Origin of the sequence: Aureimonas ureilytica DSM 18598 = NBRC 106430 (assembly GCF_000382705.1) — a bacterium.
Lineage (GTDB): Bacteria > Pseudomonadota > Alphaproteobacteria > Rhizobiales > Rhizobiaceae > Aureimonas > Aureimonas ureilytica.
In genome coordinates this window covers 1-223,502 of record NZ_ARQE01000007.1, presented here as the reverse complement: position 1 = coordinate 223,502, position 223,502 = coordinate 1, and the positions used below count along the sequence as shown (strand labels likewise).

Annotated in this window: 206 protein-coding genes, 7 pseudogenes and 3 riboswitches (1 of these 216 running past the window's edge); of the genes and pseudogenes, 87 read left to right on the top strand and 126 right to left on the bottom strand. The window is 67.4% G+C overall.

Features of this window, described 5'->3' with window-relative positions; all coding sequences use genetic code 11:
• The 10 genes from B146_RS0116210 to B146_RS0116165 form a co-directional block, all read right to left on the bottom strand.
• Positions 1-716: the 5' portion of an NAD(P)-dependent oxidoreductase gene (locus B146_RS0116210; RefSeq protein WP_019997518.1), read on the bottom strand. The gene continues 169 nt to the left of window position 1, outside the view; only the first 716 of its 885 coding nucleotides appear in the window; the start codon lies at positions 714-716; its stop codon lies beyond the left edge, outside the window.
• Positions 717-743: 27 nt separating this feature from the next.
• Positions 744-1,763 (bottom strand): LacI family DNA-binding transcriptional regulator, encoded by a 1,020-nt coding sequence (locus B146_RS0116205; protein WP_026358662.1) that lies wholly within the window; start codon positions 1,761-1,763, stop codon positions 744-746.
• 87 nt (positions 1,764-1,850) lie between these two features.
• Positions 1,851-2,177: a hypothetical protein gene (locus B146_RS0116200; protein WP_019997516.1), complete on the bottom strand. Its 327-nt coding sequence runs from the start codon at positions 2,175-2,177 to the stop codon at positions 1,851-1,853.
• Position 2,178: 1 nt separating this feature from the next.
• A complete protein-coding gene (locus B146_RS0116195) occupies positions 2,179-3,216 on the bottom strand; it encodes an L-idonate 5-dehydrogenase (RefSeq protein WP_019997515.1) in 1,038 nt (345 codons plus the stop codon).
• A 102-nt stretch (positions 3,217-3,318) separates the two neighbouring features.
• Positions 3,319-4,233: an SMP-30/gluconolactonase/LRE family protein gene (locus tag B146_RS0116190; protein ID WP_019997514.1), complete on the bottom strand. Its 915-nt coding sequence runs from the start codon at positions 4,231-4,233 to the stop codon at positions 3,319-3,321.
• A gap of 6 nt (positions 4,234-4,239) precedes the next feature.
• Complete coding sequence (locus B146_RS0116185) at positions 4,240-4,578, bottom strand: hypothetical protein (protein WP_019997513.1); 339 nt, start codon at positions 4,576-4,578, stop codon at positions 4,240-4,242.
• Positions 4,579-4,647: 69 nt separating this feature from the next.
• Positions 4,648-5,748 (bottom strand): ABC transporter substrate-binding protein, encoded by a 1,101-nt coding sequence (locus B146_RS0116180; protein WP_019997512.1) that lies wholly within the window; start codon positions 5,746-5,748, stop codon positions 4,648-4,650.
• A gap of 61 nt (positions 5,749-5,809) precedes the next feature.
• A complete protein-coding gene (locus B146_RS0116175; protein WP_019997511.1) occupies positions 5,810-6,826 on the bottom strand; it encodes an ABC transporter permease in 1,017 nt (338 codons plus the stop codon).
• Positions 6,827-6,872: 46 nt separating this feature from the next.
• Positions 6,873-8,378, bottom strand: a complete 1,506-nt coding sequence (locus B146_RS0116170; protein WP_019997510.1) for a sugar ABC transporter ATP-binding protein — start codon at positions 8,376-8,378, stop codon at positions 6,873-6,875.
• A gap of 315 nt (positions 8,379-8,693) precedes the next feature.
• On the bottom strand, positions 8,694-9,125 hold the full coding sequence (locus tag B146_RS0116165; RefSeq protein ID WP_019997509.1) for an Lrp/AsnC family transcriptional regulator: 432 nt from the start codon (positions 9,123-9,125) through the stop codon (positions 8,694-8,696).
• 129 nt (positions 9,126-9,254) lie between these two features.
• Here B146_RS0116165 and B146_RS0116160 point away from each other — a divergent pair, with 129 nt between their 5' ends.
• The 3 genes from B146_RS0116160 (at position 9,255) to B146_RS0116150 (ending at position 11,999) form a co-directional block, all read left to right on the top strand.
• On the top strand, positions 9,255-10,358 hold the full coding sequence (locus tag B146_RS0116160; RefSeq protein WP_019997508.1) for a saccharopine dehydrogenase family protein: 1,104 nt from the start codon (positions 9,255-9,257) through the stop codon (positions 10,356-10,358).
• A 254-nt stretch (positions 10,359-10,612) separates the two neighbouring features.
• Positions 10,613-11,287, top strand: a complete 675-nt coding sequence (locus B146_RS0116155; RefSeq protein ID WP_019997507.1) for a hypothetical protein — start codon at positions 10,613-10,615, stop codon at positions 11,285-11,287.
• A gap of 244 nt (positions 11,288-11,531) precedes the next feature.
• Entirely contained in the window at positions 11,532-11,999 is a 468-nt protein-coding gene (locus B146_RS0116150) for a GNAT family N-acetyltransferase (RefSeq protein ID WP_019997506.1), read from the top strand.
• 15 nt (positions 12,000-12,014) lie between these two features.
• Here B146_RS0116150 and B146_RS0116145 read toward each other — a convergent pair whose 3' ends face one another.
• From B146_RS0116145 to B146_RS0116135, 3 genes are all read right to left on the bottom strand, one after another.
• The gene (locus B146_RS0116145) at positions 12,015-12,437 is read right to left on the bottom strand and encodes a type II toxin-antitoxin system VapC family toxin (protein ID WP_019997505.1); all 423 of its coding nucleotides are present in this window, start codon (positions 12,435-12,437) and stop codon (positions 12,015-12,017) included.
• 9 nt (positions 12,438-12,446) lie between these two features.
• Positions 12,447-12,701 carry a FitA-like ribbon-helix-helix domain-containing protein gene (locus B146_RS0116140; protein ID WP_019997504.1) on the bottom strand — a complete coding sequence of 85 codons (255 nt, stop codon included), beginning with the start codon at positions 12,699-12,701 and terminating at the stop codon, positions 12,447-12,449.
• A gap of 103 nt (positions 12,702-12,804) precedes the next feature.
• The gene (locus tag B146_RS0116135; RefSeq protein WP_019997503.1) at positions 12,805-13,719 is read right to left on the bottom strand and encodes a LysR family transcriptional regulator; all 915 of its coding nucleotides are present in this window, start codon (positions 13,717-13,719) and stop codon (positions 12,805-12,807) included.
• 298 nt (positions 13,720-14,017) lie between these two features.
• Between B146_RS0116135 and B146_RS0116130 the strand changes: the two genes are divergently transcribed.
• The 7 genes from B146_RS0116130 (at position 14,018) to mmsB (ending at position 21,431) form a co-directional block, all read left to right on the top strand.
• Complete coding sequence (locus B146_RS0116130; RefSeq protein ID WP_019997502.1) at positions 14,018-15,253, top strand: ABC transporter substrate-binding protein; 1,236 nt, start codon at positions 14,018-14,020, stop codon at positions 15,251-15,253.
• A gap of 17 nt (positions 15,254-15,270) precedes the next feature.
• Entirely contained in the window at positions 15,271-16,110 is an 840-nt protein-coding gene (locus B146_RS0116125; RefSeq protein WP_019997501.1) for an ABC transporter ATP-binding protein, read from the top strand.
• Positions 16,103-16,852 (top strand): ABC transporter ATP-binding protein, encoded by a 750-nt coding sequence (locus B146_RS0116120; RefSeq protein WP_019997500.1) that lies wholly within the window; start codon positions 16,103-16,105, stop codon positions 16,850-16,852. The genes B146_RS0116125 and B146_RS0116120 overlap by 8 nt, the downstream gene beginning before the upstream one ends.
• A 5-nt stretch (positions 16,853-16,857) precedes the next feature.
• Entirely contained in the window at positions 16,858-17,745 is an 888-nt protein-coding gene (locus B146_RS0116115; protein ID WP_019997499.1) for a branched-chain amino acid ABC transporter permease, read from the top strand.
• Positions 17,746-17,756: 11 nt separating this feature from the next.
• Positions 17,757-18,728, top strand: a complete 972-nt coding sequence (locus B146_RS0116110; protein WP_407638559.1) for a branched-chain amino acid ABC transporter permease — start codon at positions 17,757-17,759, stop codon at positions 18,726-18,728.
• A 4-nt stretch (positions 18,729-18,732) separates the two neighbouring features.
• Positions 18,733-20,331 carry a GMC family oxidoreductase gene (locus B146_RS0116105; RefSeq protein ID WP_026358658.1) on the top strand — a complete coding sequence of 533 codons (1,599 nt, stop codon included), beginning with the start codon at positions 18,733-18,735 and terminating at the stop codon, positions 20,329-20,331.
• Positions 20,332-20,531: 200 nt separating this feature from the next.
• Positions 20,532-21,431: a 3-hydroxyisobutyrate dehydrogenase gene (gene mmsB / locus B146_RS0116100; RefSeq protein ID WP_019997496.1), complete on the top strand. Its 900-nt coding sequence runs from the start codon at positions 20,532-20,534 to the stop codon at positions 21,429-21,431.
• 493 nt (positions 21,432-21,924) lie between these two features.
• On the opposite strand, the gene B146_RS0116095 is transcribed toward mmsB, so the two are convergent.
• The 5 genes from B146_RS0116095 to repA form a co-directional block, all read right to left on the bottom strand.
• Positions 21,925-22,779 carry a hypothetical protein gene (locus B146_RS0116095; RefSeq protein WP_019997495.1) on the bottom strand — a complete coding sequence of 285 codons (855 nt, stop codon included), beginning with the start codon at positions 22,777-22,779 and terminating at the stop codon, positions 21,925-21,927.
• A 55-nt stretch (positions 22,780-22,834) separates the two neighbouring features.
• Entirely contained in the window at positions 22,835-23,536 is a 702-nt protein-coding gene (locus tag B146_RS0116090; RefSeq protein WP_019997494.1) for an SDR family oxidoreductase, read from the bottom strand.
• 158 nt (positions 23,537-23,694) lie between these two features.
• A complete protein-coding gene (locus B146_RS0116085; RefSeq protein WP_019997493.1) occupies positions 23,695-24,537 on the bottom strand; it encodes a helix-turn-helix domain-containing protein in 843 nt (280 codons plus the stop codon).
• Between the two features lie 306 nt (positions 24,538-24,843).
• Entirely contained in the window at positions 24,844-25,866 is a 1,023-nt protein-coding gene (gene repB / locus B146_RS0116080) for a plasmid partitioning protein RepB (RefSeq protein ID WP_019997492.1), read from the bottom strand.
• Positions 25,863-27,071: a plasmid partitioning protein RepA gene (gene repA / locus B146_RS0116075; protein ID WP_026358657.1), complete on the bottom strand. Its 1,209-nt coding sequence runs from the start codon at positions 27,069-27,071 to the stop codon at positions 25,863-25,865. The genes repB and repA overlap by 4 nt, the downstream gene beginning before the upstream one ends.
• Before the next feature lie 64 nt (positions 27,072-27,135).
• Here repA and B146_RS29380 point away from each other — a divergent pair, with 64 nt between their 5' ends.
• Together B146_RS29380 and B146_RS0116070 are read left to right on the top strand one after the other, a co-directional pair.
• Entirely contained in the window at positions 27,136-27,360 is a 225-nt protein-coding gene (locus tag B146_RS29380) for a hypothetical protein (protein WP_162141948.1), read from the top strand.
• A gap of 213 nt (positions 27,361-27,573) precedes the next feature.
• Positions 27,574-28,590, top strand: a complete 1,017-nt coding sequence (locus B146_RS0116070; RefSeq protein ID WP_019997490.1) for an SDR family oxidoreductase — start codon at positions 27,574-27,576, stop codon at positions 28,588-28,590.
• Between the two features lie 268 nt (positions 28,591-28,858).
• On the opposite strand, the gene B146_RS0116065 is transcribed toward B146_RS0116070, so the two are convergent.
• Positions 28,859-29,734 carry a LysR substrate-binding domain-containing protein gene (locus B146_RS0116065; RefSeq protein WP_026358656.1) on the bottom strand — a complete coding sequence of 292 codons (876 nt, stop codon included), beginning with the start codon at positions 29,732-29,734 and terminating at the stop codon, positions 28,859-28,861.
• Between the two features lie 96 nt (positions 29,735-29,830).
• On the opposite strand from B146_RS0116065, the gene B146_RS0116060 reads away from it, so the two are divergent.
• Complete coding sequence (locus B146_RS0116060) at positions 29,831-30,217, top strand: tautomerase family protein (protein ID WP_026358655.1); 387 nt, start codon at positions 29,831-29,833, stop codon at positions 30,215-30,217.
• A 118-nt stretch (positions 30,218-30,335) separates the two neighbouring features.
• Here B146_RS0116060 and efeO (B146_RS0116055) read toward each other — a convergent pair whose 3' ends face one another.
• From efeO (B146_RS0116055) to B146_RS0116025, 7 genes are all read right to left on the bottom strand, one after another.
• Positions 30,336-31,157: an iron uptake system protein EfeO gene (gene efeO / locus B146_RS0116055; RefSeq protein ID WP_019997487.1), complete on the bottom strand. Its 822-nt coding sequence runs from the start codon at positions 31,155-31,157 to the stop codon at positions 30,336-30,338.
• 12 nt (positions 31,158-31,169) lie between these two features.
• Positions 31,170-32,477: an iron uptake transporter deferrochelatase/peroxidase subunit gene (gene efeB, locus B146_RS0116050; RefSeq protein WP_019997486.1), complete on the bottom strand. Its 1,308-nt coding sequence runs from the start codon at positions 32,475-32,477 to the stop codon at positions 31,170-31,172.
• On the bottom strand, positions 32,474-33,682 hold the full coding sequence (efeO, locus tag B146_RS0116045) for an iron uptake system protein EfeO (protein ID WP_019997485.1): 1,209 nt from the start codon (positions 33,680-33,682) through the stop codon (positions 32,474-32,476). Before efeO (B146_RS0116045) ends, efeB begins: the two co-directional genes overlap by 4 nt.
• 9 nt (positions 33,683-33,691) lie before the next feature.
• Positions 33,692-34,534, bottom strand: coding sequence for an iron uptake transporter permease EfeU (gene efeU / locus B146_RS0116040; protein WP_019997484.1), 843 nt, complete (start codon positions 34,532-34,534; stop codon positions 33,692-33,694).
• Between the two features lie 683 nt (positions 34,535-35,217).
• Positions 35,218-35,631 (bottom strand): Ros/MucR family transcriptional regulator, encoded by a 414-nt coding sequence (locus B146_RS0116035; RefSeq protein WP_019997483.1) that lies wholly within the window; start codon positions 35,629-35,631, stop codon positions 35,218-35,220.
• 320 nt (positions 35,632-35,951) lie between these two features.
• Positions 35,952-37,403 (bottom strand): NCS1 family nucleobase:cation symporter-1, encoded by a 1,452-nt coding sequence (locus tag B146_RS0116030; RefSeq protein WP_026358654.1) that lies wholly within the window; start codon positions 37,401-37,403, stop codon positions 35,952-35,954.
• 141 nt (positions 37,404-37,544) lie between these two features.
• Entirely contained in the window at positions 37,545-38,447 is a 903-nt protein-coding gene (locus B146_RS0116025) for a sugar phosphate isomerase/epimerase family protein (protein WP_019997481.1), read from the bottom strand.
• 228 nt (positions 38,448-38,675) lie between these two features.
• Here B146_RS0116025 and B146_RS0116020 point away from each other — a divergent pair, with 228 nt between their 5' ends.
• Positions 38,676-39,686: a LacI family DNA-binding transcriptional regulator gene (locus B146_RS0116020; protein ID WP_026358653.1), complete on the top strand. Its 1,011-nt coding sequence runs from the start codon at positions 38,676-38,678 to the stop codon at positions 39,684-39,686.
• Positions 39,683-40,372, top strand: a complete 690-nt coding sequence (locus tag B146_RS0116015; protein WP_019997479.1) for a class II aldolase/adducin family protein — start codon at positions 39,683-39,685, stop codon at positions 40,370-40,372. Before B146_RS0116020 ends, B146_RS0116015 begins: the two co-directional genes overlap by 4 nt.
• Positions 40,373-40,418: 46 nt before the next feature.
• Here the strand turns inward: B146_RS0116015 and purU are convergent, their stop codons facing one another.
• The 4 genes from purU to B146_RS0115995 all read right to left on the bottom strand — a co-directional run bounded on the left by purU (position 40,419) and on the right by B146_RS0115995 (position 45,354).
• Positions 40,419-41,303 (bottom strand): formyltetrahydrofolate deformylase, encoded by an 885-nt coding sequence (gene purU / locus B146_RS0116010; RefSeq protein WP_019997478.1) that lies wholly within the window; start codon positions 41,301-41,303, stop codon positions 40,419-40,421.
• A 37-nt stretch (positions 41,304-41,340) separates the two neighbouring features.
• Positions 41,341-42,741, bottom strand: coding sequence for an L-serine ammonia-lyase (locus B146_RS0116005; protein ID WP_019997477.1), 1,401 nt, complete (start codon positions 42,739-42,741; stop codon positions 41,341-41,343).
• Between the two features lie 205 nt (positions 42,742-42,946).
• Entirely contained in the window at positions 42,947-43,891 is a 945-nt protein-coding gene (locus tag B146_RS0116000; protein WP_019997476.1) for an asparaginase domain-containing protein, read from the bottom strand.
• Positions 43,892-43,902: 11 nt separating this feature from the next.
• Entirely contained in the window at positions 43,903-45,354 is a 1,452-nt protein-coding gene (locus tag B146_RS0115995) for an amino acid permease (protein WP_019997475.1), read from the bottom strand.
• 240 nt (positions 45,355-45,594) lie between these two features.
• Here B146_RS0115995 and B146_RS0115990 point away from each other — a divergent pair, with 240 nt between their 5' ends.
• Positions 45,595-47,061 (top strand): aspartate ammonia-lyase, encoded by a 1,467-nt coding sequence (locus B146_RS0115990; protein ID WP_019997474.1) that lies wholly within the window; start codon positions 45,595-45,597, stop codon positions 47,059-47,061.
• Here B146_RS0115990 and B146_RS0115985 read toward each other — a convergent pair.
• A complete protein-coding gene (locus B146_RS0115985) occupies positions 47,001-47,711 on the bottom strand; it encodes a FadR/GntR family transcriptional regulator (RefSeq protein ID WP_026358651.1) in 711 nt (236 codons plus the stop codon). The genes B146_RS0115990 and B146_RS0115985 overlap by 61 nt on opposite strands.
• A gap of 273 nt (positions 47,712-47,984) precedes the next feature.
• Here B146_RS0115985 and B146_RS0115980 point away from each other — a divergent pair, with 273 nt between their 5' ends.
• On the top strand, positions 47,985-49,553 hold the full coding sequence (locus B146_RS0115980) for a Re/Si-specific NAD(P)(+) transhydrogenase subunit alpha (RefSeq protein WP_019997472.1): 1,569 nt from the start codon (positions 47,985-47,987) through the stop codon (positions 49,551-49,553).
• Positions 49,554-49,566: 13 nt separating this feature from the next.
• Positions 49,567-51,000, top strand: coding sequence for an NAD(P)(+) transhydrogenase (Re/Si-specific) subunit beta (locus tag B146_RS0115975; protein ID WP_019997471.1), 1,434 nt, complete (start codon positions 49,567-49,569; stop codon positions 50,998-51,000).
• 52 nt (positions 51,001-51,052) lie between these two features.
• On the opposite strand, the gene B146_RS0115970 is transcribed toward B146_RS0115975, so the two are convergent.
• A complete protein-coding gene (locus B146_RS0115970; protein ID WP_019997470.1) occupies positions 51,053-51,601 on the bottom strand; it encodes a PAS domain-containing protein in 549 nt (182 codons plus the stop codon).
• Positions 51,602-51,774: 173 nt separating this feature from the next.
• Here B146_RS0115970 and B146_RS0115965 point away from each other — a divergent pair, with 173 nt between their 5' ends.
• Positions 51,775-52,077 carry a hypothetical protein gene (locus tag B146_RS0115965; protein ID WP_026358650.1) on the top strand — a complete coding sequence of 101 codons (303 nt, stop codon included), beginning with the start codon at positions 51,775-51,777 and terminating at the stop codon, positions 52,075-52,077.
• A 50-nt stretch (positions 52,078-52,127) separates the two neighbouring features.
• On the opposite strand, the gene B146_RS26375 is transcribed toward B146_RS0115965, so the two are convergent.
• Together B146_RS26375 and B146_RS26370 are read right to left on the bottom strand one after the other, a co-directional pair.
• A complete protein-coding gene (locus tag B146_RS26375; RefSeq protein WP_155897538.1) occupies positions 52,128-53,324 on the bottom strand; it encodes a GGDEF domain-containing protein in 1,197 nt (398 codons plus the stop codon).
• A 396-nt stretch (positions 53,325-53,720) separates the two neighbouring features.
• A complete protein-coding gene (locus tag B146_RS26370; RefSeq protein ID WP_019997467.1) occupies positions 53,721-54,650 on the bottom strand; it encodes a DMT family transporter in 930 nt (309 codons plus the stop codon).
• Positions 54,651-54,770: 120 nt separating this feature from the next.
• On the opposite strand from B146_RS26370, the gene B146_RS0115950 reads away from it, so the two are divergent.
• Positions 54,771-55,226, top strand: coding sequence for an Lrp/AsnC family transcriptional regulator (locus tag B146_RS0115950; protein WP_019997466.1), 456 nt, complete (start codon positions 54,771-54,773; stop codon positions 55,224-55,226).
• 165 nt (positions 55,227-55,391) lie between these two features.
• On the opposite strand, the gene B146_RS26365 is transcribed toward B146_RS0115950, so the two are convergent.
• The 11 genes from B146_RS26365 to B146_RS0115895 all read right to left on the bottom strand — a co-directional run bounded on the left by B146_RS26365 (position 55,392) and on the right by B146_RS0115895 (position 68,992).
• Complete coding sequence (locus tag B146_RS26365; protein ID WP_155897537.1) at positions 55,392-57,566, bottom strand: putative bifunctional diguanylate cyclase/phosphodiesterase; 2,175 nt, start codon at positions 57,564-57,566, stop codon at positions 55,392-55,394.
• A 261-nt stretch (positions 57,567-57,827) separates the two neighbouring features.
• Entirely contained in the window at positions 57,828-59,231 is a 1,404-nt protein-coding gene (locus B146_RS0115940) for an amidase (protein WP_019997464.1), read from the bottom strand.
• Between the two features lie 19 nt (positions 59,232-59,250).
• Positions 59,251-60,270: an oligopeptide/dipeptide ABC transporter ATP-binding protein gene (locus tag B146_RS0115935; protein WP_019997463.1), complete on the bottom strand. Its 1,020-nt coding sequence runs from the start codon at positions 60,268-60,270 to the stop codon at positions 59,251-59,253.
• Positions 60,267-61,250, bottom strand: coding sequence for an ABC transporter ATP-binding protein (locus B146_RS0115930; protein ID WP_019997462.1), 984 nt, complete (start codon positions 61,248-61,250; stop codon positions 60,267-60,269). The genes B146_RS0115935 and B146_RS0115930 overlap by 4 nt, the downstream gene beginning before the upstream one ends.
• Positions 61,247-62,101, bottom strand: coding sequence for an ABC transporter permease (locus B146_RS0115925; protein ID WP_019997461.1), 855 nt, complete (start codon positions 62,099-62,101; stop codon positions 61,247-61,249). Before B146_RS0115925 ends, B146_RS0115930 begins: the two co-directional genes overlap by 4 nt.
• Positions 62,098-63,051: an ABC transporter permease gene (locus B146_RS0115920; RefSeq protein ID WP_019997460.1), complete on the bottom strand. Its 954-nt coding sequence runs from the start codon at positions 63,049-63,051 to the stop codon at positions 62,098-62,100. The genes B146_RS0115925 and B146_RS0115920 overlap by 4 nt, the downstream gene beginning before the upstream one ends.
• A 214-nt stretch (positions 63,052-63,265) precedes the next feature.
• A complete protein-coding gene (locus tag B146_RS0115915; RefSeq protein ID WP_019997459.1) occupies positions 63,266-64,768 on the bottom strand; it encodes an ABC transporter substrate-binding protein in 1,503 nt (500 codons plus the stop codon).
• A gap of 354 nt (positions 64,769-65,122) precedes the next feature.
• Entirely contained in the window at positions 65,123-66,031 is a 909-nt protein-coding gene (locus B146_RS0115910; protein WP_019997458.1) for a LysR family transcriptional regulator, read from the bottom strand.
• Between the two features lie 93 nt (positions 66,032-66,124).
• On the bottom strand, positions 66,125-67,213 hold the full coding sequence (locus B146_RS0115905) for an isocitrate/isopropylmalate dehydrogenase family protein (protein ID WP_019997457.1): 1,089 nt from the start codon (positions 67,211-67,213) through the stop codon (positions 66,125-66,127).
• 10 nt (positions 67,214-67,223) lie between these two features.
• Positions 67,224-67,970 carry a glucose 1-dehydrogenase gene (locus tag B146_RS0115900; protein ID WP_019997456.1) on the bottom strand — a complete coding sequence of 249 codons (747 nt, stop codon included), beginning with the start codon at positions 67,968-67,970 and terminating at the stop codon, positions 67,224-67,226.
• A 128-nt stretch (positions 67,971-68,098) separates the two neighbouring features.
• A complete protein-coding gene (locus tag B146_RS0115895) occupies positions 68,099-68,992 on the bottom strand; it encodes a LysR family transcriptional regulator (RefSeq protein ID WP_019997455.1) in 894 nt (297 codons plus the stop codon).
• Positions 68,993-69,217: 225 nt separating this feature from the next.
• Between B146_RS0115895 and B146_RS0115890 the strand changes: the two genes are divergently transcribed.
• Positions 69,218-70,717, top strand: coding sequence for an aldehyde dehydrogenase family protein (locus B146_RS0115890; RefSeq protein WP_019997454.1), 1,500 nt, complete (start codon positions 69,218-69,220; stop codon positions 70,715-70,717).
• Positions 70,718-70,774: 57 nt separating this feature from the next.
• Here B146_RS0115890 and B146_RS0115885 read toward each other — a convergent pair whose 3' ends face one another.
• On the bottom strand, positions 70,775-71,302 hold the full coding sequence (locus B146_RS0115885; protein WP_019997453.1) for a PAS domain-containing protein: 528 nt from the start codon (positions 71,300-71,302) through the stop codon (positions 70,775-70,777).
• 210 nt (positions 71,303-71,512) lie between these two features.
• Positions 71,513-72,247 carry a Crp/Fnr family transcriptional regulator gene (locus B146_RS0115880; protein ID WP_019997452.1) on the bottom strand — a complete coding sequence of 245 codons (735 nt, stop codon included), beginning with the start codon at positions 72,245-72,247 and terminating at the stop codon, positions 71,513-71,515.
• Positions 72,248-72,554: 307 nt separating this feature from the next.
• On the opposite strand from B146_RS0115880, the gene B146_RS0115875 reads away from it, so the two are divergent.
• Together B146_RS0115875 and B146_RS26360 are read left to right on the top strand one after the other, a co-directional pair.
• Complete coding sequence (locus B146_RS0115875; protein WP_019997451.1) at positions 72,555-72,809, top strand: DUF6894 family protein; 255 nt, start codon at positions 72,555-72,557, stop codon at positions 72,807-72,809.
• A 244-nt stretch (positions 72,810-73,053) separates the two neighbouring features.
• Positions 73,054-73,557 carry a MarR family winged helix-turn-helix transcriptional regulator gene (locus B146_RS26360; RefSeq protein WP_162141951.1) on the top strand — a complete coding sequence of 168 codons (504 nt, stop codon included), beginning with the start codon at positions 73,054-73,056 and terminating at the stop codon, positions 73,555-73,557.
• A gap of 64 nt (positions 73,558-73,621) precedes the next feature.
• On the opposite strand, the gene B146_RS26355 is transcribed toward B146_RS26360, so the two are convergent.
• Positions 73,622-73,855 (bottom strand): DUF6894 family protein, encoded by a 234-nt coding sequence (locus tag B146_RS26355; RefSeq protein ID WP_019997449.1) that lies wholly within the window; start codon positions 73,853-73,855, stop codon positions 73,622-73,624.
• Positions 73,856-74,073: 218 nt separating this feature from the next.
• Here B146_RS26355 and B146_RS0115860 point away from each other — a divergent pair, with 218 nt between their 5' ends.
• The gene (locus tag B146_RS0115860) at positions 74,074-74,949 is read left to right on the top strand and encodes an SDR family oxidoreductase (protein ID WP_026358648.1); all 876 of its coding nucleotides are present in this window, start codon (positions 74,074-74,076) and stop codon (positions 74,947-74,949) included.
• Between the two features lie 189 nt (positions 74,950-75,138).
• Here the strand turns inward: B146_RS0115860 and B146_RS0115855 are convergent, their stop codons facing one another.
• Entirely contained in the window at positions 75,139-75,489 is a 351-nt protein-coding gene (locus B146_RS0115855) for a hypothetical protein (protein WP_019997447.1), read from the bottom strand.
• A gap of 134 nt (positions 75,490-75,623) precedes the next feature.
• The gene (locus tag B146_RS0115850) at positions 75,624-76,055 is read right to left on the bottom strand and encodes a DUF930 domain-containing protein (protein WP_019997446.1); all 432 of its coding nucleotides are present in this window, start codon (positions 76,053-76,055) and stop codon (positions 75,624-75,626) included.
• Positions 76,056-76,183: 128 nt separating this feature from the next.
• Positions 76,184-76,403: riboswitch (cobalamin riboswitch) on the top strand.
• A 303-nt stretch (positions 76,404-76,706) separates the two neighbouring features.
• Here B146_RS0115850 and B146_RS0115845 point away from each other — a divergent pair.
• Genes B146_RS0115845 through B146_RS0115835 form a run of 3 tightly spaced genes read left to right on the top strand, consistent with a single transcriptional unit; the run spans position 76,707 to position 79,489 of the window.
• Positions 76,707-77,498: an ABC transporter ATP-binding protein gene (locus B146_RS0115845; protein WP_019997445.1), complete on the top strand. Its 792-nt coding sequence runs from the start codon at positions 76,707-76,709 to the stop codon at positions 77,496-77,498.
• An 18-nt stretch (positions 77,499-77,516) separates the two neighbouring features.
• Positions 77,517-78,479, top strand: a complete 963-nt coding sequence (locus B146_RS0115840) for an ABC transporter substrate-binding protein (RefSeq protein ID WP_026358646.1) — start codon at positions 77,517-77,519, stop codon at positions 78,477-78,479.
• An 8-nt stretch (positions 78,480-78,487) separates the two neighbouring features.
• Positions 78,488-79,489 carry a FecCD family ABC transporter permease gene (locus B146_RS0115835; protein WP_155897536.1) on the top strand — a complete coding sequence of 334 codons (1,002 nt, stop codon included), beginning with the start codon at positions 78,488-78,490 and terminating at the stop codon, positions 79,487-79,489.
• A gap of 166 nt (positions 79,490-79,655) precedes the next feature.
• Here B146_RS0115835 and B146_RS0115830 read toward each other — a convergent pair whose 3' ends face one another.
• From B146_RS0115830 to B146_RS0115815, 4 genes are all read right to left on the bottom strand, one after another.
• Positions 79,656-80,978 carry an MFS transporter gene (locus B146_RS0115830; RefSeq protein WP_019997442.1) on the bottom strand — a complete coding sequence of 441 codons (1,323 nt, stop codon included), beginning with the start codon at positions 80,976-80,978 and terminating at the stop codon, positions 79,656-79,658.
• A 187-nt stretch (positions 80,979-81,165) separates the two neighbouring features.
• Entirely contained in the window at positions 81,166-81,945 is a 780-nt protein-coding gene (locus B146_RS0115825) for an SDR family NAD(P)-dependent oxidoreductase (RefSeq protein WP_019997441.1), read from the bottom strand.
• Positions 81,942-82,802, bottom strand: coding sequence for a fumarylacetoacetate hydrolase family protein (locus B146_RS0115820; RefSeq protein WP_019997440.1), 861 nt, complete (start codon positions 82,800-82,802; stop codon positions 81,942-81,944). The genes B146_RS0115825 and B146_RS0115820 overlap by 4 nt, the downstream gene beginning before the upstream one ends.
• A 10-nt stretch (positions 82,803-82,812) precedes the next feature.
• Complete coding sequence (locus B146_RS0115815; protein WP_019997439.1) at positions 82,813-83,244, bottom strand: cupin domain-containing protein; 432 nt, start codon at positions 83,242-83,244, stop codon at positions 82,813-82,815.
• Positions 83,245-83,396: 152 nt separating this feature from the next.
• On the opposite strand from B146_RS0115815, the gene B146_RS0115810 reads away from it, so the two are divergent.
• Positions 83,397-83,924 (top strand): MarR family winged helix-turn-helix transcriptional regulator, encoded by a 528-nt coding sequence (locus tag B146_RS0115810; protein WP_019997438.1) that lies wholly within the window; start codon positions 83,397-83,399, stop codon positions 83,922-83,924.
• On the opposite strand, the gene B146_RS0115805 is transcribed toward B146_RS0115810, so the two are convergent.
• From B146_RS0115805 to B146_RS0115790, 4 genes are read right to left on the bottom strand one after another with little or no spacing between them, the layout of a single operon-like run.
• Complete coding sequence (locus B146_RS0115805) at positions 83,905-84,309, bottom strand: RidA family protein (protein ID WP_019997437.1); 405 nt, start codon at positions 84,307-84,309, stop codon at positions 83,905-83,907. The two genes, B146_RS0115810 and B146_RS0115805, sit on opposite strands and share 20 nt — an antisense overlap.
• Positions 84,306-84,719: an acyl-CoA thioesterase gene (locus B146_RS0115800; protein WP_019997436.1), complete on the bottom strand. Its 414-nt coding sequence runs from the start codon at positions 84,717-84,719 to the stop codon at positions 84,306-84,308. The genes B146_RS0115805 and B146_RS0115800 overlap by 4 nt, the downstream gene beginning before the upstream one ends.
• Before the next feature lie 16 nt (positions 84,720-84,735).
• Entirely contained in the window at positions 84,736-85,524 is a 789-nt protein-coding gene (locus B146_RS0115795) for an SDR family NAD(P)-dependent oxidoreductase (RefSeq protein ID WP_019997435.1), read from the bottom strand.
• A complete protein-coding gene (locus B146_RS0115790; RefSeq protein WP_019997434.1) occupies positions 85,521-87,830 on the bottom strand; it encodes a bifunctional salicylyl-CoA 5-hydroxylase/oxidoreductase in 2,310 nt (769 codons plus the stop codon). The genes B146_RS0115795 and B146_RS0115790 overlap by 4 nt, the downstream gene beginning before the upstream one ends.
• Before the next feature lie 311 nt (positions 87,831-88,141).
• On the opposite strand from B146_RS0115790, the gene B146_RS0115785 reads away from it, so the two are divergent.
• From B146_RS0115785 to B146_RS0115730, 12 genes are all read left to right on the top strand, one after another.
• Entirely contained in the window at positions 88,142-88,921 is a 780-nt protein-coding gene (locus B146_RS0115785; protein WP_019997433.1) for a cyclase family protein, read from the top strand.
• 16 nt (positions 88,922-88,937) lie between these two features.
• Positions 88,938-90,521 carry a phytoene desaturase family protein gene (locus tag B146_RS0115780; RefSeq protein WP_019997432.1) on the top strand — a complete coding sequence of 528 codons (1,584 nt, stop codon included), beginning with the start codon at positions 88,938-88,940 and terminating at the stop codon, positions 90,519-90,521.
• Between the two features lie 3 nt (positions 90,522-90,524).
• Positions 90,525-91,031, top strand: coding sequence for a MarR family winged helix-turn-helix transcriptional regulator (locus tag B146_RS0115775; RefSeq protein WP_019997431.1), 507 nt, complete (start codon positions 90,525-90,527; stop codon positions 91,029-91,031).
• 315 nt (positions 91,032-91,346) lie between these two features.
• A complete protein-coding gene (locus tag B146_RS0115770; RefSeq protein ID WP_019997430.1) occupies positions 91,347-93,497 on the top strand; it encodes an indolepyruvate ferredoxin oxidoreductase subunit alpha in 2,151 nt (716 codons plus the stop codon).
• A gap of 13 nt (positions 93,498-93,510) precedes the next feature.
• Complete coding sequence (locus B146_RS0115765) at positions 93,511-95,082, top strand: indolepyruvate oxidoreductase subunit beta family protein (RefSeq protein WP_019997429.1); 1,572 nt, start codon at positions 93,511-93,513, stop codon at positions 95,080-95,082.
• A 105-nt stretch (positions 95,083-95,187) separates the two neighbouring features.
• Positions 95,188-96,723, top strand: coding sequence for an ABC transporter substrate-binding protein (locus B146_RS0115760; RefSeq protein WP_019997428.1), 1,536 nt, complete (start codon positions 95,188-95,190; stop codon positions 96,721-96,723).
• 17 nt (positions 96,724-96,740) lie between these two features.
• Positions 96,741-97,748, top strand: coding sequence for an ABC transporter permease (locus B146_RS0115755; RefSeq protein ID WP_019997427.1), 1,008 nt, complete (start codon positions 96,741-96,743; stop codon positions 97,746-97,748).
• Positions 97,741-98,634 carry an ABC transporter permease gene (locus B146_RS0115750; RefSeq protein ID WP_019997426.1) on the top strand — a complete coding sequence of 298 codons (894 nt, stop codon included), beginning with the start codon at positions 97,741-97,743 and terminating at the stop codon, positions 98,632-98,634. Before B146_RS0115755 ends, B146_RS0115750 begins: the two co-directional genes overlap by 8 nt.
• The gene (locus tag B146_RS0115745) at positions 98,631-99,509 is read left to right on the top strand and encodes an ABC transporter ATP-binding protein (protein ID WP_019997425.1); all 879 of its coding nucleotides are present in this window, start codon (positions 98,631-98,633) and stop codon (positions 99,507-99,509) included. The genes B146_RS0115750 and B146_RS0115745 overlap by 4 nt, the downstream gene beginning before the upstream one ends.
• Positions 99,502-100,317: an ATP-binding cassette domain-containing protein gene (locus B146_RS0115740; RefSeq protein WP_019997424.1), complete on the top strand. Its 816-nt coding sequence runs from the start codon at positions 99,502-99,504 to the stop codon at positions 100,315-100,317. The genes B146_RS0115745 and B146_RS0115740 overlap by 8 nt, the downstream gene beginning before the upstream one ends.
• An 80-nt stretch (positions 100,318-100,397) precedes the next feature.
• Positions 100,398-100,946 carry a VOC family protein gene (locus tag B146_RS0115735; RefSeq protein WP_019997423.1) on the top strand — a complete coding sequence of 183 codons (549 nt, stop codon included), beginning with the start codon at positions 100,398-100,400 and terminating at the stop codon, positions 100,944-100,946.
• 40 nt (positions 100,947-100,986) lie between these two features.
• On the top strand, positions 100,987-102,117 hold the full coding sequence (locus B146_RS0115730) for an LLM class flavin-dependent oxidoreductase (RefSeq protein ID WP_019997422.1): 1,131 nt from the start codon (positions 100,987-100,989) through the stop codon (positions 102,115-102,117).
• 13 nt (positions 102,118-102,130) lie between these two features.
• Here the strand turns inward: B146_RS0115730 and B146_RS0115725 are convergent, their stop codons facing one another.
• Positions 102,131-103,729 carry a phytoene desaturase family protein gene (locus B146_RS0115725; RefSeq protein WP_019997421.1) on the bottom strand — a complete coding sequence of 533 codons (1,599 nt, stop codon included), beginning with the start codon at positions 103,727-103,729 and terminating at the stop codon, positions 102,131-102,133.
• 175 nt (positions 103,730-103,904) lie between these two features.
• On the opposite strand from B146_RS0115725, the gene B146_RS0115720 reads away from it, so the two are divergent.
• Genes B146_RS0115720 through B146_RS0115710 form a run of 3 tightly spaced genes read left to right on the top strand, consistent with a single transcriptional unit; the run spans position 103,905 to position 106,431 of the window.
• Entirely contained in the window at positions 103,905-105,131 is a 1,227-nt protein-coding gene (locus tag B146_RS0115720; RefSeq protein ID WP_019997420.1) for a styrene monooxygenase/indole monooxygenase family protein, read from the top strand.
• Positions 105,128-105,634, top strand: a complete 507-nt coding sequence (locus tag B146_RS0115715) for a flavin reductase family protein (protein ID WP_019997419.1) — start codon at positions 105,128-105,130, stop codon at positions 105,632-105,634. The genes B146_RS0115720 and B146_RS0115715 overlap by 4 nt, the downstream gene beginning before the upstream one ends.
• Positions 105,631-106,431, top strand: coding sequence for an SDR family oxidoreductase (locus tag B146_RS0115710; protein ID WP_019997418.1), 801 nt, complete (start codon positions 105,631-105,633; stop codon positions 106,429-106,431). The genes B146_RS0115715 and B146_RS0115710 overlap by 4 nt, the downstream gene beginning before the upstream one ends.
• A gap of 60 nt (positions 106,432-106,491) precedes the next feature.
• On the opposite strand, the gene B146_RS0115705 is transcribed toward B146_RS0115710, so the two are convergent.
• Positions 106,492-107,466 (bottom strand): AraC family transcriptional regulator, encoded by a 975-nt coding sequence (locus B146_RS0115705; RefSeq protein ID WP_019997417.1) that lies wholly within the window; start codon positions 107,464-107,466, stop codon positions 106,492-106,494.
• 261 nt (positions 107,467-107,727) lie between these two features.
• On the opposite strand from B146_RS0115705, the gene B146_RS0115700 reads away from it, so the two are divergent.
• Positions 107,728-108,615, top strand: a complete 888-nt coding sequence (locus tag B146_RS0115700) for an NAD-dependent epimerase/dehydratase family protein (RefSeq protein WP_019997416.1) — start codon at positions 107,728-107,730, stop codon at positions 108,613-108,615.
• A gap of 93 nt (positions 108,616-108,708) precedes the next feature.
• Here the strand turns inward: B146_RS0115700 and B146_RS0115695 are convergent, their stop codons facing one another.
• From B146_RS0115695 to B146_RS0115635, 13 genes are all read right to left on the bottom strand, one after another.
• Positions 108,709-109,293: an HD domain-containing protein gene (locus B146_RS0115695; RefSeq protein ID WP_019997415.1), complete on the bottom strand. Its 585-nt coding sequence runs from the start codon at positions 109,291-109,293 to the stop codon at positions 108,709-108,711.
• A gap of 77 nt (positions 109,294-109,370) precedes the next feature.
• Positions 109,371-110,663 (bottom strand): Zn-dependent hydrolase, encoded by a 1,293-nt coding sequence (locus B146_RS26350; protein ID WP_019997414.1) that lies wholly within the window; start codon positions 110,661-110,663, stop codon positions 109,371-109,373.
• Positions 110,660-111,502: a BtpA/SgcQ family protein gene (locus B146_RS0115685; RefSeq protein WP_019997413.1), complete on the bottom strand. Its 843-nt coding sequence runs from the start codon at positions 111,500-111,502 to the stop codon at positions 110,660-110,662. Before B146_RS0115685 ends, B146_RS26350 begins: the two co-directional genes overlap by 4 nt.
• On the bottom strand, positions 111,499-112,404 hold the full coding sequence (locus tag B146_RS0115680) for a PfkB family carbohydrate kinase (protein WP_019997412.1): 906 nt from the start codon (positions 112,402-112,404) through the stop codon (positions 111,499-111,501). The genes B146_RS0115685 and B146_RS0115680 overlap by 4 nt, the downstream gene beginning before the upstream one ends.
• A gap of 12 nt (positions 112,405-112,416) precedes the next feature.
• The gene (locus tag B146_RS0115675; protein WP_019997411.1) at positions 112,417-113,184 is read right to left on the bottom strand and encodes a glutamine amidotransferase; all 768 of its coding nucleotides are present in this window, start codon (positions 113,182-113,184) and stop codon (positions 112,417-112,419) included.
• A 28-nt stretch (positions 113,185-113,212) separates the two neighbouring features.
• A complete protein-coding gene (locus B146_RS0115670; protein ID WP_019997410.1) occupies positions 113,213-114,307 on the bottom strand; it encodes a phosphotriesterase family protein in 1,095 nt (364 codons plus the stop codon).
• 4 nt (positions 114,308-114,311) lie between these two features.
• Complete coding sequence (locus B146_RS0115665; RefSeq protein WP_019997409.1) at positions 114,312-115,337, bottom strand: ABC transporter permease; 1,026 nt, start codon at positions 115,335-115,337, stop codon at positions 114,312-114,314.
• Positions 115,334-116,128 (bottom strand): ATP-binding cassette domain-containing protein, encoded by a 795-nt coding sequence (locus B146_RS0115660; RefSeq protein ID WP_040408653.1) that lies wholly within the window; start codon positions 116,126-116,128, stop codon positions 115,334-115,336. The genes B146_RS0115665 and B146_RS0115660 overlap by 4 nt, the downstream gene beginning before the upstream one ends.
• Positions 116,129-116,190: 62 nt before the next feature.
• The gene (locus B146_RS0115655; protein WP_019997407.1) at positions 116,191-117,129 is read right to left on the bottom strand and encodes an ABC transporter substrate-binding protein; all 939 of its coding nucleotides are present in this window, start codon (positions 117,127-117,129) and stop codon (positions 116,191-116,193) included.
• 228 nt (positions 117,130-117,357) lie between these two features.
• The gene (locus B146_RS0115650; RefSeq protein WP_026358642.1) at positions 117,358-117,978 is read right to left on the bottom strand and encodes a cupin domain-containing protein; all 621 of its coding nucleotides are present in this window, start codon (positions 117,976-117,978) and stop codon (positions 117,358-117,360) included.
• Between the two features lie 406 nt (positions 117,979-118,384).
• Positions 118,385-119,440 (bottom strand): 3'-5' exonuclease, encoded by a 1,056-nt coding sequence (locus B146_RS0115645; RefSeq protein ID WP_407638560.1) that lies wholly within the window; start codon positions 119,438-119,440, stop codon positions 118,385-118,387.
• Positions 119,441-119,465: 25 nt separating this feature from the next.
• Entirely contained in the window at positions 119,466-119,852 is a 387-nt protein-coding gene (locus tag B146_RS0115640; protein ID WP_019997404.1) for a type II toxin-antitoxin system VapC family toxin, read from the bottom strand.
• A 3-nt stretch (positions 119,853-119,855) separates the two neighbouring features.
• The gene (locus B146_RS0115635; RefSeq protein WP_019997403.1) at positions 119,856-120,104 is read right to left on the bottom strand and encodes an AbrB/MazE/SpoVT family DNA-binding domain-containing protein; all 249 of its coding nucleotides are present in this window, start codon (positions 120,102-120,104) and stop codon (positions 119,856-119,858) included.
• A 265-nt stretch (positions 120,105-120,369) separates the two neighbouring features.
• On the opposite strand from B146_RS0115635, the gene B146_RS0115630 reads away from it, so the two are divergent.
• The gene (locus B146_RS0115630; protein ID WP_019997402.1) at positions 120,370-120,969 is read left to right on the top strand and encodes a recombinase family protein; all 600 of its coding nucleotides are present in this window, start codon (positions 120,370-120,372) and stop codon (positions 120,967-120,969) included.
• A gap of 105 nt (positions 120,970-121,074) precedes the next feature.
• Here B146_RS0115630 and B146_RS0115625 read toward each other — a convergent pair whose 3' ends face one another.
• Positions 121,075-121,506 carry a bleomycin resistance protein gene (locus tag B146_RS0115625; RefSeq protein WP_019997401.1) on the bottom strand — a complete coding sequence of 144 codons (432 nt, stop codon included), beginning with the start codon at positions 121,504-121,506 and terminating at the stop codon, positions 121,075-121,077.
• 434 nt (positions 121,507-121,940) lie between these two features.
• Here B146_RS0115625 and B146_RS0115620 point away from each other — a divergent pair, with 434 nt between their 5' ends.
• The 6 genes from B146_RS0115620 to B146_RS0115595 all read left to right on the top strand — a co-directional run bounded on the left by B146_RS0115620 (position 121,941) and on the right by B146_RS0115595 (position 130,754).
• A complete protein-coding gene (locus B146_RS0115620; RefSeq protein ID WP_155897546.1) occupies positions 121,941-122,936 on the top strand; it encodes an agmatine deiminase family protein in 996 nt (331 codons plus the stop codon).
• 6 nt (positions 122,937-122,942) lie between these two features.
• Complete coding sequence (locus tag B146_RS0115615) at positions 122,943-123,551, top strand: DUF1989 domain-containing protein (RefSeq protein WP_081631009.1); 609 nt, start codon at positions 122,943-122,945, stop codon at positions 123,549-123,551.
• 256 nt (positions 123,552-123,807) lie between these two features.
• Positions 123,808-124,018: riboswitch (cobalamin riboswitch) on the top strand.
• Between the two features lie 123 nt (positions 124,019-124,141).
• On the top strand, positions 124,142-127,042 hold the full coding sequence (locus B146_RS0115610) for a ribonucleoside-diphosphate reductase subunit alpha (RefSeq protein WP_019997398.1): 2,901 nt from the start codon (positions 124,142-124,144) through the stop codon (positions 127,040-127,042).
• A gap of 77 nt (positions 127,043-127,119) precedes the next feature.
• Positions 127,120-128,244: a ribonucleotide-diphosphate reductase subunit beta gene (locus tag B146_RS26345; protein WP_019997397.1), complete on the top strand. Its 1,125-nt coding sequence runs from the start codon at positions 127,120-127,122 to the stop codon at positions 128,242-128,244.
• A gap of 124 nt (positions 128,245-128,368) precedes the next feature.
• Positions 128,369-128,591: riboswitch (cobalamin riboswitch) on the top strand.
• Positions 128,592-128,710: 119 nt separating this feature from the next.
• Complete coding sequence (locus tag B146_RS0115600; RefSeq protein ID WP_019997396.1) at positions 128,711-129,697, top strand: putative oxygenase MesX; 987 nt, start codon at positions 128,711-128,713, stop codon at positions 129,695-129,697.
• 28 nt (positions 129,698-129,725) lie between these two features.
• Positions 129,726-130,754 carry a methionine synthase gene (locus B146_RS0115595; RefSeq protein WP_019997395.1) on the top strand — a complete coding sequence of 343 codons (1,029 nt, stop codon included), beginning with the start codon at positions 129,726-129,728 and terminating at the stop codon, positions 130,752-130,754.
• Positions 130,755-130,951: 197 nt separating this feature from the next.
• Here B146_RS0115595 and B146_RS27895 read toward each other — a convergent pair whose 3' ends face one another.
• From B146_RS27895 to B146_RS28420, 9 genes and pseudogenes are all read right to left on the bottom strand, one after another.
• On the bottom strand, positions 130,952-131,551 hold the full coding sequence (locus tag B146_RS27895) for a PhzF family phenazine biosynthesis protein (protein ID WP_274532747.1): 600 nt from the start codon (positions 131,549-131,551) through the stop codon (positions 130,952-130,954).
• A 63-nt stretch (positions 131,552-131,614) separates the two neighbouring features.
• Positions 131,615-132,192: pseudogene (locus tag B146_RS30195) on the bottom strand (IS6 family transposase).
• Positions 132,193-132,459: 267 nt separating this feature from the next.
• On the bottom strand, positions 132,460-133,968 hold the full coding sequence (locus B146_RS0115580) for a tripartite tricarboxylate transporter permease (RefSeq protein ID WP_019997391.1): 1,509 nt from the start codon (positions 133,966-133,968) through the stop codon (positions 132,460-132,462).
• Positions 133,968-134,426 carry a tripartite tricarboxylate transporter TctB family protein gene (locus B146_RS0115575; RefSeq protein WP_155897534.1) on the bottom strand — a complete coding sequence of 153 codons (459 nt, stop codon included), beginning with the start codon at positions 134,424-134,426 and terminating at the stop codon, positions 133,968-133,970. The genes B146_RS0115580 and B146_RS0115575 overlap by 1 nt, the downstream gene beginning before the upstream one ends.
• A gap of 37 nt (positions 134,427-134,463) precedes the next feature.
• A complete protein-coding gene (locus B146_RS0115570) occupies positions 134,464-135,453 on the bottom strand; it encodes a Bug family tripartite tricarboxylate transporter substrate binding protein (protein ID WP_026358639.1) in 990 nt (329 codons plus the stop codon).
• Between the two features lie 56 nt (positions 135,454-135,509).
• On the bottom strand, positions 135,510-137,273 hold the full coding sequence (gene dld, locus B146_RS0115565) for a D-lactate dehydrogenase (protein WP_019997388.1): 1,764 nt from the start codon (positions 137,271-137,273) through the stop codon (positions 135,510-135,512).
• A gap of 253 nt (positions 137,274-137,526) precedes the next feature.
• Entirely contained in the window at positions 137,527-138,909 is a 1,383-nt protein-coding gene (hglS, locus tag B146_RS0115560; RefSeq protein ID WP_026358638.1) for a 2-oxoadipate dioxygenase/decarboxylase HglS, read from the bottom strand.
• A 779-nt stretch (positions 138,910-139,688) separates the two neighbouring features.
• Positions 139,689-140,669, bottom strand: a complete 981-nt coding sequence (locus B146_RS0115555) for a LacI family DNA-binding transcriptional regulator (RefSeq protein WP_019997386.1) — start codon at positions 140,667-140,669, stop codon at positions 139,689-139,691.
• A 183-nt stretch (positions 140,670-140,852) separates the two neighbouring features.
• A pseudogene (locus tag B146_RS28420) lies at positions 140,853-141,094 on the bottom strand (transposase); the annotation flags it as partial.
• Positions 141,095-141,180: 86 nt separating this feature from the next.
• Here B146_RS28420 and B146_RS30190 point away from each other — a divergent pair.
• Together B146_RS30190 and B146_RS29095 are read left to right on the top strand one after the other, a co-directional pair.
• Positions 141,181-141,891, top strand: a pseudogene (locus tag B146_RS30190) (IS6 family transposase).
• A gap of 58 nt (positions 141,892-141,949) precedes the next feature.
• Positions 141,950-142,231, top strand: a pseudogene (locus tag B146_RS29095) (recombinase family protein); the annotation flags it as partial.
• Between the two features lie 41 nt (positions 142,232-142,272).
• Here the strand turns inward: B146_RS29095 and B146_RS0115535 are convergent.
• Positions 142,273-143,501, bottom strand: a protein-coding gene (locus B146_RS0115535; protein ID WP_155897533.1) for an IS3 family transposase whose coding sequence is annotated in 2 segments (ribosomal slippage) — positions 142,273-143,153 and positions 143,153-143,501 — 1,230 coding nt in all. Because the reading frame shifts where the segments join, the coding sequence is not laid out codon by codon here.
• Here B146_RS0115535 and B146_RS28400 point away from each other — a divergent pair.
• On the top strand, positions 143,458-143,733 hold the full coding sequence (locus B146_RS28400) for an AraC family ligand binding domain-containing protein (protein ID WP_202814998.1): 276 nt from the start codon (positions 143,458-143,460) through the stop codon (positions 143,731-143,733). The genes B146_RS0115535 and B146_RS28400 overlap by 44 nt on opposite strands.
• 221 nt (positions 143,734-143,954) lie before the next feature.
• A complete protein-coding gene (locus B146_RS30290; protein ID WP_407638562.1) occupies positions 143,955-144,464 on the top strand; it encodes an SMP-30/gluconolactonase/LRE family protein in 510 nt (169 codons plus the stop codon).
• Here the strand turns inward: B146_RS30290 and B146_RS0115525 are convergent.
• From B146_RS0115525 to B146_RS27875, 7 genes and pseudogenes are all read right to left on the bottom strand, one after another.
• On the bottom strand, positions 144,388-145,296 hold the full coding sequence (locus B146_RS0115525; protein WP_019997377.1) for a ferric iron reductase: 909 nt from the start codon (positions 145,294-145,296) through the stop codon (positions 144,388-144,390). The two genes, B146_RS30290 and B146_RS0115525, sit on opposite strands and share 77 nt — an antisense overlap.
• The gene (locus B146_RS0115520; RefSeq protein ID WP_019997376.1) at positions 145,284-146,564 is read right to left on the bottom strand and encodes an MFS transporter; all 1,281 of its coding nucleotides are present in this window, start codon (positions 146,562-146,564) and stop codon (positions 145,284-145,286) included. The genes B146_RS0115525 and B146_RS0115520 overlap by 13 nt, the downstream gene beginning before the upstream one ends.
• A gap of 97 nt (positions 146,565-146,661) precedes the next feature.
• Positions 146,662-147,972, bottom strand: a complete 1,311-nt coding sequence (locus B146_RS27880; RefSeq protein WP_019997375.1) for a SidA/IucD/PvdA family monooxygenase — start codon at positions 147,970-147,972, stop codon at positions 146,662-146,664.
• A 337-nt stretch (positions 147,973-148,309) separates the two neighbouring features.
• Positions 148,310-150,442 (bottom strand): TonB-dependent siderophore receptor, encoded by a 2,133-nt coding sequence (locus B146_RS0115510; RefSeq protein ID WP_040408670.1) that lies wholly within the window; start codon positions 150,440-150,442, stop codon positions 148,310-148,312.
• A 472-nt stretch (positions 150,443-150,914) separates the two neighbouring features.
• Positions 150,915-151,626 (bottom strand): annotated as a pseudogene (locus B146_RS30285) (IS6 family transposase).
• Between the two features lie 473 nt (positions 151,627-152,099).
• A complete protein-coding gene (locus B146_RS0115495; protein WP_019997370.1) occupies positions 152,100-152,489 on the bottom strand; it encodes a nuclear transport factor 2 family protein in 390 nt (129 codons plus the stop codon).
• A 136-nt stretch (positions 152,490-152,625) separates the two neighbouring features.
• The gene (locus B146_RS27875; protein WP_019997369.1) at positions 152,626-155,106 is read right to left on the bottom strand and encodes an ATP-binding protein; all 2,481 of its coding nucleotides are present in this window, start codon (positions 155,104-155,106) and stop codon (positions 152,626-152,628) included.
• A 404-nt stretch (positions 155,107-155,510) separates the two neighbouring features.
• Here B146_RS27875 and B146_RS0115485 point away from each other — a divergent pair, with 404 nt between their 5' ends.
• From B146_RS0115485 to prpB, 6 genes are all read left to right on the top strand, one after another.
• Entirely contained in the window at positions 155,511-156,191 is a 681-nt protein-coding gene (locus tag B146_RS0115485) for a response regulator (RefSeq protein WP_019997368.1), read from the top strand.
• Position 156,192: 1 nt separating this feature from the next.
• The gene (locus tag B146_RS0115480; protein ID WP_051091580.1) at positions 156,193-157,650 is read left to right on the top strand and encodes a sensor histidine kinase; all 1,458 of its coding nucleotides are present in this window, start codon (positions 156,193-156,195) and stop codon (positions 157,648-157,650) included.
• Between the two features lie 64 nt (positions 157,651-157,714).
• Positions 157,715-158,704, top strand: a complete 990-nt coding sequence (locus tag B146_RS0115475; RefSeq protein ID WP_019997366.1) for a Bug family tripartite tricarboxylate transporter substrate binding protein — start codon at positions 157,715-157,717, stop codon at positions 158,702-158,704.
• A gap of 10 nt (positions 158,705-158,714) precedes the next feature.
• Positions 158,715-159,155 (top strand): tripartite tricarboxylate transporter TctB family protein, encoded by a 441-nt coding sequence (locus B146_RS0115470; RefSeq protein WP_019997365.1) that lies wholly within the window; start codon positions 158,715-158,717, stop codon positions 159,153-159,155.
• Positions 159,155-160,696 (top strand): tripartite tricarboxylate transporter permease, encoded by a 1,542-nt coding sequence (locus tag B146_RS0115465; protein ID WP_019997364.1) that lies wholly within the window; start codon positions 159,155-159,157, stop codon positions 160,694-160,696. The genes B146_RS0115470 and B146_RS0115465 overlap by 1 nt, the downstream gene beginning before the upstream one ends.
• 13 nt (positions 160,697-160,709) lie before the next feature.
• On the top strand, positions 160,710-161,621 hold the full coding sequence (prpB, locus tag B146_RS0115460; RefSeq protein ID WP_026358634.1) for a methylisocitrate lyase: 912 nt from the start codon (positions 160,710-160,712) through the stop codon (positions 161,619-161,621).
• A 468-nt stretch (positions 161,622-162,089) separates the two neighbouring features.
• Here prpB and B146_RS0115450 read toward each other — a convergent pair whose 3' ends face one another.
• The 8 genes from B146_RS0115450 to B146_RS29835 all read right to left on the bottom strand — a co-directional run bounded on the left by B146_RS0115450 (position 162,090) and on the right by B146_RS29835 (position 169,995).
• Entirely contained in the window at positions 162,090-162,875 is a 786-nt protein-coding gene (locus tag B146_RS0115450) for an HpcH/HpaI aldolase family protein (protein WP_019997361.1), read from the bottom strand.
• On the bottom strand, positions 162,872-164,281 hold the full coding sequence (locus B146_RS0115445; RefSeq protein ID WP_019997360.1) for an FAD-binding oxidoreductase: 1,410 nt from the start codon (positions 164,279-164,281) through the stop codon (positions 162,872-162,874). Before B146_RS0115445 ends, B146_RS0115450 begins: the two co-directional genes overlap by 4 nt.
• A gap of 67 nt (positions 164,282-164,348) precedes the next feature.
• Entirely contained in the window at positions 164,349-165,359 is a 1,011-nt protein-coding gene (dctP, locus tag B146_RS0115440) for a TRAP transporter substrate-binding protein DctP (protein WP_019997359.1), read from the bottom strand.
• 47 nt (positions 165,360-165,406) lie between these two features.
• Complete coding sequence (locus B146_RS0115435) at positions 165,407-166,684, bottom strand: TRAP transporter large permease (protein WP_019997358.1); 1,278 nt, start codon at positions 166,682-166,684, stop codon at positions 165,407-165,409.
• On the bottom strand, positions 166,681-167,184 hold the full coding sequence (locus tag B146_RS0115430; protein WP_019997357.1) for a TRAP transporter small permease: 504 nt from the start codon (positions 167,182-167,184) through the stop codon (positions 166,681-166,683). Before B146_RS0115430 ends, B146_RS0115435 begins: the two co-directional genes overlap by 4 nt.
• Positions 167,181-167,903, bottom strand: a complete 723-nt coding sequence (locus B146_RS0115425; RefSeq protein WP_026358633.1) for an SDR family NAD(P)-dependent oxidoreductase — start codon at positions 167,901-167,903, stop codon at positions 167,181-167,183. Before B146_RS0115425 ends, B146_RS0115430 begins: the two co-directional genes overlap by 4 nt.
• Entirely contained in the window at positions 167,900-168,769 is an 870-nt protein-coding gene (locus B146_RS0115420; protein ID WP_019997355.1) for an isocitrate lyase/PEP mutase family protein, read from the bottom strand. Before B146_RS0115420 ends, B146_RS0115425 begins: the two co-directional genes overlap by 4 nt.
• Positions 168,766-169,995, bottom strand: coding sequence for a GntR family transcriptional regulator (locus tag B146_RS29835; RefSeq protein ID WP_244498230.1), 1,230 nt, complete (start codon positions 169,993-169,995; stop codon positions 168,766-168,768). Before B146_RS29835 ends, B146_RS0115420 begins: the two co-directional genes overlap by 4 nt.
• Between B146_RS29835 and B146_RS0115410 the strand changes: the two genes are divergently transcribed.
• Positions 169,994-170,521: an SMI1/KNR4 family protein gene (locus B146_RS0115410; RefSeq protein ID WP_019997353.1), complete on the top strand. Its 528-nt coding sequence runs from the start codon at positions 169,994-169,996 to the stop codon at positions 170,519-170,521. The two genes, B146_RS29835 and B146_RS0115410, sit on opposite strands and share 2 nt — an antisense overlap.
• Before the next feature lie 301 nt (positions 170,522-170,822).
• On the opposite strand, the gene B146_RS0115405 is transcribed toward B146_RS0115410, so the two are convergent.
• Positions 170,823-171,632, bottom strand: coding sequence for an FCD domain-containing protein (locus tag B146_RS0115405; RefSeq protein WP_019997352.1), 810 nt, complete (start codon positions 171,630-171,632; stop codon positions 170,823-170,825).
• A 329-nt stretch (positions 171,633-171,961) separates the two neighbouring features.
• On the opposite strand from B146_RS0115405, the gene B146_RS26290 reads away from it, so the two are divergent.
• The 4 genes from B146_RS26290 (at position 171,962) to B146_RS29575 (ending at position 175,757) form a co-directional block, all read left to right on the top strand.
• Positions 171,962-173,227: an L-lactate permease gene (locus B146_RS26290; RefSeq protein WP_244498231.1), complete on the top strand. Its 1,266-nt coding sequence runs from the start codon at positions 171,962-171,964 to the stop codon at positions 173,225-173,227.
• Positions 173,224-173,574 (top strand): L-lactate permease, encoded by a 351-nt coding sequence (locus B146_RS29830; protein ID WP_244498232.1) that lies wholly within the window; start codon positions 173,224-173,226, stop codon positions 173,572-173,574. Before B146_RS26290 ends, B146_RS29830 begins: the two co-directional genes overlap by 4 nt.
• A 239-nt stretch (positions 173,575-173,813) precedes the next feature.
• On the top strand, positions 173,814-174,959 hold the full coding sequence (locus B146_RS0115395) for an alpha-hydroxy acid oxidase (protein WP_019997351.1): 1,146 nt from the start codon (positions 173,814-173,816) through the stop codon (positions 174,957-174,959).
• Positions 174,960-175,262: 303 nt separating this feature from the next.
• The gene (locus tag B146_RS29575; RefSeq protein ID WP_192843343.1) at positions 175,263-175,757 is read left to right on the top strand and encodes a hypothetical protein; all 495 of its coding nucleotides are present in this window, start codon (positions 175,263-175,265) and stop codon (positions 175,755-175,757) included.
• On the opposite strand, the gene B146_RS0115390 is transcribed toward B146_RS29575, so the two are convergent.
• On the bottom strand, positions 175,735-176,481 hold the full coding sequence (locus B146_RS0115390) for a PspA/IM30 family protein (protein ID WP_019997350.1): 747 nt from the start codon (positions 176,479-176,481) through the stop codon (positions 175,735-175,737). The two genes, B146_RS29575 and B146_RS0115390, sit on opposite strands and share 23 nt — an antisense overlap.
• Positions 176,478-176,903, bottom strand: coding sequence for a DUF2170 family protein (locus B146_RS0115385; protein WP_019997349.1), 426 nt, complete (start codon positions 176,901-176,903; stop codon positions 176,478-176,480). The genes B146_RS0115390 and B146_RS0115385 overlap by 4 nt, the downstream gene beginning before the upstream one ends.
• 105 nt (positions 176,904-177,008) lie before the next feature.
• On the opposite strand from B146_RS0115385, the gene B146_RS0115380 reads away from it, so the two are divergent.
• From B146_RS0115380 to B146_RS0115340, 9 genes are all read left to right on the top strand, one after another.
• Positions 177,009-177,662, top strand: coding sequence for a DUF2491 family protein (locus B146_RS0115380; protein ID WP_026358631.1), 654 nt, complete (start codon positions 177,009-177,011; stop codon positions 177,660-177,662).
• A 41-nt stretch (positions 177,663-177,703) separates the two neighbouring features.
• Complete coding sequence (locus tag B146_RS0115375) at positions 177,704-178,105, top strand: DUF350 domain-containing protein (RefSeq protein ID WP_019997347.1); 402 nt, start codon at positions 177,704-177,706, stop codon at positions 178,103-178,105.
• A gap of 13 nt (positions 178,106-178,118) precedes the next feature.
• Positions 178,119-178,697, top strand: a complete 579-nt coding sequence (locus B146_RS0115370) for a DUF1190 domain-containing protein (RefSeq protein ID WP_019997346.1) — start codon at positions 178,119-178,121, stop codon at positions 178,695-178,697.
• A gap of 2 nt (positions 178,698-178,699) precedes the next feature.
• Positions 178,700-179,863: a glutathionylspermidine synthase family protein gene (locus B146_RS0115365; protein ID WP_019997345.1), complete on the top strand. Its 1,164-nt coding sequence runs from the start codon at positions 178,700-178,702 to the stop codon at positions 179,861-179,863.
• Between the two features lie 494 nt (positions 179,864-180,357).
• A complete protein-coding gene (locus B146_RS26285) occupies positions 180,358-181,170 on the top strand; it encodes an IclR family transcriptional regulator (protein ID WP_081631005.1) in 813 nt (270 codons plus the stop codon).
• Positions 181,167-181,910 carry an ABC transporter substrate-binding protein gene (locus tag B146_RS0115355; RefSeq protein ID WP_019997343.1) on the top strand — a complete coding sequence of 248 codons (744 nt, stop codon included), beginning with the start codon at positions 181,167-181,169 and terminating at the stop codon, positions 181,908-181,910. The genes B146_RS26285 and B146_RS0115355 overlap by 4 nt, the downstream gene beginning before the upstream one ends.
• Positions 181,911-181,937: 27 nt before the next feature.
• Positions 181,938-182,591, top strand: coding sequence for an amino acid ABC transporter permease (locus tag B146_RS0115350; RefSeq protein WP_019997342.1), 654 nt, complete (start codon positions 181,938-181,940; stop codon positions 182,589-182,591).
• Positions 182,588-183,316: an amino acid ABC transporter ATP-binding protein gene (locus B146_RS0115345; RefSeq protein ID WP_019997341.1), complete on the top strand. Its 729-nt coding sequence runs from the start codon at positions 182,588-182,590 to the stop codon at positions 183,314-183,316. The genes B146_RS0115350 and B146_RS0115345 overlap by 4 nt, the downstream gene beginning before the upstream one ends.
• Before the next feature lie 11 nt (positions 183,317-183,327).
• Positions 183,328-184,611 (top strand): NAD(P)/FAD-dependent oxidoreductase, encoded by a 1,284-nt coding sequence (locus B146_RS0115340; RefSeq protein WP_019997340.1) that lies wholly within the window; start codon positions 183,328-183,330, stop codon positions 184,609-184,611.
• Positions 184,612-184,794: 183 nt separating this feature from the next.
• On the opposite strand, the pseudogene B146_RS30280 reads toward B146_RS0115340, so the two are convergent.
• The 3 genes and pseudogenes from B146_RS30280 to B146_RS0115330 form a co-directional block, all read right to left on the bottom strand.
• Positions 184,795-185,010 (bottom strand): annotated as a pseudogene (locus B146_RS30280) (DDE-type integrase/transposase/recombinase); the annotation flags it as partial.
• A gap of 44 nt (positions 185,011-185,054) precedes the next feature.
• Positions 185,055-185,609 (bottom strand): sugar O-acetyltransferase, encoded by a 555-nt coding sequence (locus tag B146_RS0115335; RefSeq protein ID WP_019997339.1) that lies wholly within the window; start codon positions 185,607-185,609, stop codon positions 185,055-185,057.
• Between the two features lie 133 nt (positions 185,610-185,742).
• Complete coding sequence (locus B146_RS0115330) at positions 185,743-186,633, bottom strand: alpha/beta hydrolase (RefSeq protein ID WP_019997338.1); 891 nt, start codon at positions 186,631-186,633, stop codon at positions 185,743-185,745.
• Positions 186,634-186,793: 160 nt separating this feature from the next.
• Between B146_RS0115330 and B146_RS0115325 the strand changes: the two genes are divergently transcribed.
• Positions 186,794-188,938 (top strand): TonB-dependent siderophore receptor, encoded by a 2,145-nt coding sequence (locus B146_RS0115325; RefSeq protein ID WP_019997337.1) that lies wholly within the window; start codon positions 186,794-186,796, stop codon positions 188,936-188,938.
• A gap of 291 nt (positions 188,939-189,229) precedes the next feature.
• Here B146_RS0115325 and B146_RS0115320 read toward each other — a convergent pair whose 3' ends face one another.
• From B146_RS0115320 to B146_RS0115300, 5 genes are read right to left on the bottom strand one after another with little or no spacing between them, the layout of a single operon-like run.
• Complete coding sequence (locus tag B146_RS0115320; RefSeq protein WP_019997336.1) at positions 189,230-190,153, bottom strand: isoaspartyl peptidase/L-asparaginase family protein; 924 nt, start codon at positions 190,151-190,153, stop codon at positions 189,230-189,232.
• A 23-nt stretch (positions 190,154-190,176) separates the two neighbouring features.
• Positions 190,177-190,926, bottom strand: a complete 750-nt coding sequence (locus tag B146_RS0115315) for an SDR family NAD(P)-dependent oxidoreductase (protein WP_019997335.1) — start codon at positions 190,924-190,926, stop codon at positions 190,177-190,179.
• Positions 190,917-191,945 (bottom strand): ketopantoate reductase family protein, encoded by a 1,029-nt coding sequence (locus tag B146_RS0115310; RefSeq protein ID WP_019997334.1) that lies wholly within the window; start codon positions 191,943-191,945, stop codon positions 190,917-190,919. Before B146_RS0115310 ends, B146_RS0115315 begins: the two co-directional genes overlap by 10 nt.
• Positions 191,942-192,643, bottom strand: a complete 702-nt coding sequence (locus tag B146_RS0115305) for a creatininase family protein (protein ID WP_019997333.1) — start codon at positions 192,641-192,643, stop codon at positions 191,942-191,944. The genes B146_RS0115310 and B146_RS0115305 overlap by 4 nt, the downstream gene beginning before the upstream one ends.
• Positions 192,591-193,640 carry a GntR family transcriptional regulator gene (locus B146_RS0115300; RefSeq protein ID WP_019997332.1) on the bottom strand — a complete coding sequence of 350 codons (1,050 nt, stop codon included), beginning with the start codon at positions 193,638-193,640 and terminating at the stop codon, positions 192,591-192,593. Before B146_RS0115300 ends, B146_RS0115305 begins: the two co-directional genes overlap by 53 nt.
• 159 nt (positions 193,641-193,799) lie before the next feature.
• On the opposite strand from B146_RS0115300, the gene B146_RS0115295 reads away from it, so the two are divergent.
• From B146_RS0115295 to B146_RS0115270, 6 genes are all read left to right on the top strand, one after another.
• Positions 193,800-195,371: an ABC transporter substrate-binding protein gene (locus B146_RS0115295; RefSeq protein WP_019997331.1), complete on the top strand. Its 1,572-nt coding sequence runs from the start codon at positions 193,800-193,802 to the stop codon at positions 195,369-195,371.
• Between the two features lie 67 nt (positions 195,372-195,438).
• A complete protein-coding gene (locus tag B146_RS0115290; protein ID WP_019997330.1) occupies positions 195,439-196,419 on the top strand; it encodes an ABC transporter permease in 981 nt (326 codons plus the stop codon).
• Positions 196,416-197,324 carry an ABC transporter permease gene (locus B146_RS0115285; RefSeq protein WP_019997329.1) on the top strand — a complete coding sequence of 303 codons (909 nt, stop codon included), beginning with the start codon at positions 196,416-196,418 and terminating at the stop codon, positions 197,322-197,324. Before B146_RS0115290 ends, B146_RS0115285 begins: the two co-directional genes overlap by 4 nt.
• Positions 197,321-198,307 carry an ABC transporter ATP-binding protein gene (locus B146_RS0115280; protein WP_019997328.1) on the top strand — a complete coding sequence of 329 codons (987 nt, stop codon included), beginning with the start codon at positions 197,321-197,323 and terminating at the stop codon, positions 198,305-198,307. Before B146_RS0115285 ends, B146_RS0115280 begins: the two co-directional genes overlap by 4 nt.
• The gene (locus B146_RS0115275; RefSeq protein ID WP_019997327.1) at positions 198,304-199,320 is read left to right on the top strand and encodes an ABC transporter ATP-binding protein; all 1,017 of its coding nucleotides are present in this window, start codon (positions 198,304-198,306) and stop codon (positions 199,318-199,320) included. The genes B146_RS0115280 and B146_RS0115275 overlap by 4 nt, the downstream gene beginning before the upstream one ends.
• Positions 199,317-200,837, top strand: coding sequence for a carboxypeptidase M32 (locus B146_RS0115270; RefSeq protein ID WP_019997326.1), 1,521 nt, complete (start codon positions 199,317-199,319; stop codon positions 200,835-200,837). The genes B146_RS0115275 and B146_RS0115270 overlap by 4 nt, the downstream gene beginning before the upstream one ends.
• Positions 200,838-201,107: 270 nt before the next feature.
• Here the strand turns inward: B146_RS0115270 and B146_RS0115265 are convergent, their stop codons facing one another.
• The 9 genes from B146_RS0115265 to B146_RS0115220 form a co-directional block, all read right to left on the bottom strand.
• Positions 201,108-202,118, bottom strand: a complete 1,011-nt coding sequence (locus B146_RS0115265; RefSeq protein WP_019997325.1) for an LLM class flavin-dependent oxidoreductase — start codon at positions 202,116-202,118, stop codon at positions 201,108-201,110.
• A gap of 17 nt (positions 202,119-202,135) precedes the next feature.
• Positions 202,136-202,765, bottom strand: a complete 630-nt coding sequence (locus tag B146_RS0115260; RefSeq protein WP_019997324.1) for a GNAT family N-acetyltransferase — start codon at positions 202,763-202,765, stop codon at positions 202,136-202,138.
• A gap of 10 nt (positions 202,766-202,775) precedes the next feature.
• Positions 202,776-203,762 carry an MsnO8 family LLM class oxidoreductase gene (locus B146_RS0115255; RefSeq protein WP_019997323.1) on the bottom strand — a complete coding sequence of 329 codons (987 nt, stop codon included), beginning with the start codon at positions 203,760-203,762 and terminating at the stop codon, positions 202,776-202,778.
• Positions 203,763-203,842: 80 nt separating this feature from the next.
• Positions 203,843-204,778: an ABC transporter substrate-binding protein gene (locus tag B146_RS0115250; protein WP_019997322.1), complete on the bottom strand. Its 936-nt coding sequence runs from the start codon at positions 204,776-204,778 to the stop codon at positions 203,843-203,845.
• A gap of 71 nt (positions 204,779-204,849) precedes the next feature.
• Complete coding sequence (locus B146_RS0115245) at positions 204,850-205,779, bottom strand: ABC transporter substrate-binding protein (RefSeq protein WP_019997321.1); 930 nt, start codon at positions 205,777-205,779, stop codon at positions 204,850-204,852.
• A gap of 95 nt (positions 205,780-205,874) precedes the next feature.
• On the bottom strand, positions 205,875-207,635 hold the full coding sequence (locus B146_RS30100) for an amino acid ABC transporter permease/ATP-binding protein (RefSeq protein ID WP_019997320.1): 1,761 nt from the start codon (positions 207,633-207,635) through the stop codon (positions 205,875-205,877).
• Positions 207,632-208,186 carry a GNAT family N-acetyltransferase gene (locus B146_RS0115230; RefSeq protein ID WP_019997319.1) on the bottom strand — a complete coding sequence of 185 codons (555 nt, stop codon included), beginning with the start codon at positions 208,184-208,186 and terminating at the stop codon, positions 207,632-207,634. Before B146_RS0115230 ends, B146_RS30100 begins: the two co-directional genes overlap by 4 nt.
• On the bottom strand, positions 208,179-209,378 hold the full coding sequence (locus tag B146_RS0115225) for a M20 aminoacylase family protein (RefSeq protein ID WP_019997318.1): 1,200 nt from the start codon (positions 209,376-209,378) through the stop codon (positions 208,179-208,181). Before B146_RS0115225 ends, B146_RS0115230 begins: the two co-directional genes overlap by 8 nt.
• Positions 209,375-210,718 (bottom strand): LLM class flavin-dependent oxidoreductase, encoded by a 1,344-nt coding sequence (locus tag B146_RS0115220; protein ID WP_019997317.1) that lies wholly within the window; start codon positions 210,716-210,718, stop codon positions 209,375-209,377. Before B146_RS0115220 ends, B146_RS0115225 begins: the two co-directional genes overlap by 4 nt.
• Before the next feature lie 260 nt (positions 210,719-210,978).
• Between B146_RS0115220 and B146_RS26275 the strand changes: the two are divergent.
• Positions 210,979-211,494: pseudogene (locus B146_RS26275) on the top strand (methionine synthase); the annotation flags it as partial.
• A 348-nt stretch (positions 211,495-211,842) separates the two neighbouring features.
• Here the strand turns inward: B146_RS26275 and B146_RS27870 are convergent.
• From B146_RS27870 to B146_RS26260, 4 genes are all read right to left on the bottom strand, one after another.
• On the bottom strand, positions 211,843-212,973 hold the full coding sequence (locus B146_RS27870; RefSeq protein ID WP_019997315.1) for an endonuclease/exonuclease/phosphatase family protein: 1,131 nt from the start codon (positions 212,971-212,973) through the stop codon (positions 211,843-211,845).
• 172 nt (positions 212,974-213,145) lie between these two features.
• A complete protein-coding gene (locus B146_RS0115200) occupies positions 213,146-213,631 on the bottom strand; it encodes a PRC-barrel domain-containing protein (RefSeq protein ID WP_019997313.1) in 486 nt (161 codons plus the stop codon).
• Positions 213,632-213,941: 310 nt separating this feature from the next.
• The gene (locus B146_RS29570; protein ID WP_192843344.1) at positions 213,942-214,253 is read right to left on the bottom strand and encodes a nuclear transport factor 2 family protein; all 312 of its coding nucleotides are present in this window, start codon (positions 214,251-214,253) and stop codon (positions 213,942-213,944) included.
• Between the two features lie 321 nt (positions 214,254-214,574).
• Entirely contained in the window at positions 214,575-215,585 is a 1,011-nt protein-coding gene (locus B146_RS26260) for a MurR/RpiR family transcriptional regulator (protein WP_244498233.1), read from the bottom strand.
• A 100-nt stretch (positions 215,586-215,685) separates the two neighbouring features.
• On the opposite strand from B146_RS26260, the gene B146_RS0115180 reads away from it, so the two are divergent.
• From B146_RS0115180 to B146_RS0115170, 3 genes are read left to right on the top strand one after another with little or no spacing between them, the layout of a single operon-like run.
• Positions 215,686-217,104: an MFS transporter gene (locus B146_RS0115180; protein WP_019997309.1), complete on the top strand. Its 1,419-nt coding sequence runs from the start codon at positions 215,686-215,688 to the stop codon at positions 217,102-217,104.
• Positions 217,105-217,164: 60 nt separating this feature from the next.
• Complete coding sequence (locus tag B146_RS0115175) at positions 217,165-217,641, top strand: GAF domain-containing protein (protein ID WP_019997308.1); 477 nt, start codon at positions 217,165-217,167, stop codon at positions 217,639-217,641.
• Positions 217,642-217,676: 35 nt separating this feature from the next.
• The gene (locus tag B146_RS0115170) at positions 217,677-218,918 is read left to right on the top strand and encodes a metal-dependent hydrolase family protein (RefSeq protein ID WP_019997307.1); all 1,242 of its coding nucleotides are present in this window, start codon (positions 217,677-217,679) and stop codon (positions 218,916-218,918) included.
• A 408-nt stretch (positions 218,919-219,326) separates the two neighbouring features.
• On the opposite strand, the gene B146_RS30185 is transcribed toward B146_RS0115170, so the two are convergent.
• The 3 genes from B146_RS30185 to B146_RS0115155 form a co-directional block, all read right to left on the bottom strand.
• Positions 219,327-220,001 (bottom strand): ZinT family metal-binding protein, encoded by a 675-nt coding sequence (locus B146_RS30185; RefSeq protein WP_407638563.1) that lies wholly within the window; start codon positions 219,999-220,001, stop codon positions 219,327-219,329.
• A gap of 1,192 nt (positions 220,002-221,193) precedes the next feature.
• Entirely contained in the window at positions 221,194-222,165 is a 972-nt protein-coding gene (gene aztC / locus B146_RS0115160; protein ID WP_019997305.1) for a zinc ABC transporter substrate-binding protein AztC, read from the bottom strand.
• Positions 222,166-222,506: 341 nt separating this feature from the next.
• Entirely contained in the window at positions 222,507-223,160 is a 654-nt protein-coding gene (locus B146_RS0115155) for a LysE family translocator (RefSeq protein WP_051091579.1), read from the bottom strand.
• 72 nt (positions 223,161-223,232) lie between these two features.
• Here B146_RS0115155 and B146_RS26255 point away from each other — a divergent pair.
• On the top strand, positions 223,233-223,502 hold a 270-nt coding region (locus B146_RS26255), incomplete at its 3' end, for a helix-turn-helix domain-containing protein (protein WP_040408651.1).

Below are 223,502 nucleotides of genomic sequence, written 5' to 3'. Positions count from 1 at the left end.
TTGTCGATCCGCCCGGTCGGTGTCAGGTCGAAACGGGCCATCTTGCCCATGAATTCCTGCAGGATGCGGCTGTCGGCGCGCCCGCCGGCCAGCGCCGCGGGGATGCGCTCGGCATCGACGCCGGCATCGAGCGCGAGGCGCGTGGCTTCGGCCACGGCCATGAAATTGCAGGCGCAGAGCACCTGATTGATGAGCTTCGTCGTCTGCCCCGCGCCTGATGGCCCCATATGGGTCATGTTGGCCGCGACCGCCGAGAGGACGCCCTTCGCGCGCTCGACTTCCCCTTCCTCGCCGCCCATCATCAGGGTCAGCCGGCCTTGCGTTGCCGCCGGCGCGCCGCCGGACAGCGGCGCGTCCACCCAGCCCATGCCCGTCTCGGCGCGCAGGCGCGCCGCCATCTCGGCGGTGGCCTTCGGGTCGGTCGAGGACATGTCGATCAGAAGAAGGTCCGGCCGCACATGGGCGGCCAGCCCGTCCTCGCCGAACACCACGGCCTCGACGATCTCGGCCGTGTTGAGGCTGAGGATGACGACGTCGCTCGAAGCCACGAGGTCTCCCATGCCGGCCGCGACACCCGCGCCCCTGGCCGCCAGCGGCGCGGTCTTCTCGGGGTCGCGATCCCGGAGCGTGACCCTGTGCCCCGTCTCCAGGAAGCGGCCCGCGATGGCGCTCCCCATGACGCCCACTCCGACGACGCCGATGCGCGTTTGGCTCATGATGGTCTCTCTCGAAAACTGTGGAGTTCAGGGGGCGTGGCGACGCGGCGCGGCGGTGGTGCCGCGCGGCACGACCTCGATGCCGAGATCGATCGAGGGTGGGAGGTCCGCACCCCGGCCGTCGAAGAGCTCGCGCAGGAGTTCGCCCGCCTTGGTGCCGATGCCCTTGGCATCGACGCGGATGGTGGAGATCGCCGGCTCGCATTCACGGCCGAGCTCGAAATCGCCGAAGCCCATGAGGCTGAGGCGGCCGGGCACGTCGATCCCCTGCCTTCGGCACTCCATCAGCGCGCCGAAGGCCGAACCGTCCGACACGGCGAAGACGCCCTCGACATCCGGCCTTTCGGCGAGAAGCAGCTTCATCGCCGCCGCGCCGTGGGCGTAGGAGACGGGCGCCGCGCCGTGGCGCAGGATGACGCCGGTCTCGACGCCCTCCTCCTTGAGGACGGCGGCAAAGCCCTGCAGGCGCGCCTCGCCGCGCGCGTCGCGCACGTCCCCTTCCGCCTCCGAGCCGATGGCGGCGATGCGCCGGAGCCCCAACGAGAGGAGATGGCGCGCGGCGGCGCGGCCCGCCTCGAAATTGGAGAAGCCGACGGCGCGGTCGAGCGGGGCCGAGGGCGCGTCCCAGATTTCGATGACCGGGATGCCGGCATTCATCAGCATCCGCCGCGTCGAGGCGGTGTGCAGCGTGCCGGCGACGACGATGCCCTGCGGACGGCGCGCCAGAAGCGAGCGCACCAGCCGCTCCTCCTCGCCCGCCTGATAAAGCGTGTAGCCGATGAGGAGCTGGTAGCTCGCCCCCAAGGCTTCCGCGAGACCCTGCGCGGTGTCGGCGAAGTTGGAATTGGTCAGCGTCGGCAGGATCAGCCCGACGAAGTTGGTGCGGCGCGAGGAGAGCGAGCCGGCGACGAGATCCGGGACATAGCCGAGCTGGTCCACCGCCCGCATGACGCGCTCGCGCGTCTCGGGCGCGACGATCGAGGGGTCGGCCAGCACCCGGCTCACCGTCATGGTGGAGACGCCGGCAAGCTTCGAGACGTCCCGCATCGTGGGCTTGGTCGGGGCCTCGGCAGGCAGGCCGGCCTTCTTCTGTCGGGCCATCGTCGTTCTCTTTCAAGGATCGGCCGGGCCGCCTCAGGCGAGGCGGCGGTAGACGATATGGCGGAGCGTTCCGTCGAAGAGCGTCATGAGCTTTTCCATGACCGGCGCCCCGCGCGCCCGCACCGGCGAGACCTCGGCTTCCGCCACGGCCTCGGCCGAGGGATAGTCGATCTCCTGCACCAGAACGAGCGCGGGCGCCCCGTCCTCGCGCCGCTCGGTGCGCAATACGCGCACGGCGAGCGCCCCCGGCATCGCCTGCCAGACCGGCATCAGCTCGGCCATGACGAGGCCGTAGAAGGCCTCCTCGCAGCCGGGGCGGATCGTGCCCTCGAAGAGGGCGCTGCGCGTGTGGATGGTCATGTCAAAAATGCAGATGCACCTTGATGGCGCGTTTGCGGTCGGCCGCCATCTCGAAGGCGGGGCCGAGCTCGCTCATCGGCATCTCGGCGGACATGACCGGCTTCACGTCGATCCGGTCGTTCGCCAGCCAGTCGACGGCGGTGTGGAACTCCTCGCAGAAGCGGAAGGCGCCGACGAGGTCGATCTCCTGCGCCATCAGGACGTTGACGAGAACACCGACCTCGCCCGGCGGCATCATGCCGAGCTGCACGATGCGCCCGCCCGGACGGATCGCGCGCACCAGGGAGGCGAGCGCGGGCGGCGCGCCCGTCGCCTCGAAGCCGACGTCGAAGGAGCCCTTGTTGGCCTCGAACGCGACGAGCCGCTCCGGGGCGGTCGCGACGTTGATCGTCTCGTCCGCACCCGCTCGGGCCGCCAGCGCCAGCGGCTCGTCCACGAGGTCGGTGACCGCCACGAAGCTCGCGCCGGCATGGCGCACGGCGAGCGTCAGGAGCATGCCGATCGGCCCCGCGCCGGTGATGAGAACGCGCTTGCCCAAGAGATCGCCCGCGCGGGTGAGGCCGTGGATCGCGACCGAGAGCGGTTCGGCGAGCGCGGCCTTGGCGAGCGGCATGTCGGGCGGCACCGGCACCGCCTGGTCGGCGCGGCAGGTGAAGCGCTCGGCAAAGCCGCCCTGCACATGCGGAAACATCGCCGCCGAGCCGAAGAAGCGCATGTTGCGGCAGAGATTGGAGCGCCCGGCGCGGCAGTAGTCGCAATGGAGGCAGGGTCGGCTCGGGTTGATCGCGACGCGCTGGCCGATCGCGAGGCCCGAGACCCCCTCGCCCAGCGCCTCAATCTCGCCCGCCACCTCGTGGCCGAGCACGAGGGGTTCGCGCAACGCGAAGTCGCCGACGCGCCCCTTGCCCCAGTAGGACAGGTCCGAGCCGCAGATGCCGCCCGCCCCGAAGCGCACGAGAACGTCGCCGGGCCCAAGCGTCGGCTCGGGGCGCTCGTCGAGGCGCAGGTCCTTGGCGGCATGGATCACGGCGGCGCGCATGGGTTCGGTCTCCTTGGTGCGACTCTCCCGGGCCGCGTCGTCACTGTTATCGGTAACAAATGTGAGTGGATTTGGAAAGGGCTTGTTTGCTTCGCCGGCGGCTCAATCCCGCCAGCCGTCCCCATGCGCGTTGACATAGATCGCGTAGAGCGAGGTCTGCGCGGTGATGTAGAGGCGGTTCTTCTTCGCGCCGCCGAAGCAGAGATTGGAGACCATCTCCTCCACCGGGATCGAGCCGATATGTGTGCCATCCGGTGCATAGACGCAGACCGCGTCGGCGTTGGAGGCCCAGATATTGCCCGCCGTGTCGCAGCGGAACCCGTCGAAGAAGCCGCTCGGCGAGCGCGCGAAGAGACGCCCCTCCCCCAGCGTCCGCCCGTCCCGAACCGGATAGGCCCGGATCGCCGGCTCGCAGGCCGGATCGTGCGTGCGGCCCGTCTCGGAGACATAGAGGATCGTCTCGTCCGGCGAGAAGCAGAGCCCGTTGGGCTTCAGCATGTCGGTGACGACGGCCGTCGCCTCGCCCGTTTCGGGGTCGAGCCGGTAGACGTTGGAGGCGCCGATCTCGGACGGGGCGCGATGGCCCTCGTAATGGCTGTCGATGCCGTAGGTCGGGTCGGAGAACCAGACCGTGCCGTCGCGCTTCACCACGACGTCGTTCGGCGAATTGAGGCGCTTGGTTCCTACATGCGAGACGAGGCTGCGCCAGACGCCGTCATGACCCAGCCGCGAGACGCGCCGCCCGCCATGCTCGCAGGCGACGACGCGGCCTGCCAAGTCCAGCGTATGGCCGTTTTGATAGCCGCAGGGGCTCTCGAAGACCGAGACCGAGCCGTCGCACTCGTCGAAGCGCATCACCCGGTCGTTCGGAATGTCCGACCAGAGGACGGATTTGGCTGATGGCACATGCACCGGCCCTTCCACCCAGCGCCCGCCGGTCCACAACCTCTCCAGCCTGGCATGGCCGATGAAGAGGGCGCGGAAGCGGTCGTCGTGGACGATGTAGGTCTCGCTCATCGGCGTTCAGTCCGTCGGCAGGGCGTAATCGTCGGCGCGGAAGACGGTGTGGAAGATGTCGCCCTCGTAGAGCTCCAGCAGGCCCTTCGTCACCTCGCGGGATTCATAGCGCACGTCGGAGGCGAGCGCCGTCTCGATCGCCTCGCGCGAGGGATAGCGGACCTGCAGCACCATCTCGAAATGCGGGTCCGAAACATCGGCCTCCTCCTGGCGCAGGACCCGCACTTCCTCGATGCCGGGAAAGCGCGTCCAGAGCGGCACGAGCTTTTCGCGGACGTAAGCGGTGAATTCGGCCTCGCGGCCGGGCTTGGCGCGGCCGCGAAAGAAGGCGCAGCGGATGAACATGAGAGCATTCCGATCGGTTGGGTCGAGGAGAAGCCCGGCGCGAGCGTGCGCGCCGGGCGGGTGGCCGTGTTACTTCACGCCCCAGATGGTCTTGTAGGCGTCGCGATAGCCGTTCTCGGGGTCGAAGGCGTTGGTCGGTCCGCCGTCGAACTCGATGTTCGCCTTGGTGACGATGTGGAGCGGCGAGACGTAGCCGGACCATTTTTCGCCCGCGAAGGCGCGGTTCAACTCGTCCACCAGCTGCCAGCCCTGGAGCTTCAAGGGCTCGGCGACTGTGACGGCCTGGAACTGGCCGGAGCGAATGCGCTGGTAGGCCGATTCCGAGCCGTCGCCCGCCGCGACGTTCACCGGCTTGCCGTCGCCCGCGATGCCGGCGGCCGCCAGCGAGGGGCCCATGAAGTCGAAATAGAGATCGTTGATCGCGAGCGAGTGCGTCCAAGCCTCGCCATGGCGCTGGAGGAGCGAGGTGGTGAGCTGCGGCATGCGCGTCGAGGTCTCGGCGATGGGCGTGTCGACATATTCCACAACCGTGCCGCCGAGCTTTTCGATCTCCGCCTTCATCGCGTCGGCCTTGGCGATGGCGACCGCGTAGGTCGAGTCGGTGAAGATCACGACGCCCGGCTTGCCCTTCGCATCGACATAGGCCCAGTCGGCGGCGGCCTTGGCGACCTGCATCGGGTCGGTCGTCACATTGGCGAAGACGCCGGCCGAGGCGACGGGGCCGACCTCGGGCGCCGTGTGCCAGGCGACGATCGGAATCTTGGCGTTCTTCGCCTGCTCGAGGCCCGCCTGCTGCTCCACCGCGTCGAAGCCGGCGACGACGATCCCGTCGGGGTTGAGGGCGATGCCCTGGCCGACGGCCGCCGTGCGGCCCGAGATCGAGCCCGCGCCGTCGATCGTGCGGACCGTCCAGCCGGCGGCCTTGGCCGCTTCCTCGATGCCCGAGACGACGCCGAGAATGCCGCCGTTCTTCATGTCGCCGGCCAGAACCACGATCGTCTTGTCGGCCGCGATCTTCGGGCCTGATGTCGGCCCGTCCCAGGTCGTGACGCGCGAGGCGTATTTGTCCACGGTCGCCTGGGCGTCCGCCATCGCGTCGGCCCGGGCGCCGGGCGCGGCGGCGACGAGAAGGGCGCCGCCGAGCAGCAAGGCGGAGAGAAGCGTCTTCATGTGGGGTTCCTCCCTTGGGGTGATGGCGGCCCGCCCGTTTCCTCCCGGCGGGCGAATGGCGTCATTTCGCGCCGCGCCGGCGCTGGGCGTAGGCGGCGATGCCGATGGCGACGAGGAGCGTCATGCCGTTGAAGAGGGGCTCGACATAGAAGGAGCCGCCGAACTGCTGGATGCCGGAAATGCCGACCGCCAGAACGATCACGCCGACCACCGTGCCCCAGACATTGACGCGGCCGGGCTTGATCGTGGTCGAGCCGAGAAAGGCGCCGACCAGCGCCGGCAGGAGATATTCGAGGCCGACGCTCGCCTGCCCGATGCGCAGCTTGGAGGCGAGGAGCACGCCGGTCAGCGCCGTGAGGAAGCCGGAGGCGACGAAAGTCGCCATGGTGAAGCGGCGCACCGGGATGCCGTTGAGGGCGGCGGCCTTGGGGTTGGCGCCGATGGCGTAGAGATAGCGGCCGACGGGCGTGTATTCGAGGACGAGCCAGAGGAAGACGGCGAGGCCCAGCACATAGAAGCCGCCGATGGGCAGGCCGAAGACCATCGTCCCGTTCAGCGCGAGGAAGCCCTCCGGCAAGGGCGCCACGACCTGCCGCCCGCCGGTGTACCAGAGCGCCAGCGCATAGAGCACGGTGCCCATGCCGAGCGTCGCGATGAAACTGTCGATCTGCGCGACCTCGACGAGGAGGCCGTTGAGGAGGCCGACCAGGGCTCCCAGCGCCAGCACGATCAGCACCGCGACGACCCAAGGAATGCCGAAGGCCGTCTGCAGCGAGATCGCCAGGATATGCCAGAGCACGATGCCGTAGCCGACGGTCAGGTCGATCTTGCCGGCCGTCATCGGGATCATGGCGGCGAGCGCCAGAAGCGCGATGATCGACTTGTCCGAGACGATCGAGCGCAGGTTGAGAAGCGTCGGGAAGGTGCGCGGCAGGAGGATCGCAAAGAGCAGGATCAGCGCCAGCGTCAGGATCGGCAGGCCGTAGACCGGCAGGAGGCGCAGGGCGCCCTGCGAGCGCGACAGGCCGCGCATCTCCGCGCGCGTCGGCTCCAGCGCATTGGACTTGATGGAGTTCATGGGGACGGTCTCCCGAGCGCGCCGAAAAGGCGGGGCGGTGAAGGGGTCAGGCGGCTTCGGAGGCGCTGGCGGCGGCGATCACGCGCTCGGTCGTCACCGCGTCGCCGGAGAGTTCCGCGATGATCGTGCCGCGGTTGAAGACGAGGGCGCGGTGGCAGAGCGTCGCCACTTCCTCGAAGTCGGTGGAGACGACGAGGACGGCGAGGCCGGCCGCGACGGCGGCTTCCACGAGGCGATAGATCTCGGCCTTGGCGCCGACATCGACGCCCGCCGTCGGGTCCTCGAGGATCAGGAGCCGGCGGCCGGTCTCCAGCCAGCGGCCGACGATGACCTTCTGCTGGTTGCCGCCCGACAGGCCCTCGATGGCAAGGTCCGGGTCGTTGGGGCGAAGGCCGATGCGGCGTCCGAGCTCGCGCGCTTCCTCTCGCTCGCGCCCCGGCGAGCGGACGGACAGGAGCCTGCGGCCGAAGGCGCCGGGATTGAGGAAGGCGTTCTCGCGCACCGAAAGCGCGGCGGCGACCGACTCCTCCGCCCGGTCGCGCGCGACGAGGCCGATGCCGCTCCGGAGCGCCGCGCGCATGGAGGAAAGGTCCGGCGCCGCGCCGTCGATCGTGACCGCGCCGCCATGCGCCTGCGCCCCGAAGAGCGCGCGGCCGACCGCCTCCTGACCCGCGCCGCGCAAGCCGACGAGGCCGAGGATCTCGCCCTCGCGGATGTCGAAACCGACCGGCCCGGCCCCGGCCGTCGTCAGGCCGCGCACCGTGACGCGGGCCTTGGCGTTTTCGGGCGCCGGCCGCTTCTCGTAGAGCTTCAGCGAGCCGGTACCGACGATCTGGGCGATGAGGTCTTTGGACGTGAGGTCGGCGATCCGCCCCTCCCCCGCCAGCGCGCCGTCGCGCAGGACCACGGCCCGGTCGGCGACGCGGAAGATCTCGTCCAGCCGGTGCGAGACGTAGATGACGCCGACGCCCCCGGCCGCGAGCCGGCGCACCGCCTGCATCAGCTTCTCCACCTCGTCGGCGGGAAGGCTCGCCGTCGGCTCATCGAGAACCAGGAATGCGCAATCGGTGGCGAGCGCGCGTGCGATCGCTACCAGAGACTTTTCCGTGCGTGACAGGGAGGCGACGCGCGTGTCGGGGTCGAAGTCGCAGCCGAGCCGCGCCAGCGCCTCCACGGCCTGCCCCCGCACGCGCTCCCAGTCCACGAGCCCGCGCTTTCCCCCGCCGCGCCGGGGATAGCCGTTGGCGAGGGCGACGTTCTCGGCGATCGTCATCCATTCGATGAGGCCGAGATCCTGATGGACGAAGGCGACCGCGCGCCTGGCGCCCGCGGTGCCCCGGGCCTCGTGGCTGTAGGGCGTGCCGTCGATGGCGATCCGCCCGGCATCCGCCTTGTGGATGCCCCCGAGGATCTTGATGACGGTGGACTTGCCCGCCCCGTTCTCGCCGAGCAGCGCCACGACCTCGCCCGAGCGCACGGAAAAGCTGACGCCCTTCAATGCCTGCGTGCCGCCGAACCGCTTGGCGACGTCCTCAAATCGAAGCTCGCTCACGACAACCTCCCAATCATCGAGTGCGGCTGATGTTATCGATAACTCAATAGGTGTCAATCGAGTTTTGGGGTATTTTCACGCGGCCCTGGGAACCGACTGCGATCGGGGTGTTACCGCCCGTCATGCGGCTCGGGCGGGCGAGGTGGCGCAGGCGTGCGTCCGCGCCATGGGCATGGCCCGAAGCGAGAACCCGTCCTCGTCCGGCCTGTCGGCGCTGGCCCCTCCCCGACCGTGCGGGTCGAAGCGAACATGCCGGCTTCACCGCGACGGCAGCCCGATCCGCACGACGGGCCCTGGCGTCACGTCTGGCTTGGCTCAGCGGCTGAAGCGCGTCGACAGGATGATCGAGGACTGGGTGCGCTCGACGCCCTCGATCGCGCCGATCTCGTCGAGAAGCCGGTCGAGTTCGCCGATCGAGGGCGCGGCGATCAGGGCGATCAGGTCGAAGGCGCCGCTCACCGAATGCAGCGCCGTGACCGCCTGGACGCGGCCGATCGAGGCGGTGACGGCAGCCAGCGATTTTGGCGCGATGGTGATGAGGATATGGGCGCGCACGAGGCTGGATTCGTAAGCGTCCGACAGGCGCACGCCATAGCCCGCGATGATGCCGCTCCGCTCCAGCCGCTCCAGCCGCGCCTGCGCCGTGGTGCGCGACAGGGACAGGCGGCGAGCGAGGGTCGCGACGGGCATGCGCGCGTCTTCGGCCAGAAGCGCCAGCAGCGCGCGATCCTTCTCGGTGAGGTCCATTCCGGGCGATCCGTCCAATCCATTCGTCGTATTGTCTAATCACGCCGTACGATCCGCGCAAATCCCCGCTTCCATCCGGCAAGCCCCGCCTTATCCTCGCCTCATGCAAGCGAGCGCGGAGAGACGAGCATGAAGGACGTCGTGATCATCGGGGCCGGCAAGATCGGCGGAGCCATCGCCCTCCTGCTGGCCGACAGCGGCAGCTACCGCGTGACGGTGGCCGACCGCCGCGCCGAGCAACTGGCGGAGCTCGCGCCCCATCCCTCCGTCTCGGCGCTGCTGCTCGACATTGCCGACGAGGCGGCCCTGCAAGCGGCGCTCGAGGGGCGCTTCGCCGTTCTCTCGGCCGCGCCCTTCCACGGGACGGGGCGGATCGCGAAGGCCGCGCGGGCGGCGGGCGTCCATTATCTCGACCTCACCGAGGATGTCGCCACGACGCGGCAGGTCGAGGCGCTGGCGGAAGGCGCCGACACCGCCTTCATTCCGCAATGCGGCCTCGCGCCGGGCTTCATCTCGATCGTCGCCCACGATCTCACCGAGCGCTTCGACACGTTCGACAGCGTGCGCATGCGCGTCGGCGCGCTGCCGCAATATCCGTCCAACGCCTTGAACTACAATCTGACCTGGAGCACGGACGGGCTCATCAACGAATATATCGAGCCCTGCGAGGCGGTGGTGGAAGGCCGGCTCGTGTCGGTGCCGGCCCTCGAGGAGCGCGAGGAATTCTCGCTCGACGGCGTCGCCTACGAGGCCTTCAACACGTCGGGCGGCCTCGGCACGCTCGCCCGCACGCTGGAAGGCCGGGTGCGGACGCTGAACTACCGGACGATCCGCTATCCCGGCCATCAGGCCATCGTGAAGGCGCTTCTCAACGATCTCGACCTGCGCAACCGGCGCGACGTGTTGAAGGACCTTCTGGAACACGCCCTGCCGGCGACGATGCAGGACGTCGTGGTGATCTTCGTCACGGTCTGCGGCTGGCGCGAGGGGCGCTATCTGCAGGAAACCCATGCGAGCAAGGTCTATGCCGGAATCGTGGCGGGCCGGCGCATGAGCGCCATCCAGATCACCACGGCAGCGGGCATCGCGACCGTGCTCGACCTCCTGGCGGAGGGGCGCATCCGCACGAGCGGCTTTGTGCGCCAGGAGGAGATCGCCCTTGCCGAATTCCTCGCCAACCGCTTCGGCCGGGTCTACGACGCGGACGCCGATAGGCTGCGCCGGGCGAGTTGAGCCGTTCGAAGGAGCCAGGCCAGCAAGGCTCTGCCGGCGACGCCTTCGCCGCGACGGCGGGCGGGGCGGCGACCCCGGTCCATTCGGCAACGAAACATCCCAAACATGCGACGTTCCGTTTCGTTCGTCCGATTCTTTTTGAACTCCGATCGGCGGTGACTTAGGCCTTTCCATAAAGTCTGCCGAATTGTCTCGACAGTTCTTACTTCATCGTCGTCGGCAGATGACGCGCGGAACGAACAGGATGACCTGCCATGGGCCTCAACAAGATTCTGGTCCCCGTCTACGACAAGACGACGCCCAACAAGGAGATGCTTGGGCAGGCTTCGCAGACCATCCTCCCCGCTGGATTGCCGGATTACAAGTACGAAGACCGCAAAGCTGGAGACATCTTCTTTCATTACAAAGAAAACGTGATGATCGGCCATGTGAACATGGTGGCATCGAACGTCTACTGCAAACTGGACGCCGTACTCGACAAGAAGGGGGGCGCGGGCGGCGGCATTCGGTATATCGATATGATCATGGACGATAACACCAGTATCGTCTTCAGGTTTCACGACCCCGACGTGGCATTGAGCGCCGCGAAATTGGCAGAAAGCTGGAGCCTCTACAGCAAGGTCGGCTATTCGAGCTTTGGTGCTGGCGGCATCACGAAAAGAGGCCTCGGTCTTCTGTTCGGGCCTTGCAATTTCGGCAAGGGCGCTCAGGGCCGGTTGTTGAAGTATCGAAGCCGGCCCGACCTCGCTCCCAGCAACGTGACGTGCCCGGAAATGTGTCTCCTCGCATATCAACTGAACTTGCTGGAGAGCAGCGCCGACTTCCCGAAGCTCGACGCAAAGTTCGCTTCACCTCCTACGCTTTTCAAATATTTCGTTCAAAACCCGCAATACTGGAAGCCCGTTGGTATCCGCCGCAATGGGGACTAACGCGAGGCTCCCTGACGGATCGTGACCTCGTTCGCACGGCGGGGACATGCGCTTCCGACGCCTCGTGGCGAGCGCCGCATCGACAAAGCCAGGCCCTCGTCACGCTCGAATGAGCACTGACCGGCATAGGGCGATTTCGCCGGGTGTTTCGAACCGAACGACCTATGACACCCGGGCGGACCGGGTCGGCCCCCTGGCTGCGCCTCCGGTTGCCGGCAAGTGCGCGGCATGGCATGTCCGGCCGATGTCCTCGCCCTTCTCCGCCCCCATCCTCGCGCGCGCCTATGCGCTCGCCGATCGGGACGCCTGTCTCGCGCTGTTCGACGGCAATGTGCCGCGCTTCTTCGCGCCCGGCGAGCGCGGCGACTTCGAGCGGTTTCTCGGCGGCACCGCGCTCGTCTCGCCCTATCGGGTGCTCCTGCGCGACAATCGCATCGTCGCCTGCGGCGGTTTCCTGATCGAGACCGGCGAGGAAGCGCATCTGTGCTGGGGCATGGTGGATCGCGCTCTACAGGGCCAAGGCCTCGGCGCCAGACTGACCGAGGCGCGGCTCGCGGCGGCCCGCGCGACGCCGGGGCTTCGTCGCGTCCGGCTCGACACGAGCCAGCACACGCAGGGCTTCTACGCGCGGTTCGGATTTCAGGTGGTGAGCGTCACGCCGGACGGATACGGGCCGGGGCTCGAGCGCTGGGACATGGTTCTGGAGCTTTGAGCGCCGGGTCCGCCGTCAGCCGTGATAAGCCCAGGGGTCGATCACGGTGAGCCCTGCCGCCTCGAAGGCGCTGCGGTCGCGTGTCGCGACGGCGAAGCCGGCGGCGGCGGCGATCGCCGCGATATAGCCGTCCGGCGTTGGAAAGCCCCGGCCTGCCCGGCGCGCCGCCATGGCGAGGTCGCCATGGCGGCGCGCGGCGGCCGCGTCGAAGGCGAGCGTGCGCCCTTCGAACAGGGCGAGAAGCCCCTCCACCGCCTGGCCGAGCCCGTCCCGCCGCCGCCCGGCGGGGAGCGCGGCGACGCCGAAGCGAAGATCGGCCACCGTCACGCTGGACAGAAAGAGGGTCTCGGCCGCCTGCGCGTCGAGCCAGGCGAGAAGGGCTCGGTCCGGCTCGGGCTTCATCGCCTCGCTGACGACATTCGTGTCGAGAAGGATCATGCGGGAGTGTCAACCGAAGGAATGCGGCTCGGCGGGCGCGCGCGCTCGCGCTTCTTCAAGCGCCTCGAAATCGGCATTGGAAAGCCCGGCGCGGCGGCCGAGATCGGAGAGGAGCGTGCCGAGGCGCGGGCGCTCGGGCGGCCGCACGGCGCGCTCCAGAATGTCGCGCATCTCGGCCTCGGCGCTGCGCCCGTGCCGGGCCGCCCGCACCTTCAGCGCGCGATGGGTTTCCTGGGACAGGTTGCGGATGGTGACGGCGGGCATGATGGCGGCTCGGACACTCGGATGGCGATGCCATCAAGCTAAGGCGAATGCTATCACATCGCAAGACGCGCGGCGGTCTCGCGGCCGAGCCGCCGTGCGCCCTTCAGCCCCGTCCGAGCAGCGGCTCGCCTCGAAACATCGGCCCGAAACTCTCGGCCTCGCGGCGGATGAAATCGGCCAGGAGCCGGAGGCGCGGGGCGGGCGCGAGGTCTTCGTGGATGCTCATCCAGTAGGTACGCTCCAGATGCGCGGCCTCGGGGAAGAGCGGCACGAGATCGGCATGGCGCGAGGCGAGGAAGAAGGGGAGGATGCCGACGCCGAAGCCCGCCAGAACCGCGCCGAGCTGCGCCTGGATGCTGGAGCTCTGGTAGCCCGCCCGCATCCCCGGCAGGATTTCCGGGAGATAGTCGAGGCCGGGCGTGAAGATCATGTCCTCGACATAGCCGACCAGCGGATGGGCGGCGATGTCGGCGCGCGAGCGGATCGGCCCGTGCCGGGCGAGATAGTCGCGCGAAGCGTAGAGAAACAGGCGATAGGTCGCGACCGGCTCGCTGCGATAGGGGCCGGCGCTTGGTGCGCTCAGCGTCACCGACAGGTCCGCCTCGCGCCGCGACAGGGAAACGATCTGCTGGATCGTCACGAATTCCACGAGAAGGCCGGGATGGGCGCGCGCGAAACCCGGCAGGCGCTCGGCCAGGAAGAAATTCCCGAAGCCCTCCGGCGTCGACAGGCGCGCCACGCCCCGCGCCCATTCGGCCGGATCGGGCAGCGCCTCGCCGAAGCGCTCCACCTCGCCTTCCATGCGCTCGGCATGCGACACGAGCCGCTCGCCCAGCACCGTCAGCGTGTAGCCGCGCGGCGAGCGCTCGAAGAGGCGCATGGAGAGCGACTGTTCAAGGCGGTCGATGCGGCGCGACACGGTGACGTGATTGCTGCGCAGCCGGCGGGCGGCGGCGGACAATTGGCCGGTGCGCGCGACCGCCAGGAAATAGCGCAGATCGTCCCAGTCGAACCGCATGGCTGACAGTTCCTCCCTTTGCATTTTCGTACAATGGCTGCACGAAAATGACCATTCTTGAGCAGGAAATCTGGTGTTAGCCTTCCCCCATTCCCGCCGCCGCCTGGGAGGGTGAGGAGCGGGACGGCCTTTGACGCGCGCGGCAAGACGGGCGCAAGGGCGGGGAGGACGATCCGGGCCGGAGGGCGAAAGCCGCCATCGCCCCCGCGCGCCGCGCGGGCGGGCTGCCCCGTCGCGCCGGTGCTTCTTCCCCTTTTCGAGACCATGCGATCGGGCGATCCGACGAAAGGGAGGGACGATGACGGTTTCCGGCAAGTTCAAGACGAGCGTTCTGGCGGGCTCCTGCGCCGCGCTTCTGGCGGCGGCGAGCGCCCTGCCCGCGCGGGCGCAGGAGGTCTCCGACGACATCGTCAAGATCGGCATTCTGAACGACCAGTCGGGCGTCTATGCCGATTTCGGCGGGCGCTGGAGCTTCGAGGCCGCCAAGATGGCCGTCGAGGATTTCGGCGGCACGGTGCTCGGCAAGAAGATCGAGGTCATCACCGCCGACCATCAGAACAAGCCCGACATCGCCTCCAACATCGCGCGCCAATGGTACGACACCGAAAAGGTGGACGCGATCATGGAGCTGACCACCTCCTCCGTCGCGCTGGCCGTGCAGGGCCTGTCCAAGGAGAAGAAGAAGATCGACATCGTCACCGGCGCGGCGACCTCCGATCTCACCGGCAAGGCCTGCAGCCCCTACGGCTTCCACTGGGCCTATGACACGCACGCGCTCGCGGTCGGCACCGGCGGCGCGCTGGTGAAACAGGGCGGCGACTCGTGGTTCTTCCTCACCGCCGACTACGCCTTCGGCTATTCGCTGGAGGAGCAGACCTCGAATTTCGTGAAGGCCAGCGGCGGCAAGGTGCTCGGCTCGGTGCGCCATCCCCTGTCCAACACCGACTATTCCTCCTTCCTCCTCCAGGCGCAGTCCTCCGGCGCCAAGGTGATCGGCCTCGCCAATGCCGGCCTCGACACGGCGAACGCGGTGAAGCAGGCGGCCGAGTTCGGCATCGTGGCCGGCGGCCAGCGCCTCGCCGCGCTTCTCTTCACGCTGGCCGAGGTCCACGGGCTCGGGCTGGAAGCGGCGCAGGGCCTGACGCTGACGGAAGGCTTCTACTGGGACCGCGACGACGAATCGCGCGCCTTCTCCCAGAAGTTCTTCGAGCGCACGCAGCGCATGCCCAACATGATCCAGGCCGGCACCTATTCGGCCGTGCTCCAGTATCTGAAGGCCGTGGACAAGGCCAAGACCGACGCGACCGAGCCCGTTTCGGCGGCGCTGCACGAGATGCCCGTGGATGACGTGTTCGGCCGGGGCGGCAAGGTCGCCGCCAACGGGCGCATGATCTACGACATGTATCTTCTGGAGGTGAAGAAGCCTTCCGAGAGCACCAAGCCCTGGGACTATTTCAAGGTTCTGGCGACCGTGCCGGGCGACACGGCCTATATGGACCCGGCCAAGAGCAACTGCCCGCTGGTCAAGCCTTGAGCGCCGGGTCGCCCGCGATGAGCGCCGCTGAGCCAAGACAGGCCGCGCCCCGCCCGCTGACCGCGGGCGGCCCCCTCTCCTCCAGCCCTGCCGGGTCGCCCGCGAAAGGCGACACGGTTCTCGCCTGCCGGGGCCTGCGGCGCGATTTCGGCGGTTTCACCGCCGTGCGCGACGTCGATCTCGACATCGCCCATGCCGAGGTCCACGCGCTGATCGGGCCGAACGGCGCCGGCAAGACCACGGTCTTCAACCTTCTCACCAAGTTCCTGCAGCCGACCTCCGGGCAGATCACGCTGCTCGGCGAGGACATCACCCGCACGCCGCCCGCGAAAGTGGCGCGGCTCGGGCTCGTGCGCTCCTTCCAGATCTCGGCGACCTTTCCCCATCTCACGGTTCTGGAAAACGTGCGTGTCGCCCTGCAGCGGCAGAATGGCCTCGCCGTCCAGTTCTGGCGCTCGCTGGACAGTCTGAAACGGCTCGACGGGCGCGCCATGGAGCTGATCGAGGCGGTGGGCCTTGCCGAGGCGCGCGACCGCCCGGCCGCCAGCCTTTCCTACGGGCGCAAGCGCGTGCTGGAGATCGCGACCACGCTGGCGCTGGAGCCCAAGGTCCTGCTTCTCGACGAGCCCATGGCCGGGATGGGGCACGAGGATGTCGAGGTGATCGCCGCGATCATCCGCGACGTCGCCCGTCGGCACGCGGTTCTGATGGTGGAGCACAATCTGAAGGTCGTGGCCGATCTCTGCGACCGCGTCACCGTGCTCCAGCGCGGCGAGATCCTGGCGGCGGGCGACTATCGCACCGTGTCCTCGGACGAGCGGGTGCGCACGGCCTATATGGGGACCGACCATGCTTGAGCGCCCGGACATGTCCACGCGGCCCTTGAAGGCGCCCGGCGTGGAGCCGCTTCTGACGCTGCGCGGCCTGAAGGGCTGGTATGGCGAAAGCCAGGCGCTGCACGGCGTCGATCTCGACATCTTCCCCGGCGAGACCGTCACGCTGCTCGGGCGCAACGGCGTCGGCAAGACCACGACGCTGCGCGCCATCATGGGCCTTCTGCCCAAGCGCGAGGGCACGCTGCGCTTTGCCGGCCGCGATCTCCTCGCCGTGCCGCTGCATCGCGTCGCGGGCCTCGGCATCGGCTTCGTGCCGGAAGAGCGCGGCATCTTCGCGACACTGTCCGTCGAGGAGAACCTTCTCCTGCCGCCCATCGTGGCGCCGGGCGGCATGAGCGTCGAGGAAATCTACACGCTGTTTCCCAATCTCAAGGAGCGGCGGCAGAGCGGCGGCACGCGCCTGTCGGGCGGCGAGCAGCAGATGCTCGCCATCGCTCGCATCCTGCGCTCGGGCGTCAAGCTCCTCCTCCTCGACGAGCCGACCGAGGGGCTCGCGCCCGTCATCGTCCAGCGCATCGGCGAAATCCTCCAGATGCTGAAGGCGCGTGGCATGACCGTGCTCCTCGTGGAGCAGAATTTCCGCTTCGCGGCCAAGGTCGCCGACCGCTTCTACCTGATGGATCACGGGCGGGTGCTCGACGGGTTCCCGGTCGAGGAACTGCCGCGCCGCATGGCGCAGATGACCGAAACGCTGGGGGTCTGACGGCCATGACGATGATTTTCGGCGTTCCCATCCAGGCCTTTCTCGGCCAGCTTCTGGTGGGGCTCATCAACGGCTCCTTCTACGCCATGCTGAGCCTCGGGCTGGCCGTGATCTTCGGCCTCCTGCGCATCATCAACTTCGCCCATGGCGCGCAATACATGCTCGGCGCGTTCGTCGGCTATCTGCTGCTGGCCAAGGCCGGCATCGGCTTCTGGCCGGCGCTGATCCTCGCGCCGCTCGCGGTCGGTCTGGTGGGCATCGTGGTGGAGCGCGTCGCCTTGCGCCGGCTCTACGATCTCGACCCGCTCTACGGCCTTCTCTTCACCTTCGGCCTCGCGCTCGTGATCGAGGGCCTGTTCCGCTACCAGTACGGCGCCTCGGGCCAGCCCTACGCCCCGCCCGCGCAGCTCGCCGGCGGCACCAATCTCGGCTTCATGTTCCTGCCGAACTATCGCGGCTTCATCGTCGTCGCCTCGCTTCTCGTCTGCCTGTCGACCTGGGCCTTGATCGAGCGCACGCGGCTCGGCGCCTATCTTCGAGCCGCCACCGAAAACCCGCAGCTCGTGCGCGCCTTCGGCATCAACGTGCCGCTGCTCCTGATGCTGACCTACGGGTTCGGCGCGGCGCTGGCGGGCCTGGCCGGCATTCTGGCGGCGCCGATCTATCAGGTGAGCCCGCTCATGGGCAGCAACATCATCATCGTCGTCTTCGCCGTGGTGGTGATCGGGGGCATGGGCTCGATCGGCGGGGCGATCGCCACCGGCTATCTCCTCGGCCTCTGCGAGGGTCTCACCAAGGTCTTCTACCCGGAAGCCTCCAGCATCGTCGTCTTCGTCATCATGGCCGTGGTTCTTCTGATCCGCCCGGCCGGACTGTTCGGGAGGGTCGCATGACGAGCCTGTCCATGACCTCCGAAACGCAGGCGCGCTCCGGCGCCGGTGCGCTGCGCCTCGCGCTGATCGTCCTCGGCGTCGCGCTTCTCGCCGCCGCGCCCTTCTTCTTCTACCCGATCTTCCTGATGAAGATCCTGTGCTTCGCCCTGTTCGCCGCCGCCTTCAACCTGCTTCTCGGCTATACGGGCCTTCTGTCCTTCGGCCATGCCGCCTTTTTCGGCGGCGCGGCCTATGTGACCGCCTACAGCGTCAAGGAATGGGGCCTCTCGCCCGAACTCGGCGTCCTTCTCGGCGCGCTGGCGGCGGCGGGGCTCGGCCTTGCCATCGGGGCGCTGGCGATCCGCCGGCAGGGCATCTACTTCGCCATGATCACGCTGGCGCTGTCGCAGATGGTGTTCTTCTTCTGCCTCCAGGCCCCGTTCACCGGTGGCGAGGACGGCTTGCAGGGCGTGCCGCGCGGCTATCTCTTCGGGATCATTGATCTCTCGCAGCCGCTGGCGATGTATTTCTTCGTGCTCGGCACCTTCCTCCTGGCGCTCTTCGCCATCCACCGCATCGTTCATTCGCCCTTCGGCACGATCCTGCGCTCGATCCGCGAGAACGAGCAACGCGCCATCTCGCTCGGCTATTCGGTCGGGGCCTACAAGCTCTCGGCCTTCGTCATGTCGGCGGCGCTGGCGGGCGTCGCGGGCGGGCTGAAGGCCATCGTCTTCCAGTTCGCGACGCTGACCGACGTCACCTGGCAGATGTCCGGCGAGGTCATCCTGATGACGCTGCTGGGCGGCATCGGCACCATGCTCGGCCCCGTGGTCGGCGCCGGCCTCGTGGTCGCGATCCAGAACAGTCTGGCGACCTCGGCCTTTCCGGTGACGGTCATCACCGGCGTCATCTTCATGGTCTGCGTTCTCCTGTTCCGGCGCGGCCTTGTCGGCGAGCTTCTGGCCTCGCGTCTCGGGCGGCGGCTCGGCGCGGGCGGCGCGTGATCCGATGGAACGCGACTTCGACTATATCGTCGTCGGCGGCGGCACGGCGGGCTGCGCCCTCGCCAACCGCCTCTCGGCCGACCCTTCCGCCAGCGTCCTCCTTCTCGAAGCCGGCGGGCGGGACAATTACGCTTGGGTCCACATTCCCGTCGGCTATCTCTTCTGCATCGGCAATCCGCGCACCGACTGGTGCTTCCAGACCGAGGCCGAGCCGGGCCTGAACGGACGGAGTCTGGCCTATCCGCGCGGCAAGGTGCTCGGCGGCTGCTCCTCGATCAACGGCATGATCTACATGCGCGGACAGGCGCGCGACTACGATCTGTGGCGGCAGATGGGCTGCACCGGCTGGGGCTGGGACGACGTTCTGCCGCTCTTCAAGCGCTCGGAAGACTATTTCGCCGGGGCCGACGAGATGCACGGCGTCGGCGGCGAATGGCGGGTGGAGCCGGCGCGCCTCCATTGGGATATTCTCGACGCCTTCCGCACCGCCGCCGAACAGGCCGGCATTCCGCGCACCGAGGATTTCAACCGGGGCGACAACGAGGGCTCCTCCTATTTCAAGGTGAACCAGCGGCGCGGCGTGCGCTGGAACGCGGTGAAGGCGTTTCTGCGCCCGGCCCGGCATCGCGCCAATCTCACGATCGTCACCGGCGCGCATGTCCGCCGCCTCCTGATCACCGAGGGCGAAGTGCGGGGCGTCTGTTTCGAAGCGGGGGGCGAGACGCTGGACGTCGCCTGTCGGCGCGAAGTCGTGCTCGCCGCGGGCGCGGTCGGCTCGCCGCATCTCCTCGAACTCTCCGGCGTCGGGCGGGGCGAAATCCTGGCGGAGGCCGGCGTGCCCGTGGTGCTGGAGCGGCGCGAGGTCGGCGAGAACCTGCAGGACCATCTGCAACTGCGCTGCGCCTATAAGGTCAGCGGCATCCGCACCCTCAACGAGCGGGCAAGCTCGCTGGTCGGCAAGGCCTCGATCGCGCTCGAATATGCGCTGAAGCGTTCCGGGCCGATGTCCATGGCGCCGAGCCAGCTCGGCGTCTTCACGCGCTCCGACCCGTCCTTCGAGACGGCCAATCTGCAATATCACGTCCAGCCGCTGAGCCTCGAGCGCTTCGGCGAGGGGGTGCATCCCTTCCCCGCCTTCACCGCCAGCGTCTGCAACCTGCGGCCCGAAAGCCGGGGCAGCGTGCATCTGCGCGGGAAGGAACCGGGCGGCCCCCCGGCGATCCGGCCGAACTATCTCTCGACCGAGACCGACCGGCGCGTCGCCGCCGACGCGATCCGCCTGACGCGCCGCATCGTCGCGCAGCCCGCGCTCGCCCCCTATCGCCCGGAAGAGTTCAAGCCGGGGCCGGGCTTCGAGGACGAGGCCGCGCTGGTCGAGGCCGCCGGCGCCATCGGCACCACGATCTTCCACCCCGCCGGCACCTGCCGCATGGGCGCGGACGAGGGCTCCGTGGTCGATCCCGAACTCCGGGTGCGCGGCGTGAAGCGCCTTCGCGTCGCCGACGCCTCGATCATGCCCGCCATCGTTTCCGGCAACACCAATTCGCCGACGCTGATGATCGCGGAAAAAGCCGCCGAGATGATCCGCGCCGCCTGGCGCTGACGGGGCCTCTGGAGCCTTTCCAGCGAAGGCCGAGCCGGCTTTCGCACTTGGACAATGCGAGAAACAAGGAGCTGGAGCCTGCCCGGCGAACCTCTGTTCGATGATCAGGCTCGGCGCGGGCAAAAGCCCCCTCCCCTTTCCGACGCCGCTCGAGAAAAGCGGCCCAACCCATTGATATCGTTCAGCCCGAAGGAGTTCCCATGAGCCCTCACCGCGTCGCCTTCATCGGCCTTGGTCACATGGGCCGCCCCATGGCGCGCAATCTCCACGCCGCCGGCCATCCCGTCACCGCGTTCGACCTGTCGGACGCGGCGCGCGCGGAAGCGCAATCCGACGGGCTCGCGGTCGCCGGCTCGCTGGAGGACGCGCTGCGGGACGCCGAGGTGATGCTGACCATGCTGCCCGCCGGCAAGCATGTTCTCTCGGTCTGGCGGGAGGCGCTGCCGCAACTCAAGCCCGGCACGCTCCTGATCGACTGCTCCACGATCGACACGGTGAGCGCCAGTGCGGCGCACGATCTCGCGCGGGACGCGGGCTTCGCTTCGCTCGACGCGCCCGTCTCGGGCGGCACCAAAGGGGCGGATGCCGGGACGCTCACCTTCATGGCGGGCGGCGAGCCGGAGGCCTTCGCCCGCGCCCGGCCGCTTCTCGAGGCGATGGGGGCGCGCATCGTCCATTGCGGGGCGGCGGGCGCGGGTCAGGCCGCCAAGATCTGCAACAACATGATCCTCGGCGTTTCGATGATCGCGGTGGCGGAGGCCTTCGTTCTCGCCGAACGGCTCGGCCTGTCGGCCCAGGCGCTGTTCGACGTCGCCTCGACCTCGTCCGGCCAATGCTGGTCGCTGACGAGCTATTGCCCGGTTCCCGGCCCCGTCCCCGCCTCGCCCGCCAACAACGACTACCGCCCGGGCTTTGCGGCAAGCCTCATGCTGAAGGACCTCGGCCTCGCCCGCGACGCCGCCCAGGCGAGCGGCGCCACGACCCCGCTCGGCCAGCACGCCCATGCGATCTACGAGGCTTTCGTGGACGCGGGCGGCGGCGAGGCGGATTTCTCGGCGATCATCCGGCGGTTGCGCGAGGGCGGGACGGCGGTGGGTTGAGAGCGGTCGGCCGAGTCGTGTTGGGCGTCGTTGGCTGAGGCGACGGGGTGGTGAGCCGGTGGACGCGTGGATTGCGGGCGTCGGCTTCCTCCCCGGCTTCGCCTTCTACAGCGTCAGCGAGCGGCGCGGCGTGTCCGACCATCTGCCCCGGAGCCAGCGGCCAGGGCGCAGCGCCGCTCTTCGTCCTGGGGCTCGGTTCGACAACACCCTCGCTCTGCGCCCTGCCGACAGTCACAGTCCGAACCGCGTCCCTTGAACCGGCGGCGTCGATGGATCGGGTCTCGCCGCTGCGGGTGAGCCATGCCCGCCCCGAAGACTGTCGCGAATGTCCGGCCTCGGTTCCGATCATCGCCCACGCTCGGTGTTTCGCGCCAAGGAGCAGGACGCAGGACCATCCCTTCCGCCCGGCAGCGACATCGGACTCCCCGAAACCAGGAAAAGCAGACTTGGCCCCAGCGTCTCGGCCCGTCCGAAGACCGCCCCCGCCGCCGCGTCACGGCGCCTTCGCCCGCGCCTCCTCGATCAAGATGCGCATGAAGCGCGCCGCGTCCTCGTCGCTCCGCGTCCGATAGCTCGCGAGCAGCGCCTCGCGTTTGGCGCGGGCCACGTCGCTCGCATAGAAGGCCGCGAGCGTCGCGACATCGGCTTCCGGCAGCCGCGACAGGAGGGAGCGGATCGCCTGGCGGCTCGTCTCGCGCATGAGCTCCCGTCGCAGCGGCGGCGCGCCCTCATAGCCTTCCAGCGTGCGGCTGCGCTGGAGAAGGTCCGCAATGCCCGCCTCGATCTCCTGCTCGCTCATGGCGCGCAACTGCGTGTCGCTGCCGGCGAGAAGCGGCTCGTAGATCCATTTGACGCGCAGGCCCGTCACGGCCAATTCGCCCGCGAGGTCCGGCCGCGCCATGGCCTCGCTCACCGCGTCGATGCGAGCACGATCGGGCCGCGCCTCGTAGCGCGCCTCTGCGGCGGCGGCATCGGCGACCCGTTCGGCGGGGTCGCGCGCGGCATCCTGCGCTTCCAGCGCCCGCATTCGCCCGGTGATCTCGGCGATGTCCCCGGGCACCTCGCCCGGCCACGACGCGAGAGCCGCGCGAAACGCCGCCATCGCGCGCTCCGGCGAGAACACCTCGTCCGCCAAAGCCTGCCCGCGCGTGCGCAGGGCGTCTCCCTCCGGCGTGTCCTCCACCTCCAGGACCGGCCATCGCATGGAGGCGAAACCCGACATCTCCCGATAGGCGCGCTCCGCGCCTTCCAGCTGGAGATAGCGCTCGTCCCCGGCGGGATCGGCCAACGCCTTCGACATCGGCAGGAGACCGCTCAGAGCGACGGCGATCAGAAGGGCGAAGGCCACCCTTGCGCGTCGCGCTCGGGGTTTCGTCTCGGCAAGTGTGCCTGCGCGCATCCGCTCAGACCGACCGCATCAGGCCGCCATCGACGCGGATGTTCTGGCCGGTGATGTAGCCCGCGCCGTCCGAGGCGAGGAAGCTGATCGTCGCGGCGACTTCCTCCGCCCGGCCATAGCGGCCCATGGGCACGCCCTGCCGACGCTCCTCGGTCGCGGGCAGACTGTCGATCCAGCCGGGCAGGACATTGTTCATGCGAATGCCCTCGGCGGCGTGAGCGTCGGCGAAAAGTTTCGTGTAGGCGGCAAGCCCCGCGCGGAACACGGCCGAGGTCGGAAACTGCGCGCTCGGCTCGAAGGCCCAGGCGGTCGAGACATTGACGATCGCGCCGCTCTGCTGCGCCCGCATGATCGGCGCGACGAGCCGGGTCGGGCGCACGACGTTCAGGAGATAGACATCGAGCCCCTTGTGCCAGTCCTCGTCCGTGATCTCGGTGATCGGCGCGCGCGGCCCGTGTCCGGCGCTGTTGACGAGAACATCCACCCGGCCCCAGCGCTCCATCACCCCGTCCACGAGGCGCTGGAGATCGTCCACCGACTGGTTCGAGCCGGTGACGCCGAAGCCCCCGAGTTCCTCCGCCAGCGCTTCGCCCTTGCCCGAGGACGAGAGGATCGCGATCTTGTAGCCGTCCTCGGCCAGACGCCGCGCCGCCGCCGCGCCCATGCCGCTGCCCCCGGCCGTGACGATCGCTGTCTTCTCGCTCATGCCCTGTCTCCCGTCTCGACGTATTGGATCTCGTCAGTCAGCATAGGCCCAGCGATCGAAGCTTGGCACCCTGTTTCGACAGGGCGTGACTCCGCGCTCTCTCCGGAGAAAGAGGACGCCTGCTCGGCTTTGCAGCGCCCGACAGGGACGCGGGGAGTTCAGAGAACCGGCACGGCGCTTGCCCTTCCTTCCCTCCAGAGCTTCTTGAGCCCCTTGAACGCGTCGATCACCGGATGATCGCAGCTCTTCAAGGAAAGATTCATTGGAACTTGGTTTCTGGGTGTCGCCGATGTCACCCCAGCTCTAGCGGGATCGAACAGCCCCGCGAAGCGACGCGCGCCCGCCTCCGGCACCTCCGCCAGCCAGCGGCCGAGCTGACGCATGTCCTCGTAGAAGGGCGTGACGAGATCGGTGAGCGTGACGGTGAGGCCGAGATGCAGCCCCCGCCCGTTCACGCGGATGCGCAGCTCGATATAGCCGAAGCGCACGAGGTCGGCGAGATAGCGACGGATGGTGCGGGGCGAGCGCGCCATGATGTTGGCGGCCGTGCCCTTGGTGATCGTGGTCTGGCGGCCCTTGCCGCAGCGCGCGCGAAGAACCTGCAGGAAGGCCTTGGCATTGGGCGTCAGTCGATCGTCGCGCGCGGCTGTCGTCGCCATGGACTGCGCGTATTGGCGGCTCTCCTGCGGCGCGGGGCGCTTGTGGCGGGCAAGCGCGCGCGGGCGCGGCGCTTTCGGCAGAGCGGGCGCCTGGGGGCGCGAGGAGGCTTGGCGGGCCACCGGCTCCGCGCCGATCAGGCTGGAGCGACGCCGCGCCTCGGCAAGCGAGATCAAGCCGGCGCGATGCTCGCGCCAGATCGCCGCACGCGCCAGGAAGTCCGGGTGCGGCGCCTCGACGAGCGCAGCCTCCAGGCCATAGGCTCTCGCTCCGTCACTCCCGCCATCAGGCGCGAGGATCGGTCCGCGCACGCTCCAGGGCGTGCGGGAATGTTCTTCCGTCATGGCGTCTCCCTTGCGCGAGGCAAAGCGAGGCCGTGGCGGGAAGCCGCGATGTCACTTGACGATGGGGTCTGGGAGAGCTAAACCTGCAAACAGCGACGAATACAGATGAAGGCTCCGGCGGCTCCCGCTTCGGGGCCTTTTTCTTTGCCTATGGCGTCTCCTCGTTGATGATCGGCTGCGGCCGGGCGCGAGACGCGCAACCGGCCGAATGAGACAGCGCGCGGAACACCGCGCGCGACAAGGGGCGCCGACCGCGAGCGGTCCGGTCGCCGCGCGGGCGCCCTCCCCGCTTGGTCAGCGCCGCGCTCATGACGAACCGCCCCGCGAGGGGTCGGAGCCCCGTTCGCGCTCATAGGCGTCGAAGAGATCGGGCAGGCGCTCGGCCAGGAAATCGGCAAAGCCGGTGCCGGCCTCGCGATCGATCACCAGCCTGGCATCCCGCTCGCTGCGCGTCAGCGTCGCCACCCGCCGACCGGACCGGGCGAGGATCGGCCGCTCCGCCGGGGCGGGGGGCGCAGCTGTCGGCGCGCGCTTGGCTGCGGCGAGAACCGCCGTGAAGCGCTCGTCGGAGGTGAGACCGGTGGGCGCGGTATGACAATGCGCCTCGACCCGCTCCAAGGCCCCCTCGCCTTTCAGCGCTTCCACCAGCGCCTGCCAGCGCGTGCGCCCCACCTTCGGCGCGCGGCCGATATGCCGTGCGAGCGCATCCGGCACGGCGCGCGCCGTCGCGATCAGCTTGGAGACCTCGGCCTTGTCGACATTCAGCGCCCGGCCGATCACCTGCCGGTTCTGCCCGGCATCCTCCAGCCGCGCGGCGAAGACGGCACGCTCGATGAAGGTCAGGTCCTGGCGCGCCGAGTTCTCGATGCCCTGCGCCAGCGCCAGCGCCTCGTCGTCCATTTCTCTGACGACGGCGCGCACGGGGCGACCGAGCGCCCGCGCCGCGCGCAGGCGGCGATGGCCGAAGGCGGTCTGGAACCGCGCGGGGTCTTGCGGATGGGTGCGCAGGAGAACCGGCACTTCCTGCCCGTTCTCCGCGATCGAGGCCACCAGCGCGTCGAAGGACGTCGGATCGTCCTCGTCATTGAAGCGGTCCGCATAGGGCGAGGGATCGACCAGGAACGGATCGACCTCGACGATGCGCGCGCCCTCCGACAGGCTCTGGCGCAGCGTCTCGTTCTCGCGCTCGATCTGGCTGAAGCTCTCCTTCATGGAGCGCACCGAGCCGGACGAAACGCGAGGCGGCCGAGCGGCGTTGTCAGATGACAACTCTTCCGCTTCCGGCCGCGTGGCGAAGATCGAGGCGATCGATTTGGAGCGCTTGTTCATCGTCCCCAGGCCCCCTGCACCAAGGATTCCACTTCCGCGTTGACGGCATTGACGCTTTCCAGCGCGCGGTCATAGGCGGCCCGGCCCACCGCGCCGCGATCGAGCTCGTAGAGCGACTGCTTGGTGAGCCCGGCATTGGCGATGGCGGTCGACTTCCAGGCTGTCGCAGCCAGCACGTCCTCGCGGAACAGGCCGCGCAGAAGCGCGACGATCTGCGCTTCCGGCACGTCGTTCGGATCATGGCGCGTCACGACATAGCGCACGAAATCGAGATCGAGCTTGCCGCCGGCATCCTCCACGACGCTCATGAGATCGGCCGTCATCAGCAGAAACTGGCTCATCGAGGCGACGTCCACCATCTGCGGATGGATGGTGACGAGAAGCGCCGTCGCGGCGTTCAACGCGCCGACCGTCAGGAAGCCGAGCTGCGGCGGGCAGTCGATGACGACGATATCGTAATCGGCCTCGACCTCCGCGATGACGCCCGAGACGCGACGGAAGAAGATGTCCCGCCCCCGGTCGCCGCGCATCATGGCGCGCGGCGTCTCGTGCTCGAACTCCATCAGCTCGAGATTGCCGGGCACGAGGTGGATGCCCTCGAAATAGGTCGGGCGGATCACCTCGCGCAAAGGTCGGCGCTCGTCGTCATAGCGGATCGCGCCATAAAGCGTTTCGTTCGCGCCGATGTCGAATTCAGGCTGGTAACCGAACATGGCCGAAAGCGACGCCTGCGGGTCGAGATCGATGGCGAGCACGCGATAGCCCTGCAGCGCCAGATATTGCGCCAGATAGAGCGAGGTCGTGGTCTTGGCCGAGCCGCCCTTGAAATTGGCGACGGCCAGGACCTGCAGCTTTTCGCCCGCGCGCCGGCGGGGGACGAAGGCCAGGGCCTCCTTGGGTCGATGTTGGGAAAGGAAGGTGCGCAGCTCGTTCATCTGACCGAGTGTATAGGAGCGCCGACCCCCCGAGGATAAAGTGGGGACAGGTCCTAACCCATCGAGGGACAGTTGACGCAGGTAACCGTCTGAAACACCTACGATCCGCGCGACTTCACCGGAGGAAAAACTCCGCAAACTCTTCTGCGCTGTCGGCGGAAACATCGCGTCGCGCATGGAGCGAAGCTGCGCCGAAAGCAGCTCGGCATGCTGTGTGATTCGCTGCGTCGCATTGGTCGGCGGCGCAGGCTGGGGCCGGGCGGCTTTCATGTGTCTCTCTAACCTCAGACGGACTAATGGCGTCAGACGGATAAATTCCGTCTGGCATTTGCTCATGATTCCGTCCGAGTCGCAAGCACCCCTTGACAAGTCCACGAAAGCTTCGGCAGTCGCGTGGTTCGAAGCGCAAATCAGCGCGTTCGAAAGGCTGCCGAACCCCCTGCCCTCCCGTGAAATCAAGGACTTGGCAGAATGGAGACTGGCCCGCCCCCTCGCGCCGCGCGAGAGCGAACCAATCCATGCGCTGCGGGAAAACGCGGCGTCGCTCGTGCCGCGCTGACGCCCCGGTGAGTCGCAAGACGACTCGCGCCCACGGGCGGGTTTCTCAAATCTTAATAGCTTCCGCGCCGAGTCGCCACCTGCAGCCTTGTGTGCGACCCGTCTCACCTCCCTTCTCCCGTCTTTGCTCGTTGTCATCTGACAACTCGTCGCGTTCCGACCCGGCAACCCGATCACCCCTCGCGCATTTCCGAAGGCCAGAAGGAGAATGCGGATGATGAAGACAGTCGTCATGACGGGTGCCAGCGCCGGGATCGGGCTCGCCATTGCCGAGCGCTTCGCGCGGGCGCGATGGCAGGTCGCTATTCTCGCGCGCGGCGAGGCGCGGCTGCAGGAGGCGGCACGGCAACTCGAAGCCTATGGCGTTCCGGTTCTCGCCATCCCCTGCGACGTCGCCGACGCCAAAGCCGTCGACGCGGCGGCCGATCGCGTTCAGGCCGAGTTCGGCGGGATCGACGCCTGGGTCAACAATGCCATGTCCACCGTGGTCGCCCCGGCGCACGAGATCACGGCGCAGGAATATCAGCGCGTGACGGCGACCACCTATTTCTCGCAAATCTACGGGACGCTCGCGGCGCTGCGCGTGATGAAGGCGCAGGAGCGCCGGCGCGGTCGCGGGGCGATCATCCAGATATCATCCGGCCTCGCCTTCCGCGCGGCGCCGCTTCAGGCCGCCTATTGCGGGGCCAAGGCGGCGGTCGGCGGCTTCACGGATTCGCTGCGCGCCGAACTCATCGCCGAAGGCTCGCCCATCCGCCTGAGCGTCGTCTATCTGCCGGGCGTCAACACGCCCCAGCCGACCTGGGCGCGCAATCGCACGGGCCATGCGCAGGTCATTCCCGATCCGCTCTTCGATCCGCGCCTCTGCGCCGAGGCCGCCTTCTCGGCCGTCGGCAGCGGCGAGCGCGAAATCTGGGTCGGGCGCTCCACCCTGATGATGGCGCTGGCGCAGGCCATCGCGCCGGGCTTTGCCGATCGGAAGGCGGCGGGCATGAAGGATGCGCAGCAGGGCGCGCCCATGCCGCCGCGCGAGGGCAATCTCGATACGCCCGCGCCAGGCTCGGCGCGCATCGACGGGCCGAGCCGCGACCGCGTCATTCCCACACGCCATGAATTCGTGACGCGCTCGCAGGTCGATCTCCTGAAAGCCGGCGCGCTGGCCGGGCTGCTCTTGGCGGGCGCGGTCGCGCGCGGCGCGATGAAACGGATCGGGCGACACGACCGGATGTGAGAGGCAGGGGGCGGGGGCTTCGAACGAGGCCTCCAGCGTCGAGGCGGGGCGGGCGGTGTCGCCCGCTTTGGGTTCGAGAGCCAAAGACGGGTCTCCGGGCGAAGGATGCTCGGGCGATGTTCGTTCCGCTCACTGGAAGCGAAACGCGGTCGGTGTCGGCGGCACGGTTGGGATTTCGCGATGGTCCTCGCAGTAGGGCAAGCCGCGCGGTTCGCCCGGAGATGCCGGAAAACCTGATCCTCCGACGCCGCGGGTTCCCTCTTTCCGTCTAGGAGACTTTCCGGGCCGCCGCGACGAGGAGATCGCAGAAGCCCGACACCGCGTCGCTCGATGAGCTCAAAGGGCGATGCAAGGCGAGATCGAGCGTGCCGGGCGGCGGCAGGCCGTGGTCCTCGGGCGCCAGCGCGCGCAAGGGGGCGGGCAGGGCGTCGCTGGTGCGCAGGGTGACGCCGAGCCCGGCGCGCACGGCGGCCCAGACGCCAGCGAGACTCGTGGTGGCAAAGCTCGCCCGCCAGGCGATGCCCGCCCGGTCCAGCGCCGCGATGGCGGCGGCGCGAAAGGCGCAGGGCGTGTCCAGGAGCACGAGCGGCAGCGGCGCGTCCGGATCGCGGCGGAACTGGTCGTTGCCGATCCAGAGGAGATTGCGCTGCCCGACGATCTCGCTCTCCACTCGGCCAAGCCGCCCCCAGGTCAGCGCGAGGTCGAGATCGCCGACCGCCACCGCGTCGGCCATGGCCGCGCCGCGATCGGCCCGCGCCTCGATGCGAACGCGCGGATGGGCGCGCTCGAAACCGGCGAGGAGGTCGGGCAGCCAGGTTTCGGCAAAATCCTGGGGCACGCCGACGCGCACCCAGCCCTCGAAGCGGGTGAGGGCGCCGAGCGCCAGGCACGCCTCGTCGTTGAGAACGAGAATGCGGCGCGCATAGGAAGCGAGGCGCTCGCCCGCTTCCGTCAGCACCAGTCCGCGCCCCTGCTTGCGCAGAAGCGGCTGGCCGATCTGATCCTCCAGCTTGCGCAGTTGCAGGCTGACCGCCGAAGGCGAGCGGCCGAGCTGTTCGGCCGCGCGCGCGAAATTCCCGAGATCGAGCCCGGCCACGAAGGTGCGCAGCACGTCCATATCGAGGTTTCGCTTGGGCGCAACCATGCAGGATTCCACAATCCTCGCTTTGGAAAGACGCGATTTTCTTCAGCGAGCATGACGGTCCATGCTCGCCGGGTCAACCTGGAGGAGAAAAACCCGATGCCTTTCGTCCACATTCGCCTTGCCGACGCGCCGCGCTCGATCGAACAGACGCGGCAAATGCAGGCCGAGGTCACGGCGCTCATGGCCACCTGCCTCGGCAAACGCGCCGGTCTGACGGCGGTGCTGATCGAAGGCGCGCCCGAAGGCGCCTGGAGCGTCGGCGGCGCGCCGGTCGATCCGGCGGCGCATCTGGAAGCGACGATCACGGCGGGCACGAACAGCGTCGAGGAAAAGGCGCGCTTCGTGGAACAGGCCCACGCACTGCTTGCCACAGGCGCGGCGGGGGAGTTGCCGCTCGCCACCTATGTGGTCGTCCGCGAGGTCGAAGCAGAGAGCTGGGGCTATGGCGGGCGGACGCAGGCCGCCCGCCGCGCGGGGGCGTGACGGGCGAGGGCAAAATCGGCGCAGCGCTCGCCGCGCGCTGCAAGCGAGACACCGGCGGGGCAGGGGAGGGACGTCGCCCGCCCCTTCCCCCAAGCGTCTTCGCCTTGCGCGCTCCCGGTCAGTTCAGCCCGAGCTTGCCGCGCAGGGTGGAGAGGTCTTCGGCCAGCGTGTTGACATTGGCGGCGAGAATCTTGCGATCGCCGTCCGTCAGCTTCTCGTAATTCTCGTAACCCTCGCCCTTGCGATACTTGGCGAGCGTCGTGTCCACCGTCGCGAAGCTCTTGTCGACCTTGGCGACGAAACCGGCGTCGTCCTTCTCGATCAGCGGGCGCACGAGATCGAAGATCGTCTTGGAGCCGTCGAAATTGGCCTTGAAGTCCCAGAGGTCGGTGCCGCTGTAGCGATCCTCCTCGCCGGAAATCTTGGTCGCGGCGACCTCTTCCATCAGGACGGCCGCGCCGCCCACCACCTTCTCGGGCGGCAGGGCGAGGTCGGCGATGCGCTTTTCGAGATCGGTCACGTCGGCCATCAGCTTGTCGGCGATGGGCGCGAGGCCTTCCGTCGAGTTCTTGGCAAAGAGCCCGTATTCGAGCCGGTGGAAGCCGGTGAAGCCCGGGTCTTCCTCGCGCTTCTCGTGGTCGTCGGCGCGCGAGTCGATCGAGGCGTCGAGATCGGAGAAGAGCTCGGCGATCGGCTCCACGGCCTCGTAGCTCATGCGCGTCGGCGCAAACAGCGATTTGGCCTTCTCGACATCGCCGGCCTTAATGGCGTCGGTGAAGGCCTTCGTGTCCTTCGTCAGCGTCTCCAGCTTCTCCGAGACATAGATCTTGTACTCGGCGACCGGCTGCACGAGGTCGAGGGGCGAGACCTTGGCGAGCGCCAGCGAGGGAGCGGCGAGAAGCGCTGCGAACGCCGCGCCGGCGAGAAGGGTCTTCGTCATGAGATGTCTCCGTCAGGCTTTGAGATCGGCCGCCGCGCGCAGGAGCGAGCCGCCGAGAAAATCGGCCTCGTCGCGAACGCCCGGCAGGGTGAAGAAATAGCCGCCGCCGACCGGCTTGATGTATTCCTCCAGCGGCTCGCCATCGAGGCGGCGCTGGACGGCGATGAAGCCGGCGTCGAGATCGGCCTGATAGCTGATGAAGAGGAGGCCCTGGTCGAGCTGGCCGTTGCGCGTCACGCCGTTGGAATAGTTGAAGGGCCGGCGCAGGATGCGGTTCTTCTGCGTGTCCGGGCGGCGCGGATTGGCGAGGCGGATATGGGCGGTGAGCGGCGTGACGGCGCCCGCCGGATCGGCGGCGTAGTCCGGCAGGTCGGCTTCGGTGCGCCCGCCGCCGAGCGGCGCGCCGCTCGCCTTGCGCCGTCCGAAGATCGCCTCCTGCTCGCCGAGCGGCGTGCGGTCCCAGCGCTCCACGAAATTGCGGATGAGGCGCACCGCCTGATAGGAGCCGGCCTTGGCCCAGTCCGGCTCCTCATGGGCGGCGTTCACCCAGACGAGTTCGTCCATGAGACCCGCATCCTGCGAATTCGGATTGGCCGAACCGTCGCGGAAGCCGAGGAAATTGCGCGCGCTCTCATGCGTGCCGTCCGGGCTCGGCGAGGTGATCGGCACCGTGCCTTCCTGCTTCCAGCGCACGAGGAGGAGATCGGGCAGCGCCTTGATGACGTCGCGCAGCGCGTGGATCGTGGCGTCCGGCGTGTTGGCGCAGATCTGGATCGTGAGATCGCCGTGGCAGAGGTCCGGGTCGAGCGCGTCGTTGCGAAAGGCGATCATGCGCTGGAGATGCCGGGGCTTCAGATCCGTGAGCCAGGGCCGGTTGGCAAAGAAGCTCTCGCCGAGCGACAGGGTCATGGTGAGATTGTCGGGCGCGACCACGGGGCCGAGAATGCCGGAATCGGCGGGCGGCAATTTGGGGTCGAGCTCCGGCACCGGCCCGCCCGCCATGAGAAAGCGGAACCGCTCGGTCAGCGTGCGGAACAGACGCTCGACCTCGTCCGGATTGTCGGCCAGCGTGTCGAAGGCGACCACCATGCCGGCGGCCGGGCGCGGGGTGACGATGCCGCTTTGATGCAGCCCGTGAAAGGGCTGGCTGTCGCGCGCGGCAAGGCTCTGCGGCGCGTCGGCTACCTGCGCTTCCGGGCGCTGTTCCGCCGAGGCGGGGCGCAGGCCGGTCGCGGCGGCGGCCGCCGCCGCGCCGCCCGCAAGGCCGGCCAGAAGCTGGCGCCGGTTGGTGAAGAAACCCTTCGACTTGCTGTCGGTCATGCGTTGTCTCCAGCCGTTCCAAGGGCCGTGTTCAATTGGTCGAAACTCTCGGCCAGCGCGCGGGCGTCGCTCGCCAGCGCCTCGCGCTGCGCAGCGCCCAGCGTGTCGAAGGCGGGAAAGCCGCTCGGTCCTTCCAGCGCCGCGAGTCTGGCTCGGAGCGCGGACAGGCGCGCGTCGACACTCGCGAAGGGTTGCGGCGCGGCCTCCTCGGCGACGGGCTTCAGGAGCGTCGCGATCTTCGCGGCGCCGGCCAGAACCGCTTCGAAATCGGCGAGGTCGGTGCGGGCGTAAAGCTCCGTGCCGCCACCCGCCGTCGTGTCGGCGAGCGCGCGGAGACTGCGCGCGGCGCCATTGGCGAGATCGTCCGGCGCGAGCTTCACCGTGCGCAGCCGCGCGCGAAGCGTTTCGGCATCGGCTTCGAACTTCTGCGCCACGGGGGCGAGCCCGTCGAGGCTGGAGCGGGCAAAGAGCCCGTATTCGATCCGGTGGAAGCCGGTGAAGGCGGGATCGGCCTCGCGCTTTTCGAGATAGGTCGCGAGCGGGTCGATCGTGTTGGCGAGATCGGCCATGCGACCCGCGACGGGAGCGAGGTGCAGATAGGGGGCGCGGGCCTCGCCATAGAGCGCCTTGGCCTTGGCGAGGTCGCCCGCGCGGATGGCCTCACCGAGCGCCTCGGCCTTGCGCGTGAAGTCGCGCGCTTCGAGCGCGAGATAGACCTGATATTCGGCGAGCGGGCCGACAAAGGCGAGAAGGGCCGGGCGCTCGGGCGCGGCATTGTCGGAGGCGGGCGTCACCACGAGCTGGCCGCGCGGATTGGACAGGAGGCCGCAGGTGATCGCGTAGGTGCCGGGCTTGAGGCGCGTCGTCAGCGTCTGCGACAGGCCAGGCGCGATGTTCTCGCGCTCTTCCACCACCATCACGCCGTCGAGGATTTCCCATTCCACCGCGCGGTCGGTCTGGTTGACGATGCGAAAGCTCGTCGCGCCGGCGGGAACGCGGATCTCGTTCGGCTGGCACACCTTGTCGGCGAGCGTCACGGTGACGATGTCCGCGCCGGCCGAGCGCCCGGCGGCGACCTGCGAGGCATAGGCGAAGGCGCCAAGGCCCGCGAGCATCAGGAGCCCCGAGCCCGCCGCGCCCCACCAGAGGACGCGGTTGGAGCCGGCGGGCGGCGAAGGCGGCGGGGAGGGGTGCTGGTCGGTCATCGGGGGCTCTCAGCGCAGCGCGGCGGCCGGGCGCGCGCCGGCGGAACGGGGCGCGGCGGGACGCAGGAAGAGGGTGAGCGCGACGGCGAGATAGAGGACATAGGCCAGAAGTTCGCCGACCCGGGGGCTCGCCATGTAGCCGAAAAGGCCGGCGAGCACGCTGCCGACGAGACCGTCCTCGGGCAGGATCGGGGAGAGATCGAAAGCGACGCCCTGCATCGCGTTCCAGACGCCGGCCTCGTGCAGATGGCGCAGCGCGCCGGCCAGAAGCCCCGCCGCGACGAAGAGGATGAAGACGCCGGTCCAGCGGAAGAAGCGCGCAAGGTCGAGCCGCACGCCGCCGCGATAGATGCCGTAGCCGAGCAGCGCCGAGACGAGAAGGCCGAGAAGCGCGCCGAGCGGCCCGGCCGCGCCGGGGCTCTGCTGGAAGATCGCCAGAAGAAAGAACACCGATTCCAGACCCTCGCGCGCCACGGCGAAGAAGACGAGACCGACGAGCGCCAAGCCCCGGGCGCTGGAGCCGGTCAGCGCGGCATCCACCGAGGTCTGCAACTCGGCCTTCAGCGAGCGGGCGGCCTTGCGCATCCAGAGCACCATGGAGGTGAGAATCGCGACCGCCACGAAGCCGACCCCGGCCTCGAACAGTTCCTGCGTGCGCTGGGGAAACTCGGCGCTGGCCAATTGCAGGCCGGCCCCGACGAAAAGCGCGAGGGCGGCGGCCAGGAAAATGCCGATCCACACGGCGGGCATCCAGGCGGCGCGCCCGCTGCGCGTCAGATAGCCGGCTACGATCCCGACGATCAAGGCAGCTTCCAGCCCCTCGCGGAGCATGATGAGAAACGGGACGAGCATGGTCGGTCCCCCGATGGAGTGCGACGGAACGGGCGGCGGCCCGTGTCGCCCTCTTAATCCTTCACGAATTTGTCAGCAAATATTTTGTTCTGGAACCGTTCCAAACTTGCAACAGCCGAGCGGGCCTGCCGAGGCAAGGCGGGAGTGAGTTGAGCGCGTGCCGGGGCGTGTTCGCGCGGCGCGCGGCGAGCGGCGGCGGGCGCGGCGGATGGTGTGGAAAAAAGCGAAGAGGGGAGGGGAGGGCGCAAGGCGGGACGAGCCGGCGCGTTTCATGCGACCGCTACTGGGGCGAAACCGACTTGCGCTTTTCCGAGACTGCGGCCTTGGCCAATGTCCGCTCAACCCGAGGCTGCGCCCGTCCCGCAGACACTATCGGGCGCTTCAAGCAACGAGAGGCGAGGGGCTCTTTGCATCTGCGCCGCGTCGAAGGCCATCCATGCCAGCGGCCGGGCAAGGGGCAGGGGCAGGGGCAGGGATGAAGCCGAGCGCACAGGGCCCGTCGGACGATTCCGATCGTGCCTTTGAACGGCCTCCCAGCGTCAAACACTTCCGCCACAACCGAGCGGGTCGAGCGCTACGCTTCGGCGTTTGCCGCAGACGCGCCCGATCCCGTCGCAGGGCAGGCGCGGCAAGGCGACCGCCGTCACCGGCCTCCGATCATCCCCGGCGACCTTGCGCCCGGGTCAGTCGATGCCCTTGCGGCCGAGGCCGATGCTCTTGGCGAGCTCCGAGCGCTTGGCGGCGTAGTTGGCGGCGACCATCGGATAGTCGCTCGGCAGGCCCCACTTGGCGCGGTATTCCTCCGGCGTCAGCCCGTATTTGGTGTAGAGATGGCGCTTCAGCGACTTGAAGCTCTTGCCGTCTTCCAGGCAGATGATGTGGTCGGGCGTGATGGACTTCTTGATGGGCACGGCGGGCACGAGCGGCTGCGCGGGCGCCGCTTCCTCCACCTTCGCCGCGCCGACGCCTTTCAGAGCGGCGAACACGTCGCCGATCAACCGCACCAGATCCTCACGCGGAACATGGCTGTTGCTGACATAGGCGGAAACGATCTCCACGGTCTGCTCGAGCGCCTCGGCGTGACTGGTTTCTGACATCTGTAGTTCCTCGAAGAATCGAGACGGCGTGGTAGTCGCTTCGAGGCGTTTAAGCAAGGTTCAAGTCGGCTTAAGTGTTCGCGAGCATAGGTCGCCGCGCGCGAATGTCGAGCCGGCGCGCGGGCCTTGCAACATCGGGCGGAGTCCATGCCTCCGGCCCGGCGAACCTTATGGGTGAGAAAGGCTGGCAAGGCTGGATTCTTCGAGCCGGTCGATCCGGCCGATCCAGCACGGGGAAACATCGGGGAACCGGCGCAACCGGGGCAGGATGAAAAAAGGGCGGCGCTTCCACGCCGCCCTTTCCGGCAGACCCCCATGCGTCAGGCCGGAACGGCCGCGCTCTTCTGCGAAGCGCGCAGGGCGTAGTAGATCGTGCCGGCGATGGCGACGCCGAAGAACCAGCCATAGACGCCCCACCAGGAGGGCATGAGCGAGGTCAGGCCCGGCAGGATCGAGGAAAACACGATGCCGATCCCGGCCGCGACGAGCGCGTTGGTGTGCCAGCCATTGCCGAAGCGGAACTCGCCGTGTTCGCGATACAGGGCCGCGACATCCACCCGGCCCCTGCGGATCAGGTAATAGTCCACCATCATCACGCCGAAGATCGGGCCCATCGTGTTGCCGATCATGTTGACGAAATGCGCCGCGCCGCCTTCCCAGGGCGCGAAGGGATAGAGCACGAGCGCGATCAGCGCCGCGATGTAGCCGCCCTTCTTGAAGTCGATATGCCGGGGAAAGACATTGGCGAAGTCGAAGGCGGGCGAGACGAAATTCGCGACGACATTGATGCCGAGCGTCGCCACCGCGAAGGTGATGGCGGCCAGCAGCGCCAGAACCCAGCTGTCGAACTTGGCCGAGATCTGGTCGGGATGCAGCAGCACCTCGCCATAGACGTTGAAGGCGGCGATCGTGGTGACGCCGGCCACCAGCGAGAACAGGATGAGATTGACCGGCAGGCCCCAGAGATTGCCGACCGTCAGGGAGCGCTCGCTCGGGCAGTAGCGCGAGAAGTCGCAGAAGTTCAGATAGAGCGCCGAGAAATAGGTGACCCAGATCGCCGCGACGGCGGCCAGCGCCGCCGGCGAGCCGGGAAGGCCGGGCACGCCCGCATCCTTGGTCTTCTCCAGAAGCACATCCATCGGGATCGTGTGGTGGAACGAGAAGCCGCCCGACTTCACCACGAGATAGACGGCGAGAAGCAGCATCATGACCCAGACCGCCGGGCCGGCCCAGTCCTGGAACCGGCGCACCGTTTCCATGCCGTTCTGGATGATGAGGAGCTGCAGGCCCCAGATCACGACATAGGAGATGACCTCCAGCGTCGAATGGCCGAGCATGTGGCTCGACTGGTGGAACTGGAGAAGCGCGTCGTTGCGGATCAGGAGCGCCACGATGGCGCCGGACGCGGCCGCCGTCTGCGCGCCGTACCAGAAGCAGGCGACGATGGCGCGCACGATGGCCGGGAAGTTCGCGCCCCAGATGCCGAAGGAGGCGCGGGCGAGAACCGGGAAGGGAACGCCGGTGCGCACGCCGGCCAGACCCACCATGTGCATGAGCGCGAAGATGATGAGCGATCCGACGCCGATCGCCACGAGGAAATTGGCGAAGCTGCCGCAGAACAGGAACAGGCTGGCGGCGAGATAATAGCCCCAGAGGCTGTGAACGTCCGACGTCCAGACGTTGAAGATCGAGAACGCACCCCAGTTGCGCTCGCGCGCCGGCGCGAGATCCTCGTTGCACAGGTTCGGCGACGCATCGGTCAGTTGTGTCATCAGGCCCTCCTCGAACGCGCCGGAACGAATTCCGGCCCGATCGCGGATGCTGACGCGCCGGGTGACCAAAGGCAATGGTCACGCCGACGTTATTTCAAGACCCCCGACCTATCACTTGTGGGTGAGCACCAAGGGCTGCGCTCAGCCGAGCGGCAGGCGGCTGCGCTCGCGTGCCTGACGCTCGGCTTCCCGGGCGGCCTTGAGCTGGGCCTTGGTGTAGATCAGCGCATGGGCGGCGAGGTCGTGGCTGTCCTCCCACAGGTTGCGCCAGATGCCGAGAATGCCTTCCAGCGGCTGGCCGACGACGCGCGAGGAAAAGCTCTCGAAGGTGATCGGCCCCTCGTAGCGGGCGCGCACCAGCGCGCGGAACACGGCGGTCTGGTCGATCGAGCCCGAGCCGAGATAGCCGCGATGCGAGTCGCCCGTGTGGAAATAGCCGATGTCGGGGCCGGTCTCGACGATCGCCGAGGCGATGTCGGATTCCTCGATATTCATGTGGTAGACGTCGAGATGCACCTTGACGTTGGGCTCGCCGACGAGCCGCACCATCTCGACGCCCTGCGCGGCGGTGTTGCAGATATTGGTCTCGTAGCGGTTCACCACTTCCAGCGCGAGCGTGATGCCGCTTCGCGCCGCGATCCGCGCCACTTCGGCCAGCGTTTCGGCCGATTGGCGGATGCCCTCGGCGCTCGGCGGCCGGTCGTATTTGCCGAAGCCCGAATAAAGGATGCCGCCGATCGTGGTGCCGCCGCAGTCGCGGCACACGGCGACCGCGTCCTCCAGCTTCCGCTGGCCGCGCCGTCGCTTCTCCGGGTCCCCGGAGGAGATGTCGCAGTCGAAGCCGAGGCCGAGCGAGAAATTGATGCCGATCCCCGCCTGTTCGAGCTGCCGGCTGGTGAAGACGGGATCGATCAGGCTCGGATCGAGCGCCGGCGCCTCGATGAAGTCGAAGCCGATCTCGGCGGTCTTGCCGATGGCGCGCGCGCATTCCGCCTCGCTCCAGCCCGCTTCCCAGACCAGCGCGTGGACACCCAGCTTGTTCATGCGTTTCCTCCCTCGATCGGCCTGTCCGGCCGGGTTGCGCGTCCCCGAGCGGCGCGTCGGCGCATCGCTCGAGAAGCCGGCGCCCTCCCGCGCCGCCTTGCCCGCCCATGATTGACACCTCGCAAGCCCCTGTCTAGCCTCTCGTGAAACGTTTCATCGAAAGCGCGGCGGATCGTCTCCCTGATGCCTTTCGAGGAGGCCTCCGGGCGACGTATGGGGGAGCTTTCGATGCCGCGAGGGAGCGTGCCGTCGATCCGCATGGTGGCCGCGCGCGCCGGCGTGTCGATCGCCACCGTGTCGAATGTCGTGAACGGCAAGGCGAGCGTCGCCGTGGACGTCGCCGAGCGGGTGCGCGCGGCGATCCGCGAGCTCGGCTATGTCCGCGACGTCAACGCCGCGCGGCTGCGCGCCAAGAAGGCGACGCTCGCCGCCGTGGTGGTTCCCGATCTCGCCAATCCGATGTTCGCCGCCTTCGTCTCGGTTCTCGAACACGAGGCGCGGGGCGACGGGTTCGACCTCGCCGTCCTGTCCTCGCGCAACGATCCGGCCGAGGAGGCGCACCGGCTGGCGAGCCTGCGCGCCTGGCGCCCGGCCGGGCTGATCGTCATTCCCTGCGACGGCGCGCTGGTCGGGCGCCTGCCGGCCGATCACGCCCTGCCGACCGTGGTGGCCGACCGGCTGCCGGACGAGGGGCGCTTCGATCTCGTGGCCGTCGACAACGGCCCGGTCTGCGCCGCCATGGCGGGGCATCTGCGGGAGGCGGGCGCGCGCTCCTGTCTCGTGATCGGCAGCAGCCTTCGCATCGCCAATATCGCCGAGCGCTGGGACGGGTTCCAGGGCGCCGCCGGGCCGCTCACGGCCGAGATGCTGGAGGTCGGCTTCGACGCGGACAGCGTCACCCGCCGGCTCCGGCCGCGCCTGTCCGAACGCCGCCCCGACGCGCTCTTCGCGCTCGATCATCCGTCCTCGCTCGCGAGTTTCCAGCTGATCGGCGCGATGGGGCTCGCGATCCCCCGCGACATCGCCTTCGCCTCGTTCGACGAGATGGACTGGATGCGCCTCGTCACGCCGCCGCTCACCGCCGTGCTTCAGCCGGTGGAGGCGATGGCGAAAGCCGCCTGGGCGCGGCTGCGCGCCCGGCTCGACGGCGACGAGAGCCCAACCGGCGCCATCCGCCTTCCCTGCACCCTGACCCCGCGCGCCTCGACGCGCATCCCTTCTGGAGCGATCCCCCGATGAGTGCCACCGACGACGCCGCCCTTCGCGAGGAGATGGTCGCCACCTGCCGCCGCATGAATGCGAGCGGCATCAACCAGGGCACGGCGGGCAACCTGTCGGTGCGCAACGCCGGGGGCTTTCTGGTCACGCCGACCTCCTTGCCCTACGAGCGGATGCAGCCGAGCGATCTCGTGCAGATGCGCTTCGACGGCACGTTCGAGGGCGCGCGCCGGCCCTCCTCGGAATGGCGCTTCCACCGCGACATTCTCGCCGCGCGGCCCGAGATCGACTGCGTCCTGCATTGCCATTCGGTCTATGCGACGACGCTCGCGGTCCACCACGTCACCATTCCGAGCTTTCACTACATGGTCGCGGTGGCCGGCGGCACGACGATCCGCTGCTCGCGCTACGAGACGTTCGGCACGCAGGCTCTTTCGGATGCCGCGATCGAGGCGCTGGAGGGCCGGCTCGCCTGCCTTCTCGGCCAGCACGGGCAGATCGCCCTCGGCCGCACGCAGGAGGCGGCGCTGGCGCTGGCGATCGAGGTCGAAACCCTCGCGCGGCTCTATGTCCAGGCGCGGGTGCTCGGCGAGCCGACGGTCCTGCCCGACGAGGAAATGGAGCGCGTCCTCCAGCAGATGCGCAACATGAGCTACGGGCACGCGCCGGACCTCGCCGACGTGTCGGACACGCCGCAGGCGCGCTGACGCAGCGCCCCTCGGCGGGCGGACGGGCCGCCCGTGCCGTCGCGCCTCAGCCCATGCGCTCGGAGGCGTGTTCGCCGGGCGAGGCCGGGAAGACCACGGTGCGGTCGCCATTCGGGAAGACGCGGTGATGGATATGGGCGTGGATGGCGCGGGCGAGAACCTGCGCCTCGATGTCCCGGCCGATCGTCACATAGTCGGAGGCCGACTGGGCGTGCGTGACGCGCGCGACGTCCTGCTCGATGATCGGCCCCTCGTCGAGATCGGCGGTGACGTAATGCGCCGTCGCGCCGATCAGCTTCACGCCGCGCTCAAAGGCCTGCTTGTAGGGGTTCGCGCCCTTGAAGCTCGGCAGGAACGAGTGGTGGATGTTGATGATGCGGCCCGACATGTCCCGGCACATCGCGTCGGACAGGACCTGCATGTAGCGCGCGAGCACGATCAGCTCGGTGCCGGCGTCCTGCGCGATCGCGAGGATGCGGGCTTCCGCCTCCGCCTTGTTGGCCTTGGTGACGGGCACGTGGTGGAAGGGAATGTCGTGGTTCACCACGAGCTTCTGATAGTCGAGATGGTTGGAGACGACGCCGACGATGTCGATCGGCAGCGCCCCGATGCGCCAGCGATAGAGGATGTCGTTGAGGCAATGGCCGAAGCGCGACACCATGAGGAGCACCTTCATGCGCCGCGACGTGTCGTGGAAGCTGTAGCGCATGGAAAAGCGCTCGGCGAGTTCGGCAAAGCCGGCCTCGATGGCGGCGAGATCCGGCGTCTCCTCGGCGTCGAAGCCGACGCGCATGAAGAAGCGATCCGCGTCCCGATCCACGAACTGCGCCGAATCCAGGATGTTGCAGCCGCGCGCGGCGAGATGGCTCGACACCGCCGCCACGATGCCGCGCGTCGAGGCGCAGGAGGCGGTGAGGATATATTGGCTCATCTGAAGACCTCGGGGAGCGGGCGGGGGAGGGGCGGCGTCAGCACTCGGGCAGGTTCACGGCAAGGCCGCCGAGGCTGGTTTCCTTGTAGCGATGGTCCATGTCGCGCCCGGTCTGGCGCATGGTCTCGATACAGGCGTCGAGCGGCACGAAATGCAGGCCCTCGCCCTTCATGGCGAGCGAGGCGGCGGTGACGGCCTTCACCGCGCCGAAGGCGTTGCGCTCGATACAGGGCACCTGAACGAGGCCGCGCACGGGATCGCAGGTCATGCCCAGGTGATGCTCCAGCGCGATTTCGGCGGCGTTCTCGACCTGAAGCGGCGTCGCGCCCATCAACGCGGCGAGGCCCGCCGCCGCCATGGCCGAGGCCGAGCCGACCTCGCCCTGGCAGCCGACCTCGGCGCCCGAGATCGAGGCGTTGCGCTTGATGATGCCGCCGATCGCCGCCGAGGTGAGAAGAAAGGCGCGCAGCTCCCGCGCGCCGGCCTCGGGGTGGAAATGCCTGACATATTGCATCACGGCGGGCACGACGCCCGCCGCGCCGTTGGTTGGGGCCGTGACGACCCGCCCGCCGCAGGCATTCTCCTCGTTGACCGCCATGGCGTAGACCGACAGCCAGTCGTTCGCCAGAAGCGGCTGGAAGACGTTGCGCCTGGCGTCCTCCTGCAGGCGGTCGTGGATCGCCTTGGCGCGGCGGCGGATCTTGAGGCCGCCCGGCATGATCCCGTCCTCGCGAAGCCCGCGCCGCACGCAATCGGCCATGGTCTCGGCGATGGCGTCGAGCCGCGCGTCAAGCTCGCGCTCGGACAGGACGGTCAGCTCGTTGGCGCGCTGCATCTCGGCGATCGAGAGCTTCGAGCGCTCGGCCATGGCGAGCATCTCGGCGGCCGACTGGAAGGGGAAGGGGACTTTGGGCGCGTCGCTCGGTGGCGCCGGGTCGTCCTTTCGCTGCAGCTCGTCCTCGTCCACGACGAAGCCGCCGCCGATGGAGTAATAGACGCGGCGCAGCAGCATCAGCCCGTTGCGGTCGAGCGCCTCGAAGGCCATGCCGTTGGCGTGGCCGGGCAGGGCGCGCTCGCGGTCGAACACGAGATCGCGGGCGAAATCGAAGAGGTAGGCGGGATGGCCCTCGGGTCGCACCCGGCCCTCGGCCTTCACCGAGGCGACGACCTCCTCCACCCGGTCCGGGTCGATCGTCGCGGGCTCGAAGCCGGCAAGGCCGAGCACCACGGCGCGGTCGGTCGCGTGGCCGACGCCGGTGAAGGCGAGCGAGCCATGCAGGAAGACGCGCAGCCGCGCCACGCTCGCGCCTTGCGGCCGGGGCCAGTGCCCCTCGCTGACCTCGCGCAGGAAGCGCGCGGCCGCCGTCATCGGCCCCATCGTGTGGGAGCTCGAAGGGCCGATGCCGATCTTGTAGAGGTCGAGAGTGCTGAGAAACATGATTGCCGAAGTCTCCGCTGGCTGGCTGCACTCAAGCGTTCGGGGCCGGGGCCATCGCCCCTCCGCCCGTCTCGCGCTGGCGCACCCGCCATCCGTCGCGCCAGCCTAGAGACCGCCGGGTCCGGGAAACAGGAGATTCACGCCATGTTCGGCGCAGGATCGCGCCATCGCCCTCGAGGCGAAGCGATGGCGGGTTGTTGGCGCGTCAAGCGCTGGTGCGCGCGGCGAAGGCGGCGCGCAGGGCGTCGCGGGGCGTGCCGGCGGCCAGATGCGCCAGAAGCAGGATGCGCGCCTGACCCGGCCGCAGCTCGGCCGAATGGATAGCCCCCGCGCCGGCGAGATCGTGCCCGCCGCCGCCCCCGCCATAGGAGGCGACGAGGCGCCCTTCCGGCACGCGGCTCGACACGACGACCGGAACGCCCCGCGCATGGGCGCGGCCGACCGCCTCCACCACGGCCTGCGTCGCATTGCCCGAGCCGAGCGCGGCGAGAACGATGCCGTCGGCGCCCGCCGCAAGGCTCGCCTCCACCAGCGCGCCGTCGCAGCCCGGATGAATGGACACGATATCGACGCGCAAGGCGCCGATATCGCCGGGCAGCGGCGCCTCGCGCGGATTGTCCTGCGGCAGCGACTGGCGGAAGGCGTCCGGCGCATCCGCCGAGCGCTTGTAGAGGCTCCAGGCCGGCAGGACGCGCCCGCCGAAGGCGAGGAGAACGCCGCGCCCGGCCCCGCCGCCGTCCAGGCCGCCCGCGAGCCGCAGCGCGGCGGCGAGATTGCCCGGACCATCGGCCTCTGGATGGTCGGCGGTGAACTGCGCGCCGGTGAAGACGACGGGGCGCGCGGGCTGATTCTGGAGCTGCACCAGAAGCGCGGTTTCCTCCATCGCGTCCGTGCCGTGGAGCACGACCACGCCGGCAAGGTCCGGGTCGGCCAGAAGCGCGCCGACCTCGGTGCTGACGGCCTGCATGTCGGCCGCCGTCAGGCTGGAGGAGTCCTTGGCCATCAGATCGACCGGCTCGATCGCGAGCCCGATGTCGCCGAGCGCGTCCAGAAGGCTGTCGCCGCCGAGCGACGGGCGGCTCGCGCCGTCCGCCTCCCGCCGGCTGGCGATGGTGCCGCCCGTGGCGACGAGCGCCACGCGGGGCTTCATGATGCTTCCCGTCACAGGATGGGCCGGTCGGTGCCCGCCGACCCTTGCGCGGCGGCGATGGCGGAGATGCGCTCGCGCGCCAGGAACCAGCCGATCACCAGCGTCGGCACGATCACGATGAGCGAGGCCACCGTCCAGCTGCCGATCGGATAGTCGAAGGCCATGAGGACGATGATGCCGAACAGGAAGGCAAGCGTCAGGAGACCGGTATAGGGCGCGCCGAACATGCGGAACTCCGGCCTCTTCATCTCGCCCCGGCGGGCCTTCTGCCAGAGCTTCAGCTGGCACAGGATGATGACCGCCCAGGCGCTGACGATGCCAAGCGCCGCGAGGTTCAGCGCGATCTCGAAGGCCATGGAGGGCAGGACGGCGTTGAGCCCGACGCCGAGCGCTGTGACGGCGGCGGTGACGGCGATGCCGCCATAGGGCACGCCGGCCTTGTTCATTTTCGCCAGCGCCGCCGGGGCCGAGCCCGACAGGGCCATGGAATGGAGAATGCGGCCCGTCGAATAGAGACCGGCATTCAGCGAGGAGAGAACGGCGGTCAGAACCACGAGATTCATCACGACATCCGCGCCCTCGACGCCGATCGAGCCGAAGAAGGTGACGAAGGGGCTCTCGCCCGACTTGTAGGCGCTGTAGGGCAGGAGCAGCGACAGGAGCACGACCGAGCCGACATAGAAGACGAGAAGGCGCACGACCACGGTGCGGATCGCCGCCGGCATGATCTTGCGCGGGTCTTCGGTCTCGCCGGCCGTGGTGCCGATCAGCTCGATCGAGGCATAGGCGAAGACGACGCCCTGGATGATGACGAAGGCCGGCAGGATGCCGTTCGGGAAGAAGCCGCCATTGTCGGTGATCAGGCTGAAGCCGACGACATGGCCCTCCACCGGCGTGCCGAAGGCGACGAAATAGACGCCGACCACGAGGAAGGTGACGAGCGCCAGGACCTTGATCAGGCTGAACCAGAATTCCAGCTCGCCGAAGACCTTCACCGAGAGAAGGTTCATCGCCAGAACCAGAACCAGCGCCACCAGCGCGAAGACCCATTGGTCGATGCCGACAAGGATGGGCAGGTACTGCTTGAAGAAGTTCATGTAGAGCGCGACGGCGGTGACGTCGGCGACCGCCGTCATGGCCCAGTTCAGCCAGTACATCCAGCCGACCGCGAAGGCCATCTTCTCGCCGTAGAACTCGCGGGCATAGGACACGAAGGAGCCCGAGGTCGGGCGATGCATGATGAGCTCGCCGAGCGCGCGCAGCACCAGGAAGGCGAAGAAGCCGCACAGCGCATAGACGAAGATCAGCGCCGGGCCGGCGGTGGCGAGGCGGCCGCCCGCGCCGAGAAACAGGCCGGTTCCGATCGCCCCGCCGATGGCGATCATCTGGATCTGCCGGGGCTTCAGGACCTTCTGGTAGCCCTGGTTCTCGGCAACCTCCAGGGAATGCTCGGCCTTGGCCATGATGGGTGCGCTCAACGCTGTCTCCTCCCGCAAAGCTCGCGGCAGGGGGTCGGCCCTGCATCCGCGATCGGCCCCGCCCGTCCCGGCGGGTGCCCATTTGTCAAGCTGTCATACAGATTGCCGGCGTTCTAAAGCCCGATCTGCCGTTTCGTCAAGCGGCTGGAAATCCGTTTGACGAGGATGATCGACGAGCCTAGCCTGAAAATCTGTCTTACAGCTTGACAGATATTGGAGGAAAACATGGCGATGCGCAAGGAAGTCGATCTCTTGGGTGTGAAGGAGATCCCGGACGGCAGCTATTGGGGCGTGCACACGGCACGGGCGGTGGAGAACTTTCCGATCACCGGCATCCCGATCGGCCGCTATACCCATCTCGTGCGGGGCTTGGCCTTCGTGAAGGAGGCGGCGGCGCTCGCCAACGCCGAACTCGGCCAGCTCGACGAGGCGAGGCGGGATGCCATCGTCGCGGCCTGCCGCGAGATCCGCGCCGGCGCCTTGCATGACCAGTTCGTGGTGGACGTGATCCAGGGCGGTGCGGGCACCTCCACCAACATGAACGCCAACGAGGTGATCGCCAACCGGGCGCTGGAAATCCTCGGCCATGCCAAGGGCGACTATGCGCGCCTTCACCCGAACGACCACGTCAATCTCAGCCAGTCCACCAACGACGCTTATCCGACCGCCATCAATGTCGGGCTGATCGAGGCGATCGACGGGCTCGCCGCAGCGCTCGACCATCTGGAACAGGCCTTCGCGCGCAAGGCGGCGGAGTTCGAGACGATCCTGAAGGTCGGCCGCACCCAGTTGCAGGATGCCGTGCCGATGACGCTCGGCCAGGAATTCCGCGTCTTCGCGGTGATGCTCGGCGAGGACCGGCTGCGTCTTCTGGAATCGGCCAAGCTCCTGCACGAGATCAATCTCGGCGCGACCGCCATCGGCACCGGGCTGAACGCGCCCGCCGGCTATGCCGCGCTCGCCTGCCGCTATCTGGCCGAGCTGACCGGCCGCCCGCTGGAGACCGCCGCCGATCTCATCGAGGCGACGCAGGACCCCGGCGCCTTCGTGCATCTGTCCGGCGTCCTGAAGCGCATCGCGGTGAAGCTGTCCAAGACCTGCAACGACCTGCGGCTTCTCTCGTCCGGTCCGAAGGCGGGCTTCAACGAGATCAACCTGCCGCCGATGCAGGCGGGGTCGAGCATCATGCCCGGCAAGGTCAATCCGGTGATCCCGGAAGTCGTGAACCAGGTCGCCTTCACCGTGATCGGCAACGACATCGCCATCACCATGGCGGCGGAAGCCGGCCAGCTTCAGCTGAACGCCTTCGAGCCGGTGATCATCAGGGGGCTCAGCGACAGCATCGCGCATCTCTCGGCCGCCGCGCGGGTTCTGGCCGATCGCTGCGTCGACGGCATCACCGCCAATCGCGAGGTCATGGCCGAGCGGCTGGCCCATTCGCTCTGCCTGGCCGCCGCGCTGAACCCCTTGATCGGCTATTATCAGGCGAGCGAGATCGCCCGCGACGCGCTCGCGACCGGGCGCACCATCGCCGAGGTCGTCCTGGAGCGCGGGCTCCTGACCGAAGCCGAACTCGCGGCGGCGCTTCAGCCCGAACGGCTCGTGAATCTTCCCGGGTCCGTCCTCGCGCCTCAGGCGCTCGAGGCGGGGCCGATCATGTCGGTGACGACCTCTTCCACCGCGCCGAGGTGACGCGCCATGGCGCGCGAGGCCTCGGCCCGCGCGCCGTCCCGCACCGCGACGGCGATGTCGCGGTGCTCGCGGTTGGAGGCGAGGCGCCGGCTCGCCATCATGTTGACGAGGCCCGACTGCTGCATCAGCGCGTCGCGCACCTCGGCGACGATCTTGGCGAAGACGGCGTTGCCGGAGGCCTCCGCCAAGGCCATGTGGAAATCGGAATCGAGCCGCACCCAGCGATGCGGGTCCTCCTCGCGGTCCATCGCCTCGCAGAGAGCGATCAGCGCCTCTGCCTCGCTCTCGCTGCGCCGCACCGCCGCCCAGCCGGCGGCGGGGACCTCGATGAGCGGCCGCGCTTCCATCAGATCGCGCGCCGAATAGCCGCTATAGCTGAGATCGGAAGAGGGCGCGGGCGTCACCACGAAGGTGCCGCTGCCGGTGCGGGTCTGCGTCAGTCCGAGCGTCTGGAGCGAGCGCAGCGCCTCGCGGATCACCGGGCGGCTGACCCCGTAGGTCGCGGCGAGGCGCGTTTCGGCCGGCAGCCGCGTGCCCACCGCGATGCGCCCGCCCGTGATGGCCGAACGCAGATCGTCGAACACCGCCTCGGCCGAATTCTTGCGCTGGATGGGGCTTGTTTCCGAAAACCAATCGGGCGTTGCGCTCATGGCCGCAAATTCCGTGATGGGGGATGCCTTGTCAACCGGACGCGCCTTGGTCCGGCGGTCCGCCCGCGCGCGATAAGCGCTCCCTTGCGAAATGGCCGCTTGATTGCCGGCCAAGAACTGTCACTTTCGCCCGCGCGCTTTTGCGCGCGACTCACGAAGACGGGGGATTCGGCGGAGAGGCGCCGGGGCCGGAAGCTCGGGGCGACAGGAGGTCGCCTCGCCGGCTCATCGTCCGATCGGCTTGGCCGGTCGGCTGGGAGGAATGGAAGCTTGATGAAGTTCGCAGTGCCAAGGGAGATCAAGCCGGGCGAGCGGCGCGTCGCGCTGACGCCCGACAGCGTCACGCGGCTGAAAGCGCTCGGCTACGAGTGCCTCGTGGAAACCGGCGCGGGCGACGCCGCGCGCTTTTCCGACGCGGCCTATGAGGCGGCGGGCGCCCGCGTCCTGCCCAATGCCGCCGCGCTCTATGCCGAGGCCGATATCGTCGCCAAGGTGCGCGCGCCCGAGCCCGAGGAAGTGGAGCTGACGCGCGAGGGGCAGATTCTCGTCTCCTTCCTCTACCCCGCACAGAACCCCGAGCTTCTGGAAACCTTGCGCGCGCGCGGCGTCACCGCGCTCGCCATGGACATGGTGCCCCGCATCAGCCGCGCCCAGAAGATGGACGCCCTGTCCTCCATGGCCAATATCGCGGGCTATCGCGCCGTGATCGAGGCCGGCAACCGCTTCGGCCGCTTCTTCACCGGACAGATCACGGCGGCGGGCAAGGTGCCCCCGGCCAAGGTCCTGGTGATCGGCGCGGGCGTCGCGGGTCTGGCCGCGATCGGCGCGGCGCAGTCGCTCGGCGCCGAAGTGCGCGCCTTCGACGTGCGCCCCGAGGTCGCCGAGCAGATCCAGTCCATGGGCGCGAGCTTCCTGTTCCTCGACTTCGCGGAGAGCGCCGACGGCGCGGCGACGGGCGGCTATGCGGCCCCGTCCTCGCCTGAGTTCCGCGCCAAGCAGCTCGAGCTCTTCCGTGCCCAGGCGCCCGAGGTGGACATCGTCATCACGACGGCGCTGATTCCGGGCCGCGACGCGCCCAAGCTTTGGCTCGCCGACATGGTCGCGCTGATGAAGCCGGGCTCGGTCGTGGTCGATCTCGCCGCCGAGCGCGGAGGCAATTGCGACCTCACCGTGCCCGACGAGGTCATCGAGACCGAGAACGGCGTCACCGTCGTCGGCTTCACCGATTATCCGAGCCGCATGGCGACACAGGCCTCCAGCCTCTACGCCACCAATATCCGCCACATGATGGACGACCTGACGCCGAAGAAGGACGGCGTGCCCGTCGTCAACATGGAGGACGACGTCATTCGCGGCGCGACCGTGACCCACGAGGGCGCGATCACCTATCCGCCGCCGCCGCCCAAGATCCAGGCCATCGCCAGGCAGCCCGCCAAGAAGGCGGCCGAGGAAAGCCATGAGGCCAAGGCCGCGCGCGAAGCGGCCGCCGCCAGGAAGAGCGGCCAGCGCCAGATCATGCTGCTCGCCGCCGGCGCGGTGCTCCTGATGCTCATCGGGCTCACGGCCCCGCCGAGCTTCCTGCAGCATTTCGTGGTCTTCGCCCTGTCCTGCTTCGTCGGCTACCACGTCATCTGGAATGTCAGCCACGCGCTGCACACGCCCTTGATGGCCGTCACCAACGCGGTGTCCTCGATCATCATCATCGGCGCGCTGCTGCAGGTCGGGACGTCCGGCTGGCTCGTGTCGGTTCTCGCCGGCCTCGCCATCCTCATGGCCTCGGTCAATATTTTCGGCGGGTTCATGGTGACGCGCCGGATGCTCAAGATGTTCCAGAAGAGCTGAGGAAGGTCGTTCCATGAGCCAAGGTCTCGTCGGCGCGTCCTATATCGTCGCCTCCATTCTCTTCATCCTGTCGCTCGGCGGCCTGTCCAACCAGGAAAGCGCCAAGCGCGCCGTCTGGTACGGCATCGTGGGCATGGCGCTCGCCATCTTCGCCACGATCACCGGGCCGGCGCTCCACGCGCTCTGGCTGGTCGTGCCGCTCATCGTCATCGGCGGTCTCGCCGGCGGCTGGCTGGCGGGCCGCGTGCAGATGACGCAGATGCCCGAACTCGTCGCCGCGCTCCACTCGTTCGTCGGCCTCGCCGCCGTGTTCATCGGCTTCAACGCCGATCTCGAAGCCGCCCATGTCGCCCACGCCGTCCATACCGGCACGGCCGATCTCCTGACGGGCTTCGCCGCGACGCTCGCCACCAAGACGCCGGTGGAACTCGCCATCATGCGGGTCGAGGTGTTTCTCGGCGTCTTCATCGGCGCCGTCACCTTCACCGGCTCGGTGGTCGCCTATGGCAAGCTTTCGGGGCGCATCAACTCCAAGGCGCTGGTTCTGCCCAACCGCCACGCGATCAACCTCGCGGGCGTCGCGGTCGCGCTGCTTCTCGGCCTTCTCTACTTCAACGGAGCGGGGATCTGGACGCTGATCCTCGTCGCGATCCTCGCCGGCGCGCTCGGCTGGCATCTCATCATGGCGATCGGCGGGGCGGACATGCCCGTCGTCGTCTCCATGCTGAACAGCTATTCGGGCTGGGCGGCCGCCGCCATCGGCTTCACGCTCGGAAACGATCTCCTGATCGTCACCGGCGCTCTCGTCGGCTCGTCCGGCGCCATCCTCTCCTACATCATGTGCCGCGCGATGAACCGGAACTTCGTCTCCGTCATTCTCGGCGGCTGGGGCGGCGCGAGCGGCCCGGCGCAGGAGATCACGGGCGAGCAGGTGGCGATCTCGGTCGACGGCGTCGCGCAGGCGCTGGACGAGGCGGACTCCATCGTCATCGTGCCGGGCTACGGCATGGCCGTGGCGCAGGCGCAGGGCTCGATCTCGGAGCTGACGCGCCGGCTGCGCGCCAAGGGCAAGACGGTCCGCTTCGCCATCCACCCGGTCGCCGGCCGCCTGCCGGGGCACATGAACGTGCTTCTGGCCGAGGCCAAGGTTCCCTACGACATCGTTCTGGAAATGGACGAGATCAACGAGGACCTGCCCCAAACCGACGTCGCGATCGTGGTCGGCTCCAACGACATCGTGAATCCGGCCGCCGAGGAGGACCCCAATTCTCCGATCGCCGGCATGCCGGTGATCGAGGTCTGGAAGGCGCGGCGCGTCATCGTGTCGAAGCGCGGCCAGGGCACCGGCTATTCCGGCATCGAGAATCCGCTCTTCTACAAGGAGAACACGCGGATGCTCTATGGCGACGCGAAAAGCTCGATCGACGAGCTTCTGAAGCAGGTCTGAGGGATCGATCCCTCGCGCGCTTGGGGTTCGCCCCGGCGCGCGAGGGGCCGCTTCATTCGGTCTCGGATCGCTTCAGGCGCTCGGCGATCGCGTGCGCGGCTTCCAGGAGCGTCGCCTCGATCAGGCGGCGCAGCATCTCGTGACCCAGGGCCCCGGCGAGATCGCGCGCCTGGATCAGGTGATCCACCAGTTCGCCTTCCTGCGCCTCGGCCGATCGCGGCGGAGCGGGGAGGGAGGGCTCGTCGATCTGCGTCAGGTAGCCGGAAATATGCGTGAGCCGGCCCTGCGCGTCGCGAAAGCAGCGGCCGGTGGAGCGCACCCAGCGGACCCCGTGCAGCTTGCTGAGGATGCGATATTCCGCGCCGAACGTGTTCCGCCCGTCCATCGCCGTCCGCGTGCTCACCATGAGATTGGCCCGGTCGTCCGGGTGGATCGCGGCGATGAAGCGCTCGGGCAGGATGCCGTGCAGGCCCTGTTCGGGCGGCACGTCGATATGCTCGCAGACGCGGTCGCAGGCAATCACCAGATTGTTGCCGATATGCCAGGTCCAGATTCCGATGAGGCCTTGGGCCGCTTCGCCATCCAGAATCCTCATGTTCATGATCGGCTCCTGGTGAACGCGTGAAATCTCCGGTTACCTCCATAGTCACGATCGGGTCTTTTCGGAGGTGCGACAAAATGTCAATATCGCGATGACGCTCGGCAAGGCGGAGTGTCTTTCGTGTCGCGGCACCCGGTGGTAAGCCGCGCCGGTCCGATGTCTGGAGGTGATCCGTGGTTGTGAATCTGCCCGATCCTCGCACCCGAAACGGCGGGCCGGACGCCCCAGCCGGCGCGGCCTTCCCCGCGGACGACGCGGCGCGCGACGTCCGCCGCAGCGCCGACCTCGCGCTCCTGTCGCGTCTCGCGCTCGCTCTTCGACTGCCGCTCGCACGCTTCGAGGAGGCGGCCGAGGGCGCGGCCCGTGTCGGCCAGCCGCGCGGCGCTCTCGATCCCGCCGCGCAGGCCGCGCTGTCGCGCGTCCCCGATCCCCAAGCCCGCGATCTCCTGCGCCGCCGCCTGTCCGAACTGCCCTGACGGGCGGTCTGTGGGCGCGACTTCCCCGGTTCGAGGCGAACGGCGGTCGGCTAGGCGCTCTTGCGCGTCGGCATGGCGAGCGGCGAGGCGAGGGCGCGATGATAGCGGTTCTTGCCAGACCGCTTGGCCTCGTAGAGCGCGCCATCGGCCTTGGCCAGAAGCGTCGCGGCCTCGCGCCCCGAGGCCACCGTCGCCCCGCCGATGCTGACGCCGACCGCCACGGGCCTCGTGGCGCCGATCTCGACCGGACGCGACAGGGCGGCGATGATCCTCGCGGCGATCGCTTCGGTCGTCCGGCTGTCGGTGTCCTTGAGGACGCAGACGAACTCGTCGCCGCCGACGCGGAAGATTTCGTCGTCCTTGCGCACGGCGTGTCGCAGCCGCTCGGCGACCACCTTCAGAAGGAAATCCCCGGCGGCGTGACCATGCGCGTCGTTGACGGCCTTGAACCCGTCGAGATCGAGGCAGAGCGCCGTCAGGCTGGCGGGATCGTTTGTCGTCTCGCTCTCGAACTCGCCCGCCAGCGACCGGTCCAGAGCCTTCCGGTTCGCAAGGCCCGTCAGCGGGTCGGAATGGGCGATGTCGATCAAGGCCCGTTCGGCATCGTATTTGCGAACGAGAAGCCTGTTGTTCTGCATCACGACGGCACACAGACCGAACAGAAGGGCCACCGCGAAACCCGCGATCGACAGCATCGAGGCCTCGGGCCGGCTGGTGATGGCCAGCACGAAGGGCAGTTCGCACAGCACCATGCACAGGATCCCGTATCGGGGCGTGGCGGCGTTCCGGTTCGCGATGAGACTGACCGTTCCCGCGACGTTCAGCGTCGCCAACATCATCAAGGGCGTGAGGCCGCTTGCGATCATGAGGGCGGCCCCGATCCCGAAGACCGTGACCCAGACGAGACCGCCAAGCATGACGACGGCATGTTCGAGTTCCAGCTCGCTCGCGGGCACCCGTCCCGAATTGATGCGGCCGATCCCCCGCAGGCGAACCGTCGTCGCGGCCAGGTCGATGAGCGCCCAAGCCAACGGCCAGAGCTGCCCCGTCAAAGCGTTCGTCAGGCTCGCAGCGAAGAGCGTCATGAGACAGCCCATCACCAGGGTGGCCGACTGAAGCGTCGTCGTCGCCAGCATCCAGACGCGCATGTCCGGGGTGGCGGACCGGGCGGTGGAGGTCAGAAACGTGTAGGCGGCAACCAAGCCTCCGCGAATCGAAGTGCGATACGCGCCTGTGATCGTGCTCAAGTCCTGTGCCTTCTGGTCTCTGACGTCGGGGCGCGAGCCTTCGAATGGCACTATGATCCAGCGCTCTTAAATAAAGTGTGTCGGCATGCCCTTGGGGCAGGTTCGCGCGCCGATTGCTTTTCCGTTCCGGCCTGTGCGACCATCGGCTGTGTCATGCGGCCGAGGGGGTGGCGAGGGGCTTTCTCGTGTCAGGCTCGGCTCGGGCGCTCGCCGCCGCACGGGCGCGCACCGTCCGCGACACTCATTCGCCGATGAACCTGTTCGTCCCTCTGCCCGATGCGGATCGTGGACGCCCCTGTTCGGCGGGTCCGCTGATCGGTCCGCGGCAGGAAAGTGCGTCGGCTCGTGATGGGGGTTCGCGCTGTATGCGTCACCGGCGATCCCACCGTCCGCGCCTTAACGCGCTGCCGGGGCAAAACCCGCCCCTGTCGCACGGCGCCCGTTGGCGAGGGTGACGCCGAGCGCGACCGCCACCACGCCGACGAGCGTCAGCGGGGTCGGCTGTTCGCCGAGGAGGGGAATCGCCGCGCCGGTCACGAGCACCGGCGCCAAGGCGCCCATCGTGGCGCAGCGGAGCGCACCGAGATGGCGCACGGCGACCGCGTAGACCAGCGTCGAGACGAGGCCGGTGCCGATCCCCTGCACGGCCGAGAAGACAAGGAGCTGATGCGGATCGACCGATCCGAGATGCGTCTCGAACACGCCGACCGCTTTCAGGAGCGCGATCGCGATGGCGGACGGATAGGTCACGAGCATGAGGCAGGTCATCGGCGTGACCCCGGCCAGCCGCATTCCCAGCGTATAGCTGCCCCAGAGAAGGCTGGCGCCGAGAAGCAGTGCCGCGCCGGCGAGGACGCGCGCGTCAAGGCCGCCGAGGCCGGCGACGAGCAGCGCGATGCCGAGGACGATCACGGCGAGACCGGGGACGCTCGCGCCCCGCTGCCCCAGGAAGAGGCGGCCGAGGATCGCGACGGCAAGGGGCGCCGTTCCGGCGACGAGCGCGCTGACATGCGCGGCCGAGGTGAAGTGGCTCCCGGCCGCGACGAGCGCGAAGAAGGGCAGGCCCGCGCCGAACGCGATCATCAGCGCCGGTCCGATCCGCACCGCCTTCAACCTGCGCAGGCGCGAGGGGAGGAGCGGCAGGAGGATCAGCGCCGGCACCGCGAAGCGCAGGAGGGCGACGTCGCTCGGGCTCAGCGCCGACGCGCCGATGCCCCGCATCGACAGGCTGAAGCCGGACCAGGTCACGAGCGCCGCGCCCATTGCCGCCCAACCGACGAGCGCGTTCGACAGGGGCGGCGCGACGGCGGTCGTGGCAAATGACATCGGACGGTCCTCGATGGGGAGAGGTCCGCAAAATACCAAGAAAGCCGCGCCATATCCTGCCTATTTCGGCTAGGATCGGCGTCGATCGTGGCAGATTCTGCCACAAACCGAGAGGGCTTCATGGACGAGAAGGACCGGCAGATCATCGCCGAGCTGCAGGCGAACGCCCGGCTGACCAATAGCGAGCTGGCCGAGCGCGTGAACCTGTCGCCTTCGCCCTGCCTGCGCCGCGTGCGTCTTCTGGAGGAGGCGGGGATCCTGAAGGGCTACACGGCGATCGTGGACGCCGAGGCCTGCGGCTATCCCGTGACCGCCTTCGTTCGCATCCGCCTTCAGCCGCACAACAAGGAAACCGTGCAGGCCTTCGAGGCGGCGATCGCGAAGATCGACGTCGTGATGGACAGCTACGTGATGGCCGGAAACGCCGACTACATGCTGCGGGTCGTGGTGAAGAGCCTCAAGCACTACGAGGCCTTCGTCCGCTCGGATCTGCATTCCGTCCCCGGCGTCGCCTCGATCGACACGAGCTTCACCTATGGCCACGTGAAGCACTCGCTGGCGCTTCCGGTGGATTGACGGGCGCATGGGGGGCGCCCGCCGGCGTCGGGAGGCGGTGCGAGGGCTTCACTCGCGCGGCCCCGCCCGCACCTTGGGGGCCCCGCACCCTGGAACCCCCGCACCCTGGAACCCAGGCCGTGGCGCGAGGGCGCCGCGCGCTTCGCGAGGTCGCTTGGACGGTCTTCAGGCCACTGCGATCGCGGGACGGCGATCCATGACCTTTTCCCGGTGAACGGCGTCGCGTCCCACGATCCAATCCTTGATCGCGGCCGCTTCCATCGGACGGCCGGTCAGCCAGCCCTGCGACTGCGTCCAGCCGTTGAGGCACAGCCAGTCGAACTGCTCCTGCGTCTCGACTCCCTCGGCGGTGGTGGTCATCGACAGGGCGCGTCCCATCTCGCCCGCCGCCCGGATGATCGCCTCGGTCTGGGGCGAAGCGCCGATATCGCCCACGAAGCAACGGTCGAGCTTCAGCTTGTCGAACGGGAAGTGACGCAGATAGGAGAGCGAGGAATAGCCCGTGCCGAAATCGTCGAGGGCGATGCGAACGCCGATCTTGCGCAGGGCGTGCAGCATCGCGAGGTTGCGCTCGCTGTCATTCAGCAGCACCGACTCGGTGATCTCCAGTTCCAGGCGTGAAGGATCGATCCCCGCATAGGACAGCGCGTATTGCACGCGCTCGGGCAGGGTTTCGTCTCTGATCTGGACGGGCGAGAGATTGACGGCGATGGTGCAGTCGCTCGGCCAGGACGCGGCCTGAATGCAGGCCTGCCGCAGCACCCAGTCGCCGATCTCGACGATGAGGCCCGTGTCCTCCGCCAGCGGAATGAACTCGGCCGGGGAAATCTCGCCCTTCGAGGGATGGCGCCAGCGCAGAAGCGCCTCGGCGCCCGCGATGCGCCCGGAGGAGATGTCGAGAAGCGGCTGGTAAACGAGGCGCAATTCGCCCAGCACCAACGCCACCTCCAGATCGACCTTCATCGTCTGGCGGGCGTGCAGGCGATCGGCCATGCCGCCGTCGAAGGCGCTGATCGCACCCCGTCCGCCTTCCTTGGCGCGGTAAAGGGCGATATCGGCGGCCTTCAGGAGGTCGTTGGCCGACTCGTGCGTCGGGCAGGACAGGGCCGTTCCGATGCTGGCGGCCAGCTTGATCGCGATGCCGTCGATGAAGAAACAGTCGGTGAAACCGGCCATGAGACGTTCGGCGAGAGCCTCCACGCTGCTCTCGTCCGCATCGAGACGGTGGATCACCGCGAACTCGTCGCCGCCGAGCCGCGCGAAAACGTCCCCTTCGCCGAGCTCGCCCTTCAGACGACCCGCCACGGCGCGCAGCAATTCGTCGCCGACCGCATGGCCGAGCGTGTCGTTGACCTCCTTGAAGAGATCGAGGTCGAGCATGAGAAGGCCGGTGCTGCGCTCGGTGCGCTGCAGGAAGGCCTCTTCCAGCTCCTTGTTGAGCACCGTCCGGTTGGCGAGCCCGGTCAAGGCGTCCTGATGCGCCAGACGCGCGATATCGTCCTGCGCGCGCTTGGTGTCGGTGACGTCGCGAAAGAAGACGGCCAGACCGTCGAGCATCGGGCAGGCGTTGATGTCGAGCCAGATGTCGCCTCGCGCGACATAGGCCTCGAAGCGAACCGGCCGTCCGGTGGCCAGGGCCTGGTGGTAGTTCGTTTCCAGTTTGGTGCCGCGATCCTCGGGGAAGAGGTCCCAGAGAACATCACCGAGCTTGCCGTTCCGCTCCTGGCGGACGAAATCCGCCCACCGCGTGTTCATGAAGGTGACGCGCCAGTCCCGATCGACCACGAAGACGTAATCCGTCGTGCTTTCCAGGACGTTGCGGATCATCGCCTCGCTGGCCTTCAGCGCGTCCTCGGCGACCTTCCAGTCGTGCGTGTCCTCGATCGTGCCGTACCAGCATAGGACCGAGCCGTCGGCCGAAAGGCGCGGCGCGGCCCGGATGTGGAACCAGCGCAGCTCGCCGTTGGAAAGCCTCAGGCGATAGTCGGCCTCCAAGCGCTCCCCGGTCGCAAGCGCGTGCCGCCAGATGGCGAAGGCCTGTTCCCGGTCCTCGGGATACATGGCGGCGCCCCAGCCCGTGCCGACGCTCTCTTCCAGGCTCATGCCCGTCAGCGTCGTCCAGAGCGGCGAGAAGTCCAGGGCCTCGCCGGTCGGTGAAGCGATCCAGGTGATCTGGTTGCTCAGCTCGTTGGCGTAGCGATAGCGGATTTCGCTTTCGCGCAGGCGCGCTTCCAGGTCCGCGTTGGCGCGCTCGAGCGTCGCGACCCGTTCCATCGCGGCCGCAAGATCGAGAGGGCGTGGGCTGGGTCTCAAAGTGACCAGGCTATCCTGCTCAGGCATGTCGAGCACCGGCCTTCCCTGTGTTACTCACCCAATCATTGCTAGCTAAGGATAGGCAGCACGAGCTGAAGATAAGGTTACGGGCCGGCGAGACGGCCGCGCGCCTTGTTGAAGTAGAAACCCTATAAATGGCTGAAGCCTAAGGTTGTATTCGTCCTGCGCGGGACGAGCGGGCCCCCATCCGGCCCGGTCCCTCCAGCGCTGGTCGCCGGCGCGAAAACGCTGTCCGCCCGGAGCCCGCGCGCGTCCCGGCGGCCTGCCTCAGGCTGCGGCCATCGCGGGCGCGGGCCAGGGCCGCATCGCGCCGCGCCGGGTTTCCACGAAGCGCGACATCCGCAGAACCGCCAGATCGGCAAAGCGGGGGCCGACGATCTGGAGCCCGATCGGCATGCCGTTCGCCGCGAAGCCGCAATTGACCGAGGCCGCCGGCTGCTCCGACATGTTCCAGGGAACGGTGAAGGCGATGTGCTCGAAGGGGCGCTGCGGGTCGTTGGTGGGCGAGGCCCATTCGGCTGGATAGGAGACGATCGGATTGGTCGGCGACAGGACGATGTCGACGCCCTGGAACAGGGTCACGCAGGCCTTGCGCATCGCCATGGTCTGGTCGAACCCCCGGATGGCCTCGACGCCGCTGACATCCGCGCCCGCCTTCGCCCAGTCGAGAATATAGGGCAGGATCAGCGCGCGCCGGGATTCCTCCAGCGCCAGCATCTGGCCCCAGAAGCGCGCCCGCCAGAAGGCGTCGAGCCCGTCCAGCATCGCGCGGGTGAGGACCGGCTTCACGTCCACGACCTCGGCGCCCGCCGCCTCGAACCAGCGCGCGGCCTGCCGCACGGCCGCCTCGACTTCCGGCTCCACGGCAAGGCCGCAGCCGGCGTCCATCATGAGGCCGACGCGCAGGCCCCGGACGTCGGCGCCCTCGATATCGGTCCAGTCGATCGCCTCGGGCGGCAGGCTGGTCGCGTCGCGCCAGTCGGGGCGGGACATCGAGGCCATCATCAGCGCGGCGTCCTCCACGGTCCGGGTCATCGGCCCGATGCAGCGCCCGACATAGAAGGGGTCGACGGGAACGCGCCCGTGGCTCGGCTTCAGGCCGAAGGTCCCGGTCCAGCCCGCCGGCAGACGGATGGAGCCGCCGATATCGGTGCCGACATGGAACGGGCCGTAGCTCGCCGCCGCCGCCGCCGACGCGCCGGAACTCGACCCGCCCGGATTGAGCGCGAGGTTCCACGGGTTGCGCGACAGTTTGTGGAAGGAGGACAGGCCGGAGGACAACATGCCGTAGTCCGGGCAGGTCGTCTTGGCGAAGAGGATCGCGCCGTCCTCGCGCAGGCGCGCCGCCGCCGGCGCGTCCACCTCGGCGGGCTGCATCACGGTCGCCGCCGTGCCGAGCGGCACGCCGAGGCCGCGCGTCGCGATGAGTTCCTTGACCGACACGGGCACGCCGTCGAGCGCGCCCACCGGCGCCCCGCGCGCCCAGCGCTCGGTCGAGGCGCGCGCCTCGCGCCTCGCGTCTTCCGGGTCGTAGGCCCAGAGCGCCGCGACATCGGGCTCGAAGGCCGCGATGCGCGTTTCCACCGCCTCCCAATATTCGGAGGGCGACAGCGATCGGTCGCGGAACCGGCGCAGGAGTACGCTCGCGGTCAGGTCGAGAAGGGAGGTCATGCGGATGGGCTCTTTTCGTTCAGAATCGGGGAACCGCGTCGGTTTGCGCCAAGGCCGTCCGTACGCCGTCCCGCCCATGGTGGCAGGCGACGACCCAGTCCGGCTCGCTGGGGGCGGACACCGGGGCCGAGACGGGGGCCTCGCGCCGGCAGATTTCCGTCGCAGCGACGCATCGCGGGCGGAAGGCGCAGCCGTTCCAGTCGGCGGCGTCCTCGGGGAAGGGCGGAACGGCCCCGGCGGCTTGTGGGGCCGAGGCCTCGCGGCCGGGCTCGGCGGCCAGAAGCAGGCGCGTATAGGGATGGCGCGGCGCGTCGAAGACGGCGCGGGTCGCGCCGCTTTCCACGATCCGCCCGCGATACATGACGGCGACCCGGTCGCAGATCGCGTCCACCACCGAGAGGTTGTGGGTGATGAAGAGGAAGGCGACGCCGGTGCGCTCGCGCAGGTCGAGAATGAGGTTCAGGACCTGCGCCTGAACCGAGAGGTCGAGCGCCGACACCGCCTCGTCGGCGATCACGAGATCGGGCCGTGTGACGAGCGCGCGCGCGATCGCGACGCGCTGGCGCTGGCCGCCGGAAAATTCGTGCGGGAAGCGCTTCGCGTCGGCCGCCTTCAGCCCGACCGCCTCCAGCATTTCGGCCACGCGCCGTTCGGTCTCGGCCTTGGACAAGCGGGGCGCGAGGACGCCGAGCGGCTCGGCCACCGACCAGCCGATCCGCCGGCGCGGATCGAGCGAGCCGTAGGGGTCCTGAAACACCATCTGGAACCGGTCGCGCCGGCGCAGCAGCGCGCGCTTGTCCATGGTGAAGAGGTCTTCGCCGTCGAGGAGGACCTGACCCTCTGTCGGCCGGTCGAGCGCGGCGACGACGCGGGCGAGCGTCGATTTTCCGCAGCCGCTTTCGCCGACGATGCCGACGATCTCGCCCTTTTCCACCTGCAGGGACACGCCGTCGACGGCGCGCAGCGGCGTGCCGCGCCCGGCAAGGCCCGAGCCATAGTCGCGAACGAGGCCGCGAAGGGACAGAAGCGGCGCGCTCATCGCAGGACACCTCCGGATTCGGCTCGAATGCAGCGCACGCCATGCCGCTCGCTCAGCCGGCGCCAGGCCGGCTCGCCCGCCTCGCAAGCCTCGATGCGCGCCTCGCAGCGCGGCGCGAAGCGGCAGCCGGGCGGCAGGGCGGTGAGCGGCGGCACGCCGCCCGGAATGGTGAAAAGCCGCTCGCCGGGGGGCAGGCGCCGCGGCATGGCCTTCAGAAGGCCCGCCGTATAGGGATTGGCCGGGCGCTGGAGCAGCTCGACCGTCCGACCTTCCTCCAGCCGCGCCCCCGCATAGAGCACCAGCATCCGCTCGGTCGCGCGGGCGATGACGCCGAGATCGTGGCTGACGAGGATCAGGCCCATGCCGGTCTCGCGCACGAGCTCGGCGACGATGTCGAGAATCTCGGCCTGCACGGTGACGTCGAGCGCGGTGGTCGGCTCGTCGGCAAGGAGAATGTCGGGCTCCAGCGCGAGCGCGATGGCGATGCCGATGCGCTGGCGCTGGCCGCCGGACATTTCGTGCGGATAGGCGTCGATGCGCCGGCGCGCGTCGGGAATGCGCACGCGCTCCAGAAGCTCCAGCACGCGCGGCCGGGCGGCGGAGCGCGACAGGCCCTTGGCACGCACCAGACCTTCGGCGATCTGGTCGCCCACTCGCATTCCCGGATTGAGCGCCGTCATCGGCTCCTGAAAGATCATGCCGATGCGCTGGCCGCGAACCCGGCAGAGCGCCCGGTCGCCCTGCCCGAGAAGCTCCTGTCCGTCCAGGCGGACGGAGCCGGTGGTGACGGCGGACCTTGGCAGAAGGCCGATCAGCGCCAGCGAGAGCATCGACTTGCCGGAGCCCGATTCGCCGACGATCCCGAGCGTCTGGCCGCGCTCCAGCTCGAAGGACACGTCGTCGACGATGCGCAGCGGGGTCTTGCCCGGGCGGGCGATGTCGATGGCGAGATGATCGACGCGAAGGAGAGGGGCGGTCATCGGCCGAGGGTCCGTCGAGGGTCGAGAAGGTCCCGCAAACCATCGCCCAGAAGATTGAGGCCGAGGACGGCGAGGGCGATCGTGGTGCCTGGCACGATGGCGAGCCAGGGGGCGGCGGCCATCTGCACCTGCGCGTCGGCGAGCATCCGCCCCCAGCTCGGCGTCGGCGGCGGGGCGCCGAGGCCGAGAAAGGACAGGCCGGCTTCGGTGAGGATGGCAAGGCCGAGCTGGATCGTCACCTGCACGATGATCTGGCTGGCGATGTTGGGCAGGACATGGGCGAAGGTGATGGCGACCGAGCCTTTGCCCGCCCCGCGCGCGGCGAGAATATAGTCCCTCGACCAGATCTGCAGGGCGGTGGAGCGGGTGACGCGCGCGAAGACCGGCACCATGAAGACCGCGATGGCGGCGATCGCCGTCAGCCGCCCCGGCCCGAGCAGCGCGCCGAGCATCATGGCCGAGACGATGGGCGGGAAGGCGAAGATGACGTCGCAGGCGCGCATCACGAGTTCCTCGACCCGCCCGCGACAGGCCGCCGCGAGAACGCCGAGAAGCGTGCCGCCGATCGCGCCGAGCGCGACGGCGAGCGCGGCGACGCTCAGCGAGTTCTGCGCGCCGACCATCAGGATCGAGAGAACGTCGCGGCCGAACTGGTCGGTGCCGAGAAGGCCGACCTCCAGCGGGGCTTTCAGCTTCTGGGCGATCGCCATGCGCGTCGGCGAGGCGGGCGTCCAGACGAGCGAGACGAGCGCCAGCGCCACCAGAAGACCGACGATCGCGCTGCCCGCGACAAGACGGGGCGACAGCCGCGAGACGAAGCGCCGGGGCGCGGGCTGGGCGATCGCGCTCATTGCGCGGCTCCCGAGCGCAGGCGCGGATCGAGCGCGAGATAGGCCATGTCCACGAGGAAGTTCACGACGATCACGAGGCCGGCGAGAAACAGGACGACGCTCTGCATCACGATGAGGTCGCGCTGCGAGAAGGCCTGATAGGCGAGGCGCCCGAGGCCCGGCAGGCCGAAGACGTTTTCCACCAGCACCGAGCCGGCGACGAGATAGGTGAACTGGAGGCCGAGCATGGTGACGACGGGCAAGAGCGCGTTCGGCACGACATGACGCCAGAGCGCCCGGCGCCGGTCCAGCCCTTTGGCTCGCGCGGTGCGCACGAAATCCTCGTTCAGGATGTCGAGAACCGCCGTTCGGGTGACGCGGGTGAGGATGCCGGCCTGCGGCAGGGCGAGCGCGATGGCGGGAAGGAGGAGGGCAGCGAGCGCCGGGCCGAGGCCCGCCTGCCAGCCGGGAAAGCCGCCCGCCGGCATCCAGCCGAGGCTGACCGAGAAGACGAGGATCAGGAGAAGGCCGATCCAGAAATTGGGCAGCGCGACGCTGCCTTGCGTGAAGACCGTGACCAGTCCGTCGCGCCAGCGCCCCTGGTTGGCGGCGGCGGTGACGCCGAGCGGGATGGAAACGAGGATCGCGATGAGCGTGGAAAGGGCGGCCAGCGGCAGGGTCACGAGCAGCCGCTCGCCGACGAGACCCGCGACCGGCACGCCATAGGTGTAGGAAATGCCGAAATCGCCCGTCAGCGCCCCGCCGATCCAGCGGCCGAAGCGCACCAGCATCGGCGCGTCTAGCCCCATCTGGGTGCGCAGCGCCGCGAGCGTGTCAGGCTGCGCCGAGGTCCCGAGCATGACCGCCGCCGGATCGCCCGGCAGCACGTTCATGGCGAGGAAGATCAGGAACGAGACGACGAGAAGCGTCGAGACGAGGCCGAAGGCCCGTCTTGCCAGGAGACCGAGCATGGAATGCCTGCCGGAGCGGGAGATGCGGGAAAGCGGGAGGGCGCGGCGGCGTTGAAAGCGCCTGACGAAACCTTGCGGGGTCGATCCGACGGTCTCCTTTCCTCGCCGCTGTGTCGCCGGTGCTCGCCCATGCGCTGCATGGTCCGTGCCCGGCTTCTCGCGGCAACGAAAAGATCCTCGCCGGCTTCCCGCCCGGAGGCTTCGTCAGCCACTCTTACTGCGTCCACCGCACTTCCGTCAGATCGTTGGACGGGATCGGCTCGTTGGTCCAGAAACCCTGGAGATTGGCGTTCCAGACGGCGAGCTTGGGCAGCACGAAGAGGTACAGCGCCGGCACGTCCTTGGCGAGGATCGACTGGACCTCGCCATAGGATTTCAGCCGGTCCTCTTCGCTGGTGGCCTGCTCGGCCTGCGAGATCGCGGCGTCCACGGCGGGGTTGGTGTAGCCGAAATAATAGTTCGGCCGCGAATAGATCGCGACGTCCATCGGCTCGGCATGGGCGACGATCGTCATGTCGAAATTCTTGCCCGAGAAGACGTCGGCCACCCAGCGCGCCGGGAACTCGGTCGGCTCGATCGTCATGTTGACGCCGACTTCCGCGAACATGGCCTGCATGATCTCGGCCGAGCGCGTGGCATACGGCATCTGCGGGGCCTTGATGGTGAAGGCCAGCGTGCCGTCATAGCCGGCCTCGGCGAGCAGCGCCTTCGCCTTTTCCGGGTCGTAGGGGTAGACCGAGGTGAGGTCCTGGTAGCCGGGGTCGTTCGGCGTGTAATGGCTGCCGATGGCGGTGCCGAAGCCCGAATAGGCGCCCTCGATCAGGACGTTGCGGTCGATCGCCATCATCAGGGCCTGACGCACGCGCGGATCGGAGAAGGGCTTCTTCGCGCCGTTCAGCCCGGCCACGACCTTCATCTCGGTCTTGCCGACTTCGGTCGTGAAGCGCTTGTCGCTCTGGAGCGTGGTGAACAGCTCGGGCGCGGCAAAGAGGGGGAAGGCGTCGACATCGCCCGACTGCACGGCCGCGAGCTGCGCCTGCGGATCGCCGATGAAGCGGAAGGTCACCTGATCGAGCGCGGCGGCGCCCGCCTTGTCCCAATAGTCGGCGTTCTTCTTCAGAACCACCCGGTCGCCCTTGGCCCAGCTTTCGAAGCGGAAGGGGCCGGTGCCGATCGGCGTCGTCTTGATCGTGTCGGCAGCCTTGGGCGGCACCATGACGGCCGCCGGCCAGCCGAGCCAGTAGAGAAGATTGCTGGCGGGGCGCTTCAGGCGGAGCGTGAGCGTGCCGGCATCGGGCGCATCCACGCTATCGATCACCGCGAAGAAGGGCTTCTGCGGGTTCACCGAGGCCTCGCCGCGCGCCCGGTCCAGCGTGAACTTGGCGGCCGCGCTGTCGAAGGCCTCGCCATCGTGGAAGCTGACGCCAGAACGCAGCTTGAACGTATAGGTCAGGCCATCGGGCGAGACGGTCCAGCTTTCGGCGAGCTGCGGCTGCACCTTGCCGTCGCGGTCGATGCGAACGAGACCCTCATAGACGTTCTGCCAGGTGACCTGGCCGATCGTGACGGGCGCGGCGACGGTCGGGTCGAGGCCGGCGGGCTCGGTGGTCATGCCCAGAACGAGATCGGTGCGCGGCGCGGCCTGCGCGGGGAGGACCGCTGTCAGAAGCATCGCACCGCCCAGAAGCTTTGCGAGATGACGCCTGGAAATGCGCATGACCTGATCCTCCAAGATCGTTCGGGCTGTGGGCCGCGTGACAGCCTGTCGCGAGTGAACAATGTCGCGACTGTTTCGGCTATGCCTATTTCTGGCCTGGGGTGTAGCGGAAAGCGAGACACGATCAAGCGACGGCGCGCGAAGGCGCGGTCCCGCCGAAAGCCGCGCGGGCGCGATCGCGCTCTCGTCCGGCCCGATGTCGAGCCGGCGCGAGCGCGGTACGGGGGCCTTGCGCGGCGAACCAAACCCCAGACGTGCGACGGGTTGATGACGGAGAAACTTCGGGCTGCGCGTGTTCGCCGGCGGCGGTGCCGCGCCGGTGCGGGCATCCGTTCGTTCGCTGAGGCGGGCGGCTCAGGCGTCCTTGCCGAGCAGCGCGTGGAGATGCTGCTCCAGATGGCTGAGGAGCTTGGCTGCGGCAAAGGGGAGGGCGCGGTCGCGCGTCACCGACAGGGCGAGGCGCGTGCGGATCTGCCAGCCGCCCCGGATGGGGATGGCGCAAAGCTCGCCGAGCGCCATTTCGCGGGCGACGGCGAGCGCCGGGAGAATCAGCGCGGCCGAACCCCGGCGGCCGAGTTCCTTCTGGATCTCGATCGAATTGGTGACGAAGAGGCGGTTGAGATCGACCCCGGCCTGCGCCGCGCCCTGTTCGAGCGCCTGGCGCGCGCCGAAGCTCTCGTCGGGAATGGCGAGCGGAAATTCGGCGATCTCGGCGAGCGTGACATGCGGAAGCTTGGCGAGGGGATGGCTGGGGGCGACGATCACCATGTTCTCGACCGCGCCGCCGAGGCGCTCCACCACGTCGGAATGGGCCGGCGTGAACATGGTGAGCGCGAGGTCGGCTTCCGCCCGCGCGAGCTTGTCGATCGCGTCGCTCGCGCTCAGGGTCCGGATGTCGAAGGAGACCTGCGGATAAAGCGCGCTGAAGGAGGCGACGGCCGGGGTCAGGATGCTCGTGGTCAGCGCCCCGTTGGTGACGATCTTCACCTCGCCCCGGCGCAGGCCCTTGAGGTCGTCGATGAAGACCGAGACCTGATCGAGATCGCGAAGGGTGCGCGACAGGCGCTCGGCCAGAAGCTCGCCCGCCGCCGTCAGGCGGATGCCGCGCGGATCGCGGTCCACCAGCGGCGTTCCGAAATGGTGCTCGAGATTGGCGACCTGCCGGCTGATCGCGGTCGGCGCGACGTTGAGGCGCTGGGCCGCCTGCCGCATCGATTTGGAGCGGACGAGTTCGTAGAAATAGATCAGCGACCGGATCTGCATGAGCTTCTTTCCAGCGCCCCGGGCGAGCGCGCGACGAGGATCGGCCGATGCGCGGGGCGGACAGGCGAATGCCGCCCGCCCCCCGCGTCACGATCAAGCTGCGACGGCCTCGCACAGCGCGGCCGTGATCGTCTCCGTGCTCGACGCGCCGCCGATATCGGCGCTGAGGAGCCCGCGTCCGATCGAGGTTTCGACGGCGGCCCGGATGCGCCGCGCGGCCTCGTTCAGCCTCGCATCATCATGGCCATGGCCGAGCCAGTCGAGCATGGAGGCCGCCGAGAGAACCGTGCCGTAGGGGTTGGCGATGCCCTTGCCGGCGATGTCGGGCGCCGAGCCGTGCGCGGCCTGGAAGAAGCCGTTGCTGAGCCCGACTTCCGCCGAAGGGGCCATGCCCATGCCCCCGACCGTGGCGGCCGCGAGATCGGACAGGATGTCGCCGAACATGTTTTCCGTCACGATGACATTGTAGTGGCTGGGCTTCATGACGAGATGCATCGCCATCGCGTCGATCAGCGCGTGTTCCGTCTCGATGTCGGGATAGTCCTTGGCGACGCGATCGAAGATCGAGCGGAAGAAGGCGTAGCTTCGCAGCACATTGGCCTTGTCGCAGCAGGTCACGCGGCGCACGCCGTCGCGCGGCGCGCCATCGGACTGGCGCGCGAGCTCGAAGGCCTTGCGCACGATGCGCTCGACGCCGTGCCGCGTCTGCACGAGCGGATCGATCGCGACCTCGCCCCGGAGCAGGGCGCCGCCGCCGCGCGCGGCGTAGAGGCCCTCGCTGTTCTCGCGCAGGATCACATAGTCGATGTCGCCGGGCTTCACGTCCCGGAGCGGGCTGCGCACGCCCTCATACAGGCGGATCGGGCGGATATTGGCGAAAAGGTCGAGATCGAAGCGAAGCCGCAGCGTGAAGTCGAGGCCGGCTTCCGTCCCGTCGGGATGCACGACGCCCGGAAGACCGCCGGCCCCGTGCAGGATGGCGTCGGCCTGACGGCATCCCTCGAAGCTCGCCTCCGGGAAGCTCTCGCCAGTGCGAAGGAACAGCTCCGCGCCGGCCTCGTATTCGCGGAAGGCGAGGGGGGATGCGGCACCCAGCGCCGCCTCCACGACCCGAACGGCGGCGCGGCAGACTTCAGGGCCGATCCCGTCCCCATGGACGACGGCGATGGTGTAGCGCTTCATCGGACTCTCCTCAGATGCACTTGCCGCCATCGACCAGAAGGTCGACGCCGGTGATCATGCTGGCTTCGTCCGAGCAGAGGAACGCGGCGGCGTTGCCCATGTCGGCGGGCGTCGAAAGGCGGCCGAGCGGGATCGTCGCGACGATGCGCGCGCGGATCTCGTCGGTGTCGCCGCCGATGAAGGTCGAGAGAAGCGGCGTGTCGCCGGCCACGGGGTTGATGGCGTTGACGCGGATGCCGAAGGGCGCGAGTTCCACCGCCATGCCGCGCGTCGCCGCGATCGCCCAGCCCTTGGAGGCGTTGTACCAGGTGAGGTTCGGCCGGGGCGAGATGCCGCCCGTGGAGGCGACGTTCAGGATGTTGCCGCGCCCGTTCGCCTTGAAATGGGGCACGAGCGCCCGCGCGCCGTTGAAGATCGAGCGCATGTTGACGGCGGCCAGGCGGTCGAACAGCTCTTCGCTGACGTCTTCCAGCGGCGTCGGCGACTGCCCGACCCCGGCATTGTTCACGAGAATATCGACCGCGCCGAAGCGCGACTGGCCGAGTTCGAGCGCGGCTTCGAAGCTCTCCAGCCGCGAGACGTCGCCCTCGATGGCGGCGACCGCCTCGCCGAACTCCTCCGCCACGCGGCGGGCGGCGGCGATGTCGCGATCCATCAGGACGACCTTGGCGCCCTCGGCCACGAACTTGCGAACGATGCCCTCGCCGAAGCCCGAGCCGCCGCCGGTGACGATAGCGGTCTTTCCAGAAAGTCTCATGGGTGCGTCCTCCTGCCCCGTCCTATCGCCCATCGTCGCGCGCGCGGGCAGTCAGATAAACTGAACAGCCGTCGCCTTTTTTCGTCCTGACACCGACGGGGCGCAGGCGTAGAGCCGGGAAAGCGTGGCTAGTCGGACGCGGTGAGGGCGTCCCGGAAAATGTCCTTCAAGCGCTCGCAATAGCTGTGCGGGACGTTGCCGGGGGCGGTGAGGAGGCCGATCCAGCGATGGGCTTGCGAGGAAGCGATCGGAACGACGCGAATGGGCGGCGCGGCGTCCACGATGGCGATGCGGGGAAGGACGCAGATGCCAAGACCCGCCTTCGCCAGCGAAAGCGCGGTCGCACTGCCCACCACCTCGTATTGCGGGGCGAGGCGCGTTCCCTCCGAAAGCGCCAGACGCTCCAGCAGCGCCCGCGCGGCGGTGGTGCGGTTGAGAAGGATCAGGGGATGATCGGCGAGTTCGGCGACGCGGAGCGATGCGCCGCCCCGGTCGAACTCGGGCGGGACGCAGGCATAGAGCGGGTCTTCGAGGATCGGCTCGAAGGACAGGTCGGCGGGCTCGTCGAGCTCCGGCCCGACATAGAACTCGACCTCCTGCTTGCGAACCAGAGCGAGGGCCGCCTGCGGCGACACTTCGATCACCTCGACATGGCTGTGCGGATAGCGGCGCTTGAAGGCGGCGAGGATGCCGCCGAGCCGGGTGGAGGCCAGCGTCGGCGCGCAGGCGATGCGAATGCGGCCCTTGCGCCGGGCGACCAGATCGGCGACGTGATCGACGCTGGCGCGGATTTCGCCCATGGATTTCGAAACGGACTCGTAGAGCATCTGCCCCTCCGGCGTCAGCTCGGTCCGCTGCTTCGTGCGAATGAACAGGCTGATCCCGATCTGCTCTTCGAGGTCGCGGATCTGCATGCTGACGGCGGAAGGGGCACGGTTGCTGTCCTTGGCGGCCTGTCGGAAGCTGCCGCTTTCGACGGCGGCGAGAAAGGTCTGGAGAAGCTTGAGGTTGATCGCCGTCACCGCCGTCCTTTCAGGCCCGATCGCCTCGGAATGCCCTTTGAAACCTCGCGGGGCCGGCTCGTGGTTTCGTGGGGCCTTCCAGCCCCGAGCCCGCCCGTCAGCCCATCGAGAGCGCCGGTCCCCGGATAGGGGATCGTCCGATACCAGACAAGACGCCGAGCCCCGCGCCTTTCCAGGACGCGCGACGGGCAAAGCCAGCGACATCAGCGACAAGGACCAAAGACCATGACCGAGCCCGCCGCCAACGCCACCCTTGCGCTGCGCAAGCCGATCGACGGGCGCCACCGCCCCATGTTCATCGACGGGCAGTGGGTGGACAGCGTCTCGGGCGAGCGCCTGGAAACGCGCAATCCGGCGAACGGGCAGGTGCTCGGCACGGTCCCGTCCGGCACGAAGGAGGACGTGGACCGCGCCGTCAAGGCCGCGCGCCGGGCCTTCCACGGCCCGTGGAGCCGGATGAAGCCCTTCGAGCGGCAGGCGATCCTGCTTCGCATCGCCGATCTCTTCGAGAAGCATTGGGAGGAGATCAGCGCCTGCGACACGCAGGACATGGGCCTGCCGATCACCCGCACCCGCGCCAACCGGCTGCGGGTCGTCGGAATGCTGCGCTATTACGCGGGCATGGCGACTGCCATCACCGGCGACACGATCCGGAACTCGATCCCCGGCGACGTGTTCTCGATGACGGTGCGCGAGCCGGTGGGCGTCGTCGGCGCGATCATCCCCTGGAACGCGCCGACCGCCTCCTCGATCTGGAAGATCGGCCCGGCGCTCGCGACCGGCTGCACCATCGTCCTCAAGCCCTCCGAGGAAGCGCCGCTGACGCCGCTCCTGATCGCCGAGATCATGGCGGAGGCCGGCGTGCCGGACGGCGTCGTCAATATCGTGACCGGATATGGCGCGAGCGTCGGCGCGGCGCTCGCCGAGCACCCGGACGTCAACAAGCTCGTCTTCACCGGCTCGACTCTCACGGGTCAGGCCATCGTGCGGGCCTCGGCGACCGGCCCGAAGCGCGTGTCGCTGGAGCTTGGCGGCAAGTCGCCCCTCATCATCTGCGCCGATGCCGATCTCGACAAGGCCGTGCCGATCGCCGCCATGGCCGTCTATGCCCATTCCGGCCAGATCTGCATCGCGGGCTCGCGCCTCTTCGTGGAAGCCTCCGTTCACGAGGAGTTCCTCCAGCGGCTCGTCGCCTTCTCCAAGGCCTTGCGGATCGGCGACGGAATGCGGGCCGAGACGCAGATCGGCCCGGTCGTGTCGCGCCGGCAGCTCGACAAGATCATGTTCTATATCGGCCAGGGCCGCGAGGGCGGAGCGCAGCTCCTGACCGGCGGGCGCGCGCTGACCGACGGCGACCTCGCGGGCGGGAATTTCATCGAGCCCACGATCTTCGCCGATGTCGAGGACGACATGGTGATCGCGCGCGAGGAAATCTTCGGCCCGGTCATCTCGGCGCTGCGTTTCGAGGAGGTGGGCGACGTCATCGCGCGGGCCAACGACACGCCCTATGGCCTTGCCGCCGGCGTCTTCACCCGCGACATCGGCAAGGGGCACCGCATCGCGAACGCGTTGCAGGCGGGCTCGGTCTTCGTCAACGGCTATCACCTGCTCGACCCCGCCGTGCCCTTCGGCGGGTACAAGTCCAGCGGCTACGGCCGCGAGGGCGGCGCCGAGCAGATCGACGGCTATCTCAACACCAAGGCGATCTGGATCGACACCAACTGAGCGCCCCGGCGCTCGCTTGAGCCCCGAACGCCCGGGGGGTGCGGCGGCCTCGGGCCTTCAGGGCTCGCGGCCTCTCCCGTCCGGCGCGGCCGGAGCGAGGCCCTCCGCGAGACGCCGCCCCGCTTCCAGCATCACCGCCTCGATCAGGCGGCCGAGCAGCGTTTCGTCGGCGGCATGGGCGGCTTCGCGGGCGGCGATGAGGTGATCCACAACCTCCGCCGTGGGGGAACGGCCTTCGGTGGAGACGCCGGGCTCCATCGTCACGCCGTGGTAATGGTCCGCCTGGCCCTCCTCGCCCAGAAAGCATTGGCCGGCGGTCGCCACGCGCCGCACGCCATAGAGCGTCTTCACCCGGTAGGTCGTGAAGAAGGGCAGGCCCACGGCCGCCGAGCGGGCCATGTCGGCGCGAAGGCGCGAGCGGTCGTCGGGATGAACGTTGCGCAGGAGCGTTTCCAGCGGAAACGCGCCTTCCGTCTCGGCGGACAGGCCGTAAAGGTCCCGCACGGCCTCGTCGGCATAGACCAGCCCCGTCCGAAACCGGCCGCTCCAGACCCCGACCACGGCACATTGATGGTTCGCGTGCATGACATTCACGGCTCAAGGCACCCTTCGATCATACGGCCAACTTAGAATGTCAAAATCGTACGATCCCGCAAGCAATGCTTGTAGGCGCAACAAACCTAATTGGGTGGGTATGAAACTAACGCGGCTGCGAGGGCATGGTCCTGCGCGATCCCGGCGCGGATCGGCCGCCGATGGATCGGCCTTGCGCGAATGGCGCGCGACGGCGGTCCGTCAGGACGCGCTGCGCGCGAGCGACACGCCGATCAGCCGGTCATATTCGCTTTCCGGCACACCGTAGCAGCCGCCCGCCAGATCCTCCAGCCCGGCCCGGTTCAGGATCTGGATGCGCGCCCGCGTCGCCTTGATGAGCCCGACGCCTTCCAGAATGTGGATTTCGTTGGTGACGCCCGAGCGGCGCACGCCGAGCATCAGGGCCAGGAACTCGTGCGTCAGGGGCAGGTCGTCGGATTCCAGCCGGTCCTGCGACATGAGGAGCCAGCGCGCCAGCCGCTCGTTGATGTTGTAGCGCCCGTTGGCGAGCGCCGACTGCGAGAGTTGCACCTCGTAGGTGTGGATGTAGCGCAGAAGCAGCGAGCGCAGCGTCTCGTCCTCGGAGAGCGCCCGCGTCAGCACCTCGCCGGCCAAGCGCAGGCCGTGCCCGCCCACCTGCATGAAGGTGCGGTGCGGCGTCGTGTCCACGCCATGCGCCAGATGGAAGCCCGCCATGCCCTCGCGCCCGATATGGCCGACCTCGATCTCCTCGCCCTCGGGAAGGCTGCGGGCCACCATGGAGGCGAGGCCGGATTCGAGGAAATGAACATAGGGGGTGGGCGCGCGTTCCTCCACCAGAAGCATCTTCACCGGCAGGTCCACCGGCTCCAGATGCGGCTCCAGACGTGCGAGGCTTTCGCGCGGCAGAACGGACAGAAGCAGGTTGCGAGGGGCGGTGGACAGGGACGGCGGCATGGGGCAGGCTCCTTCGGGCTGAGCCGGGACCTCGTAGGGTCCGACGTTGCGCCCAACCCGCTTATGTGGGAACCGCGCGCGCGCCTCTAGACCGCGCGAGGGCAATGTACGCTTCTGACATTCAAACCGAAATCGCGCGTCGATGTCGCAGCCTCGAAGGCTCCGGCGCTGAATGCCCGATGGGTTTGCGCCTGACTACTTATTTAAATCACCATTCGGCCCCAATAAGGGCGGCTTTGCACCCCGGGACGATGCTTGGGCCGGGTGAGATTCCTATCTGCCGGTACGAGAGCAGACCGGGAAGATCATGCGCTATTATCTTCATATCCGAAACGGCGACGTGCTGATCGAAGATTTCGAGGGCGAGGAATTCCCGGATCTGGACGCGGCACGCCGGGAAGCGGTTCGATGCGTCCGCGAGCTTCTGGCGGAACGGCTGCGGCGCGGCGACGTTCTGGATGGGGAAGCGATCGAGATCTGGGACGAGACGGGGCGTTTCGTGGATAGCGTGAGCTTCCGAAGCCAGCTTCGCCTTCCCGGCAGCGCCAAGGACGGTCTCTAGTGCCCGACAGCTCCAAGCCCGATCGCCCTGTCACACCGGGGCTGACATAGGCCCGTCGAGCCTCCGGCCGACCATGGGACGCCGCCACCAAGGCGCGTGTCCCCGCTTCTTTTCGCCACACCGTGCCGGAACCGTACGAGACCGTACAGAACCGGTCCTTTCATCGAAATCCGAAGGAAGGCGAAATATATATAACGAGAACGATACGGCGTCCTTTCGGTATCGTCTCAGAAGGAAGTCGAAAATGGGTCTAACGCCAGGCCATATCAATGGCACGTTGCTGGGTTCGGCAGACCGAGCGCCGCAACCGCACCAGCAGGACTCGATCCTCTCGACCACCCTTTCGGCCGCCCATGCGGTGCGGACCCTGCTCGGGCTGCGATTGGCGGCGCTGGGGCTGGCGGCGGGGCAGGATCGCTTCCTCCTGGCGCTGGTGCCACGCGGGCGCCTGACGGTCTCGACGCTCGCCGACGAACTGGCGGTGCGACCCTCCACCGTGTCCAAGACGGCCGACCGGCTGGTGGAAAAAGGGCTGGTGACGCGGCTTCTCGACGAGAGCGACGCGCGCCGCATCATTCTCGAGCTGACGCCGGCGGGGCTCGCCCTGTGCCGCAAGGTCGCCGAGATCAGCGAAGAGATCGACGCCGAGCTGACGGCCAGCCTGTCGCAGAGCGAGATCACGCATATCCAGGACAGCCTGTCGCTTCTGGAGCGCACGGCCCATCGTCGCCTGCGCCGCCTCCGCTGATCGCCGCGCCCGCCCTTCGTTTCTCCCACGCCATCGTCCGTCGAATGCCCCGCTGAGCGCGCCTCTACGCGCGGCGCAGCGCCGCTGCGAAGGACACCGACGCGCAGAAGGCCCGGTCGGCATCCACGATCCGAAAGCTTTCGTGCGAGACGTCCAGCCCCTTGCGGATCGCGGTCGCCATGATCTCGCGCGCCGCGTCCACGGCTTCGTCGCGCGCGGCGTCGAGGTCGCGATGCTCGCTGCCTTCGAGATCGAGAATGGCCCGATCCCGCTTCAGGTGATGGAAGTAATAGCGCATCCGCTCAAGGCTTCACGAAAAGGGGCGCGCCTCCCGACCGGGCCGGGCGACGCCCGGACGAGGAGCAGCAGAGAAATCGTATCCCCGGAGTTCGGCGTTTGCGTGACGCGTCGCCTCGAAAGGCGGCGCGCGAGAAGGGCGGTCGTTCGGGCGTGAAACCTTCGGAGCGATATCGCGGGCGGATCGTTGCCTCCCATATCCTCATTCTGGAGCCCTTCATGAGCACCGACCCCCGCACCAGCCAGCCCACACGCTTTCCCGGCGAGGAGCCGCAGGAAAAGCCCGGCTTCGAGACGAAGATGCGCACCAAGCCCGACCATGGCGAGGAGAGCTATGTCGGCAAGGGGCTGCTCCAGGGCCAAGTGGCGCTCATCACGGGCGGGGATTCGGGGATCGGCAAGGCGGTCGCGATCGCCTTCGCGCGCGAAGGAGCCGATGTCGCGCTGTCCTATCTCGAGGCCGAACAGAGCGACGCGGAGGACACGCGGCGCTGGATCGAGACCGCCGGTCGGCGCTGCCTGCTCGTGCCCGGCGACATCGCGGAGCGCGCCGTCTGCGAGCAACTGGTGGCGCGCACCGTCGCCGAATTCGGCCAGCTCGACATTCTCGTCAACAACGCCGCTGCGCAGACCACCAATGACGATCTCGCCGATATCGACGACGACGAGATGCAGAACGCCTTCCAGGTCAATGTCTTCGCCATGCTGCGCCTGGCCAAGGCGGCGGTGCCGCACATGAAGCCGGGCGCCTCGATCGTCAACACGACGAGCATCCAGGCCAAGGTCGCGACCGACAGCATGATCGTCTACGCGACGACGAAGGGCGCGATCTCCAGCCTGACGATCGGCCTGTCGAATCTGCTGGCGCCCAAGGGCATCCGCGTCAACGCCGTGGCCCCCGGCCCGGTCTGGACGCCGATCCAGCCGATCGCCAAGGACGCCGAGACGCTGGAAACGCTCGGCCAGAACACCCCGCTCGGCCGCGCCGGCCAGCCCGCCGAACTCGCCAGCGCCTACGTGCTTCTTGCCTCGCGCGAGGGCAATTACATGTCCGGCGCGGTGGTCCCGATCACCGGCGGCATGCCGATGTATTGAGCCCGACGGGCTGAGGATCGGATCGGGGTGATCGGCTCGCTCGGGCTTTCATGCTGCGCGGGCCGATCCCGACCACCTGAGGGGCAAGGCCTGGAAAACCGGCGTGCTGCCTCGTTCGGTGCCGGGTCCGGCATCACGGGTCGCGGCCTGACCCGGCCCGATCCGACGCGCCTCGTGCCGCGCCTTGCCTCAGCGCCCTTGCAGGATGCGAATGAGCTTGGGGGTGATCTGCCCCGCTCGGATCGTGCGGTAATCCTCGTAGCTCAGCCTGCCGGAGGCTACGCTTTCGACCATCCGCCGGCAAAGGACGGGCACCGGATTGCTTCTGGGCGGCAGGTTCATGACCACGGCCAGCTTCTCGCGCTGGATGGGCGAGGCGCGGTCCCGAAGGTTGCACTGGCGAATTTCCTCGCGCCGCAGCGCCGGGCTGCCCTTGTAGGCTTCCGAAATCGCGGCGTATCTCGTTTCGCTGATGCAGCCACCGAGCGCCAGAAGGCCGAGCAGCAAGGAGCCGCAAGCCGCCAGCCGAACCGTCCGCATGTCCGCTCCCTCCACTCGCCCCCGAACCCGCTTCGACGCTGGGTCCGGTTCGGCTGCGAGGAACTGTGCAGCACAACTGGTGCGGGCGCAATGGTGGCGCGACCCGAACTGTCAGCGTCTGGCAGGGCCTTCTCTCAAGGGAAGAGCCGGTGCCGCTCCCACTCGTCCCGCGCGATGGGCTCGGCGGAGACGATCTCGTACTCGAGGCTTTCGGTGTGGAGGCGGTCCGGCGTCACGGCGCAGCGGAAGCGCAGCTTGAACCAGTTTCCCCGGTTGCGGAACGCCGCGCCGCTGGCCTTCAGCGTGCGGTCCCTGATCTGACCACGCGAGAAGGCGTCCATCACCACGCGGTCGATCTGACGATAGCGCGTCTCGCGGGCGATGCGGTCCTCGAGCTTCAGGTAGCAGACCTGGATCATGCGATCGATCGGAGCGAGCTGCTGCATCTCGGCCGTTTCGCGCGCGCTGAGCGCCTGGGCGGGATGGGTCAGGAGAGGCAGGGCGAGACCCATCGCGGCGAGAGCACGACGCCGGGATGGGGTGGGCTGGAAGAAACGGCGGGTCATTCGCGCTTTGATAAGCAATACGAAGCATATTGGCCACCCCGAACCCTATCCAGCCTTCGAGCCTTCGAGCCTCGCGGCCACGATCGGCCTCCGGTTTCGCCAAGGTTGACTTGGCGGGAGAATCGACCCACCCTCGCGCCCGTCACGGTCCGCCCTCTCGCAAGACGGGGTGGCTAAGAGGGAACCCGGTGAGCCAGCCCGACGAGGGAAGGCGAGTCCGGGGCTGCCCCCGCAACTGTCAGCGGCGAGCCTTCGTCCCCCATAAGCCACTGGAGGTTTCCTCCGGGAAGGCGGGAGGAATGGCCTTGACCCGCGAGCCAGGAGACCTGCCGCGACGGATCGAACTGTCCTCGGGCGGGGTGTCCCGGTGGATCGTGTGCCTGTCGCGGCGTGGATTCCCGTGTTCGGAAGTCCTCGCCCGCCCGTTCGCATACGTCCGCTTGCCGCTCCCGCTTTCGTGCCGGAGCCCTCGCATGTCCTCTTTCCCCGTGTTTGCCGCCGCCCTGCCGACGCAGCCGTTCCGCCCGGAGCGCGAGGCCGTTTTGCGCGCGAGGTGCGCCGTGCGAAGCGAGCGGTCGCGATGGAATCCGCTTGCGATGTTATAATATTACATCGTAGAGCCCAGCCGCGCCCTCCCGTTCAAGGCCTTGCATGCCCTCGCCCCCTCCCTCGTCCGGCCGCATCGAGCTCGTCTCGGTCGACCTCGTCGCGCCCGACCGCCGCGCCCTTCTGGAAGGGATCGACCTTTGCGTGCGCGCGAGCGAGCGGCTGGCGATCGTCGGGCCGAACGGGGCGGGCAAGACTTCGCTTCTGCGCCTTCTGTTCGGCCGCTTCGCCCCGAGCCGGGGCCGCGTCGCGATCGACGGGCGCGATCTCGCCTCGATCCCGCTCGCCGAGCGCGGGCGGCTCGTCGCCGTCGTCGGGCAGAGCGACCAGCCGGACGGACGCCTGACGCTTCATGATTATGTCGGCCTCGGCCGCATCCCGCATCTCGGCCGCTGCGAGGGCGCGCGGCACGCGCGCGTCGTGGCCGAGGCCTGCGAGCGCGTCGGCCTTGCCGGGCTCGGAGGGCGCCGTCTCGCCACGCTGTCGGGCGGCGAGCGCCAGCGCGCCGCGATCGCCCGGGCCGTGGCGCAGGAACCCGCCGTTCTCGTTCTGGACGAGCCGACCAACCATCTCGATCCGCGCGCGCGCGCCGACATGCTGGCGCTCGCGCGCGGGCTCGGCGTCACCGTGGTCGCCGTTCTCCACGACCTCGCGCTCGTCACGCCCTTCGCCGACCGCGTCGCCGTCCTGGAGGCCGGGCGGCTCGTCGCGCTGGGAACGCCCGAAGAGGCGCTGTCGCCCGCGACCGTGCGCGCCGTCTTCGCCATGGACTGCTTCCCCTTCACCAACCCGTCGAACGGCCGCCCGCTTCTGGTCTTCGACACGCCCGATGCCTGACAACAGATGGAGACCGCCATGCGCCGTTCCGCCCTTCTCGCCCTTCTCGGCTCGCTCGCCCTCGCGGCGCCGGCCTTCGCCTTTCCCGTCAGCGTCGAGAATTGCGGGCGCACGCTGACCTTCGACCACGCGCCGCGCCGCGCCGTGGTTCACGATCTCAACATGAGCGAGATGGCCTTCGCGCTGCATCTCCAGCCGGAGATGGCCGGCGTGACCGGGATTTCGGGCTGGTACAAGACGACGCCCGCCTTCGATCGCGAGCGCGGTTCGATCCCCGAACTCGCGCCGAAATATCCCACGATGGAAACGCTGCTCGGCGCCAACGCCGACTTCTTCTTCGCCGGCTGGTATTACGGCATGAAGCCGGGCGGCGAGGTGACGCCCGACACGCTGAGCGAAAAGGGCATCCAGACCTATGTCCTGACCGAGAGCTGCGCCCAGGTCGACAAGACCCGGCCGCGCGCGTCCATGGACCTTCTCTATGGCGACGAGCTCGCGCTCGGCACGATCTTCGGCAAGCGCGCGGAAGCCGAGAGCCTCGTGGACGGCTGGAAAGCGCGGCTCGCGAAGGTCTCTGGCGCGGTGAAGGGCGAGCCGCCCGTTTCGGTCTTCGTCTACGATTCGGGCGAGGACAAGCCCTTCACGTCAGGCAAGTTCGCCATGCCCACCGCCCTCATCGAGGCTGCCGGCGGCACCAATGTGCTGGGCGATCTCGAGATGAGCTGGGGCACGACCTCCTGGGAGGATGTCGCGGTGAAGAACCCGCAATTCCTGATCCTTCTCGATTACCAGGACGGCGCGGGCTACGCCAAGCTCCTCGACTTCCTGAAGCATCACCCGGCCATGAAGGAAACCGACGCCGTGAGGAACGATCGCTTCCTGCCGCTGCGCTACGAGGAGCTGACGCCCGGACCGGCCAATATCCCGGCGATCGAGGCGCTCGCGAAAGCGCTGCACCCCGGCGCCTTCGCGGCGAAGTGACGGCGGGCGTGGCCACGCGCTTCTCGCTGATCTCGCTCGCCGGGCTCCTCGTCCTCCTGGCGCTCGGCTGCGCCGGCATCGCCTTCGGCTCGACGCCGATCGCGCCGGGCGAGGTCGCGCGGGTGCTGGCCGGAGCGCTCGGGCTCGGCGATCCCGTCGCCGGGCCGCTGGCGCGCATCGTTCTCGACCTTCGCCTGCCGCGCGTCCTCCTTTCCGTCGCGGTCGGCATGGGGCTCGCGGTGGTCGGCGTCCTTCTTCAAACCACGACGCGCAACGATCTGGCGGACCCGTTCCTGTTCGGCCTGTCGTCGGGCGCAGCGGCGGGCGCGGTGTCGGTGATCACCATCTTCGGGGATCGGCTCGGCGTCTGGACCCTGCCCGTCGCCGCCTTTGCCGGGGCGCTCGTCTCGGCCGCCGCCGTCCTCGCCCTGATGGCGCGCCAGGACGGGCGCGGGCCGGAGCGGCTGGTGATCGCGGGGCTCGCGGTCTCCTTCCTGTTCGGCGCGCTCACGACCTTTCTGGTCTTTTCGGGCGACCAGCGCGCCGCCTATTCCGTCCTGTTCTGGACGGCGGGGGGCCTCGGCCTCGCGAGCTGGACCAACCTGCCGCTCGGCCTGTTCGGCGCGGGGCTGGCGCTCGCGACGGGTCTTGCCCTGCGGCACAGGCTCGACGCGCTTCTCGGCGGCGAGGAAACCGCCCGCTCGCTCGGCGTCGATGTCGGCCGGTTGCGGCTTCTCGTCTTCGCGCTCGCCGCGCTCGCCACGGCGGCCCTCGTCGCGCTGTCGGGCGTGATCGGCTTCGTCGGCCTCATGGTGCCCCATCTCGCCCGCGCGCTGGTCGGCGTGCGACACGGCGTTCTGGTCGCGACCTCGGCGCTGATCGGCGCGATCCTGCTTCTGGCGAGCGATCTCGTCAGCCGCATCCTCCTCGCCCCGCAGGAACTGCCCGTCGGCATCGTCACCTCCGCCGCCGGCGCGCTCTTCGTTCTGGTGGTCGTGCTGCGCCGTTGAGGGAGCCGCTCGGGCGACGCATCTTGCGCGCTTTTGGCGGCGAAGAGCGCGCTGACCGCCGCTGGCGCCGCCTTCGGAAAGGCGTCGGCGCGTCGGCGCATTTCCTCGTCTGGCGGGAGAAAAAGCTCTGCCGCGAGGTCCGTCGCGGCAGAGCGCGAGGCGGGGTTCAGCCCGCGCGCGCCTCGCGTCTTGCCGGGATCGCGGCGGTCGCCAGTGCCGCGATGAGGCCGACGAGGGCGAAGGCGTAGAAGTTCCAGGCCGTGTCGACGCCGAGCGAGGCGACGTAGCCGCCGAGAAGCGGGCCGCAGAAGGCGCCGATGCGCGCGAAGGAGAGCGCCCAGCCCGTGCCGCCGGCGCGCACGCGGGGGCTCAGATATTGCGCGAGATAGCCGGTCAGGATCAGCGAGCTCGACACGCTGCCGAAGCCCGCGACGGCGACGAAGGCGTAGTTCATCCAGATCGAGCCCTGGAGCGACAGGGCGGCGATGCCGGCCGCGCCGAGGAGATAGGTCAGGAACACCGTGCGACGCACGCCGAAGCGGTCGGCCAGCCGTCCGAGGACGATGCCGCCGATGGCGGACGTGAAGGAGAAGACGGCGAGGAACAGGAGGCTGTCGCCGAGCTCGTAGCCGGAGCGGCGCATGATCTGCGGCAGCCATTGGCCGAGGCCGTAGACGAGGAGGAGGCCCATGAAGAGCGCCGTCCAGAAGGCGATCGTGGCGCGGGCGTTCCGGCGCGAGAAGATCTCGGCGAGGATGGCGCGCCAGCCGATGGTCTCGCCCGGCGCCGCGCGGCGGGTGGGCAGCGGCAGGCCGAGCCTGGCCGCCAGACGCGCGGCGTCTGCCGTGCGGCCCTTCTCGACCAGGAAGTCGAGGCTTTCGGGCAGGCGCCAGATCATGAGCGGGACGATGACGATCGGCAGTGCGCCGACGAGCACCACCGGCCGCCAGCCGTAGTCGGGCAGGAGCGAACGCCCGACGAGGGCGGCCGCGAGGATGCCGAGCGAATAGCCGGAATACATCAGCCCGTAGTTGAGGCTGCGGCGGTGCGGCGGCGAATATTCCACCGTCAGCGCGGCGGCGATCGGGATGATGCCGCCGAGGCCGAGGCCGGCGACAAAGCGGAACAGGCCGAAGATGAGGGGGGTCGGTGCCATGGCGGTCGCCGCCATGCAGACCGTGAAGAGCGACAGGCAGGCGACGAAGAGCGGCTTGCGGCCATAGAGATCGCTGAGCGTGCCCACGAGCAGCCCGCCGATCAGCATGCCGAAGACCGTGTAGCTGCCGAGCGCGCCGAGCTGGATCGGGGTGAGGTTCCAGCCGGCCTCGCTGGAGAGCGCGGGAAGGACGGCGCCGAGGACGCCGATGTCGTAGCCTTCGGCGAGGATCGCGAGCCAGCACAGGAGAAGCACGAGGCGTGTCGTGCGCTGCGCGCTCGGCGGCCAGGCGGTGCCGGGCGCGGGGGCGGTGACAGGGGGTGCGGCGGCCATGCACGTTTCTCCTTTGAATGGGGGATCGGTCGGGGATGCGCGGGGTCTGCGCGGGTCGGCCGAGGGGCCACGGCGGTCCGCGGGCGTCGCTCGGGAGCGGGAGGCGCGTCGCGCGCTCTACCCACGGTGGCTCCCTCGCTCGCAAAAGCAGAACCCCGGCGGACCTTTCGGTGCGCCGGGGTTCCTGTCAGAAGATGCCGGTTTCCGTCGCCACCCGGCGATAGGCGGCCCCGGCGGTGAACCCGCCGTCGATCACGATGTCCTCGCCGGTGATGAAACCGGAGGCGTCGGAGGCGAGGAAGAGGACGAGTTCGGCGATCTCCTCCGGCGCGCCGGAGCGGCGCATCGGCGTCATCTCGATCATCGGCTGGAGATGCGGGCTGTTCTTGTTCAGCTCCGTCACGACGAGGCCGGGGCAGATCGCGTTGACGCGGATGCCGGCCCGCGCGAACTCCATGGCGGACGAGCGCGTGAGGCCCCGAAGTCCCCATTTCGAGGCGGTGTAGGCGGGGTCGTAATGACCCGAGAACCCGCTGTTCGAGGAGATGTTGACGATCGACCCGCCGCCGCTCTCCGTCATCAACGGCACCGCCGACTGGATGCCGAGGAACGCGCCCGTGAGGTTCACGTCCAGCACCCGCTTCCAGGCGTCGAGCCCGGTGGAGGCGACCGTGGTGCGGTTGATGATGCCGGCATTGTTGACGAGAATGTCGAGCCGACCCTTCCAGGTGCGGCAGGTCTCGACGGCCGTCGCCCAGTGCTCGGGATCGGTCACGTCGAGGGCCCGGAACCGCACGTCGAGCCCTTCGGCCGCGAGGGACGCCGCATGCGCCTCGCCGTCCTCGATCAGCACGTCGCCGATCAGGACGCTCGCGCCCTCGCGGGCGAGAAGCGCCGCTTCCGCCGCGCCTTGTCCACGCCCACCGCCGGTGACGATCGCGACGCGGCCTGCGACGCGCCCGCTCATGCCGGCCTCCGATCGCGCGCCGCGACGGTGCGCTGGCGCTGCTCGCCGAGACCCTGAATCCTCAGGCGCATCTCCTGGCCCTCGCGCAGGAAGATCGGCGGCTTGAAGCCGAGGCCGACGCCCGGCGGCGTGCCGGTCGCGATGATGTCGCCGGGCTCCAGCGTCATGAACTCGGAGAGATAGGAGACGAGATGGGCGACGCCGAAGATCATGGTGCGCGTGTTGCCGGTCTGGCGGCGCACGCCGTCCACATCCAGCCAGAGGTCGAGGGCCTGCGGGTCGGGCACCTCGTCCCGCGTCACCAGCCAGGGGCCGGTCGGGCCGAACGTGTCGTGGCTCTTGCCCTTGGTCCACTGGCCGCCGCGCTCCGACTGGAAGGCGCGCTCCGACACGTCGTTGACGAGGCAGTAGCCGGCGACATGGTCGAGCGCGTCGGCTTCGCTGACATATTTCGCGGTCGAACCGATCACGATGCCGAGCTCGACCTCCCAGTCGGTCTTCTGCGACCCGCGCGGGATTTCCACGTCGTCATAGGGCCCCGAAAACGCGCTCGTCGCCTTCATGAAGATGATGGGCTCGGGCGGCGGTTCCTTGCCGGTCTCGCGCGCGTGGTCGGCGTAGTTGAGGCCGATGCAGATGAACTTGCCCGGCCGCGCGACGCAGGGACCGATGCGCGAGCCCTCGGGGGCCAGCGGCAGCGAGGCGGGGTCGAGCGCGGCGAGGCGCGTGAGCGAGGCGGGCGACAGGGCGTCGTCTGCGAGGTCCGGCAGATGGGCGGAGAGGTCGCGGATCGCGCCGCCTGCGTCCAGAAGGCCGGGCTTCTCGGCGCCGGGCGCGCCGAAGCGAAGGAGCTTCATCGCGCGGCCCTCAGCGAGCCGGCGCGACGTAGCCGACGAGGATCTCGTCCGGCACGTCCTCGAGGTTGACGACGATGTTGTCGGGGGTGCGGCAGGTCATCCAGACCAGCTCTTCGGTCGTCGACATGTTGACCTCGACATGGGGCATCATCGGCGGCACGAACACGAAGTCGCCCTCGGCCATGTCGATGAACTCCTCGTAGTTCTCGCCCCAGTAGATGCGGCCCTTGCCCTTCAGCACGTAGCCGCCCGTCTCGGCCTCGCCGTGGTGGTGCGGCAGGGAGCGGTAGCCCGGCTCGTTGGAGACCTTGCCGAACCAGATCTTGGTGGCGGGCGTGTGCTGCGGGCTGACGCCCGAGATGCGCTTGGCGCCGCCGGACTGGCCGGTGCCCGTGTGCTCCTGGTCCTTGCGGGTGACGATGGGCTTGACCGATGCCGTCATGGGGTCCTCCGAGAGTTCGGCGTCCGGGCGCCGTTGGGATGGAAAGGTTTCCGGTATTAGTTTAGATGTCAAGTATTATGGCGTGAGCCGGCTTGGCAGGGGCCGTGCCGGCTGGCATAGCGATGGGCGAGGGCAGGCGAGGCGTCAGAAAAATGAGCGAGACATCAAAGGTTTGGATCGACGCGGAGACCAAGATCGCTGACGCGGTCGGCGACGAGCACGACCAGCTTCGCCTCTGGCTGCGCCTCTACAGCGTCTCGCGCCTCATCGAGAACGAGGTGCGTCGCCGGCTCCTGTCGGAGTTCGACACGACCTTTCCCCGCTTCGACATCCTTTCCCAGATCGAGCGCGCGCCGGACGGGTTGAACCTCGGCGAGCTTTCCCAGCGCTTGATGGTCTCGCCCGGCAACATCACCGCCGTCATCAAGAGGCTGGTGGAGGACGGGCTGATCCGGCGCGAGCAGAACCCGGACGACCGGCGCGAGAGCTTCATCCACATGACCCCGCTCGGCCGCGCCACGTTCGCCGAGATGGCGCGGTCGCACGAGGGTTGGATCCGCTCGCTGACGGCGGGGCTCGACCCCGCCGAGACGCGCCAGATGCTCGGGCTCCTGCGCAAGATGAAGGGCAGGGCCCGGCGGGCGCTGACCGAGGAGCGGGTCAGCTCGGATCGGGAATGACGGCGCTCGCCACGATCTCGATCTTGGCGCGGTCCTCCATGAGGGCCACGACCTGCACCGCCGCCATCGGCGGGAAGTGACGGCCGATGACCGCGCGGTATGCCGCCCCGATCCGCTTCATGCCGGATTTGTAGGCCTCGCGGTCGGTGAAGTACCAGGTCATCTGGACGATGTGCTCGGGTTTGGCGCCGCCCGTTTCCAGAACCCGCACGATGTTCTTCAGCGCCAGTTCCACCTGATCGACGAAATCGTCGGAGTGGAATTCGCAGTTCTCGTCCCAGCCGATCTGGCCGCCGACCTGCAGGAACGTGCCCTTGGCCTTGATGCCGTTGGCGTATCCGATGGGCTTGGCCCAGCCTTCGGGCTGGAGGATCTCGTGGCTCATTCTGCGGGCTCCAGATAGCGGGTGAGGCCGGCGCGGACATCGTCCGGCCAGGGGTGGGACTTGTGGTTCTCGAGCGAGGTCGCGACGATGCGCTGCTTGACGGTCCAGATCGTCTGGCCGCGCACGCTCACCACGGTCTCCAGGTCGAGCGAGGCGCGGCCGACCGCGCGCACATGGACGGCGAAGTCGAGCACGTCGCCATAGGTGGAGGGCGCGACGAAGGTGACGTTCAGCGTCACCGTCGGCAGGCCGATGCGGCGCTCGAACATCAGCTCCTTCCAGGTGACGCCGAAGGAGGCGAACATCGCCTCGTTCACGTCCACCAGCATCCCGAAATAGGCGGGGTGGTAGGCGATGCCGGTGAGGTCGCAGTCGCCGAAGCGGAGCGGCTTGGACTGGGTGAAGGGCATGGGTGTCGTATCCCTGTTATCCGGCCATGACCTCGCCGCCCGCGACGGCGACGGCCTGGCCCGTGATGGCGGAGGCGGAGGGGAGGGCGAGCCAGAGGACCGCGTCGGCCACCTCGGCGGGCGAGACGAGCCGTCCCTGCGGGTTGCTCTTGGTGAACTCCTTCAACGCCTCCACATGGCTGCGCCCGGTCTTGGCGACGATGCGCTCGATGGACTCCGCGATGATCGGCGTGTCGGTGAAGCCGGGGCAGACGGCGTTGACGGTGATGCCGGTCTTGGCGAGTTCGATCGCCAGCGCCCGCGTCAGGCCGACGACGCCATGCTTGGCGGCGCAATAGGCGGTGACATAGGCGTAGCCCGTCAGGCCCGCCGTCGAGGCGACGTTGACGATGCGCCCGCCGGGGCCGCCCGCGCGCAGGTCGGGGAGGGCTCCTTGCGTCACGTTGAAGACGCCGGTCAGGTCCACCGACAGGACCTTCGCCCACATCTCCGCGCTCGTCTTCTCGAAGGGCGCGCTCGGCGCCTCGCCGGCATTGTTGACGAGGATCGAGACGGGCCCGAAAGCCTCCCGCGCCTTATCGAGGCCGCTGGCGATGGCGGCTGCGTCCGTGACGTCGAAGCCGGCGGCAATGAGCGTCTCGCCCCCCAGCCGCTCGGCCACCGCCTTGAGCGGTTCCTCGCGTCGCCCGGCGAGGGTGACGCGCGCGCCGGCCGCCGCGAGGCGCTCGGCGATCGCCGCGCCGATGCCGGACCCCGCGCCCGTGACGAGCGCGTGGCGGCCGAGGAGGGAGCGATCCGCGCTCACTGCGCGGCCGCCCGTTCGAGATTGGTCTCGAACTGCCGCTTGGCGGAGTAGTACTGCTTGGGCCACGGCACGGAGCGGATGCCGATCTTGGCGGCCTCGTGCAGCGTCCAGGCGGGGTCGGCGAGATGCGGCCGCGCGATGGCGCAGAGGTCGGCCCGGCCCGCCGAGATCACGGAGTTGGCGTGGTCGGCTTCCGAGATCGCGCCGACGGCGATGGTGGGAATGCCCACCTCGTTGCGGATCTTGTCGGAGAAGGGCGTCTGGAACAGGCGGCCATAGACCGGCTTCTCCTCCTTCCAGACCTGACCGGACGAGCAGTCGATCATGTCGGCGCCCGCTTCCTTGAAGAGCCTCGCGAAGATCGCGGCGTCGTCGGGCGTGTTGCCGCCCTCGAACCAGTCATGCGCGGAGAGGCGCACCGAGATCGGACGATCCTCCGGCCAGGCCGCGCGCACGGCGCGGAAGACCTCCAGGGGGAAGCGCGCGCGGTTCTCGTGGGAGCCGCCGTATTCGTCCTCGCGCCTGTTCGTCAGCGGCGAGAGGAAGGAGGAGAGGAGATAGCCGTGTGCGCAGTGCAGCTCCAGCCAGTCGACGCCGGCTTCCGCCGCGCGGCGCGTGGCCGCGACGAAGTCGGCGAGCACCCGATCCATGTCGGCCCGGTCCATCGCCTTCGGCACGGCGGAATGCTGGAGATAGGGGAGGGCCGAGGCCGACAGGAGCGGCCATGCGCCTTCGGTCAAAGGCTCGTCGATCCCGTCCCAGGCGAGCTTGGTCGCGCCCTTGCGGCCGGCATGGCCGATCTGGATGCCGAGCTTGGCGTCGCTGTTGGCGTGGACGAAGTCGGCAAGGCGCTTCCAGCCTTGAGCCTGGGTGTCGTTCCAGAGGCCGAGGCAGCCGGGCGTGATGCGCGCATCCGCCGAGACGCAGGTCATCTCGGGGAAGACGAGCGCCGCGCCGCCCATGGCTCGGCTGCCGATATGGACGAGGTGGAAATCGCCGATCTCGCCGTCCGTGGCGGAGTACATCGCCATCGGCGACATGACGATGCGGTTCTTGAGCGTGACGCCGCGCAAGCGATAGGGCGTCAGCATCGGCGGCAGCGGGCGCTCGCCATTCTTGGCCGGCACGCCTGACTGTTCCGCGAACCAGCGCTCGTAGCCTTCCAGCCAGACGGGATCGCGCAGGCGCAGGTTCTCGTGGCTGATGCGCTGCGAGCGCGTCAGCATGGAATACATGAACTGCTGGGGCGGGAGCTGGTCGGCATAGCGCTCGCCCACGACCTCGAACCATTCCATCGCGTTGCGCGCGGCGTTCTGGATGCGGGCGACATCGACGCGGCGGATCGCCTCGTAATCGTCGAGGACCGCAGGGATGGCGTCGCGGCCATGGCCGTGCGCGTTGAACTGGCGCGTCAGTTCGATCGCGTCTTCCAGCGCGAGCTTGGTGCCCGAGCCGATGGCGAAATGGGCGGTGTGGGCGGCGTCGCCCATCAGGACGACATGGCTGTTGCCGTTGAAATGGCTCCACTTGCCGCAGATGAGGCGCGAGAAGTTGAGCCAGGCCGAGCCGCGCATGTGCCGCGCGTTGGTCATCAAGGGCGCGCCGTCCAGCGTGTCGGCGAAGAGGTTTTCGCAGAAGGCGATCGACACGTCCTGGCTCATCGCCTCCAGCCCGTGGGCGGCGAAAGCCTCTTCGGTCGTCTCGACGATGAAGGTCGAGGTCTTGTCGTCGAACTTGTAGATATGGGCCTGGAACCAGCCGTGCTCGGTCTTCTTGAAGTCGAAGGTGAAGGCGTCGAAGAGCTTGTTGGTGCCGAGCCAGACGAAGCGGTTCGGCCGCTTGACGAGGTCGGGCTCGAAGATATCGGCGTATTTGTTGCGCACCTTCGAGTTGAAGCCGTCGGAGGCGATCACGAGGTCGGCGTCGGGGAAGTCCTCGTCGCCGTTCACCTCCGTCTCGAAGCGGAGCTCGACGCCGAGCGCCTCGCAGCGGCTCTGGAGGATGTTGAGAAGCTTCTTGCGCCCGATGCCGACGAAACCGTGGCCGGTGGTGCGCAGCGTCTCGCCCTTGAAGATGAGCTCGATATCGTCCCAGTGGTTGAAGGCGTCCTCGATCTCGGCCGCGCTTTCGGGGTCCCACTGGCGCATCGCGACCATGGTCGCGTCGGAGAAGACGACGCCCCAGCCGAACGTGTCGTAGGGCCGGTTGCGCTCGACCACGGTGATCGAGTGCTCGGGGTGATTCTTCTTCATCAGAAGCGCGAAATACAGGCCGGCAGGGCCGCCGCCGATACAGACGATACGCATGGATGGCCTCCTTGGAGGGGCGTCGGTTCGGGAAATGATTTAGACCTAAAATATTTCGGCGCGGGGCCGCCGTCAAGCGTGTTCGGAAATTATCTGCATCTGCATTCAGATTGAGCAGGTTTGTGCAAATGCGAAGCAGCCTCGTCCATGTATTGCGCTGCAAAACGCTTGAAACCCGTACACCCGGCGACATCGCTCCAAGATTTCGCGTCGGGAGATGCTTGCAATTTCATTGATCGCTCGTCATCCTCCCGTCATGCGACGCGCAGGGATGGCGCCGCGATCCCCTTTCCTTTCTATCGAGGTTGCCGATGTCCGCTGCCGAAAGCCTGTCCGCCGTCGCATCCGCTCTGGCCTCCGGCGCGATCGAGGTGGTCGATCTCACCGCCCCGCTCGGGCCCGAGACGCCGGTCCTCTACCTCCCGCCCGAGTTCGGCCGGAACACGCCGGCCTTCAAGATGAACGAGATCTCCGCCTATGATTCCAACGGTCCCTGGTGGGCCTGGGGCTGGATGGAGCTTGGCGAGCACACGGGCACCCATTTCGACGCGCCCGCGCACTGGATCTCCGGCAAGGACCGGCCCGACAACACGACCGACAAGCTGCCCGCCAAGGATTTCGTCGCGCCTGTCTGCGTGATCGACTGCACGAATGAGGTCGCCGCCGACCCGGACTTCGTGCTGACCGCCGAGGGCGTGAAGGCCTGGGAGGCCGAGCATGGCGCGATTCCCGAAGGCGCCTGGGTCTTCATGCGCTCGGACTGGTATCCGCGCAACAAGTCTGCCGAGAGCTTCCTCAACGGCGGCCACACGCCCGGCCCCTCCGTCGATTGCATCCGCTATCTCGTGGAGAAGAAGATCATCGGCTGGGGCAACGAATGCGTCGGCACCGACGCCGGCATGGCCCACAGCTTCGATCCGCCGTTCCCGGCTCACCACCTGATGCTGGAGGAGGGGCGCTACGGGCTCGCCAGCCTCGTCAATCTCGACAAGCTGCCGCCGACCGGCGCGCTCGTCGTCGCCGCGCCCCTGAAGATCGTGAACGGCACGGGCAGCCCCTTGCGCGTCCTCGCCCTCGTGCCGAAGAACTGAAGGCAGGCGGCGCGTCATGGCCCTCGAGGCGGACTACATCATCGTGGGCAGCGGCATCAACGGGCTGGTGGCCGCCAGCCTCCTCGCCAAGCGCGGCCGAAAGGTCGTGCTTCTCGAGCGCAACGATCGGATCGGCGGCTGCATCCGAACGGAAGCGATCACCGAACCCGGCTTCGTGCATGACGTGATGGCGACGACCTTTGTCCTCTTCACGACCTCGCCGGCCTATGGCGTGCTGAAGGACGATCTCGCCGCGCGAGGGCTGGAATTCTGCGACGCCGCCCATCCGACGGGCGTCCTCATGCCCGACGGGCGGCACGCGACCCTCTCGCGCGAGCGCGCCGCCAACGTCCGGGCGCTCGACGCCCTGTCGCCGGGCGACGGCGCGGCTTTCGACGCCGACATGAACCGCTTCGCGGGCAATGCCGGCTTCGTCTTTTCGCTGCTCGGCAGCGCGCTCTGGTCGCGCGCCACGATGAAGACCGTGGGGCGCGAGCTGCTGCGCCGGGGGCCGCGCGGCCTTGCGCGCTTCTTCGGCGAGGCGATGGTGGATGCCCGCGCCCATCTGGAGACGACCTACAACTCCGAGACGACGCGCGCGCTCTTCGCCCCTTGGGTGCTCCATTGCGGCCTCGGGCCGGAATCGACCTTCTCGGGCGAGATGGTCCGCGTCATCGGCTTCGCGCTGGAGGCGGCAGGCGCGCCGGTCGTGAAGGGCGGGGCGGAGACGATCCTCACCGCCTTCCGCCGCCTGATCGAGGACCATGGCGGCGTCATCCGCACCGGGGCCGACGTCGAGGAGATCGTCCGCAACGCCAGGGGCGAGGCCGAAGGCGTGCGGCTGGCGGGCGGCGAGGTGCTGCGCGCGGGCTCGGGCGTCGTCGTCTCCGCCGCGCCCGGCCAGCTCTATGGCCGCCTCTTGCCGGGCGAGAGCCTGCCGCCCGAGATGAAGGACAGCGCCCGGCGCTATCGCCACGGCAAGGGCAACATGCAGATCCACTACGCCCTGTCGCGCCCGCCGCGCTGGTCCTCGCCGGAGCTCGGCCAGGTCGCGCTCCTGCACGTGACGCCCGGTCTCGACGGCGTGTCGCGCGCCGCGAACGAAGCCGAGCGCGGCATGCTGCCCGCCGAGCCGACGATCTGCGTCGGCCAGCCCGCCATGCTCGATCCCTCGCGCGCGCCGGACGGCGCCTCCATCCTCTGGCTCCAGCTTCCCGAGGCGCCCCGCTTCATCAAGGGCGATGCGGCGGGCATCATTCCGGCGCCGGCCGACGGCGCCTGGACGCCGGAGCTTCGGGAAGCCTATGCCGACCGGATCGAGGCGATTCTGGCCGGCCATATCGAGGGGTTCCGCGAGAGCGTCCTCAAGCGCGTCAGCTATTCGCCCGCCGATCTCGAACGCCTCAACGTCAACCTCGTCGGCGGCGACCCGTATGGCGGGGCCTGTGGGGTGGACCAGTTTTTCCTCTGGCGGCCTTTCAAGGGCTCGGTTAATCACCGGACCCACGTCCCGAAGCTCTATCATATCGGCGCGTCCACCCATCCGGGGCCGGGGCTCGGCGCGGGATCGGGCTTCGCGCTCGCACAGACACTCAGGTAGGTCATGGTCGGCAGGTATCGTCGCGGTGTTCTGGGCGGCGCGGACGAGCGGAAGGGCGCGATCCCCTCGATGGGGGAACTCGGGCTCAACCATTTCGCCCCATACCTCCTCAACCGCGTCGCCGCCCGCTGGAACGCCGACATGTCGGAGGAGCTCAAGGCCTTCGACATGACGACGGCCAAGATGCGCGTTCTGGCCATCCTCAGTGTCTCCAACGGCCTCGCGATCAACGAGCTCAGCGTCTACGCCGTGACCGAGCAGTCCACCATGAGCCGGACGCTCGATGCGATGGAGGAGCAGGGCCTCGTGACCCGCACGCCCCGCGCCGACGACGCGCGCGTGCGCGAGACCTCCATCACGGAAAAGGGCCTCGCGGCCTTCAATGCCGTCTGGCCGACCATGTACGAACGCTATTCGAAGATGTTCGAGGGCGTCTCGGAAGAGGAATACCAGACGCTCGTCGCCCTCCTGCACCGCATCCTCGGCAATATCCGCCGCAACGATCTCTGATCGCTCGGCGATCGATCTCCGATCCCTTCCGGGCGAGATCCCCGAAGGGCTGCCCCGGTTCCGTCTCCCTCCGTCCCCGCCGCACGCCCGGCCGACGCCCGCTCCGCATCGGGTTCGCCCGCCCGGGCCGGGACGCGCATCTTCGTCCGATGCCTGCATTTTCATGCAAATGCCCAAAGCTTAAGCGCCGGTCTCCCGCCGATTGAGCAGTTGCAGCATGAAATATGTTTGACACGGTTCTAAAAAGCATGAGTATGCATGGATATACCCTGCCGCTGAGACGGCATCCCCTTCCCACAACTTGACGAGCGGTCCATGGCGGAACGGTCTTTTGTTCGCGAAGTCGAAGAGCTGAAGCTCGGCGAGGGCGACATCTTTCGCGGCGAGGGCATCCTCGCCATCACCAAGGCGCTGCTGCAGTCCGGCGTCTCCTATGTCGGCGGCTATCAGGGCTCGCCCATCTCGCATCTGATGGACGTCTTGGCCGACGCGCGCGGCGTCATGGACGAACTCGGCGTCCATTTCGAATCCTCGGCCTCGGAAGCGGCCGCCGCCGCCATGCTCTCGGCCTCCGTCATGTATCCCGTGCGCGGGGCCGTGACCTGGAAGTCGACGGCGGGCACCAACGTCGCCTCCGACGCGCTGTCGAACCTGTCGTCCGGCGGCGTCACGGGCGGCGCCCTCGTCATCGTCGGCGAGGATTACGGCGAGGGCTCCTCCATCATGCAGGAGCGCACACATGCGTTTGCGATGAAGTCGCAGATGTGGCTCCTCACCCCGCGCCCGAACCTCACCTCCATCGTCGAGGCCGTCGAGACCGGGTTCGAGCTGTCGGAAGCCTCCAACACGCCGGTCATGCTTCAGGTCGGCATCCGCTCCTGCCACGTGCATGGCGAGTTCGTCGCGAAAGACAACAAGCGTCCCGCCTTCACGCTGAAGGAAGCCGTCGAGAACCCCAAGCGCGACCTGAACCGCATCGTGCTGCCGCCAGCGGCTTACGTCCACGAGAAGGAAAAGCTGGAGAAGCGCTGGCCCGCCGCCGTCGAGTTCGTGGCGAGCCGAAAGCTCAACGAACATTTCGGCCCCGAAACGGGCCGGGTCGGCCTCGTCCTCCAGGGCGGGCTCTACAACAGCGTCATGCGCGCGCTCCAGCATCTCGGCCTCGCCGATGTCTACGGCTCCAGCGCCGTGCCGCTCTATGTGCTCAACGTCTCCTATCCGCTGATCGATCAGGAACTCGTCGCCTTCTGCGCCGGCAAGGACGCCGTCCTGATGATCGAGGAGGGCCAGCCGGAATATATCGAGCAGGCGCTGAGCCTTATCCTGCGCCGTCACGATCTCCAGACCAAGCTTGCCGGCAAGGACCTCCTGCCGCGCGGCGGCGAATACACCTCGCAGGTTCTCGCCAAGGGCCTCACCGCCTTCTTCGACGCCCATGCGGCCGAGCTTCTCGGCAACCGCCCGCCGGTGCCGAGCGCCGACGCCGTGCTCGCCGATCCGAAGGTGAAGGCGCTGAATGGGGTCGTTCCCGCGCGCCCTGCCGGCTTCTGCGTCGGCTGCCCCGAGCGCCCGATCTTCGCGGCCATGAAGCTCGTGGAGAAGGAACTCGGAGCCCACCACGTCTCGGCCGATATCGGCTGCCACCTCTTCTCCATCCTGCCGCCCTTCAATATCGGCGGCACGACGATGGGCTACGGGCTCGGGCCGGCCTCGGCCTCGGCCTTCAACGTCGATGCCAAGAAGCGCCCGATCTCGATCATGGGCGACGGCGGCTTCTGGCATAACGGCTTGAACACCAGCGTCGGCAACGCCGTCTTCAACAAACAGGACGGCGTCATCATGGTAGTGGACAACCACTATGCCGCCGCCACCGGCGGTCAGGACATCCTGTCGTCCCGCGCCGAGAACCCCGACCGCTCCACCAACAATTCCATCGTGACGGCGGTGAAGGGCGTCGGCGCCAAATGGGTGCGCCATGTCGATCGCACCTACGATGTCGCCAAGATGCGCGACACACTGAAGGAGGCGCTGACGAGCCCTGAGAAGGGGCCGAAGGTCATCGTCGCCTCCTCGGAATGCTCGCTCAACAAGCAGCGCCGGGTAAAGCCGATCTTCGCCAAAGCCGTGAAGAACGGCGAGCGGGTGGTGAAGGAGCGTTTCGGCGTGGACGAGGACGTCTGCACCGGCGACCACGCCTGCATCCGCCTCTCGGGCTGTCCCTCGCTCTCGGTCAAGCACACGGCCGACCCCTTGAAGGACGATCCGGTCGCCGCGATCGACAACGGGTGCGTCGGCTGCGGCAATTGCGGCGAGGTGTCGGAAGCGGCGATCCTCTGCCCCTCCTTCTACAAGGCCGACATCGTCTTCAATCCGACGAAGACCGACCGCTTCCTCGCCCGCCTTCGGGAGCGCGTCATCACCTTCCTCCAGCGCCGGCGCGAGACGCGCCGCGTCGCCTTCGCCTGAGGAGACGGTTCCCATGACCATCCATCCGAGTTTCCCGCGCGACCCGGCCCCCGCGCGCCTTTCCACCGACAAGCCCGTCTCGCTCGCCATCCTCGCCATGGGCGGGCAGGGCGGCGGGGTGCTGGCCGACTGGATCGTGGCGACCGCCGAAGGGGCGGGCTGGGTGGCGCAGTCCACTTCGGTGCCCGGCGTCGCCCAGCGCACTGGCGCGACGATCTACTATCTCGAACTGCTTCCGGCCTCGGGCGGCCATCACCCGATCCTGTCGTTGATGCCGACGCCGGGCGATGTCGACGTCGTGCTCGCCGCCGAGTTCATGGAAGCCGGGCGCTCCATGCTGCGCGGGCTCGTGACGCCCGACCGCACCACGCTCATCACCTCCTCGCACCGCTCCTATGCCGTGGGCGAGAAGGAGGTGCCGGGCGACGGTGTGGGCGATCCGGAAAGCGTCGTCGCGGCGGCGGGCGTCGCGGCCAAGCGCATCGTGGCCTTCGACATGCAGACGCTGGCCGAAAAGAACGGCAGCGTGATCTCGGCGACGATGTTCGGCGCGCTCGCCGGCTCGGGCGTCCTGCCCTTCGCGCGCGAGGCCTTCGAGGCGGCGATCCGCGCCGGCGGCAAGGGCGTCGAGCCGAGCCTGAAAGCCTTTGCCGCCGGGTTCGACCGCGTCGGCAGCGACAAGAAGGAAATCGTGCCGAAGGCGCCCGGCAAGGACCTGCCGGAGCCCCCGGCCTCGGTCGGCGTGGCCGAACTCGACGCGCTTCTGTCGCGCATCCACGCGCTGCCCGAAAGCGTGCGCCCGATGGCCTTCGCGGGCGTGAAGCGCCTCGCGGACTATCAGGACGCGGCCTATGCCGGCGAATATCTGACGGTGCTCGAAGCGCTCCACGCCGAGGATCGCAAGCAGGGCGGTGCCGACAAGGCTTGGGCCTTCACCGAAGCCGCCGCGAAATACCTCGCCGTCGCCATGGCCTATGACGACGTGGTGCGCGTTGCCGACCTCAAGACCCGCGCCGCCCGCACGCCCCGCATCCGCCGCGAGGTGGGCGCCAAGGACGGCCAGATCCTCGGCCTCACCGAATACATGCATCCGCGCATGGAGGAGGTGGCGGGCACGCTGCCGGCCCGGATCGGCCACGCCATCGAGAACCGGCCGAAGCTCTTTGCCGCGCTCGACCGTCTCGTCAATCGCGGACGGCGCGTGCGCACCGACCGCATCCACTGGTTCCTGGCGCTCTACCTCGTCGCCGGCCTCAAGCGCTTCCGCCGGGGCTCGCTGCGCCACGAGCGCGAAGTCGAGCACTGGACGCATTGGCTGGAGACGGCGCGCGAGGTGCTGCCCGCGAATTACGACCTCGCCGTCGCGATCCTCGCCGCCCGCCGCCTCGTGAAGGGCTATTCCGACACTCACGCGCGCGGCCATTCCAAGTTCGACCGCGTCCTTTCCGCCGTGCCGCTGCTCCGGCCCCATGCCGATGGCGGCGCCTGGATGCACCGGCTCATCAAGGCCGCGCTCCTCGACGAGGAGGGCAAGGCGCTCGACGGCGCGCTTCTCACCGTCGCCTCCGCCTACGAGCCGATCTGACGGCGCGGCGCCCCGAACGGGGGCGCCCCCAGCCCGCATGCCCATCCGCATTCGCATCCGCATGCCGCATTCCGTCGTCATCTCGGCTTCAGGGGGCCCTCCGCCATGTTCGATCTCAACCGCCGCCAGACCCTCGCGCTCGGCGCGGGCGCGCTGCTGTCCGCCGTCCTGTCGGGCCGGGCCCTCGCCCAGACCGCGACGCCCGGCACGCTGACCATCGCCTACAATGTCAACCTGCCGAGCTTCGATCCGACGGTCGGCGCCTCCGCGGTGAACCCGACGATCCAGGCGATCTACCGCGCCGTCTTCGACCAGTTCGTCGGCCAGAAGCCCGACCTCGCCTTCGAGCCGGGTCTTCTCACCGACTGGGGCTGGAACGAGGACCGCACCAAGGTCCACATGACCGTGCGCGACGGCGTCACCTGGCACGACGGCTCGCCCTTCACGGCCGAGGACGTCGTCTGGTCGCTGGAGCGCGCCGGGAACCCGGCGACCGGCAACCCGATCCAGTTCGTCTGGAGCACGATCGGCAACCTGAAGGCGGACGGCAACCGCATCACCGCCGACGTGAAGCAGTTCGATCCGACGCTCTTCAAGTGGATGGCCTTCCTCACCGGCTACGTGCTGCCCAAGGCCTATTACGAGAAGGTCGGCCCGCAGGGCTTCGAGGCCAAGCCCGTGGGCACCGGGCCCTACATGGTCGACGCCTATGAGGGGAACGCGTATCTGCGCCTCAAGGCCAACCCGAACCACTGGGGCGGCAAGCCGGCTTTCGAGACGGTGGTCTTCAAGTTCGTGACCGACGCGGTCAGCCGCGTCGCGGAGGTCGAGAGCGGCTCGGCCGACATCACGCTCGAAATCCCCTACGAGGAATACGACCGCCTGCGCCAGGGCGGCAAGCTGGAGGGCGTTGCGACGCCGGTCTCCGACATCGGCATGCTCTTCGTGAACAACACCGGCGCCATGCTCGACAAGAACGTGCGCCTCGCGGCCCATCACGCGATCAACAAGAAGGCGATCGTGGACCGGCTTCTGCGCGGCTACGGCGTGCCGATCGACACGCTGGAAGCGCCGGAATACGAGGCCTACGATCCCTCGATCACGGTCGGCTACGACGAGGCCAAGGCGGTCGAGCTTCTCGCCGCCAGCGGCTATTCCAAGAGCAATCCGGCCAGGTTCACCATCCAGACGACGCGCGGCTTCAAGCCCAAGGACTACGAGATGGTCCAGGCCATCGTCGGCATGTGGCGCAAGGTCGGCATCGAGGCGACGATCGAGGTCTACGAGATCGCCAAGCACTACGAGCTGCGCGCCGCCGACCAGCTCGCCGAAACGGCCTTCTACAACTGGGGCAACGCGATCGGCGATCCGACGACCTCGACGGGCTTCGCCATGTTCGGCCCCTCGCCGCATTCGGTCTGGAACACCGACGACCTCGACGCCAAGATCGCGCCGCTCTGGGGCGAGAAGGACGAGGCGAAGCGCATCGCCGGCTGGAAGGCGGTGGACAAGTACATTGCCGAGGAAGGCTACGTCATTCCGCTCCTCCAGTATGTCCAGCCCGTCGTGTTCCGGAAGGGGCTGAAGGTGGTGCCGAACACGTCCGGCGCGCTGCAGCCGACGCTCGTCTCCGTGGCCTGAGCGGACGGCGCGGGATCATGATCGCACGCCTCGTCCTCCACCGGGCGGGACTGGCCGTCGCGACGCTGTTCGGCGTCGCGGTGGTGGTCTTCCTGCTCCTGCGGGTCGCTCCGGGCGACCCGATCGCGATGATGATCGCGCCGGGCGCGAGCCCGGAGGACATCCAGCGCCTGCGCGCCGCCTATGGGCTCGACCGTTCGCTGATCGAGCAGTTCGGCCTCTGGCTCGGCGCGATCGCGCAGGGCGATTTCGGCACTTCGATCTCGCTGCGGGTCGGGGTCGGGGGCGCGCTCCTGTCGCGCCTGCCGGCAACGCTGGAACTCTGCGTCGCGGCGCTCGCCTTCGCCGTCCTCCTCGGCGGCGGCGTCGCGGTTCTCGGCACGCTCCTGGCGCGCAAGACGGGCGAGGCGGTGATCGACGCCGTGAACGGCCTCGTTCTGGCCGTGCCCGACTTCATCTGGGCGCTCGCCTTCGTGATCCTTCTCGGCGTCGTCTATCCCATCCTGCCGCTGTCCGGGCGCATCGACCCGACGCTGCCCGCCGATTTCTCGACGCGCTTCTATCTCCTCGAGAGCCTCGTGACCGGCCAATGGCGCGTGGCGCGGGACGTTCTGGCCCACATGGCGATGCCGGTCCTGGCGCTCGGCCTGCCGCTGGCGGCGGTCATCGCGCGGGTGCTGAAGGCCTCGCTGAACGAGGCCATGCTGCAGGACTACGTGCTTCTCGCCCGCATCCGGGGCCGCTCGCCGCTCGGCCTCGTTCTGGGCGAGGCGCTGCGCAACGCGGCCGGGCCGGCGCTGGCGCTCACCGGCGTCCAGTTCACCTTCCTGATCGGCGGCACGGTGATCGTGGAGCGCATCTTCAGCTATCCCGGCATCGGCAATCTCGCCATCGACGCCGTCATCAATCGCGACCTGCCCCTGATCCAAGGCCTCGTTCTCCTGTTCGGCCTTCTCTTCATCCTGGTCAACATCGCGGTGGATCTCCTTGCCGTCGCGCTCAATCCGAGGCTGCGTCATGGCTGACAGCGCCGCGCTCCACCCCCTGACGCGCGCGCCCCGGCCGGCTCGCCGTCGCCGGGGCGGCATCCTCAACGCCCGCCTCCTGTTCGGCGGGGGCTTCGTGCTCCTCCTCGTCCTCGTCGCCATCCTCGCGCCCTGGATCGCCCCGCACGATCCGCTGGAACAGGACCTGATGCTCGGCACGCTGCCGCCGATGGGGTTCGACGGCGCCGAGCCCGGCTATCTCCTCGGCACCGACAGCCTCGGGCGCGACGTGCTGTCGCGCCTTCTCCATGGCGCGAGCATCGCCATGACCGTCGCCTTCGCGGCGAGCCTCGCCGCCGCCTTCGTCGGCACCGCGCTCGGGCTTCTGGCCGGCTATTTCGGCGGGTGGATCGACACGCTCGTCTCGCGCCTCGTCGAGGTCTGGATGGCCTTCCCGCCGGTTCTCCTGTCGATCCTGATCGTCGCCATTTCCGGCGCGGGGCTTCATTCGGTGATCCTCGCCATCGCCGTCATCGACTGGACGCGCTTTGCCCGCGTGATCCGGGCGGAAACGCAGGCGCAGGCGAAAGCCGACTACGTCACCGCCGCGCGATCGATCGGCTTCGGCAACGCGGCGATCCTTCTGAAGGAAATCCTGCCCAACGTCGCGCCGGTGCTGCTCGTGCTCCTGACGCTGGAAATGGGCATCGCCGTGGTGGTCGAGGCGATCCTCTCCTTCGTCGGCCTCTCGGTGTCGTCCGACACGCCGACCTGGGGCGGCATGATCGCCGAAGGACGGCAGGTCATCTATCAGGGCTGGTGGATCTTCGCGGCGCCCTTGGCGCTCCTCTTCCTCACCGTGATCGCCTTCAACCAGCTCGGCGACGGTCTGCGCCGCGCCTTCGACCCGGTGATGCGCCGATGAGCCCCGTTCTCGAGATCGCCAACCTCTCCGCCCTCTCGATCCGCGACGGCGCGCCGGTGCTGCGCGACGTGTCGCTCACCGTCCAGCCGGGCGAGGTCCATGGGCTGGTGGGCGAAAGCGGGGCGGGCAAGTCCACGATCGGCAAGGCCGTTCTCGACATCCTGCCCGGTACGATCCGCGTCACCGGCGGAACGATCCGCCTCGCGGGCGAGGACCTCGGCGCCCTCAGCGAGACGCGCCGCCGCCAGCGGCTCGCCGAAACCGTCGCGCTGATCCCGCAGGACCCTTTGACGGCGCTGAACCCCGCGCGCCGCATCGAGCCCCAGGTGACGGACGGTCTGCGCCGCCACAAGGGCCTCGGCCGGGCCGAGGCGCGCGACCGGGCTCTGGCGCTCTTTGCCGAAGTCCAGATGCGCGATCCCGAGCGGGTGCTCGCTTCCTATCCGCACGAGCTGTCCGGCGGGATGCGCCAGCGCGTGCTGATCGCCGCCGCCTTCGCGATGGAACCGAGGCTCGTGATCGCCGACGAGCCGACGACCGCGCTCGACGTCACCGTGCAGCGGCAGGTGCTGCGCATTCTCAGAGACCTCCAGCGGCGGCACGGCACGGGCGTCGTCTTCGTCACCCACGATCTCGGCGTCGTCGCGCAGGTCTGCGACCGGACGACGCTCCTCTTCGCCGGCAAGGTTTTCGAGACCGGGCCGACCGCCGATCTCCTGGCGCGGCCCGTCCACCCCTATACGCGCGCGCTGATCGCCGCCAATCCGCGCCCCGACGCCGAGGAGGAGGGGCTCGCGCCCGTGCCCGCCGGCGTCATCCAGCAATGCCGGGGCGAGATCGCCGCCTTCGACCGGGAGCAGGGAACCCATGTCTGACGCCCTGATCGAAGCGCGCGACCTCTCGCTCACCTTTCCCCTGCCGCGCGGGGTGAAGCCCCTGCGCCCGGCGCTCTCCCACGTCTCGGTGCGGGTCGGGCGCGGCGAGATCGTCGGCATCGTCGGCGAGTCCGGCTCCGGCAAGACGACGCTCGGGCGCTGCCTTCTCAATCTCGTGCGCCCGACGAGCGGGCAGGTCTTCTTCGAGGGCCGCGAGATCACCGCGCTGCCCGAGGCCGAGATGCGCCCGCTGCGGCGGCGGATGCAGATGATCTTCCAGGACCCGATGTCCTGCCTCAACCCGCGCCACACGATCCGCCGCATCCTCGCCGAGCCGCTGATCCTGCACGGGCTGGCGCCCGATCGCCGGGCGGCGGAGCGCGAGGTGGAAGCGGTGCTCGGGCGCGTCGGCCTCGACGCGGTGGTTCTCGGCCGCTATCCGCACGAGCTGTCGGGCGGCCAGCGCCAACGCATCGGCATCGCGCGGGCGGCGGTGCTGAAGCCGAGCTTCATCCTCGCCGACGAGATCGTCTCCGGCCTCGACGTCTCGACGCAGGCCCAGACGCTGAACCTCATCAAGGGCCTCGTCGACGAGATGGGCCTCTCCATGGCCTTCATCAGCCACGACCTTTCGGTGATCCGTGCCGTGTGCTCGCGCGTCGTCGTCATGCGCGGCGGCGAGGTGACAGAGGAAGGGCCGACGCGCGAGGTCTTCCGGTCGCCGAAAGCCGCCTATACGCGCACGCTCCTGGACGCCATTCCCCCCGTGCGACCGGACCCCGCCTGGCTGTCGGCCGCTTCCGTCTGACGCTGTTTCCCGCCGCCGCTCCCCGCGCGCGGCGGCCGCGCGGGGAGCGGCCCGATCGACCAGTCCGCCGGACACGAGACATGACAGGCCAAGACACGGGGCGCGCCGCGCCCGGCATCCGAGGCGTCGACCATATCGGCATCACCGTGCCGGACATGGACGAGGCGGTCGCCTTCTTCACCGGGGTTCTCGGCGGCGAGGTCGCCCTGTCCTTCGGCCCGTTTTCCGACGACGCCGGCACCTTCATGACCGATCATCTCGGCGTGGACGCGCGCGCCGTGATCCGGACGATCACCCTCATCCGCTGCGGCAATGGCGCCAATATCGAGCTCTTCCAGTACAGCGCGCCCGATCAATCCGCGCCGCTCCTGCGCAACAGCGACATCGGCGCCCAGCACATCGCCTTCTATGTCGACGACATCGCGGCGATGAAGGCGCATCTCGACGCCCATGGCGTGCGCAGCTTCGCCGGGCCGCTGCCGATCGGCGAGGGTCCGGCGGCGGGCCAGTCGATCCTCTATTTCCTCGCGCCCTGGGGCCTCCAGCTGGAGGCGATCAGCTACCCGAAGGGCATGGCCTACGAGCGCGAAGGCGGCGTCCGGCTCTGGTCGCCCAAGGACGCGGCGTGAGCCCCGCATGCCGCTCCCGATCGGAAAAGGAGAAAGTTCGATGACGTCCCTCAACCCACTCGACCGCCGCGGCCGTTTCAAGCTCGGCATCTTCGCGGCCAACTGCTCCAACGGCATGTCGGTGACGAAAGTCCCCGAGCGCTGGGACGCTTCGTGGGAGTCCAATCTCTCGCTCGCCCGGATGACCGACGAGGCGGGGCTCGACTTCCTGCTGCCGATCGCCCGCTGGATCGGCTATGGCGGGCGCGACATCAACTTCCAGAAGGACGTCCTGGAAACGACGACCTGGGCGGCCGGGCTGCTCGCCTCGACGCGCCGCATCGCCGTGATCTCGACGGTCCACACGGCCGCCAACAATCCGGTCGTCGTCGCCAAGCAGATCGCGACGCTGGACGCCATCGGCAACGGGCGCGCCGGGCTGAACGTCGTCGCCGGCTGGAACGCGCCCGAATACGCCGCGCTCGGCCTCGACCTGCCGGCCTCGCATGTCGAGCGCTACGCCTATGCGCAGGAATGGCTCGACGTGATCGGCCGGCTCTGGGAAACCGAGGGTTCGTTCGATTTCGACGGGCGCTTCTTTCAGCTTCGCGGCGTTCATTCCGATCCCAAGCCGAAGCGCGGCCGGGTGCCGATCGTCAATGCGGCGGGTTCGGGCGAGGGGCGGGGCTTTGCCGTGCGCAACGCCGATTTCCTGTTCACGCCGGCCATCGACCTGTCGCGCTCGGGCGCGGAGATCGCCGAGCTGAAGGCGGCCGGGCGCGAGGCGGGACGGGACGTGGAGGTCCTGACCTTCTCCCATGTCGTCTGCCGGCCGAGCGAGAGCGAGGCCAAGGCCTATTACGATCATTGCCTCGCGCAGACGGATTGGGAGGCGACGGACAATCTCGTCAATCTCCAGTTCGCCCATGCCCATTCCTTCCCGCACGATCTGCTCGCGCTGATCCGCGAACGCATGGCGGCGGGCCATGGCGGCTTCCCGCTGACGGGCACGCCCGATCAGGTGGCGGACGGGATCGAGGCGCTGGTCGAGGCGGGTTTCGGCGGCACGACGCTCTCCTTCGTCAACTATGCAGAGGAGTTTCCCTATTTCCGCGACGAGGTGCTGCCGCGCCTCGAAGAGCGGGGCCTGCGCAGCGCCCAGCCGGACGCCGTCGTGCAGGCCGCCGAATAGGACGGCGCGCCGCTCAGCGGGCGGGCCTGGCCTCGCCCGCCAGACGCTTGCCCACCATGAAGCCGGAGCCGGCACCCGTGCCGGCGCCCGGCCAGGTCGAGGCGCCGACCATGAAGAGACCGTCCGCCGGACCGCGATGCTTCGACCAGCCGAAGGCCGGGCGGAACAGGAAGTTCTGGTCGAGCTGGTGACTGCCCGACAGGCTGTCGCCGCCGACGAGATTGGGATTGTCGCGCTCCAGATCGAGCGGCGAATGGACGGCGCGGGCGAGGATCTTCGCCGAAAGCCCCGGCGCATAGGTTTCGAGCAGCGCGATCGCGCGGTCGGCATAGGCCTCCTTCGCCTCGTCCCAGGTCCGCGCCTGTATCGCTCCGGCGGCGTCGCCCCGGATGTCGGCGGGCAGGACCCGCACCTGCACCCAGAGAATGTGGTGGCCCTCCGGGGCACGGGTCGGATCGATGGCGGTCGGCTGGCCGACCACGAGCACCGGCTCGGCCGGGAGCAGCCCCGCCATGGCCTCGTTGTAGGTCCGACCCATCGTGCCGAAATCCGGCGCGAGATGGACATAGGGGAAGCGGCCGAGGTCGGCCCCGGCGCGCCATTCGGCCGGGCCGTTCAGCGCCAGATGGATCATCATCGTGCCCGGCCCCGCGCGGAAGCCGGCGGTCTTCGCGGCGAAATCGGACGGGCGCCGATCGCCCGCCCTGCCGGCGACGAGCTTTGCCAGACCCTTGGGATGGAGATTGGCGACCACTGCCCGGCGCGCGATCAACCGCTCGCCCGAGGCGAGGCGCACGCCCCGCGCCCGTCCGCCTTCGATCTCGATCGCCTCCACGGGCGCGTCCAGGCGGATGTCGCCGCCGAGCGAGCGCAGATAGCCCGTCATGGCGCGGATGATCGTGTCCGCTCCGCCGCGCCCGAAGACCATGCCGAAGCTCTGGCAGGCGCAGGATTCCAGATAGGGAAACAGCGCGCCGCCCGCGACATCCGGCCCGAAGTCGAGATGGAGCCCCCATGCGCCGAGCATCGCCTTGACCTTGGGATGCTCGAAATGCGCGTCGAGAAAGGCGCGGGGCGAGGACAGGACGAGCTTGGCGATATCGGCGACGCCGGCCACGCCCAGCGCCCGCCAGGCCTTCCACACCGCGCCCATGGCCGCGCGCGAGGGAAGCTCGGCGCCCAGCAGCGCGAAGATGTGGGGCGCCTCGCGTCCGAAGCGGTCCATCAGCGCCCGCCAGTTCCTGGCGTCGGCGGCCGAAAGCGCGGCGATGCGCGCCGTGGTGGTCTCGATGTCCTGGCTGACGCCGAGCCATGTCCCGTCGGGAAAGGCGGTGGCGAAGCCGTCCCGTGAGGGGACGAGCTCCAGCCCATGTTTCAGGAGCCCGTCGCGATGGCTGGCGAAGAAGGGCGAGCCCGCGAACATGGAAAGGTTCATGGCATAGAGGTCGTGCCGGAAGCCGGGCAGCGTCGCTTCCGCCGTCTTCACCGCGCCGCCGGGGGCGCTCGCCTTCTCCACGACGGTCACGGACCAGCCACGGCTCGCCAGATGCACGGCCGTCGCCAGACCGTTGTGCCCCGCACCCACCACCACGGCGTCGAACTCAAGCGTCATGCGCCGATCCCCTCCGGCAAAGCGGGCGAACCGGCCCGCCGAACTATTTTAGACTTGAAACGCTTCCGCCTCAACTATTCCGCGCTGAGCGGATAGGACCCGCGCTGCGCGCATAGCGCCGCATGACGGATTTGCGACGATCGCTTCATCTTCGGGAGGAAGAAGGAGCACGCAGATGCGAAAGATCGGGATCGTGGGAGCCGGGCAGGCGGGTCTGCAACTCGGCCTCGGCCTCATCGCCGACGGCTACGAAGTCGTCATGGTGTCCAATCAGACCGGCGACCAGATCGCCGGAGGGCGGGTGACATCCAGCCAGTGCATGTTCGACCGGGCGCTCGCCAACGAGCGCGAGCTCGGCATCGACTTCTGGGAGGACGCGCCGCCCGTCGAGGGCATCCAGTTCGCGCTGGTGCAGGACGGGGCCACGGCGGTCCGCTGGTCCTCGCGCCTCGACAAGCCCGCCCGCTCCATCGACCAGCGCGTGAAGATGCCGCGCTGGATGGAGGAGTTCGAGCGCGCCGGGGGCGAGCTGCGCATTCAGGACGCGGGCCTCGACGATCTCGAGGCGCTGCATCGCGAATGCGATCTCGTGATCGTTGCCTCCGGAAAGGGCGAGATCGGCAAGCTCTTCCAGCGCGACGCCGAGCGCTCGCCCTTCGACAAGCCGCAGCGCTCTCTCGCGCTGACCTATGTCCACGGCATGGTGCCGCGCGAAAAGCATTCGGCCGTCAACTTCAACCTCGTTCCCGGCGTCGGCGAGTATTTCGTCTTCCCGGCTCTGACCCTGTCCGGCCCGTGCGAGATCATGGTCTTCGAGGGCCTTCCCGGCGGGCCGATGGATCGCTGGGCCGAGGCGAAGACGCCCGAGGCGCATCTGGGCGAGAGCCTGCGCATTCTGAAGGAGTTCGTGCCGGCCGAATACGAGCGCGCCAGGGACGTGGTGCTGACCGACGATCTGGGCACCCTCACGGGCCGCTTCCCGCCGACCGTGCGCAAGCCGATCCTGACGCTGCCCTCCGGCGCGCTGGCGCTCGGCATGGGCGACTCGGTCTGCCTCAACGATCCGATCACCGGCCAGGGCGCCAACAATGCCAGCCATTGCGCGGCCGCCTATCGCGCGGCGATCCTGGCGCATGGCGACCGGCCCTTCGACGCCACGTTCATGCAGGTCTGCTTCGAGCGCTACTGGGACTACGCCAAGTTCGTGGTCGGCTGGACCAACAACATGCTCCTGCCGCCGCCCGAACACATGGTGAAGACGCTGTTCGCCGCGCAGACGAGCCCGCGCGTCGCGCGCTGGTTCACCAACGGGTTCAACGATCCCAGGGACTTCTTCCCGACGATCACCGACCCGGCCCTCACCGAAGCCTTCCTCTCCGAGCGTCAGGGAGAAGCCGCATGAGCCTCCTCGTTCCCAGCATCGACCCCAAGGAACTGCGCCGCGCCTTCGGCATGTTCGCCACCGGCGTCCTCATCGTCACGACGCGCGCGGGCGAGCGCGTCCATGGCATGACCGCCAATTCCTTCACCTCGGTCTCGCTCGACCCGCCGCTGGTCCTGATCTGCATCGACCACCGCGCCTCGATCAAGGAAGCCCTCAACGATCACGGCCATTACGGCCTTTCGGTTCTCTCCGAAGACCAGCAGCACCTGTCGCGCCACTTCTCCTCCCGCGGCAAGGAGCCTCTGGACGTGACCTTCGACGAGCTGAACGGCCTGCCGGTGGTGGAAGGCGCGCTCGCGCAGTTCGCCTGCCGGATCACCCAGGCGACGGACGCCGGCGACCATCTCATCTACATCGCCGAAGTGATCGGCTATCGGCATGGCCCCGGCGAACCGCTTCTTTATTTCGGCGGCGGCTACAAGCAGCTGCACAAGCCCCAGGTCGCGGAGATGCACGCATGAGCGAGTTTCAGGGCAAGGTCGCCATCGTCACCGGCGGCGCGGCCAGCATCGGCCTCGACATCACGCGCGGGCTCGTCAAGGCCGGGTTCAAGGTCGTCGTCGGCTCGCGCAGCGAAGCGGCGGGCGCGGCGCTGACGGCCGAGTTCGGCGAGGCCGTGCGCCATGTCCCGGCCGACATCCGCCGCGACGAAGACCTCGACGCGCTGGTCTCGGCGGCGCTCGGCTGGGGCCGGCTCGACCTCGTCGTCAACAATGCCGCCGTCTACGACGACGAAGGGGCCGCCTCCAGCCGCGCCTCCTGGCTGAACACGCTGGACACCAACCTCGTGTCGAGCGCCATCCTGTCGGAAAAGGCGCGCCCGCACCTGGCCAAGGTGAAGGGCTCGATCGTCAACATCTCCTCGATCAGCGCCTATGCCGCGCAGTCCGGGCGCTGGACCTATCCGGTCTCCAAGGCCGCGATCCTGCACCTCACGCATTCCCAGGCGCTCGACTATGCCAAGGACGGCATCCGCGCCAACAGCGTGATCCTCGGCTGGACCTGGAGCGCGCCGATCGCCGGCCTGTCCGGCAACGACCAGGAAAAGGCCGACCGCGTCGGGGCGCAGTTCCACATTCTCGGCCGTGTCGGGCGCGGGCCGGAGGCGGCGAGCGCCATCCTCTTCCTCGCCTCGGAGGCCGCGAGCTTCACCACGGGGTCGGAGCTGAAGGTCGACGGCGGCTATACCGCGCTCGGGCCGGAAGGGCCGGGACAGGCCATCGCGCTTCTCACGGGCGGCGCGGCCAGCGTTCGCTGAGACCCCGCCCGACCGGCCTGCCCCGCCTTCTCCTCCGAGGCGGGGCAGGCCTCATTCGCGTCAGCGGCGGCGCAGCGTCTCGGAGGGCGTCTCGCCGAACGTCTCGCGATAAAGCGCGGCGAAGCGGCCGAGCTGAAAGAAGCCCCAGCGGGTGGCGACGAGCGTGACGGTGTCCTGCGCGTCGGCCCGCAGAAGGTCCTCGCGCACGCGCCGCAGGCGCACCGCGCGCAGATGGGCGAGGGGAGAGGTGCCGCGAAACCGGCGAAACCCCTCGAACAGCGCGCGCGAACTGACGCCGCCGACCGCGACGAGATCCTCCACCGTCAGCGGCTTCTCGGCATTCTCCTCGATGTAATCTTCCACGAGGCGGACATGGCGCGGCGCGGCGGGGCTTTCGGCGCGCGCCAGCCGGGCGGTCAAGGAATTGGGCTGCTGCTCGATCAGCGTCGCCATCAGCAGCGAGCCCTGAAGGCTCGCGGCGACGGGGCCTGGGGCTTCAGCGAGACGATCCAGCCCGTCCATCGCCAGCCGGACCATGCGCCACCAATGCGCCGCCCCGTCGGTCAGCGGCATGGCGAGGCTGAAGTCGATGCCGCTTGCCGAGCCGCCGCCCAGCATGGCCGACATCTGTCGCTCCAGCGCCTCCCGCTCGATCCGCACCATCAGCTTCGCGCAGTCCGCCGACCAGCGCATCCGCGTGCCCGCGTCGGGCGTCAGGACGGTGGCCTGTGTGGCGTCGGCGACGACCTGCTCCCGGCCATGCCGGACGTCGGCGCTCCCGGCATAGGGCAGCATGACCAGATAGAAGTCCTTCAGCGCGCCCGGATCGATCTCGATCTCCGCGCCGTAGCTCATGGCGCTCAGAGTCACCGGGCCCAGCCGCACGGCGTTCTGCCAGGCATGGAGATGCGGGCTGCCCGCCGTCGAGATCAGCCGATGGTCGCAATAGATGCGCGACACCTCGCTGCGCGCCTCGTCCATATCCGTGGTGACGAAGCGGCGGAACCGGCTGAGGGGCTGCGGCACATCCGGCATCCATCCGACTCCCGTCGCTCGACCAGACATGCCCATCCTACACCGGCCCCGCCACGCTCGGTCAAGCGGCGCCGGTCGGCTCAATGGGTGAGGCCGGCCTCCCCCCTTCCGGGACGGGCTCGAAAGGAGCCGGTCCGCGCCTCGGCCGGAGGGCGAACCGTCCGCGTCGGCTTGATCTTCGACCGACCTGACCGACAAAGGGGAGAGGAGGGGCGGAGCCTGCGCTCCCGCCGTCTCGGAGCATCAGGAGGGAGCTTCATCATGAGCAAACGCATCGTCTTCACCGGCGGCTCCGGCAAGGCCGGCCGACATGCGGTGCAGTATCTGGTCGATCGGGGACACGCCGTCCTCAATGTCGATCTCGCGCCGACCGATGTTCCCGGGGTGAACACGCTCTATGCCGACATCGCCGATAGCGGGCAGATGTTCAACGCGCTGTCGAGCCATTTCGGCTTCGAGGGCTACGACACCGGCCGGTTGCCGGCCGCGCCCGACGCGGTGGTGCATTTCGCGGCCGTGCCTCGCATGCTCCTCAAGCCCGACAACGAGACCTTCCGCATCAACACGATCGGCACCTACAACGTCATCGAGGCGGCGGTGAAGCTCGGCGTGAAGAAGATCGTCATCGCGTCCTCCGAGACCACCTATGGCGTGTGCTTCGCCGAGGGCGACCGGGACTTCCATTCCTTCCCGCTCGAAGAGGACTACGACAGCGATCCGATGGACAGCTACGGCCTGTCGAAGCTCCTGAACGAGAAGACCGCGCGCGCCTTCGCGATGCGCTCAGGGATCGACATCTACGCCCTGCGGATCGGCAACGTGATCGAGCCGCACGAATATGATCGGTTCCCCGGCTTCGTCGCCGATCCGATGTCGCGCAAGCGAAACGCCTGGAGCTATATCGACGCCCGCGATCTCGGGCAGATCGTCCATCGCTGCATCGAGACGGACGGCCTCGGCTTCCAGGTCTTCAACGCGACGAACGACACGATCACGGCCGACATGCCGACGATGGAATTCCTCGCCAAGCACTGCCCGAACGTGCCGGTGACCCGCGAGATGGGGCCGAACGAAGCCCCGCTTTCCAATCGCAAGATCCGGGAGGTGCTCGGCTTCCGGGAAGAGCACGACTGGCGCAAATACGTCTGAGCCGACCGGCCCGGTCTGGGAAAATCCGTCGGTTCGCTGGCAGCGGGGAGGGCTCGTCTTGGCCCTCCTCGCCCCACGTCCGGCTCGGAATCATCAGCGATCGCTTCGCGCGAAATGGCGCGCGACGAGCGCCTTCGCGTGCGCCCACCAGTCGGGCGAGCCCTTTTCGATGACGGGACCGTAGCGCGCCTGGACCTGCGCCTCGCTCACATCGTTCTCGGTCCAGGTCCCGCCGTCGGTGAGCGTGTTCAGGAGAAGCGGCTGGAACCGGTCGAGCGCTCTGGCGAACCGGGCGTCCGGCGTTTCGGCGGCCTCGAACTCGCGCCACAGGCCTTCGAACCGATCCGCAAGATCGCCCGGCAGAAGCCCGAAGAGGCGCTTCGCCGCCGCGTCTTCGGCTTCGGCCACCCCGTCCGCGTCGAACGCGCCGTGCATCGGATTGTCCCCGGCGTCGATCTCGACGAGGTCGTGGAGAAGCAGCATGGCGACGACGCGCGAGACGTCGATGTCGGGCCGCTCAGGTCCGAGCACCAGCGCGAAGAGCGCCAGATGCCAGGAATGTTCGGCGGAGTTCTCGCGCCGCCGACCCTTCACGATGCGCGATTGCCGCTCGACGGCCTTCAGGGCGTCGGCTTCGATCAGAAAGGCGAGCTGCTGTTCCAGGCGTGGGTTCGACATGCGCTCTGCCTAGCACTGCGACGAAAGCCTTGCGAGTCGGGCTCGGACCGGCCCGTCGGCGCGCGACTTCCGGGGCCTCAGGCGGCGCTCGGGCCGCTCGCGGCAATCGGAGGGTGCGAGGCCGTATCCGCCGCGCCGAGCAGCGAAAGAGCGGCTTCCAGGAGGACGGTCGCGCCGGCGACGGCGAAGCGCGGCTCCACGTGTTCGGCCTCGTTGTGGCTGATCCCGTCGCGGCAGGGGCAGAAGATCATCGCGGTCGGGGCGCAGCGGGCGAGGTAGAGCGCATCGTGGAAGGCGCCCGACACGATGCGGCGCGAGGCGAGACCCGCGCGACGCGCGCTCGCCTCGACCCGCTCCACCATGGCCTCGGGAAAGGCGGTCGGCGGCATGTCCACGAGACGGCGGATCGACAGGGCGCAGCCGGCCTCGGCGCAGGCGCTTTCCAAGACGCCGCGAATTCGAAGGGCAAGGGCGGCGAGCTCGCAAGCGTCGGGATGGCGCAGATCGATGGTGAAGCGCACCCGTTCGGGAACCGCGTTGACAGAGCCGGGCTCGGCCTCGATCCGTCCGATGGTGAACCGGGCGTCGGAATCCGCCGGCATGATGCCGCCGTAGAGCTCCGCCATGGCGGCGGCCGCCGCGCGCATCGGATCGCGCCGGAAGCCGAGCGGCGTCGTTCCCGCATGGGCGGCCTGCCCGGTGATCTCGACCTCCAGCCAGAGCGTGCCCTGGATGCCGGTCACGACGCCGATCGGCGTGTCCTCCCGCTCCAGCACCGGCCCCTGTTCGATGTGCAGTTCGAGATAGGCGGCGATCGGAAACCCGAGCGGGGCCAGCGGCACGGGCAGGGCGGCGATCGTCGCGGCGAGTTCGGTGCCGAGCCGCGCCCCGTCGGTCGAGCGCGCCTCCCGCCATTCGGGCGGCAGCGCGCGCGCCGCGAAGGCCTGCGAGCCCATGGCGCCGGGCGCGAAGCGGCTGCCCTCCTCGTTGGTCCAGACCGCGACCTCGGCCGCGCGCTCGGATACGACGCCGGCATCCTCCAGCGCTTCCAGCACTTCGAAGGCGGCCAGAACGCCGAGCGCCCCGTCGAAGCGCCCCCCGGTCGGCTGCGTGTCGAGATGGCTGCCGAGAAGAAGCGGCGGCAGGCCGGCGTCGGTGCCCTCGCGCCGCAGGAAGAGGTTGGCGGCCTCGTCCTGGGCGACGGAAAAGCCGCGTGCGCCGGCAAGACCCGCGAGCATCGCCCGGACCTCCCGGTCGCCCTCGGTGAGCGCCTGCCGGTTGACGCCGCCCTTCGCCGTCGCGCCGATGGCGGCGAAGCGGTCGAGCCGTTCGAGAAGGCGCTCGGCGCGGATCGCGGGCCGCCCGCTCACCGCTTCAGCCCGGCCGTGAAGGCCTTCACCCGGTCGAGATCGACCGAATTCCACCAGACGCCGTCGTGCTTCAAGGAGCTTGCGACGATCACGCCGTCGGCGACCGACAGGATGTCGCGGAGATTCTCTCGCGTCACGCCGCTGCCGACGAGGGTCGGCAGGTTGGCGGCTTCCTTGATCATGCGGATGTAGGAGAGTTCCGCCACGTGGCCGGTGCGCTGGCCGGTGGCGATCACCACGTCGGCGTCGAAGAAGACGAGGTCCTTGACCTGTTCCTCCACCGGCCGGTCGGCGACGATGGCGTGCGCGCCGTGCTTCACATGGGCGTCGGCGAAGATGCGGATGCCCTTGGCGCGCAGCTGCGCCCGGTAGCGCATGGCGCGGGCCGCCTCGCCCTCGACGAAGCCCTCATTGGCGACATAGGCATTGGCCCACTGGTTGACCCGCACGAAACCGGCATTCGCCGCGCTGGCGATGGCGAGCGCCGGAATGGCCGCGTTGGCGAGAACGTTGATGCCGATCGGGCGGCCAAGCTCGCGACGGATGCGGTCGGCGACGACAGCCATATGGGCCGAGGTTTCCGGGCCGATCGCGTCGGGTTTGGAGAAGGGCACGTCGCCGTGGTTCTCGACGATGACGCCGTCGCAGCCCCCTTCGAGATAGGCGCGCGCGTCGTCGAGGCCGCGCTGGTAGATCGTCTCCACCGCCTCGCCGTCGAAGCGCGGGCTGCCGGGGAGCGGCGCGAGATGCACGACGCCGATGATTGCCTGGGCGCGGCCGAAGATCGCCTGGAGCGCGTCGCCTTGGGCCTGTCCGATGGGCTTGGATGGGGTGCTCATACGCTCTCTCGTGTCCGTCCTGTCTGGAATTCGTCGCGGCTCGGGCCGCAACCGAAGGTGCCGGCACGGGTGACGGCGACCGCCGCCGCCCATGCCGAAAGCTCTAGCGCCTGGTCGAGCCCCTGCCCGAGCGACAGGCGCGCGGCCAGCGTGCCGCAGAAGACATCGCCCGCGCCGCTCGTGTCGAGGGGGCGTGCGGGAAAGGCGGGCCGGGCGCGCGGAGCCGAGCCCGGCCCCTCCGCCAGGACATAACCCTCGGGCCCCAGCGTGACCACCGCCGCGCCGCCGGTTCGCGCGCACAGCGCCGCGACGATCCGGCCGGGCTCCCGCTCGCCGGTCAGCGCCTCGCCTTCGACCCGGTTCACCAGGACGAGATCGGGTCGGCCCGCGAGAAGGCCCGCCCCCGGCGCGAGCGGGCTGGCGTTGAGGACGGTCCGCAAGGCCAGCGAGCGGCCGATGTCGAGCACCGCGCGCGTGGCCTCCGGCGCCAGATTCCCTTGCAGGACCACCACGTCCCCGCCGCGCGCTTCCACGTGCCAGCCGGCGGCGGCGGGATCGAAGGTGCGGGCGCAGGCGACGGCGCTTGCGATCATGTTCTCGCCGGACGCATCCACCAGCACGGCCGAGCGGTCGCTTGGCAGCGGCAGGGTGGCGAGGCCTCGGTCGGAGAGGCCCGCGCCGACGAGGCCCTGACGGATGGAGGCGGCTTCCAAATCGTCGCCGACGGCCGACCAGAGCGTCGTCCGCGCGCCCGCCCGGAGCGCGGCGAGCGCCTGGTTGGCGCCCTTGCCGCCGAGCGCGACAGCTGCCTCCCGCGCGTTCAGCGTCTCGCCCGGCTCCGGAAAGCGGGCGAGGCTGAACGTCGTGTCGAGACAGACATTGCCGACGACATGGACCGCCATGCTGGATGCGCCTTATTTCGCCGTCGCCCAGTCGAGCATCGCACCGAACAGCCGGGCGTAGCCGTCCCAGCGGATGAACTCGCCCGGCAGCCAGTGCGGGCCGACATCCGAGGTCCAGACCACCGAGCGGCCCTTGCCATAGGTGCCGGTGACGAGAAGCGGTTGCGAGCCGTATTCGGTGGAGACGGTCGCCAGAACCTCGGCGCCCGGCTTCAGCTCGACCTCGTTGTAGCCGAGAAGCACCGGCCAGTCCGTGCCGAGCCCGTCGAGGATCGGATGCGAGGCCGGGCCGGTGACGACAGGCGCGAAGCCTTCGGGCACTTCCACGCGGTCGTCGAAGCGAAGGCACGTGACGGGCAGGACATCCTCGACCGGCGTGCGGGCATAGCGGGCGCCGCCATTGATGCCCTGGAACGAGTAGTAGCCGCCGAACATCAGGAGCGCGCCGCCCTGATCGACATAGTCGCGCAGGAGCTTCAGGCGGTTGGGCGTCGTCTTGGAGTGAATCCAGGTGTCGGGATGCAGAAGCAGCGTGTTGGCGCCGATATCCGAGAGGATGATCGCCTCGTATTCGTTGAGGGCCTCCATCGTCTGCGGAAAGTCCTTCTGCGCCTGATGGGCGGGCATGAAGGTGATGTCGTAGGCGCTGTCCTTCAGGGCATCCAGAAGCTCGTCCGCGCCCTGGTGGTAGGTGACGGTCGGGAACTGGTCGAAGCCCTTGATATGCGTCGCGGTGGACACCCAGCTTTCGCCGGCGAGGAGGACCTTCTTACGGGACATGCGATTTCCTTCGAGGATCGAAAAGGGGTCAGGCGGCCGAGAAGACGGCGCGCGGATTGTCGGTCATGATCGCGTCGATCACGCTCTCGGGAACGCCGTGGCGTTTGAGGCGCGGCACGAAATGCTTGAGCACATGGGCGTAGCCGAAGCCGCCATAGCGGGTCAGCATCATCTTCAGGAACACGTCCTGGCTGAGGAGGATGCGGTCGGCAAAGCCGGCGTCCACCAGCGACCGGATGGCGCGGGCGTTCTCCTCGTCCGAGGGACACTGCGCGTCCTGATCGGCATAGTAATAGTCCATGCCGATCATGTCGTATTCCAGGAAGGCGCCGCGCTTGGCGAGGCTCGTCTGATAGGCGAGATCGTCGTGGCTCGGGTTCATGTGGCACAGAACCGTGTGGCGGAGATCCGCGCCTTCCGCTTCCACCACGTCCAGCACCTCGTGGGCGAGGCGTTCCCAGCCGGGCAGGTGGATCGACAGGGGAACGCCGGTGCGCGCCGAGGCCCGCGCCGCGCCGCGCAGCGACTTGCGCTCCTCGGGCGTGAAGTCCTTGGAGACGCCGACCTCGCCGATGATCCCGGCCAGAATGTCGGGCCGATCCGCCGTGCCGCCGACATCGCGCGCGATGAACTCGGCGACCTCGTCGACATCCATGCGCTTCAGCCAGTCGGGATGGCTGAATTCGAGATAGAAGCCCGAGCCCATCACGATCTTCAGGCCGCTCATGCGCTGGATGCGGCGCAGGCCTTCGGGGTCGCGGCCGATGCCGAAATTCGTGGGGTCCACCACGGTGTGACCGCCGAGCGCCTGGAACATCTTCAGTTCCGAGAGCGCGAGATCGCCGTCGTCGAGCGAGACGTTGTCGCGGTTCATATAGGGGTTCATGCGCAATTCGCCGATGATCTCGACGCGCACCGGGCCTTCGTTCAGCACCGGATCGGGCGGATGGCACGGACAGCGCCAGCTTTTGGCGCCGTCGAGAAAGATATGCTCGTGCATCAGCGTGACGCCCATGTCAGTGACGGCGATCGGGCCGTCCACCGTCATCACATGGCCCGAGCGCACGCCGATGCCGGAGGGAGCCGGACGCTTGCCGGCGGGGTCCTGAAAGTCGAGCGCCATCGGATCAGCGCCCGCGCGAGGCGCCGCGGAACAGGCGGAAGTTCAGCCAGATCGCGACGAGGATGATGGAGCCGGTAATGATCGGCGTCAGGAAGGGCGACATATGGGCGAGGATCAGGCCGTTGGCGATGACGGCGACCGTCAGCGCGCCGAGCACCGTTCCGACCATCGTGCCGCGCCCGCCGAAGAGCGAGGTGCCGCCGAGAACCACGGCCGCGATCACCTCCAGCTCGAAGCCCTGGCCGGAATTGGAGGAGCCCGAACCGAGCCGCCCGGCCAGAACCACGCCGGCCAGCGCGGCGGCGGTGGAGGAGAGCATGTAGACGAAGAGCAGCGTGCGCTTGGTATCGACGCCCGCGCGCCGCACCGCCTCCTTGTTGGCGCCGATGCCCGTGACATAGCGCCCGAAGCGCGTGCCGTTGAAGGCGAGATAGGCGCCGGCCAGAACGATCAGCGCGATCCAGGCCGGATTGGGCACGCCGAAGAGCCAGCCGCGTCCGAGCGTGACGAAGACGCTGGAGGGATCGATCGGGATGGAATAGCCGCCGGTGATGAGAAGCGCGACGCCCCGGATCACGGAAAGGCCCGCCAGCGTCACGATGAAGGCCGGAATGCCCTCATAGGCGATGAAGAAGCCCTGCACCGCGCCGATGGCCGCGCCGAGCGCCAGCATGGCGAGGATCGTGAGCGGCCAGGGCACGCCGAGCTGCAGCATCGCCGCCGACAGGGCGCAGACCAGCGCCAGGACGGAGCCGACCGACAGATCGATGCCGCCCGTCGTGATCACGAAGGTCATGGAGGCCGCGACGATCAGGAGAGGCGCGGACTGTCGGATGACGTTGAGAAGATTGGGCGTGGAGAGAAACGCGTCCGTCGTCAGGCCGAACAGGAGGCAGACGAGCACGAAGAAGATGGCGATCGAGCCGACCGCGCCATTGGCGATGAAGCGATCGCGCAAGGTCGCCTTGCGCACGCGCGGCGGCGCCGCGGCATGAAGATGGGCGCCTTCGCCCGCGATGCCCGAATTCATGCCCGTGCTCCTTCGCCGTCCTGGCCGCGCGCCGAGCGCGCCTGGAACTTGCGTCCGACGATGAGGTTCACGACCTCCTCGATATTGGTATCCACGATGCGCCGCTCGGCGACGTTGCGGCCCTCGTACATGACCTGGATGCGGTCGCAGACGAGGAAGAGATCCTGCAGCCGGTGGGTGATGAGGATCACCGAGACGCCGCGCGCCGACACGGTGCGGATGAGCTCCAGCACGGCCTCGACCTCGGCGACGGCGAGCGCGGCCGTCGGCTCGTCCATGATGAGGACCTTGGGCTCGAACGAGGCGGCGCGGCCGATGGCGATCGACTGGCGCTGGCCGCCCGACAGGTTCTCGACCATGAGGCGCGTGTCGGCGATGACGATGCCCAGCGTCTCCAGCATGGCCTTGGCCTCGTCATGCATCCGGCGCTTGTCGAGGAGCTTCAGCCCCGCGACCTGCCGGCGCGGCTCGCGGCCGAGGAAGATGTTGCCGGCCACATCCACCGTGTCGCAGAGCGACAGGTCCTGGTAGACCATCTCCACCCGAGCGGCGCGCGCGTCGGCGGGCGAGGCGAAGGCGACCGCCTGTCCGTCGATCTCGATCGTTCCCGAATCCGGCACGACCGCGCCGGACAGGACCTTGGAGAGCGTGGACTTGCCCGCCCCATTGTCGCCGACGAGGCCGAGAACCTCGCCGGGCGCCAGACGGAGGGAAACGTCGCTGAGCGTCTGGATCGGACCGTAACGCTTGGTGATGCCGGTCATCCGGACACGATCGGGGATGGCTGTCATGGCGCCGCTCGGTTGGAGAAAACGGGACGCCAGGCGGGCCGGAGCCCGCCCGGCGGGGCTCGTTACTTGAACATGCCGCGGAACTGGTCGACGTTCTCTTTGGTCACGATCGTCACCGGCACGTTGATGATCGGCTCGACCGTCTCGCCCTTCTTCAGCTTGACGAGGGACTCCACGGCGACCTTGCCTTCGCCGGCGGGGTCCTGCTGCACCACGGCGGCGACCCAGCCCTCGTCGATGCCCTTCACGGCCTGCGCGGTCAGGTCCCAGCCGAAGACCTTCACGTCGCTCTGGCGGCCCTGGCTCTCGACCGCCGAGACGGAGCCGATCAGCGCCGGCTCGCCCGTGGCGTAGAGGGTCGACATGGTCGGGTTGGCGGTCATGAGGTTTTCGGCCGCGCCGAGCGCCACGTCCTGCACGTTCTGGCCGTCCACCGTGTTGAGGAAGGTCACCTTGGCGCCGCTCTCGCCCACCGCCTTCTTGAACCCGTCGAGCCGCTGGTTCTGAATGAAGGAATTGAGCGCGCCGACGACGCCGACCGTCGCCTCGCCCTTCATCTGCGCCTTCACGTAGTCGGCGTAGAACTTGCCGATCTCCTCGCCCGCCTTCATGTTGTCGACGCCGACGAAGGAGACATTGTCGCCGTCCGGGATCTGCGCGTCGATCGCGATCACCGGAATGCCGGCCTTCTTCGCCTCTGTGATGGCGGGCTTCACGCCGTTCACGTCGATCGCGATCAGGATGATGCCGTCGACCTTCTGCGTGATGTAGTTCTCGATCGCCGTGTTCTGGGCGGCGGGCACGTTGTTGGCGTCGAAGATCACGAGTTCGGCGCCGGCGGCCTTGGCGGCCGCCTTCGCGCCGTCGTTGATCTGATTGAAGAACAGAGCCTGCTGGTTGATCGTCACCAGCGCGTAGGTGTCGGCGAGCGCCGCCGAGGCGGTGCCGGCCAGAAGCGTCAGAGCGGCGGCGCTGCCGGCGAGGAAATGGGAAAGGCGCATTTTCCGATTCTCCATGATCACGGACCCGATCCATCGGGCCTTTGCCGTCGTCGGCATGCAGGAGAATTCAAGAGACTTGAACAGATGTCAACGACGTTGATGAAGATTGCGTCGCGTTCGAAGGCTGCCGATGGATTGTGCAATGCCGCATGAATTCTGTGCATTGCGAGCGGATCATCAAGCCGCTCCAAACGCGGGCTTTCCCTCCGCCCGCTTTCTCGCCGGTGGTCAGAAAGTCGGCGGCGTGTTGACCCAGAAGATGCTGGCCCGCCTCGTCCCCGTGTTGCGGTAATGGTGCGGCCGCTCGGACTGGAAGGCGAACGAATCACCCTCGCGCAGGTGGAAGGATCGCTCGTCCACGATCAGTTCGACTTCGCCGGCCACGACATAGCCGACCTCTTCGCCGACATGCCGGATCGGCCCGGCACTGGAGCCGCCGGCGTCGATATGATGGATGTTGCACTGGAGGAGATGGCCTGCGGAGTAGGGGATCACCCGTTCGAGCGTCACGCCATCCCCTTGGCGAAGCGGGTCGAGCGTGATGAGAGGCCGCTGCCCCGCGCGGAAGACGATCCCTTCCTCGCCGTCCACCTCGTCGAACATGCGCCCGATATTGGTCTCCAGCGCGCCCACCAGACGATGCAGCATCGGCAGCGAGGGCGAGGCCTTGTTGTTCTCGATCTTGGAGAGAAGGCTTTCGGAACAGCCCGCCGCCTCCGCCAGGCTCTTCAGCGTCATGCCCTTGGTCTGGCGCGCCAGCTTCAGCCGCAAGCCCAGCTTGCCCGACAGACCCGATGCCTCCGGGAGAGAGCCCCGCGCGGATTCAGATGGTTTGAGTTCCGAATTCATACACGCCCCCGTTGCGATCGCTCAAAGACGTGACAGAGCGGAACAGGCCCATCTTTTCAAGTCTGTTGAATGAAATGCAGGTCGGACGCGCGCAATCTCCGAGGCGAAGCGGTCGACCCGGGGCGCGATCGGCGGCGCCCCGCCGGTCTCGATCGAAGGCGGCTGACCCAGCCCTTGCGAGGGTCCGACACCGGCGGCTCGCGTGAAAGGCTGAAACAGCCGGCTCGCCACCGCGATGCCGTCGCGGGTGCCCCGAGCCGCATCGTCTCGGAGGCGGGTGTTGCCGGAACGAACGGTGCGATTTGGGACAGAGGACCGGTCGGGCAATCGACTGACCCGTCCGCGAGGCTCGCGATCGCTGCGCGCTTTCGCCGCTCCCGGCGTCGCACCCCTCGCGCGCCCGCCCTCAGGCCTTGAACCGCTCGCAGGCCGTGAGCCGCTCGACATGGGCGTTCATGCCGCCGGCATAGACCTCGGTTTCCAGGAAGCGCGCTTCTTCGTCCATCGCGTCCTGCGCGATCTCGCGCCACCAGCATTTGGGCTGGCGCCCCGACCCGTCGCTCCAGCGATACCCCCGCGCTTTCAGAATGTCCTTGGTGTGGAAGGGCGAGCCGAGCGCGTGGACGCGAAGACGCGGGGCCGCGGCCGATGCCAGAAGCTGGCGGAAGGCGGGCAGGGCTTGCGTTCGCGAGGGCTGGGCGAGCACTTCGAGGAGCGCATGGCAATCGTCCACCGCCCGGTGTCCATTGTGGAAATAGCCGCACTGGCCGACGAGATAGCCGAGCTTCGTCCCCTCGAAGCCGAGCGCCGTCCAGTCCACCTCCGACACCGAGCAGGCCCAGGGCTTGGCCTCGAAGCCGGGGCAGAGCTTTTCGCAGAAGGGCCGATCGAAGCGAGCGTTGTGGGCGATCACGAGATCGGCGGGCTCCACGAAGCGACGAACCGCCTCGAGGTCGATGCGCTGCCCGGCGACCATCTCGTCCGTGATCCCGGTGATCCGGGTGATATCGGGCGTGATCGGACCCGCCGGCTGCTGGAGCTGGGAGAACACGCCGACGACGTCGCGAACGCCGCTCTCGTCATAGGTGAAGGCGACCATGCCAAGCTCGATGACCTCGTGCGCGGCGTGGTCGAGGCCGGTCGTTTCCGTGTCGAGGACGACGCCGAGGCGGGGCCAGACGCGGGGCGCGCGATCGGCCGGTGGATGGAGATGCGGGAGGACCTCGCGCGGCGCGAGCTTGCGCAGCACGCGGTAGCGGCCGGTGCGCTCCAGACGCTCGACCATCGCCGCCTCGCCCTCGGGCTTCGGCGCCGGGGACGCCGTCGTCTTGGCGGCCGGAACACGACGCATGGGGGCAGGCCGATGAGGCTCCGTGAAGGGCAGGGACGGGGCTACAGTGCTTCCGAACAGATCGATCTGCACGGACCGATCGTTGGCCCCTGGCGTCTTGCGTCTCGTCATGTCGTCATCGCCTCGCCGCGTCCGGTCAACGGACGAGCTCGACCTTTACTCCCGCGAGCTTAGCAATGTCCTTCCAGGCCCGGTCCGTGGTCAGGGCGGGAACGCCGAGGCTGCGGGCGAGCGCGAGGCAGAAACGATCGCCGAGCGACAGTCCGGCCTCCCTCGACAAGCCGCGCAGCCGGGCCGCCTCTTCCGCGACCTCCTGGCCGACCGGCACAACGGTGATGTCGAGATCGGACAGGTCCCGGATCGCCTCTTCTGCATCGAGACCGCGATCGACGAGCTTGGAGAGGACCTCGGTGTAGTTCACGACCGAGATGCTGGCATCACCGAGACGGGCTTCGACTTTGTCGGCCCCCTTCTCGGAAAACAGGAGACACAGGACGGCGGAGGCATCGAGAACGCAGGCCATGCCTTACTCGCCAGCCGCTTCCTGCCGACGATCGGCGATCAGCTCGTCCGCCACCGATCCATTCTCCGGGGCATAGTCCCGCAGCTTGTCCTGCAAACGACGGAGGGCGGACCGCGCGGGTCGGATGCGAAGCTCCTCGCCATGCAGTTCGATCAGGACGGTATCGCCCTTCGCCAGACCCATCGACTTGCGAAAGGCGGCCGGAAGGATCACGCGCCCGCCCTCTACAATCTTGCCTTTTGCCGCCGCCATCGCCCTGACCCTCTCTTCACCCCGAACTCTTCGTACCCGGTTCATGGCACATATGCCAGATTTGCGGAATGGTGCACAAGATCGCACACGGTGCGGCGACGTGCAAAAGCCCTCGCAGAGCTGGACGCCTAATCCGCTTCGATACGGACTGCGCTAAATCGATCGGTTATGAGCAGGGCTCGAGCAACCTGCTCGAAAATAGGCTGTCACGCCTATCGAGCATGCTCTATAATTCCACGACGTTTTCGAGCGGTTTCGAGGCCCGATGTCCCGCGTATTTGCCTATGTCCGCGTCTCCACCAACGGCCAGACCACCGAAAACCAGATCGGCGAGATCCGCGATGCTGGCTTCGAGGTCCATGCCCGCCGCGTCGTGTCTGAAACCGTGTCGGGCTCGCTCGCGGCGAAGGACCGGCAAGGCTTCGCCAAGCTCCTCGACCGCATGGAGGAGGGCGACGTCCTCGTCGTGACGAAGATGGATCGCCTCGGCCGCAACTCGATGGACGTGCGGGCGACCGTCGAGCTTCTGGCCGGCATGGGCGTGAAGGTTCACTGCCTGGCGCTCGGCGGCGTCGATCTGACGAGTTCCACGGGCCGCATGACGATGAGCGTCATCAACGCGGTGGCCGAATTCGAGCGCGACCTCCTGATCGAGCGAACCCAGGCAGGCCTCATCCGAGCCAAGGAACAGGGCAAGGTGCTGGGACGCCCTGCCAAGCTGACACCCGAGCAGAAACGCATGGTGGTCGAACGGATCGGGGAGGGGGCTTCCGTCTCGGCTCTGTCGCGCGAGTTCGCCGTCAGCCGCCTGACGATCCAGCGGGCCCGCGATGGCTCCTATAAACGGGACGAGACCGGCAATTAAGGGTGGTTGGGCGGCTTCTAGGCGTCCGCTAAAGACCGGACCGGGTGGGTTTCGGACCGTCCGCTTATGAGATCGAACCGGCGTTGTGAGCCATTCGTCGTCGCCTCACAGGCCCGACACGGGACGGGTTCCTAGAAGTTCGGTCAAGCGCAGCAGGTAGCCGTCCGGATCCTGGACCAGCATCTCGATCTGTCCGTGCTCGATCTCATCCTGGCGATACCAGACCTCGCTCGGCTCGCGGAACAAGGCGACCGAAGACGAGAGGAGCCGCTGATGGATTGGCTGGAGGGCATCCACCTCGATCTGGAAGTTGATCCCGCGTCCGAGCGGCCGATCCAAGGAACCGACAGTCCACGCACCGGCATGCTCTTCTTCCAGCATGATCTGCGCGGCGCCGAGGCACAGGTAGACGAAGCCGTTCTCGGGCCGCTCGTAGCGCACCTCGAAGCCGAGGAGATCGCAATAGAAGCGCTTGCTGGCCAGAACGCTCGCGCAGGTCAGCTCCGGGACGAGCGCGGCCCATGTCATGTCGGTCATCGCGGTCTCTTGAACTCAGATTTGAGCGAACCCAACGATGTCCGATCTTGGGCTTTGGCGCCAGTGCTTACGACGTCTCAGAGACCGTCCGAAACGTCCGCCGGGTCGGCTAGAGGGGCCTTTCCGCTCCCCCTGCGTTCGGCGCCTCGTGCGTAACGCAAATCCCTCGCCGATCCTGCCCTGGGGACTTTCCGGACGGGCTCTCAGAAGGGTCGTGAGCGGATGGACCGCTTTGGGACGTTTGCTTCCGCAGCGCCGATCGGCTCGACCGGGTGGATAGCAACGGTCGCGCTTTCTCGAAAACGATGGTGTTTTGAGAATGGCCTGGGAGGGGAGTTTCCCGATCGTCAGCTTTTGATAGGTTCAGGAAAAAGCTGTCATTGGTGTTGGAGTACCCTTTGCAAGCAGGGAACGAGCCGTCCTGCCATTTTCATATGCCGGCGGAAAGCGGCTTGCATGAGCGCACGTTCATGCAGTGGCCGTCCGATCCGGCGATTTACGAAGGCGACGAGTTGGATGCGGTTCAGCTTGCGCTCGTTCGCATCGCCAACGCGATCGCCGAACATGAACCCGTCGTGATGTTGACGGATCAGGCAACGCGGGGCGGCAACCGGGCCAAGCTCGCCGGCGCCGTTGAGCTCTGGGACATTCCGACCGACGACCTGTGGTGCCGGGACGCCGGTCCGACTTTCGTCGTCGATGGCGCTGGGGCACTCGCCATCGCCCATCTTCGTTTCAACGGATGGGGCGGGAAGCAGGACCACGGCAACGATGGCCGTATCGCGGCGCGTGTCGCCGAACGCTTGGGGCTTCCCCTGCTCGAAACCGGCCTCGTCGGGGAACAAGGCGGCGTCGAGCACGACGGGGCGGGTCTGGTGCTGGCTCACGCGAGTTCCTGGCTCGGGCCGAGCCGCAACGATCTACCTTTGGCGACGATCGGCGATCGTCTTTGTAAAGCTCTCGGCGGTTCACGCATGATCTGGGCGCCGGGTCTTGTCGGCGAGGATATCACTGACTTCCACATCGATGCCTTGGCTCGCTTCACCGCTCCCGGCCGGTTTCTAATCCAGATCGAGGACAATCCAGATCCCGGTGATGTGTGGTCGATGGCGGCCGCCGAAACGCTAAAGGTGTTGGAGGCAGTGCGCAGCGCCCAGGATCGACCGCTGGAGATCGTGAAACTCACTGGTCCAGGTCATGTCCGGTCGTCGGCGCAGGACTTCGTCGGAAGCTACATCAACTACTATGTCTGCAATGGCGCAGTGATCGCGCCGGAGTTCGGCGACGAGGAGACCGACGCCCAAGCCCGCGAGACGTTGGGCGTCCTTTACCCCGGCCGCGTGGTGCGAATGCTCGACATCGACGCGATCGCGGAGATGGGCGGCGGCATCCACTGCGCGACGCAGCAACAGCCTCGTTCACAGCGATAGATCTCCATGCCAGAGCGCCTTCATATCGATATCGGACCACAGTCGGGCGGTAGCGTTCGCCTCTCCAAGGGCGATACCGTTAGGATCATTGATCCAGAAGGCCAACAGGTGGCGGACCTGTGGGCCTTCGCCGCGGACAGCAAGACTATCGACTGGCTGAGCGTGTCGCAGACCCGCGACATCATCGAGCGCCTTTTCCCGAAGGTGGGGGAGAGCTTCTACAGCGAACGGGCCGAGGCGCTTCTGACGCTGCTCGAGGATAACTCGCCCTGTCCGCATGACATGCTGTTCCCCGCTTGCAATCGGGGCCTCTACGAGCGGGCAGGATACCCGAACCATCCGAACTGCCGGGACAATCTGCTGACGGAGCTTCGGGCCGCCGGCATCGAGGTGCCGGTCGTGCCGGATCCAGTGAACCTGTTCCAGCGGTCCGAGCCCCAGGCTGACGGGCGGCTGGAGGTCCTGGCCTCGGACAACCCGCCCGGCGGGAACGTGCTTCTCCGGGCGGATGCCGATATCTTCCTCGTCGTGACCGCCTGTTCCATCGACTACCATCCGACGAACGGCGACCGATGCACGGGAATCAGGCTTGAGATTTCGGCCCGCGACCGCTGACTGCTGTCGGGCCGGTGACGGCTGCTGAGAATGGAGCGACCGGCTCGCAGCCTACTGATTTGCCCTTCCCGATTGGGAAAGTGTTTCGAGAATGGCCGGGGCGAAAGCGGATGGACCGCTTTCGAGCGTCCGCTTCCGCTTCCCCCTGAGACTGGACGGGGTGATTTGCGGACGGTCTGCTTTCGAGCAGCCTGTAAGATAAGCGGACTTTGGGGATAAGGACGCACGCATCGTTGACTCATACCCTTGTCGTTGCACTATATGCAGCAGTCACGGTCCGCCCCATCGCAAGATGTGGTGGCTAAGAGGGAACCCGGTGAGCCGCAAGGCGAGGCCGGGGCTGCCCCCGCAACTGTAAGCGGCGAGCCATCCGTCCATTCCGCGTCACTGGAGCTTGAGCTCCGGGAAGGCCGGACGGAAGGCGACGACCCGCGAGCCAGGAGACCTGCCGCGACTGGTGTGTATCGTCCCTGGGCGGGGTGTCCCGGTGGATCGTGTGCCTGTCGCGGTGCCGCGTTCCCATCCGGGATCCGCGTGCCGTCCGGTATCGCGTCCGCTCGGCCTTTGCCTCCACTCGCTGGAGCAGCCGAATGTCTCTTCTTCAAGTCCCCGCGGCCCTGCCGCATCCGTTTCCCGCAGCCCTCGCCGCGAATGACGTCTCGCGTCCCGTCCACGCGTCGGCCATCCGCGTGATCCGGCGCAACGGCTCGGTGTCACCCTTCGACGCCTCCAAGATCGCCGTCGCCATGACCAAGGGGTTCCTCGCGGTCGAGGGGCGGCAGGCCGCCGCCTCGACCCGCGTCCAAGACACGGTGCGGGCTTTGACCAACGAGGTCGTCGCCGCGCTCGCCCGACGCTCCGGCGGCGACCGCCTCCTTCACATCGAGGACATCCAGGACCAGGTCGAGCTGGCGCTGATGCGCTCCGAGCACCCGAAGGTTGCCCGCACCTACGTCCTGTACCGCGAGGAGCATGCCCGCGCCCGCGCCGCGCAGGCCGCAGCCTCCGATACGCCCGCCGTGCCAAGCCTGTCCGTCCGGCAGGCGGACGGCACGCTCGCGCCCCTCGACGAGGCCCGGCTCGCGCGTGTCGTGGCGGAAGCGTCCGACGGCCTCGACGGCGTGTCGCCCGACACGATCCTTTCCGAGACGCGGCGCAACCTCTACGACGGCCTCACGCTGGCGGAGCTGGCCGAGGCGCCCGTCATGGCGGCGCGCACCCTGATCGAGACCGAGCCGAACTACGCCTTCGCCTCGGCCCGCCTCCTTCTCGACAAGCTGCGAGGCGAGGCGCTTTCGTTCGTCTCCGGCTCGCCCGTCGCGCCGACGCACGCGGATATGGCGACGCTCTACGGCGAATCCTTCCCGTCCTACCTCGACCGTGGCATCGCGGCCGGGCTGATCGATCCGGAGCTTGCCCGCTTCGACATCGCACGGATCTCGGCCGCATTGATCCCCGAACGCGACCGCCTGTTCCAGTTCCTCGGTCTCCAGACCCTTTACGACCGCTACTTCCTCCAGACGGAGGGCGTGCGCTTCGAACTGCCGCAATGGTTCTTCATGCGCGTCGCCATGGGGCTGGCGCTTCGCGAGGTGGACCGCGAGGCCCGCGCCATCGAGTTCTACGAACTCCTGTCGAGCTTCCGCTTCATGGCTTCGACGCCGACGCTCTTCAACGCAGGCACGCCGCGCCCGCAGCTCTCCTCCTGCTTCCTCACCACCGTCGCCGACGACCTCGGCGGCATCTTCAAGGCGGTGAAGGACAACGCGCTGCTGGCCAAGTACTCCGGTGGCCTCGGCAACGACTGGACGCCCGTGCGTGGCCTCGGCGCCCACATCAGGGGGACGAATGGCCAGAGCCAGGGCATCGTCCCATTCATGAGGGTCGCCAACGACACGGCGATCGCGGTCAACCAGGGCGGCAAGCGCAAGGGCGCGGTCTGCGCCTATCTCGAGACCTGGCACATCGACGTCGAGGAGTTCCTCGACCTCCGGAAGAACACGGGCGACGACCGGCGGCGCACGCACGACATGAACACCGCGCACTGGGTGCCGGACCTCTTCATGCAGCGCGTGGCTCAAGATGGCGACTGGACGCTGTTCTCGCCCGACGAGGTGCCGGGCCTGCACGACCTTTACGGGGCCGCGTTCCGCGAGGCGTACGAGGGCCACGAGGCGCGGACGGCGCGGGGCGAGATCCGCGTCCACAAGCGCGTGAAGGCCGTCGACCTGTGGCGGCGCATGCTGACCATGCTGTTCGAGACCGGACACCCGTGGATCACGTTCAAGGACCCGTGCAACATCCGCTCGCCGCAGGGCCATGTCGGCGTCGTCCACTCGTCGAACCTCTGCACCGAGATCACCCTCAACACCTCGGCCTCCGAGGTCGCGGTCTGCAACCTCGGCTCGGTGAACCTCGCCGCGCACGTGACGGCGGACGGGCTCGACCGGGCGCTCCTGTCGCGGACGGTGAAGACGGCGATGCGCATGCTCGACAACGTCGTCGACATCAACTTCTACACGATCCCCGAGGCGCGGGCCTCGAACCTCCGCCACCGTCCGGTCGGCTTGGGGCTGATGGGCTTCCAGGACGCGCTCCAGGTTGTGCGCCTGCCCTATGCCAGCAAGGCGGCCGTCGCCTTCGCGGACACCAGCATGGAGGCGCTCTCCTACGAGGCGATCTCGGCCTCGGTGGACCTCGCCGCCGAGCGCGGCCGCTACCCGTCCTTCGACGGCTCGCTCTGGTCGAGGGGCATCCTGCCCATCGACTCGGTCGAGCTGCTGTCCGAGGCCCGGGGCGGCGTCCTCGACCTCGACCGCTCGGCGACGCTGGACTGGGAGACGCTGCGCGTCCGCGTCCGCACCGTCGGCATGCGCAACTCCAACACGATGGCGATCGCGCCGACGGCGACGATCTCCAACATCTGCGGCGTGTCGCAGTCGATCGAGCCCGCCTACCAGAACCTCTTCGTCAAGGCGAACATGTCGGGTGACTTCACGGTGGTGAACGCCGCCCTGGTGCACGACCTGAAGGCAAGGGGCCTCTGGGACGAGGTCATGGTCTGCGACCTCAAGTACTACGACGGCTCGCTCGGGCCGATCGACCGCGTGCCGGCGGACCTGAAGCGCCTCTACGCCACGGCCTTCGAGATCGACTCCGCGTGGCTGATCGAGGCGGCCGCCCGGCGCCAGAAATGGATCGACCAGGGGCAGTCCCTGAACCTCTACCTCGCCGCGCCGTCGGGCAAGGCGCTCGACGCGCTCTACCGCCTCGCCTTCGACCGGGGACTGAAGACGACCTACTACCTGCGCACCCGCTCGGCGACGCATGTCGAGAAGTCCACGCTGAAAGTGACTGACGGCAAGCTGAACGCCGTCGCGGCCGCGCCGGTGGCGGTGATGGCCTCGGCGTCCGCGGAGATCCACGCGGCGGACGGGGCATGGGGCAAGGCCTGCTCGATCGACGATCCCGAGTGCGAGGCCTGCCAGTAGGCCGCTCGCCTCCCGGCCCGACCGTCCCGGGCCCGCCGAACGGCGGCGGGTCGCTCCCCCTTTCGAAAGACGCTCCCATGCTCGACTGGAACGATGCCGCCACTGCGGCCGCCCCCTCCATACCCCTCAACGACGACACCGCACCAACCAAGGCCGCTTCGGCCGACGCCGTCGACCGCAACGGTGGCCGCGTCTCGGTGTCGGAGAAGCGCATGATCAACGCCCGCGCCGACGTGAACCAGCTCCTGCCGATGCGCTACGGCTGGGCCTGGGAGAAGTACCTTTCGGCCTGCAACAACCACTGGATGCCGACCGAGGTCTCCATGCAGGCCGACATCGCGCTGTGGAAGTCGGCCGATGGCCTGACCGAGGACGAGCGGCGCATGGTGAAGCGCAACCTCGGCTTCTTCGCCGCCTCGGAGAGCCTCGTCGCCAACAACATCGTGCTCGCGATCTACCGTCACCTGACGAACCCCGAATGCCGCCAGTACCTCCTGCGGCAGGCCTTCGAGGAGGCGGTCCACACGCACACCTTCCAGTACATCGTGGAGAGCCTCGGGCTCGACGAGGGCGAGCTGTTCAACATGTACCGCGAGGTGCCCTCGATCACCGACAAGGCGGCCTGGGCGCTCAAGCACACGCAGGGCATCGAGGATCCGCACTTCCGGACGGGGACGCCGGAGGCCGACCGCGCCTTCCTGAAGGACCTCGTCGCCTTCTACGTCGTGTTCGAGGGCATGTGGTTCTACACGGGCTTCGCGCAGATCCTGTCGCTCGGGCGGCGGGGGAAGATGCAGGGCATCGCCGAGCAGTACCAGTACATCCTGCGCGACGAGTCGATCCACCTGAACTTCGGCATCGACGTCATCAACCAGATCAAGGCGGAGAACCCGCACCTCTGGACGGTTGCCTTTCAGGACGAGCTGCGCGCGATGCTCCGTGAGGGCGCCGAACTTGAGGCCGCCTACGGACGCGACACGATGCCGAACGGCTTCCTGGGGCTGAATGCCTCGTCCTGCGAGGCGTACATGCGCTTCATCGCCAACCGCCGCTGCGCCCAGCTCGGGCTCACCCCCGTGTTCCCGGAGACGGAGAACCCGTTCCCCTGGATGTCGGAGGTCATGGACCTCAAGAAGGAGAAGAATTTCTTCGAGACCCGCGTGATCGAGTACCAAAACGGCGGCGCGCTCGCCTGGGACTGACGTGAGGCGTGTCAGAGAGGGAGGGAGCCGTGAACGAGGCCCCTGCGCCGTTCGTCGCGCTAGGCAAGATATGCGGACATAAAGATGTCCTTATGTCCTCATTGACACCCCGGCTGAGATCGTGTTGAATGGTCGCTGTCGAGGTTCCCCATCCCAGGCATGGCGGTGGGGCTAAGACGGGAAGCCAGTGGCGCCCTTGCGGGCGGAGTCTGGCGCTGCCCCCGCAACTGTAAGCGGCGAGCGGCGGTTTCCTTCGTGTGCCACTGCGCCTTGCAAGAGGCTCGGGAAGGCCGGAGCCGTCGCATTGACCCGTGAGCCAGGAGACCTGCCTCCGACGCAAGACGTTCCTCGGACGGGGGTTCCTCCGGTGGATCGCGCTCGGAAGCCGCGCTCATGGCCAACGCCATAGAGGCACTTCCCTTGCGCGTTCGCCCAATGGCCCCTGCCTGACCAGAGACGGTGGGTCATGACGAACAGCGCCTTTGCCTTCACGATCAGCAGCATTCCCTTCGACGAGGACTACCGTCCCGCCGACCACACGCGCATCACCACGAACTTCGCCAACCTCGCTCGCGGGGACTGTCGTCGGGAGAACCTGCGGAACACGCTGGCGATGATCGACAACCGCTTCAACTCCCTCATGCCTTGGGACAACCCGGCGGGGGACCGTTACGCGGTCGAGCTTGCGATCGTCACGGCCGGCCTGACGGTCGGCACGCGCGACGGGGCCGAGACCTTGCCCCTGATCGAGATTCTGGCGGCGACCGTCGTCGACAGGCGCACCGGCGAGCGGTTCGACGGCATGGTCGGCAACAACCTCTCGTCCTACGTCCGCGACTACGACTTCAGCGTCCGCCTGGCGGACCACCTCCGAGAGCAGCCTGACGGCGGCGCGCCGGAGGGATTCGGCGAGTTGCACGGCAACCTGTTCAAGCGCCTCCTGGCCTCCGGCGCCTATCGGGAACGGTTCGCGAAGCCGCCCGTCGTCTGCCTCAGCGTGTCCAGCCGGGAGACCTACCGCCGGACCGCGAACGCCCACCCCATCCTCGGAGTGGAATACGGGGCCGAACGCCCTTCCAGGACCGACGACTACTTCGCCAGGATGGGGATGCGGGCGCGCTACTTCCTACCGCCGGGCGGCGTCGCGCCGCTCGCCTTCTACCATCTCGGCGACCTGACGGGCGACTATTCCAATGGCGAGCTGGCCAGCACGGTCGCCGTGATGGAGACCTTCCAGAAGATCTACCGCCCGGAGATCTACAATGCGAACTCCCCGGCGGCCGAGCACTACCGACCGAGCCTGACCTGGCAGGACTACTCGCTGACCCGCATCGTCTACGACCGGGACGAGCGCAGCCGGCTGGCCGTCGAGCAGGGCCGCTTTGCCGAACAGCATGTCATCAAGCCGCTTGGCGCCCAGCTCGAACGCTGGTCGGCGACGGCGGACCTATGAACCGAACGGACACGAGAGGACAACCAGCATGACGATCCTGTTGCCGACCACCACCGCGGGCAGCCTGCCGAAGCCCTCCTGGCTGGCCGAGCCTCGGACGCTCTGGTCGCCGTGGAAGCTGGAGGGCGAGGACCTTCTCGCGGGCAAGCGGGATGCCCTGCGCTTGGCCTTGGACGACCAGCGGCAGGCGGGGATCGACATCGTCGGCGACGGCGAGCAGACGCGCCAGCACTTCGTCACCACCTTCGTCGAACATCTCGGCGGCGTCGATTTCGAGAAGCGCGAGGTCGTCCGGATCCGCAACCGCTACGATGCCAGCGTGCCGACCGTGGTCGGCGCCGTCTCGCGCACGAAGCCGGTCTTCGTCGAGGACGCGAGATTCCTGCGGGCGCAGACCGAGCAGCCGATCAAGTGGACGCTTCCGGGTCCCATGACGATGATCGACACGCTCTACGACGCCCACTACCGCAGCCGCGAGAAGCTCGCCTGGGAGTTCGCGTGCATCCTCAACGAGGAGGCGAGGGAACTCGAGGCCGTCGGCGTCGACATCGTCCAGTTCGACGAGCCCGCGTTCAACGTCTTCTTCGACGAGGCGAACGACTGGGGTATCGCAGCACTGGAACGGGCCGCCGAGGGGCTGAAGGCCGAGACCGCGGTCCATATCTGCTACGGCTACGGCATCAAGGCCAACACCGACTGGAAGAAGACCCTCGGCGTGGAATGGCGGCAGTACGAGAAGACCTTCCCCAACCTCCAGAAGTCCACGATCGACATCGTCTCGCTCGAGTGCCGGAACTCGCGCGTTCCGATGGACCTGATCGAGCTCATCCGGGGCAAGAAGGTGATGGTGGGCGCGATCGACGTGGCCACCGCCACGATCGAAACGCCGGAAGAGGTCGCCGACACCCTGCGCAATGCGCTCCGGTTCGTGGACGCCGACAAGCTGATCCCCGCAACGAACTGCGGCATGGCGCCTCTGTCGCGCGACGTGGCGAGGGGCAAGCTGGCGGCTCTGGGCGCCGGCGCGGCGATCGTCCGCGAGGAACTCGCACCATAGTGGACGTCGAGCTTGCCAAGATCTGCCTTCACTCGCCAATCTCAGCGCAAACGGTAAAAATGGCCTAAGAGCGCCTAACAAAACCTCCGGGCGGAGGATGGTCGAGGGATTTTCGTCAGACCGTGCGGAGCAAAGCGCAGTCGATGCCGGCGGCATCGGCGAGCATTTGCGACAGAGCGGCTGGCGAAAAGAACCGATCAGCCGACCCCGCGAGGTATTGTTAGGTGCTCTAAGCCGATTGGAGAGACCCTTTGTCCTCTTCTGAGTAGGAACTGGAAGGGCTGGAACGCATGGATGGGTCGAAAGCGGATGGACCGCTTCTGGACGTCTGCTTCCTCGATCACCTGAGACCAGACGAGGTGGAAAGATTCCTGTCCGCTTTTGACCGGAACTTCTAGATAGCTGCCCTCTGGGATGACCACCGAACCGCAGAGGTAGGTGACCGCCTGACCAACGATGCGGACACGGTCGCCAGACAATTCGCACGACAGGCGCCCCCCACGTGGCGAGCACTGGAATGCCGTCATCCGGTCTTTGCCCAACTTTCGAGACCAGTAGGGAATCAGGGTCGAGTGCGTGGATCCTGTCACCGAATCCTCGGGGACACCGGCGCCGGGCGCGAAGTGACGCGATACGAAGCCGTGTTCATTACCGGGAGCGGTCACCACGAAACTTCTCGGATGCAGCGTCTCGATCGCGGTCAGGTCGGGGACGAACTGTTGCACAGCCTGCTCAGCGGAAAGCTCCACAAACAAACGTCGGGACGTCTGGAAGGCGTGAACGAAGGGGCCACCGATGATCCTCAGCGGCTCTGTTGCGAATAGCGAAAAGGGACGAAATGATCCTGTTTTGTTCCCTTTTCAGGCGATGAACACCTGAAACAACCGTCCGATGTACCGGGCCTCCGACCCACCGGCGAGGCTGTCGACCATTGAACGGAACTGCCCCTTGCGGAACATCCGCATCACGTCGAACTCTCGGATGGCGTTGTGGGCCGTCTTGCGGGACTTGAAGCCACGCACCGGACCGATCCGTTGCTTCAGCTTCCCATGGTCGGACTCGAGCCGATTGTTCAGGAATTTCAACTGACGGTGCTGGCAGGTCGGCGCGCGGCGGCCTTCCTTGCGCAGCGACGCGATCGCCTCGTTGTAGGAGCGGTTCTGTTCGGTCGAAATGACGGAAGGGCGATGGTGCGGCGAGCGGGTCAACGCCTTGCTCAGAAAGCGTTTGGCCGCTCGCCGCGAACCTTTACATAGGTCTCGTCGACATACCAAGTGCTGGTGTGCAGGGGTTTGCACCATTGAACCCGCCGTTCCAATTCCGGCGCATAATGCTGAACCCAACGGTAGATCGTCGTGTGGTCCACCGTCAGATGGCGTTCGGCCATCATCTCTTCGAGATCGCGGTAGCTCAATGCGTACCGGCAGTACCAGCGCATGCAGAGCAGGATGACGTCGGGCGCGAAATGACGGCCTTTGAATGCTGCGCTCCTTCGTCAGGCCCTCGCTCCGGCTTACCTTGGCGCGTTAGCTCGCACCAGCGGCAGCTGCTTTGCAACAGAGCCGTTCAGAACGATCGAGTTTTTCGGGAGCAGATCATATGAGTCAGCCCCCTCATTCCACGCCGATCTCCAAACGGGGCTCTGCCGCAACGGGCTTCCGTCCGGTTCAGGAGACCCGACCGGGCGCGGCGCGCGCCCGACGATCTACGCATCCTCCTCGACAAACGCCTCCTCCCGTCGATAGCGCACCGATGGAAGTAGCATCGCGGAAAACGTCACAACGAGAAGCAGCAGAATGGCAAGGCTAATCGGGCGCTCGACGAAGATTGTCGGATCGCCGCGCGACAGCAGCATGGAGCGACGCATGTTCTCCTCCAGCATTGGCCCGAGCACGAAGCCGAGCAGAAGCGGTGCCGGTTCGCAACCAAGCTTGGTGAACAGGACGCCCAAAACTCCGAACGCAATCATGACAAAGATGTCGAATGCCGAATTGTTCAGGCTGTAGGCGCCGATCGCGCAAAACACGAGGATCGCGGGGAACAGAAAAACATACCGGATCTTCAACAGACGCACCCAGATCCCGATAAGTGGAAGGTTAATCAAGACAAGCATGATGTTGCCGATCCACATCGAGGCGATCAGCCCCCAGAACAGGCCGGGCTGCTGCTGGATCATCATCGGGCCGGGCTGCACGCCCTGAATGATGAAGGCGCCGACGAGAAGCGCCATGACGGCGTTCGTGGGCAGGCCGAGCGTCAGCAGCGGAATGAAGGAGGTCTGCGCGGCGGCGTTGTTGGCCGACTCGGGGCCGGCCACTCCGGCCACCGCGCCCTTTCCAAACATATGCGGCTCGCGGGAAACCTTCTTTTCGAGACTATAGGATGCGAAGGACGAGAGGGTGGCTCCGCCACCCGGCAGGACGCCGAGCAGACTTCCGAGGCCGGTGCCCCGAAGAACCGCCGGTAGAGCGCGTCGGAAGTCGTCGCGCGTCGGCCATAGCCCCGAGAGCTTCTCGACCGTCGCGCTCCCCTCGTCCTTGTGCTCCAGGTTTCGGATGATTTCCGCCACACCGAAGAGCCCCATGGCCAGGGGAACGAAGTCGATGCCGTCGGCCAGTTCGATCGCACCGAAGGTGAAGCGGAACTGCCCGCTCGTCAGATCGATGCCCACGAGCCCGATCGCGACGCCCAGCACGACCATGGCGACCGACTTCAGGACCGATCCGCTGGCCAGCAGGACGGAGACGAGCAGCCCAAACAGTATGAGAGCCGTGTATTCCGGTGCCTGGAACGATAGGGCGACCGACGCGAGAGGCTTTGCGAAAGCCGCCAGGAACAGGGTCGCGACGGAACCTGCGAACAGGGAGCCCAGCGCCGCGATCGCCAAGGCGGCGCCTGCCCTTCCTTGCTTCGCCATCTGATGACCGTCGATCGCTGTGACGACGCTCGAGGTTTCTCCGGGAAGATTGAGCAGGATGGCCGTCGTCGAGCCGCCGTACTGCGCGCCATAATAGATTCCGGCGAGCATGATGACTGCGGCTTCCACCGGCAGGCCGAAGGTCATTGGCAGCAGAAGGGCCATCGTTGCCGTCGGTCCGATGCCCGGCAGGATGCCGATCAGCGTTCCGAGCAGGGCGCCGATGAAGCAGAACAGAAGATTGCTCGGCTGGACGGCGACATGAAGGCCGAGGGCTAGGTTCGACAGGAGATCCATCATGCCGCGAACTCCGGCCAAGTTGGAATGAGCAGGCCCAATCCCAGGATGAAGACCAGCCAGCAGAACGTGGTAATGACCGCCGCGAGCATGAGGCGCTGCAGGATGCTCAGCCTGGTGCCGGCCATCGTCGCGATGAGAACGAGCCCGGCGCAGGCAAGCACGAAGCCGAGACGCTCGACCGCAAGCGCGAACACGGTAAGCGCGCCCACGATGACCACGAGTGGGCGGCAGACGAAGCTCTCCAAAGGCTCGGAGGATGTGAAACCCAGAGCCTTTCCGGCGATCCCGGCCCCCAGAAGAAGCAAGACGCCGAAGACGAGGGCCGGGAAGTAACCCGGCCCCATCTGTCGCGCGCTTCCCATAGTGTATTCGAAGCTCATAGCCAACCCGACCGCGCCGAGCGCGGCAAACACAAGGCCGGAGGCGAAGCTCCTCGTTTTCATTCGATCGATCACTACGATCCTCCCTTCGGACCCTCCCACGCGGTGGGCGTCACTGCTTCTCGACGCCCGCCTTCTCGATTACATCCTTCCACTTCACGATCTCCTGTGAAACGAAGGTTCCGAGCTCCTGAGGAGTGCCGCCACCTGGCGAGCTCCCGCTTGCGATGATCGCCTCGACGACCTCCGGCTTCTTGAGGGCGCGGTTCACCGCCGCGTTAAGGACGTCCACCACCTCGGCCGGGGTGCCCTTGGGAGCGAAAAGCGCCGTCCAGCCCGTCGCGTCGTATGCTTTCAGGTCGACGACCGTCGCCGCCTCGGCCACCGTCGGAATGTCGGGCGCGGCAGGCGAGCGCGTGGCTGAAGTGACCGCGAGGGCACGAAGGTTGCCGCTCTTCACGTGCGGAAAGGCTGACGGCATGTTGTCGAACATCACCTGCGTCTCGCCGGACATGAGAGATGTGACGGCCTGCGCGCTGCCGGGATACGGGATGTGCAGGAAATCGACGCCAGCCTCGGTTTCGAACATCTCGGAGGCCAGATGGATCGATGTTCCGATACCGGCGGAAGCGACATTCAACTCGTCCGGATGTTCCTTGGCGTAGGTGATGAGCTCGTCGATCGACTTGGCCGGGAAGTCGTTGTTCACCACGACGATGTTGGGCTGGGTCTGCAGCATCACGACGGGTTCGAAATCGTTCTGCGCATCGTACTGCAGGGAGCCGTAGAGCGACGGTGCGATGCCGTGGGTTCCGACCGGGCTGACCACCAGCGTGTAGCCGTCCGGTTTGGCGTTCGCCCCGAGCGTGACGCCCAGCGTGCCGCCGGCACCGGGCTTGTTGTCGATCACGAACGTCCTTCCGAGCTCCTTGCTCAGTTGGTAGGCGATCAGCCGAGCGGCGACGTCGGTCGTTCCGCCGGCAGAATAGGGAACGATGATGACCACGTCGCGATCAGGGTAGTTCGACTGCGCCGATGCCGGCCCAGCCAGGCCGAGCCCGCAGCAGAGAGCGACAAGAGCTCGTTCCCAGAGACTTTTCATGCTGCATTTCCTCCCTATGGTTGGCGTCGGCCTGTTCCGAGAACTTCGTGCGCGACCTACTGATCCCAGTTTTTCTTCTTCGTCGTTCGCCCAATGCCTGGGTTCATCGAGTTGGTTGGATCAAGATTTCGATAGAAAGCCTCTAGTTGCGGCTTGGCTCGATAAGAATGGCCAACGTTATGCTCTGATGGATATTCTATACCCATCGAACTGACGTGATCAATCATTCTCTGCTCGAAGGCCTTCAAATCGACCCCTCTCTTTATTGCATAGTCATAATGGAAGACCTGGCAGAAGAAGTGTCCGCAAATCATTTTCTTTTCTATCTGCCGTTCCAGCTCGGCAGGAATGGATTCCCGCCAGTCCAGCGTATTGCGGGGAAGCGCCAGATCAAAGGCCAGGATGTCCTCGACGCTCTGCCGATGGACAGCACGATACCGAACGTTGGCGCCCCCTACGGCATACCGGTGCCGGAAGACATCGCTGGCCTCCTTTTCCGTGCATTCGAAGTAGTTGCCGCTGGCGCTGGGGAAGCGAGCTTCCAGATAGGCCCGCGCTTCTTCGATCCCATTTCCTTCCATCCGCAGCATGATATGATGTTCATACTTGTCGCGGAACGCATTCATGCGTTTCGGAAGGTGGTTGGGAAGGAGGCGGACAAGGAACTGAAGGAGGTGGTCCGAGATCGACTGGCTGAACCCAGCGCGCGCGCATATCGCGTCGAAAGCCGTCTTCATCTTCAAGGCAGATCGTACCCGATGCGTTCCTCCGTACTTCAGAAGAAGGAACAGATCCTTTCCGTAGAACTCCGTCGATCTGTAAGTGTCCCGGTTCACGTATTCGGCCGTCACGGGAATGCTGGCAAAATCGGCCAACATGTGACGACGAAGCTGTGTTAGCTCCGTGTGGTCGTTCGAACCAATGTAGAACGTCTTTGTGGCGCCGTCCATCGGAAAGGTATCCAGTCGCACGGCGAAGACGCAGAGCTTTCCGGCGGACCCGGACACTTCGTGCAGAAGTCGGGGATCGTTGTTGTACCGGGCTGGCGTCGGCGCATTGATATTCCGGATCACTTCGCCGTAATCCTTGTCGGAGGCTAGCCTCCCGTTGGGGATACCGACATCGCTCTTGGAGTATTCGCCTCGGTCAAGACGCCCCAGGATTTCCTCCGGATCCGATCCCAACTCGATGCCGAGATGATTGACGAGGCGAACGGTACCGTCGGCCTCGACCCCTGCGAAAAGAGCGAGCTGCGTGTAGGCAGGACCCCGCTTAAGAAGAGCGCCGCCGGAGTTGTTGCAGATCCCTCCGATCACGGATGCGCCGATCGACGTGGACCCGATCACGGAATGCGGCGTGCGGCCGAAGGGCGCGATCTTTTCCTGAAGTTCGTACAGGGTGGATCCTGGGAGACAGAGAACCTGCCGGCCTGCGTCGAGGATGTCGATCCGGTCGATCCGCATCGTATTGATCAGAACCACGTCGCGGTCGTAGTCCTCGCCATCAGGCGTCGATCCGCCTGTCAGGCCCGTATTGGCCGCCTGCATGATGACGATCGCATTCGCCTCGATGCTAGCTTTGAAGACCTTCCACAGCTCCAGCAACGTGCCAGGCCGGACCACCGCGAGCGCTTCGCCCTGCCCGTGCCGATACCCCTTTGTGAACCCAGAGGCTCCACGATTGGCCGTCAGCACGTGTTCGCGCCCGACGATGCTTTCCAGCGCCGCAACGAGCGTCGAATCGCAGGGTTGCTTGCCAGCCGGCGCGGCCGATTTGCGATGCAGGCCCGAAGAGGGCTCGTAGTGCGCTTGTATGCTCATATGCCGGTTCTTCTCGACAATCACTGTTCTTTGTCAAAGCAAGTTGCGTTTGGATCGGAGGCGGCGCCCGAGCTTGATTCTCGATAAAAGCTCGACCCCGCAGAGCACCAAAGATCCGAGCCGTCCTCAGGGCGCGGCCGACGTCGGATGGCCCCGCCTTTCAGCGCCGGGCTTGGGATCCGATGCCGGGCGGCCTCGACGCCGCCCGTTTCCCGCCAGCTGCCCGACTGATGAGCACGCCCTGGTTCCAGTCTTAGCGTGACGATTCCTGGATCGCCTCAATCGAGCGCTGCTCGAGCTTTTGATAATGCTCGAATTCGTTGAGGACGGGGCCGCCGAGTTCCGTCTCGAACCGTTTCTGACTTGGGCTGGCTTCGATGTCTTGCTGGGCGCCATCCCCGAGGTTTGACTGGAAGATGCCGGCAGCGCTCACAGGTAGGAAATCCTCGTAGACGATCGGGTCGAACCGGACGAACCCATTCGAGATCGCGCTTTCCAGATCGTCCAGGGACTCGCCACCATGCTCCCGGCCCTTCGGCGTCAAGGAGTACTCGAAGTAGCCCAGCCCCTCGCTGCGCAGCCGAGACCAATCGTCCGGGAAGCGCTCAAACACCGATGCGAGCGTGGAGACATACTCCTTTGCATTGGAGCCATCGGCCGCCGGGCGGATCCGGCTGCGCGTCTCCGCCAGGAGCTCGTCGTAGAGAGCGCGTCCTTTCGGTGTCAGCGCGATGCCGCGCTGTTCGATTTCGCCGAAGCGGGCGGTGTGGGAGCCGCGTTGAAATCCTCCGTCCGGGGTCCGGAACAACACCTCCTCTTCGAGTGCCTTGAACGACGTCTGCCGCAGGAGGATCGGACAGCGCCGGGGCGGAGGACCTTCCACAAAGGCCTTCGGCGTGATGCCACGGTTAGGCATATGTGCCTGGATCTTGTCGATATCCAGCGTTCTCGGCGTCAGATGATTGATGTGCGGCCCTTTGAACGAAACGACGTCCGCGATGAGGCGATGCGCATCGTGGAACCGGTGATACATCGTGACGTCCACCTGTGCGTTCCGGTGCCACCGGAACGTTTCGAGGACCTCGTTGACGAAGGCGTTGGCATCGGAGTCCGTAAGCCCGCCGTCGCGCTCGGCCTGCCCTATCAGCTCCACTGCCCGATCGGTGAAGATCCGGCGCTCCGAAAGGATCTCCGAGGCTTGCCGGCGGAGCTCGTCATCCTTGATCAGGTCGAGGCGCAAAAGCGAGGTGAAGACGCGAAAGGGGTTTTGCCGCAAGGCGTCGCCGTCGATCGGCCGAAAGGCCGTCGCATGGACCGGCACACCGGCTTCCGAGAGGTCGTAATAGCCGACCGGAGCCATTCCCATGACCGCGAAGACGCGGCGCATCATCGCAAGCTCGTCCGGTTTGCCAAGACGGATGGCGCCGTGCCGCTCGTCCGAGACGCGTGCGAGCGTGTCCGTGGCCTCTAGGCGCTCGCGCAGATCAGGGTCGATCTCCAGCGTCTCGCGGTTCACGTCGTCGACGAGTTCCATCAGTACTCCGTACGCGGGAACCTCGCGACGGTACATGTCGGACATCGCTGCGGAGAACCGACGGCGGATGTGGCTTGCCGAAACCTTTTCGTCTGTCGGCATGATCCTGTCCATGCTCAAGCAAGAGGCTTCTGATGGCCCCGGCCAAACTCAATTCAGGAAGTGGTCGACGCCGAATCTTCCCATGTTTCAAGCGGAGGCGAGACCAACCCTCGTGCGGAGCGAAGGGAAAACTGTCCGCCATGGACTCGGTACTGCCAGATACCCTTCCACAATGGTCTGCCGGTGCGCAGGCAAAGGCGCCTGACGCGAACACACCCCGCCAACTCGACCTGGACGGCGGCATTGTCGATGATGCCCTGTCGCTCCGAACGACTCGCTGAGCGCGAGCACGTCATCGCAACACCTCGCCAACGCTTCCTGTGGCCGTCGATCGCAACTATGGGCAATGTATGCGCATAACCAAATGCTTGTCAAACGCTCTCAAAAGCGAATGAGACCATCGACTTCTCACAATGGCAATTTTGTCCCCCTCATCATTGAAGAAGCCCCGCGGGCAACTGGTTCCTTTCGTGCTGCCCGTATATGGCCGGGAGAACGTCAATCCCAGATCGCCTAGGTGGTATACGTATACATTGAAGGTGAAGCTTGGCCGGATTCGCTTCCCAGGGAACCCCCGAAATGTTCCCGACACGCAAAGCACAACTATGGAGCGAGTACGAAGGCGTCACTCAGGCTGCCCATAGTGTGGGCGTGGGGCCGGCTGGAAGTTTTGCGGGGCGAGGGCGCGCACCACCGGACAGTCATGGAAGGCGGCTTCCGTGGCCCATGTCCTCGACCCGGTCTGCGAGGTCGCTCGAAACTGTCCGAAGGTCTTGAAGTCATGCTGACTTCCGGCGAACGATCTTGTAGTCCAGCGTGATAACCCTCGCCAGATCGCTATCGCCGTTCAGCTTGGTCAGAAGTGCTTCGGCCGCCATGCGTCCCAACTCGAGACGGTCGACGTGAACCGAAGTGAGGGAGGGTTCGGTGTCGGCCGCAAATTCCTGGTTGCCGAAGCCCACCACCGCGATGTCTTCCGGAACACGAAGGCCACGGTGCGATGCCTCGATCAGCAATCCATGTGCGAACATGTCCGAACTGGCAAACACCAGCCCGTTGCGAAATCCATGCTCGTCCACGAGCCGCCGTAGCACCTCGCGCCCGAGCCCGATCGTCGCCGGTCCAGGCGGATAGTTGATTTGAACGATGGGCGTTCCGGTCAGCTGCTCGAAGCGAGTCGCGAAGCCGTCCCGACGCCGTCCCGTGCGCTGATCGGCCGTGGTCATCGTCGCGCCTTTTTTGTAACCTGCGGCGACGGCGAAGTCGGCGACCATCACCCCCGCCTCATAATGCGAAAAGCCGACGCAGCGATCGATGGGCGTTTCGGTGATGTCCCAGAACTCCACGACCGGAACGTATGCGTTCAGGAGCATGCGACGGGACATGTCGGTGTGGTGAATGCCGGTGAGCAGGAAACCATCGGGCTTGCGCGACAAGTGCGTGGCGATCAGCTTTTCCTCGTCGAGAAGGTCAAACCCAGTCTCCGAGACCATGATCTGATATCCCTGTTCCCTCATCACGTTGGAAAAGGCATGAAGGAGGTTTGCATAGACGAGGTTCGTGATCGAAGGCACCAGAGCTGTGATGAGCCCGCTCTTCTGAGAGGCCAGTGCTCCGGCAATACGGTTCGGAACGAAGCCCGTCGCCTCGATCGCCTCGTTGATGAGTCTCAAGGTCGATTTCGAGACCTTCGACGGATCGGAGAGGGCGCGTGAGACCGTAACCTGCGAGACGCCGACCATCTTGCCGATGGTGGCCATGGTGACTTTCGATCTTGTCGTATTATGGGGCGTCTTCGGCGCTCTACCCATACATCTTAGACCCTTCTGTGCCCATTGGTTGGCATTATAGTTGCGTATTTCGTTTGATATGAGAGACCCGAGCAGCGGGTCATGTCCCGCGAGGTGGTGTAGGAACACCGATTTCGGCAGGGCCGAGTTTGTTCAGACTGCCAGGACAGGCAGCCTGAGGAGGGGATTATCGCTGACGGCGCCGAGCGTTTCCAGCGTCATGTAGCGTCGCGAGACAGCCCACTCGTCGTTGGTCTCGAGCATAAGGGCACCGACGAGACGCACGACGGCCGCATCGTTGGGAAAGATGCCGACACATTAGCGCGGCGCTTGATCTCTCGGTTGAGGCGCTCGATCGGGTTCGTCGACGCGAACTGCGACCAGTGCCCGCGTGGAGGTGACAGGCAGGAAGGCTCCGTTGCAAACCGCCGAGTAGGATGCGAGCGCCCTGTCTTCGGCAGCGATTGATAGGAGTCCCGGCATGAGCGCAGCGTTCAAGGGCCGGCACTTCGCCCCCGACATCATCCTTCTGTGCATGCGCTGGTACGGCCGCTACGCGCTGAGCTACCGCGACCTCGAGGAGATGATGGCCGAGCGCGGCCTGTCAGTGGACCACACCACCATCTACCGGTGGGTCCGACACTACGCTCTTGAACTCGACCGCCGTGTCCAGTGGTGCCGGGACCGCAACAGCGGCAGCTGGTATGTCGACGAGACTTGATGGAAGGTCCGTGGGCAGCGGATGTATCTCTATCGCGCGATCGGCGATCGCGGCGAGACACTTGATTTCCACCTGTCGCAGAAGCGGACCAGCAAAGCCGCCAAGCGCTTTCTCGGCAAGGCGTTGAGCCGCTCTCCGCACCATCGCCCTACGGTGATCTCGACCGACAAGAACCCGGCCACCAACGAAGCGATCGCTGCGCTGAGGCCGGAGGGACGGCTTGCCTCTCACTGCCGACACAGGCAGGTCAAATACCTGAACAACCGGCTCGAGTCCGACCACGGCAAGCTGAAGCAGCGGATCCGCCTGGTGCGGGGCTTCCAGTCGCAAAGGACGGCGCATAACGCCATTCGAGGGTTCGAGACGATGCGCATGTTACGGAAGGGCCAGTTCCGCTCGATGGTGGACAGTCTCGCCGGCGGATCGGAGGCGCGCTTCATCGGAAGGCTATTTCAGGTGTTCATCGCCTGAGAAAAGAACAGAACGGGATCATTGCGGCCCAATCGGCGGTTTGCAACGGAGCCCTCGCGAGCGTGAGGGCTTCGCCAAGCTTCTCGACCGGATGGAGGAAGGCGACGTCCTCGTTGTGACGAAGATGGACCGCCTCGGCCGAAACTCAATGGACGTTCGGGCGACAGTCGAGCATCTCGCCGGCATGGGCGTCAAAGCTCATTGCTTGGCGCTGGATGGGGTGGACCTGACGAGCTCGACGGGCCGCATGACCATGAGCGTCATCAATGCGGTGGCGGAGTTCGAGCGCGATCTTCTCATAGAGCGCACACAAGCCGGGCTGGTTCGAGCGAAGGAGCAGGTGGAGTGGACCCCGTTTCAGCGGACAGGCGGCGTTTGGGTTTAGGCACTGAGCCTGATGAACTCGCGGGGCGAGTGGAACTTCAGGCCTGAGTGCGGGTGGACCTCGCAATAGTCCTCGATCCATTCGTTGAGCAAGGCGAGGATGGTGTCGGCGTCCGGCAGGATGGTGACGCGAGCGTAGTCGCGTTTCAGGGTTTTGACGAAGGCCTCGGACATGCCGTTGGACTGCGGGCTTCGGACGGGCGTGAAGAGCAGCGTCAGACCGAGGGCCCGGGCCGTGTCGGCCGTGTCCCTGGCGATATAGGCGCTGCCGTTGTCCGAGAGCCATTCGACGGCGTGCGGGACCTTGATGGTGCCGAAGCGACGTTCGACCGCCGTGACCATGAGGTCGCGCACTATCTCGCCGGAGATGCCGGCATTGGCGACGGCCGACCAGGCGATGACCTCTCGGTCGCAGGCGTCCAGCACGAAGAGGATGCGCACTTCCTCGCGGTTGCGGGCGTGGATCTCCAGATGGTCCGAGCACCAGCGGATGTTGGAGCGCAGCGCGATGACGATGCCGTCGTGGGTTCGACCGGGCCGCGAGGCGGTATGGCGTTCGAGCGTCAACCCGTGATGCTGCATGATCCGCAGCACTCGTTTGGCGTTGACGGTCTGCTTCCCCTGAAGGCGCTGTTCCCGGTTCAGCAGCGCCGTGACGCGCCTGTAGCCGTAGCTCGGCCTGACATCGACGATGCCACGGATGGCGGGCAGGATCCCGGCATCCTCGGCCTTGCGATAGGGTCCCCGCGGCGTCACCGTCCTGCCGCGTCGCTCGTTGATGTGGGAACGAGCGACGTTCAGCGTTCGCGCCACGGCCGTAACCGGGAACCGTCCGTCGGACCGCTCCAGGACAGCAAGGGCAAGGTCCGTTTTTTTGGGCGAGCGACGTCGAGCGCCTCTTTGAGGATCTCGTTTTCCATCGTCTTGCGGCCGAGCAGGCGCTCGAGATCACGAACCCGCTTCTCCAGCTCGCGGACCCTCGACGTGCCGACGACATCCTCATCGGCCTGGACGGCAGCATGGCCGCCTTCCAGCATCCGGCGCTTCCAGGCAAAAAGCTGCGAGGGTGAGACGCCAGCCTGACGTGCCACGAAGGACACGCTCATGCCCGGCTGCATCGCCTCCTCGACGAGCCGGACCTTATCGGCGGTCGACCAGCGCCGCCGCCGTTGCACCGAGGTGATGACTTCGACCCGCGAGACCGGGCCGTCAGACGCTTTCGACATAGTCGTACTCATAGGCGAATGCCTATGCCTTGTCGGCTATGCCACCTGCCCGGTCAAAAAGGGGTGCGCTCCATCGCAGACCTTCGGCCGCCATTCGCACGAGGGTTTCGCTATCGGCGCGATCGCCGCTGGCGTGGGCGGCTACAGACTCCGAGGCGCGAACGTCCTCCTGCCCCAAGGCTCCTTGTCCCTAATGAACCCGGACGAGGCTCATTGCGAGGTGAACGGATAGGTGCTGCGCGGCGCCAACGGACAGTTCGTCGCCACAAGGGCGCAGGAGGCGATAGGCGTCTCTTGTCCGCGCGATCTCGCGGCCGTCTCGGCCAGCACGCCGGAGGAGGTGGCGGCCGCTTGGAATCGGATCGCGCTGGAGGCTCCCGAGGCACGCGCGGTAGGCTGACATGGGGTGTCGATCGCGCTGCCCAGCAAGACCGGCCCTTCGACGAATGTCCGGTGTGGAGTGAGCGCATTTGCCGGCTGCTCTGGATCGATACCGAACGCCGCATTCTGAACCAGTTCGATCCTCTAACGGGCAGCAACGAGAGGTTGGGTTTGCCGGATGGGGTCGGCATGGTCGCGGAGCGCGCGGACGGAATGCTGCTCGTCACGCTCGGCTGCGACCTCGCGACCGTGAGCCGTGATGGCATGGTCCACCGGTTTGCAACTGCGACGCATGGAGGGGGGCGCGAATGTCGCCGCTTCTGTTCGTGCTATACGATGGGTTGCGTGACGGTCATCGCCGCCCGAGAAAAGAACAGAACGGGATCTGTTGTGACCTTATTCGCGACTTGCAACGGAGCCATACAGGCTGCTGACAAGGCCGCATCGTATGCGTCTCCTAATTGGCAAATTAGGGAGCCTTGCGCGAGCGGACCCGAGGGGCACGTCACGAGCGTTCTGTCGGTGCGATCGTTCTTAAAAGATCGTGGTCGCGTTCGGTGGGGTTTCGCAGGACGCAGGTGACGCAGAGCGAACCACCCGTGACAGTGTAGTATCTGCAGCATCCGCCACGCACGCGAAATTGGCGAGTGAGGGGCGATGCGCCGTTCCCAGGCTCGAGAGATAGACTTACGAAGCCTGTCTGGCGGTTGCAAAGGGGCGAACCATCCTCCTTCAAGATTGCGAGCGCCGAGGACGTTGCGAATCCAGATCGCGACAGGCGCTCGCCAGCCTGGAGGAAAGCCAGCGCGATAGCGTCCGCGAGTAAACGCCAGAACGCTGACTGTGACAGTCCCGAGCGTTGCGAGAGTTGATGCACGAGCGGGAGGACGTGCGCCTCCGTGCACTCGCGGTAGCGGGTGCACAGTGTCGCCCAATCGGGAGGGTAGGCGGATTTCGCCGTCCCCTCATTCGCCGAAAAGCGCAGCTCTGCTCCGCGGATGGCGTAGGTGCCGTCTCCGGACGCTCCGGAAGGGCCGAAGCGCAAATGGACGGTGTCGGGCGTGAGATCGGGTACCAGTCCGAATTGGACGAAGAGGAAGGCCGTGACGTCCGCGAAGAGATAGGCGTAGTCCGCCATCACGAAGGCAGCAGCTGCCTTCTGATCTGTGCCGTCATACGAGCGCGAACGGTATTCGAGCCAGTTCGCGATCTTGTTCTCGTCGGAAAAAAGCCGGTCGACTGAGTGCCAGCCCGCCAATGCCTCGCCGACCGAGGCAGGAAATCCCGGTATTTGGCTTCTTAGGACTGCGAGCGCCTCGCCGAGGGTCCATTTTCTCCCGTCAGCAATGCTGCCCAGGTGGTCCGCATCGTGATCGGCGACCCCCTTCCGCCCTCTCTCCTTCATCTCGACCATTCCCGAAAGCCCGTATCGTCAACTTGGTCCATCCGGGTGAGCAGGACGAAGACCACTGGCGTGGACACAAGCGCGATTGCCGCGACGCAGCCGAACACGAGGGCATAGCTGGCGACGTGCGCTACCATGCCCATCGCAAGTCCTCCGGTCATGCTGGCGATGCCGTCCGTGCATTGGAGCACAGTGAAGTCCACGCCGGCTTGTCTCGGATCCGAAAGTCGCATGAACTCGGAATAGAGCGCGACGAACCCGATCGAGATGACGCCTGACGAGGAGATGAGTGCAATGGGAACAAGCGCGTCTCTTGGCAGCCCGACGCCGACGGCCATGCCCGCAAGGCTCGCGAGAAGCATGCCCTGTGCGACGAGGGCGAAGACGAGGACCGGTCGGGCGCCGAAGCGCCGGACGAGACCACCCGCCAGCACGGATCCCCCGAGGCCCAGCAACAGGCTGCCCGACCCGTACAGCATTCCGATCGTGGCCAGATCCAGCCCCTCATCGACGAGGAAGGGACCCAGCATGGTCAGGCCCCATTTCTGGCCGACGACGAATAGAATGGTCGCGCCGATCGCGTAGCGCATGTCGCGCCGCGAAAAGGCCGAAGCGAGCGAGGGTCGATGAGGCCTTTCGTCGATGGTGTTCGAACTGCTCGAACTCAACCAGAAAGGCAGGCCAAAGATGAGCACGAGCACGGCCATCACCCAGCAGGCCGGTCCCCAGCCGAGAATCCCGACAAGGACCAGCAGGAGGCCGCCACCGAGCGCCGAGCCAAGATAGGCTCCGCCTACCTGGATGCTATTTGCCCATCCGTGATGGCGTGCAGCAAGGTTCTCCACGGCAAACCCGTCGCAGGCGATGTCCACGGTTGCGGCCACGAAGGCGACCAAAGTCAGGCAAAGGAGAATGGGCAGGAAGCTCATGGGCATGAGTCCCACAAGCGCGATGCCGAGGGCGCAAATCGTGTTCCCGGCAAGAACGATATGGCGCGAGCGATCCCGTCCGTTCATCGGCCGCCGAAATCGATCGAGCCAAGGGGACCAGAGAAATTTGATAGCCCAGGGCAGAACCGCCAAGTGGAGAAGACCCACTGTGTCGAGGGATGCCCCAGCCTCTCTGAGAACCGTCGGCAGACTTACCATTGTCAGCCCGCTGATGACGCTTTGGGCGACGTAGAGGCCGCCGATCGACATCAGAACGCCGATGGCAGCGGGTTTCCTCCCGCTTCCGACGATCGAAACGGGCTCGCTGGTCAGTTCGAAATCGCGCATTGTGTATCCACATTTTGGTCGCTCGGCCGGGCCAACGCCGTCGTCACGGGGCAGATCTCCGCCCCGTACGTTTTCTCACGCGCGCGTAATCGGCGGCTCACGCCGATCCAGCGCCCTGCCGGACGATCGCGAGCGGATTGTCGAGGGTTCCGATGAATTGCAGGCTCTTTTCCGGATCGGCGAGATCGAGCATCTGCTGGTTGTTGGCGATCTGGAGCCGGTTCAGGCAATTCAACGCGAACTGCGAAGCGAAGAGGTCGTAGCGGACATATTTCGCCCCGTATTCGGGATGGCTCGCCTGATAGGTCTCGATGCATTCGGCCACGAGGGCCCAGAAACGGCGTTCATCCAGAAGTCCGACCTCAACGAGAAGGGCCGAGAGGTGGCGGAAGAAGCAATCGAAGACGTCGGTGAAGATGCAATTGGGCTTCATGTCCTCGCGCACCGAGAAAGAGATCCGAGCGATCTCCTCGGGCAGGACGATGTCGCCGTTCAGGATGCCGATCTCCTCGCCGATGTCCTTCATGACAACGCGAACCGGCACGTGGTCCTCGAGAACGAGGATCAGGTTCTCCCCATGAGGCATGAAGGCGAGATCGTACGCATAGAAGCAGTGGATCAGGGGAGAGAGATAGGCGTTCAGCCGCTCGCGCTCCTCCGCCGGCAAGCTGAAGAAGTAGTCGGCATAATCCGGCGACGTCATCTCGAGCGTGAGCTTCGTCAGCTCAAGCGGGAAGTAGCGTGGCGACCGGGTGATCCAGTTCAGGTGGTAGCCATGACGATCGCTCTCCTGCAGCAGATCGCGGAAAATCTCGGCCGCGCTCTGCCCGCTTCCGACCACGGTGATCGAACGCCTTGCCTGCAGCCGGGCCTTGTCGGCGAGATAGGTCGATGAATGGGTGGCGTGATCCATGTCACCCTTCACGCATTCGGGAACATGCGGTGCGTTGCCGGTGCCGATCACCAGCTTCCGAGCGCTATGGGAGTGTCGGCAACCATTGCGGTCGCGGCTGTGGGCGCGATAGCAACGCCCCACCTCGTCGTATTCGACGCGATCGACCGTTTGTCCGAAGAGGACGTTCGGCAGCTGCTCGGCCGCCCAGCGGCAGTACTGGTTGTATTCGTTGCGAAAGAGGAAAAGGTCTTCGCGGATGTAGAACGAGTAGATCCGGTTGTGCAGCTTGGCGTAATTCAGGAAGCTAAAGCGGCTGGTCGGATCCGCGAGGGTGACGAGGTCGCCGAGAAACGGCGTCTGCAACGTCGTTCCGTCGATGAGCATCCCGGGATGCCAATCGAACCGCTCCTTCTGTTCGAGGATGATCCCATTCACCTCGGGGATAGGATCAGTCAGGCAAGCAAGACCCAAATTGAAGGGCCCCGCGCCGATCGCGATGAAGTCGTAGATCACGGAACTCAACTCCTTCGTTTATGTCTCTCGTGGCATGGTCGAAGCAAGCGCGATCGCCGACGCGGCATTACCGTCTGAAAGGCGTGCTGGCGTGCGGGCGATGACGATGATCGCGCGCGGCAACACCCCATTCGCCAACGCTCGACCGAGGTGGCAGACAGGTCTCGGGCAGGACGGGCCCGGTGCCCTAGCGGGCACCGCCGCTTCCTTTCGCAACCAGATTGCCAAGTCTGAGAAAGCTCGGGGTTCGGGTTCCGCTCTCGGAAACTGAACCGCCGGCCCAGTATCTTAGCGAATGATCGGGAAAGCCGGAGGTCGTTCCATCCGGCCGATGCCGTCAGAACCTGTAGCGCACGGACCCGAGCACCTGCCGCTTCTGCTCCTTGTAGCAGAAGCCCTCGGTGCAGACGTCGGCATCCTCGCCGAGGAGGTTGGTGGCGTTCACTTGCAGATGCAGACCGTCGATCTGCGGCACGTCGTAGTGGACGGCTGCATCCACGAAGATCCGGGCATCGTTCGCGAACGTGTTGAGCGCGTCGCCGAAACTCTCGCTCGTGTAGCGGACGCCCGCACCAAAGCCCAGACCGTCGGCAAAGCCGCCTTGGATCGTGTAATCGGCATAGGCTGCGAAGCTGTGGTTGGGCCGCGACGAGATTTCCTTGCCTTCCGTGGCGGCGACCCCTTCGATGACCTCCAGCCTGTTGTAGGCGTAGGAGAGCGTGAGGTTCAGGTCTTCCAGAATCCTTGCCTGCATCGCCACATCGACGCCGTGGCTGCGGAGCGTGTCGAGCTGCACCGAGATCGAGGTGGACCCGTCCGCGCTCGGCTGGATGAAGACGCCATCCTTCTGGTCGATCTGATAGACGGCCGCCGAAATCATCAACGGCAGGGTCGGCGCCTGGTACTTGAGGCCGGCTTCGTACTGTTTCGACGTCGTCGCATCGAAGGCGTTTCCGGCCTCGCCGAACCCGATGTTCGGATTGAACGAGGTGGAGTAGCTGACATAGGGCGAGATGCCGTTGTCGAAGAGGTAGCTGAGGCCGACGCGCCCGGTGACTTGCGCGTCGCGCTTGCGGTCTTCGGGCCCGAGGGCCTGCGGCGTTCCCGAGCGCGTGTCGATCCAAGTCCAGTCATGGCGCAGGCCCGTCACCACCGTCCAGCCGTCGAGGGTGATCGCGTCCTGCGCATAGAGCCCGAACTGCGACTGCCTTTGTGTCTGCGCGACGGAATAGGCCGGGCGGGCGACGGCGCGGGAGAAATCGAGCGTGGCGAGATCGAGCGACGGAGCGCCGCCGAAGCCTTCCGCGTTGTCGAAGCCCAGATGGAAACCGTTCATCCCCATGACAGCGGTGTGGGAGAGCGCGCCCGTCTCGAACTTCGCCTCCAACTGCGTATCGGCAACGCCCGCGTTCAGGCTTTGCTCGACGATCCCCGACCCGCGCCGCAGGATCGGATCGGCTGCCGAATTCAGCGGGTAGAGATATTCCGAAAAGATGTCGATGTGCTGGTAGCGCGCCTTCTGGCGGAAGGTCAGGCGATCCGACAGCCTGTGCTCGAACTCGAAGCCGATGCGTCCCTGGGTCTGGTCGTAATCGTTGAAGTTCGGATCGCCCTGCGGGATGTCGAGCGTTGCAAAACCTTTTGGAGCCTGGACATAGGCGGCGTTGCCGCCGGTTCGCGTGCCCTGGATCTCGCCCAGGACCGAGACGGTCGTATCCGTGTCCGGGGTGTAGGTGAGGGCGGGCGCGAGCAGGAGCGCATCGTCGGAAACGAAGGGGTTGTCGGTGCCCGCGTCGCGCGCGATGCCCGTCATGCGATAGAAGACGTTGCCCGAGGCGCCGAGCGGGCCCGAAGCGTCCAGATTGGCCTGGTAGCGGTCGTTGCTTCCGATCTGGCCTTCCACCTCGTGGAAGGGCGCGACCGTCGGGCGCTTGGAGCGCAGATCGACGATGCCGCCGGTGTTGGACTGGCCGTAGAGGCCGGATGCCGGACCCTTGAGGATGGTGAGGCCTTCGAGACCGTAGGGCTCGACATTGCTGAGCGCGAACCCGTTGGAGAAGTCGCGTAGACCGTCGCGGAAGACACCGGTGTAGCTCGCATCGAAGCCTCGGATGAAGAAGAGGTCGAAGCGCGGGTCGAAGCCGGATTGCCCTGTGCGGACCGAGGCGTCGTAATTGAGCGTCTCCTTGAGGGACTGCGGCTTGCGATCCTCGAGGTTCTTCGGGGTGACGACGGACACCGCCTGGGGCACCCGGATTAGGGGAAGGTCGGTCTTGGTGGCGGCCGAACTCGTCGTCGCCACGTAGCCGTCCGTCTCGAAGGCGCCGTCCGAGTTCCCTGCGGTCGCGCTGATGCCCGTTTCCGGGTCAGCCGCCTGAATGACGATTGGATCGAGGAGGATCGCCTCCTGCGAGACGGCAGGCGATGCGTTGAAGGCGAGGACCGTCGAGCCGCCGAGAAGGGACAGCATTCGGCGCGCTATCCGCGGCCGCTCGCCTTTCGAGGTGATGTTCGCCATGCCTTGCTTCCCTCACGCTTCGGAACGATCCGGCCATGCCCTCGAGCCGGTGCAGGGACGCTTACTAAAACATGACTAACAGAGTCAACTTAAATATCCGCCCTTCAAGCTGGAGAATTCGTGAGATAAGATCTTGTATTAGAATGGTTTTAACTCGAGATCTCAGGTTGGGCATCTCAGCTATTTCATTCGAATATCTTACTATTTTCGGCAATTCAGTTTTGAATTGTTACACCTCGCGGAGGTTCGTCTTTCTGTGCAGCGTGCGGGGCTCGCGGTCGCCGCCACCCGTAGGAAGCGGGAATGACCTGTTGGGCTCTTTTGGGGGCTAGACTGCTTTGGTTGGCCATCAGCAATCCAGCACCCAGGAGGGCTCCGTTGCAAACCGCCGGTTGGGCCGCAATGATCCCGTTCTGTTCTTTTCTCAGGCGATGAACACCTGAAATAGCCGTCCGATGAAGCGCGCCTCCGATCCGCCGGCCAGACTGTCGACCATCGAGCGGAATTGGCCCTTCCGGAACATGCGCATCGTCTCGACCCCCCGAATGGCGTTATGCGCCGTCCTTTGCGACTGGAAGCCCCGCACCGGGCGGATCCGCTGCTTCAGCTTGACATGATCGGACTCAAGCCGGTTGTTCAGGTATTTGGCCTGCCGGTGTCGGCAGCTTGCCGCAAGCCGTCCTTCCCGCCTCAGCGCGGCGATCGCTCCGTTGGTGGCGGGGTTCTTGTCGGTCGAGATCACCGAAGGACGATGGTGCGGAGAGCGGCTCAACGCCTTGCCCAGGAAGTGTTTGGCGGCCTTGGTCGTGCGCTTGGGCGACAGGTGGAAGTCCAGCGTCTCGCCGCGATCGCCGATCGCGCGATAGAGATACATCCACTGCCCACGGACCTTCCATCAAGTCTCGTCGACATACCAGCTGCCGCTGTTGCGGTTGCGGCACCATTGGACACGGCGGTCGAGCTCAGGAGCGTAGTGTCGGACCCACCGATAGATGGTGGTGTGGTCCACGGACAGGCCGCGCTCGGCCATCATCTCCTCGAGGTCGCGGTAGCTCAGCGCGTAGCGGCCGTACCAGCGCATGCACAGAAGGATGATGTCGGGGGCCGAAGTGCCGGCCCTTGAACGCTGCGCTCAGGCCGGGACTCCTATCCGCCGCTATGGGCGGAACGACTCGCACCGGCAACGGTCGTTTGCAACGGAGCCGGCTTGAGCGGGTGGAAACCCGACCGTCCGGCCTCGGGAGAGGAAGTGAGAAAGCGGCCATATCTTGCGAACGCCTGGAGCGGAGCCGAGGGGGCCTGCTCGATGCGCGGATAGAATGAAGGGCGGGACGGTCGGCTGACGTCCCGCCGGTCCGGAAGAGGGACTGGCTTGCCTCCTAATCCGAACGCGCTTCCCACGAGGTGCTGCTCTGCCTCGGGTCATCCCCGCGCGGCCTGGCCTCCTTCTCGATGGGGTCGCCGAGGAACACGGCCAGATCGCCGAGGCGGTCCACTGGGAGTGGTTGTTTCGCCAGCGGAGCGAGAGCCAGGAGCAGCAACAGGACGCCTACCAGCGGCCAGATCATTCGATCCGACGACAGAACCTCGTGATCGCCGCGCGCGTCCATCACGCCTGCAATGCGCGCTGGACGAGGACCGTGTCGACATACTGGACGAACCGAACGATCTGGCCGCCCTGCACCGTCCAGGCATGGACGAAAGGCGCGCGGAAGCTCTTGTTCGTCGCCTTGTACGTTCCGCTGTAGTGCCCGAGCGCGATCACCTCGTCGCCTTCGCTGCCATAGCGGTCCGGTACGGCCTGATAGCCTTCCCATTCGGTCGCCAGCCGGATGAACACGCCATCCACGATGGCCTGCGGGCCACGGAACGTGCCGGCATAGGGGTAGCCTTCCGCTTCCGTCCATTCGATGTCGGGCGACATGCCGGCGAGAACCGCCGGGAGGTCGCCGGAGGCGAAGCCGGCGTAGAGACGCTGGATGACGTCGATGCTCTTCATGGGTCGTTTCCTTCGTTGGCGGTTGCCGGCGCCCTGTCCGGGGCCTCGAAGGAATAGCGTTCGCTCGGATCGCGGCTCGTGTTCGATGCCGACGAACACCTCTCGTCGGATCACCCCCGGTTCGAAGGATGACCGGTCAGAACCGCCAATCGACGGGGGCGGCGGGGCGATAGCAGCAGAAGCTGCCGGTTGCGACCGACAGGGCGAGATGCCGGCCGAGTGCCGGGCAGACGGCCTCGATCTCGGCGATGGCCGCCCTCAGCGTTCGGGTGACGTTGACGCGCATGCGTTCCTGCGGCGAACCGAGGCGCCGGGTCCGTCCGCCGAGTCCGGCATGGCGCGCCAGTTCCCGCGTGACGACGTCGTGCTCGCGCCGCACCCTGTCGCGTTGGTCGTCGTCCAGCGCATCCTCGTCCGCTGCCAGCAATCGTTCGAGAGCGCGCAGGCGCTTGCGATAGGCGGCGAGCGCCTCGCGGTCGAGGGCCGGCTCGCCACGCCCGATCTCGCGCAGGACGCCATCGGCGAGGGCAGCGAGATCCCCGACGGAAATGTCGTCGCCCGGCGACTGGAGAAGATAGCGAAGCTGGCGCAGGCCCTTCGAGTCGGGAAGCATCGCCTGTGCGTCGCCGAGCCCCACGAGCCAGACGGCGGCCTGCCGCCGGAAGGTGCCGATCTCCCGCGTCGGCGTCGCCAGGTCCTCGAGAACCTCTGCCGCAACCGCCCGGGCCGCCATGTCCTGCAAGCGCTCGGCCGTCGCCTCCGCCTCGAGGGCCAGCGCCTTCGCTTGCTCGGGCTCGATTCCGGCTGCCACGCGGATACGAGCGCAGTCGGCGAGAAGCCGCGCGAGCGAACCATGCACATCGCCGAGGCGCGACAGCCCGACGCGCCGGCACAGCGCCAGAGCCTCGTCGTAGAGCGGCACGGCCTCCGCTGCCCTTTCCCGCACTTCGAGGATGCCGGCAAGGCTTTGGGTGCCGATCATCCGCACGACGAGACTGCCGTCCCGCTGCGTGGCGACGACCTCTTCGTAGCAGGCGGCCGCTTGGTCCCGCTCGCCGAGGCGCTCGAAGCCGAAGCCGACATTCCAGGCGGCGAAGCCTTGACCCCATCGGTCCTCCGGGTGGCGCGCGATCAGCGTGGCGCCCTCCTCAGCCCGTTTCAGCCCCGTCTCCGCATCGCCCGATATCGTGTCGCATTCGCCCCGCAGGCAGAGGAGATAGCCGCGCAGGAGATCGGCGCCGGGCGCCTCCAGCCCCGCCAGGAGCGCCAAGCCGCGATCCAGCTCGTGCGCGGCTTCCGCCCAGTCGCCGGTGTCGTGCGCTTCGAGAAAGCCGAGTGCGAACTGTGCCGCCGCCCGCAGCATGGCCGGTGCATCCCCGGCCTCGGCCAAGGCTGCGCGCAGCCAGCCGATGCCCTCGCGATGGCGGCTGGCCGTCCACCAGAACAGGGTCAGGGCGACCGCCGTCTCCAGCGCTTCGACGCCGCGTCCCGTGTCCAGGAGGGTTCGGAGCGCCGCGTGAAGATTGTCGACCTCCGCTTGAAGCCGGGGAAGCCAGGCATCCTCCGGCACGAAGTTCACGGCCCGCGCCTCCAGCGCCAGGGCGGCGAAATGGGCGGCGTGCCGGCTGCGCAGCGTGTCCAGTTCGCCCGCCTCCCGAGCCAGTTCCGCCGCGAACAGCCGCGCCGTATGGAGAAGCCGATAGCGCGCCGTCGGCAGATGGAACTGGACCAGCGAGTGGTCCACGAGCTTGCGTAGCGCCGGCAGGACATCCGTCGGCGCCAACCCGTCGCCAGCGCAGACCGGCGCGACGGCGCTCAAGGGAAAGCCTGCCGGAAAGGCGGCAAGACGCCGGAGAAGCAGGCGCGCGCGCGGCGAAAGAAGCGCGTGGCTCCATCGCATGGTCGCCGTCAGGGTCGCCTGGCGATCCGTCAGGGGGCCGCGACGCTGGAGGATGTCCAGCCCTTCCGAGAGCTGCGCGGCGATCTCGCCGACGGGCAGCACATCCGCCCAGCCCGCCGCAAGCTCGATCGCCAGGGGCAGTCCGTCGACCGCTTGGCAGACGGCGCGCGCGGCGTCCAACGCCCTGCCTTCCAAGACGATATCCGGCGCGCGGCGGCGCGCGCGGGATAGGAAGAGATCGAGCGCGGCCGGCTCGTCCAGCACCGGGAGACGGACCTGGACCTCGTCCGGCAGTCCGAGCGGCACGCGGCTGGTGGCGACGATGCGGAGCTTGCGCGCGCCGCGCGCCAGGGCATCGACCAGGTTGGCGGCCTCCTCGACGACATGCTCGCAATTGTCGAGAACGAGCACCTGTTCGACATCGCGGAGCCATTCCGCGATGGCCTCGCGATACGGCCGTCCCTTCGTCTGCGGCATGTCGACGGCAGCGGCGACGGCGCCGAGCACCGCGGCTTCGCCGGCCAATCCGTCGAACCGTACGGAAGCGGCGCGACAGGCATCCGTCTTGCCCCTGGCGCTCAGCCATTCCAGCACCAACCGGGTCTTGCCGACCCCGCCCGGACCGGTAACGGTGACGATGGCCGAGGAGCGCGCCAGCGCGTCGAGATCCCGCAATGCCGCATCGCGGCCGATAAAGGCATCGCGGCCCGGCCTCATGGCGAACTCCCTCATCGAAAGCGGAACATAGCCAGTTCTCAAACGGCTTGATTGCCGTTTGGCAAGATCGAACCTCACCTCACTGGAATACGAAAGCGCCCTCCTGCATCGATGGCCGGTTTGGGGACCGTCGGAGAGCGGCCGCGCAGTCCGCTCGGGGTCGAAAGCGGATAGGCCGCGTCTGGCCGTGGCCCCTCTTGGCAGCCCGAGAGCGGACGGGGTGGTTTGCGGACCGTCCGGTCTGGAGCATTCTCTGACGAAAGCGGACCTTCCTCCCGATGAGGCACCGGTCAGCTGTCATGGAACCCGTATCGGGCCCAACTCGGCCCCACTTCGTCGGCGAGTTTTCTTGGTGTAGGTCTTCGATCCTAGCTCGATACGTCCGCCAGCGAGGGCCTCCATCCATGCGCATCCTCCTCGTCGAAGACGATCCCGACCTCGCCACCTGGCTCAGCCGCAGCCTCGCGCAACGCGGTTCCGTGGTAGAGTGGGAGGAAGACGGGCGGCTGGCGGAGCTGCGGCTGAAGGGGGAGACCTTCGACGCGATCGTCCTCGACCTCGGCCTGCCGTCCCTCGATGGGGCATCGCTCCTCAAACGCCTGCGCGCCGCCGACGATGCGACGCCGACCCTCATCGTCACGGCCCGCGACGAGTTGTCGAAGCGGGTGGAACTCCTCCATGCCGGGGCGGACGACTTCCTCGCCAAGCCCTTCGCCGTGGAGGAACTGGAAGCGCGGCTCGTCGCCCTGGTGCGGCGCAGCCACGGGCGGGCGCGGGGTGTCTACCAGTGCGGGCCGCTGGTTTTCGACCAGAACGCCCAGCGCTTTATCCTCGACGGCGCGCCGCTGGCGCTGGCGCCGCGCGAGCACGCGATCCTGCGCGAACTCATCCAGCGCGTGGGCGAGCCGCTCACCAAGCAGCAGCTCCTCGATCGGCTCGTATCGACCGACAGCGACCTGCATCTCGAAGCCGTGGAGGTGATGGTCCATCGCCTGCGCCGAAAGCTCGGCGGCGCGAGCGTGCAGATCGTCACGCTGCGGGGGCTCGGCTACTTCCTGGAGGCGACCGACGGTGGAGCCGCCTGACATGTCGGCGACCGCCCGGAACACGTCGCGCCCACTCTGGCTGACGCTCGCCCTCTGGACCCTTCCGGGCCTCGTCTTCCTGCTCGCGGCCGGCCTCTGGCTCTCGGCCGCCTCGCTGCACGACCTCTCCGACAGCGCCTACGACCGCTCGCTCGCGGGCGCCATCCGGGCGATCGACCTCAACGTGTCGACCGAAAGCGGCGGCGTCGGGGTGGAACTGCCCTATCCCCTGTTCGAGAGCTTCCAGGCGACCGCGTCGGGCGAGGTCTACTACCGCATCGCGACCGACGACGGGCTGGTGCAGATCGGCGACGCCCTGCTTCCGCCGCCGCCGCCGCTCGCGGTCGGCGAGATGCGCTTCTACGACGCGACCTATTTCGATCGGCCGATCCGCGTCGCCGCCTTCAAGCGGCCGCTGGACCGCCCGCTCTACGGCGCGGCGAGCGCGCAGAACATCGTCATCGAAGTGGCCGAGACGACGGGCTCGCGCGAGGCGTTCCGCCGCGATCTCATCCGCCGGGCCATCTCGCGCGATGCGCTGGCGGTCCTCGTGGCCGCGACCCTCCTGGCGCTGGGGGTGCGCTTCGCCCTGGCGCCCCTCTCGGCTCTCAAGGATCGGCTCGACCGCCGCGAGCCTGACGATCGCTCGCGCCTCGACGGCGCCGGCCTGCCGCGCGAGGTGCGCCCGCTCGTCGGGGCGATGAACGATCTCCTCCAGCGCCATCGCGAACGGGGCGAAGCCCAGCGGCGCTTCATCGACGACGCCTCGCACCAGCTGAAGACCCCGATCGCCGTCCTCCGGTCGCAGGTCGACTTCGCCATCCGTTCCGCCGATCCGGAGGCGACGCGGCGGACGCTGGAGGCGATGCGCCCGGTCATCGACAGGGCCGGGCGCACGACCACGCAGCTCCTGGCTCTGGCGCGGGCCGAGAATGCGCTGCTGCTCGAACCGTCGCAGGAGGCGGCGGTGGACCTGCCGAGGCTCCTGCGCGAGGTCGCGCGACTTCACCTCGCCGAGGCAAGGCGCGGGCGCATCGATCTGGAGATCGACGCGCCCGAAGAGCCTCTCCTGGCGAATGGGTCCGAGCCTCTTCTCTTCGAAGCGTTGAGCAACCTCCTCGACAATGCGCTGCGGGCCTCGCCGCGCGGCGGCCGTGTCGTCCTCTCGGCCGCGCCGAGCCGGGACGCGGGGTGGCTCGACGTCGAGGTGCGGGACGAGGGGCCGGGGATGGACAAGAACCGGCTGGCACGGGCGGGGGAGCGGTTCGCGACCGGTCCCGACGCGATCGCGGGCGAGGCGGCGGCCCGCACGGGGCTGGGGCTTGCGATCGTCGCCACGATCGCTCGCGCCCATGGCGGCGAGATGCGCCTTCGCAACGGGGTCGAGAAGGGGCTGGTCGCTTCGCTTCGCCTGTCGGCACCCCTCGGCGATGGTGCGGCGCAGCTGAAAGCCGGATGAAAGCTAACAGTCGTTAAGGAGGCTGACGGGCTGGGAGGCCCGCACCGTTCCTTGGGAGGAATCCTTGACGAAGACCCTGATCCGCGCGGCGCTCGCCGTCGGCGCCGCCGCCCTGTCCCTCGCCGCCGTGCCGGCGCTCGCCGAACCCGCCAAGCCCGAATGCATCGCGCCCGCCCAGCCCGGCGGTGGCTTCGACATCACCTGCAAGCTTGCCCAGGCCGCGCTGAAGGAGTCCGGCGCGCTGGAGGCGATGCTGCGCGTGTCCTACATGCCGGGCGGCATCGGTGCCGTCGCCTTCAACACGATCGCCGGCCAGCGCCGGGACGAGCCGGGCACGATCGTCGCCTTCTCGGCCGGCTCGCTCCTCAATCTCGCGCAGGGCAAGTTCGGCGCCCACACGGCCGCCGACGTGCGCTGGGTCGCCTCGGTCGGCACCGACTACGGCGCCGTCGTGGTGGCGGCGGACTCGCCCTGGACCTCGCTGAAGGACATGATGGAGGCGATCAAGGCCGATCCCTCCAAGGTGATCCTGGGCGCCGGCGGCACGATCGGCAGCCAGGATTGGATGAAGGCGGCGCTCACCGCGCGCGCGGCCGGTATCGACCACAAGACCATGCGCTTCGTCGCCTTCGAGGGCGGCGGCGACTGCGCGACCGCGCTCCAGGGCGGCCATGTGCAGGTCTGCATGAACGATGTCGGCGACAGCCAGGCGGCGATCGACGGCGGCGCGCCGTTGAAGCTCCTTGCGATCTATTCGGCCGATCGTCTCGCCGGCAAGCTCGGCCAGGTGCAGACCGCCAAGGAGCAAGGCTACGACATCGAGTGGCCGATCGTGCGCGGCTTCTATGTCGGACCCGAGGTCTCGGACGCGGACTACCAGTGGTGGGCCGATGCCTTCGCCAAGGCGATGGCCGCGCCCGGCTACGCCCAGCTCCTGACCGACCGCAACCTCCTGGCCCTGCCGATGACGGGCGACGCGCTGAAGACCTTCGTCGACGAGCGGGTGGCGACCTACAAGGAACTCGCCTCCGGCTTCGGCCTCGTCGCGAAGTAAGGGGAGCGCCATGAGCAACGATCGGACGCTCGGGGGCCTGGCGGTGCTCATGGCCCTGACGCTCGTCGCCTTCGGATGGGGGCTCGCCGCCCCCTTCGCCTACGAACCCGTCGGCCCCCGCGCCTTTCCGATGATCACGGCGATCCTGATCGGAGCCTGCGGGATCGTGCTCCTCGTCAAGGGCGGCGGCGCGGTCGAGCCCAACGCCGCCGGCGTCAACCGGGGCATCCTCGGCATCGCCGCCACGCTCCTCGCCTACGCGCTCCTGTTCCAGCCGCTCGGCTTCGTCGTCTCGACCGCTCTGATGAGCGCCGTCGTCGCGCGCATCTTCGGCGCGACCTTGGCGCAGAGCGCAGGCACGGGCGTCGTCCTCTCGGTCGGCTCGTTCCTCCTCTTCGACCACGGGCTCGACGTCGTCCTGCCGACGGGCATCCTCGGGGACCTCCTCTGATGGATACGCTCGGCTTTCTCCTCACCGGCTTCTCGGTCGCCGCGACGCCGATGAATCTTGCGCTCGCCGCGCTCGGGGCCGTGGTCGGTACCATGGTCGGCGTTCTTCCGGGCCTCGGGCCGGTCAACGCGGTGGCGATGCTGGTGCCCGTCGTCTTCGCGCTCGGCCTGCCGCCCGAATCCTCCATGATCCTGATGGCGTCGATCTATATCGGCTCAGAATATGGCGGGCGCATCAGCGCCATCCTCATCAACGTGCCGGGCGAGGCCTCGGCGGTGATGACGGCGCTCGAAGGCTATCCGCTGTCGCGCCAGGGCAAGGCGGGCATCGCGCTCTCGCTTTCGGCCTGGACCTCCTTCGTCGGCTCGATGCTGGCCACCGTCGGCATCGTCATCGCCGCGCCCGTCCTATCGCGCTGGGCGCTGGCCTTCGGGCCGGTGGAATACGTGGCGCTGATGGTCTTCGCCTTCGCCTCGCTCGCCGGCCTCCTTGCTGACCAGCCGGTCAAGGCGCTGCTCGCGGTCGGCATCGGCCTCGCGCTCTCCACGGTCGGCATCGATCCGAACTCCGGCGTCTTTCGCTACACGTTCGACATGCCGAACCTCATCGACGGCATCCAGTTCGCCACGATCGTCATCGGCCTCTTCGCGATCTCGGAACTGCTGCTGCTCTACGAGAGCCACCGCGCCGGCATCCCGACGAAGGTCGAGAGCATGGGGCGCAGCCTCTTCAACCTCGCCGAGATGCGCCTCACCAACATGGCGACGCTGCGCGGCTCGGCCATCGGCTTCTTCATCGGCCTGCTGCCGGGCGCCGGCGGCACGGTCGGCTCGGTGCTCGCCTATTCCACCGAGAAGCGCATCGTCGAGCGGCAGGACCCCCAGGGCGCCCGCTTCGGGCGAGGGGACCTTCGCGGTCTCGCCTCGGTCGAGGCGGCCAACAACAGCGCCTCCAACTCCAACTTCATCCCGATGCTGACGCTCGGCATCCCGTCATCGGGCACGACCGCGATCATGCTCGGCGTCCTGACCCTCTACAACATCACGCCCGGCCCGGTGCTCTTCACGAGCCAGCCGGAACTCGTCTGGGGCCTCATCGCCTCGCTCTTCATCGGCAACGTGATGCTGCTCGCGATGAACATCCCCTTCGTCGGTCTCTTCGCCCGCATGCTCTCGGTTCCGGCCTGGACGCTGGTGCCCTTCATCGTGGTGGTGAGCGCGGTCGGCGTTTATTCCGGCAAGTCGGCGGGGTTCGATCTCGTGCTGATGGTCGTCGTCGGCGTCATCGCCTGGTGGCTGCGCAGGCTGTCGGTGCCGATGGCGCCGCTGATCCTCGGCTTTGTGCTCGGCAAGATCCTGGAGCAGAACCTGCGCCGCGCGCTGTCGCTTTCTGCCGGCGAGGTGTCGATCCTCTGGTCGAGCTGGATCGCCGTGGTGCTCTGGACGGCGGCCGCCCTGATGCTGGTCATGCCGATGGTCCTTGCGAGACTTCGCAAGCCGGATGCGCCGCTTGCGGTCGACGCCCGCCTGCCGCCGGAATGAGGGGACCGAGGCCATGAGCTATCTCAACGACCTGTCAACGAAGGAGCCGGCCGGACGCCGGCTCCGCGAGCGCTTGGCCCAGCCGGGCATCCTGCGCCTGCCCGGCGCCCAGAACGGTCTTGCCGCGCTTCAGGCGCGGCGGGCCGGCTTCGAGGCACTGTACCTTTCGGGCGCGGCCATGAGCGCCTCGATGGGCCTGCCCGATCTCGGCATCATGACGGCCGCCGACGTCGCCTTCTTCGTCCGGCAGGTGGCGGGCGCCTCGGGACTGCCCGTGGTGGTCGATGCCGACACGGGGTTCGGCGAGGCGCTGAACGTCATGGCGACGGTCGCGGCGCTGGAGACGGCGGGGGCGGCCGCCATCCACATCGAGGACCAGATCCTGCCGAAGAAATGCGGCCATCTCTCCGACAAGCGGCTGGCGAGCCCCGGCGACATGGCCGCCAAGGTCGCGGCGGCGATCCGGGCACGGCGCGATCTCCTCGTCATCGCCCGCACGGACGCGGCCGCGAGCGAAGGTCTGGAGGCCGCCATCGCCCGCGCCCGGCTCTATCTCGAGGCCGGGGCCGACGCCATCTTCCCCGAGGCCCTGACGAGCGCCGAGATGTTCCGCGCCTTTGCCGACGCGCTGCCGGGCGTGCCGCTTCTCGCCAACATGACCGAGTTCGGCCGCACGCCGGCCTTCACCGCCGCCGAGTTCGAGAGCTTCGGCTATGCGATGGTGATCTGGCCCGTCAGCGCGCTGCGCGTCGCCGCGAAGGCCCAGGAGGCGCTCTATACCGCGATTGCGCGCGACGGCGCTGCTACGGCCATGCTCCCATACATGCAAACGCGCGCCGAGCTCTACGAGACGATCGGCTATTTCGACTACGAGGCGCTCGACGGTCAGATCGCAAAAAGCGCTTTCCCGCCGTTGTCCTCGTAATGGACCGCCAACGCGCAGACGATGTCGCCAGGTCCTGTTCAAGACTGTTCGATGTCCGCTTCGGATCACCCGGCGATGCTCGTCGAAAGTCGCACTCGGGTCGATAGCGGATGGGCTGGTTCGGGACGTCTGCTTTCTCGATCACCTGAGACCGGACCGGGTGGTTAGCGGTCGGTCGGCGCATGAGATCGAGCCGGCGTTGTGAGCCATTCGTCGTCGCCTCACAGGCCCGACACGGGACGCGTTCCCAGGCGTTCCGTCAAGCGCAGCAGGTAGCCGTCCGGATCTTGGACCGACATCTCGATCTGTCCGTGCTCGATCTCGTTCATCAATCCCGACGGCGCTACCGGCCCGCCGTCGTGACGAAGCCGGGAAACTCCAGCTTCCGGCGGTCCAACGATCGGGAGCAGCTCAGATCAAGACAGGACTCTCACTCCCGCTGGATGAAAAGCGGGGGTCACGTCAGGGTCAGTATACCCGCACATCAACCTTTGCCGCATCGTCGCGCTCGGCTGCGCTGGACCGGGCGCCCGCGATCAGCAGAGATATGTCGTTGGGACCAATCATGAACCGATAGCCCAGAGCGCGCAGATCGCTCCAACCTCGTCCCGCGCCGAGAATCGTGGCCAGTGGCATGCCGGCCGTGGCGGCCGACGCCTCGATCCGCTTCAGCAGTTCCTGGGGCGCCGCCTCTTCCATGCGCTCGAGGTGATCGATCGATCCGGCCAAGTCGTTCGGGCCGACGAAGATCAGGTCGACGCCTGGCACGGCGGCGATCTGCGGCAGGTTCTCGACCGCATCGATGTGCTCGCACTGGAGCATCAGAAGCAGTTCGTCGGCCGCTTCCCGTCGGGCGTAGCCGGATCGCGCGCCCCAGTCCGAGGCGCGAAGGATCGGCGCTGCGTAGCCGCGCCGCCCAAGGCCGGGATAGCGGCAGGACGCGACGATATCCTGTGCTTGGGCCGCCGTGTTGACCATCGGCACGATCAGCGAGCGGAACCCGCGGTCCAGCGCCCGCTTCAGCGTCGTGTCCGCCCCGTCGGGCACGCGCAGCACCACATCCGCACCAGCCGCCTCCGCCGCGCGGGCGACGGCCACCCAGTCGTTGAGGTCGCCGACGCCGTGCTCCCCGTCGATGACAAGCGTATCCCAGCCATGCCGGACCATGATCTCCGCGACATCGGGATTACCGAGTTCGATCCAGGCCGCACCCACCTGCTCGCCGGCGGCGAGACGCTTCTTCAACCGGTTCATGCCATGTCCCTCATGTCGAATACCTTGCCGGGGTTCAGGATAGACTGCGGGTCGAGCGCGGCCTTCAGGCGCCGCATCAGCGCCAATTCCTGCGGATTGCGGGAGTAGGAGAGGTAGGGCTTTTTCAAGAGACCGATGCCGTGCTCGGCCGAGATCGTCCCGCCGAAGTCGCGGACGGTCTCGTAGACCGCAGCCGAGATCTGCGACATCGGCTGTGTCTCGGCGCTGCGCGAGCGCGCCACCAGATGCAGGTTTCCATCGCCGATATGCCCGTAATACACGGACATGGCGTCGGGCACGCGTTCGGCGAGCTGTGCTCGGCAGGCGACCGCGAAATCGTCCATCCGCGCGGCGGAAAGCCCGATGTCGAAGGCGACATGCGGCCCGAGGCGACTGCCGAACTCGGAGCAGGCGTCGCGTGTCGCCCAGAAGGCGGCTACGTCTCCCATGCTCTGCGAGATGGCTGCGTCGGAGACGAGCCCGCTCTCGAACTGCGCCTCGATCCAGCCCTGGAACCTGGGGCCGTCGATCTCGTCGGACAGACCCTGCGCCTCGACGAGCACGTAGAAGCGGTGCTGTCCCGTCAGCGGAGAGCGCACGCCGACCGTCGTGGTCGCTTCGTACCAGTAATCGGCCCACATGACCTCGAAGGCAGAGAGCATCGGTCCGAGGCCGCGCCGCGCCGCGCCCAGAAGCGATACAACGTCGGCATAGTCATCCACGCCGCACAGGGCGGCGTTGACGCAACCGGGGCGCGGCTGCATGCGCAGCACCGCGCGGGTGATCACGCCGAGCGTGCCCTCCGAACCGATGAACAGCTGCTTCAGGTCGTATCCCGCGTTGTTCTTGATCATCTTGTTCAGGCTGGTGACGAGCGTACCGTCCGGCAGCACGTATTCCAGACCGAGCACCATCTCGCGCGCCATGCCGTAACGGATGACGCGGTTGCCGCCGGCATTGGTCCCGAGGTTTCCGCCGATCTGGCACGAGCCGCGTGCCCCGAGGTCCAGGGGAATGAAGAAGCCGGCATCGTCGGCGGCGCGCTGGATCACCTCCAACGGCGTTCCGGCACGCACCGTCAAGGTCGAGGCCGCAGGATCGATATCCTCGATGCCCTGCAGCCGCTCCAGCGACAGCATCACTGCACCGGCGATCGGATGCGCGCCGCCCGCCAGACCCGTGAGACCGCCTTGCGGTACGACCGCGACGCCATGCTGGGCGCAGATCCGGACGGCTTCTGCCACGCCTTCCGGCGTGTCGGGCCGCACGACGGCGAGCGGCATCTGGGGTGGCAGGTAGCTCGTGTCCTGCAGGTTGCGCGCGGGGGTCTCTGCGCCGGGCAGGAAGGCCGAGCCGGAAAAGGCGGAGGCGAGCGCGGCGAGGCAGGCTTGGGCTTCTACTGGCATGATCAACCTTTGGAAGAGGAGCCGTTGCGGCGCAGGGGAGCGCCGCAACGGAAGCGGCAGCGCGGGGTCAGTTGCCCCGCAGCTTTTCGAGTTCGCCCGTCAGACGGTCGTAGTTCTCCCGTCCGACGGTCGACATGGCGGCGTCGTAGACCGGGGCGACGATCTCGCGCAGACGAGCGGTTTCCTCCGGGCCGAGCTCGGACACCGTCATGCCGTGTGTCTTGAGCTCGTTCAGCGCCTCTTCGACTGCGGCGCGAGAGCGTTCGATCTGCTTGACGCGCCCATCCGCGGCGCAGGTACGCATGAGGTCCTGCTCCTCGTTCGTCAGCTTGTCCCAGACCGTCTTGGAGATCAGAACCGGCGTCGGCGAATAGGCATGGCGCGTCAGGGTCAGGTATTTCTGGACTTCGTAGAACCGGCTGGCCTGGATCAGCGGCAGCGGGTTCTCCTGGCCGTCCACGGCGCCCGTCTCCAGCGCGGTGAACACCTCGCCGAAGGCCATGGGCACCGGATTGGCCCCCAAGCGGCGGAAGGTGTCGAGGAAGATCGGGTTCTGCATGACGCGGAAATTGAGGCCCTGGAAGTCCTCGACCTTCTCGATGGCATGCTTGTTGTTGGTCGCGTTGCGGAAGCCGTTCTCCCAGATCGAAAGCAGCACGAGACCGTGCGCCGGCATCTTGGCCGCCACGTGATCGAAGAAGGGACCGGTCATGACCGCGTCCACCTCGGCGTCCGAATTGAACAGGAAGGGGAGCTCGAACGCGCTCATCGCCGGCTCGATCCCGCCGATGGCGGCGGCACCGGTGACGACCATCTCGATCGATCCCGAGCGGACCGACTGCGTGGCCTCCGCGTCGTCACCCAGCTCGCCGTTGTAGAAGCCTCGCAGCTTCATCTTCTTGTCGGTCTTGGTTTCCAGGCACGCCGACATGCCCTTGACGCCTGCGGAGACCGGATGATCCTCCGCCGCCCCGTTCGAGATCTTGAACGTGTGGCGGCCGACCTCCGCGCCGGCCGGGGCCGTCAACGACAAAGCGATGATGGCGGTGCCGAGAAAGGCGCTCATGTTGCGTTTCATTCTTGTTCTCCTCCCGAGAGACGACGTTGGATACTTCGAGGCTCCGTTCAGCGGAGCCATTCCATCGGCCACAGCACCAGCTGCGGAAACAGGACCAGCAGGAACAGGACGCCGATCTGCGCGATCATGAAGGGCAGCGCGCCGATGGAGGCGCGGTGCATGGAGACGCCGGAGACGCCGGAGGCGACCGACAGCGCGATGCCGACCGGCGGCGTGACGAGGCCGATGGCGCAGTTGATGACGAAGAGGACGCCGAAATAGATCGGATCGATCCCCGCTTCCTTGACCACCGGCAGGAGCACCGGGGCGAGGATGAGGATGGTTGGTCCCATATCGAGCGCCGTGCCGACGGCGATGACGAGCAGCATGATGACGGCCATCAGCAGCTTGGGATGCTCGATGAGCGGCTCGACCAACTCCAGGACGATGCCCGAAAGGTCGGCGATCGAGACGAACCACGCGGTGGCCAGCGCGGCGGCCGCAAGCAGCATGACGACCGCCGTGGTCGTCGCGGCGTTTCGGAAGACCTCGAAGAGCTGCGAGGGCTTCAACTCCCGATAGACGACCAGCCCGACGAAGAGCGCGTAGACCACGGCCAGGACCGCCGCCTCGGTGGGCGTGACGATGCCGAAGCGAATTCCGCCGAGAATGATGACCGGCAGGCCGAGGGCCCAGGCCGCCTCGCGCGTCGCCCGTCCGCGCTCGGCCCAGCTGGCGCGGGGAAGCGGCGCCACGTTGTCCAGCCGCGAAACGACCATCCAAGCCGCCAGCGCGCCGGCACCCATCATCACGCCCGGCACGATGCCGGCCATGAAGAGCTGGCTGATCGACAGATTGGTGGCCACCCCGAAGATGATGTAGGCGATGGAAGGCGGGATGATCGGCGCGATGATGCCGCCGGAGGCGAGCAGGCCGACCGAACGCGCCTCGTCGTGGCCGGCTCCTCGCATCATCGGCAGGAGCATGGTCACGAGCGCCGCGGTGTCGGCGGCCGCCGAGCCGGACAGCGACGCCAGGATGATGGCGGCGAAAATCGCGACCACCCCGAGACCGCCGCGGAAATGCCCGGCGAGCGAGATCGCGAAGGCGACGATCCGGCGCGACATGCCGCCCGCATTCATGAGTTCGCCGGCGAGCAGGAAAAAGGGAATGGCCAGAAGCGTGAAGCTGTTAGCGCCCACGATCATCCGCTGCGAAATGATCTGCGGGTCGAACATGTCGAGGGCGAAACCCATGGCGACCGCGCACAGGATCAGGGAGAAGGCAATGGGCACGCCCACGGCCATGGCCGCGCCCAGGACCGCCAGGAAGATGACGAGGCTCATTCGTGCAACTCGCCCTGCGCGACCGGAGCATCGGTCAGGCGGCCACTCGCGTAGCCGATCATGCGCCAGCCGGCCATCAGGCCGATGGCGAGGCTCATCGGCACGGCCACACCGAAGAGCCAGCTCATCGGCATGCCGGTCACCGGCGCGGCGTTCGTGGCGTTGACGTGCCACTGCATGAGCGTACCGGCTAGAAGGAGTAGGCAGCAGGCGAGGATCAGGCCGTTCGCAATTGCCAGGAGGATGCGACGCGTCCTAGGTCCGACCGAGACGACGACGGAATCGAAGCCCATGTGCAGGTCGCGCCGCATGGCGGCGATCGAGCCGAGGAAGATCAGCCAGACGAAGCAGAAGCGCGACATCTCCTCCGAGAAGTCCAGCCCCGAGCCAAAACCGTAACGCAGCACGACATTGCCGAAGACCATCGCCGTCATCGCCGCCAGGAGGGCGACGAGGGCGATGTCGATGGCTCTAAAGAACAAGTGGTTCAGTTGTTTCATTTGCGCCCTCCTCCAACGCGAATGGTTTCTCCCGTGACGTACGGGGCGGCGAAGAGCAGCCACTCGGCGGCCTCCGCCACCTCATCCGGCGTGCCGACCCGGCCGAGCGGAATGCCGGCGGCCGTTGCGTGAAGCGCTTGGCGGTCGGCGAAAACGGCCTTCTGAATGTCCGTGTCGATGATGCCGGGGGCCAGGGCGTTGACACGCACGGCCGGCGCGAGGTCACGCGCCATGGCCTGCGTCAGGGCAAGGAGCGCCGCCTTGGTCGCGCCGTAGAGCGCGTGGCCGGGCGACCCGCCGTTGGTGCCGGCGATCGAGGACATGTTCAGGATGGCGGCGCCCGGATGTGGCAGGCGGGCGCGCAGAAAGGCCGAGGTGGCCAGGAGCGTGCCGGACACGTTGACGGCAAGAACGCGGGCGATCTCGATGGCCTCCATCGCGTCGAGCGGCATGGGCCGACCGAGGATGCCCGCGTTGTTGACGAGATGCGTCGGCGGCCGGCCGGCGAGCGCCGCCTCGGCCTCGGCCAGTGCTGCCTCGTCCGAGACGTCGACGACCTGCGTGCGCGCCGAAGCGCCAAGTCCGGCCCGCGCCGCTTCCAGGGCGCGTTCGTCCCGGTCCCACAGCCAGACGGCGGCGCCCCGGTTCACGGCCCGCCGCGCTATCGCAAGCCCGATGCCCGCAGCGCCGCCGGTGATCAAAACAACCGGGACCGTCACGCTTCGAACTCGTGCGCGAAGGCTTGATGCCCGGCGAGATCGACCAATTGGGAAAAGCGCGCATAGTCGAACCCTTGCGGGTTGGCGGCGATGCGGCGATCGGTGCGCAGGCGTCGCAGCGCCTCGGCCTGTGCCGTAAGGCTCGCCAGAAGCGTGGTCAGCGCGAACAGGCAGATCGAGAAGCCCATGTCCTGCAATTCGTCCAGCCCGAGCCGGGCCGCGTCCGTGCCGTCCACGAGGCTGACCACCTTCGGGTTCGGCAGGGCTCGGGCGACTTCCTCGACCTGGGCTACGGTGCGGATGCCGTCGACGAAAACGAGATCGACGCCGGTATCGCCGTAGCGCCGCGCCCGTTCCAGCGCAGCCTCCATGCCTTCGCTGCCGAGCGCGTCGGTCCGCCCGATCACCAGCATATCACGGCCGCAGGCGTCGCGGGCGGCGATGGCGGCGCGCAGGCGCGCTTCGGCCTCGAGCGGCGGGACTAGCCGCGCGCCGGCCAGCTGGCCGCAGCGCTTGGGCATCTGCTGGTCCTCGACATGGAAGGCGGCGACACCGCTCCGCGCGTAATCGGCCACCGCTCGGCGCAGGTTCAGCGGTCCGCCATAGCCGGTATCGGCATCGGCGATCACCGGAATGTCGGCTGCGGCCGCCATCGCGCGGGCCTGCTCGGCCATTTCGGTTTGGCCAAGCAGACCGAGATCGGGGGCCCCGAGCCGGCTCGCCGTCGCCCCGAGCCCGGTCATGTAGACGGCCGGGAAGCCCGATTGGGCGACCAGTCGCGCCGAAAGCGCATCCGGTGCTCCAGGGGCGGCAACGATCCCCCGCTGCGTCAGAAGTCCCCGCAGAACCTTCGTCTGATCGATCATAAACCGGGTCCCTCCTGCTGTGGCGATAGCGTGGCTGGCAGTCTGTCGCTCCAGTCGGCATGCATCTTGAGCTTGGCGACGAAGCCAGCCTCGTCGCCGTCGAGCAGCCTTTCGGCCATCTCCTGATGCTGGATCAGGCCAGACTCGCGCCGTTCGTCGAAGGGCGCTGTGAGAAGCGTACGCAGCGTCGCGAGCTTCGCCTCAGCCAGCCGATAGGCATCGCGGACGAGGGAGTTGCCGCAGCAGGCGAAAAAGACGCCGTGATAAGCCGTGTCCGCGTGACCATAGGCGCGACGGTCGCCGCCCGTGTGCGCTTGCGACATCTGACGCACCGCCGCCTCGAGCCCGGCCGCCACGTCGTCCCGCGCCACGCGCACCGCCATCAGCGCGGCCTCGCGCTCCAGCATGAACCGGTAATCGCATAGCATCGCGACATCCGTTTCCGTCGGGTTGAAGACGAAGCTGCCGCGCTTCGGGCGCACCTCGACGAGCCCTGTGAACTGCAATGCGTTCAAGGCATCGCGGACGGGCGACCGACTGACACCGAACGCCGCACAGAGCCGTTCTTCGGAGATGTTCTCACCCAAGGCGAACTCCCCGTCGACGATCGCGTCGCGCAGGCGATCCGCCACCATCGCCGCGAGCGACGGCGGCTGCACGATCCGCAGCGTGTTTCGGCCGGGCATGCCCACATCTCCACTTCTAACATGTAACACGTTACATGCTTGGTTGGAGCTTCGCGTGTCAAGGTGGATCGCTTGTGCCGTTTCGCTTCTCGTCGTGAACGCCTGGCCGGCATGGGCGTGAAGGTTCACTAACTGGCTTCGGGCGGCGTCGACCTGACGAGTTCCACGAGCCGCATGACGATGAGCGTCATCAATGCGGTGGCCGAGTTCGAGCGAGACCTTCTGATCGAGCGCACCTAAGCCGGGCTGGTCCGGGCCAGGGAGCAGGGCAAGGTGCTGGGACGTCCGGCAAAGCTGACACCCGAGCAGAAGCGCATAGTGGTCGAACGGATCGGGGAGGGGGCTTCCGTCCCTGCACTGTCCCGCGAGTTCGCGGTCAGCCGCCTGACGATCCAGCGGGCGCGCGATGGCGTCTCCAAACGAGGCGAGACCGTGAGCTAGGGGTGGTTTTCTTCCGTTCTCCTTTCGGGCATTCACTCGATCGAAGCTGACGTCCCGCAGCGAAGCTCGGACGTGTCGCATCGAGAAGGCGTTGAACATGGTCGAACTGCTGGCGGAACTCAGCCGTCTGATCGTCCGCCTTCAAGGCCGGGCCTTCTTTCAACCCCCTGCAAGCGCGAAAGAGATCGCCGACGCCGAAGCTGTGATGGGGCTCTCGCTACCGGAAGCCTACAGGATGTTTCTACGGCTCCACGACGGCGGGTTCATCTCTCCTGATCCGGTGGACGAGGCCGACGAAAGGGCGTTCGCGGACGGATGTTGGAACAGCCATCATCTTCGTGGATGCGCCGATCTCGTCAGGGAATACCAGGACGCCTTTCTGCGGGAGAAGGACATCGACCCCGACCTCGAGGAATGGCCCTACATTCCGTTCTGTCATACCGACGGGCAGGAAGTCCTTGTCTTCGGCCCTCGCGGACCGAACGGCATCGAGCCGGTGCTGGATGCCTGGCATGAAGTCGGTCCCGCCGAATGGGGCGTTCTGGCGGACAGCTTCGCGGACTTCCTGAGGACCTACGTCGATAGCGAAGGCTTTCCGCCAACGATCGGCTCGACGAAAGGGTAGCGGTTCTCACCGCACCGCAGAGGCGTTCAGGTCATGGTCTTATTCCGGGATCCGAAGACCCGCTAGGAAATCGGCGACGATGGGTCGATAGCGGATGGACCGCTTCCGGACGTCCGCCTTTCTGGCGCCGACCGACGCGCATGGATGGTTTTCCGGCGGTCTGCTTCGAGCGACGAGATGCAAGACGCGGACGGGCGGCTCGCACTTTAGGTTTGCCGCGTTTGGTTCGAGGATGTCGGACGCCAAGCTCAGATCAAACGCCGGATCGCTTCGACGCTGTCAGATGCAGATCGTCCAGTTCTCAGTTTGAACCGTTCTTCTCGTCGAAGCTCTTCGTACTAACGCGGCCTCCTCGGCTCCGCCTCAGTGAAACATGCAGGCGCGCCTCAGCTGCGTTGACCTCCCGCAAAGCATCGTGCGTGTACCGGACATGCGCTTCGGCAGCCTCTCCGGCCGCTTCCGCATCCCCTCTTTCGATTGCCTCGTATATTGCCCGATGTTGTGCGCGCAGGGCGTCTCGGGTCTGCGGCCGCTGGAAGAGCTTGCCCCGGTTCTCGATGATGCCCGTTCGCAGCATTCCCGAGAGGGCACGCATCACGTGAAGGACGACGAGGTTGTGGCTCGCCTCGTAGACGGCGATGTGCAGATCGACGTCCGCATCCGCTTCGTCCTGCTCCACGCCTCGTTCGTGCGCCGCGTCGATGGCATCGATGCAGCGCTTGAGCTGTGCCCGGTCGACATCGTTGGCCCGGCGCGCCGCGAGTTCGGCCGCCATCCGTTCGGTCGTGTAGCGAAACTCGAGATAGTCGTCGACGACCATGCCATGGGCCGACATGAGTTCCATGAGGGGATCTGTGATCGCGCGGCCGATGGGGGCTACGATTCGACCTTCCGGCACCGACCGGATCAGGCCGCGATCCTCGATGATCTTGATCGCCAAGCGAAGCGTTGGCCGCGAAACACTCAGTCGGATCGCAAGTTCGCGCTCGGGGAGAAGGAGGTCCCCGGGCGCGAGAGAGCCTTCCAGAACGAGCTCTTCGAGATGTCGAGCCGTTCGTTCGACGACGCTATCCTCCTTCGAGCCGCCTCCATCCGCCTTGAACTTTTCCATGTCGCTCTTGAACCCTCGCTGGGTGCGGTTGACTGGTCTGGTAAAATGATTTTACCAATGGCCTTCGGGGGTGGAGGTGACGCCCGTATAGCGTGAGATTGTATAGCACCGCCGAGCCTGCCTTGCATGCCTTCAGCGGCGCTGAAACACCAACAATTGCCGTCGTCGATGGTCGAACTGGTCTTCCGGCTCTAATGAGGCGGCCGACAGGCCGTACGGGCCGCGCAACGTCGAAGCTTGGTCAAGGCATTTGGCCATTTGCCGGAAAAGGTGGTCCGGCATTGGTGGTCGGCCAGCGCAGGACCATGTTTCGGGAGGAAATCCGTATCATGAATGAAAGCCTGCTGGCCTTGCTGGCCGTGACGCCGATCGCGGTCGTCTTCCTGCTGCTCATGGTGATGCGACGATCCGCCAAACTGGCCATGCTGATGGCCTATCTCGCCACGCTGGCGCTGGCTCTCACGGTCTGGGGACAGTCGTTTTCCGTCGTCGCCGGCGCCACGGCGAACGGCATCGTCACGGCGCTCACGCTGCTCTTCATCATCTTCGGCGCGATCCTCCTTCTCCAGACCGTGGAGGAAAGCGGTGCGATCCGGACGATCCGCCGTGGGTTCAGTGACCTGACCCCGGATCGCCGAATCCAGGCGATCATCATCGCCTGGATGTTCGGCTCGATGATCGAGGGAGCCTCCGGCTTCGGAACCCCTGCGGCCGTTGCCGCTCCGCTTCTCGTCGCCCTCGGCTTCCCGGCCATGGCCGCCGTCCTCGTCACGCTCATCATCCAGTCGGTCCCGGTCTCTTTCGGCGCGGTCGGCACGCCCATGCTCGTCGGCATCAAGATGGGGCTCGGGTCGAGCCCCGAGGTGGCCACGAGCGTCGCTCCGCTGTCGACGGCCGAGTACGTGATCCATGTCGCCGCGAACGTCGCGGTCATCCATGCCGTCGTCGGCTTCGTCATTCCGTTGATGATGGTCGGCATGATGACCCGCTTTTTCGGAGCCAACCGGTCCTTCGCGGACGGCTTCCGCGTCTGGAAGTTCGCCCTGTTCGCCGGCATCGCCTTCACCGTGCCCTATACGATCGTCGCGCAGCTTCTCGGCCCCGAATTCCCTTCGGTGGTGGGCGGTCTCGTCGGCCTTCTCATCGTCGTTCCCGCCGCGCGGGCCGGCTTCCTCATGCCGAAGGACCGCTTCGACTTCCCGGCGCGGGAAGCCGCTAACGATCACTGGTTCGGCTCGATGACGCCCGGCGAGGCAGAGGCCAAGGACGCGGGCGAAGCCCGTCCCATCTCCCTGCTCACAGCCTGGTCGCCCTACATCATCGTCGCCGCACTCCTGATCGCGACGCGCACGATCGCCCCCCTCAAGGCGGCCCTGACGTCCCCGAACGCGACGATCGCCTTCAACGATCTCTTCGGCTCCGGGATCGATGCGTCGTCGCAGCTCCTCCATGCTCCGGGCACGATCCTGATCCTCTCCTCGCTGATCGCGTTCGGGCTCTATCGCATGAGCAGCCGGGCCTACGCACGGGCCTGGTCCCGGTCGGCCGGGACGATGATGGGGGCGGCGGCGGGTCCAACACCGTCTCCAACATGATGTTCGCGCTGTTCCAGTTCTCCGCGGCCGAACAAATCGGGCTGGCCGGGTTCGGCACGATGATCGTCGTCGCCCTCCAGGCGGTCGGCGGCGCGGCCGGAAACATGGTCTGCGTGCACAACGTCGTGGCGGCCTCCGCCGTGGTAGGCCTGAAGGATCGTGAAGGAGAAATCATCCGCATGACGCTGATCCCGATGGCCTACTATGTCGTCCCAGCGGGCCTGATCGGTATGGACCTGATCTACGGCGGACTGTGGCTGGCGCTTGCCGCGGCCTGGCTTGCCATCGTCCTGACGACGATGGCGACGAACAAGGGCCACCTGAGGGCTCGCGCACTCGCCGCCTGATCGGCACAGGAACGAGACGAGGCCCGGCGGAGATTTCCTCCGGGCCCCGCTCACAAGACGGCAACGAACCGCCCGTCGTCAGCCGCATCTTGCCGGAGCGCCCGTTCGTCGTGGGCCGCGCCTTCAAGACGGTTCCGCGACGAACGGATGCTGCCGTTTCGCACACAAGGCCGGTCGCGCCAGCATGGACGCGCGGAGCGCGGCGATCCGGCGGCCATTTCCAGGGAAGATCCAGACACATGCGCCTTCACGACTGCCACAATTTCCATGACTTCCGGCGCCTGGCGAAACGACGTCTTCCGGGGCCGATCTTCAACTATATCGACGGCGCGGCAGACGATGAGGTCACCTATCGCCGGAACACCGCCGCCTTCGAGACCTGCGATCTCCTGCCGAGCGTCCTTCGCGGCGTCCAGACGGTGGATCTGTCCGTGTCGGTGATGGGGCAGAGGCTTGCGCTGCCGTTCTACTGCTCGCCGACGGCGCTCCAGCGGCTCTTCCATCACGACGGCGAGCGAGCGGTGGCCGCGGCCGCCGGCAAGTTCGGCACGATGTTCGGCGTGTCCTCGCTCGGAACCGTCAGCCTCGAAGAGGCTCGCGCGATCAGCTCGGGTCCGCAGGTCTACCAGTTCTACTTCCACAGGGATCGCGGCCTGAACCGGGAGATGATGGCGCGCGCCAAGGAGGCGGGCGTCGAGGTCATGATGCTGACGGTGGACTCGATCACCGGCGGCAATCGCGAGCGCGATAAGCGCACCGGTTTTGCCATTCCCTTCCGGCTCAATGCGGCCGGCATCGCGCAATTCGCGGTCAAGCCCGGCTGGGCGATCAACCATTTCCGGCACGAGAAGTTCAAGCTTCCGCAGCTCGACAGCCACGTGGACATGGGCAGCGGCACGGTCTCGATCAGCCGCTACTTCACGGAGATGCTCGACCCCTCCATGAACTGGGACGACGTCGCCGAGATGGTGGCGCACTGGAACGGTCGGTTCTGCCTGAAGGGCGTCATGACGGTGGAGGATGCCAAGCGCGCCGTCGACATCGGCTGCACCGGCATCGTCCTGTCCAACCACGGCGGGCGCCAGCTCGACGGGTCGCGCAGCGCCTTCGATCAGTTGGCCGAGATCGTGGACGCCGTCGGCGACCGGATCGACGTGATGATGGACGGCGGCGTGCAGCGCGGAACGCATGTGCTGAAGGCCCTGTCCCTCGGCGCCAAGGCCGTCGGGCTCGGGCGCTACTATCTCTTCGCTCTCGCCGCAGCCGGACAGCCGGGCGTGGAACGCGCGCTCGAACTGATGCGGAGCGAGATCGAGCGCTCCATGCGCCTGATGGGCTGCGCCGAGATCGGCGACCTGTCCCGCTCCAACCTGCGCTTCCGTTAGACACGGCCGGTCCGGCGGCTCGTCCGGTTCGCCAGCGCAGATCGATCATCAACGCCATCCGGGGGCATCTGACCGAAGAGGGCAGGGTCGCACCTCCGAGCCCTGCCTCGGTCTCGATGCGCGGCGATCCGCGACGGACCGGAACGCGGCACGGCGTTCGGCTGGTGGGGCGTCATCTTCGGGATCGGCCTCGGCTTCGGCCCGCTGATCGGCGGGCTGGCGATCGCCGTCGCGAGTTGGGAGTGGGCGTTCCTCGTCCATGCGGCGCTGGCGCTCGTCACGCTCGCGCCCGCACGGACGGGCGTGGTCGATTCCTCCAATCCTCATGCCGTCCGGATCGACCTGCCAGGCATGGCGACGCTGTCGCTTGCCGTGTTCCGCCTCGTCCACCTCATCACGCAGGGTCAGGGGCTGGGCGCCGATCGTCTCCGCATCGTGCTGGCCGGCGTCGGAGGGATCAGCTTTCTCACCTTCATCGCCGTGGAGACACGCGCCGCGCGGCCAATGTTCGATTTATGGCTCCGTTGCAACGATTTTCGGACCAGCGGAAACGGAGAAAAGTTGGCCAAAGCAGATCGCCCCGCCTGCAGTTTCCCCTCCAGTTTGGCACCAATGTTTCCAGAATGCCGATATTCCGACGCTGTCGGCCGTCGATGGATGGAGGCGGTCGAACAAGTTTCCAGCCGCCAGACCCCGTGCAACGGAGCCCGAGTTACCGCACCCCGGAAGATTTCCGGGATGTCGGTTGTCGGCCAGATGCCCCCTGAGCTTCGCCTTAGGGTTTCGGCTGATACGTGATGGTGGCGTTGGGCTGCTCGTGGGAGATGGACTTCGGAGCCTCGCTGCGCGTGATCTCGGCGAAGATGTCGTCGGACGAGGAGCGGGGGCCGCCGATGCCGGCTTCCAGGAGCGCCTGGTCGAGCGACGAGCCGCTCTGCAGGGCCTGCAATTCGGCGCCGGCCTCGAGCCGTCCCGCGACGGCCTCCTGCCGCCGCTTGACGCGCTCGAGCGATTCCATCGCGCTGCCGAGCCGCGAGTTGACGCCGGCATGGCTCGAGGCGATCGCCGATTGCGCCTGCAGGAGCGACTCGTTCGCCTTCACGCTCTCCACCTCGCGCCGCATCGTCTGGATGCGCGTCTCGGTGTCCTGCACGGCGCGCAGCATCTGCGCCTGCGCGCCCTGGAGGCGCTGCAATTCGGCCTCGTCGCGGGCCATGTCGGCGCGATTGCGCGACATGCGGTCGGCAAGCTGGCGGGCGAGGTCCTCGCGACCGGCCGCCATCGCCGCACGGGCCGATTCCAGGTCCTTCTGGTCCTTCGCCCGCGCCTCGTCGACGCGGCGCCCGAGCGCCTTGGCCGATGCCATGATGCCGGCGAGATCCGAGCGCGCCTTGCGCAGGGCGTTGTCGGCGTCGCGGATCTCCTGGTCGAGGATGCGCAGGGCCTGCGTGTCGGCCGCGCTTTCGGCCGCCTCGTTGATGCCGCCGCGCACGGCGGAAAACAGTTTGCCCCAGACGCTCATGCCGCGATCTCCCCGTTGCGCCATTCCTCGATGAGCCTTGCCGCATCCTCGGCGTTGCTGGCCAGGACCGCGACCTCCTCCACCACCACGTCGGCCGACGAGCGGGCCGAGAGCGAGCCGAAGAGTTCGTACCACTCCTGGCCGTTCACGATCGAGATGCCGAAGGTGGAGAGCGGCACCAGCTTGTGCGTCTTCAGCGCGAGGCGCTCGAAGGCGCTGCGCTCGGGCACGCTCTCGGCGGGTGCCAGCATGACGCTGGCGAGGATCTGGTCGCCGCCTGCGACGACGAAGACGTCGAGATGGCCCTTCTCCTTCAGCGTGACCCGCAGGACATCACCCTCGATCGTCACGTCGACGTCGCCGAGGGCGGGGGGATCGGAGGCGAAGAGCTCCGTCAGGGATGCGAGATTCAAGTTGGCCACGTCTGCAAACTCCCGTCTCGAACCGTTCCTGCCCTTCCGTCGGGCGGCCAGCATGTCATAAGGGTTGTAGCGAACGGCACAAGGTGGAACGCGATGATCGGACGCATCTTCGGCTGGGGATCGGGCGGCAACCAAGCGGCGCTGCCCGCCGAGCACGGGCCGCTCGGCGTCGCCATCGGGGGCGGGATCGAGATCGACACGCTGAGCCTCCAGGCCATGGCGGTCGGAGCGCAGCCCGCCATGGCGCTGCCGTCCGGCGGCATGATGCTGGTCGCCGCCTATGGCGAGGCGCGGCTCGACGCGCAGACGGTCCTGTCGCGCTACTACGATGCCGACAACACGATCCTCCAGATCCTCTCGACGTCCGCGACGCCCGGCGACGAGCTTCTCGACGTCAGCGTCTACCAACCCTGGGACTCGGTGGTGCCGGCGGGCGCGGCGGACTGGGCGCGCTGGCGCGGCCCCTCCGGCCTCATCGGCCAGCCGCGCTACGACGCAGACGACATCGTCTTCGAGCGCTTCTGGGGCGACGGGACGGGACGGGCCGATCTCGTGGAGTTCGTGGAAACGGTGGACGACGGGGAGAGCCGCCGCGAGATCCACCAGTCCTGCATGCTCTATGCCCGGCCGCTCGGACAGGCGCGCGAGATGCTCTTGATCAATATCGAGCGCGATCTCGGGACGGCGGCCTCGCAAGGCTCCTCGATCGAATTCATCCTCGGCTATGGGCTGATGGCGGCCGACATCCGCCGCCTCTGACCCGTCGGCCCTCGTTCCACGAACACAGGACATTCCGCAGCATGTTCGGCTACGTCGCAGGCCTGCCGGCCTTTCTCGCCTACTTCGCCACCGGGCTCGGCTCGCTCGCCGCCTTCTCGGTCCTCTACTCCGCGCTCACGCCCCAGCACGAGCTGACGCTGATCCGCACCGGCAACGCCACGGCGGTCGTCGCGTTTCTGGGCGCGATCCTCGGCTTCTCGCTGCCGCTCGCTTCGGCCGCCGCCAACTCCGTGTCCCTCGTCGATTTCCTGATCTGGGCGCTGATCGGCGCGATCTTCCAGGCCATCGCCTTCGGGGTCGCCAGCCTGACGATGCGCGGGCTGCCGCAGCGGATCACCAATGGCGAGATGGCGGCGGGGCTCTGGTCCGCCGGCATCTCGCTCGCGGTCGGCATGCTCAATGCCGCCTGCATGACCTATTGAACGGGGAGAGGCCATGACCAGACGCTTCATCTCCAACAGGCCGCCGCTTCTGGCGCTCGGCACCATCGCCGCGAGCGGACTGGCGCTGTCGGGCTGCGGCGACGAGCCGTCCGCCGACACGCTCTTCACCTCGCCGACGCAGTGCATCGAAGCCGGTATCGACAACAATATCTGCAATGCCGAGTATCAGGCGGCCCTCAGCCAGCACCTGCGCGATGCCCCGAAATTCGACGGCCAGGCGGCCTGTGAGACCGAGTATGGGGCCGGTCGATGCATGGAGGTGCCGCGCGACCAGGCCGGCGCCTCGGGCGGGGGAAGCTTCTTCCTGCCCTTCATGACCGGCTACCTGATCTCCTCCGCCGTGCAGCGGATGACCAACTACAATTCCTACGGCAGCTATGTGAGCGGCGGGTCCTATTCGCGCCCGACGCCGATCTTCACCGGCCGGAACGGGACGACCTACCGGTCCGATCCGGTGATCGGCAATAAGGTCGGGACCCCGCGACCGGCCAATGTCAACACCCGCACCGTCTCGCGCAGCGGCTTCGGCGGCCTGTCGTCCAGCCGCAGCGGCTTTTCCTTCGGCGGCTGAGGATGGAGCGCCATCGGATCGAGCCGCGCGAGGGCTGGCAAGCGAAAGCCGAGGCCGTCGGCTTCGGCTTCGGCTTCCACGAGATGTACGGCGAGCCCTACTGGCTCGACGACACCTATTATCGCTTCAGCCTCGCCGAGATCGAGGACGAGATCGAAGCCCCGACGCAGGCTCTGCACGACCTCTGCCTCGACCTCGTGGCGGAGGTGGCGCAGTCCGACGCGCTGATGGCCCAGCTCGACATCCCGCCGGAGCAGTTCGACTTCGTGCGCCGGTCCTTCGCCTCCGGCGAACCCTCGCTCTACGGGCGCTTCGATCTCGCCTATGATGGGCGCGGTCCGGCCAAGCTCCTGGAATACAATGCCGACACGCCGACGGGCATCTTCGAGGCGGCCTATTTCCAGCACAACTGGCTGACCGACCAGATCGAGCTCGGCCGTCTTGCCGGCGACGCCGATCAGTTCAACCTCCTGCAGGAAAGCCTGATCGCGGCCTTCGGCGCCTTTCCGGCCGACCGCATCTTCCATTTCGCGGCGGTGACCGAGAGCGACGAGGATCGCGGAACCGCCGCCTATCTCATGGACTGCGCGGTTCAGGCCGGACATCGCACGGCGCTCATCGACATGGCGGCGATCGGCGTCGACGCGCTGGGCCGCTTCACCGATCCGCAGGACCGCGTGATCGACCGCTGCTTCAAGCTCTACCCCTGGGAAGACATGATGCGCGAGCCCTTCGCGCCCCATCTTTCGGCGTCCGGAACGCAATGGGTCGAGCCCGCCTGGAAGGCGATCCTGTCCAACAAGGGCATCCTGCCGCTCTTGTGGGAGCGGCATCCCGGTCACCCGAACCTCCTTCCGGCCTATTTCGAGGGCGATCCGAGGGCGGCGGCACTCGAACACAGCGTGCGCAAGCCTTTCTTCTCGCGCGAGGGCGAGAACATCTCGATCCTCAAGGCCGGCGAGACCGACGAGGCGACCGACGGCGACTATGGGTCGGGCCGGAGCGTCATCCAGGCGTTGACGTCCTTGTTCGAGGCCGAGGGACAGTTCGCCGTGCTCGGCACTTGGATCGTCGGGACCGAGGCGGCAGGGCTCGGCATCCGGGAGGACCGCTCGCGCATCACCCGCAACCTTTCGCGCTTCGTGCCGCACGTCATTCAGGATTGATCGTCGGTCCCACCCCGCGATCGCGCCCTTCGGATCGACCGTGAAGCGTCAACGTGAACGGCCCTGGCCCTTCGAAACGAAGCGGCAGGATCGGGCGCGAAAGCGCATGGGCTGCTTCCCAGCGCCCGCGTCCGCCGGGCTGATCGGCATGATGGGGTGAAAAGGCGACAGTCAGCTTTCCGGCATCTGGACGGATGAGCGGCCGTTTTCCTCGAGCCCCTGGAAACGACAACACAGCCCGACCCGCTCTTGGCGCGGTCCAGCTTGATGTCGGGGCGGCGCCGGCCTTTGCGCGTCGTGCCAGAACCTTTCGCCTTGTTCCGCCGTCGGGGGCAACCGCTCGCAAGCCGAGCCGCGGTCGGCGCCAGCGCTGCGCGACCTTTCCTCCCTTTCTGGAGCGCAGCTGCCCTGCCGCGGTATTGCATTTGACAAGGCCCGATCGCTCTGCGTCTAATATTGCCTAGAGGTTTAAAGTAGCGCAGAGCGATATTCTGTTGGACAAAGATCCCCGCGAGAGCAAATTGTTCGTAGAGAGCGTCGAGCGTGCGTTCGATGTCCTGCGCGCCTTCAAAGGGCGCGCGTCTCTCAGTCTCACGGAAATCGCGGGCGAAGCCGGGATCACCAAGAGCGCGGCGCAGCGTTTCACGCACACGCTCGAAGTGCTGGGACATCTTCGCAAGGACGAGGCCAAGCGCTGGCGGCTGACGCCGCGCTCGCTCGAGTTCGGGACCTACTACCTCTCGATGGACCCGCTCATCGAGCGCGCGAACCCGCATCTGCACGAACTTAATGATGTGAGCGGCGAGTCGGTGAACCTGTCCGAACCGGACGGCGACGAGATGGTCTATCTTGCCCGGTTCACCGCCAACCGGCAGTTCTTCATCCACATGCCGCTCGGCACGCGCATTCCGATGTACTGCGCCGCGTCCGGACGTGCCTTCCTCTCGACCCTCCCGCGCGAGGACGCCTGGAAGATCGTCGAAGGCGCGCAGAAGCGCCCGTTCACCGCAAAGACCCTCACCGATCCCGAAGCGATCATGCAGCGGGTCGACGAAGCGCGCGAACGCGGCTTCGCGCGGGCGGAGGAGGAGTTCTACGTCGGCGACCTCAATATCGCGGCGCCGGTGATCGGACCGGACGGAAGGACGCTGGGCTGCGTCAACATTTCAGGGCCGACAAGCCGCTGGACCATGGACCGGATGGAAGCCGAACTCGCACCGACGCTCATTCAGACGGTGCGATCGATCTCTTCGGGCAGCTACCTGCATACCAATCGACACCCCCTCGCAAAAAGGACTTCGGCATGATCAGGAAGACATTGCTCGCCGCCACGCTTCTCGTCACGCTCGCCGCGCCCGTGGCTGCCGAGCCCTTGAAGGTCGGGTCCACGCCGACCGGCGTGCCCTTCACCTTCCTCGACGTCGGATCGAACCAGATCCAGGGCATGATGGTCGATCTCGTCAAGGCGGTGGGCGAGGAGGCGGGCTTCGAACCGCAGGTCCAGCCGGTGGATTTCGGCTCCCTGATCCCGGCCCTCACCTCGAACCGCATCGACATCATCTCGGCCGCGATGCTGGCGACGGAGGCCCGCAAGCAGGTCATCGACTTTTCCGACCCTGTCCTGCCGTATGGCGAGGGGATCGTCGTGGCCAAGGGGGGAAGCCAAACCCTGTCCGCCTCCTTCGATGAACTCGCCGGCGAGGTCATCGGGGTCCAGCAGGGGACCGTCTACCTCGAGAACCTGCGAGCCTCCGGCAAGTTCGGTGAGGTGCGCGTCTACGACTCCCTTGCCGACATCCTCGCCGAAGTGAACCGCGGACGCATCAAGGCCGGGATGGGCGACCGTCCGATCATGGCCTACCAGCTTTCGCAGGGTCGCTACCCGAACATCCAGCTCGCCGACTACGAGAGCCAGTATGTCGGCTCGGTCGCTCTCGGCGTGCGCAAGGGCGAGACCGAATTGCTGGGCCGGCTGAATTCGGCCCTCGCCAAGCTCAAGGCGAACGGCACCGTCGACACGCTCGCCGCCAAATGGGGCATCCAGTAAGGGCGCAGGAACCGGGGGGCCAATCGCATGATGCAAGCCATCCACTCCGCAGGACAGTACCTGCCTATCCTGTTCCAGGGTGTCGTGATCACCGTTTCGCTGACAATCGCGGCGCTCGTGGTTTCGACTGTCCTCGGCTTGGTCTGGGCACTGATGCGCTATTCTGGCATCGGGCCGCTGGTGTTCGTGTCGAAGACGGTCGTCAACACCGTGCGCGGCATCCCCATCCTGGTCCAGCTCTTCTACATCTACTTCGTTCTACCGGAGTTCGGTATCGAACTGAGCGCATTCCAGGCCGGCGCGATCGGCCTGGGCATCGCCTATTCCTGCTACATGGCCGAGAACTTCCGGGCAGGCCTCGAAGCCATCGACAAGGGGCAGATCGAGGCGGCCCAGTCGATCGGGATGAAATGGTCCCTGATGATGCGGCGGGTCATCCTGCCTCAGGCCATCCGAACGGTCCTCCCGCCCTACGGCAACACCATGATCATGCTGCTGAAGGATACTTCGCAGGCATCCGTCATCACGGTGGCCGAACTCACCATGCAGGGCAAGCTCGTGGCTGCGTCCACCTTCGACAACATGACCGTCTACACGCTCGTCGCCCTGCTCTACCTCGCACTCTCGATCCCGCTGATCGTTCTCGCGTCCTATCTGGAACGGAGGTACAGCCCGCAATGATCCGACTTCAGAACGTCCACAAGCGGTTCGAAAAGCTGGAGGTCCTCAAGGGTATCGACTGCGAGGTGCGGAAGGGCGAGGTCGTCTGCCTGATCGGCGCGTCCGGCTCCGGGAAGTCCACGCTTCTCCGCTGCATCAACGGGCTGGAAAGCTACGAGGATGGTCTCATCACGATCGATGACGCCAAGGTGGACCGCAGGGACGCCTCGATCCGCGACATGCGCCAGTCCGTCACGATGGTGTTTCAGCGTTTCAACCTGTTTCCCCATCGCACCGCGCTCGAAAACGTCGTGGAGGGCCCGATCCACGTGAAGGGCGAACCACGCGCTCAGGCCGAGGAGCATGGGCGCGAGCTCCTCGCGAAGATGGGCCTGTCGTCCAAGGCGAACAATCTTCCGGCCGCCTTGTCCGGTGGTCAGCAGCAGCGCGTCGCCATCGCGCGGGCACTCGCCATGCGGCCCAAGGCGATCCTCTTCGACGAGCCGACCTCCGCGCTCGATCCCGAACTGGTCGGAGAAGTGCTCGGCGCGATGCGCGAACTGGCCGACGAGGGCATGACCATGCTGGTCGTCACGCATGAGATGGCCTTTGCCCGCGAGGTCGGCGACCGCGTGCTCTTCATGGACGGCGGCCTCATCGTCGAGGAAGGACCCGCCGAGGAGGTTCTCACCGAGCCGCGGCATGAACGCACGCGCGACTTCCTTCGACGCGTTCTCAAACAATAGGCATTCGATCCGTGACCAAGCTCGAACTCCCCCCGTCGCTCTGGGCTGCCACCGCGGCGGAACCGCCGGCCACTTCACCTCTCGCAGACGACATATCCGTCGATGTCGCCGTGATCGGCGGCGGTTACGCGGGTCTGTCCACCGCCCTGCACCTTGCCGAGGCGGGGCGGAGCGTTCAGGTCATCGAAGCGGGCGAGATCGGTTGGGGCGCCTCCGGTCGAAGCGGTGGGCAGGTCATTCCCGGCATCAAGTATGATCCCGACGGGCTCGTGAAGCTTTTCGGAGAAGAGGGGGGAAGGCGGGCGGCCGAACTCTTCGGATCGACGGCCGCCAAGGTCTTCGAACTGATCGACCGTCACGGCATCGATTGCGACGACACGCGCACGGGATGGGCGCAGCCTGCCCACTCGACGGCTGCCGAACCCCTCGCGCTGGATCGCTGCCGACAATGGAAGCGGCTGGGCGCCGACGTCGTGGAACTGACCCGCGAGGAGATGGCCGAGCGTCTCGGCACCGACGTCTATCACGCCGGATGGCTCGATCGGCGCGGCGGCAGCGTCCAACCCCTCAGCTACACCCGTGGTTTGGCGCGTGCCGCCCTGAAGGAAGGGGCGAAGGTCGCGACGCGCACGCGTGCGACCGCCCTCACACCTACGGGCGATCGCTGGCGGATCGGAACCGATCTCGGCCCGGCCGTCACCGCCCGCGACGTGATCGTGTGCACCAATGCGCATTCGACGGGACTTTGGCCGAAGCTCGAACAGTCGATGATTGCCGCCAACAGCTTCCAGGTCGCGACGACCCCTCTGGCCTCGAACCTCAGCGCGACCATCTTGCGGGATGGTGTCGTTGCCTCGGATACGAGACGGCTGCTGTCCTACTTCCGGCGGGATCGCGAGGGGCGTTTCATCATGGGGGGACGCGGCACGTTCGCCGAACCGAGATCGCCAGCCGACTATCGCCATGTGGAACGCATGCTGACCCGCGCGTATCCCGTTCTTTCGGACCAGCCGATCGAGTTCCGCTGGGGTGGCCGCGTCGCGATCACGCGGGATTTTCTGCCGCATCTCCATCGTCCGGCCGACGGACTGTTGATCCTCGTCGGCTGCCAGGGACGGGGCGTCGCGCTGCAGTCGAAAATGGGCGAGTGGATCGGCGACTACCTGGTGTCGGGCGACCCGAACCGTCTTCCGCTGCCCGTGGTGGATATCGAGGCGATCCCGTTTCATGCCCTTCGGAAATTGTACGTCTCCGCCACGCTGGCCTACTACAAGTTCGCCGACATCGTGTCCTGAGCCGTCCGTATCGCCTGACGAGGGTTCGCCGGAGGCTGGGTTGCAGACCGCCCGTCGGGTCGCGATGATCCCGTCCTGTTCGCGTCGCGGGCGTTGAACACCCGGAAGAGCCGTCCGATCCGCCAGCGAGACTGTCCAGCATCCAGCGGAACGGACCCGTCCGGACCCATCCCGCATCGTCTCGAAACCCCGGATCGCCTTGTGCGCCGTCTCCTGCGACTGGAAGCCCCTGACCGGACGGATGCGCTGCGTCAGCCCGCCGGGGTCGGACTCGAGGCGGTCGTTCGGATATTTGACCTGCCGATGCCGGCAATAGGGTGCGCGCCGCCCCTCCCGGCTCGGCATGGCGATCGCCTCGTTGGTGGCCGGGTTCTTGTCGGTCCGGTCTGCCTTCCGCACACGCTGGCTGAAAGCCGCCGTGAGCTCGGCCGGGTGCTGGAGCCTCAGATCGAGCGGATCACGCGACAAGGGCTCCCGACGGCTAGGACATTTGCCGGAAGATCCTTCGTCACGACGCTTCCGGCACCGACCACGGTATTCTCGCCGATCGTCACCCCCGGGCACACGATCGACCGTCCGCCGAGCCATGCTCCGCTCCCGATCACGACGGGAAGGGCGGACTCCCAGCCAGCCCGCCGCGTCGCGGCATCGAGCGGATGCGTGGCGGTGTAGATGTGGACCCCCGGCGCGATCTGGACCTCCTCGCCGATGGTGATCGTGTTGCAGTCGAGAAGGACGCAGTCGTAGTTGACGAAGCTGCGCGCGCCGATCGAGATGTTCCACCCATAGTCGCAGCGCAGCGTCGGCTTGACGATGGCGCCTTCGCCGAGATGCCCGAGCAGTTGGCCGAGAATGCCGGTCAGCCCGTCGACATTGTCGCCCTGCAAGGCGTTGAAGCAGGCGAGAAGGGTTTGCGCACGGGCGTGGGCTGTAGCGAGTTCGGGATCGCTCGCCATGTAGTTCTCGCCCGCGAGCATCCGCTCCTTCTGCGTCGTCATGCCCAAGAGTTTCCTTTGGTCGCGATGTCCGCGTCGAGATATGTCGCGGCGACCGGGGAAGGACAGGGACGGGTCGAAAACCGATGGGCCGCTTTCGGATCAGAGGCTGAACGAAGCGGACGCGCCAGAGAGGCTATGCGGGATGGTTCTCGAATGCCGTGCGGAGCGCCCGCGAGACCGCGATCGGCAGCACCGACATGTGGGTCTCGTTCCCATAGCGCTCGTAGTGAACCCTGAAGTCGGGTAACATCTGGAGACGCATCGCCATCTCGTGGGTCAGATCGAGCGTTCGTGCGAGCCTGGCCTTGGCCAGTCGGGCTTGCGTGTCGTCGCGGTCGAGCTGAAAAGGCGCGAGCGCGTCGCCCTCGAACTCTCCCGCCCCCAGATGGACGACGATCTTGCGTTCTGGCTCGGGGACGAACGTCGCGACGAAGCGTCGCTCGGCCTCCAGGAGAATGGCGTCTTCCCAGTAGATGGTCGGACTGGCCGCCACGAAGCGCGTGAAGCTTCGGGTTCCCTCGAACAGGGCGTAGAGCGCGAAGAGGCCGCCGAATGAATGGCCGAACAGTGTGCGGCGCGTCGCGTGGAGCGGAGCGAGCCTTTCCACGATCGGCAGGACCTCGTTCTCCAGCACGTCGAGGAAGCGGCGGGCCCCGCCCGTGAGGACCGGCGGCCCGTCCGGGGTGAAGGGCGGATAGGTGCGACCGGGCGGCGGCGAAAGATCGAAGGCGCGGCGCAACGGGTCGTGCGTGCCCGGACCCGGATAGCCAATGGCGACAACGACCCCCGGGGTGACGTTGGTCGCGCCTGGATGGGCGCCCTGCAAGCGAAGGGTCTCGACGGCGGTCGCGATCATCGCGTTCCCGTCGGTGATCGCGAGCAGAGGCCATCCGTCCTCGGGCACCGGACCAGAGGGAATATGGACGAAGATGCGCCAGACCCCCGCTTCGATCGCGCTCGGCAGATCGAAGAACTGGGTCTCGGCGAGACCGACGGGCTGGAGGGAAGGCTGGAACGGGGTCAAGACGCGTGACCTTTCTGCTGCACCGATCGGCAATCCGTAAGCGCGAGTGATTTTATGCGGGAGAGACCGTGATCAAGGCCTGAACAAATGTTGACTCAAAAAATCACGTTTCATAGCTGGGAGCCCTGAATTCTTCTTCGCATCTCCGAGGCCCACCTTCATGTCTTCGCACTCCGATCTGTCCCTCCTTCGCCTCGGAATGTTCAGCGTATCCCTCGTTGCGATCTGCGCGGCCGTGCCGGCCACTGCCCAGGACGCGGTGACGCTCGATACGGTGGTCGTGGACGGTGTCGGCGGCAATCCGAGCGTGGGCGTGGGGGGAGGCGTCCAGCAGGATGGCTATGTCGCAACCTCGGCCCGCGTCGGAACCAAGACCGACACCCCGCTCGCCAAGGTCCCCCAGACCGTCAACGTCGTCACGCGCCAGCAGCTCGACGACCGCCGCGTCCAGACGCTCAAGGAGGCGCTCACCTACACGCCCGGCGTTCGCGTCGACGCGTTCGGCTTGGACAACCGGTTCGACGCCTTCTACATCCGCGGCTTCGACGTCACCTATACGGGCGTTTACCGGGACGGGCTGCGCGAGTTGAACGGCGTCTTCTCCCTGTTCAAGACCGAGCCCTACGGCCTGGAGGCGATCAGCGTGCTGAAAGGGCCGAGCTCGGTGCTCTACGGAGGCGGCTCGCCCGGCGGCATCGTCAACCTCGTCACCAAGCGACCGACGGATCAGCCCTTCCACGAGGTCCAGACCCAGATCGGCAACAACAACCGCTACCAGGCCCAGTTCGACGTGTCGGGCCCGGTGAACGGGAACGACAACGTCCTCTATCGCCTGACGGGCTTGGCGCGCAGCGCCGACACCGACCTTCGCTCGGTCCCCGACGACCGGATCTACATCGCGCCCGCGCTGACATTCCGCTCCGAGGACCTTGCGACGTCCTTCACGCTTCTGGGCGAGTATTCGCATTACGAGGTCGGCGGCAACCCGGGCATCTACAACGAGAACGGCCGCTTTACCGGCATCGAGTCGGGCGATCCTGCGCTTGGCACCTTCCTGCAGGATCAGGGACGCGCAGGCTACGAACTCTCGCACGAGTTCAACGAGACCTGGACCCTGCGCCAGAACGTGCGCTACGCCCATATCTACACCGATTCGCCCTACACCACGATCGGCTTCATCCGGCCCGATCGCCTGAGCGCGTCCCGCTCGGCGGTCGTCGTGAACGACAAGCTCGACTCCTTCGCGATCGACAACCAGGCCGAGGCGAAGTTCGCAACGGGCGCGCTGGAGCACACGCTCCTGACGGGGCTCGACTACACCGCGGTCGACGTGCGCCACAAGATCGGCTTCGGGACCGCTCCCGACCTCAGCCTCGTCACCTTCAACTACGGTCAGCAGTTCATCGGACGGCCGAGCTACAATTTCTACGACGTCACGACGCGCCAGGATCAGGTCGGCCTCTATGTCCAGGACCAGGTCGAGTGGAACCGCTTCGTCCTGACGCTCGGAGGACGCCACGACTGGCTCGACACGCAGGACCGGGCCAATAACGGCCTTGGAACCGATGCCGAACAGCGCGACAGCCAATTCTCCGGACGCGTCGGGCTGGGCTACCTCTTCGACAACGGCTTGTCGCCCTACCTCAGCTACTCGACCTCGTTCGCGCCGACCATCGGGCGCAGCTTCGAGGGCGCGTCCTTCGAACCGAGCGAGGGCGAGCAGGTCGAGGCGGGCTTGAAGTACCGGCCGAGCGACCTGAACCTGACTGCCGGCGCGGCCGTGTTCCATATCGTCCAGACCAACGTCCTGGCCGCCGACCCCGTCAACCAGAACTTCCAGATTCAGCGCGGCGAGGTTCGCTCGCAAGGCGTCGAGCTCGAGGCCGCGACGAGCCTTCCGCTCGGCATCGACTTGACGCTCGCCTACACCTATCTCGACCTCGAGATCACGCAGGGCGACAACCAGGGCAAGGTGCCCTCCGGCATCCCCGAGCACAGCGTGTCGCTCTGGGGCGCCTACACGTTCGCCGAGGGTCCGGCCGAAGGGCTGGGTGTGGGGCTCGGCCTGCGCTATGACGGTGAAAGCTACGGCGACGACACCAACACGTTCCGCAACGACGACCGGTTCCTGGTGGATGCCAAGGCCTCCTACGACTTCCGGCGCCTGAACGCACAGCTGGAAGGGGCCGAGGCGCAGATCAACGTCCGCAACGTCTTCGACAAGCGCGACCCGGTCTTCGCGGGCGGCTTCGGCTATTACACCGAAGGACGCCAGGTCATTGGTTCCCTGCGCTACCGCTTCTAACCGAAGGCAAGAGAACAGGATGGATCGCCAGCGTGATCGGGCCGAATGGCATGGGCCCGCAAGGCTGCCGATCGGTCGATCGCGCTCATCGGACGGTCATCCTGTTGTCGTCGGAATGACCGCTTCCGGGCGGCACGCGAGACCGCCCGAGGGACGCAAACGGGCCGGCCCGCGCTTTCAGTCCCTTGCGCTGCGCCGACCGGCGCCGTTCCGGAACCCACGAGGCAGGGCCTTGCGGGCTCGCGGACCCATCGACGCGTCGACACGGCCTGCAAACGCCGAGGGCGCCGGTCAGAAGATCGACGTCACGGGCGTCCCGTCGCCTTTGACGTAACCGCGATACATGCCTTCGGAGTTGAAGGGCAGCGCGACGTTTCCGTGCCGGTCGACCGCGATGAGGCCGCCGGACCCGTCATTGGGCGCGAGAATGCGATGAACGACATGGGCCGTCGCCATATCCAGGCTTTCGCCGAGGTGGCGCATGCGGGCCGAGATCTCGGCGGCGGCGCCGAAGCGGATGAAGACTTCGCCATGGCCGGTCCCGGAGACGGCGCAGACATCGTCGGCGAGCGTCCCCGCGCCGATCACCGGCGTGTCGCCGACCCGCCCCGGCGCCTTGCCTGTCATCCCGCCGGTCGAGGTTGCGGCCGCGAGGTTGCCGAGCCGGTCGCGCGCGACGGCGCCGACCGTGCCGTGCCTGACCGAGGCGTCCTTCGACGTTTCGCCGCGCGCCCGCAACGCCAGTGTTTCCTGCAGCGCGTCCCAGCGCTTCTGCGTGAAGAAGTAGCCCGCCTCCTCGAAGGGCAGGCCCGCATCCCGCGCCAGACGCTCCGCCGCCTCGCCGATCAGGACGACGTGGGGCGTCCGCTCCATGACGGCGCGGGCAGCCCGGACCGGGTTGCGCGGGCCGAAGAGACCGGCCACGGCTCCGGCGCGCCGGTCGGCACCGTTCATGACGGCGGCGTCCATCTCATGGCGGCCGGCGCTGGTGAACACGGCACCCCGTCCGGCATTGAAGAGGGGCTCGTCCTCCAGCGCACAGACCGCCGCCGTCACCGCGTCGAGCGCCGCGCCGCCGTCGCGCAGGACCGCGGCGCCGGCCTCCAGCGCACGGGCGAGGCCGGCATGGGTGGCTCGTTCGATGTCCGGTGTCAGCGCCGCGCGCCCGATGGTGCCGGCGCCGCCGTGAACGGCAAGAGCGAAAGTGTCGGTCATGGCATGGCTTTCTTCAAACGGTCTCACGCGCGTCCGCCGTCCACCGACAGGATCTGTCCGGTGATCCAGGAGGCTTCGAGGCTGAGGAGGAACAGGGCGGCCGCCGCGATATCGTCGGGTGTGCCGAGGCGCCGCATGTGGGTGCCCTTCAAGACCTCGGCCTGCCGCTCGGGGCCGAACGCGTCCCACTGGCGCTCGGTGGAGGGGTTCGACAGGACGAAGCCCGGCGCGACGGAGTTGACGGTGATGCCGGCGGGCCCAAGCTCCAGCGCGAGCTGACGCGTCAGCCCGACGAGCGCGTGCTTGGCCGAGGCATAGGCCTGGATGCCGGTCAGGCTCGGCCGCAGTCCGGCGCCCGAGGAGATCGTGACGATGCGGCCTGCCTCGGACTGTTTCAGGAAGGGCAGGGACGCCTGCGCGCACCAGAGCGCGCTCATCAGGTTGGCGTCGAGGATTGCGGCGAAGTCCTCTTCCGCGATCGTCTCGAGCGGTCGCCCGACCTGGCCCCGCACGCCGCCGGCAGCAGTGACGAGACCGTCGAGGCCGCCCATCGCCGCGGCACTTTCGGCGATGGCGCGCTGCGCGTCCTTGCGCTGGCCGAGGTCGGCGGCGATGCGCGCGGTCGCGCCTTCGACTGCATCGAGGCCGGCGGCGTCGATGTCGAGAACGGCGACACGCGCACCCGAAGCGACGAGATGGGCGGCAATGGCCCGGCCGATGCCCTGCGAGGCGCCGGTCACGACGAAGCGGCGGTCCGCAAGGCTCAGGCGCATGCGGGCAACATCTCGTCGAGAGTGGCGAGCGACTGCTCCCGGCGGCCGGCCTCGAGATCGTGCACGAGTTCGACGAGGCGCGACAGAGCGGGCGTCGCGATGCCGTGACGCCCCCCGATCGCGACGAGCGGCAGAACCTGCGCGTCGACCTCGGTTTGGCGCTTGCGAACGGCCAGATCGCGCCAGATGCCGGAATGGGTCTTGGCGGTGTGGCGATTGTGCTCGGCCATGGCGGCGACCGAACGCCGTGCGGCCTCGGAGCCCGGCGCTCCGGAAAAGGCGTCGGGGTCGAACCCGTTGAATCCGAGCGGCGCCACGCCTTCGGCCCGTGCAAGGCTCATCACTTCGCTTCCAAGCGTGTCGAAGACGGGAAAGTGCGTTTCGCGTGCGAGGGCGTCGGCCATGGAGTCATGGGTCAAGGCGGTCGCGAAGAGGAGCGCGCCATAGGCGAGCTTGCCCCAGAGATAGCCCCAGATGTTGTCGGTCATCACGGCCTGCGGCTCGACGAGCCGGAAGAGCTCGTGCATTTGCGTCAGGCGAGGCGTCGCGGCGCCGTCGAGTTCGCCGAGCGCCATGGCGGCTCGGTTGCCGTAGAGGATGCGGCCGGGCGCCTGCCAGTCGGCCCCGAAGTTCACGAAGCAGCCCATGGTGCGCGCGGCGCCGAGCCGTTTCGCGATGACGGTCTCGTTGAGCCCGTTCTGGGCCGAGACGACGAAGCCGTCTTGCGCGACGTGCGGGGCGAGCATGTCGAGCGCGGCCTCGGTGTGATGGGCCTTCACGGCCAGAACCGTGCGACGGAAACGGCCCTCGACCTCTGCGGGCGTACAGGCGCGGACGCTCTGGCGGAACGCCTCGACCGGCCCCTCGATCGCCAGCCCGTCGCGGTTCATCGCCTCGACGTGATCGCCTGCGACATCCACCAGGAGAACATCCTGCCCGGCACGTTGAAGATAGGCGCCGAGGACGCCGCCGATCGCACCGGCGCCCCAGATCAGGATCGGCTCGCCGGACCGGTTCAACGCCAGTCTCCGTCCAGAAGCGAGCGCGTTTCCTCGACGCCCACGCGCCAGAGAGCCTCCATCTCGGCGTCGTCGCGCTGATAGTAGCCGCCGTAGTTGCCGTCGCCCACGAGTTCGCGAACGCCTTCGGCAGACCGGTCCTTCAGCCGGTCGAAGTCGGCCATCGGCTTCTGCTCGCCGGGAACGGGCCGTCCGGGCAGGCGGGTCCAGGGGAAGTTCTCCATCCAGGACGCGTGGCTGGCCTTCGGGTCGATCTCCTGCACCTTGGCCCAGGCGCGCGGCGCGTTCCACCAGTTGTGGAAGCGGGCGCGGGCGCCGGGCCGCTCGTCCATCCATTCCATGGTCACCGGCTGCACGGGCGAGTTGCCGCCGTGCCCGTTGACGATGAGGACGCGCCGGAAGCCGCTGCGGTAGAGGCTGTCGAGAATGTCGCGCACCACGGCCATGTAGGTGACCGTGCGCAGGGAGACCGTGCCGGGATAGGCGTTGAAATAGGGCGTCAGGCCATAGGCGAGAACCGGAAAGACCGGCACGCCGAGGGGTTCCGCCGCCTCGGTCGCCATGCGCTCGGCCAGGATCGAATCGACCGACAGGCTGAGATAGGCATGCTGCTCGGTCGAGCCGAGCGGCAGCACGCAGCGGTCGTCATGCTTCAGATAGGCTTCGATCTCGAACCAGTTGCTGTCTTCTATCTTCAACGGAGGCTTCCTCGATGCTGGGCGTCTCGCGCCGCGCCTTCATGGCCGGCAGGAGTTCGGTTCGGATCGCGTGGGGATCGGGGGTGTGGCGGTATTCGATGGCCCTCTGACCGGCCGACAGGCGCTCGCGCAGGCTCTCGGCCCCGGTGGCGAAGATCAGCACCTCGCACCGGTCGAGGACCTCGTCGATCTCGGGCGCATCCCACAGGCACGCGTCGGTCGCCGAGACGTGCGGAGCGAAGCGCAGGATGCCGGCGCGCATGAGCGCCAGGAATTCGGCGAAATACGAGACCACGGCGACGCGCGCCTCGGGCGCGATCCGCGCCAGCTCGATGCGCGTCGTTTCGGTCGGGATGAAGGTCATGCCGACCACAGGCAGGCCCGGAAAGAGGCGTTGCGCTTCGGCGCGCACGTTGAGCGGCGTCACCACGAGATCGATGCCCGCGGGCCGCGTGTCCTGCGCGTCGCGCAGCGTTGCGGCCAGCACCTCGTCCCGCTCCGGCAGGTGCGTGCGCAGAACCGCCGCGTAGCTTTGCGTCGCTTCCGGAAAGATGCCGAGCATCAGGATGCGCAGGGCTCGCGGGCGCGCCCGCGCGTTGGCGACGCGCAGCAGGAGCTCCTGGCGATCGAGCCCGAGCCCTTCCGCCAGTTCGACGAGATCCTCGATCCGTGTCTGGAGCAGGCGATGGGCGTCTCCGCCACCCGCCGCGGGGGTGGCGCCCCTCGTGACGAAGCTGCCGGCGCCGACACGCCCTTCCATCAGCCCCGAAGCGCGGAGGGCGGCATAGGCGCCCGACACCGTGACCGGCGATACGCCGAGGCGGGCCGCGAGCGCGCGCACGGACGGCAACTGGGAACCGGCCGGCAGGTCGCCCGACGCGATGCCGTATTCCAGGGCGCCGCGAAGCTGGACGCTGACCGGCACCGACAGGCCACGGTCGATCGCTGCCGCGATGCGGTTTGCCACCTGTTCCAACTGCGTGTCGAGATTGCTCATGTATGTATCAGTGCACCATTACATCGGCGGCATCAAGCCGGATTAAAGCTCTAGAATTGTGCAGTTGCAGCATAAATCTGGCGTAAATTTGGACTTGACCGGCGCTGGAAACGCTCCCTAGTGTTATGGCATAATATAACACTCAAGGGGTTCGCCGGCATGTCACGCAAGTTCCTGCACGCTTCGATCGCCACGCTCGCGCTGATGATGGCCGCGCCCTTGGCGGCCGAGGCCCAGACGCTGACGATCGGCGTCCGGGCCGGCCCCGATTCGATCGACCCGCACTGGTCGACGCTCGGCAGCCAGGCCGAAACGCTTCGCCATGTCTTCGACACGCTGGTCGGCGTCGACAACAACCTGCAGCTCCAGCCGGCCATCGCCACGTCGTGGACCCCGACGGGCGAGGATACGTGGGAGTTCAAGATCCGCGACGGCGTCAAATTCCACAATGGCGAGCCGTTGACCGCCGAAGACGTGAAGTTCTCGATTGAGCGCATTCCGCAGGTCACCGGCCCCATGTCGACGACGATCTACACCAAGCGTGTGAAGTCGGTGGAGGTCGTCGATCCGTATACACTGCGCGTCACGACCAATGGCACCGCACCGTCGCTGCCCAACGACTTCATCCGCCTCTTCATCGTGCCGAAGTCCACCGGCGAGGCCAAGAACGACGCGTTCAACTCCGGCGCCAAGGCGATCGGGTCGGGACCCTACAAGTTCGTGTCCTGGACGCCCAAGGGCGATTTCGTCGCCGAGCGCAACGAGGATTACTGGGGCGAGAAGCCCCACTGGCAGCGCGTGGTGCGCCGTGAGATCCCCGACGACGCCGCCCGCGTCGCAGCCCTGCGCTCGGGCGGCGTCGACCTGATCAACTATGTCCCGGCGAGCGACTACCAGGCGATCAAGGGCGACGGAAGCATGGAGACGTTCATCTCCGACTCGCTCTACATCCTGAACGTTCAGCCCGTTCAGGGGGCGACCCTGCCCCAGAAGGTGAAGGTCGACGGCAAGGAAGTCGATGCCAACCCGTTCGCCGACCTCAAGGTGCGCACCGCGCTCGACAAGGCGATCGACCGCAAGACGCTGGTGCGCGTCGTCCTGGAAGGTCTCGGCAAGCCGGCGAACCAGCTGATGCCGGAGGGTTTCTTCGGCTACTCCACCGAACTCTCCGAGCCCACATACGATCTCAAGGGCGCCAAGGCGCTTCTTGCCGAGGCCGGATATCCCAACGGCTTCGAGTTCGACTTCACCTGCACCAACAACCGCGTGCCGGGCGACTCGGTGGTGTGCGAGGCGCTCGCCCAGATGTGGTCGCGGGCCGGCCTCAAGGTGAATGCCAACGCCCTGAACGGCACGGTCTTCTTCCCCGCCTCGCAGCGCGGCGACTACTCGGTCCAGATGTCGGCCTGGGGCACGATCACGGGCGAGGCGTCCTACACCTACGGATCGATGGTCCACACCGCCGACAAGGCGTTGGGCCTTGGCGCCTTCAACCGCACGGGATACTCCAACAAGGCGTTCGACACGCTCTTCGAGGAGGGCCAGCGCACACTGGACGACGAGAAGCGCCGCAAGATCTTCGAGGAGACGTCGAAGATCGCCATGGAAGATCGCGCCCTGATCCCGACCGTGATCCTGCAGACGGTGTGGGCCGCCAAGGCCGATACGGTCGATTTCCAGCCGCGCGTCGACCAGGAGACCCTGGCCTACCTGATCAAGCCGGCGAAGTAAGATCCGCATTCCCGGCGCTGCGCGACGCGCAGTGCCGGGTTTCATTCCCCTCGACAAAAGGTCCGCGATGGCCGGCTTCGTCCTCCAGCGCCTTTTCCAGGCCGTTATCGTCGTCTTCGCCATGTCGATCATCGTGTTCGTGGGCGTCTACGCCATCGGCAACCCGATCGACGTCCTGATCGACCCGGGCGCCGATCAGGCGACGCGCGCGGCGCTGATCGCGCAATACGGTCTCGACCTGCCGCTCTGGCGCCAGTATGCGAACTTCCTCGCCGGCGTTGCCACCGGCGATCTCGGCCGCAGCCTGATCTACAACGTGCCGGTGGTGGATCTCATCTTCTCGCGCCTGCCGGCGACGCTGGAACTCGTCCTCGTCTCGGTCGCGATCGCGACCGGCGTCGGCGTGCCGCTCGGCCTCTATGCCGGCTACCGGCCGGAATCGGTGCCCGCCAAGGCGATCATGGCCTTCTCGGTGCTCGGCTTCTCCGTGCCGACCTTCTGGATCGGCATGATCCTCATCATGACCTTCGCGGTCGAACTCGGCGTCCTGCCGTCCGGCGGGCGCGGCGCGGTCGGCTCGCTCTTCGGCATCCCCACCTCGCTCGCCACCGCGGATGGCTGGAGCCACGTGATCCTCCCGGCGATCAACCTGTCGCTCTTCAACATGGGCCTGATGATCCGCCTGACGCGCGCCGGCATGGTGGAGGCGATGGGCGCCGAGTACGTGCGTTTTGCCCGCGCGCAGGGCCTCTCGGAAGGGCGCATCGTGCGCTCGCACGTCCTCAAGAACATCTCGATCCCGCTGGTCACCGTGTTCGGCCTCGAGCTTGGCTCGACGCTCGCCTTCGCGGTGGTCACGGAGAGCGTTTTCAACTGGCCGGGCGTGGGCAAGCTGATCATCGATTCCATCCTCCAACTCGACCGCCCCGTCATGGTCGCCTACCTCGTGCTCGTCGTGATCCTCTTCGTGCTGATCAACTTCACGGTCGACCTCGTCTACGCACGGCTCGACCCGCGCGTGCGGCTGGGCGGGGGAGCGAGCGAATGAGCGTCGCCGCCATCGCCCCGCCCGCCGAGACCCGCACCCTGCGCCTTCGCCAGATCTGGAGCGACTACCGCCGCTCGCCGGTGGCGGTGCTGGCCCTCGTCGTGATCGCACTGCTGCTGGTCGCCGCCTTCGGCGCGCCCTGGCTGACGCCTCAGGACCCCTACGACATGGCGGCGCTGGACTGGGCGGACGCCTTCCTGCCGCCGGGCGAGGTCGGATCGGGCGAATACGTGCACTGGCTCGGCACGGACAATGTCGGCCGCGACATGCTGTCCGCCATCCTCTACGGGTTGCGCACGAGCTTCGTGATTGGCCTCACCGCCAACCTTCTGGCGCTCGCCGCCGGCGTCGTGGTCGGCCTCAGCGCCGCCTATTTCGGCGGCCGCTTGGAGGCGCTGCTCATGCGCATCGTCGACCTGCAGCTCTCCATGCCCGCGATCCTGCTCGCGCTCGTGCTGGTGGCCGTGCTCGGGCAGGGCCTCGCGCAGATCATCGTCGCGCTGGTGATCGCGCAATACGCCTATTTCGCCCGCACCACGCACGGCGCGGCATCCGCCGAGCGGCGCAAGGACTATATCGAGGCGGCGCGATCGACGCCGCTTCCCACGAGCCGCGTTCTGTTCCGCCACCTCCTGCCCAACGTCCTGCCGCCGCTGATCGTCGTGGCGAGCGTGCAGGTGGCGAGCGCCATCGCGCTGGAGGCGACGCTCTCCTTCCTGGGCGTCGGCCTCCCCCTCACCGAACCCTCGCTTGGCTCGCTCATTTCCAATGGCTTCAAGTACATCCATTCCGACCGCCACTGGCTGTCGATCTATCCCGGCGTCGCCCTGATGATCGCGGTGATCGCGATCAACCTCGTGGGCGACCGGGTGCGCCATCTCCTCGATCCGAGGCGCCGCCGATGAGCGCGGCGAGGGAGGCAAGCCCGGCTCTCGACGTTCGGGGCCTTGTGACACGCTTCGATACGCGCGCGGGTCCGCTGACGGCGGTGAACGGCGTCAGCTTCCGCGTCGAGCGCGGCCGCATCCTCGGCCTCGTGGGCGAGAGCGGATCGGGCAAGAGCGTGACCGGTTTCTCGATCATAGGCCTCGTGGACGAGCCGGGGGAGGTCTCCAGCGGCGAGGTGCGCGTCGAGGGCGTCGACATGCGCGCCCTCTCGAAGCCTGAGCAGCGCCGCATGCGCGGCAACCGCGTCGCCATGGTCTTCCAGGACCCGATGATGACGCTGAACCCGGTTCTGACGATCGGCGATCAGATGCGCATGGCGGTGCTCGCCCATGCCAGGGTCTCGAAGGCGGAGGCGACCGAGCGGTCCCGCCGGGCGTTGGAGACGGTCGGCATCCCTTCACCGGCCGAGCGCCTGCGCGCCTATCCACACCAGCTCTCGGGCGGCATGCGCCAGCGCGTGGCCATCGCCATCGCCCTCCTGCACAAGCCCGCCGTGATCATCGCCGACGAGCCGACCACCGCGCTCGACGTGTCGATCCAAGGGCAGATCCTCGCCGAAATCCGGCGTCTCGCCGATGAAACCGGCACGGCGGTGGTCTGGATCACGCACGATCTGGCCGTCGTCTCCAGCCTCGCGGACGACATCTGCGTCATGTATGCGGGCCGGATCGTCGAGCGCGGGCCTGCCGAGGCCGTGATCGCGACGCCGCGCCACCCCTACACGCGCGGCCTCATCGATTCGGTTCCGGGGGAGACGGAGCCGGGCGAGCGTCTGCCGCAGATCCCGGGCTCGACTCCCTCTCTCGCCAATCTTCCCAAGGGCTGCCCCTTCCAGCCGCGCTGCGTGCGACGCTCCGACCAGTGTCGTTCGGAGCCGCCGATCCACGAGTTCGGCTCGCAATCCGTTCTCTGCCACCATCCGCTGGAGGTCGTCGCATGAGGGCGGATACGCTTCTCGAACTGTCGGGCGTGTCCAAACGCTTCACCCGTCACCCCGGTCTTGGCGAGCGCCTCGCCGGGGCGTTCCGAGGTGGGGCGAAGCCCGTGGTCGTGCGCGCCGTCAACGAGGTCGATCTGTCCGTCAGCCGGGGCGAGGTGGTCGGCATCGTCGGCGAGTCCGGATGCGGCAAGTCCACGCTCGGGCGCATGGTGTCGGGCATCACCGTGCCGAGCGAAGGGCAGCTCGCCTTCGAGGGCGGGCCCGTCGCGATCGAACATCGCGGCCAGATCTCGAAGGTCACGACGCGTGTCCAGATGATCCACCAGGACCCTTTCGCCTCCCTCAACCCGCGCCGCTCCGTTGGCGACACGATCGGGGAAGGGCCGAAGCTCCACGGGATCGTGCCGTCGCGCGACGCCAGGACCTATGTGCGAGAACTCCTGTCGCAGGTCGGCCTCGATGCCGACTATGCCGACCGGCTGCCGCATCAGTTCTCGGGCGGCCAGCGCCAGCGCGTGGCGATCGCCCGGGCGCTGGCCATGCGCCCCGACCTCCTGGTTCTGGATGAGCCGGTCGCCTCGCTCGACGTGTCGATCCAGGCGCAGGTGCTGAATCTGTTCCAGGACCTGCGCGCCTCGCTCGGCCTCACCGCGCTCTTCGTCAGCCACGATCTCGGCGTGGTGCGCCATGTCAGCGACCGGGTCGCGATCATGTATCTCGGCCGCATCGTGGAACTGGCTTCGGTGAAGGCGATCTATTCCGAGCCTCTGCACCCCTACACCCAGGCGCTCTTCGAGAGCGTGCCGCGCATCGGTGCGGGCCGTGCACGCTTCCGGCCGATCCGGGGCGAGATTCCCTCGCCGATCGCCCCTCCGCCCGGCTGCACGTTCCATCCGCGCTGCCCGCACGCCGGCCCGCGCTGCCGCGTCGAAGTGCCCAAGCTGAAGGAGGCGGCGCGGGGTCATCGCGCCGCCTGTCACCTGCATGACGGTGGAACGGGAGGAGCAGCATGAGCCGCGCGAGCGAGGTCCTGGCCGAAGAGATCGGTGCAATCAACGACATCCTGTGTGCCGTCGCCCTGCTTCAGTGGGACAACCGCACGATGATGCCGACGGGCGGCGCCCAGACGCGCGGGCAGCAGATCGCGACGCTGAAGGGACTCGCGCGCGATCGCCTCATGTCGACCGCGACCCGGCGGGCGGTCGACGGCCTCCTCATCGAAACGGAGGGGTGGGCTGACGACGACCTGAGCCGCCGCGCGGCGCTCACCGTCCAGGCCGCCATCGCTCACCATGAACGCGTCGACGGCGCCATGCTGCGACGCCAGGCCGAACTTGGCCCCGTGGCCGGGGCGGCCTGGGCGAAGGCGCGCGAGACCAATGATTTCGCGTTGTTTCTTCCCTATCTCACCGAAAGCGTCGCGCTCGCCCGCGAGAGCGCGGAGGCGATCGGCCATGACGGCCACCCCTATAGCGCCATGGTCGCGCTCTACGAGCCCGGAGAAACCGCCGGCTCGATCAAGGCATTCTTCTCCACCCTGCGCGCCGGCATCCTTCCGATCCTGGACGCGGCGCGGGGGCGGGCGCGCGACGACCTGTTCGACCGGCGCTTTCCCGTCGAGGCGCAGCGCGCGCTATGCCGCGAATTCGCCGAGCTGACCGGCTACGACTTCGGGCGCGGCCGGATCGACACGGCCGTGCACCCTTTCGAGATTTCGCTGACGCGAAGCGACGTGCGCATCACGACGCGCTACCGCGAAGAATTCCTGCCTGGCGCTCTCTTCGGAACGATGCACGAGGCGGGCCACGGGCTCTACGAGCAGAACGTCTCGCCGAATCTGACCCGCACGGTCTTTGCGACCGACCTGATCCTCCTCTACGCGGTCGGTGGCACGAGCTTTGGCGCGCACGAATCGCAATCGCGACTGTGGGAGAACCATGTCGGCCGCTCTCTTCCCTTCTGGCAGCGCAATCTTCCACGCCTGAAGTCGCATTTCCCGGGTCTTGTCGATGACGTGTCGCCCGAGCGCTTCACCCGCGCCGTCAATTATGTCGAACCGGGCTTCATTCGCGTCGAGGCGGACGAGCTCACCTATGATCTTCATGTCATGCTGCGCGCCGAGATCGAGGCTGCCCTGATGGATGGCTCGCTGCTGCCGTGCGATCTGCCCGGAGCCTGGAACGAGGCGGTCCGCCGCGACCTCGGCTTGGAAGTGCCGGACGACCGGCGCGGCTGCCTGCAGGACGTCCACTGGTCTTCGGGCTATTTCGGCTCCTTCCCCACCTACACGATCGGCAACGTCATGGCCGCCCAGCTCATGGAAGCCCTGCGCGCGAAGGACCCCGGTCTCGACGAGGGTTTGACGGAGGGTGACTATGGCCGGCTGCGCGACCATCTGACGAATGCCGTCTGCCGGCATGGCCGCTCGCGGTCTCGCGACGAGATCCTGCGCGAGGCGACGGGCGAGGCGCTGACGCCCGGGCCATACTTGCGCTATCTCGAAGCGAAGTTCGCGGACCCTGATCGCTGATGGGATGGTCCGCGTCCTGACGGCGCGGCGCGGTCAGCCCCATCCTGATCGCCTTCACCGGGGAGAGCCGTCACGACACAGGTCGCAGCCGTCGGCATCGGCATCGGCCCCCTCCCATCATCGAGAAATCGTGCCCGAAAAGTCTCGCGCAGTCCGAACCCGTTTCACGGGTCGGGACCAACCGTCTCCCGTCCGACCACAGCAAAGGGTCGGGTCGCAAGGCGAGACGATTCAGACGGAAGCCATCGGCAACAGGCCACGCCTGGTCGATCAGGCCGGTCGCGACCGGATCTTGTCTGGGGTGAACAGCCCAGCGAAATCCGCAAGGATCTGGGCATAGTCCTCGACATCGAACTCGTAGGGGAGTTCGAGACGCAGTTCCGAGACGAAGGGCAGAACGGGGTCGCGCGCGAGTTCGTCCAGGATGGCCTCGCAGGAGCCGACGATGTCGGGGCGGAACAACGTGCGGCGACTTCCCTGGGGCGTCAGCGTGCGCTCTTGGCGCGAGGCGGCGAAGGCTTGGAAACGCCGACGCGTCGCGGGCGAGGCGCCGTCGGTCGGCAGGATGACCCGTCCGAGCGCGACCCGAGGCAGGCGTCCCCGTGACCATTCGCGGCGGAAGCGGTCGACCAGGGCCATCTGCGCGATGGCGAAATCATCCGTGCCCTCGCCGCTGACGATGTTGCCGGTCAGAAGATGGAAGCCCGCAGCCCCCGCCCAGGCGGCGGAGGCCTGCGAGCCGCCGCCATACCAGAGGCGCTCGGTCAGGCCCGGGGCGTGCGGTCGAAGGCGCGGCAGTTGCGCGCCGGCCGCGTTGCCGCTGAGAGGCTCCCGAGACAGGGGTTCGCCGGAGAGGGCGCGGGCCAGCCGCTCGGCCCGCCCGTGGCCGTAATCCGCGCCCTCCGCCGGATCGACATAACCCGAGATCAGGGACGCGAAGGGGGGCGGGCCGACGGACACGCCGACCTGGAGCCGCCCGCCCGACAGGACATCGACGGTCGACAGGTCTTCGGCCAGACGAAACGGGTTCTCGTAGCCGAGCTGAATGACGGCCGTCCCGAGGCCAATGCGCGTCGTGCGTTGCGTGGCGGCGGCCAGAAACGTGGCGGCGGAGGAGACGCCGCGCTCCAGATGGCGCTGGCGCACCCAGGCGCTGGCGTAACCCAAGGTCTCGCCAAGCGCGAAAAGGCCGAGCGTGTCGTCCAGGCCGCGCCGCGGGTCCTCGTCCTCGTAATTGCCGGGGACGAGAAAGGCGACATGCTCGATATGGGACAGGGGCATGAAGGGGCGTTCCGAGATTATTCGGCGGCCAGCGGAAGGGGGAAGCGGGCGAGGCGCGCGAGAATGACCCGCTCCTGCTCGGCTTTGATGCGGGAGGCTTCGATCACGGCCGCGTCCGGCGTGGCGCTGGGCTGGCGCGGGCTGGAGCGGCCGGGCTCGCCCGCGCGCGCGCCGATCCGCTTCTCGAAGGGTAGAACCCGGTAAAGGGCGGGGTCCACCGCCTGATCGAAGAGCGGGCGATAGCCGAGCGAGAGATAGAGCGAGACGGCTTCCGGCTGGCGGAACCCCGTCGTCAGGAAGGCGCGGGTGTAGCCGAGCGCGCCCGCCTCCGCTTCCAGCGCCAGAACGATGCGCCGCGCCAGACCCTGCCGGCGCAGGTCGGGATGGGTCCAGATGCGCTTCAGCTCCACGGTTTCGTCATCATGGCTCATGAACGCGCCGCCGCCGATCGTCCATTCGCCGTGCCGCAGCAGGAGAAATGCGCCAAGGGGCGGCGCGAAGGCCTCCGGCGGGTAACGATCGACCTCCGCCCTCGGATCGGCGCGCCCCTGCGAACCATAGCGAAGGATAGACTCGGCCACGAGCCCGTCGAGAACGGGCCGCGCCTCCGGGGCGAGCGGGCTGGAAGCCAGAAGGCGATCGCTCATGGCGCTCGTCTCACGCCGCTGCGCGCAGGGATGCCGCCGCGATCAGCTCGATCGAGCGCAGCCGCTGAACGGGGTCGGCCACCGGGCAGTCCAGAATGAATTCACGGATGCCATGACGGCGCGCGAGATCGGCGAGCTCGGCATGAACGTCGTCCGGCGTGCCGGCGAGGACATGGGGACGACGTTCCTCGACCTTGACGGGCTTGGCGCCATACTGACGCGCATAGGCCTCGACGGCGTCGAGACTGCCGAGATTGACGGCGTGACCGTCGGAGAGATGCAGCTTGAAGATGCGCTGGGCTGCGGCGGCGCGCGCCTCCTCGCGCGTCGGTGCGGCAAAGGCCGCAACGGCGAGGATCGGCTCCGGGCCGCCCTGCCGGGCACGCGCGAGGCTGCGCTCGGTCGCCGGCGCGTCGCCGTCGTGATGGCCGGCATGGACGAAGCCCCAGCCGAGTTCCGCCGCCAGCGCGGCGCTCGCTTCGCTCGCACCCAGAAGAAAGCGCTCGGGCGCAACGGCGGCGCGCGGCAGCGCCTCGGCGCCGGCCAGGGGGTGCCCCTCCGGCGCGGGGCCGCGCAGGAACAGGTCGAGATCGCGCAGCTTGGCCTCGAAGGGCCGGCGCGGCGCGGCGAGCTCGCTTTGCAGCGCGCGCGTGCCGAACGGCAACCCGCCCGGCGCCTTGCCGATGCCCAGATCCACCCGGCCGGGCGCGAGCGTCGAGAGGACGCCGAAGAGCTCGGCCACCTTGTAGGGGCTGTAATGCTGGAGCAGAACGCCGCCCGTGCCGACGCGAATGCGCTTCGTGCGGGCCAGAAGATGCGTGGCGAGAATCTCCGGCGCGGCGCTCGCCAGGGCATCCGTGCCATGATGCTCGGCGACCCAGAAGCGGTGATAGCTGAGCCGGTCGGCAAGGCTTGCATAGGCAAGGCTCGTCGCCAATGCTTCGGCCGGAGAGGTGGCGACGGGGCTCTTGTCGAGAAGGCTGAGACGATAGGTCATGCAAGGGGCCTCGCAAGCGGGAGCATCGGGTCGATCGAAAAGTGGGGGCGAAGCGCGCGGGGCGTGCCTGCGCGCCCAGGTCAATATTTCGGCAGTCCGGGCGGGTTGGTCTGCGAGCGCGGCAGGGCTTCCTCGGTGAGCTGCCAGCGTTCAAGCGATTTTTGGAAGAGCCCCTGATCCATCAGGGCGTTGGTGGCGATCGTCAGCGCTTGCGCCAGTCCCGATCCCTTGCGGGTCGCGATGGCGACGTCGGATTTCAGGGGCCAGCCGGCGCTGAGCGTCCCCGCGCGCTCGATATTGCCGTCCCGTGCGGCGATGAACACGAGCTGGGCGTTGGGGCGGACCACCACGTCGGCGCGCCCCGTCTGGAGCGCCAGGAGACCGGCCGCCTCGTCGTCGTAATATTGCAGCTCGATCGGCTTCAGCCCGGCCTCGACGTCGAGCCGGCTCCATTCGAGAAGAATGCGCTCCTGGTTCGTGCCGGCGCCCACGATGATGCGAAGGCCCGCCGCGTCCTTGGGCTCGGCGATCGGGCCGATGCCGGAGCCTTTCTTGACGAAGAAGCCGTGCAGCCCCTTGCGATAGGTGGAGAAGTCGAACTTCTCCTTGCGCTGTTCGGTGACGCCGACATTCGAGATCACGGCGTCGTATTTGCCCGACGCCAGACCCAGCGGCCAGTCGGCCCAGGCGACAGGCACGAGATCGAGCTGGAGCCCGAGCGCCTCGGCAACGAGCGAGGCATAGTCGGGGTCGGCGCCGACGACGGTGGCCGCATCCGTCGCATAGGTGCCGAGCGGCGGTCCGCCGGGCGTGATCGCGACGGTTAAATGACCGGGGTTCACGAAGCGCGCGTCCTTGGGCAGGGCCGCGATCGCGGCAGGAACGGGCTCGGCATGGACGCGCCCCGCCTGCTCGGGCGAGAGGTCGAAACCCTCGACCGCCCAAGCCGGGGCGGCCAGCAGCGCGGCGAGAAAGAACCCGCCGGCGGCGCGGCGTGCAAGGCTTGCAAGAGACATCGAGGGGAAGCTCCAGTTTGAGACCGAGTGGAAGGCCGCGCCGGCGCGAAAACCGGCGCGGGGGCGCGGGCTCAGCTCTTCGGCAAGCCGGCAGGGTTGGTGCGCGAGTGTTCGATCGCTTCGGACGACAGGTTCCAGCGCGCCAGGACCTTGGCGTAGTTGCCGTTCTCGATCTGCGCATTGATCGCGGCGGTGATCGCCTCCGCCAGACCTGCGCCCTTCCGGGTGGCGACGGCGATTTCGGCCGTCTCGGGCCAGCCGCCGGAGAAGTTGCCCACGAGCCGGGTCTTGCCGTCGCGCGCCGACAGATAGGCGGAGGTGGAGTTCGGCCCAAGATAGGCGTCGATCCGGCCCGACTGAAGCGCGAGCTGGCGCACGGCATCGTCATCGAAATAGACCACTTCGGTCGGCTTCAGGCCCTTCGCTTCGTTGGCCTTGACCCAGCCGAGAAGGATCTGTTCCTGGTTCGTGCCGGACGACACGGCGACCTTCAGCCCGGCGACATCCTCGGGCTTCTCGATTTTCTGGATCTTGCTGTCCAGCGGCACGTAGAAGCCGAGAAGGTCGTTGCGATAGGTCGAGAAGTCGAACTTCTCCTTGCGCGCTTCCGTCACCGTCACGTTGCTGATCACGGCGTCGTATTTGCCGGAGGTGAGGCCGAGCGGCCAGTCGGCCCAGGCGACGCCCTCGATGGCGAGCTTGAGGCCCAGACTGTCGGCGACGAGCTGCGCCAGATCGGGCTCGCCGCCGACGGGCGTCTTGGTGTCGCTGGCATAGACCGAGAAGGGCAACTGGCCGGGGCTGGTCGCGACGGAGAGCGTGCCCGGGGTGACGAGCTTGAGGTCTTTCGGCAGGAGCGCGATCGCGGCGGGAACGGGCTCGGCCCGGATGCGGCCCGGCTGCGCGGGGTCGAGATCGACCGCCACGGGCTGAGCCAAGGCGGCGGTGGCGAGCCCGAGCGAGGCGGCGAGAACGAGCGCCGAAAGGGCGCGCGGAAGCAATGAAGGCACAGCGTGTCTCCTTGGGTTGAGCGGTGGGAGGGGAAAGGGCGGGAGTTGGCGGCGGGGCGGTAGGCCCCCCGGCCGCCACCGGGCGTTCACAGCACCTTGGCGAGGAAGTCTCGGGTGCGGGGATGCTGGGGCGCGCCGAGGACCTGAGCCGGCGGGCCGACTTCGAGCACTTCGCCGCCATCCATGAAGACCACGCGGTCGGCGACCTCACGGGCAAAGCCGATCTCGTGCGTCACGATCACGAGCGTCGTGCCGGAGCGGGCGAGTTCGCGGATGACGGCCAGCACTTCGCCGACGAGTTCGGGGTCGAGCGCCGAGGTCGGCTCGTCGAACAGGAGAACCTTGGGCCGCAAGGCGAGCGCACGGGCGATGGCGACACGCTGCTGCTGGCCGCCCGAAAGCTGGCGGGGATAGGCGTCGGCCTTGGCACCGAGCCCGACACGGGCCAGAAGCTCGCGGCCGAGGGCCTCGGCCTCGGCGCGGGGGAGGCCCTGCGCCGCCATCGGTGCCTCGATGACGTTTTCGAGCGCGGTGAGATGGGGGAAGAGATTGAAGCCCTGAAACACCATGCCGACATCGACGCGGCGCTTCAGCACCTCCTTTTCCGGCAGTTCGTAAAGCGTGTCGCCGTCGCGGCGGTAGCCGATCAGCGAGCCGTCCAGCGTCACGATCCCGTCGTCCAGCCGCTCCAGATGGTTGATCGTGCGCAGGAGCGTGGACTTGCCCGAGCCCGATTGGCCGAGAATGACGGTCACGCTGCCCGGCTCCATGCGAAGCGACACGTCCTTCAGAACCGCGACCTCGCCGAAGCTCTTGCGCGCGTGGCGGATTTCGATTTCCCCGCCGACATCGCTTCGGCTCGTCCACCGAGCGGGAACGGCACCGCTCTCGGCGGAAGCGGGGGTGCCAGCGCGCGTCGGCCAGAGCCGGCTCAGGATCGAAGGCGGCGGGTTGCGAAGGGCGCCCTTGGCATAGTGCCGCTCCACCACGCGCTGGATGAGCGACAGCGCGGTCAGGATGATGAAGTACCAGACCGTCGCCACCATCAGGAGCGGGATCACCTCCAGGTTGCGGCGATAGATCACCTGCACCGTGTAGAAGAGTTCCGGCAGGGCGATGATGTAGACCTGCGAGGTGCCCTTCGCCAGACCGATGATCTGGTTGAACGCCCCCGGCAGGATGGAGCGCATGGCCTGCGGCAGGACGATGCGCCGGGCCTGATGCCCGCGCGGCAGGCCGAGGGCGGCGGCGGCCTCCGTCTGGCCCTGGTCGACCGAGAGAATGCCCCCGCGAATGACTTCGGCGGAATAGGCGCCCTGATTCAGCGTCAGCCCGATCACCGCCGCCGCGAAGGGCGTGATGAGCTGCGTCGTGGACCAGGAGGCGAAGGTGATGTCGGTATAGGGCACGCCGAGGCGCAGCGTCTCGTAGAGATAGCCGAGATTGTTGAGAAGCAGCAGCAGCACGATCAGCGGGATCGAGCGGAACACCCAGACATAGGCGAAGGAGACGGCCGAGATCGCCGGCGAGCCCGAGACGCGGGCGAGCGCCAGAAGCGTGCCGAGCCCGAAGCCCAACAGCGTGCCGATGAGGGTGAGAAGAAACGTGCGGCCAAGGCCGACCAGAACCGGCTCGGCGAAGAACCATTGCGCGAACACGTCCCAACCCCAGCGCGGATTGGTGAGCGTGGACTGGAGCACGGCGGCGACGAGAAGAAGGGCGGCGAGCGTGCCGACCGCGCGCAGCGGGTGGCGCGCGGGCACGATGCGAAAGCGCGTCGGGGCCTCTGCGCGCCCGCCCTTGGCGGAACGGCCAAGCGCCGCGTCGAAGGAAGCGGAGAGGCTCATCGGGCAAGCCCTCCGAGGTCCCGAGAGGGAGCGGCTTGCGCCAAAGCGGCAAGACCGGCGGCAGCGCTCGGCCGAAGAACCTTCTCGAACGGCAGGCGCTGATAGGTCTCGGGATTGGCCTTCGTGTCGAACAGGGCGCCGTAGCCGAGCGACAGATAGAGCTGCACGGCTTCTGGCTGGCGGAAGCCGGTGGTGAGATAGATGCGGCCGTAGCCCTGGGCGGCGGCGAGGCGTTCCAGCTCGGCGAGAACGCGGGCTGCCAGCCCCTGGCGGCGCAGGTCGGGCCGCGTCCACATGCGCTTCACCTCGGCGGTCCCGGCGTCGTAGCGCTTGAACGCGCCGCCGGCGATCGTCTCGCCCCCGCGCAGCACGAGGATGAAATTGCCGTGGGGCGGAACGAAGAGTTCGGCCGGGTAGCGGTTCAATTCCGCTCGCGCGCCTTCCGCGTCGAAATAGGTGCCGTAGCGGCTGTCATATTCGCGAATCAGATCCTCGATCAGCGGCGCGGCGCGCGGGTCGAGCGGCGTGGTCTGGACGATGCGGTCAGCCATGCGGGGTCTCCGGGGATACGAGAAAGGTTTCGGCCAGCGCCGCCCAATAGGTCGCGGCGGGCTCGATCAAGGCGTCGTTGAAGTCGTAGCGGGGGCTGTGGAGCGGGGCGCTGTCGCCATTGCCAACGAAGAAATAGCTGCCCGGCCGCTCCTGCAGCAGGAAGGCGAAATCCTCGCTGGCCGTGCGCGGGGCGAAGTCCGGCTCCACGCCCGCCTCGCCGAAGAGGTCGAGCGCGACACTGCGGGCGAGATCGGTTTCGCGCCGGTGGTTCACGACGCTCGGAAAGCCCTCCTTCCATTCGATATCGGCCAGCGCCCCGAAGCTTTCGGCCTGAAGCGTCGCCACCGTCTTCACGCGCTTTTCGAGAAGCTGCCGGATCTCGGGACGGAAGGCGCGGGTCGTCAGCGTCAGGTCCACCCTGTCGGGAATGACATTGGCCGCCGAGCCGCCGTGGATGGAGCCGACCGTGACGATGGCGAGATCCAGCGGCGCGGCGTTGCGCGAGACGATGGTCTGGAGGCCGGTGACGATATGGGCGGCCGCCACCACGGGATCGACGGCCGAATGCGGCTCGGCGCCATGCCCGCCCCGGCCCGCCACGCGGATGCGCGCCCAGTCCACCGAGGCCATGGCCGGCCCGGCCACGAAACCGAAACGCCCTGCGGAAACGCCCGGCCAATTGTGCAGGCCGAAGACCGCATCGCAGGGGAAGCGGTCGAACAGGCCGTCGGCGATCAACCGGCGCGCGCCCTGGCCGATTTCCTCGGCCGGCTGGAAGATGAGATGCAGCGTGCCGGAAAAGCCGCCCTCCACCGCCAGATAGCGCGCGGCGGCGAGAAGGATCGCCGTGTGCCCGTCATGCCCGCAGGCATGCATGGCCCCGGCCGTCCGGCTGGCATGGGGCAGGCCGGTTTCCTCGGCGATGGGCAGCGCGTCCATGTCGGCGCGCAGTCCCAGCGCGCGCGGCCCGTTGCCCCGGCGCAGCGTGCCGACGACGCCCGTGCCACCGAGCCCCCGCGTCACCTCGTAGCCCCAGCTTTCCAGAAGCGAGGCGACGATCCGGGACGTTCGTTCCTCGGCAAAGGCGAGTTCGGGATGCTGGTGGAGATCGCGGCGCAGCACCACGAATTCCCCCGCATGGCGCGCGATCGATCGCCGCGCTGCCTCGCCTCCTGGGCGCGAGCCGCTCATGCCGAGGCCCGCGACGCCGTCGGCGCATCGGCGGCGGCATGACGGCTCGGCTTGAAGGGCAGGCCGAGATTGCCGCGCAGCGTCGTTTCCGGCAGGGCGCGGTCATAGACGCCGCGCGCTTCCAGAACCGGGATCACATGGCGATCGAAATCGTCGAGCCCCTCCGCCGACACCGGGAAGCCGACGATGAAGCCATCGGCCGCGCCGGCCTCGATCCAGTGGATGATCGTCTCGGCGACCTCCTCTCCCGAGCCGAGGAAATTCGGCCGGGGTGTCGCGGCAGACAAAGCGGCCTCGCGCAGCGTCTGCCCCTTTTCGCGGGCATCGCGCTTGATCCGGTCCGTGGTGGAGCGAAAGCTGTTGGCGCCGAGATCGCCGAGGTCGGGGAAAGCGGCGTCCGGGTCGTATTGCGTGAAATCGTGATGGTCGAAGAAGCGGCCGAGATAGGCGAGCGCGTCCTCCAGCGAGACGAGATCGCGGATGATCTCGTATTTGCGCTCCGCCTCCTCGCGCGTCGCGCCGACGATCGGATGAATGCCCGGCAGCACCTTTACGTCGGCCGAGGCGCGCCCATGCGCTACGGCGCTGGCGCGCACCTGGGCGCGGAAGGCGCGGGTTTCCTCCAGCGAGGGCGAATGGGTGAACACGGCGTCGGCATATTTGCCGGCGAGGCTGACGCCGTCCTCGGAGGAGCCCGCCTGGAAGATGACCGTCTGGCCCTGCGCCGAGCGCTGGATGTTCAGCGGCCCCTCGACCTGGAAGAAGCGACCCTTGTGATCCAGCCGGTGCAGCTTGTCGCGATCGAAGAAGCGGCCGCTCTCGCGATCCCGCTTGAACGCGTCGTCGTCCCAGGAATCCCAGAGCCCCTGCGTCACCTCCAGATATTCGTCGGCGATCTGGTAGCGCAGCGCGTGCTCGGGATGGGGGCGGCCGTAATTGCGGCCCGACCCTTCGAGCGGCGTCGTCACCACGTTCCAGCCCGCGCGCCCGCCGGAGATGAGGTCCAGCGAGGCGAATTGCCGGGCCACCGTGAACGGGTCGCTATAGGAGGTCGAGACCGTTCCCGCGAGGCCGATGCGCGTCGTCGCCGTCGCCAGCGCCGACAGGATGGTGAGCGGTTCGAACCGGTTGAGAAAATGCGGGATGGATTTCTCGTTGATATAGAGCCCGTCGGCCACGAAGACGAAGGCAAAGCCCGCCGCCTCGGCGCGCCGGGTCTGCTCGACATAGAAGGGCAGGTTCACGCTGGCGTCCGCCGGACCGGCCGGATGACGCCAGGAGTTCATGTTGCCGCCCGCTCCGTGCAGCATGAGACCGAGGGTGATGCGCGTGTGCGTCATGAGGAAGAACCTTCCGTTCGCAGGCTGAAGCGGAGTCCGCGCTTCAGGGCGGAGAGGTTCGGCGGGCGGAGGGCCATCGAGATCGCCGGAACCTGATCAGTACATTATTTTCATGTATTGATCGGCGACAACGAATGGAGATCTCATTCGCGCTCGAGGATGGGGATCATTTTACCTCGTTCCGCCGCCTCGTCGCCAAACGGGTCCGGGCGGCGCCACCATGGTCGCGAAGAGGGCAGGGAATCGGCAAAGAGGGCCCCGAGGCCGTCGGCGTCGATATCGTCCAGTTCGACGAGCCGACGTTCAACGTCTTCTTCGACGAGGCGAACGACTGGGGGATGGCAGCCCTCGAACGGGCGGCCGAAGGGCTCAAGGCCGAGACCTCCGTCCACATCTGCTACAGCTACGGCATCAAGGCCAACACCGACTGGAAGAAGACCCTCGGCGCGGAATGGCGGCACTACGAGAAGGCCTTCCCCAACCTCCGCAAGTCCGGGATCGACATTGTCTCACTCGAATGCCGGAACTCGCGCGTGCCGATGGACCTGATCGAGCTCATCCAGGGCAAGAAGGTGATGGTGGGCGCGATCGACGTGGCGACCGACGCGATCGAAACGCCGGAAGAGGTCGCCGATACCCTGCGCACGGCGCTCCGGTTCGTGGACGCGGACAAGCTCATCCCCGCGACGAACTGCGGGATGGCGCCGCTGTCGCGCGACATGGCCCGGGGCAAGCTGGCGGCCCTGGGCGCGGGTGCCGCCATCATCCGCAAGGACCCCGCGCCCCAGGGCGAACGGGGCGTTCCCAAGCGCCTGCTCTCGACCCGCCAGTCCGAAACGAACCGGAGAGAGCGACCTGTCCGAGTGGGAAAACCCTATGTCCGCTCCCGGGTTGAGAGCTGAAAGGCGTGGAACGACGAGCAAGGGTCGATAGCGGATGGGTCGCTTGCCGGTGTCCGTCTTCCCAGGCCTGAAGGCCCCGGCTGCCTGGAAAGGCGGTTGTGGGCTTTCAGCCAGCCTTTTGGATAAAGCCGCCCGCTGCCGGTTCGGCGCGAGCCGGCTTCGAAGCGAGATCGGAAAGAAGCGGACCTCGCCGCTAGACTGACCCTTCATTCAAGGCGCGCCTCAGTCATCGCCCTCCGGCCCTTCAGCGCCCAACGGTTCCGACGCCCCGCGCTGGACGGCCTTGCCCTGACCCCGCTCGACCGTTTGCCGCGCTGCCGCCAATTCGGCGGGTGTGACGGTCCGGCGTTCCGACGGCTCCGGTCCGAGGCACAGTTCCGCCAGCAGCGGCAGATGGTCCGATCCGAACTCCGGCAACACCTCGAGCCTCGCCAGCGTCCAGCGCGGTCCCGGCAGCACGTGGTCGAGCGGCCACTTCAGGAGCGTCCGGTTCGCGTTCCAGGTCACGAACAGACCTCGCCCCACGCGCGGGTCGCGAAAGCCGCCGATATGCTGAAGGCGCGCGGCGATCTCCTCCCAGGGGACGCTGTTCATGTCGCCCATCACGACGTGAGGCAGGGTGTCGTCGTGGGCCTCCAGCGCGACCGCCATCATCTGCCCGTCTCGCTCAGCCGTGCTCTGCCCGACCTGCGGCGGGCGGGGGTGGATGGCGTAGAGCCTCGCCTTGTCGCCGGAGGGCAGCGTCGCCGTCGCGAAGGCCGACGGGTTCCGGGAGTTCGTGAGGTACCGAACCTCCACATCTTCCAGCGGGAGGCGCGAGAACAGGTGGATGCCGTAATAGTTGTCCTGCGTCTCGGCGACGCCGTGCGGCATCGTGTCGGACAGCGGCGCCAGTTCCGCCTCCCACCACGCATTGGTCTCCTGGAACCAGGCGATGTCGGGATCGACGCGCCGGACCATCTCTAAGAGGCGACGGTCCTGGTGGTTGCCCATCTGCACGTTCACCGAGAGGACGCGCAGGCGACGGTCGGCCGGACACCGGCCCGCCTCGACCTCGGGCGTGGGCCAGGGGGCGACCATCGGGGCGAGATAGGGTCCGAGCAGCACCGCGTTCCAGGCGATCGCGACGAGCGAGCACGCGGCTGCCAGCCACGTCGTTCCTGTCCGGCCGGGCGCGACGAGGACCGCCACGAGAAGGGCCAGCATGACGATGGCGACCTGGAGGCGGGGGTAGTCGAGAAAGCGGATCCACCATGTGTCGGTGGGAACGAGGGGTATCGCGGTCGCGGCCAGCCCGAGAACGGAGACCGCGAGAAGGGCGATGCGGACCATGCGCCAGACGATCCGAGACATCAGGCCGCGTCCGCGCGGAGGACGAGCGCCTCCTCGGGTAAGGCCGACGGCCCGACATCGGGGACCCCGAGGAGGCCCGACCAACTCTCCAGAACCATGCGCCGCTCCTCGTCACCTACAAAAAAGGCGGCGCCCGATTGGACGCCGCCGATCGCGAAACCTCCGGAGAGGATCAGTCGCGGTTCTCGTAGGTGAACGCCGGAGCGTTGGTCAGCTCCTCCTTCGAGGTATTCACCATCGCACGCAGCTCGCCGTTCTGGTCGGCGAGGACGATGCTGGAGGGGTCCAGCAGCACGTAGCGGTCGCCGATGCCGAGGAAGCCGCCGACGCTGACGACGACGCCGCTGATCGTCTTGCCGTCCTTGATCACCAGATCCTCGATCTCGCCGATGTCCTCGTTCTGGTTGTTGTAGACGTCGAGGTCCTCGAGGCGCGAGGCCATGATGTCGGCCTCGGACAGCGTCACGTACTTAAGAGCAACGGTCGCCGAGGTGCCCATCATCATGCCGCCCGTGTTGTCCATGGCCGTGCCGGGCGCCGGCGCGGTTGCGGTCATTGGCGCCGTGGTGGCTGCCGGCGCGGCAGGCGTCGCGGTTTGCGCCATGGCGGACGAAGCAACGAACAGTGCGGTGGCGGCAGTCAGGAAGGCGATCTTCATGAGGAATTCCAGATGTTGGCCAAGACGCGATTGGCTCGGCTTCGCCCAGTCAAACACTCCTGCGACGATTTGGTTCACAGCTAAACACCAGAGGGCCGACTCACGCCTCCAGCCGTCGTGCTGGAACTCGCGAGGATGAACCACTGATCCGACCCCATTCGGAAGGCCGCGAGGCTCGCTCCGAGCGGGCCTGCTTTCCTGGCCTACTCGCCTCTCACCGGCTGCGCAGGGGCCGCACGATCCGATCGCCCGGCTCGCGAGGAATCGTGCGGTAAGATGCGGAAGCTGGGGCATTCGAGTTGGCTGTCCGTCACGCCTCCAGTGCGTGCTGGACAAGGACCGTGTCGATATACTGGACGAACCGGACGATCCGCTCATCGCGGACCGTCCCGGCATGGAGGAAGGGCGCGCGGATGCTCTCGTTCTCCGCTTTGTACGTTCCGCTATAGTGCCCGAGCGCGATCAACTCGTCGCCTTCGGTGACGAGGACGAAAGCGTGCTCGCGCCGCACCCGATCGCGCTGGGCGTTCGTCGAGAGCGTCCTCGCCTGGTGTCCGAGCACGGCAAGCTGACGCAGCGTATCCGTCCGGTCCGAGGTTTCCAATCGCAGAAGACGGCGCACAACGCCATTCGAGGGTTCGAGGGCTCGAGGGGCGGGGGTTCGAGACGCGGCGGATGTTCCGGACAGGTCAGTTCCGCTCGATGGTGGACAGCCTCGCAAGCACATCGGACGCACGCTTCATCGCACGGCTCTTCGAGATGTTCGTCGCCCGTGACGTGAACGGCACGGGATCATTGCGATCCGAGCGACTGTTTGCAACGAAGCCTCCGAACCCGTGGACGATGCCCTTGATGCCGAGCGGGAGCGATCGGAGGCATGATGATCGGGTATGAGGGCAACCGTCAGCCTCTGCGTTTGGCAGGGACTAAGCCGGCATCCCGTTCACTCTTCGACGTTCTGGGTGGTGGCGCTCTGCGCATTGGCTCTTCTCGAGTCCATGGGCGCGGTTTGAAAGTGCAGGAGGTCCTGCGCCTGCCATTGCTCCTCGAAATTCGCGATGGAACGCGCGCTTCGTTCGGGATCGATGACGGCGAGTTCGGCGCTGATCCCCTCGACGAGGCAGAGGCCCGGCACGACGGTGGCGAAAAAGGACGCGCTTTCCGCCGGAACCACGAGCAGATGGTCCGAGACCGAAGTCAGTTGCTCGACCGCCGCATCCGTGATGACGCAGACCCTGGCGCCTCGCGCCTTGGCGTCATGGGCGGCCCGGATCGCTGAATTGTACAGGCGCCAGAACGTCGCTACGACGACGATGTCGTTCGGCCCGATATCGCCGAGCGAGTTGGCGATCGCGACCCCGTCCTCGGCCAGTTCGCAGCGATAGCCGATCAACGTCGCATGGTGGGCGAGAATGCGCGCGATGGAGGCGAAGCTCCCCGAGCCGATCACCAGACGTCGTTCGGCTTTGGCGATGCCTTCGGCGACGAGGCGCACGACCTGCCTGTCGGCGCTGCGTCGAAGATCGGCGACCTGCTGGAGATGCCGGTTCACCGTGTCGTCGAAGGGCTGGCCTGTGCCGGCCTCGGCCCGGTGCACGGCGTTCAGCTCGGGCGCCGACAGAGTTCCCAGATAGCGCGCGCGGATTTCCTGGCGCCATTGCGGCCAGCCTGAAAACCCGACGCTTTGCGCCGTGCGCGTGACAGTGGCGACATTGACACCGGCGACGCCCGCAATCTCTGAAGCGGAGGCGTAGGAAGCAAGGTTCGGGTCGCGCACCAAGGCTTGAACCACGTCATGGCCGGCACGGGACAGGTCTCCGGCGGTCTCCAACCGGCGCAACCAGTCCTCGACGCCACCCGTCGCCTGCTTTGCAATAAATTTTGCAGGTTGCATTTCAAAAAAACTCGTTGCAACAATCTTTGCGTGACGGCGATGTGACGACGCGCCCATCATGCATCCAACCCGATCTTAGACGCGCGGAAGGGCCCCCGCCAGCGATCGCACCCTCATGCCTTGCCTTCTTGACCCTTCCTTGCTTTGAAAGGACATCCGCATGCATGCAACGGCCGCACGGCTCGAACGGCTCCCTGTCGGGAAATTTCAATACAAGCTGCTTCTGATGGGCGGCCTCGGCTACATGTTCGAGGCCTGGGACGCGGGCATCATCGCGTTCCTGCTTCCCGCCTTGCGCGTGCAGTGGGAACTGACCAGCCTCCAGGTCGGCTATCTCGCCAGCAGCACCTATGTGGGCTTTCTGGTCGGCGCCTTGATCGCGGGCGGTGTCGGCGACCGCTATGGGCGCAAGAACGTGATGCTCTGGGCGCTCGTCCTGTTCTGCATGTCCAATTTCGCGGGTGCTCTCGTCAACGACTGGCATCAGTTCTTCGCGCTGCGCGTCGTCGGCGGCATCGGCATGGGCGCGGAAGCGGCGATCATTGCCCCCTTCCTGTCGGAATTCGTCGGCGCCCGGTATCGCGGCCGTTTCACGGCCTCGCTCGCGGCCTTCTTCTCCTTCGGGTTCGTGATCTCGGCTGTCGTGGGCTACGTCCTCGTTCCCATGTCCGTGGACGGTTGGCGCTATGCGCTTGTGGTCACCGGTCTGCCGGTCGTCGTGGTGCTCTGGTGGCGCCGCAGCCTGACCGAATCGCCGCGCTGGCTGGAATCGCGCGGACGCCACGCAGAGGCCGACGCCATCGTCTCGGCGATCGAGGCGGACTACCGGGCGCGCGGCATCGCGCTGCCGGAGCCCGAGCCCATGCGCGCCGCGCCAAGCGTCTCGACGGCTTCGCTCATCGACAATTTCAAGGCGCTTCTGTCGCCTCGCTTCCGGCGCATCACCATCATGACCTGGCTGCTCTGGATTTCGGTGACCTTCAGCATCTACGCCTTCATGACGTGGATTCCGAGCCTCCTCGTGGAGCGCGGCATGACGATGACGCGAAGCTTCTCCTTCTCGATCCTGATCTTCGCGGCGCAGATCCCCGGCTACTTCTCCGCCGCCTGGGCCTGCGAGAAGATCGGACGGCCGTACACGATCGTCACCTATATGGCGCTCGCGGCCGTGGCGGCGCTTGGTCTCGCCTTCGCGCAGAGCGACACGCAGGTGATCCTGCTGGCCATGGTTCTGTCCTTCTTCATCAACGGCGTGGCCGCTGGTGAATACGCCTATACGCCGGAGGTCTTCCCGACACGCATCCGCGCGACGGGCGTCGGCACCGCCTCGGCGATCGGGCGCATCGGAGGCATCGCAGCACCGATCCTGGTGGGCGCCGTTTATCCGATCGGCGGTTTCGCGGGGGTCTTCGGCATGACCACGGGCATCCTGCTCGTCGGCGGGCTTTCCGTCCTGCTGCTCGGCATTCCGACCAAGAACCGCTCGCTGGAAGACATCGAGGCGGAAGAGTTCGCCGGATCGAGCTCGCAGAACGGGAACGGCGCCTTCGCCGTCTCCGGTGACCAGATCAGGCATTGAGCAGCACGGCCGGGGAGGGGCATCGGCTCTTCCCTGGCTGCTTCAGTCGAGGACAGTTCCATGAACGACTTCGTTGACCTCACCCGCTCGCTCGGCGAGCCCCGACAACCCGGTCCTTTCTTCGCGCAACTGGATGCGGTCCTGAAGAAGAGGGTCGGCTACATCCTTCTGACGCTTCTGGTCGTGGATGGCGCGGAGGTCGTGCGCCTCTACACGAGCGACCCTGCCAGCTATCCCGTCTCGGGTCGCAAGCCGATGACGGACACGCCTTGGGGCGATCACGTCATCAAACAGGGCCGCAGTTTCCTGGCGCGGGATCGCGAAGGACTTCGCTGGGCCTTCTACGATCATGCCACGATCGAGGCTCTGGGCGGCGGCTCGCAGATCAATGTCCCGATCGTCTACGACGGGCGCTGCATCGGCACGGTGAACCTGACCCACCGCGAACATGTCTACGGCCCCGAGCATCTGGCGGCCGTGGAGGAACTCGCCCCTCTTCTCATTCCCGCTTTCCTTCAGGCCGCTGCGCTTCGCTGACGCCTGCGCCACCCGCATTTTCGAGAGTTTTCCGCATGACCCTGACCCTCCTCAAGAACGCCCGGATCGTCGATGGCTCGCAGGACAGACCGAGCGATCCCGTCGACATCCTCATCGAGGGCGAGACGATCCGCGACGTCGGTCCCGGCATTCGCTCGGCGGCCGAGACCACGATCGACCTCTCCGGCCTCACCGTTCTGCCGGGTCTGATCGACTGCCACGTCCATGTGATCGCGACCAAGCTCGACCTCGGGGCGAATGCCGACCTACCCAATTCGCTCGTCGCCCTTCGCGCGGCACGGATCATGCGGGGCATGCTGCTGCGCGGCTTCACCACGGTCCGCGATCTGGGCGGCGCCGACCATGGCCTCGTCGAAGCGCTCGAGGAAGGCAGCATCGAAGGTCCGCGCCTGGTGATCTGCGGCAAGGCCCTCTCCCAGACCGGTGGTCACACGGACTATCGGGGTCGCCACAACCGCCGCACCGTCGAGCATTATCCCGATCGCCTGGGAGCGCTCGGCCGCATCTGCGACGGCGTGGACGAGGTTCGCCGTGCCTGCCGCGAGGAGATCATGGGGGGCGCGCAGTTCATCAAGCTGATGGCCAATGGCGGTGTCTCGTCCCCGACCGATCCGATCGCCAATCTCGGCTTCTCGCGCGAGGAAGTGTCGGCAGCCGTCGAGGAAGCGCGCAACGCGCAGACCTACGTCTCAGCCCACCTCTACACCGATGAAGCGATCCGCCGCGCGCTGGAATGCGGGGTGATCTCGATCGAGCACGGCAATCTGATCCGCCCGGACACCGCCGCCCTGGCGCGCGAGAAGGGAGCTTTCGTGGTGCCCACCAATATCGTCTATGATCGTCTGGCCAAGGATGGTGCGGCGCTCGGCCTCCCTTCCGCCTCGGTCGCCAAGATCGAAGACGTGCGCAGCGCGGGCCTCGAAGCCTTGTCCATCCTCCACGAGGCCGGCGTCACGATGGTCTACGGCACCGACCTTCTGGGCGAGATGCACGAGCACCAATCGGAGGAGTTCGTCATCCGGGGCGAACGCCTACCCGCGATGAATGTCATTCGCTCCGCGACGTCGGACGCGGCGAAGGCGATCGGACTGGAAGGTCGCGTCGGCACGATCGCGCCGGGTGCCTTCGCGGACATCATCGCGGTCAACGGCAACCCGCTGGACGACTTGGCCTTGCTGACAGGGCAAGGACGCAACATGCCGCTCATCATGAAGGGAGGAATCTCGGTCAAGCGAGTAGAGCAGCATTTCCGGTAACACCGAACGACCGCCTTCAGGCAAGCCGACGGCAAGCAGCCTCGACAGGAGCGGGGCGTGTCGAAGGCGACGGGCGGGATCGGCTCGCCGTCTACGATGCAATGGCCACCGGTCGCGACCCATGCGCGCCGCCGTTCACCTGCGACCGGGCCGTCCGGCTTGCCCAGCGTTCCCCAGGTCAGAGTAAGATCCAGCGCGCCTGCGCTGGGCCAATGTCGTCACGGAGGCGCCCGGACCACGCACGCCGTTCGAGCAGAGCGACAGCGATCGAAAGCTTCGGGCGCGGAACGCGCAAGGCAGGACGGGATCAGCGAGCACGCGGATGCCTGTCCGCCAAATCCTCGGCGTGGACACGGGCACCCGGCACAACATACCGAGCGCCCCGTCCACGCCGATCCGGGATTTGCGTCAGTGCGCCATCATCTCGCTGACGATCTGCGCAGGCTTCAGCGCGGAGGGGTAGTAGGTCGGCCAGTTCGTCACCTCCTTCAGAAGGGCGGCGCGATCGTTGCCCCAGTAGAGGTGGTAGTGGTCGGCCTTGGCCGGGGCGATGCCATGGTCGCTGAACTGGATGAACTGCGGGGCATCGGCGTCGCCCCCCGTCTTCTCGAAGATGAAGCGCACGCCCCGGTTGCCCTTCTTGTAGGTCAGCGTCTCGCGGCCGTCATAGGCGTAAGTTCCCTTCGTCGGCTTGCCGTCCTTGTAGAAGGTGACGACCTCGCCCTCGATGGTGATCCGCTCGACATCGGTGCGGTAGCCGGTCTCGTACTCGGCCTTGTACCCGGCCGCATCCATCGTGCCCTTCTCGGCCTTGTGCTGCCAGACCGGATCGAGCGTGCCGTCCCGAAGATAGGGGTAGACCGACTGCCAGTCGCCTGCGTAGTCCGACAGCGGCCGATCCTGGATCTGGCTGTCCTCGAAATAGCCGGCATAGATCTTCGGGTCGCCATGGGAATGGGCATGGCCCGCATGATCGTGGCCGTCGCCCTCGTGGACGACGCCGCTGCCGCCGACGACGGCGATATTATAGGGCGCGCCCTCGACGGCGATCGTGCCCGCCTCCTTCAGCGTGTCCTTGGCGATGCGGCGGACCACACCCGCCCTGGGATCGCTCATGACGACCTCGTCGCCCGCCATGGCGATGCGCGGGCGCGGATCGTTCCAGTGTCCGTCCATCGAGTAGGGCTCGGTGACGCGGGCGCTCTTGGCGATCCTGCCGTCGAGGACGTCGATCTGGTGCAGCGTGCCGTCCTCGGTCAGCACGTAGCCGAAGCGGGCATTGGCGGGATCGAGCGCGAAGTCGATGCGCCGGAAGGGCAGTTCGATGGGGCGAAAATGGGGCTCGTCGACGGGATCGACGACGACGAGCCCCTTGGCGCCGTAATTGCCGAGGAACACCTGCATCGCCTTCGAGCCGAGCAGCGTTCCGGTGCTTTCGCCTGCGGGCAGGTCGGCGGGATAGGGCAGCATCTTGAAGCTCGGCCCGTCCGTCCCGGCGGTGACCGTCAGGACGCCTTCCTTGCAGCCCGTCGCGAGATAGGCGCCGGAAAAGGCCTCGCCGTGGATGCCGGTGCAGGTCTGCACCTCGCCGACGGGCGTCCCGTCCTCTTTCACCTGCTGGAGACCGAGGCGCTTGGGCGCAGCACCGCCTTCGACGGGCGCGTCGGACGCGACGCTCGTCACCCAGGCGTCGCCGATCGGCGCGACATAGCCGTGATGGGCCCGCGCCTGGGGAAGCCGGGTCGCCTCGACCTTGCCTTCGCCGAGCGCATGCGCGTCGACGATCTCGGCATAGCCCCCGCGATCGAAGTTGATGACGACCTTGCCGTCGTGGTCGATCAGGTGGAACGGGCGCGGTCCGGTGAGCGCCCTGTCCACGGCGGCCGGGTCGGCGATCGAGATGTCCGAATGATCGCCGTGCGAGTGCAGGCTGATGCCGCTGCGGATGAAGTCGACCTTGTCATTGTCGGACTGGACCGCCACGACGGCCGAGCCGTCGTCGATGCCGAACAGCTTGGCTTGTCCGGTCGTCTCGAACGACCAGCGCTTGGCCGGATCGCCGAGGTCGAAGGCCGTGACCTTCGGAGCGTCGTGATCGCCGACGAAGACGCGGTAGAGCGTGACGTCCTCGTGGCCCTGTTCGGCGTCCTGCGCCAGGGCGTGGGCCGCCAGGACGAGCGATAGGCCTGTCGCGCAGGCAAGGGGTCGCAGCATCGTCTTCTCCATTGGAAACGGGATCGGGAAAGGGGAGTCGGGGAAAGGGGAGGGTTGGACCTCAGTCGGAGGCGAGGGCCTTTGCGATGGTCCGCGCGTTGGCGCGCATCATCTCGGCATAGGTCGGCGCGGGACCGTCCGCGGCCGAAAGGGCGTCCGAGTAGAGCGTGCCGCCGAGCTCAAGGCCCGCATCCGACGCGATCCGCTCGATCAGCCTGGTATTCGAGATGTTCTCGGCGAAGACCGCCACGGCGCGCTTCTCGCGGATGTCGCGGATCAGGGCGGCGACATTGGCGGCGGACGCTTCGGACCCCGTCGAGATGCCCTGCGGCGACAGGAAGGTGACGCCGTAATCGCGCTCGAAGTAGCGAAAGGCGTTGTGGCCGACGACGCCGGTTCTCCGGTCCTCCGGCACGGCGGCGAGGGCCGCCTTGATCTCGGCGTCGAGACCGGACAGCTCTTCGCCGTAAGCTTTCGCATTTGCCTCATAGACGGGGCAATGGGACCGGTCCGCGTCGCAGAAGGCTTTGGCGATGTTGCGGACATAGACCTTGGCGTTGGCGATGGACTGCCAGGCGTGCGGATCGTTCGGGGTCGCGTGGAAGACCGCCTTGCCACCGTTGAAATGGTAGTGGCCGCCATTGGGATCGGTCAGGATGTCGGCGCCCTCGCTGAGTTCCACCAGCGGCGCGCTCGCGCCGCTCGCCGCGACGAGGCGCGGCAGGAACCCCTCGAAGGAGAGCCCGTTGGCGAGAATGACGTCGGCCCGGGCGAGCGCCTTCGCGTCGACCGGGCGCGGCTCGTAGACATGCGCGTCGGCGTCCGAGCCGACGAGCGTCGTCAGCGCAATGTGCTCGCCGCCCACCTCTCGGGCGAGATCCCCGATGATCGAGAAGCTGGCGACGACGCGCAGCGGTTCGGCTTCAGCCGTCGCCGGCAAGACGCTGGAGAGGAGCAGTGGCGCGAGGCCGAGGCTCGTCTTCACCGTCCTGCCGAGAAAGCCGCACGAGACGGCGATGAATAGCTTGCGCATGGAAGCTCCACGAAAGACCGTGGCAAGGGCTGTAATGTTATATTATTACGATGACAACCCCGGCTTGATCGCCAGACGCGATTCCGTCGCGCCGGATCGCGCAGGCCGGATGCGCCCGTGCGATGCCGATCGGACGTTCCTGTCCGGAAAGTCAGGGATTGCGCGTGATCGACGCCAGTGGGCCGACAGGGGATGAGCCGCTTCAGGCCGTCTGCTTCTCGGGCGCGGAACGGCGCGCTTGGGTGGAATGCTGTCAGTCTCCTTTTGGAGCATCAGGTTGGATTGCCGATATTCAAAAATTGGGCAAGGCCGCGCCCTGCATTTGCGTGCAGGGGCTCGACCTACCCCATCAGGATCAGCGCGGCGCTCACCACGACGAGAGCGGCCATGATGAGGTTGACGATGCGGGCACTGTTGCCGCCCACCATCAGCCGCTGAAGCGCCTTTCCCGCCAGAACCCAGGCGCTGTTGCAGATCACAGCGGCCACCGCGAAGGTCAGGATCATGATGAGCGCGCGCCTCACAGGATCCGAAGACACCCCGGAATATGCGGCGCTCGCTGCGACCGCCATCATCCAGGCTTTCGGATTGACCCATTGGAACATCGCCGCTTGGAAGAGACTCAAGGGACGCGCCGCTTCTACAGCCGGTTCCGAGGTCAATGCCTTAGTTAGAGGCGTGAGCGCTACGCGAGCGAGCTGCCATGCAAGCCACAGGAGCCAGATTGCACCCACGAACCGCAGCGCCACGAGGATGTGGGGAAATTGCTCCAGGATCGCGCCGAAGCCGAGGACGACGGCACCCATCATGAAAGAGAAGCCGAGCGCGATACCCAGCATGTGCTGAAACGTTCCCCGCCAACCGAAGGCGGCGCCGGACGCCATGACCATGAAGTTGTTCGGCCCNGGCGTGATCGATGTGACGAANGCGAAGTTCGCCANGGCCAANAGGATTCCAGAATGCTCCACGGGATGTCCTCTCCATGAGAAAGGCATTCCCTATATCGCTCGACGCAACCCGCATGTACGCCGTATTATGCAGACTCTCGCTGCACAGATGCAGGTATCATGGTGCGCCGGATTGAATGGGATGACTTGCGCTTCTTGCTGGCGGCGAGCCGAGCCCGCTCCATCACCNAGTTGGCGCGCGAGCAAATGGTCGATGCGACGACTGTCAGCAGACGTTTGAAATCCTTGGAAGCCGCATTGAACGTCTCCCTGTTCGCCCGCGCTCGGGGACGGCTCGAACTGACGGAACAGGCGAGGCACCTCATCGCGCATGCAGAACGGATGGAGGAAGCCGAACTCGGCTTTCGGATGGAAGCACATAAGCTGCAG

Excerpts from the sequence above, each read along its gene's own strand:
- B146_RS0116060 (WP_026358655.1), top strand. The coding sequence starts at position 29,831 with ATGCCTTTCGTCCACATTCGCCTTGCCGACGCGCCGCGCTCGATCGAA.
- B146_RS30100 (WP_019997320.1), bottom strand. The coding sequence starts at position 207,635 with ATGAGCCTCTCCGCTTCCTTCGACGCGGCGCTTGGCCGTTCCGCCAAG.
- B146_RS0115905 (WP_019997457.1), bottom strand. The coding sequence starts at position 67,213 with ATGAAGCGCTACACCATCGCCGTCGTCCATGGGGACGGGATCGGCCCT.
- B146_RS26355 (WP_019997449.1), bottom strand. The coding sequence starts at position 73,855 with ATGCGCTATTACTTCCATCACCTGAAGCGGGATCGGGCCATTCTCGAT.
- B146_RS0115255 (WP_019997323.1), bottom strand. The coding sequence starts at position 203,762 with ATGACCTATCGTCTCAGCCTTCTCGACAAGAGCCCCGTCGCCACCTCT.
- B146_RS0116085 (WP_019997493.1), bottom strand. The coding sequence starts at position 24,537 with ATGACGGAAGAACATTCCCGCACGCCCTGGAGCGTGCGCGGACCGATC.
- B146_RS0115785 (WP_019997433.1), top strand. The coding sequence starts at position 88,142 with ATGTCCGCTGCCGAAAGCCTGTCCGCCGTCGCATCCGCTCTGGCCTCC.
- B146_RS0116020 (WP_026358653.1), top strand. The coding sequence starts at position 38,676 with ATGCCGCGAGGGAGCGTGCCGTCGATCCGCATGGTGGCCGCGCGCGCC.
- B146_RS0115345 (WP_019997341.1), top strand. The coding sequence starts at position 182,588 with ATGATCCGACTTCAGAACGTCCACAAGCGGTTCGAAAAGCTGGAGGTC.
- B146_RS26290 (WP_244498231.1), top strand. The coding sequence starts at position 171,962 with ATGAATGAAAGCCTGCTGGCCTTGCTGGCCGTGACGCCGATCGCGGTC.
- dld (WP_019997388.1), bottom strand. The coding sequence starts at position 137,273 with ATGAGCATACAAGCGCACTACGAGCCCTCTTCGGGCCTGCATCGCAAA.
- B146_RS29830 (WP_244498232.1), top strand. The coding sequence starts at position 173,224 with ATGATGTTCGCGCTGTTCCAGTTCTCCGCGGCCGAACAAATCGGGCTG.
- B146_RS0115875 (WP_019997451.1), top strand. The coding sequence starts at position 72,555 with ATGCGCTATTATCTTCATATCCGAAACGGCGACGTGCTGATCGAAGAT.
- B146_RS0115980 (WP_019997472.1), top strand. The coding sequence starts at position 47,985 with ATGAAGTTCGCAGTGCCAAGGGAGATCAAGCCGGGCGAGCGGCGCGTC.
- hglS (WP_026358638.1), bottom strand. The coding sequence starts at position 138,909 with ATGCCGACAGACGAAAAGGTTTCGGCAAGCCACATCCGCCGTCGGTTC.
- B146_RS0115270 (WP_019997326.1), top strand. The coding sequence starts at position 199,317 with ATGAGCCGCGCGAGCGAGGTCCTGGCCGAAGAGATCGGTGCAATCAAC.
- B146_RS0115615 (WP_081631009.1), top strand. The coding sequence starts at position 122,943 with ATGCCAGAGCGCCTTCATATCGATATCGGACCACAGTCGGGCGGTAGC.
- B146_RS0115925 (WP_019997461.1), bottom strand. The coding sequence starts at position 62,101 with ATGAGCGCGATCGCCCAGCCCGCGCCCCGGCGCTTCGTCTCGCGGCTG.
- B146_RS0115315 (WP_019997335.1), bottom strand. The coding sequence starts at position 190,926 with ATGCGCCTGAGCCTTGCGGACCGCCGCTTCGTCGTGACCGGCGCCTCG.
- B146_RS0116165 (WP_019997509.1), bottom strand. The coding sequence starts at position 9,125 with ATGGACCTCACCGAGAAGGATCGCGCGCTGCTGGCGCTTCTGGCCGAA.
- B146_RS0115580 (WP_019997391.1), bottom strand. The coding sequence starts at position 133,968 with ATGGATCTCCTGTCGAACCTAGCCCTCGGCCTTCATGTCGCCGTCCAG.
- B146_RS0115265 (WP_019997325.1), bottom strand. The coding sequence starts at position 202,118 with ATGCCCCTGTCCCATATCGAGCATGTCGCCTTTCTCGTCCCCGGCAAT.
- purU (WP_019997478.1), bottom strand. The coding sequence starts at position 41,303 with ATGAGCCAATATATCCTCACCGCCTCCTGCGCCTCGACGCGCGGCATC.
- B146_RS0116190 (WP_019997514.1), bottom strand. The coding sequence starts at position 4,233 with ATGAGCGAGACCTACATCGTCCACGACGACCGCTTCCGCGCCCTCTTC.
- B146_RS0116110 (WP_407638559.1), top strand. The coding sequence starts at position 17,757 with ATGACCTCCGAAACGCAGGCGCGCTCCGGCGCCGGTGCGCTGCGCCTC.
- B146_RS0115760 (WP_019997428.1), top strand. The coding sequence starts at position 95,188 with ATGTTCGATCTCAACCGCCGCCAGACCCTCGCGCTCGGCGCGGGCGCG.
- B146_RS0115595 (WP_019997395.1), top strand. The coding sequence starts at position 129,726 with ATGACGATCCTGTTGCCGACCACCACCGCGGGCAGCCTGCCGAAGCCC.
- B146_RS0115485 (WP_019997368.1), top strand. The coding sequence starts at position 155,511 with ATGCGCATCCTCCTCGTCGAAGACGATCCCGACCTCGCCACCTGGCTC.
- B146_RS27870 (WP_019997315.1), bottom strand. The coding sequence starts at position 212,973 with ATGTCTCGGATCGTCTGGCGCATGGTCCGCATCGCCCTTCTCGCGGTC.
- B146_RS0115285 (WP_019997329.1), top strand. The coding sequence starts at position 196,416 with ATGAGCGTCGCCGCCATCGCCCCGCCCGCCGAGACCCGCACCCTGCGC.
- B146_RS0115730 (WP_019997422.1), top strand. The coding sequence starts at position 100,987 with ATGACGTCCCTCAACCCACTCGACCGCCGCGGCCGTTTCAAGCTCGGC.
- B146_RS0115745 (WP_019997425.1), top strand. The coding sequence starts at position 98,631 with ATGAGCCCCGTTCTCGAGATCGCCAACCTCTCCGCCCTCTCGATCCGC.
- B146_RS0115495 (WP_019997370.1), bottom strand. The coding sequence starts at position 152,489 with ATGAAGAGCATCGACGTCATCCAGCGTCTCTACGCCGGCTTCGCCTCC.
- B146_RS0115570 (WP_026358639.1), bottom strand. The coding sequence starts at position 135,453 with ATGAAAAGTCTCTGGGAACGAGCTCTTGTCGCTCTCTGCTGCGGGCTC.
- B146_RS0115650 (WP_026358642.1), bottom strand. The coding sequence starts at position 117,978 with ATGAATTCGGAACTCAAACCATCTGAATCCGCGCGGGGCTCTCTCCCG.
- B146_RS0116030 (WP_026358654.1), bottom strand. The coding sequence starts at position 37,403 with ATGACACAACTGACCGATGCGTCGCCGAACCTGTGCAACGAGGATCTC.
- efeU (WP_019997484.1), bottom strand. The coding sequence starts at position 34,534 with ATGCTCGTCCCGTTTCTCATCATGCTCCGCGAGGGGCTGGAAGCTGCC.
- B146_RS0115510 (WP_040408670.1), bottom strand. The coding sequence starts at position 150,442 with ATGCTGTCCCTTCTCGGCGGCTCGACGGTCCTCGCCTTCAACGCATCG.
- B146_RS0116195 (WP_019997515.1), bottom strand. The coding sequence starts at position 3,216 with ATGCGCGCCGCCGTGATCCATGCCGCCAAGGACCTGCGCCTCGACGAG.
- B146_RS0115740 (WP_019997424.1), top strand. The coding sequence starts at position 99,502 with ATGTCTGACGCCCTGATCGAAGCGCGCGACCTCTCGCTCACCTTTCCC.
- efeO (WP_019997485.1), bottom strand. The coding sequence starts at position 33,682 with ATGACCGACCAGCACCCCTCCCCGCCGCCTTCGCCGCCCGCCGGCTCC.
- B146_RS0115775 (WP_019997431.1), top strand. The coding sequence starts at position 90,525 with ATGGTCGGCAGGTATCGTCGCGGTGTTCTGGGCGGCGCGGACGAGCGG.
- B146_RS0115640 (WP_019997404.1), bottom strand. The coding sequence starts at position 119,852 with ATGGCCTGCGTTCTCGATGCCTCCGCCGTCCTGTGTCTCCTGTTTTCC.
- B146_RS0115660 (WP_040408653.1), bottom strand. The coding sequence starts at position 116,128 with ATGACAGCCATCCCCGATCGTGTCCGGATGACCGGCATCACCAAGCGT.
- B146_RS0115810 (WP_019997438.1), top strand. The coding sequence starts at position 83,397 with ATGAGCGAGACATCAAAGGTTTGGATCGACGCGGAGACCAAGATCGCT.
- B146_RS0116115 (WP_019997499.1), top strand. The coding sequence starts at position 16,858 with ATGACGATGATTTTCGGCGTTCCCATCCAGGCCTTTCTCGGCCAGCTT.
- B146_RS0115800 (WP_019997436.1), bottom strand. The coding sequence starts at position 84,719 with ATGCCCTTCACCCAGTCCAAGCCGCTCCGCTTCGGCGACTGCGACCTC.
- B146_RS0115695 (WP_019997415.1), bottom strand. The coding sequence starts at position 109,293 with ATGTCGAACCCACGCCTGGAACAGCAGCTCGCCTTTCTGATCGAAGCC.
- B146_RS0115910 (WP_019997458.1), bottom strand. The coding sequence starts at position 66,031 with ATGCAGATCCGGTCGCTGATCTATTTCTACGAACTCGTCCGCTCCAAA.
- B146_RS26360 (WP_162141951.1), top strand. The coding sequence starts at position 73,054 with ATGGGTCTAACGCCAGGCCATATCAATGGCACGTTGCTGGGTTCGGCA.
- B146_RS0115665 (WP_019997409.1), bottom strand. The coding sequence starts at position 115,337 with ATGAATTCGGGCATCGCGGGCGAAGGCGCCCATCTTCATGCCGCGGCG.
- B146_RS0116205 (WP_026358662.1), bottom strand. The coding sequence starts at position 1,763 with ATGCGGGACGTCTCGAAGCTTGCCGGCGTCTCCACCATGACGGTGAGC.
- B146_RS0115620 (WP_155897546.1), top strand. The coding sequence starts at position 121,941 with ATGCCGGCGGAAAGCGGCTTGCATGAGCGCACGTTCATGCAGTGGCCG.
- B146_RS0115175 (WP_019997308.1), top strand. The coding sequence starts at position 217,165 with ATGAACGACTTCGTTGACCTCACCCGCTCGCTCGGCGAGCCCCGACAA.
- B146_RS0115625 (WP_019997401.1), bottom strand. The coding sequence starts at position 121,506 with ATGACCGACATGACATGGGCCGCGCTCGTCCCGGAGCTGACCTGCGCG.
- B146_RS0115170 (WP_019997307.1), top strand. The coding sequence starts at position 217,677 with ATGACCCTGACCCTCCTCAAGAACGCCCGGATCGTCGATGGCTCGCAG.
- B146_RS0115770 (WP_019997430.1), top strand. The coding sequence starts at position 91,347 with ATGGCGGAACGGTCTTTTGTTCGCGAAGTCGAAGAGCTGAAGCTCGGC.
- B146_RS0116180 (WP_019997512.1), bottom strand. The coding sequence starts at position 5,748 with ATGAAGACGCTTCTCTCCGCCTTGCTGCTCGGCGGCGCCCTTCTCGTC.
- B146_RS0115885 (WP_019997453.1), bottom strand. The coding sequence starts at position 71,302 with ATGCACGCGAACCATCAATGTGCCGTGGTCGGGGTCTGGAGCGGCCGG.
- B146_RS0115260 (WP_019997324.1), bottom strand. The coding sequence starts at position 202,765 with ATGAGCGATCGCCTTCTGGCTTCCAGCCCGCTCGCCCCGGAGGCGCGG.
- B146_RS0115300 (WP_019997332.1), bottom strand. The coding sequence starts at position 193,640 with ATGAGCAATCTCGACACGCAGTTGGAACAGGTGGCAAACCGCATCGCG.
- B146_RS0115950 (WP_019997466.1), top strand. The coding sequence starts at position 54,771 with ATGGACGAGAAGGACCGGCAGATCATCGCCGAGCTGCAGGCGAACGCC.
- B146_RS0115465 (WP_019997364.1), top strand. The coding sequence starts at position 159,155 with ATGGATACGCTCGGCTTTCTCCTCACCGGCTTCTCGGTCGCCGCGACG.
- B146_RS0116005 (WP_019997477.1), bottom strand. The coding sequence starts at position 42,741 with ATGTTTCTCAGCACTCTCGACCTCTACAAGATCGGCATCGGCCCTTCG.
- B146_RS0115635 (WP_019997403.1), bottom strand. The coding sequence starts at position 120,104 with ATGGCGGCGGCAAAAGGCAAGATTGTAGAGGGCGGGCGCGTGATCCTT.
- B146_RS0115405 (WP_019997352.1), bottom strand. The coding sequence starts at position 171,632 with ATGGAAAAGTTCAAGGCGGATGGAGGCGGCTCGAAGGAGGATAGCGTC.
- B146_RS26370 (WP_019997467.1), bottom strand. The coding sequence starts at position 54,650 with ATGTCATTTGCCACGACCGCCGTCGCGCCGCCCCTGTCGAACGCGCTC.
- B146_RS0116145 (WP_019997505.1), bottom strand. The coding sequence starts at position 12,437 with ATGATCCTTCTCGACACGAATGTCGTCAGCGAGGCGATGAAGCCCGAG.
- B146_RS0116175 (WP_019997511.1), bottom strand. The coding sequence starts at position 6,826 with ATGAACTCCATCAAGTCCAATGCGCTGGAGCCGACGCGCGCGGAGATG.
- efeB (WP_019997486.1), bottom strand. The coding sequence starts at position 32,477 with ATGACCGACAGCAAGTCGAAGGGTTTCTTCACCAACCGGCGCCAGCTT.
- B146_RS0115290 (WP_019997330.1), top strand. The coding sequence starts at position 195,439 with ATGGCCGGCTTCGTCCTCCAGCGCCTTTTCCAGGCCGTTATCGTCGTC.
- B146_RS0115940 (WP_019997464.1), bottom strand. The coding sequence starts at position 59,231 with ATGACCTCCCTTCTCGACCTGACCGCGAGCGTACTCCTGCGCCGGTTC.
- B146_RS0115445 (WP_019997360.1), bottom strand. The coding sequence starts at position 164,281 with ATGCCAGTAGAAGCCCAAGCCTGCCTCGCCGCGCTCGCCTCCGCCTTT.
- B146_RS26345 (WP_019997397.1), top strand. The coding sequence starts at position 127,120 with ATGCTCGACTGGAACGATGCCGCCACTGCGGCCGCCCCCTCCATACCC.
- B146_RS0115555 (WP_019997386.1), bottom strand. The coding sequence starts at position 140,669 with ATGGCCACCATCGGCAAGATGGTCGGCGTCTCGCAGGTTACGGTCTCA.
- B146_RS0115470 (WP_019997365.1), top strand. The coding sequence starts at position 158,715 with ATGAGCAACGATCGGACGCTCGGGGGCCTGGCGGTGCTCATGGCCCTG.
- B146_RS0115435 (WP_019997358.1), bottom strand. The coding sequence starts at position 166,684 with ATGAGCCTCGTCATCTTCCTGGCGGTCCTGGGCGCGGCCATGGCCGTG.
- B146_RS0115180 (WP_019997309.1), top strand. The coding sequence starts at position 215,686 with ATGCATGCAACGGCCGCACGGCTCGAACGGCTCCCTGTCGGGAAATTT.
- mmsB (WP_019997496.1), top strand. The coding sequence starts at position 20,532 with ATGAGCCCTCACCGCGTCGCCTTCATCGGCCTTGGTCACATGGGCCGC.
- prpB (WP_026358634.1), top strand. The coding sequence starts at position 160,710 with ATGAGCTATCTCAACGACCTGTCAACGAAGGAGCCGGCCGGACGCCGG.
- B146_RS28400 (WP_202814998.1), top strand. The coding sequence starts at position 143,458 with ATGACTTCGACCCGCGAGACCGGGCCGTCAGACGCTTTCGACATAGTC.
- B146_RS0115900 (WP_019997456.1), bottom strand. The coding sequence starts at position 67,970 with ATGAGACTTTCTGGAAAGACCGCTATCGTCACCGGCGGCGGCTCGGGC.
- B146_RS0115805 (WP_019997437.1), bottom strand. The coding sequence starts at position 84,309 with ATGAGCCACGAGATCCTCCAGCCCGAAGGCTGGGCCAAGCCCATCGGA.
- B146_RS0115845 (WP_019997445.1), top strand. The coding sequence starts at position 76,707 with ATGCCCTCGCCCCCTCCCTCGTCCGGCCGCATCGAGCTCGTCTCGGTC.
- B146_RS0116065 (WP_026358656.1), bottom strand. The coding sequence starts at position 29,734 with ATGGTTGCGCCCAAGCGAAACCTCGATATGGACGTGCTGCGCACCTTC.
- B146_RS0115750 (WP_019997426.1), top strand. The coding sequence starts at position 97,741 with ATGGCTGACAGCGCCGCGCTCCACCCCCTGACGCGCGCGCCCCGGCCG.
- B146_RS26365 (WP_155897537.1), bottom strand. The coding sequence starts at position 57,566 with ATGCCTGAGCAGGATAGCCTGGTCACTTTGAGACCCAGCCCACGCCCT.
- B146_RS0116000 (WP_019997476.1), bottom strand. The coding sequence starts at position 43,891 with ATGAAGCCCCGCGTGGCGCTCGTCGCCACGGGCGGCACCATCGCCAGC.
- B146_RS0115275 (WP_019997327.1), top strand. The coding sequence starts at position 198,304 with ATGAGGGCGGATACGCTTCTCGAACTGTCGGGCGTGTCCAAACGCTTC.
- B146_RS0115790 (WP_019997434.1), bottom strand. The coding sequence starts at position 87,830 with ATGCGTATCGTCTGTATCGGCGGCGGCCCTGCCGGCCTGTATTTCGCG.
- B146_RS0116125 (WP_019997501.1), top strand. The coding sequence starts at position 15,271 with ATGAGCGCCGCTGAGCCAAGACAGGCCGCGCCCCGCCCGCTGACCGCG.
- B146_RS0115480 (WP_051091580.1), top strand. The coding sequence starts at position 156,193 with ATGTCGGCGACCGCCCGGAACACGTCGCGCCCACTCTGGCTGACGCTC.
- B146_RS0115390 (WP_019997350.1), bottom strand. The coding sequence starts at position 176,481 with ATGAGCGTCTGGGGCAAACTGTTTTCCGCCGTGCGCGGCGGCATCAAC.
- B146_RS0115375 (WP_019997347.1), top strand. The coding sequence starts at position 177,704 with ATGTTCGGCTACGTCGCAGGCCTGCCGGCCTTTCTCGCCTACTTCGCC.
- B146_RS0115670 (WP_019997410.1), bottom strand. The coding sequence starts at position 114,307 with ATGGCGCTCGACTTTCAGGACCCCGCCGGCAAGCGTCCGGCTCCCTCC.
- B146_RS0115225 (WP_019997318.1), bottom strand. The coding sequence starts at position 209,378 with ATGAGCGGCTCGCGCCCAGGAGGCGAGGCAGCGCGGCGATCGATCGCG.
- B146_RS29835 (WP_244498230.1), bottom strand. The coding sequence starts at position 169,995 with ATGTTCAACGCCTTCTCGATGCGACACGTCCGAGCTTCGCTGCGGGAC.
- B146_RS0115700 (WP_019997416.1), top strand. The coding sequence starts at position 107,728 with ATGAGCAAACGCATCGTCTTCACCGGCGGCTCCGGCAAGGCCGGCCGA.
- B146_RS0115705 (WP_019997417.1), bottom strand. The coding sequence starts at position 107,466 with ATGCCGGATGTGCCGCAGCCCCTCAGCCGGTTCCGCCGCTTCGTCACC.
- B146_RS0115975 (WP_019997471.1), top strand. The coding sequence starts at position 49,567 with ATGAGCCAAGGTCTCGTCGGCGCGTCCTATATCGTCGCCTCCATTCTC.
- B146_RS26260 (WP_244498233.1), bottom strand. The coding sequence starts at position 215,585 with ATGATGGGCGCGTCGTCACATCGCCGTCACGCAAAGATTGTTGCAACG.
- B146_RS0115525 (WP_019997377.1), bottom strand. The coding sequence starts at position 145,296 with ATGGTCGAGATGAAGGAGAGAGGGCGGAAGGGGGTCGCCGATCACGAT.
- B146_RS0116035 (WP_019997483.1), bottom strand. The coding sequence starts at position 35,631 with ATGTCAGAAACCAGTCACGCCGAGGCGCTCGAGCAGACCGTGGAGATC.
- B146_RS0115890 (WP_019997454.1), top strand. The coding sequence starts at position 69,218 with ATGACCGAGCCCGCCGCCAACGCCACCCTTGCGCTGCGCAAGCCGATC.
- efeO (WP_019997487.1), bottom strand. The coding sequence starts at position 31,157 with ATGACGAAGACCCTTCTCGCCGGCGCGGCGTTCGCAGCGCTTCTCGCC.
- B146_RS0116150 (WP_019997506.1), top strand. The coding sequence starts at position 11,532 with ATGTCCTCGCCCTTCTCCGCCCCCATCCTCGCGCGCGCCTATGCGCTC.
- B146_RS0115815 (WP_019997439.1), bottom strand. The coding sequence starts at position 83,244 with ATGACGGCATCGGTCAAGCCCATCGTCACCCGCAAGGACCAGGAGCAC.
- B146_RS0115320 (WP_019997336.1), bottom strand. The coding sequence starts at position 190,153 with ATGACCGACACTTTCGCTCTTGCCGTTCACGGCGGCGCCGGCACCATC.
- B146_RS0115930 (WP_019997462.1), bottom strand. The coding sequence starts at position 61,250 with ATGACCGCCCCTCTCCTTCGCGTCGATCATCTCGCCATCGACATCGCC.
- B146_RS0115420 (WP_019997355.1), bottom strand. The coding sequence starts at position 168,769 with ATGATCGATCAGACGAAGGTTCTGCGGGGACTTCTGACGCAGCGGGGG.
- B146_RS0115280 (WP_019997328.1), top strand. The coding sequence starts at position 197,321 with ATGAGCGCGGCGAGGGAGGCAAGCCCGGCTCTCGACGTTCGGGGCCTT.
- B146_RS0115395 (WP_019997351.1), top strand. The coding sequence starts at position 173,814 with ATGCGCCTTCACGACTGCCACAATTTCCATGACTTCCGGCGCCTGGCG.
- B146_RS0115755 (WP_019997427.1), top strand. The coding sequence starts at position 96,741 with ATGATCGCACGCCTCGTCCTCCACCGGGCGGGACTGGCCGTCGCGACG.
- B146_RS0115410 (WP_019997353.1), top strand. The coding sequence starts at position 169,994 with ATGGTCGAACTGCTGGCGGAACTCAGCCGTCTGATCGTCCGCCTTCAA.
- B146_RS0115200 (WP_019997313.1), bottom strand. The coding sequence starts at position 213,631 with ATGAAGATCGCCTTCCTGACTGCCGCCACCGCACTGTTCGTTGCTTCG.
- B146_RS0115995 (WP_019997475.1), bottom strand. The coding sequence starts at position 45,354 with ATGGCCAAGGCCGAGCATTCCCTGGAGGTTGCCGAGAACCAGGGCTAC.
- B146_RS0115220 (WP_019997317.1), bottom strand. The coding sequence starts at position 210,718 with ATGACGCACACGCGCATCACCCTCGGTCTCATGCTGCACGGAGCGGGC.
- B146_RS0116160 (WP_019997508.1), top strand. The coding sequence starts at position 9,255 with ATGAAGGACGTCGTGATCATCGGGGCCGGCAAGATCGGCGGAGCCATC.
- B146_RS0115935 (WP_019997463.1), bottom strand. The coding sequence starts at position 60,270 with ATGAGCGCGCCGCTTCTGTCCCTTCGCGGCCTCGTTCGCGACTATGGC.
- B146_RS0115295 (WP_019997331.1), top strand. The coding sequence starts at position 193,800 with ATGTCACGCAAGTTCCTGCACGCTTCGATCGCCACGCTCGCGCTGATG.
- B146_RS0116090 (WP_019997494.1), bottom strand. The coding sequence starts at position 23,536 with ATGAGCGAGAAGACAGCGATCGTCACGGCCGGGGGCAGCGGCATGGGC.
- B146_RS0115970 (WP_019997470.1), bottom strand. The coding sequence starts at position 51,601 with ATGAACATGAGGATTCTGGATGGCGAAGCGGCCCAAGGCCTCATCGGA.
- B146_RS0116140 (WP_019997504.1), bottom strand. The coding sequence starts at position 12,701 with ATGCCCGCCGTCACCATCCGCAACCTGTCCCAGGAAACCCATCGCGCG.
- B146_RS0115645 (WP_407638560.1), bottom strand. The coding sequence starts at position 119,440 with ATGACGAGACGCAAGACGCCAGGGGCCAACGATCGGTCCGTGCAGATC.
- B146_RS0115325 (WP_019997337.1), top strand. The coding sequence starts at position 186,794 with ATGTCTTCGCACTCCGATCTGTCCCTCCTTCGCCTCGGAATGTTCAGC.
- B146_RS29380 (WP_162141948.1), top strand. The coding sequence starts at position 27,136 with ATGATTCCGTCCGAGTCGCAAGCACCCCTTGACAAGTCCACGAAAGCT.
- B146_RS0115370 (WP_019997346.1), top strand. The coding sequence starts at position 178,119 with ATGACCAGACGCTTCATCTCCAACAGGCCGCCGCTTCTGGCGCTCGGC.
- repB (WP_019997492.1), bottom strand. The coding sequence starts at position 25,866 with ATGAACAAGCGCTCCAAATCGATCGCCTCGATCTTCGCCACGCGGCCG.
- B146_RS0115685 (WP_019997413.1), bottom strand. The coding sequence starts at position 111,502 with ATGAGCACCCCATCCAAGCCCATCGGACAGGCCCAAGGCGACGCGCTC.
- B146_RS27875 (WP_019997369.1), bottom strand. The coding sequence starts at position 155,106 with ATGAGGCCGGGCCGCGATGCCTTTATCGGCCGCGATGCGGCATTGCGG.
- B146_RS0116105 (WP_026358658.1), top strand. The coding sequence starts at position 18,733 with ATGGAACGCGACTTCGACTATATCGTCGTCGGCGGCGGCACGGCGGGC.
- B146_RS0115990 (WP_019997474.1), top strand. The coding sequence starts at position 45,595 with ATGGCGATGCGCAAGGAAGTCGATCTCTTGGGTGTGAAGGAGATCCCG.
- B146_RS0115860 (WP_026358648.1), top strand. The coding sequence starts at position 74,074 with ATGAGCACCGACCCCCGCACCAGCCAGCCCACACGCTTTCCCGGCGAG.
- B146_RS0115630 (WP_019997402.1), top strand. The coding sequence starts at position 120,370 with ATGTCCCGCGTATTTGCCTATGTCCGCGTCTCCACCAACGGCCAGACC.
- B146_RS0116015 (WP_019997479.1), top strand. The coding sequence starts at position 39,683 with ATGAGTGCCACCGACGACGCCGCCCTTCGCGAGGAGATGGTCGCCACC.
- B146_RS0115735 (WP_019997423.1), top strand. The coding sequence starts at position 100,398 with ATGACAGGCCAAGACACGGGGCGCGCCGCGCCCGGCATCCGAGGCGTC.
- B146_RS0115855 (WP_019997447.1), bottom strand. The coding sequence starts at position 75,489 with ATGCGGACGGTTCGGCTGGCGGCTTGCGGCTCCTTGCTGCTCGGCCTT.
- B146_RS0115720 (WP_019997420.1), top strand. The coding sequence starts at position 103,905 with ATGCGAAAGATCGGGATCGTGGGAGCCGGGCAGGCGGGTCTGCAACTC.
- B146_RS0115880 (WP_019997452.1), bottom strand. The coding sequence starts at position 72,247 with ATGCCGCCGTCCCTGTCCACCGCCCCTCGCAACCTGCTTCTGTCCGTT.
- B146_RS0115675 (WP_019997411.1), bottom strand. The coding sequence starts at position 113,184 with ATGTCCCGTAAGAAGGTCCTCCTCGCCGGCGAAAGCTGGGTGTCCACC.
- B146_RS0115365 (WP_019997345.1), top strand. The coding sequence starts at position 178,700 with ATGGAGCGCCATCGGATCGAGCCGCGCGAGGGCTGGCAAGCGAAAGCC.
- B146_RS0115985 (WP_026358651.1), bottom strand. The coding sequence starts at position 47,711 with ATGAGCGCAACGCCCGATTGGTTTTCGGAAACAAGCCCCATCCAGCGC.
- B146_RS0115335 (WP_019997339.1), bottom strand. The coding sequence starts at position 185,609 with ATGACGACGCAGAAGGAGCGGATGCTCGCGGGCGAGAACTACATGGCG.
- B146_RS0115920 (WP_019997460.1), bottom strand. The coding sequence starts at position 63,051 with ATGCTCGGTCTCCTGGCAAGACGGGCCTTCGGCCTCGTCTCGACGCTT.
- B146_RS0115830 (WP_019997442.1), bottom strand. The coding sequence starts at position 80,978 with ATGGCCGCCGCACCCCCTGTCACCGCCCCCGCGCCCGGCACCGCCTGG.
- B146_RS0115430 (WP_019997357.1), bottom strand. The coding sequence starts at position 167,184 with ATGAAACAACTGAACCACTTGTTCTTTAGAGCCATCGACATCGCCCTC.
- repA (WP_026358657.1), bottom strand. The coding sequence starts at position 27,071 with ATGAAAGCCGCCCGGCCCCAGCCTGCGCCGCCGACCAATGCGACGCAG.
- B146_RS0116070 (WP_019997490.1), top strand. The coding sequence starts at position 27,574 with ATGATGAAGACAGTCGTCATGACGGGTGCCAGCGCCGGGATCGGGCTC.
- B146_RS0115915 (WP_019997459.1), bottom strand. The coding sequence starts at position 64,768 with ATGCGCATTTCCAGGCGTCATCTCGCAAAGCTTCTGGGCGGTGCGATG.
- dctP (WP_019997359.1), bottom strand. The coding sequence starts at position 165,359 with ATGAAACGCAACATGAGCGCCTTTCTCGGCACCGCCATCATCGCTTTG.
- B146_RS0115710 (WP_019997418.1), top strand. The coding sequence starts at position 105,631 with ATGAGCGAGTTTCAGGGCAAGGTCGCCATCGTCACCGGCGGCGCGGCC.
- B146_RS0115350 (WP_019997342.1), top strand. The coding sequence starts at position 181,938 with ATGATGCAAGCCATCCACTCCGCAGGACAGTACCTGCCTATCCTGTTC.
- B146_RS0116155 (WP_019997507.1), top strand. The coding sequence starts at position 10,613 with ATGGGCCTCAACAAGATTCTGGTCCCCGTCTACGACAAGACGACGCCC.
- B146_RS0115655 (WP_019997407.1), bottom strand. The coding sequence starts at position 117,129 with ATGCGCCTTTCCCATTTCCTCGCCGGCAGCGCCGCCGCTCTGACGCTT.
- B146_RS0115715 (WP_019997419.1), top strand. The coding sequence starts at position 105,128 with ATGAGCCTCCTCGTTCCCAGCATCGACCCCAAGGAACTGCGCCGCGCC.
- B146_RS0115600 (WP_019997396.1), top strand. The coding sequence starts at position 128,711 with ATGACGAACAGCGCCTTTGCCTTCACGATCAGCAGCATTCCCTTCGAC.
- B146_RS0115850 (WP_019997446.1), bottom strand. The coding sequence starts at position 76,055 with ATGACCCGCCGTTTCTTCCAGCCCACCCCATCCCGGCGTCGTGCTCTC.
- B146_RS0115250 (WP_019997322.1), bottom strand. The coding sequence starts at position 204,778 with ATGTCTCTTGCAAGCCTTGCACGCCGCGCCGCCGGCGGGTTCTTTCTC.
- B146_RS0115355 (WP_019997343.1), top strand. The coding sequence starts at position 181,167 with ATGATCAGGAAGACATTGCTCGCCGCCACGCTTCTCGTCACGCTCGCC.
- B146_RS0115230 (WP_019997319.1), bottom strand. The coding sequence starts at position 208,186 with ATGGCTGACCGCATCGTCCAGACCACGCCGCTCGACCCGCGCGCCGCG.
- B146_RS0115780 (WP_019997432.1), top strand. The coding sequence starts at position 88,938 with ATGGCCCTCGAGGCGGACTACATCATCGTGGGCAGCGGCATCAACGGG.
- B146_RS0115765 (WP_019997429.1), top strand. The coding sequence starts at position 93,511 with ATGACCATCCATCCGAGTTTCCCGCGCGACCCGGCCCCCGCGCGCCTT.
- B146_RS0116120 (WP_019997500.1), top strand. The coding sequence starts at position 16,103 with ATGCTTGAGCGCCCGGACATGTCCACGCGGCCCTTGAAGGCGCCCGGC.
- B146_RS0116200 (WP_019997516.1), bottom strand. The coding sequence starts at position 2,177 with ATGACCATCCACACGCGCAGCGCCCTCTTCGAGGGCACGATCCGCCCC.
- B146_RS0115680 (WP_019997412.1), bottom strand. The coding sequence starts at position 112,404 with ATGGCGGTCCATGTCGTCGGCAATGTCTGTCTCGACACGACGTTCAGC.
- B146_RS0115520 (WP_019997376.1), bottom strand. The coding sequence starts at position 146,564 with ATGCGCGATTTCGAACTGACCAGCGAGCCCGTTTCGATCGTCGGAAGC.
- B146_RS0116135 (WP_019997503.1), bottom strand. The coding sequence starts at position 13,719 with ATGCGGTTCGACTGGGACGATCTGCGCTATTTCCTGGCGGTCGCGCGC.
- B146_RS0116130 (WP_019997502.1), top strand. The coding sequence starts at position 14,018 with ATGACGGTTTCCGGCAAGTTCAAGACGAGCGTTCTGGCGGGCTCCTGC.
- B146_RS0115820 (WP_019997440.1), bottom strand. The coding sequence starts at position 82,802 with ATGAAGCTCCTTCGCTTCGGCGCGCCCGGCGCCGAGAAGCCCGGCCTT.
- B146_RS0115450 (WP_019997361.1), bottom strand. The coding sequence starts at position 162,875 with ATGAACCGGTTGAAGAAGCGTCTCGCCGCCGGCGAGCAGGTGGGTGCG.
- B146_RS0115610 (WP_019997398.1), top strand. The coding sequence starts at position 124,142 with ATGTCTCTTCTTCAAGTCCCCGCGGCCCTGCCGCATCCGTTTCCCGCA.
- B146_RS0115825 (WP_019997441.1), bottom strand. The coding sequence starts at position 81,945 with ATGAGCGGGCGCGTCGCAGGCCGCGTCGCGATCGTCACCGGCGGTGGG.
- B146_RS0116185 (WP_019997513.1), bottom strand. The coding sequence starts at position 4,578 with ATGTTCATCCGCTGCGCCTTCTTTCGCGGCCGCGCCAAGCCCGGCCGC.
- aztC (WP_019997305.1), bottom strand. The coding sequence starts at position 222,165 with ATGCGCAAGCTATTCATCGCCGTCTCGTGCGGCTTTCTCGGCAGGACG.
- B146_RS0116025 (WP_019997481.1), bottom strand. The coding sequence starts at position 38,447 with ATGAACAAGCTGGGTGTCCACGCGCTGGTCTGGGAAGCGGGCTGGAGC.
- B146_RS0115840 (WP_026358646.1), top strand. The coding sequence starts at position 77,517 with ATGCGCCGTTCCGCCCTTCTCGCCCTTCTCGGCTCGCTCGCCCTCGCG.
- B146_RS0115725 (WP_019997421.1), bottom strand. The coding sequence starts at position 103,729 with ATGACGCTTGAGTTCGACGCCGTGGTGGTGGGTGCGGGGCACAACGGT.